204 protein-coding genes, 1 other RNA gene and 5 pseudogenes (2 of these 210 only partly in view) are annotated in these 230091 nt (G+C 71.1%); 128 read left to right on the forward strand and 82 right to left on the reverse strand.

From position 1 onward, the window contains the following. Both fdhD and H4W80_RS42045 read right to left on the reverse strand, forming a co-directional pair. Positions 1–319, reverse strand: the beginning of a protein-coding gene (fdhD, locus tag H4W80_RS42040) for a formate dehydrogenase accessory sulfurtransferase FdhD (protein WP_192790150.1). Its footprint begins 524 nt before the window's first position; 319 of the gene's 843 nt are visible here — the first part of the coding sequence; it begins with the start codon at positions 317–319; the stop codon falls past the left edge of the window. After that, the gene (locus tag H4W80_RS42045) at positions 316–2520 is read right to left on the reverse strand and encodes an FdhF/YdeP family oxidoreductase (RefSeq protein WP_192790151.1); all 2205 of its coding nucleotides are present in this window, start codon (positions 2518–2520) and stop codon (positions 316–318) included. The genes fdhD and H4W80_RS42045 overlap by 4 nt, the downstream gene beginning before the upstream one ends. Before the next feature lie 35 nt (positions 2521–2555). On the opposite strand from H4W80_RS42045, the gene H4W80_RS42050 reads away from it, so the two are divergent. From H4W80_RS42050 to bfr, 7 genes are all read left to right on the forward strand, one after another. Then, positions 2556–3377, forward strand: a complete 822-nt coding sequence (locus tag H4W80_RS42050) for a biotin--[acetyl-CoA-carboxylase] ligase (protein WP_192790152.1) — start codon at positions 2556–2558, stop codon at positions 3375–3377. Positions 3378–3430: 53 nt separating this feature from the next. Beyond that, on the forward strand, positions 3431–3943 hold the full coding sequence (locus tag H4W80_RS42055; RefSeq protein WP_192790153.1) for a PH domain-containing protein: 513 nt from the start codon (positions 3431–3433) through the stop codon (positions 3941–3943). Positions 3944–3946: 3 nt separating this feature from the next. Beyond that, on the forward strand, positions 3947–4912 hold the full coding sequence (locus tag H4W80_RS42060) for an adenylate/guanylate cyclase domain-containing protein (protein WP_192790154.1): 966 nt from the start codon (positions 3947–3949) through the stop codon (positions 4910–4912). A gap of 15 nt (positions 4913–4927) precedes the next feature. Further along, positions 4928–6013, forward strand: a complete 1086-nt coding sequence (locus tag H4W80_RS42065; RefSeq protein ID WP_192790155.1) for an S-(hydroxymethyl)mycothiol dehydrogenase — start codon at positions 4928–4930, stop codon at positions 6011–6013. Beyond that, entirely contained in the window at positions 6014–6634 is a 621-nt protein-coding gene (locus tag H4W80_RS42070; protein WP_192790156.1) for an MBL fold metallo-hydrolase, read from the forward strand. A gap of 106 nt (positions 6635–6740) precedes the next feature. Next, positions 6741–6917 (forward strand): (2Fe-2S)-binding protein, encoded by a 177-nt coding sequence (locus H4W80_RS42075; RefSeq protein ID WP_138669932.1) that lies wholly within the window; start codon positions 6741–6743, stop codon positions 6915–6917. Positions 6918–6932: 15 nt separating this feature from the next. Beyond that, positions 6933–7418, forward strand: a complete 486-nt coding sequence (gene bfr / locus H4W80_RS42080) for a bacterioferritin (protein WP_192790157.1) — start codon at positions 6933–6935, stop codon at positions 7416–7418. A 51-nt stretch (positions 7419–7469) separates the two neighbouring features. On the opposite strand, the gene H4W80_RS42085 is transcribed toward bfr, so the two are convergent. From H4W80_RS42085 to H4W80_RS64765, 5 genes and pseudogenes are all read right to left on the reverse strand, one after another. Continuing rightward, on the reverse strand, positions 7470–7946 hold the full coding sequence (locus H4W80_RS42085; RefSeq protein WP_192790158.1) for an RICIN domain-containing protein: 477 nt from the start codon (positions 7944–7946) through the stop codon (positions 7470–7472). Positions 7947–8014: 68 nt separating this feature from the next. Then, the gene (locus H4W80_RS42090) at positions 8015–8416 is read right to left on the reverse strand and encodes a MerR family transcriptional regulator (RefSeq protein WP_225963947.1); all 402 of its coding nucleotides are present in this window, start codon (positions 8414–8416) and stop codon (positions 8015–8017) included. Between the two features lie 24 nt (positions 8417–8440). Next, on the reverse strand, positions 8441–8782 hold the full coding sequence (locus H4W80_RS42095; protein ID WP_192790159.1) for a glycoside hydrolase family 95-like protein: 342 nt from the start codon (positions 8780–8782) through the stop codon (positions 8441–8443). After that, positions 8769–8945: pseudogene (locus tag H4W80_RS64760) on the reverse strand (glycosyl hydrolase family 95 catalytic domain-containing protein); the annotation flags it as partial. The gene H4W80_RS42095 and the pseudogene H4W80_RS64760, both read right to left, overlap by 14 nt. Before the next feature lie 38 nt (positions 8946–8983). Further along, positions 8984–9268, reverse strand: a pseudogene (locus H4W80_RS64765) (glycoside hydrolase N-terminal domain-containing protein); the annotation flags it as partial. Between the two features lie 184 nt (positions 9269–9452). Between H4W80_RS64765 and H4W80_RS42105 the strand changes: the two are divergent. Next, entirely contained in the window at positions 9453–10121 is a 669-nt protein-coding gene (locus H4W80_RS42105) for a response regulator transcription factor (RefSeq protein ID WP_043620820.1), read from the forward strand. A gap of 3 nt (positions 10122–10124) precedes the next feature. Further along, positions 10125–11405, forward strand: a complete 1281-nt coding sequence (locus tag H4W80_RS42110) for an ATP-binding protein (RefSeq protein WP_192790161.1) — start codon at positions 10125–10127, stop codon at positions 11403–11405. Here the strand turns inward: H4W80_RS42110 and H4W80_RS42115 are convergent. After that, positions 11389–11871: a GtrA family protein gene (locus tag H4W80_RS42115; RefSeq protein WP_192790162.1), complete on the reverse strand. Its 483-nt coding sequence runs from the start codon at positions 11869–11871 to the stop codon at positions 11389–11391. The genes H4W80_RS42110 and H4W80_RS42115 overlap by 17 nt on opposite strands. Positions 11872–12185: 314 nt before the next feature. Between H4W80_RS42115 and H4W80_RS42120 the strand changes: the two genes are divergently transcribed. Together H4W80_RS42120 and purE are read left to right on the forward strand one after the other, a co-directional pair. After that, complete coding sequence (locus tag H4W80_RS42120) at positions 12186–13334, forward strand: 5-(carboxyamino)imidazole ribonucleotide synthase (protein ID WP_192790163.1); 1149 nt, start codon at positions 12186–12188, stop codon at positions 13332–13334. Positions 13335–13422: 88 nt separating this feature from the next. Further along, positions 13423–13905, forward strand: coding sequence for a 5-(carboxyamino)imidazole ribonucleotide mutase (gene purE, locus H4W80_RS42125; protein WP_192794048.1), 483 nt, complete (start codon positions 13423–13425; stop codon positions 13903–13905). A gap of 115 nt (positions 13906–14020) precedes the next feature. Here the strand turns inward: purE and H4W80_RS42130 are convergent, their stop codons facing one another. From H4W80_RS42130 to H4W80_RS42140, 3 genes are all read right to left on the reverse strand, one after another. Then, positions 14021–15334, reverse strand: coding sequence for a UDP-glucose dehydrogenase family protein (locus tag H4W80_RS42130; protein ID WP_192790164.1), 1314 nt, complete (start codon positions 15332–15334; stop codon positions 14021–14023). A gap of 395 nt (positions 15335–15729) precedes the next feature. Then, entirely contained in the window at positions 15730–16284 is a 555-nt protein-coding gene (locus tag H4W80_RS42135; RefSeq protein WP_192790165.1) for a YceI family protein, read from the reverse strand. Between the two features lie 69 nt (positions 16285–16353). Then, a complete protein-coding gene (locus H4W80_RS42140; RefSeq protein WP_318787301.1) occupies positions 16354–16803 on the reverse strand; it encodes a lamin tail domain-containing protein in 450 nt (149 codons plus the stop codon). Positions 16804–17009: 206 nt separating this feature from the next. Between H4W80_RS42140 and H4W80_RS42145 the strand changes: the two genes are divergently transcribed. The 4 genes from H4W80_RS42145 (at position 17010) to H4W80_RS42160 (ending at position 20330) form a co-directional block, all read left to right on the forward strand. Continuing rightward, positions 17010–17702 (forward strand): C39 family peptidase, encoded by a 693-nt coding sequence (locus tag H4W80_RS42145; protein ID WP_192790167.1) that lies wholly within the window; start codon positions 17010–17012, stop codon positions 17700–17702. A gap of 55 nt (positions 17703–17757) precedes the next feature. Further along, positions 17758–18177, forward strand: coding sequence for a VOC family protein (locus H4W80_RS42150; protein ID WP_225963949.1), 420 nt, complete (start codon positions 17758–17760; stop codon positions 18175–18177). 114 nt (positions 18178–18291) lie between these two features. Then, positions 18292–19425 carry a hypothetical protein gene (locus H4W80_RS42155; protein ID WP_192790168.1) on the forward strand — a complete coding sequence of 378 codons (1134 nt, stop codon included), beginning with the start codon at positions 18292–18294 and terminating at the stop codon, positions 19423–19425. A gap of 89 nt (positions 19426–19514) precedes the next feature. Continuing rightward, positions 19515–20330, forward strand: a complete 816-nt coding sequence (locus H4W80_RS42160; RefSeq protein WP_192790169.1) for a hypothetical protein — start codon at positions 19515–19517, stop codon at positions 20328–20330. A gap of 7 nt (positions 20331–20337) precedes the next feature. On the opposite strand, the gene H4W80_RS42165 is transcribed toward H4W80_RS42160, so the two are convergent. The 4 genes from H4W80_RS42165 to H4W80_RS42180 form a co-directional block, all read right to left on the reverse strand. Continuing rightward, the gene (locus tag H4W80_RS42165) at positions 20338–21081 is read right to left on the reverse strand and encodes a DUF4097 family beta strand repeat-containing protein (RefSeq protein WP_192790170.1); all 744 of its coding nucleotides are present in this window, start codon (positions 21079–21081) and stop codon (positions 20338–20340) included. A gap of 144 nt (positions 21082–21225) precedes the next feature. Continuing rightward, positions 21226–22065: an LLM class flavin-dependent oxidoreductase gene (locus tag H4W80_RS42170; protein WP_318787302.1), complete on the reverse strand. Its 840-nt coding sequence runs from the start codon at positions 22063–22065 to the stop codon at positions 21226–21228. Positions 22066–22189: 124 nt separating this feature from the next. Further along, positions 22190–22537 (reverse strand): STAS domain-containing protein, encoded by a 348-nt coding sequence (locus H4W80_RS42175; protein ID WP_192790171.1) that lies wholly within the window; start codon positions 22535–22537, stop codon positions 22190–22192. A 32-nt stretch (positions 22538–22569) separates the two neighbouring features. Continuing rightward, a complete protein-coding gene (locus tag H4W80_RS42180; protein WP_192790172.1) occupies positions 22570–24012 on the reverse strand; it encodes an LCP family protein in 1443 nt (480 codons plus the stop codon). Between the two features lie 80 nt (positions 24013–24092). On the opposite strand from H4W80_RS42180, the gene H4W80_RS42185 reads away from it, so the two are divergent. Then, positions 24093–25112 carry a glycosyltransferase family 2 protein gene (locus H4W80_RS42185; protein WP_192790173.1) on the forward strand — a complete coding sequence of 340 codons (1020 nt, stop codon included), beginning with the start codon at positions 24093–24095 and terminating at the stop codon, positions 25110–25112. On the opposite strand, the gene H4W80_RS42190 is transcribed toward H4W80_RS42185, so the two are convergent. Beyond that, the gene (locus tag H4W80_RS42190) at positions 25107–26843 is read right to left on the reverse strand and encodes a CDP-glycerol glycerophosphotransferase family protein (protein WP_225963950.1); all 1737 of its coding nucleotides are present in this window, start codon (positions 26841–26843) and stop codon (positions 25107–25109) included. The genes H4W80_RS42185 and H4W80_RS42190 overlap by 6 nt on opposite strands. 41 nt (positions 26844–26884) lie before the next feature. Beyond that, entirely contained in the window at positions 26885–27637 is a 753-nt protein-coding gene (locus tag H4W80_RS42195; RefSeq protein WP_225963951.1) for an IspD/TarI family cytidylyltransferase, read from the reverse strand. Between the two features lie 111 nt (positions 27638–27748). Here H4W80_RS42195 and H4W80_RS63035 point away from each other — a divergent pair, with 111 nt between their 5' ends. From H4W80_RS63035 to H4W80_RS42225, 6 genes are all read left to right on the forward strand, one after another. Continuing rightward, positions 27749–29164, forward strand: a complete 1416-nt coding sequence (locus tag H4W80_RS63035; RefSeq protein WP_192790174.1) for a CDP-alcohol phosphatidyltransferase family protein — start codon at positions 27749–27751, stop codon at positions 29162–29164. Positions 29165–29175: 11 nt separating this feature from the next. Further along, the gene (locus tag H4W80_RS63040) at positions 29176–29784 is read left to right on the forward strand and encodes a DUF5941 domain-containing protein (protein WP_264086025.1); all 609 of its coding nucleotides are present in this window, start codon (positions 29176–29178) and stop codon (positions 29782–29784) included. 77 nt (positions 29785–29861) lie between these two features. Continuing rightward, the gene (locus tag H4W80_RS42210) at positions 29862–30596 is read left to right on the forward strand and encodes a phosphocholine cytidylyltransferase family protein (RefSeq protein ID WP_192790176.1); all 735 of its coding nucleotides are present in this window, start codon (positions 29862–29864) and stop codon (positions 30594–30596) included. Between the two features lie 28 nt (positions 30597–30624). Next, positions 30625–31665 (forward strand): iron-containing alcohol dehydrogenase family protein, encoded by a 1041-nt coding sequence (locus tag H4W80_RS42215; protein WP_192794053.1) that lies wholly within the window; start codon positions 30625–30627, stop codon positions 31663–31665. After that, positions 31643–32410 carry a CDP-alcohol phosphatidyltransferase family protein gene (locus tag H4W80_RS42220; protein WP_192790177.1) on the forward strand — a complete coding sequence of 256 codons (768 nt, stop codon included), beginning with the start codon at positions 31643–31645 and terminating at the stop codon, positions 32408–32410. The genes H4W80_RS42215 and H4W80_RS42220 overlap by 23 nt, the downstream gene beginning before the upstream one ends. A gap of 185 nt (positions 32411–32595) precedes the next feature. Next, positions 32596–33480, forward strand: a complete 885-nt coding sequence (locus tag H4W80_RS42225; protein ID WP_192790178.1) for a glycosyltransferase family 2 protein — start codon at positions 32596–32598, stop codon at positions 33478–33480. A gap of 21 nt (positions 33481–33501) precedes the next feature. Here the strand turns inward: H4W80_RS42225 and H4W80_RS42230 are convergent, their stop codons facing one another. The 5 genes from H4W80_RS42230 to H4W80_RS42250 form a co-directional block, all read right to left on the reverse strand. Then, positions 33502–34215, reverse strand: coding sequence for an acetoacetate decarboxylase family protein (locus H4W80_RS42230; RefSeq protein WP_192790179.1), 714 nt, complete (start codon positions 34213–34215; stop codon positions 33502–33504). A gap of 121 nt (positions 34216–34336) precedes the next feature. After that, positions 34337–35299 carry a glycosyltransferase gene (locus H4W80_RS42235; RefSeq protein WP_192790180.1) on the reverse strand — a complete coding sequence of 321 codons (963 nt, stop codon included), beginning with the start codon at positions 35297–35299 and terminating at the stop codon, positions 34337–34339. Between the two features lie 56 nt (positions 35300–35355). Further along, positions 35356–36741 carry an acyltransferase family protein gene (locus H4W80_RS42240; RefSeq protein ID WP_192790181.1) on the reverse strand — a complete coding sequence of 462 codons (1386 nt, stop codon included), beginning with the start codon at positions 36739–36741 and terminating at the stop codon, positions 35356–35358. 179 nt (positions 36742–36920) lie between these two features. Then, a complete protein-coding gene (locus H4W80_RS42245; RefSeq protein ID WP_192790182.1) occupies positions 36921–38579 on the reverse strand; it encodes an LCP family protein in 1659 nt (552 codons plus the stop codon). 144 nt (positions 38580–38723) lie between these two features. After that, the gene (locus tag H4W80_RS42250; protein ID WP_225963952.1) at positions 38724–40223 is read right to left on the reverse strand and encodes an ArnT family glycosyltransferase; all 1500 of its coding nucleotides are present in this window, start codon (positions 40221–40223) and stop codon (positions 38724–38726) included. A gap of 158 nt (positions 40224–40381) precedes the next feature. On the opposite strand from H4W80_RS42250, the gene H4W80_RS42255 reads away from it, so the two are divergent. The 3 genes from H4W80_RS42255 to H4W80_RS42265 all read left to right on the forward strand — a co-directional run bounded on the left by H4W80_RS42255 (position 40382) and on the right by H4W80_RS42265 (position 44479). Further along, positions 40382–42412: a glycosyltransferase family protein gene (locus H4W80_RS42255; RefSeq protein WP_225963953.1), complete on the forward strand. Its 2031-nt coding sequence runs from the start codon at positions 40382–40384 to the stop codon at positions 42410–42412. A 72-nt stretch (positions 42413–42484) separates the two neighbouring features. Next, positions 42485–43414: a glycosyltransferase family 2 protein gene (locus H4W80_RS42260; RefSeq protein ID WP_192790183.1), complete on the forward strand. Its 930-nt coding sequence runs from the start codon at positions 42485–42487 to the stop codon at positions 43412–43414. Positions 43415–43417: 3 nt separating this feature from the next. Beyond that, the gene (locus H4W80_RS42265) at positions 43418–44479 is read left to right on the forward strand and encodes a glycosyltransferase family 4 protein (RefSeq protein ID WP_192790184.1); all 1062 of its coding nucleotides are present in this window, start codon (positions 43418–43420) and stop codon (positions 44477–44479) included. On the opposite strand, the gene H4W80_RS42270 is transcribed toward H4W80_RS42265, so the two are convergent. Further along, positions 44380–45339, reverse strand: a complete 960-nt coding sequence (locus tag H4W80_RS42270; RefSeq protein WP_192790185.1) for a lysylphosphatidylglycerol synthase transmembrane domain-containing protein — start codon at positions 45337–45339, stop codon at positions 44380–44382. The genes H4W80_RS42265 and H4W80_RS42270 overlap by 100 nt on opposite strands. Positions 45340–45440: 101 nt before the next feature. Here H4W80_RS42270 and H4W80_RS42275 point away from each other — a divergent pair, with 101 nt between their 5' ends. The 7 genes from H4W80_RS42275 to H4W80_RS42305 all read left to right on the forward strand — a co-directional run bounded on the left by H4W80_RS42275 (position 45441) and on the right by H4W80_RS42305 (position 55014). Beyond that, positions 45441–46268, forward strand: a complete 828-nt coding sequence (locus tag H4W80_RS42275; protein ID WP_192790186.1) for a class I SAM-dependent methyltransferase — start codon at positions 45441–45443, stop codon at positions 46266–46268. Continuing rightward, positions 46265–47185 (forward strand): lysylphosphatidylglycerol synthase transmembrane domain-containing protein, encoded by a 921-nt coding sequence (locus tag H4W80_RS42280; RefSeq protein ID WP_318787303.1) that lies wholly within the window; start codon positions 46265–46267, stop codon positions 47183–47185. Before H4W80_RS42275 ends, H4W80_RS42280 begins: the two co-directional genes overlap by 4 nt. Positions 47186–47278: 93 nt before the next feature. Then, entirely contained in the window at positions 47279–48394 is a 1116-nt protein-coding gene (locus H4W80_RS42285; RefSeq protein ID WP_192790187.1) for a glycosyltransferase family 4 protein, read from the forward strand. A gap of 32 nt (positions 48395–48426) precedes the next feature. Next, positions 48427–49506 (forward strand): mannose-1-phosphate guanylyltransferase, encoded by a 1080-nt coding sequence (gene manB / locus H4W80_RS42290; RefSeq protein ID WP_225963955.1) that lies wholly within the window; start codon positions 48427–48429, stop codon positions 49504–49506. A gap of 63 nt (positions 49507–49569) precedes the next feature. Continuing rightward, entirely contained in the window at positions 49570–50466 is an 897-nt protein-coding gene (locus H4W80_RS42295; protein ID WP_192790189.1) for a DNA-3-methyladenine glycosylase family protein, read from the forward strand. A 54-nt stretch (positions 50467–50520) separates the two neighbouring features. After that, positions 50521–53184, forward strand: a complete 2664-nt coding sequence (locus H4W80_RS42300; RefSeq protein WP_192790190.1) for a bifunctional FO biosynthesis protein CofGH — start codon at positions 50521–50523, stop codon at positions 53182–53184. Positions 53185–53322: 138 nt separating this feature from the next. Further along, positions 53323–55014 (forward strand): substrate-binding and VWA domain-containing protein, encoded by a 1692-nt coding sequence (locus tag H4W80_RS42305; protein ID WP_225963956.1) that lies wholly within the window; start codon positions 53323–53325, stop codon positions 55012–55014. Between the two features lie 40 nt (positions 55015–55054). Here H4W80_RS42305 and H4W80_RS42310 read toward each other — a convergent pair whose 3' ends face one another. The 3 genes from H4W80_RS42310 to cofD form a co-directional block, all read right to left on the reverse strand. Further along, a complete protein-coding gene (locus H4W80_RS42310) occupies positions 55055–55789 on the reverse strand; it encodes a lytic polysaccharide monooxygenase (RefSeq protein ID WP_192790192.1) in 735 nt (244 codons plus the stop codon). A 91-nt stretch (positions 55790–55880) separates the two neighbouring features. Then, entirely contained in the window at positions 55881–57158 is a 1278-nt protein-coding gene (locus H4W80_RS42315) for a coenzyme F420-0:L-glutamate ligase (protein ID WP_192790193.1), read from the reverse strand. Continuing rightward, positions 57155–58093, reverse strand: coding sequence for a 2-phospho-L-lactate transferase (cofD, locus tag H4W80_RS42320; protein ID WP_192790194.1), 939 nt, complete (start codon positions 58091–58093; stop codon positions 57155–57157). The genes H4W80_RS42315 and cofD overlap by 4 nt, the downstream gene beginning before the upstream one ends. 180 nt (positions 58094–58273) lie before the next feature. Here cofD and H4W80_RS42325 point away from each other — a divergent pair, with 180 nt between their 5' ends. The 3 genes from H4W80_RS42325 (at position 58274) to H4W80_RS42335 (ending at position 62246) form a co-directional block, all read left to right on the forward strand. Next, a complete protein-coding gene (locus tag H4W80_RS42325) occupies positions 58274–60514 on the forward strand; it encodes a hypothetical protein (protein WP_192790195.1) in 2241 nt (746 codons plus the stop codon). Between the two features lie 317 nt (positions 60515–60831). After that, the gene (locus H4W80_RS42330) at positions 60832–61092 is read left to right on the forward strand and encodes a WhiB family transcriptional regulator (protein WP_020546325.1); all 261 of its coding nucleotides are present in this window, start codon (positions 60832–60834) and stop codon (positions 61090–61092) included. A 506-nt stretch (positions 61093–61598) separates the two neighbouring features. Then, positions 61599–62246 carry an MOSC domain-containing protein gene (locus H4W80_RS42335; RefSeq protein WP_192790196.1) on the forward strand — a complete coding sequence of 216 codons (648 nt, stop codon included), beginning with the start codon at positions 61599–61601 and terminating at the stop codon, positions 62244–62246. 161 nt (positions 62247–62407) lie between these two features. Here the strand turns inward: H4W80_RS42335 and H4W80_RS42340 are convergent, their stop codons facing one another. The 3 genes from H4W80_RS42340 to H4W80_RS42350 all read right to left on the reverse strand — a co-directional run bounded on the left by H4W80_RS42340 (position 62408) and on the right by H4W80_RS42350 (position 63782). Continuing rightward, a complete protein-coding gene (locus H4W80_RS42340) occupies positions 62408–62713 on the reverse strand; it encodes a DUF1905 domain-containing protein (RefSeq protein ID WP_192790197.1) in 306 nt (101 codons plus the stop codon). A gap of 18 nt (positions 62714–62731) precedes the next feature. Next, positions 62732–63115: a VOC family protein gene (locus tag H4W80_RS42345; RefSeq protein WP_192790198.1), complete on the reverse strand. Its 384-nt coding sequence runs from the start codon at positions 63113–63115 to the stop codon at positions 62732–62734. A 226-nt stretch (positions 63116–63341) separates the two neighbouring features. Next, positions 63342–63782, reverse strand: a complete 441-nt coding sequence (locus H4W80_RS42350; RefSeq protein WP_185070974.1) for a metallopeptidase family protein — start codon at positions 63780–63782, stop codon at positions 63342–63344. A 368-nt stretch (positions 63783–64150) separates the two neighbouring features. Here H4W80_RS42350 and H4W80_RS42355 point away from each other — a divergent pair, with 368 nt between their 5' ends. From H4W80_RS42355 to H4W80_RS42375, 5 genes are read left to right on the forward strand one after another with little or no spacing between them, the layout of a single operon-like run. Next, entirely contained in the window at positions 64151–64519 is a 369-nt protein-coding gene (locus H4W80_RS42355; protein ID WP_185070975.1) for a DUF3499 domain-containing protein, read from the forward strand. A gap of 43 nt (positions 64520–64562) precedes the next feature. Continuing rightward, positions 64563–65912 (forward strand): phosphomannomutase/phosphoglucomutase, encoded by a 1350-nt coding sequence (locus H4W80_RS42360; protein ID WP_192790199.1) that lies wholly within the window; start codon positions 64563–64565, stop codon positions 65910–65912. After that, positions 65909–66076: a Trm112 family protein gene (locus H4W80_RS42365; RefSeq protein ID WP_192790200.1), complete on the forward strand. Its 168-nt coding sequence runs from the start codon at positions 65909–65911 to the stop codon at positions 66074–66076. The genes H4W80_RS42360 and H4W80_RS42365 overlap by 4 nt, the downstream gene beginning before the upstream one ends. Further along, positions 66073–67179, forward strand: coding sequence for an SIS domain-containing protein (locus H4W80_RS42370; RefSeq protein WP_192790201.1), 1107 nt, complete (start codon positions 66073–66075; stop codon positions 67177–67179). The genes H4W80_RS42365 and H4W80_RS42370 overlap by 4 nt, the downstream gene beginning before the upstream one ends. A gap of 49 nt (positions 67180–67228) precedes the next feature. Then, a complete protein-coding gene (locus H4W80_RS42375) occupies positions 67229–68158 on the forward strand; it encodes a cation diffusion facilitator family transporter (RefSeq protein WP_192790202.1) in 930 nt (309 codons plus the stop codon). Positions 68159–68218: 60 nt separating this feature from the next. Here H4W80_RS42375 and H4W80_RS42380 read toward each other — a convergent pair whose 3' ends face one another. Next, positions 68219–69925, reverse strand: a complete 1707-nt coding sequence (locus tag H4W80_RS42380; protein WP_318787304.1) for a phosphatidylglycerol lysyltransferase domain-containing protein — start codon at positions 69923–69925, stop codon at positions 68219–68221. Between the two features lie 77 nt (positions 69926–70002). Here H4W80_RS42380 and H4W80_RS42385 point away from each other — a divergent pair, with 77 nt between their 5' ends. Next, the gene (locus H4W80_RS42385) at positions 70003–71076 is read left to right on the forward strand and encodes an alpha/beta hydrolase (RefSeq protein WP_192790204.1); all 1074 of its coding nucleotides are present in this window, start codon (positions 70003–70005) and stop codon (positions 71074–71076) included. A gap of 6 nt (positions 71077–71082) precedes the next feature. On the opposite strand, the gene H4W80_RS42390 is transcribed toward H4W80_RS42385, so the two are convergent. Further along, positions 71083–71421 carry a MerR family transcriptional regulator gene (locus H4W80_RS42390; RefSeq protein WP_192790205.1) on the reverse strand — a complete coding sequence of 113 codons (339 nt, stop codon included), beginning with the start codon at positions 71419–71421 and terminating at the stop codon, positions 71083–71085. Between the two features lie 102 nt (positions 71422–71523). Between H4W80_RS42390 and ahcY the strand changes: the two genes are divergently transcribed. The 3 genes from ahcY to H4W80_RS42405 all read left to right on the forward strand — a co-directional run bounded on the left by ahcY (position 71524) and on the right by H4W80_RS42405 (position 75399). Then, positions 71524–72951 carry an adenosylhomocysteinase gene (ahcY, locus tag H4W80_RS42395; protein ID WP_192790206.1) on the forward strand — a complete coding sequence of 476 codons (1428 nt, stop codon included), beginning with the start codon at positions 71524–71526 and terminating at the stop codon, positions 72949–72951. A 196-nt stretch (positions 72952–73147) separates the two neighbouring features. Continuing rightward, positions 73148–74383 carry an adenosylhomocysteinase gene (locus H4W80_RS42400; protein ID WP_192790207.1) on the forward strand — a complete coding sequence of 412 codons (1236 nt, stop codon included), beginning with the start codon at positions 73148–73150 and terminating at the stop codon, positions 74381–74383. A 107-nt stretch (positions 74384–74490) separates the two neighbouring features. After that, positions 74491–75399 carry a WXG100 family type VII secretion target gene (locus H4W80_RS42405; protein WP_192790208.1) on the forward strand — a complete coding sequence of 303 codons (909 nt, stop codon included), beginning with the start codon at positions 74491–74493 and terminating at the stop codon, positions 75397–75399. 59 nt (positions 75400–75458) lie between these two features. Here the strand turns inward: H4W80_RS42405 and H4W80_RS42410 are convergent, their stop codons facing one another. The 3 genes from H4W80_RS42410 to H4W80_RS42420 form a co-directional block, all read right to left on the reverse strand. After that, entirely contained in the window at positions 75459–75812 is a 354-nt protein-coding gene (locus H4W80_RS42410) for a YbaB/EbfC family nucleoid-associated protein (protein WP_192790209.1), read from the reverse strand. A gap of 17 nt (positions 75813–75829) precedes the next feature. Beyond that, positions 75830–76183, reverse strand: a complete 354-nt coding sequence (locus H4W80_RS42415) for a hypothetical protein (protein ID WP_192790210.1) — start codon at positions 76181–76183, stop codon at positions 75830–75832. A 331-nt stretch (positions 76184–76514) separates the two neighbouring features. Then, positions 76515–77150 (reverse strand): DUF305 domain-containing protein, encoded by a 636-nt coding sequence (locus tag H4W80_RS42420; RefSeq protein WP_192790211.1) that lies wholly within the window; start codon positions 77148–77150, stop codon positions 76515–76517. A 169-nt stretch (positions 77151–77319) separates the two neighbouring features. Here H4W80_RS42420 and H4W80_RS42425 point away from each other — a divergent pair, with 169 nt between their 5' ends. Both H4W80_RS42425 and H4W80_RS42430 read left to right on the forward strand, forming a co-directional pair. After that, positions 77320–78708, forward strand: coding sequence for an LVIVD repeat-containing protein (locus H4W80_RS42425; protein WP_318787305.1), 1389 nt, complete (start codon positions 77320–77322; stop codon positions 78706–78708). A 76-nt stretch (positions 78709–78784) separates the two neighbouring features. Beyond that, the gene (locus H4W80_RS42430; protein WP_318787306.1) at positions 78785–80158 is read left to right on the forward strand and encodes an LVIVD repeat-containing protein; all 1374 of its coding nucleotides are present in this window, start codon (positions 78785–78787) and stop codon (positions 80156–80158) included. A 16-nt stretch (positions 80159–80174) separates the two neighbouring features. On the opposite strand, the gene H4W80_RS42435 is transcribed toward H4W80_RS42430, so the two are convergent. Beyond that, entirely contained in the window at positions 80175–81119 is a 945-nt protein-coding gene (locus H4W80_RS42435; RefSeq protein WP_192790213.1) for an RDD family protein, read from the reverse strand. Between the two features lie 51 nt (positions 81120–81170). On the opposite strand from H4W80_RS42435, the gene H4W80_RS42440 reads away from it, so the two are divergent. Beyond that, entirely contained in the window at positions 81171–82163 is a 993-nt protein-coding gene (locus tag H4W80_RS42440) for a stage II sporulation protein M (RefSeq protein ID WP_192790214.1), read from the forward strand. Positions 82164–82213: 50 nt separating this feature from the next. On the opposite strand, the gene H4W80_RS42445 is transcribed toward H4W80_RS42440, so the two are convergent. From H4W80_RS42445 to H4W80_RS42465, 5 genes are read right to left on the reverse strand one after another with little or no spacing between them, the layout of a single operon-like run. Beyond that, positions 82214–83587, reverse strand: a complete 1374-nt coding sequence (locus tag H4W80_RS42445) for a DUF58 domain-containing protein (protein WP_192790215.1) — start codon at positions 83585–83587, stop codon at positions 82214–82216. After that, positions 83587–84567: an AAA family ATPase gene (locus tag H4W80_RS42450; protein ID WP_192790216.1), complete on the reverse strand. Its 981-nt coding sequence runs from the start codon at positions 84565–84567 to the stop codon at positions 83587–83589. The genes H4W80_RS42445 and H4W80_RS42450 overlap by 1 nt, the downstream gene beginning before the upstream one ends. Next, complete coding sequence (locus H4W80_RS42455) at positions 84557–85735, reverse strand: DUF4350 domain-containing protein (RefSeq protein ID WP_192790217.1); 1179 nt, start codon at positions 85733–85735, stop codon at positions 84557–84559. Before H4W80_RS42455 ends, H4W80_RS42450 begins: the two co-directional genes overlap by 11 nt. Then, positions 85732–86448, reverse strand: a complete 717-nt coding sequence (locus H4W80_RS42460; protein ID WP_192790218.1) for a DUF4129 domain-containing protein — start codon at positions 86446–86448, stop codon at positions 85732–85734. The genes H4W80_RS42455 and H4W80_RS42460 overlap by 4 nt, the downstream gene beginning before the upstream one ends. Beyond that, the gene (locus H4W80_RS42465) at positions 86445–87707 is read right to left on the reverse strand and encodes a DUF7847 domain-containing protein (RefSeq protein ID WP_192790219.1); all 1263 of its coding nucleotides are present in this window, start codon (positions 87705–87707) and stop codon (positions 86445–86447) included. The genes H4W80_RS42460 and H4W80_RS42465 overlap by 4 nt, the downstream gene beginning before the upstream one ends. A gap of 272 nt (positions 87708–87979) precedes the next feature. On the opposite strand from H4W80_RS42465, the gene mtrA reads away from it, so the two are divergent. From mtrA to H4W80_RS42495, 6 genes are all read left to right on the forward strand, one after another. Then, positions 87980–88657, forward strand: coding sequence for an MtrAB system response regulator MtrA (gene mtrA, locus H4W80_RS42470; protein ID WP_043620615.1), 678 nt, complete (start codon positions 87980–87982; stop codon positions 88655–88657). 18 nt (positions 88658–88675) lie between these two features. Beyond that, positions 88676–90394 carry an MtrAB system histidine kinase MtrB gene (gene mtrB, locus H4W80_RS42475; RefSeq protein WP_192790220.1) on the forward strand — a complete coding sequence of 573 codons (1719 nt, stop codon included), beginning with the start codon at positions 88676–88678 and terminating at the stop codon, positions 90392–90394. Further along, on the forward strand, positions 90381–92126 hold the full coding sequence (locus H4W80_RS42480; RefSeq protein ID WP_192790221.1) for an LpqB family beta-propeller domain-containing protein: 1746 nt from the start codon (positions 90381–90383) through the stop codon (positions 92124–92126). Before mtrB ends, H4W80_RS42480 begins: the two co-directional genes overlap by 14 nt. 61 nt (positions 92127–92187) lie before the next feature. Beyond that, a complete protein-coding gene (locus tag H4W80_RS42485) occupies positions 92188–92871 on the forward strand; it encodes a ComF family protein (RefSeq protein ID WP_192790222.1) in 684 nt (227 codons plus the stop codon). 628 nt (positions 92872–93499) lie between these two features. After that, positions 93500–94156: a ribosome hibernation-promoting factor, HPF/YfiA family gene (hpf, locus tag H4W80_RS42490; protein WP_192790223.1), complete on the forward strand. Its 657-nt coding sequence runs from the start codon at positions 93500–93502 to the stop codon at positions 94154–94156. Between the two features lie 172 nt (positions 94157–94328). Next, the gene (locus tag H4W80_RS42495; protein ID WP_192790224.1) at positions 94329–95027 is read left to right on the forward strand and encodes a response regulator; all 699 of its coding nucleotides are present in this window, start codon (positions 94329–94331) and stop codon (positions 95025–95027) included. Positions 95028–95768: 741 nt separating this feature from the next. Here the strand turns inward: H4W80_RS42495 and H4W80_RS42500 are convergent. Both H4W80_RS42500 and H4W80_RS42505 read right to left on the reverse strand, forming a co-directional pair. Continuing rightward, a complete protein-coding gene (locus tag H4W80_RS42500) occupies positions 95769–96974 on the reverse strand; it encodes a winged helix-turn-helix domain-containing protein (RefSeq protein ID WP_192790225.1) in 1206 nt (401 codons plus the stop codon). A 920-nt stretch (positions 96975–97894) separates the two neighbouring features. Further along, positions 97895–98155, reverse strand: a complete 261-nt coding sequence (locus tag H4W80_RS42505; protein WP_192790226.1) for an HGxxPAAW family protein — start codon at positions 98153–98155, stop codon at positions 97895–97897. Positions 98156–98378: 223 nt separating this feature from the next. On the opposite strand from H4W80_RS42505, the gene secA reads away from it, so the two are divergent. Then, complete coding sequence (gene secA / locus H4W80_RS42510; protein WP_192790227.1) at positions 98379–101168, forward strand: preprotein translocase subunit SecA; 2790 nt, start codon at positions 98379–98381, stop codon at positions 101166–101168. Between the two features lie 82 nt (positions 101169–101250). Here the strand turns inward: secA and H4W80_RS42515 are convergent, their stop codons facing one another. From H4W80_RS42515 to H4W80_RS42525, 3 genes are all read right to left on the reverse strand, one after another. Next, positions 101251–101703 (reverse strand): Rv3235 family protein, encoded by a 453-nt coding sequence (locus tag H4W80_RS42515; RefSeq protein WP_192790228.1) that lies wholly within the window; start codon positions 101701–101703, stop codon positions 101251–101253. A gap of 377 nt (positions 101704–102080) precedes the next feature. After that, positions 102081–103394: a PTS transporter subunit EIIC gene (locus tag H4W80_RS42520; protein ID WP_192790229.1), complete on the reverse strand. Its 1314-nt coding sequence runs from the start codon at positions 103392–103394 to the stop codon at positions 102081–102083. 28 nt (positions 103395–103422) lie between these two features. Then, the gene (locus tag H4W80_RS42525) at positions 103423–104163 is read right to left on the reverse strand and encodes a GntR family transcriptional regulator (RefSeq protein ID WP_192790230.1); all 741 of its coding nucleotides are present in this window, start codon (positions 104161–104163) and stop codon (positions 103423–103425) included. A gap of 125 nt (positions 104164–104288) precedes the next feature. Between H4W80_RS42525 and H4W80_RS42530 the strand changes: the two genes are divergently transcribed. The 6 genes and pseudogenes from H4W80_RS42530 (at position 104289) to nagZ (ending at position 109458) form a co-directional block, all read left to right on the forward strand. Then, entirely contained in the window at positions 104289–105323 is a 1035-nt protein-coding gene (locus H4W80_RS42530; protein WP_192790231.1) for an SIS domain-containing protein, read from the forward strand. Between the two features lie 32 nt (positions 105324–105355). Further along, positions 105356–105595 (forward strand): annotated as a pseudogene (locus H4W80_RS42535) (PTS sugar transporter subunit IIB); the annotation flags it as partial. 10 nt (positions 105596–105605) lie between these two features. Next, positions 105606–106052 carry a PTS sugar transporter subunit IIA gene (locus tag H4W80_RS42540; RefSeq protein ID WP_192790233.1) on the forward strand — a complete coding sequence of 149 codons (447 nt, stop codon included), beginning with the start codon at positions 105606–105608 and terminating at the stop codon, positions 106050–106052. 92 nt (positions 106053–106144) lie between these two features. Further along, positions 106145–106405, forward strand: coding sequence for an HPr family phosphocarrier protein (locus H4W80_RS42545; protein WP_192790234.1), 261 nt, complete (start codon positions 106145–106147; stop codon positions 106403–106405). After that, positions 106402–108069 carry a phosphoenolpyruvate--protein phosphotransferase gene (gene ptsP, locus H4W80_RS42550; RefSeq protein ID WP_192790235.1) on the forward strand — a complete coding sequence of 556 codons (1668 nt, stop codon included), beginning with the start codon at positions 106402–106404 and terminating at the stop codon, positions 108067–108069. The genes H4W80_RS42545 and ptsP overlap by 4 nt, the downstream gene beginning before the upstream one ends. A 72-nt stretch (positions 108070–108141) precedes the next feature. Then, positions 108142–109458, forward strand: coding sequence for a beta-N-acetylhexosaminidase (nagZ, locus tag H4W80_RS42555; RefSeq protein ID WP_192790236.1), 1317 nt, complete (start codon positions 108142–108144; stop codon positions 109456–109458). A gap of 4 nt (positions 109459–109462) precedes the next feature. Here the strand turns inward: nagZ and H4W80_RS42560 are convergent, their stop codons facing one another. Beyond that, positions 109463–110257, reverse strand: coding sequence for a F0F1 ATP synthase subunit A (locus H4W80_RS42560; protein WP_192790237.1), 795 nt, complete (start codon positions 110255–110257; stop codon positions 109463–109465). 115 nt (positions 110258–110372) lie between these two features. Here H4W80_RS42560 and H4W80_RS42565 point away from each other — a divergent pair, with 115 nt between their 5' ends. The 5 genes from H4W80_RS42565 (at position 110373) to H4W80_RS42585 (ending at position 113696) form a co-directional block, all read left to right on the forward strand. After that, entirely contained in the window at positions 110373–111023 is a 651-nt protein-coding gene (locus H4W80_RS42565) for an HAD family hydrolase (RefSeq protein ID WP_192790238.1), read from the forward strand. A gap of 99 nt (positions 111024–111122) precedes the next feature. After that, positions 111123–111632 carry a DUF6912 family protein gene (locus tag H4W80_RS42570; protein ID WP_192790239.1) on the forward strand — a complete coding sequence of 170 codons (510 nt, stop codon included), beginning with the start codon at positions 111123–111125 and terminating at the stop codon, positions 111630–111632. A gap of 99 nt (positions 111633–111731) precedes the next feature. Continuing rightward, on the forward strand, positions 111732–112178 hold the full coding sequence (locus H4W80_RS42575; protein ID WP_192790240.1) for a DUF2690 domain-containing protein: 447 nt from the start codon (positions 111732–111734) through the stop codon (positions 112176–112178). Between the two features lie 89 nt (positions 112179–112267). Beyond that, entirely contained in the window at positions 112268–112894 is a 627-nt protein-coding gene (locus H4W80_RS42580; RefSeq protein WP_192790241.1) for an HAD family hydrolase, read from the forward strand. A 97-nt stretch (positions 112895–112991) separates the two neighbouring features. Further along, complete coding sequence (locus H4W80_RS42585) at positions 112992–113696, forward strand: HAD family hydrolase (RefSeq protein ID WP_192790242.1); 705 nt, start codon at positions 112992–112994, stop codon at positions 113694–113696. Positions 113697–113714: 18 nt separating this feature from the next. On the opposite strand, the gene H4W80_RS42590 is transcribed toward H4W80_RS42585, so the two are convergent. Further along, positions 113715–115223: a penicillin-binding transpeptidase domain-containing protein gene (locus H4W80_RS42590; protein WP_318787308.1), complete on the reverse strand. Its 1509-nt coding sequence runs from the start codon at positions 115221–115223 to the stop codon at positions 113715–113717. A gap of 165 nt (positions 115224–115388) precedes the next feature. On the opposite strand from H4W80_RS42590, the gene H4W80_RS42595 reads away from it, so the two are divergent. The 3 genes from H4W80_RS42595 to H4W80_RS42605 are packed head-to-tail and all read left to right on the forward strand — an operon-like array spanning position 115389 to position 119201. Next, a complete protein-coding gene (locus H4W80_RS42595) occupies positions 115389–116321 on the forward strand; it encodes a LysR family transcriptional regulator (protein WP_192790244.1) in 933 nt (310 codons plus the stop codon). Beyond that, positions 116318–117175, forward strand: a complete 858-nt coding sequence (locus H4W80_RS42600; protein WP_192790245.1) for a serine hydrolase — start codon at positions 116318–116320, stop codon at positions 117173–117175. The genes H4W80_RS42595 and H4W80_RS42600 overlap by 4 nt, the downstream gene beginning before the upstream one ends. 58 nt (positions 117176–117233) lie before the next feature. Next, complete coding sequence (locus H4W80_RS42605; protein WP_192790246.1) at positions 117234–119201, forward strand: acetoacetate--CoA ligase; 1968 nt, start codon at positions 117234–117236, stop codon at positions 119199–119201. On the opposite strand, the gene H4W80_RS61660 is transcribed toward H4W80_RS42605, so the two are convergent. Beyond that, positions 119182–120846 (reverse strand): zinc-binding dehydrogenase, encoded by a 1665-nt coding sequence (locus tag H4W80_RS61660; RefSeq protein ID WP_225963962.1) that lies wholly within the window; start codon positions 120844–120846, stop codon positions 119182–119184. The genes H4W80_RS42605 and H4W80_RS61660 overlap by 20 nt on opposite strands. An 88-nt stretch (positions 120847–120934) precedes the next feature. On the opposite strand from H4W80_RS61660, the gene H4W80_RS42615 reads away from it, so the two are divergent. From H4W80_RS42615 to rhaS, 5 genes are all read left to right on the forward strand, one after another. Beyond that, entirely contained in the window at positions 120935–121864 is a 930-nt protein-coding gene (locus tag H4W80_RS42615) for an AraC family transcriptional regulator (RefSeq protein ID WP_192790247.1), read from the forward strand. Between the two features lie 152 nt (positions 121865–122016). Further along, entirely contained in the window at positions 122017–123513 is a 1497-nt protein-coding gene (locus H4W80_RS42620; RefSeq protein WP_192790248.1) for a sugar ABC transporter ATP-binding protein, read from the forward strand. Positions 123514–123561: 48 nt separating this feature from the next. Next, positions 123562–124698, forward strand: a complete 1137-nt coding sequence (locus H4W80_RS42625; RefSeq protein ID WP_192790249.1) for an ABC transporter permease — start codon at positions 123562–123564, stop codon at positions 124696–124698. After that, a complete protein-coding gene (locus H4W80_RS42630; protein ID WP_192790250.1) occupies positions 124688–125671 on the forward strand; it encodes an ABC transporter permease in 984 nt (327 codons plus the stop codon). Before H4W80_RS42625 ends, H4W80_RS42630 begins: the two co-directional genes overlap by 11 nt. After that, positions 125668–126753, forward strand: coding sequence for a rhamnose ABC transporter substrate-binding protein (gene rhaS, locus H4W80_RS42635; RefSeq protein ID WP_192790251.1), 1086 nt, complete (start codon positions 125668–125670; stop codon positions 126751–126753). The genes H4W80_RS42630 and rhaS overlap by 4 nt, the downstream gene beginning before the upstream one ends. A 20-nt stretch (positions 126754–126773) precedes the next feature. Here the strand turns inward: rhaS and H4W80_RS42640 are convergent, their stop codons facing one another. Further along, a complete protein-coding gene (locus H4W80_RS42640) occupies positions 126774–127439 on the reverse strand; it encodes a response regulator (protein WP_192790252.1) in 666 nt (221 codons plus the stop codon). After that, positions 127436–128776: a sensor histidine kinase gene (locus tag H4W80_RS63965; protein WP_318787309.1), complete on the reverse strand. Its 1341-nt coding sequence runs from the start codon at positions 128774–128776 to the stop codon at positions 127436–127438. The genes H4W80_RS42640 and H4W80_RS63965 overlap by 4 nt, the downstream gene beginning before the upstream one ends. A 134-nt stretch (positions 128777–128910) precedes the next feature. On the opposite strand from H4W80_RS63965, the gene H4W80_RS42650 reads away from it, so the two are divergent. The 4 genes from H4W80_RS42650 to H4W80_RS42665 all read left to right on the forward strand — a co-directional run bounded on the left by H4W80_RS42650 (position 128911) and on the right by H4W80_RS42665 (position 133130). Beyond that, the gene (locus tag H4W80_RS42650; protein ID WP_318787310.1) at positions 128911–129828 is read left to right on the forward strand and encodes an ATP-binding cassette domain-containing protein; all 918 of its coding nucleotides are present in this window, start codon (positions 128911–128913) and stop codon (positions 129826–129828) included. Beyond that, a complete protein-coding gene (locus tag H4W80_RS42655) occupies positions 129825–131378 on the forward strand; it encodes an ABC transporter permease subunit (protein WP_192790253.1) in 1554 nt (517 codons plus the stop codon). The genes H4W80_RS42650 and H4W80_RS42655 overlap by 4 nt, the downstream gene beginning before the upstream one ends. Next, positions 131375–132151: an ABC transporter permease gene (locus H4W80_RS42660; RefSeq protein ID WP_192790254.1), complete on the forward strand. Its 777-nt coding sequence runs from the start codon at positions 131375–131377 to the stop codon at positions 132149–132151. Before H4W80_RS42655 ends, H4W80_RS42660 begins: the two co-directional genes overlap by 4 nt. Positions 132152–132269: 118 nt before the next feature. Next, entirely contained in the window at positions 132270–133130 is an 861-nt protein-coding gene (locus H4W80_RS42665; protein WP_192790255.1) for a L,D-transpeptidase family protein, read from the forward strand. Here H4W80_RS42665 and H4W80_RS42670 read toward each other — a convergent pair. The 5 genes from H4W80_RS42670 to H4W80_RS42690 form a co-directional block, all read right to left on the reverse strand. Further along, positions 133127–134602: an FAD-binding oxidoreductase gene (locus H4W80_RS42670; RefSeq protein WP_192790256.1), complete on the reverse strand. Its 1476-nt coding sequence runs from the start codon at positions 134600–134602 to the stop codon at positions 133127–133129. The two genes, H4W80_RS42665 and H4W80_RS42670, sit on opposite strands and share 4 nt — an antisense overlap. 89 nt (positions 134603–134691) lie before the next feature. Beyond that, positions 134692–136335: an NADH-ubiquinone oxidoreductase-F iron-sulfur binding region domain-containing protein gene (locus H4W80_RS42675; protein WP_318787311.1), complete on the reverse strand. Its 1644-nt coding sequence runs from the start codon at positions 136333–136335 to the stop codon at positions 134692–134694. 49 nt (positions 136336–136384) lie between these two features. Beyond that, positions 136385–137170 carry a hypothetical protein gene (locus H4W80_RS42680; RefSeq protein ID WP_192790257.1) on the reverse strand — a complete coding sequence of 262 codons (786 nt, stop codon included), beginning with the start codon at positions 137168–137170 and terminating at the stop codon, positions 136385–136387. Between the two features lie 144 nt (positions 137171–137314). After that, a complete protein-coding gene (locus H4W80_RS42685; RefSeq protein ID WP_192790258.1) occupies positions 137315–138823 on the reverse strand; it encodes a DUF1996 domain-containing protein in 1509 nt (502 codons plus the stop codon). 14 nt (positions 138824–138837) lie between these two features. After that, positions 138838–139485, reverse strand: coding sequence for a DUF4142 domain-containing protein (locus tag H4W80_RS42690; RefSeq protein WP_192790259.1), 648 nt, complete (start codon positions 139483–139485; stop codon positions 138838–138840). 109 nt (positions 139486–139594) lie between these two features. Here H4W80_RS42690 and H4W80_RS42695 point away from each other — a divergent pair, with 109 nt between their 5' ends. From H4W80_RS42695 to H4W80_RS42710, 4 genes are all read left to right on the forward strand, one after another. Continuing rightward, on the forward strand, positions 139595–140149 hold the full coding sequence (locus H4W80_RS42695; protein WP_225963963.1) for a sigma-70 family RNA polymerase sigma factor: 555 nt from the start codon (positions 139595–139597) through the stop codon (positions 140147–140149). Continuing rightward, on the forward strand, positions 140149–140346 hold the full coding sequence (locus tag H4W80_RS42700; protein ID WP_192790261.1) for a zf-HC2 domain-containing protein: 198 nt from the start codon (positions 140149–140151) through the stop codon (positions 140344–140346). Before H4W80_RS42695 ends, H4W80_RS42700 begins: the two co-directional genes overlap by 1 nt. A gap of 99 nt (positions 140347–140445) precedes the next feature. Next, positions 140446–141249, forward strand: coding sequence for a tryptophan 2,3-dioxygenase (locus H4W80_RS42705; RefSeq protein WP_318787312.1), 804 nt, complete (start codon positions 140446–140448; stop codon positions 141247–141249). Positions 141250–141287: 38 nt separating this feature from the next. Continuing rightward, complete coding sequence (locus tag H4W80_RS42710; RefSeq protein ID WP_192790262.1) at positions 141288–146162, forward strand: NAD-glutamate dehydrogenase; 4875 nt, start codon at positions 141288–141290, stop codon at positions 146160–146162. A 117-nt stretch (positions 146163–146279) separates the two neighbouring features. Here H4W80_RS42710 and H4W80_RS42715 read toward each other — a convergent pair whose 3' ends face one another. From H4W80_RS42715 to H4W80_RS42725, 3 genes are read right to left on the reverse strand one after another with little or no spacing between them, the layout of a single operon-like run. Next, the gene (locus tag H4W80_RS42715; RefSeq protein ID WP_192790263.1) at positions 146280–146762 is read right to left on the reverse strand and encodes a Clp protease N-terminal domain-containing protein; all 483 of its coding nucleotides are present in this window, start codon (positions 146760–146762) and stop codon (positions 146280–146282) included. Then, a complete protein-coding gene (locus H4W80_RS42720; RefSeq protein ID WP_192790264.1) occupies positions 146759–146989 on the reverse strand; it encodes a hypothetical protein in 231 nt (76 codons plus the stop codon). The genes H4W80_RS42715 and H4W80_RS42720 overlap by 4 nt, the downstream gene beginning before the upstream one ends. 46 nt (positions 146990–147035) lie before the next feature. After that, positions 147036–148082 (reverse strand): DUF8094 domain-containing protein, encoded by a 1047-nt coding sequence (locus tag H4W80_RS42725; RefSeq protein WP_192790265.1) that lies wholly within the window; start codon positions 148080–148082, stop codon positions 147036–147038. A 121-nt stretch (positions 148083–148203) separates the two neighbouring features. Between H4W80_RS42725 and prfB the strand changes: the two genes are divergently transcribed. The 10 genes and pseudogenes from prfB to H4W80_RS42775 all read left to right on the forward strand — a co-directional run. Then, complete coding sequence (prfB, locus tag H4W80_RS42730; protein ID WP_192790266.1) at positions 148204–149322, forward strand: peptide chain release factor 2; 1119 nt, start codon at positions 148204–148206, stop codon at positions 149320–149322. 391 nt (positions 149323–149713) lie between these two features. Beyond that, entirely contained in the window at positions 149714–150403 is a 690-nt protein-coding gene (gene ftsE / locus H4W80_RS42740; RefSeq protein WP_020541427.1) for a cell division ATP-binding protein FtsE, read from the forward strand. Positions 150404–150423: 20 nt separating this feature from the next. Next, positions 150424–151335: a permease-like cell division protein FtsX gene (gene ftsX, locus H4W80_RS42745; protein ID WP_192790267.1), complete on the forward strand. Its 912-nt coding sequence runs from the start codon at positions 150424–150426 to the stop codon at positions 151333–151335. Positions 151336–151357: 22 nt separating this feature from the next. Next, the gene (smpB, locus tag H4W80_RS42750; RefSeq protein ID WP_192790268.1) at positions 151358–151825 is read left to right on the forward strand and encodes an SsrA-binding protein SmpB; all 468 of its coding nucleotides are present in this window, start codon (positions 151358–151360) and stop codon (positions 151823–151825) included. A gap of 19 nt (positions 151826–151844) precedes the next feature. After that, on the forward strand, positions 151845–153722 hold the full coding sequence (locus H4W80_RS42755) for a penicillin-binding transpeptidase domain-containing protein (protein WP_192790269.1): 1878 nt from the start codon (positions 151845–151847) through the stop codon (positions 153720–153722). 288 nt (positions 153723–154010) lie between these two features. After that, positions 154011–154394, forward strand: a transfer-messenger RNA (tmRNA) gene (gene ssrA / locus H4W80_RS42760). Between the two features lie 228 nt (positions 154395–154622). After that, complete coding sequence (locus H4W80_RS42765; protein WP_192790270.1) at positions 154623–155459, forward strand: hypothetical protein; 837 nt, start codon at positions 154623–154625, stop codon at positions 155457–155459. Further along, positions 155456–156061, forward strand: a complete 606-nt coding sequence (locus H4W80_RS42770) for a hypothetical protein (RefSeq protein ID WP_192790271.1) — start codon at positions 155456–155458, stop codon at positions 156059–156061. Before H4W80_RS42765 ends, H4W80_RS42770 begins: the two co-directional genes overlap by 4 nt. 526 nt (positions 156062–156587) lie before the next feature. Next, a pseudogene (locus tag H4W80_RS64770) lies at positions 156588–156758 on the forward strand (ARPP-2 domain-containing protein); the annotation flags it as partial. A 58-nt stretch (positions 156759–156816) separates the two neighbouring features. After that, positions 156817–157884: pseudogene (locus H4W80_RS42775) on the forward strand (RNA-guided endonuclease InsQ/TnpB family protein); the annotation flags it as partial. Positions 157885–158057: 173 nt separating this feature from the next. On the opposite strand, the gene H4W80_RS42780 reads toward H4W80_RS42775, so the two are convergent. Beyond that, entirely contained in the window at positions 158058–158465 is a 408-nt protein-coding gene (locus H4W80_RS42780; protein ID WP_192790272.1) for a hypothetical protein, read from the reverse strand. 100 nt (positions 158466–158565) lie between these two features. On the opposite strand from H4W80_RS42780, the gene H4W80_RS42785 reads away from it, so the two are divergent. The 5 genes from H4W80_RS42785 to H4W80_RS42805 all read left to right on the forward strand — a co-directional run bounded on the left by H4W80_RS42785 (position 158566) and on the right by H4W80_RS42805 (position 165144). After that, positions 158566–159528 (forward strand): GlxA family transcriptional regulator, encoded by a 963-nt coding sequence (locus tag H4W80_RS42785; RefSeq protein ID WP_192790273.1) that lies wholly within the window; start codon positions 158566–158568, stop codon positions 159526–159528. A gap of 42 nt (positions 159529–159570) precedes the next feature. Beyond that, positions 159571–161100, forward strand: coding sequence for a serine/threonine-protein kinase (locus H4W80_RS42790; protein WP_192790274.1), 1530 nt, complete (start codon positions 159571–159573; stop codon positions 161098–161100). Positions 161101–161113: 13 nt separating this feature from the next. Further along, on the forward strand, positions 161114–163960 hold the full coding sequence (locus H4W80_RS42795) for an AfsR/SARP family transcriptional regulator (protein WP_192790275.1): 2847 nt from the start codon (positions 161114–161116) through the stop codon (positions 163958–163960). 73 nt (positions 163961–164033) lie between these two features. After that, the gene (locus tag H4W80_RS42800; protein WP_192790276.1) at positions 164034–164618 is read left to right on the forward strand and encodes a hypothetical protein; all 585 of its coding nucleotides are present in this window, start codon (positions 164034–164036) and stop codon (positions 164616–164618) included. After that, positions 164602–165144 carry an OmpA family protein gene (locus H4W80_RS42805; RefSeq protein ID WP_192790277.1) on the forward strand — a complete coding sequence of 181 codons (543 nt, stop codon included), beginning with the start codon at positions 164602–164604 and terminating at the stop codon, positions 165142–165144. Before H4W80_RS42800 ends, H4W80_RS42805 begins: the two co-directional genes overlap by 17 nt. Before the next feature lie 65 nt (positions 165145–165209). On the opposite strand, the gene H4W80_RS42810 is transcribed toward H4W80_RS42805, so the two are convergent. Both H4W80_RS42810 and H4W80_RS42815 read right to left on the reverse strand, forming a co-directional pair. Then, a complete protein-coding gene (locus H4W80_RS42810; protein WP_192790278.1) occupies positions 165210–166286 on the reverse strand; it encodes a S1C family serine protease in 1077 nt (358 codons plus the stop codon). Positions 166287–166304: 18 nt separating this feature from the next. Next, positions 166305–167735 (reverse strand): AMP-binding protein, encoded by a 1431-nt coding sequence (locus H4W80_RS42815; protein WP_192790279.1) that lies wholly within the window; start codon positions 167733–167735, stop codon positions 166305–166307. A gap of 317 nt (positions 167736–168052) precedes the next feature. On the opposite strand from H4W80_RS42815, the gene H4W80_RS42820 reads away from it, so the two are divergent. Together H4W80_RS42820 and H4W80_RS42825 are read left to right on the forward strand one after the other, a co-directional pair. Next, positions 168053–168868 carry a hypothetical protein gene (locus H4W80_RS42820; protein WP_192790280.1) on the forward strand — a complete coding sequence of 272 codons (816 nt, stop codon included), beginning with the start codon at positions 168053–168055 and terminating at the stop codon, positions 168866–168868. Positions 168869–168930: 62 nt separating this feature from the next. After that, positions 168931–171108 (forward strand): acyl-CoA dehydrogenase family protein, encoded by a 2178-nt coding sequence (locus H4W80_RS42825; protein ID WP_192790281.1) that lies wholly within the window; start codon positions 168931–168933, stop codon positions 171106–171108. A gap of 6 nt (positions 171109–171114) precedes the next feature. Here the strand turns inward: H4W80_RS42825 and H4W80_RS42830 are convergent, their stop codons facing one another. After that, positions 171115–172977, reverse strand: coding sequence for a hypothetical protein (locus H4W80_RS42830; protein ID WP_192790282.1), 1863 nt, complete (start codon positions 172975–172977; stop codon positions 171115–171117). A gap of 154 nt (positions 172978–173131) precedes the next feature. Here H4W80_RS42830 and H4W80_RS42835 point away from each other — a divergent pair, with 154 nt between their 5' ends. From H4W80_RS42835 to H4W80_RS42850, 5 genes are all read left to right on the forward strand, one after another. Continuing rightward, a complete protein-coding gene (locus tag H4W80_RS42835; protein ID WP_192790283.1) occupies positions 173132–174688 on the forward strand; it encodes an MmpA family trehalose lipid delivery protein in 1557 nt (518 codons plus the stop codon). A 103-nt stretch (positions 174689–174791) separates the two neighbouring features. Further along, positions 174792–174926, forward strand: coding sequence for a hypothetical protein (locus H4W80_RS63045; RefSeq protein WP_318787313.1), 135 nt, complete (start codon positions 174792–174794; stop codon positions 174924–174926). A gap of 8 nt (positions 174927–174934) precedes the next feature. Further along, entirely contained in the window at positions 174935–175732 is a 798-nt protein-coding gene (locus H4W80_RS42840; RefSeq protein ID WP_192790284.1) for a glycosyltransferase, read from the forward strand. Then, complete coding sequence (locus H4W80_RS42845) at positions 175729–176850, forward strand: glycosyltransferase family 4 protein (RefSeq protein ID WP_192790285.1); 1122 nt, start codon at positions 175729–175731, stop codon at positions 176848–176850. Before H4W80_RS42840 ends, H4W80_RS42845 begins: the two co-directional genes overlap by 4 nt. Beyond that, positions 176847–180902, forward strand: coding sequence for an alpha-(1->3)-arabinofuranosyltransferase domain-containing protein (locus H4W80_RS42850; RefSeq protein ID WP_192790286.1), 4056 nt, complete (start codon positions 176847–176849; stop codon positions 180900–180902). The genes H4W80_RS42845 and H4W80_RS42850 overlap by 4 nt, the downstream gene beginning before the upstream one ends. Here H4W80_RS42850 and H4W80_RS42855 read toward each other — a convergent pair. After that, complete coding sequence (locus H4W80_RS42855; protein WP_192790287.1) at positions 180829–181998, reverse strand: acyltransferase family protein; 1170 nt, start codon at positions 181996–181998, stop codon at positions 180829–180831. The genes H4W80_RS42850 and H4W80_RS42855 overlap by 74 nt on opposite strands. Next, positions 181995–182714 carry a class I SAM-dependent methyltransferase gene (locus tag H4W80_RS42860; RefSeq protein WP_192790288.1) on the reverse strand — a complete coding sequence of 240 codons (720 nt, stop codon included), beginning with the start codon at positions 182712–182714 and terminating at the stop codon, positions 181995–181997. The genes H4W80_RS42855 and H4W80_RS42860 overlap by 4 nt, the downstream gene beginning before the upstream one ends. Before the next feature lie 292 nt (positions 182715–183006). Here H4W80_RS42860 and pgfA point away from each other — a divergent pair, with 292 nt between their 5' ends. Beyond that, positions 183007–183948: a cell envelope lipid trafficking protein PgfA gene (gene pgfA, locus H4W80_RS42865; RefSeq protein WP_192790289.1), complete on the forward strand. Its 942-nt coding sequence runs from the start codon at positions 183007–183009 to the stop codon at positions 183946–183948. Between the two features lie 125 nt (positions 183949–184073). After that, the gene (locus H4W80_RS42870; protein ID WP_192790290.1) at positions 184074–185180 is read left to right on the forward strand and encodes an NAD(P)H-dependent flavin oxidoreductase; all 1107 of its coding nucleotides are present in this window, start codon (positions 184074–184076) and stop codon (positions 185178–185180) included. On the opposite strand, the gene H4W80_RS42875 is transcribed toward H4W80_RS42870, so the two are convergent. Then, positions 185177–185986 (reverse strand): crotonase/enoyl-CoA hydratase family protein, encoded by an 810-nt coding sequence (locus H4W80_RS42875; protein ID WP_192790291.1) that lies wholly within the window; start codon positions 185984–185986, stop codon positions 185177–185179. The two genes, H4W80_RS42870 and H4W80_RS42875, sit on opposite strands and share 4 nt — an antisense overlap. A gap of 220 nt (positions 185987–186206) precedes the next feature. Between H4W80_RS42875 and H4W80_RS42880 the strand changes: the two genes are divergently transcribed. Genes H4W80_RS42880 through H4W80_RS42900 form a run of 5 tightly spaced genes read left to right on the forward strand, consistent with a single transcriptional unit; the run spans position 186207 to position 192398 of the window. Then, positions 186207–187757 (forward strand): acyl-CoA synthetase, encoded by a 1551-nt coding sequence (locus tag H4W80_RS42880; RefSeq protein ID WP_192790292.1) that lies wholly within the window; start codon positions 186207–186209, stop codon positions 187755–187757. Continuing rightward, the gene (locus H4W80_RS42885; protein ID WP_318787314.1) at positions 187747–188646 is read left to right on the forward strand and encodes a Zn-ribbon domain-containing OB-fold protein; all 900 of its coding nucleotides are present in this window, start codon (positions 187747–187749) and stop codon (positions 188644–188646) included. The genes H4W80_RS42880 and H4W80_RS42885 overlap by 11 nt, the downstream gene beginning before the upstream one ends. After that, on the forward strand, positions 188643–189662 hold the full coding sequence (locus H4W80_RS42890) for a thiolase domain-containing protein (protein WP_192790293.1): 1020 nt from the start codon (positions 188643–188645) through the stop codon (positions 189660–189662). Before H4W80_RS42885 ends, H4W80_RS42890 begins: the two co-directional genes overlap by 4 nt. Position 189663: 1 nt before the next feature. Beyond that, the gene (locus H4W80_RS42895; protein ID WP_192790294.1) at positions 189664–190812 is read left to right on the forward strand and encodes a thiolase domain-containing protein; all 1149 of its coding nucleotides are present in this window, start codon (positions 189664–189666) and stop codon (positions 190810–190812) included. Beyond that, entirely contained in the window at positions 190812–192398 is a 1587-nt protein-coding gene (locus H4W80_RS42900; protein ID WP_192790295.1) for an acyl-CoA synthetase, read from the forward strand. The genes H4W80_RS42895 and H4W80_RS42900 overlap by 1 nt, the downstream gene beginning before the upstream one ends. Here the strand turns inward: H4W80_RS42900 and H4W80_RS42905 are convergent. From H4W80_RS42905 to H4W80_RS42915, 3 genes are all read right to left on the reverse strand, one after another. Beyond that, positions 192395–199021: a tetratricopeptide repeat protein gene (locus H4W80_RS42905; RefSeq protein ID WP_192790296.1), complete on the reverse strand. Its 6627-nt coding sequence runs from the start codon at positions 199019–199021 to the stop codon at positions 192395–192397. The two genes, H4W80_RS42900 and H4W80_RS42905, sit on opposite strands and share 4 nt — an antisense overlap. A gap of 87 nt (positions 199022–199108) precedes the next feature. Beyond that, positions 199109–199735, reverse strand: coding sequence for a LysE family translocator (locus H4W80_RS42910; protein ID WP_192790297.1), 627 nt, complete (start codon positions 199733–199735; stop codon positions 199109–199111). A gap of 4 nt (positions 199736–199739) precedes the next feature. Further along, positions 199740–200618 (reverse strand): LysR family transcriptional regulator, encoded by an 879-nt coding sequence (locus tag H4W80_RS42915; protein ID WP_192790298.1) that lies wholly within the window; start codon positions 200616–200618, stop codon positions 199740–199742. Between the two features lie 110 nt (positions 200619–200728). Here H4W80_RS42915 and H4W80_RS42920 point away from each other — a divergent pair, with 110 nt between their 5' ends. Then, complete coding sequence (locus tag H4W80_RS42920; protein WP_192790299.1) at positions 200729–201253, forward strand: cysteine dioxygenase family protein; 525 nt, start codon at positions 200729–200731, stop codon at positions 201251–201253. A gap of 86 nt (positions 201254–201339) precedes the next feature. Here the strand turns inward: H4W80_RS42920 and H4W80_RS42925 are convergent, their stop codons facing one another. Continuing rightward, positions 201340–201990, reverse strand: a complete 651-nt coding sequence (locus H4W80_RS42925) for an alpha/beta fold hydrolase (RefSeq protein ID WP_192790300.1) — start codon at positions 201988–201990, stop codon at positions 201340–201342. Between the two features lie 69 nt (positions 201991–202059). Between H4W80_RS42925 and H4W80_RS42930 the strand changes: the two genes are divergently transcribed. Further along, positions 202060–202644, forward strand: a complete 585-nt coding sequence (locus tag H4W80_RS42930; RefSeq protein WP_192790301.1) for an ArsR/SmtB family transcription factor — start codon at positions 202060–202062, stop codon at positions 202642–202644. A gap of 14 nt (positions 202645–202658) precedes the next feature. Next, entirely contained in the window at positions 202659–202862 is a 204-nt protein-coding gene (locus tag H4W80_RS42935; RefSeq protein WP_192790302.1) for a hypothetical protein, read from the forward strand. On the opposite strand, the gene H4W80_RS42940 is transcribed toward H4W80_RS42935, so the two are convergent. Then, the gene (locus H4W80_RS42940) at positions 202856–203254 is read right to left on the reverse strand and encodes an ester cyclase (RefSeq protein WP_192790303.1); all 399 of its coding nucleotides are present in this window, start codon (positions 203252–203254) and stop codon (positions 202856–202858) included. The two genes, H4W80_RS42935 and H4W80_RS42940, sit on opposite strands and share 7 nt — an antisense overlap. A gap of 86 nt (positions 203255–203340) precedes the next feature. Here H4W80_RS42940 and H4W80_RS42945 point away from each other — a divergent pair, with 86 nt between their 5' ends. Further along, complete coding sequence (locus H4W80_RS42945; protein WP_192790304.1) at positions 203341–203874, forward strand: TetR/AcrR family transcriptional regulator; 534 nt, start codon at positions 203341–203343, stop codon at positions 203872–203874. 33 nt (positions 203875–203907) lie between these two features. On the opposite strand, the gene H4W80_RS42950 is transcribed toward H4W80_RS42945, so the two are convergent. Further along, positions 203908–204564 (reverse strand): hypothetical protein, encoded by a 657-nt coding sequence (locus H4W80_RS42950; RefSeq protein ID WP_192790305.1) that lies wholly within the window; start codon positions 204562–204564, stop codon positions 203908–203910. Positions 204565–204638: 74 nt separating this feature from the next. Next, complete coding sequence (locus H4W80_RS42955) at positions 204639–205994, reverse strand: dipeptidase (protein ID WP_192790306.1); 1356 nt, start codon at positions 205992–205994, stop codon at positions 204639–204641. A 263-nt stretch (positions 205995–206257) separates the two neighbouring features. Between H4W80_RS42955 and H4W80_RS42960 the strand changes: the two genes are divergently transcribed. Both H4W80_RS42960 and ald read left to right on the forward strand, forming a co-directional pair. Further along, positions 206258–207640 (forward strand): aspartate aminotransferase family protein, encoded by a 1383-nt coding sequence (locus H4W80_RS42960; RefSeq protein ID WP_192790307.1) that lies wholly within the window; start codon positions 206258–206260, stop codon positions 207638–207640. 49 nt (positions 207641–207689) lie between these two features. Then, positions 207690–208799 carry an alanine dehydrogenase gene (gene ald, locus H4W80_RS42965; RefSeq protein WP_192790308.1) on the forward strand — a complete coding sequence of 370 codons (1110 nt, stop codon included), beginning with the start codon at positions 207690–207692 and terminating at the stop codon, positions 208797–208799. Between the two features lie 25 nt (positions 208800–208824). Here the strand turns inward: ald and H4W80_RS42970 are convergent, their stop codons facing one another. The 4 genes from H4W80_RS42970 to H4W80_RS42985 form a co-directional block, all read right to left on the reverse strand. Then, positions 208825–210210 carry a tetratricopeptide repeat protein gene (locus tag H4W80_RS42970; protein WP_192790309.1) on the reverse strand — a complete coding sequence of 462 codons (1386 nt, stop codon included), beginning with the start codon at positions 210208–210210 and terminating at the stop codon, positions 208825–208827. 56 nt (positions 210211–210266) lie between these two features. Next, positions 210267–211226: an urease accessory protein UreH domain-containing protein gene (locus tag H4W80_RS42975; protein ID WP_192790310.1), complete on the reverse strand. Its 960-nt coding sequence runs from the start codon at positions 211224–211226 to the stop codon at positions 210267–210269. Between the two features lie 73 nt (positions 211227–211299). Next, positions 211300–211539, reverse strand: a complete 240-nt coding sequence (locus tag H4W80_RS42980; protein WP_192790311.1) for an SHOCT domain-containing protein — start codon at positions 211537–211539, stop codon at positions 211300–211302. 95 nt (positions 211540–211634) lie between these two features. Next, complete coding sequence (locus tag H4W80_RS42985) at positions 211635–212603, reverse strand: Lrp/AsnC family transcriptional regulator (protein ID WP_192790312.1); 969 nt, start codon at positions 212601–212603, stop codon at positions 211635–211637. 86 nt (positions 212604–212689) lie between these two features. Between H4W80_RS42985 and H4W80_RS42990 the strand changes: the two genes are divergently transcribed. Further along, entirely contained in the window at positions 212690–213520 is an 831-nt protein-coding gene (locus H4W80_RS42990; protein WP_192790313.1) for an SDR family oxidoreductase, read from the forward strand. Here the strand turns inward: H4W80_RS42990 and ggt are convergent. Further along, positions 213517–215238: a gamma-glutamyltransferase gene (gene ggt, locus H4W80_RS42995; protein ID WP_192790314.1), complete on the reverse strand. Its 1722-nt coding sequence runs from the start codon at positions 215236–215238 to the stop codon at positions 213517–213519. The two genes, H4W80_RS42990 and ggt, sit on opposite strands and share 4 nt — an antisense overlap. 95 nt (positions 215239–215333) lie before the next feature. On the opposite strand from ggt, the gene H4W80_RS63970 reads away from it, so the two are divergent. The 6 genes from H4W80_RS63970 (at position 215334) to H4W80_RS43025 (ending at position 219197) form a co-directional block, all read left to right on the forward strand. Then, complete coding sequence (locus tag H4W80_RS63970) at positions 215334–216440, forward strand: sensor histidine kinase (RefSeq protein ID WP_192790315.1); 1107 nt, start codon at positions 215334–215336, stop codon at positions 216438–216440. Then, entirely contained in the window at positions 216437–217084 is a 648-nt protein-coding gene (locus H4W80_RS43005) for a response regulator transcription factor (RefSeq protein ID WP_192790316.1), read from the forward strand. The genes H4W80_RS63970 and H4W80_RS43005 overlap by 4 nt, the downstream gene beginning before the upstream one ends. Positions 217085–217348: 264 nt before the next feature. Beyond that, entirely contained in the window at positions 217349–217552 is a 204-nt protein-coding gene (locus H4W80_RS43010) for a helix-turn-helix domain-containing protein (protein WP_185071099.1), read from the forward strand. 10 nt (positions 217553–217562) lie between these two features. Continuing rightward, positions 217563–218018, forward strand: coding sequence for a Clp protease N-terminal domain-containing protein (locus tag H4W80_RS43015; protein WP_192790317.1), 456 nt, complete (start codon positions 217563–217565; stop codon positions 218016–218018). 53 nt (positions 218019–218071) lie between these two features. Beyond that, positions 218072–218836 carry a class I SAM-dependent methyltransferase gene (locus H4W80_RS43020; RefSeq protein ID WP_192790318.1) on the forward strand — a complete coding sequence of 255 codons (765 nt, stop codon included), beginning with the start codon at positions 218072–218074 and terminating at the stop codon, positions 218834–218836. Then, on the forward strand, positions 218820–219197 hold the full coding sequence (locus tag H4W80_RS43025) for a VOC family protein (RefSeq protein WP_192790319.1): 378 nt from the start codon (positions 218820–218822) through the stop codon (positions 219195–219197). The genes H4W80_RS43020 and H4W80_RS43025 overlap by 17 nt, the downstream gene beginning before the upstream one ends. Here the strand turns inward: H4W80_RS43025 and H4W80_RS43030 are convergent. Both H4W80_RS43030 and H4W80_RS43035 read right to left on the reverse strand, forming a co-directional pair. Next, positions 219191–220639 (reverse strand): flavin-containing monooxygenase, encoded by a 1449-nt coding sequence (locus tag H4W80_RS43030; protein WP_192790320.1) that lies wholly within the window; start codon positions 220637–220639, stop codon positions 219191–219193. The genes H4W80_RS43025 and H4W80_RS43030 overlap by 7 nt on opposite strands. 775 nt (positions 220640–221414) lie before the next feature. After that, positions 221415–221588 carry a hypothetical protein gene (locus H4W80_RS43035; RefSeq protein WP_192790321.1) on the reverse strand — a complete coding sequence of 58 codons (174 nt, stop codon included), beginning with the start codon at positions 221586–221588 and terminating at the stop codon, positions 221415–221417. A 105-nt stretch (positions 221589–221693) separates the two neighbouring features. Between H4W80_RS43035 and H4W80_RS43040 the strand changes: the two genes are divergently transcribed. Next, positions 221694–222476: an SURF1 family protein gene (locus tag H4W80_RS43040; RefSeq protein WP_192790322.1), complete on the forward strand. Its 783-nt coding sequence runs from the start codon at positions 221694–221696 to the stop codon at positions 222474–222476. Between the two features lie 2 nt (positions 222477–222478). Further along, positions 222479–222796, forward strand: a complete 318-nt coding sequence (locus H4W80_RS43045; protein ID WP_192790323.1) for a DUF3817 domain-containing protein — start codon at positions 222479–222481, stop codon at positions 222794–222796. Positions 222797–222864: 68 nt separating this feature from the next. Here the strand turns inward: H4W80_RS43045 and H4W80_RS43050 are convergent, their stop codons facing one another. From H4W80_RS43050 to H4W80_RS43060, 3 genes are all read right to left on the reverse strand, one after another. After that, a complete protein-coding gene (locus tag H4W80_RS43050; RefSeq protein ID WP_192790324.1) occupies positions 222865–223059 on the reverse strand; it encodes a hypothetical protein in 195 nt (64 codons plus the stop codon). Positions 223060–223168: 109 nt separating this feature from the next. After that, on the reverse strand, positions 223169–224233 hold the full coding sequence (locus tag H4W80_RS63975) for a protein kinase domain-containing protein (RefSeq protein ID WP_192790325.1): 1065 nt from the start codon (positions 224231–224233) through the stop codon (positions 223169–223171). A gap of 27 nt (positions 224234–224260) precedes the next feature. Next, positions 224261–225115, reverse strand: coding sequence for an arylamine N-acetyltransferase family protein (locus H4W80_RS43060; protein WP_192790326.1), 855 nt, complete (start codon positions 225113–225115; stop codon positions 224261–224263). 72 nt (positions 225116–225187) lie between these two features. On the opposite strand from H4W80_RS43060, the gene H4W80_RS43065 reads away from it, so the two are divergent. The 3 genes in view from H4W80_RS43065 to H4W80_RS43075 are tightly spaced (at most 8 nt apart) and all read left to right on the forward strand, a layout consistent with a single transcriptional unit that may run on beyond the window. Beyond that, the gene (locus H4W80_RS43065) at positions 225188–225871 is read left to right on the forward strand and encodes a response regulator transcription factor (protein WP_318787315.1); all 684 of its coding nucleotides are present in this window, start codon (positions 225188–225190) and stop codon (positions 225869–225871) included. Then, a complete protein-coding gene (locus tag H4W80_RS63050; RefSeq protein ID WP_192790328.1) occupies positions 225868–229401 on the forward strand; it encodes a DUF4153 domain-containing protein in 3534 nt (1177 codons plus the stop codon). The genes H4W80_RS43065 and H4W80_RS63050 overlap by 4 nt, the downstream gene beginning before the upstream one ends. 8 nt (positions 229402–229409) lie before the next feature. After that, positions 229410–230091, forward strand: partial view of an N-acyl-D-amino-acid deacylase family protein gene (locus tag H4W80_RS43075; protein ID WP_192790329.1) — the 5' end (the start) only. The gene runs 884 nt beyond the window's last position; 682 of the gene's 1566 nt are visible here — the first part of the coding sequence; it begins with the start codon at positions 229410–229412; its stop codon lies off the right edge, out of view.

A 230091-nucleotide genomic window follows, 5' to 3' on the forward strand; every position in this document is an offset into this window, starting at 1 on the left:
CGGGGATGGGGCCGCGCAGGCGCACGGTCACCGTGTTGTAGCGGGCCTCGGGCGGGAGGTCCTCGTCGGTGCAGTACGCGATGGCGGAGATGTCGCCGGGACCGGCCAGCCCCTCGCCGTGCAGGAACCCGGCGGCCAGCTCGAAGTCGTGCCCCGGGGTGCGCATGGTGATGGCCACGGTCTTGCGCGTGCCGTCGGGCGCGGTGAGCCGGATCTCCAGCGGCTCCTCGGTGGCCAGGTAGTCGCGCCGCTCCCTGGTCGCCGAGCCGGACAGCTCGACGATCCTGAGGCGCGTGGTGGGCCCGGGACGCGTGCTCACAGCGGCCGCACGGTGACGAGGGCGTTGTAGTCGGGGATCCGCGCGTCGGGGGAGCGGCGGGACTCGTCCAGCAGGACGTTGCCCTCGGGCCAGTGGATCTGCAGGTTGCCCGGCATGAGCGGGGCCCGCAGGATCTTGCCGCGGTAGGTGCGCTCGCCGGAGCGCAGCTCGACGGGGGCGCCGTCGGGCAGGCCCAGGCGGTCGGCGTCGTACTCGCTCATCAGGACGGCCTCGCGCATCGCACCGTTGAAGCCGTCGCGGCGCTCGTGGACCATGCTGTTGAACTGCTTGCCGCGCCTGGTGGCCACCATGAACGAGCCGTCGGGGCGCTTCAGCGCCGGGGGCCGGACGACGCTGAAGCGGCCCAGCCCGTCGGGGGTCTGGAAGCGGCCGTCGGCGAACAGGTGGCGGCCGCCGTACTGGACGTTGTCGCCGAACTTCCGCAGGTCCGCGATGCCGCGGTAGAAGGGGACGGCGCGCTCGATCTCGGCCCGGATCTGCGGCGTGCCAGTGAAGGCGATTTTCGATGAAATTTCGGGGTTGGTGCGGGCGGCCAGCTCCGTGAAGATCTTCCACTCCGGCCACGCCTCGCCGATGCGCGGCCCCTCGACCTCGGGGGAGAAGATGATCCGGCGCTCGGTGGAGGTCTCGGTCACGCCGCCGACCATCTCGTAGCGGGTCTGCGCGGGCAGCAGCAGCACGTCGCCCTCTCCCGGCACCAGCATCTGCGACGACAGCACGATGTCGATGTGCACCCGCAGCCGCAGCCGCGACAGGGCCTCGCGGCAGTAGGCCGGGTCGGGCAGGACCTCCAGGAAGTTGCCCCCGCTCGACACCAGCGCGTCGAGGTCGCCGCGGTGGGCCGCGTCGATCATGTCGGTCGCGGTCAGACCGGGCGTGGCCGGGACCTCGAACCCCCACATCTCCGTGAATTTCGCGGCGTTCTCCGGCGTGATCGGCAGGCCGCCGGGCAGGCCGGTCGCGTACGCGCCCATCTCGGCCCCGCCCTGCACGCCGCTGTGCCCCCGGATCGGCATCAGCCCGCAGTTGTCGCGCCCGACAAAGCCCCTGGCCAGCGCCAGGTTCACGATCGAGCGGACGTTGTCCTCGCCGTAGGCGTGCTGCGTGATGCCCATCGACCACACGAGCACCGCCGATCTGGCCTCGCCCAGCAGTTTGGCCAGGCGGAGCATGTCGTCGCGGGAGGCCCCGGACAGCGCCTCCAGCTCCTCCCACGACTGCCCCGCGAGCTCCCGGCGCAGCTCCTCGAAGCCCGTGGTCCGCCGGTCGACGAACTCCTTGTCCACCCAGTCGTTCTCGATCAGGTGCTTGAGCACGCCGTTGAGGAAGCCGATGTCGCCGCCCACGTTCACGCCGAAGAACTCGTCGGTGATCTTCGTGCCGAACACGGCGGACTCGGCGTTGGACGGCACCCAGTACTTGTCCATGCCGGGCTCGCGATAGGCGTTGACCATCGCGATCCGGGTGCCGGCCTTCTTGGCGTGGTAGAGGTACTTCATCGCGACCGGCTGGTTGTTCGACGGGTTGGAGCCGATGAAGACGATCAGGTCGGAGCCGATCCAGTCGGTGTAGGAGCAGGTCGTGGCCGCCGCGCCGATGGTCTGCTTGAGCGCGACCGTGGAGGGCGAGTGGCAGATCCTGGCGGCGTTGTCGACGCTGTTGGTGCCGAGCGCGCGCACGGCCTTCTGGGCCGCGTAGTAGTTCTCGTTCGGCACGCCGCGGCTGGTCAGGTAGGCGCCGAAGCGCGCGTCCCGCAGGCCCTCCGCGGCCACGCGCAGCGCCTCGTCCCAGGAGATCCGGGTGAAGCCCGGCTCGCCCGCGCGGCGCAGCATGGGGTACGGCAGCCGCCCCAGCTCGCGGAGCTCGGCGCTCTTCTTGCCGACGAGTCCAGAAATATCCCGCAAAAGTGTGGTGTCCAGGGCGGGCATGGTGTTCAGCGGCAGCAGCCGCAGCCTGATGTTGCACAGATGGATCTCGTCCATCGTCCAGTCACGCATGCCATGGGTGCCCAGCGCGCACCCGTCGCAGGTGCCCTGGTTGAGTATCCGCCACGCGTAGCCCCGGTTGCCCTTGACCGACCTGAACGCCTTCCACAGCTCCAGGTAGTTGTTCGGCTTGCGCAGCCCGATGCCGAACGGTCGCCAAGAGGCCCAGTTACGCGGATCCAGGAGCTTGCTCATCTCTCCATCTTCCTCCTGGCTGCAAAGATAGAGGGGTGCCCGACTCGCGTTACTCCGACCTCGACCGGCCGCCGCTCTCCGAGGCGGCGCTCAACCGCGCGCTGGTCCGCCCCGGCTCCCTGTGGACCGGCATCACCGTCGTGGAGAGCACCGGCTCCACCAACGCCGACCTGGCCGAGGCCGCCCACGCCGGAGCCCCGGAGGGGACGGTGCTGGTGGCGGAGGCGCAGCTGGCCGGCCGCGGCCGGCTGGGCCGCACCTGGACGGCGCCGCCGCGCTCGGGCCTGACGTTCTCGATCCTCCTCAAACCGGATGTGCCGGCCACCGCGCAGGGCTGGCTGACGCTCCTGTACGGCGTCGCCGCCGCCTCCGCCCTGCGCCGCCTGGCCGAGGCGGACGTACACGTCAAATGGCCCAACGACCTGCTGATCGGCGAGCGCAAGCTGGCCGGGATCCTGGCCGAGCGGGTGGAGAGCGGCGTCGTCATCGGCATGGGCCTGAACGTGTCGCTCAGGCAGGAGGAGCTGCCCGTCGAGACGGCCACGTCGCTGGCCATCGAGGAGGCGGCCTGCCTCGACCGCGACCCGCTGCTCAGGGCGGTGCTCAGGGAGGTCGAGAGCCACTACAGGGAGTGGACCGACGCGAAGGGCGACGCGGAGGCGTGCGGGCTGCGGGCGGCGTACCTGGCGGCCAGCGCCACGGTCGGGCGGCGGGTCAGGGTGGAGCTGCCGGGGCAGCAGGCGGTCACCGGGACGGCCACGGGCGTCGATCAGTTCGGACACCTGCAGGTGGAGTCGGCGGGGGAGCGCTACACGCTGAGCGCGGGCGACGTGGTGCACGTCCGCCCGGCGGACTGACCTGATCCGCCGGGAGCGTAGCCGCCACGCGGCGATGGTGGGACGATTTTGCCATGACCCTTCCCGACCATCATCTGACGCAGGGTGAGCGGCGCATCCGGTCCTTCCATCCCCATTGGAAGCGGCTCGTGCTCCCCTTCCTCGCGCTGGTTCTCGTCGTCGTGGCCGCGGGCGCGGCGATGTTCTTCATCCCCGGCGGCTGGGAATACGCGTTCTACGCCAGGATCGCCGTCGTCGTCATCGGCCTCATCCTGCTGACGATCTGGTCGCTCGTCCCCTACCTGCGGTGGGTCAACACCGGCTACGTGCTCACCACCCACCGCTTCACGATCAGCACCGGCGTGCTCAACAAGTCGACCGACGAGATCCCGATCACCAAGGTCAACACGGTCAGCTCCGACCAGACGTTCGCCGAGCGCCTGCTCGGCTGCGGCACGCTGACCGTCGAGTCCGCGGGCGACCGGGGCGAGATCGTGCTGCGTGACATCCCCAAGATCCAGGACGTCCGCACCGACCTGTTCAGGCTCGTCGAGGACGCCTCCGACGGCGAGCTCGACGGCCGCTGACGCGTGAGCCGCCCGCCCGCCCGGCCGAGCGCCGAAGAGATCGAACGCCTGCTCGTCGGCTCGCCGGCCCGATTCACGAAAGAGCAGGTCACGGCCAAGGCCGGGGTGTCGCAGGAGCTGGCCGAGCGCATCTGGCGGGCGCTCGGGTTCGCGCAGCGGGCCGACGGCGCCGTGGCGTTCACCGACGCCGACGTGGCGGCGCTGCGCCGGGTGCGCCGGATGCTCGACGGCGGCCTGCTCGACGAGCAGACCGTCATCCGCATGGCCCGCGCGCTCGGCCAGACCACGGCCCGGCTGGCGCAGTGGCAGGCCGAGATCATGATCGGCGCGATGCTGCCGACGGAGCCCTCCCAGGACGACCTGGCCAAGGTGCTCGGGGCGGCGCAGGAGCTGATGCCCGACTTCGAGCAGGTGCTGGTGCACGTCTGGCGGGCCCAGCTCGCCGCCGCCGGCACCCGGCTGCTGGCCATCGCCGACGGCAACGACGAGCTGGTGCCGACCCGGGTGACGATGGCGGTGGGGTTCGCGGACCTGGTCTCGTTCACCAGGCGCAGCCGCGAGCTCGACGAGAGGGAGCTGGCCGAGCTGGTCGAGGGGTTCGAGGCGCGGGCCTCCGACGTGGTGGCCTCCCACGGCGCTCGGCTGGTCAAGACGCTGGGCGACGAGGTGCTGTTCACCGCCCCGAGCCCGGCCCAGGCCGCGGGGATCGCGCTCGACCTGGTCGAGTCGGGCGTCGAGCTGCGCGTCGGCCTGGCGTACGGGCCGGTCCTGCCCACCATGGGCGACGTCTTCGGCACCACCGTCAACCTGGCCGCCCGGCTCACCGCCATCGCCCGGCCGGGCACGATCCTGGTCGATTCCGCGCTGGCCGAAGGGCTGGAAGGGTTCGATCTGCACAAGATCAGGCGCCGGCCCGCGAGAGGGCTCGGCGTGGTCCAGCCCTATCTCTTGCGGAGATCATCCTCCTGACACAAGATGGCTGGCATGCCGTACGAAGTGCAGGGCGTCGTCGCCCGGGCCAAGGGCCAGGAAGTTTCGCTCGAGACGGTCGTGGTGCCGGACCCAGGTCCCGGCGAGGCGGTCGTCAACGTCCAGGCCTGCGGGGTCTGCCACACCGACCTGCACTATCGCGAGGGCGGGATCAACGACGACTTCCCGTTCCTGCTCGGCCACGAGGCCGCGGGCGTCGTCGAGGCGGTGGGTCCGGGCGTCACCGAGGTCCAGCCCGGCGACTTCGTGATCCTCAACTGGCGCGCGGTGTGCGGCCAGTGCCGCGCGTGCCTGCGCGGCCGCCCGTGGTACTGCTTCGCCACCCACAACGCCACGCAGAAGATGACGCTCAAGGACGGCACGGTGCTCTCGCCCGCGCTGGGCATCGGCGCGTTCCTGGAGAAGACGCTGGTCGCCGCGGGCCAGTGCACCAAGGTCTCCGCCGAGGCGCCCGCGCAGGTCGCGGGCCTGCTGGGCTGCGGCGTCATGGCGGGCATCGGCGCCGCGATCAACACGGGCGGCGTGACGCGCGGCGACTCGGTCGCCGTCATCGGCTGCGGCGGCGTCGGCGACGCCGCGATCCTGGGCGCCTCGCTGGCCGGGGCCTCGAAGATCATCGCCGTCGACGTGGACGACCGCAAGCTGGGCTGGGCGCGCGACTTCGGCGCCACCCACACCGTCAACTCCCGCGAGAGCGACCCGGTCGAGGCGATCCGCGACCTGACCGGCGGCTTCGGCGCCGACGTGGTCATCGAGGCGGTGGGCCGCCCCGAGACGTACAAGCAGGCCTTCTTCGCCCGCGACCTGGCCGGCACGGTCGTGCTGGTCGGCGTGCCCACGCCTGACATGACGCTGGAGCTGCCGTTCATCGAGGTCTTCGGGCGCGGTGGCGCGCTGAAGTCCTCCTGGTACGGCGACTGCCTGCCCTCGCGCGACTTCCCGATGCTCATCGACCTGTTCCTGCAGAACCGGCTGCCGCTCGACAAGTTCGTCTCGGAGACGATCGGGATCGGGCAGGTCGAGGAGGCGTTCGCGAAGATGCACCGCGGCGAGGTGCTGCGTTCGGTGGTGACGTTCTAGATGATCGACAGGGTCATCACCTCGGGCACGTTCTCGCTGGACGGCGGCACCTGGGACGTCGACAACAACGTCTGGCTGGTCGGCGACGCCCGCGAGGTCGTCGTCATCGACGCCGCCCACGACGCCGCGCCGATCGCCGAGCGGATCGGCGGGCGCACGGTCAAGGCCATCGTCTGCACGCACGCGCACAACGACCACATCAACGCCGCCAAGCCCCTCGCCGACCGCACCGGGGCGCCCATCCGGCTGCACCCCGCCGACCAGGTGCTGTGGGAGCAGCAGTACGGGGCCGCGGTGCCGTACGAGCCGCTGGCCGACGGCGAGAAGATCGAGGTCGGCGGCATCGCGCTGGAGGTCGTCCACACCCCCGGCCACGCGCCCGGCGCGGTCTGCCTGTACGCCCCCGACCTGGGCGCCCTGTTCAGCGGCGACACGCTCTTCAAGGGCGGCCCCGGGGCGACCGGCCGGTCCTACAGCTCGTTCGACACGATCATCGACTCGATCAGGGGGCGGCTGCTGACCCTGCCGCCGGAGACCGTCGTGCACACGGGGCACGGCGACTCGACCACGATCGGCGCCGAGGCGCCGCACCTGGAGGAGTGGATCACCCGAGGTGGATAGCCTGATGTGGCCGACCTAACATAGGCAAGCCTTACCGAAGTGGGGTAGCTTAGGTGTGCCTAACCTAAAGGCGCCCCCACTTCGCTTGCGAGAGGCCTGTCCTGGAATGTACGTGTGCATTTGTCGTGCTGTGACCGAGAACGAGGTGCACGACTGCATCGCCTCCGGGGCCAAGAGCGCCAAGCAGATCCGCGACACCACTGGTGCCGGTGGTGACTGTGCCCGATGTGTACGGAAGATCTGTGCAATCCTGAAACGGTCTGAAGAACTGACGACCGCATAGCGAGGGTCCCGTTTCATGCAGGGCGACAAGCAGATCATCGAGTTGCTCAACGAGCAGCTGACCGCCGAGCTCACCGCCATCAACCAGTACTTCCTGCACGCCAAGATGCAGGAGAACTGGGGCTACACGAAACTCGCCGAGCACACCCGCGCGGAGTCGATCGACGAGATGCGCCACGCGGAGCGTCTGACCGATCGCATCCTCTTCCTGGAGGGCCTGCCCAACTACCAGCGCCTGGGCACTCTGCACATCGGCCAGACCGTGGAGGAGCAGCTCAGGGCGGACCTCGAGGTCGAGCTCTCAGTCGTGCAGCGCCTGCGCCCGGCCATCGCGCTCATGCGCGAGAAGGGCGACATCACCTCGGCCCGGATCTTCGAGGAGATCCTGGAGGACGAGGAGGAGCACATCGACTATCTGGAGACGGAGCTCAGCCTCATCCGCAGCCTGGGCGAGCAGCTCTACCTGGCCCGCTACGCCGAGCCGCCCTCGTCCGACGACTGAGCGGCCCTGTGGCAGCGCGGGCGCCCCGTCCCCGGACGGGGCGCCTGCCTTTCACCGCCAGAGCCACGCCTGCTCTCCCGTGTCCCTGCACGTCCACTGGATGATCCACTTACCCTTCTTGCGCTCGCCCTTGCCGACCGCCAGGCACAGGCCGGTGGCCCGGTTGCGCAGGCGCTGCAGGTCGTCGTAGATCCACTCCTGCTCGATCCCGCCGTCGGTGCACGGCCACTGGATCGCGTACTTGCCCTTGACCATGGAGCCGCGCGCGATCGCCAGGCACATGCCGGTCTTGGCGTTGACGAGCTTGCGCCCCTTGTAGATCCACTGCTGGTCCTTGTTGTCGGAGCAGGTCCACTGGATGACCTTCTTGCCGGCCTTGACCTCGCTCTTGCCCACGGCCAGGCAGAGGTCGGTGGCGCCGTTCATCAGCCGTCCGCTGGCGCCCGCCGAGGCGGGGACGGCGGTCAGGGACAGCGCGAGGGCGGCGGTGGCGGCGACGGCGAACATTCTGGTGGGGGTGGCGACCACGTCAGTGACCCTTTCCGTTGAGGTATTGATCACTGAGACGCGTGCGATTCCCGTTTTGTTGTGAACTTTCAGCTTTGGGGCGAGCAGTCGGCGACGGTGCTGTCGGAGATGATGTCCTCGTACACGCCGACCTTGTAGGTGATGAGGTCCAGGCAGCGGTTGAGATCGCTCATCTGGCGCAGCACGCGCTCCCGGTGCTCCAGCATGATGGTGAGGCGCTCGGCCTCGTTCCCGGTCCCGCTCCTGACGAGGTCGGTGTACTCCCGGATCGCGGGCAGCGGCATCCCCGAGGCGCGCAGGATGATGCAGGTGGTCAGCCAGTGCGCGTCCGCCTCGCTGTAGATCCGGCGGCCGCCCGGCCCGCGGCGCACGGGATTGAGCAGGAGGCCCTCCCGCTCGTAGAAGCGCAGCGTGTGCACGCTCAGCCCGGTGAGTTCGGCGAGCCGGCCGATGCTGATCTCCGATGGCATGCCGCCCAGGATACGATTCGGGCCTTATCCGCCGAGAATGGTGTACGTCGTCCCGGCCTCGGCGTCCCAGCTCAGCGTGTCCCCGGAGCGCCGCGGGCGCGCGTCGCCGGACACCCGGCAGCGTCCGGCGAGGTCCGTCCGCACCGTGATCGGCCCTGAGCGCCCCGCGTGCAGCGTGATCCGCTCGGCGGCGCCGTCCCGCCAGGAGACGTCCACCGTCACGTCGCCCCGGGCGCGCAGCCCGCGCACGGACCCCGTGGGCCAGGCGGAGGGCAGGGCGGGCAGGACGTGGATCGGCGACCTGCCGCCCGGGATGCAGGCCGAACAGGTGGGACACGTGCCGATGCGTGTTCTCCGGGTCGTCACGGTCGGCCTTCCACTCCTGGAGCTGCCCCCAGGACCCGATCCGCAGCCCCGGGTTCAGCTCGGCCAGCGCGTCGCGTACCCGCCCGCCGAACTCGGCGTCCCCCAGGACGTCCGCGGCCTCCGCCACGTTCGTGAACAGGTCCCGGACGATCTGCTGGGACATCGACGCCCCGGCCGAGGCTGCCCCAGCGCGGCCGCCACCTCCTCCGGCGTCATCCGCCCGTCGCGATCCAGCCTCTCCTGGACCCCGGCCAGCGCGTCCGGCCGGGGAGCGGTCCAGTCGCCGAAGTCGTAGCCCTCCCGCGATCCCGGGCCGCCCGTCCACAGGCTCTTCTCGTTGAACTGGAGCCGCTCGGTGCCCGTCCCGCCGAACACCATCGCCCCGAGCGCGCCGTTCCCGAGGGGTAACGCCTGCGTCTCCCAGTCGGTGGCCGGCCGGTCGTACCAGAGGGTCAGATCAGTCACGGGGGACAACGTTAACAACATTATTTTTCGCGTCTGGCGGGGGGCCGGGGGGGCGCCATTGCTTTTGTTTCCCGGTAATCGCGGTAATTTAATCCCGACTAACCGATATTTAGCTGCGTTTGCCCAGGTCAATGGATAGGTCAACTGCGAGTCAAACCGCGCGCTGTGCCCGGGAAACGATCGCTTAAGGTCCTACGATCGCTTCATGACCTGCGTACTTCTCGCCGAGGATGACACCTCGATCTCAGAGCCGCTCGCGCGTGCATTGCGCCGTGAGGGCTATCAGGTCGAGGTGAGCCCCGACGGCCCGCAAGCCCTGGAAAGGGCGCTGTCGGGCGGCATCGATCTCATCGTTCTTGACCTTGGACTGCCCGAAATGGACGGTTTGGAGGTGGCTCGTCGCATCCGGGCCGAGGGCCACGGCACTCCGGTCCTGATTCTCACCGCTCGCGTCGACGAGGTGGACACCGTCGTCGGCCTCGACGCCGGGGCGGACGACTACGTGACGAAGCCGTTCAGGCTGGCCGAGCTGCTCGCCCGGGTACGGGCGCTGCTGCGGCGCGGCACCTCCGAGACTCCGGTCGTCCAGGGCGTGCGTATAGACGCCGACTCCCGCCGCGCGTGGATGGGGGAAAAGGAGCTGCATCTGACGACGAAGGAATTCGACCTGCTGCGTGTGCTCGTGCGCGACGCCGGAAAGGTGGTCACGAGGGAGCAGATCATGCGTGAGGTCTGGGACACGAACTGGTGGGGTTCGACCAAGACCCTCGACATGCACATCTCCTGGCTACGCCGCAAACTCGGCGACGACGCCGCGAAGCCGCGTTACATCACCACCGTCCGGGGAGTCGGCTTCCGGTTCGAACGCGAGTAGGAGATGCGCCGCCGACTGCTCTCCTCAACCCTGGTCGTCGCGGTCATCGCGGTCCTGCTGCTGGGGGTCCCCCTGGGTGTCGTCGTCAGCCGGCTGATCGTCGACGAGGCGGCTCAGGAGCTCGGGGCGGAGGCCAAGCGCCTCGTGGGAGAGGTCGAGTACGCCCGCGTTCAGGAGACGCCGCTCGACCCCCAGCAACTGGAGCAGAAGTATCCCGGCAGGTACATCCAGATCTGGGAACGCGGAACCCCCCTGCGGGTGACCGTGGTCGGCACCGCTCCGCCGTCCGGTCACCTGATGACCGAGGACGCCCAGACCAACACTGGCGTCTATGTCCGCATAAGTCGTGATCGCGACCAGGTCGAACAGGACGTACGGGCCCGGCTTCTGCTCATCGTGGCCCTGGCCGTCGCCGCCCTGGCGGTGGCCGTGAGCCTGGCCGTCGTACAGTCCCGGCGGCTGACGCTGCCGCTGCAGGACCTGGCGAAGATCGCCGAGCGGCTGGGCTCCGGAGACGCCCGGCCGAGCAAACACCGCTACGGCATCCCCGAGCTCGACCGGGTGGCCCAAGTGCTCGACCGCAGCGCGACCCGCATCTCCGACCTGCTCACCCGCGAGCGCGAGTTCGCCACCGACGCCTCCCACCAGCTCCGCACCCCCTTGACCGGTCTCACCATGCGCCTGGAGGAGATCGTGTCCGCGGCGGACGAGCCGGAGGTCGTACGGGAGGAGGGCGAGGCGGCGATCGTGCAGGCGGAGCGGCTCACCGCCGTGATCGACGAGCTGCTGGCGGCGGCCCGGCGCCAGCGCCACGCCCAGGCCGAGCCGGTCGCCATCGACGACGTGATCATCCAGCAGATCAGGGAGTGGGAGCCGGTCTTCCGGGAGGCGGGGCGTACCCTGCGGCTCGAAGGCGCCCGCGGCCTGAAGGCGATGGCCACCACCGGCGGCTTCGGCCAGGTGATCGCGTCGCTGCTGGAGAACTCCCTGCGACACGGCGGCGGCGACGTCACCGTCACCTCGACCAGCGGCGACAACTACGTGGTGATCGAGGTCGCGGACGAGGGGCCGGGCATCGCCGACGAGATCGCCCCGAAGATCTTCGAGCGGAACGTGAGCGGCGGCGGAGGCACCGGCCTCGGGCTGACGCTCGCCCGCGCGCTGGCCGCGGCCGACGGCGGCAGGCTGGAGCTGGTACGGCGCCGCCCGGCGACGTTCGCCATCTTCCTGCGCCCGGCCGAGGACGACGGGGCCAGGACGCGGGTGGTCAGCGGTCCTGCTTGATCCCGGCCTCGGGCAGCTCCATCGGGATGGGCTCGGTGGCCTCCAGGAACACCCACTTCTTGTAAGACCAGTAGCGGAACAGCGTGCCGAGCCCGACACCCACGATGTTGGCGATGTTGATGCTGAGCGCGTCGTGCCGGTCGAGCGTGTACGTGGTGAAGCCGATCGTCAGCATGCCGAACAGCAGCGCGATGCCGTTGAGCAGGAAGAACAGGAAGTATTCGCGTCCCAGGCCGCTCTGATCGCGGTGCCGGAACGTCCAGAAGCGGTTGCCGATGTAGGCGAAGGTCGTGGAGATCGTCGTCGCCACGACCTTGGATGTCAGCGGCCCCAGCCCCAGCACCACATTGCAGAGGTTGAGGAGGCCGAAGTCGATCAGGAAGGCGACGGCCCCGATGCTGCCGAACTTGGCCAGTTCGTGTGCAAGGGAGGAGAACCGCTCGTAGAGGCGTCTGGCGAAGTCCACGTCTCTGCTCGGTCCCTTCCTTCGACGAGCCTGACTCAACTCAGCGTACCGGCCGCCCTGTAGGGGCGAGGTCAGGCTGGTGAACTTACCACTTAGAAATATCGCCCTATGACCGGCATTTGCGACAGTTGGGCATTACGCTGCGTTGCACCTCGCCCGTAACTGGGCCCGTAACTGGGCCCGCAAGTGGGCCCGTAACCGGCAAAGCGGGCGGAGCGGAGCGCTGGGCGGTCGTGCCTGCGAAGGCAACCCGGAACGGCCGCCCAGCCCGGGGCGTCCGGGAAAGTCGTTCCGTCCCGGTAAGCTCACCTGGCGTGAGTTCCTACAGCCCCATCGGGCCGGTCGTCGGCATCGTCGGCGCAGGCCAGCTGGCCAGGATGTCGCAGCCGCCGGCCATCGCGCTCGGCGTCGAGCTGCGGGTGCTGGCCAACACGCCGGAGGAGAGCGCCGCCCGCGTGATCGTCGACACGCGCGTCGGAGACTACCGTGATCTGGACGATCTGCGCGAGTTCGCCAAGGGCTGCGACGCGATCACGTTCGACCACGAACACGTGCCCACCGAGCACATCCGGGCCCTGACCGAGGCCGGGCACTCCGTGCACCCCGGGGCCGATGCCCTCGTGCACGCCCAGGACAAGGCCGTCATGCGCGAGCGGCTGACCGCGATCGGCGTGCCGTGCCCGGCGTGGGCGCGCGTGTCGTCGCCCGAGGAGGCCACGCGCTTCGCCGAGCGGCACGGCTGGCCGATGGTGCTGAAGTCGGTGCGCGGCGGCTACGACGGCCGCGGCGTGTGGGTGTGCCGGTCGGCCGAGGAGGTCGCGGAGGCGTTCGCGACCGGGGTCGAGCTGCTCGCCGAGGCGTTCGTGCCGTTCGAGCGGGAGCTGGCGGTGCTGGTCGCCCGCTCGCCGCACGGGCAGGGCGTCAGCTACCCGGTCGTGGAGACCGTCCAGCAGGACGGCATCTGCGTGGAGGTCATCGCGCCCGCTCCCGGGCTGGACCCCGAATACTCCGCGCAGGCGCAGCGCATCGGCCTGAAGATCGCCCACGAGCTCGGCGTGACCGGGCTGCTCGCGGTCGAGCTCTTCGACACGCCGAACGGGCTCGTGGTCAACGAGCTGGCCATGCGCCCGCACAACAGCGGCCACTGGACCATCGAGGGCTCGACGACGTCGCAGTTCGAGCAGCATCTGAGGGCGGTGCTGGACCTGCCGCTCGGCTCGCCCAAGATGACCGCCCAGGTCGTCGTCATGGCCAACCTGCTCGGTGGCGAAGAGCCCGACCTGTTCAAGCGCTACGAGCACGTGCTGGCCCACGATCCGGGCATCAAGCTGCACTTCTACGGCAAAGAGGTGCGCCCCGGCCGCAAGATCGGCCACGTGACGGCCCTCGGCTCCAACCTCGACGAGGTGCGCGCCCGCGCCCGCCACGCCGCCGTCTACCTCACCACCGGGGAGTACACGTGAGAGAGCGAAGCGAACGAACAATGAGACACAGCAGCATCCCGATGCTCACGATGCCGACGAAGGCGGCGTCGTGAGCATCGGGATCGTGATGGGGAGCGACTCCGACTGGCCGGTCATGAAGGCCGCCGCGGAGGCGGTCGCCGAATTCGGCGTGCCCTTCGAGGCGGACGTGGTCTCGGCGCACCGCATGCCGACCGAGATGATCGACTACGGCCGCCAGGCCGCCTCCCGGGGCCTGCAGGTGATCATCGCCGGGGCCGGGGGAGCCGCGCACCTGCCCGGCATGCTGGCCTCCGTCACGCCGCTGCCGGTGATCGGGGTGCCGGTGCCGCTGAAGTACCTCGACGGGATGGACTCGCTGCTGTCGATCGTCCAGATGCCCGCCGGAGTGCCGGTGGCGACGGTGGCGGTCGGCGGGGCCCGCAACGCGGGGCTGCTGGCCGTACGCATCCTCGCCGCGTCCGACCCCGGGTTGCGGGAGCGGATGGAGGAGTTCCAGGCGCGGCTGAAGGAGCAGGCGTACGCCAAGGGCGAGAAGCTGCGCGCGGAGGCCGCGAACCTGGGGTCGTGATGGGGGTGCGCCTACGGCGGCCGGCGGCTGTCGTAGGCGGGGGATCGATCCGTCAGGGGCGGGCATCAGGGCCAGTGCCAGAAGCCGCGTCAGGGGGCATGTGCCAGGGGTGGCGTCAGGGGCGGCCGAGGGCGCGGTAGTGCCATCCGGCGGACCGCCACGTCTCGGCATTGAGGGCGTTTCGCCCGTCCACGATGCGCCGGGTCGCCACCACGGCCCCCAGCTCCTCGGGATCGAGCTCCACGAACTCCTGCCACTCGGTGAGCAGCAGCACCACGTGCGCTCCGCGTACCGCGTCCAGGGCTGATTCGCCGTAGTTCAGCTCGGGGTGAGCCTCACGGGCGTTGCCGAGCGCGATCGGGTCGTACACCGTGACCTGTCCGCCCTGGTGGCCGATGGTCACGGCGACGTCCAGCGCGGGGGAGTCGCGGATGTCGTCCGAGTTCGGCTTGAACGCGGCGCCCAGCACGCCCACGGTGCACCCGTGGAACGAGCCCCCGGCCAGCTCCCTGGCCAGATCGACCATGCGGGCGCGCCGCCGCAGGTTGATGGCGTCGACCTCGCGCAGGAACGTCAGGGCCTGGTCCGCTCCCAGCTCCCCGGCCCTGGCCATGAAGGCCCTGATGTCCTTGGGCAGGCAGCCGCCGCCGAACCCGAGTCCCGCGTTCAGGTAACGTCCGCCGATCCGGTTGTCGTACGACAGCGCCTCGGACAACTGCTTGACGTCGGCGTGCGCGGCCTCGCAGACCTCGGCCATCGCGTTGATGAACGAGATCTTGGTGGCCAGGAACGCGTTCGCGGCCGTCTTGACCAGCTCGGACGTGGCGAAATCGGTCACCACGAACGGAACCTCGCCCAGCGGCTCGTACACCTCGCGCAGCACCTTCTCCGCCCGCTCGGTGCGAACGCCGACCACGATGCGGTCGGGGTGCAGGGTGTCCTGAACCGCGAACCCCTCCCGCAGGAACTCGGGGTTCCAGGCCAGCTCGGCCTGCCCACCGGCGGGCGCGAGGCGGGTGAGCTTGTCCGCGAGCCGCTCGGCGGTGCCGACGGGCACGGTGGACTTGCCCACGACCAGGCACTGGCGGTCGAGGAAGGGGGCGAGGGACTCGATCGCGTTGTCGATGTACGTGACGTCCGCGGCATATTCGCCGCGTTTCTGGGGAGTGCCCACGCAGACGAAGTGCACGTCTCCGAAGGCGGCGGCCTCCTCGTAGGAGGTGGTGAAGCGAAGGCGGCCGGATTCGAGCCCACGGCGGAGCACGGGCTCGAGCCCGGGCTCGTGGATCGGGAGCTCCCCTTGGTTGAGGCTGCGGATCTTGTCGGCGTCGATATCAAGGCCCAGGACGTCGAATCCGAGGTCAGCCATGCACGCCGCATGGGTGATGCCCAGGTATCCGGTCCCGATCACCGTGAGGCGATATGGCACGAGTGAGCTCCTTTCGATCGCGCAGGCATGCTACCGGCCCTAGCTACCACGTACGTGCCACCTGCATCTCTCCGCAAACCGTACCGAGTAGTAACAAGAAGGTCGGACCTCCCCCCACTCCAAACGGCACGGTCCTCACCGCGGGGGCGCTTCGCACCGGGGGCTCGGGCTGTGGCATTGGATGGCGCGGCCCCCCAAACCCCCAGCTAAACCCGCTTCGCCGATTACCCGAGGGACTTCGGCAAGGCCGGACATGCGGACGAATTTCTGCCCCGTATCCAGCCAGGGTCTGCCGGGGCGGAAACGACAGCCGTCGGCGGAGGTGGGCGGCATGGGGCCTGCGGGCCGTAGGTGGCCACGGAGTGTGAGCTCGGGAAGACGGGACCGGTCCGAGCTCAGTCCTTCGCCACGAGGGCGACGTCGAACCGCACCTCGACCTCATCGCTCAGCTTGAGCGCGCCGAGCAACGCCGAATACGGTCGAATCCCCCACCGGGACTGCACGATGGCCGCCGAGCCCTGTACGCGCTCATCGGCGAACAGGCCCTGGACCGTCACCAGCCGGGGCTCCCCGACGATGGTGAGGTCGCCCTCGATGTGGAACGACTCGGCGGTCCCGTCGACCCGTGTCGACCGGAAGGTGATCGCCGGATGTCGGTCGGTCTGAAGGATCTTCTCCCGGATGATTCGCTCGATGTCCGCGCGGTCGGAGTCCGTGAGCGGCTTGACGCCGCCTGTCCCCGTCCGGACCGCGAGCGAACCCGCGTCGACCTCGACGGTCAGCGAGGAGTTGGCCGGGGCGGCGGTGTCGATGGTGGCCTCGCCGCTCCAGCGGGTGACCTCGATGGTGAGGTCGTGGCCGGCTTTGGCGCCCAGCCCGGTGCGGGTCGTCTGGATGAGGAGCCGGCCGGAATCGGGTCCGAACGTGTAGCTACCAGCGGTAATGCTCACCTTGTCAGGCTAACTCGCACCACGCGCCTGCCTTGTGGCCGAGGGGTGTGTCCGCCGCCGTGGTGAAAGCTACTGGCAGGTGGTGGAGATGCCGCCGCGTCCCCAGGTGCAGCCGTCGATCTTCTTGAGGTCGCTGCCCCGGTAGAGGCCGGCCGTGTCGCCGTCGTTGTTCCAGACGTACCACTTGCGACCCCAGTACAGGGTGGTCGAGGTGTTGCTCCCCTGGCCCGAGCGTACGGTCACTGATTTGCCGGGCTTGAGGGTGAAGCTGGGGAATCGGTATTTGTAGCCGGTCTCGTCCCGCAGGATCCAGTTCTGGAGCTGGATGCTCTGCCTGCTCATGTTGCGCAGCACCGCGTATTCGCCGTTGAGCGAGACGTTGCCGCCCCGGTCGGACCCGGGCGAGTCGTAATAGACCTTGACGATCTGAACGACCGGCGTAGCGGCCTGGGCGGGGGTGCCGGCCGACGGCAGGACCACGGCCGCGAAGCCGATCGCCGCGAGGAGACGCTTGAGCACTGAGGGCTCCATATGACTAGGGATGGAACGTGACATCAGTGGGACGGCTGCCGCGACCGCGAAGTTGGCGATCATAGGCGTCCGCATCCGGCCATCTCGCGGAGGCCCATCTGTCCCTATGTCACCATGAGCCACTATTTGCACACTCTTGGCAGATCAACTACGGTCCCTGACTACTGTCAACCGTGCCTGTGTGGAGTGATCAAGTGAAGAACCGTAGAACGGGGACCGGCGTCGCCCTCACCGCAGCCGTGACCGTGGGCGTCCTGAGCTTCACCGCCGCGTCGCCGGCCTACGCGTCTCCCGGCACCCCGACTCCCACTCCTTCCCCTTCGCCCTCGTCCTCCGTCACCGCAACGCCCAAGGGGCTCTTCACGCCCTTGAAGTACCAGCTCAACCTCAAGGGCCAGCGCCAGGAGACCAACTACTTCTGCGTCCCCGCCTCGTCGTCGATGAGCCTGTCGACCTTCGGCGTCAACGTCAGCCAGTCGACCCTCGCCAAGCAGATGAAGACCACGGCCTCCGCCGGCACGAAGGGCAGGGACGCGATTCCGGTGGTCAACGCCTACCTCAAGTCGCGCGGCTACAAGGTCACGAGCCCCACCGACGCGGACGGCAACGCGGTCGTGCTCATGAACCGGGTCTCGGGCAACATCGGTGACCTGCGCCGGGCGCCGGTGCTCGCGGTGTGGATGGAGCAGCTGCCCTGGAACAAGGGCAAGATCAAGGGCACCAGGGTGGGCCACGCCATCATCGCCTACGGTTACGACAAGACGGCGGGCACCGTCACCGTGTACGACCCGTGGAAGCCGACCGGCGGCACCCACACCATCAAGGCCGCCGTCCTGGCCGGCATCCTCCAGCCGGGCGGCAACATGTACTACATCTCCAAGCTCTGAGGCGACGCGGGCGGGCCGCGCGCCCAGGGCCGGGAGCGGAAGAGGTGCGTACGGAATGAGAGGGAAACCCGCGACCGGGATGCTGCATCACGTCGAGATCTGGGTGCCCGACCTGCCGCGAGCTGTCGCGAGCTGGCAGTGGCTGCTGGAGGCGCTCGGCTACACGCTCTACCAGGACTGGGAGCACGGCCGTAGCTGGCGGTTGGGAGCCACGTACCTGGTGCTGGAGCAGTCGCCCGCCCTCAGCGGCGACCGGCACGACCGTTGCCGCCCCGGGCTGAACCATCTGGCCTTCCATGTGGCCAGCCGCGCCGAGATGGAGGCGCTGGCCGAGCGGGCGTCCGCGAACGGCTGGACGTTGATGTTCCCCGATCGCCACCCGTACGCGGGCGGGGAGCATCACTACGCCGCATACCTGGAGGACGGGGACGGCTTCGAGATCGAGCTGGTCGCGCAGGAGCCCGTAGAGCCGTAATAGGGCAGTTTGGGGTGACTTCACCGCCAGTTCATGCATATGTCAGACAACGACATTCGGTCGGTATACCGTCAGGTTTCGGTCTGATCCCTAACCGAAGACGGGTACGCAAACATGCGCAAAGTCCTGACGCTCGCCGTGGCCGCCACCGCATCGCTCGGCCTGCTCGCCGCCCCCGCCACCGCCGACGACCGCCCCCGGGAGTTGCCGGCCGAGATCTACGGCGGCGCCTGGACCGAGGGGCACGTCCAGGGGATCGCCATAGACGAGCGCAAGGGGTACATGTACTTCTCCTTCACCAATGTCCTCGTCAAGACCGACCTCAAGGGCAACCCCGTGGGCTCGGTGAAGGGCTTCACCGGGCACCTCGGCGATCTGGACTTCAACGCCAAGGACGGCCGGGTGTACGGCTCCCTCGAGTACAAGGAGCAGGAGTCGTTCTACATCGCGATCTTCGATGTCGACCGCATCACCAGCATGGGCATGGACGCCCAGACCAGTGACGTCGTCAAGACCGTCTACCTCAAGGAGGTCGTCGCCGACTACGCCGCCGACATGAACGGCGACGGCAAGTTCGACGGCAACGTGGGCAACACCCCGGACCACCGGTACGGGTGCAGCGGCATCGACGGCGTGTCCTTCGGCCCCGAGTTCGGGAAGAAGCACGGCAAGCAGCTGCTGACCGTGGCGTACGGGATCTACTCCAACACCACCCGGGCCGACAACGACTACCAGGTCCTCCTCCAGTACGACATCGAGCGGTGGAAGAAGTACGAGAAGCCGCTCACCGAGAGCGACCCGCACAAGAGCGGCCCCGAGCAGGTCGCCGGCAAGTACTTCGCCTACACCGGCAACACCACCTACGGCGTGCAGAACCTCGAGTACGACGACTACACGGGCAACTGGATGATGGCCGTCTACAAGGGCAAGAAGCCGCAGTTCCCCAACTACTCCTTCTTCATGGTGGACGGCCGCGAGCGGCCCAAGGAGGGCGACATCGTCGGGCAGCCGCAGCCCGAGCGGGGCCGGCTGCTCACGCTGGCGCCGGGCGGGCTCCAGCACGAGGCCACCGGGGTCAGGGGCTGGGAGTTCGGCGGCGAGTACGGCCTGATCTCGCTCGGCGGGGGGCGCTACTACGTGTCCAAGTCCGGGACCATCACGGACGGCGGAGTCAGCAAGTACACCGGCCACGCCCAGCTCTTCCGCTGGACAGGCCAGACGCCGACCCCGTTCGAGAAGGTCGGCTGACCGCAAAGCTGCCAGCGGGTGGTCAGTAAAGGCTGTTATGGTCGGTCCGCATCTCCACGAACTCGCAAAGAATCCTGCATGGGAGGGTCATGCGGACCACAAGCAAGATCGCGGCCTTGCTGATCGGAATGACGGTCCCGGTGGCCGTGGTGGCGCCCGCGGCCGGCGCGCAGGCGCGTCCGGCCTGGGTGGCCTACCACGGCCTCACCGCCGAGCAGAGCGTGGCGCGGGTCAAGCAGCTCAGGGACCAGGGCTTCCGGCCGATCACGGTGAACGTCTCCGACGGGGAGCGGTACGCGGCCCTGTGGGTCAAGGGCGGCTCCCCGGCCAACTGGGGCATCTGGCAGGGCATGTCGGCCGAGGAGTACCAGCAGCGGTTCGACCAGGGGCTGAAGGAGGGGGCGCAGCCGGTCTCCGTCTCCGCCACCGGGCCGAGGGACGCGCCGGTGTTCACGGCCGTCTTCGAGAAGCGGCGCGGGAAGTTCTTCGCCCGGTCGAACCTCACCCCCGCCCAGTTCGCCGCCGCCAACAAGCGGGCCACCGCCCAGGGGCTCGCGCTGACCTCGGTCGACGTGTACGGCACCCCGGACGACCCGCGGTACGTGGGCGTGTGGACGGTCAACCCGGGCGGGGCCTGGTACTACACGTACGGGAAGTCCAGGCAGCAGCACGAGGCCGCGTTCTACGCCAAGAAGAAGCAGGGGTTCCGGCCGGTCAGGGTGGCCGTGGGGCCCGACGGGACGTACACGGCGGTGTGGCGCAAGGACGGCGTCAAGTCCTGGGCCCACTACGTCGACATGACCTCCTCCGGCTACCAGAAGCGGTTCGACGACCTCAGGGCCAAGGGGCTGTCCCCGGTCCAGGTGAACGCCGAGAACGGGCTGTACGCCGCCATCTGGCAGTGAACGGACGTCACGGGGCCTGGAGGATGCGGACGTCGCCGGAGCCGCTCACGGCCCTGATGGTGTTGGGGCTCTTGGCGTCGTTCCTGAGCTCCGAGTGCTCCGTGCCGTCCGCGCTGCGGGCCGTGATCGCGTAGGCCGCCCTGGGCACGGTCGCGGTCACCCGGCCGTCGCCGGAGCGCAGGTCGAGGGCGGTGGGCGGGCTGGCGAACGCCACGTCGATCGCCCCGTCCGACGTCCGGCACCGGACGCTCGGCGACTTCAGCCCCTCGCCCGTGATCGGTCCCTCGCTGCGCAGCCGCAGTCTTCCCGCGGTGCCCGACACCTGGATGCGGTCCCGGCTGACCGCGTCGACGTCCTGGGCGAGGCCGTTCAGGATGACGCCGTCGTCGGCCTCGACCGACAGCGGCACGCCGGGCGGGACCTTGACGTGGTAGCGGGCGCCGCAGTCGCCGAAGACCATGTTGCAGCTCGCGCTCAGGCGAAGGGTGCCGTCTCGCAGGGACCAGGTGGCGTTGCCGTCGTCGGCGGCCTTGCCGCGTACCCACCGCTCCACCTCGACGCGGCCCCCGGTGCCCTGCAGGACGCGCACGCCGCCCAGGGAGGAGCTGATCTTCAGCGCGGTGCCCGTGAACGGGAACGACTGCGCGGTGTGGACCTCCTCGGCGTCCAGGTCCACCTTGCACCCGGTCAACGCCAGCGCCGCCGCCAACGTCACCCCTGTCGCCACGACTCGCCTCATGGAGATGCTCATGACGACGATCGTGGCCGAGCGCCGCCCGCCCGCCATCGACCGTCCGGCCGAACACGGGCGGGCCGCCATCGGCCTTTCGGCCAGAGAACGCGCGCTCAGGCCAGAGAAGAACGACAATCAGCGCGTCAGGCCGGAGAGCGGGCGTCAGAGGGCCGACAGCAGGGCCGTGACGTGCCGCAGCGGGTCCGGGCCCAGCGGCCGCACCGCCACCGTGGCGGCCCCGGCCGCCCACAGCTCCTTGACGTGCTCGGCCGCGGCCTCAGGGGACCCCGACGCCATCGCCACCTCCCCGGGCGCGACCCCGAGGAACCCGGCCTGCCCCGCCACCAGGTCACGGGCGCTCTCCGGGACCTCGGCCCCGGTGTTGAGGAAGGAGAAGACCACGAGCTCGTGATCCGCGGAGCCCCCGATCCGCTCCAGGATCCCGGGCAGCTGCTCGGGTCCGACGCCCTCGGGGATGATCGTCCCCTGGGCGACCCGGCCCGACAGCGCGAGCGAGCGCGGCCCCTTCACCCCGGCCAGCACGGGCGGGGGCGCGGCGGGCGGGTGCACCAGGGAGACCCCGTCCAGGTGGACGGACCTGCCGTGCAGGGTCACCGTCTCACCGCGCAGCAGCGCGCGTACGGACGTGATGGTCTCCTCCAGGAGCGCCAGCGGCGACGCCGGGGCGGCGCCCACCTGGCGCATCCAGTCGCCCACGCCGTGCCCGATCCCGGCGGCCAGCCGCCCGGGATGCACCCTGGCCAGGTTGGCCAGCTCCATCGCCAGGAGCATCGGGTTGCGCAGGGGAGCGGGGGTGATGCCGATGCCGACCCGCAGCCGGGACGTGACGGCGAGCGCGGTGGCGGCCGACGAGACGCCCCCGGTCCAGCCCAGGTCCTCCACCACCCAGAGGTCGTCCACGGCCGTCGCGTCGAGCGCCTTGGCGAACGGGATCAACTGCTCGGGAGGAAGCTCCCGGTCGAACATGACTCCGAGTCTCACGATGTCCTCCAGTAATAGCGGAACAACCGGCCGACCTCCGAGTATTCAGCACGCGGGAAGGCGTCGGCAGCCGGGACGTTCGCCACGTCCGTGACGGCGACGATGCGGCGCGCGGGGCGGTACGTCAGGCGGCGCTGCCGAAGGCCGAGCGCGCCTCGCCGAGGGACTCGCGCGTCTCGAAGTGCCGGTCGAGGTTGGTGATCGCCAGCAGGTGGCGGATCATGCCGGGGGCGAGCACCAGGATCAGGCGGCCCTTCACGCGCCGGACGTGGTTGAGCGTGGCCACCAGCACCCCGAGGCCCACCGAGTCGCAGAACGGCACCTCGGTCAGGTCGACGACGAGGTTGAGCGGGTCGGCGGCGGCGATGGCCTGTTCGAGCTCGTCCCGCAGCCGGGGAGCGCCCGCCACGTCGAGGTCGCCCACGACGTGCAGCACCGTACAGGGGTCCTCGCGCCACGACCTGACCACCATGAGGCCTTCACCTGCCGAACCGCCGACTGTTATTACTGTTTCTTACATATGTTCTGCATTGCCGTTTTGGTGGTCGGAGTAACACCCGGTTTCGCGGACGGCATGGAAGTCGACTTGGATTTCGCGATCTTCGGCTGGTCGCTGCCGACGATCACCTCGATGCCCTTGACGTCGGCCTTGTCGAGCTCGGCGCCCGGGATGGCGGCGGCCACGACCTTCGCCTCGTCCTCCTGCCCCGCGCCGTAATGGATGACCGTCTTCTTGTAGTCCTTCTTGGTCGTGTTGCCGGGCTCGCCGGGGACCTTGAAGCCGTAGGCGACCAGCCCGTCCTTGGTGCGGGCGCCGAGACCCGTGATGAGCGTGCCGTTCTTGACCTTGACCGTGATGCTGCCGGGCGGGATGGCCGACGGCTTGACCGAAGGAGTGGGCGAGGGGGAGACGGCGGGCTTGCTCAGGTCCTGGTCCGCGTTGATCCTCGCGAACATGTCGCGGGCGGCCGGCTTGTCCCACAGGACCGCGGACTCGCCCGTGGGCGCCTTGAAGTCGACGTTGGACAGCGGCACCTCGGCGAAGCGCACGTCGTCGAGCGAGACGTCGCGCATCTGGGTGGCCAGGCCGAGCAGCCCGTCGTCGGGGTCGACCTTGACCGTGCTCAGCGTGGAGTTGACGAACGAGGCCAGCTTGGCCGGGTTGGCCAGGGTGTCGGCGCTGAGCGCCCGGTTGAGCAGGGCCGAGATGACCTGCTGCTGCCGGTCGATGCGGTCGAGGTCGGAGCGCGCGGTGGCGCGGGTGCGGGCGTAGCCGAGCGCCTGCACGCCCTGGAGCTGGTGGGTGCCGGCGGGCAGGTTGAGCCCGGTCTTGGGGTCGTTGATCGGCGCGGGCGTGCAGACGGTGACGCCGCCGAGGGAGTCGACGACGTCGATGAAGCCGAGGATGTTGACCTCGATGTAGCGGTTGATCTGCAGCCCGGTGGTGGCCTCGACGGCCTCCTTGGTGAGCTTGGGCCCGCCGAACTGGTACGCCGAATTGATCTTGTGTTCGCCCTTGCCCGGGATCGTCGTCCAGGTATCGCGCGGCAGGCTCACCACGGTGACCCGCTTGTGGTCCTCCGACAGGTGGATGACCATCATGGTGTCGGTGCGCTGGCCGGCCTCGCGGCCCAGCTTGAGCCGGTTCTGCTGCTGGCGGGTGAGGTCGTCGCGCTTGTCGACGCCGACCAGCAGGATGTTCTCGGCGCCGCGGGCCGCGGGCACGGTCACCCCGGCGTCGACGGTGCCGATCTGGCGCGGGGTCGCCCACACCACGCCGGTGGCGACCAGGACCCCGGTGGACAGGAACCCGGCGACGAGCACGTTGCGACGGCGCGCCTTGGCGCTCCTGACCGGCCTGCGGGGACGCGTGGGCGCGAGCTTGACGCCGCCGTAGGCGTCGCCGCCCACGAGCACACCGCCGTCCTCCTCGCCCGGGTCGCGCATCCCGTCCCCCTCTTGTCACCCGGAGGATCGGGCTTTCGATTGCCCGACTCCCCTGGTCGTACAGTAGCGTGAGCCCCGCCATGAAGCAGTTCCCCGACTCGCCGCAGGCCCCCGCGGAGACGCGTGCCTGGCCCCCTATCTCCGTCGTCATGCCGGTCCTCAACGAGGAGCGGCACCTTCGCGAGGCCGTCGACCAGGTCCTCGCCCAGAGCTACCCAGGTGAGATCGAAGTCGTGCTCGCCGTGGGTCCGTCCCAGGACCGCACCCAGGAGGTCGCCGACGCCATAGCGGCGGCCGACCCGCGGGTGACGGTCGTGCCCAATCCGACGGGCCGCACCCCCAACGCGCTCAACGCCGCCATCGCCGCCTCGCGCAACGGCATCATCGCCCGGGTCGACGGGCACGCCATGCTGCCCCCCGACTACCTGCGCGTCGCCGTCGAGACGCTGGCCGAGACCGGCGCCGACAACGTGGGCGGCGTCATGGCGGCCGAGGGCATCACGCCGTTCGAGCAGGCCGTCGCCTGCGCCATGACGTCCAAGATCGGCGTGGGCGCCGCCGCCTTCCACGTGGGTGGCACCGCGGGCCCCGCCGACACCGTCTACCTGGGCGTCTTCCGCCGCTCGGCGCTCGACCGGGTGGGCGGCTACGACGAGCACTTCCAGCGGGCGCAGGACTGGGAGATGAACCACCGCATCCGCCAGAGCGGCGGGCTGGTCTGGTTCCAGCCGCGCATGCGGGTCTCCTACCGCCCCCGCCCCAACGTCAAGGCCCTGGCCAAGCAGTACTTCCACTACGGCAGGTGGCGGCGCGTGGTCGCGCGCACCCACGAGGGCACGATCAACCTGCGCTATCTGGCGCCGCCCGCCGCGGTGCTGGCCATGCTGCTCGGGCTGGTCGTCTCGCCGTTCTTCCCCTGGGCGCTCATCGTCCCCGGCGGCTACGCCGTCGCCATCGTGGCGGGCTCGGCGGTGACGGGCAGCGGGCTGCCCCCTGGGGCGCGGCTGCGGCTGCCGATCGTGTACGCCGCCATGCACTGCTCCTGGGGCTGGGGCTTCCTCACCAGCCCGAAGAAGCTGGCCAGGCCGCCCGGGTCATGACCCGGCGAAGACCCGCTCGACGGCGGCGTCGAAGCGGGTCAGCGCGTCCGGATATTCCGCCCCGAACAGGTGGCTCCTGAGCTTGATCCTGGCCCGGGCCAGCGTGTCCTCCCCGTCGAGGAACTCCGCGAGCCCGGCCAGGTCCTCCCCGATCAGCACGCCCGCCTCGGTGCTGGGGTAGCGCTCGTGGAAGGCGCGCTCGTCCAGGCCGGCGACGTTCGTCACCGCGTACGGCTTCTCGCTGGCCAGGAAGTCGGCCACGACGCTGGAGATGTCGCTGATCAGCAGGTCGCACTGGTTGAAGCAGTCGTACAGGTGCGGCTCGGGGCCGGTGACGATCAGGTGCTCGATCCGCGGCGTCTCCCCGGTCGCCCGCGACGGGTGCCTGGCCTTCGACTTGGCCAGCTCGGCCGCCTCGATCATGGTCACGATCTTCCGGTGCGCGCGGGTGGCGCTGCGGTCGCGGTGACCGGTCAGCGGGTGCGGCTTGTAGATCACGCGTACCCGCGGCCGGTGGTCCAGCAGCGCCCGCACGATGCGCGGGCCCATGGTGATCAGCGAGGTGTGGAACAGGTCGTCGTTCCAGCCCTCCCAGGTGGGGGCGTACAGGACGGTGCGGTACGGCAGCCGCGGCCCCTCCGTCGAGATGCCTTCGAGCTGCGGCCGGCCGACCTCGTGGATGCTCTCGTCCCTGACGCCCACCCTGGCCCGGCGGTAGCGGTCGCGGCCCGCGGGACCGGCCACCCACACCTCGTCGTAGACCCGGGAGAACGGGTTGAACGACGCCTCCTTGTCGCTGTCGCCGTGGTTGAGGAACGCGCTGCGCAGGGTCGGGATGCGCAGCATGTGGACGTTGCGGCCGACGTTGGAGACGTACAGGCAGAGCTTGGCGCTGGACAGGGCGCGGAAGCTCATCAGGTCGGCCGCGGACGGGATGCACAGCATCGGCAGCGTGGTCGCGTCGAGGTGGTTGGCCATGCCGCGCTCGCGCAGCACGACGATGGCGCGCCGGCCGATGCGCTCCAGCGTGGGCAGCCACATCCTGGCCTGGTAGGCGGCCGCGGTGGCGCCGGAGAAGTAGAGGATGACCTCGGGCCGGTACTTCTCGACCTGCTCGCCCACGACCGCCAGCACCCTGGCCTTGTCGGTGAGCGGCGTGGCGCGGCGCACGTACGGGATGAGCGCGAGAGCCCCCGCGGTGCCCAGCAGGACCGCCAGACCGGCGCCGATCGCGGCGGGCACGGCGCCGACGGCCGCGCCGAGCACCGGCAGCGCGTCAAGGTAGAGGAAGCGCACGCTGCGGCTGTCGCGCAGGAACGGCGGCGGCATCTTCGGGATGCGCAGCGCCGAGACGTCGAGGTTGCGGGTGGTCACCGGCATCCGGCTGAGCGTCCCCTTGAGCCGCAGCGCCAGCGCCGTGTGCCCGGCCCGCACCACGTGGATCGCGAAGATGCCCGACGCCAGCGCCACGAACCACGGCGAGTCGACCCCCGCCATCCGCGCCACCAGCAGCAGCGCCATGGTCTCCCTGGCGGCGAAGCGCAGCGTGACCCCGAGGTGCACCCTGCCGAGCAGCTCGGGCAGCGGTCTGGCGGCGCGCGAGGCCGCGTACTCCACCGCGTAGGAGAGCGCGGCGACCGCCCCGAACACCACCGGAGCGGGCCAGAGGGCCGACCACAACAGCGTGGGGTAGCAGCCGAGCAGGGCCGCGATCACGATGAGTCTCCTCATGTGATCGCACAGTAACAACTCTCAGGTCAAACGTCTGTGACCTATCTGGGCAAGTCGGAGATCGGCGGGGTTGCGGCGAGCTGGAGGAGCAGCTCGGCGATCCTCAGGTCGAGGGGGTGGGTGACCTTGATGTTGTGCTCGCTGCCCGGCACGAGGTGGATCGGCACGTCGGGCAGGTAGCGCAGCACCACGCCGCAGTCGTCGGTGGCCGGGCGGCCGGCGAACCCGGGGTCGGCCAGCGCCCGCTCGTACGCCTCGCGGATCACCGAGAGCCGGAAGCACTGCGGCGTCTGGCTGCGCCGCAGCACCGACCTGTCCAGCACGTCGCCGATCACCTCGCCGCCGGGGCCCGGCGCGGCCACGAGGACCGTGTCGGAGCTCGGGATCGCCACGTTGACGGCCGAACGGGTCTCCAGCGCCTTGACGCACTCGGTGATGATCCGGGGCTCCAGGAGCGGGCGTACGGCGTCGTGCAGCAGCACGTTGCACTCCTCGGCGCCCAGCGCCCCCAGGGCCAGCCACGTGCTCTCGGTGCGGCTCGCGCCCCCCTCCACGACCTTGCTCACCTTGTCGTAGCCGCCCTTGTCCACGATCTCGCGGACCCGGTCGGTGTAGCCGGGCGTCATCAGCACCACGATCTCGTCGATCTCCGGCGCGTTCTGGAACACCGCCAGCGAGTGCTCGATGATCGGCTTTCCGGCGACCTCGATGAGCTGTTTGGGGGTGTCCATCCCGATCCGTTGCCCCACGCCGCCCGCGAGAAGCACCCCGACCGACCGCAACCGTGAATCCATATCGGCAGCGTAACGGTCCTGTTCCGTGATTCCGCCTTGACCTGTCGCTACGCTGTGCCTACGCACCCCCAAGCCACGCGGCTCCCGCGCGACCGGGAGGAGACCTGCGCTTTGCCCGACTCATTGACCCGCGAGACCACGGCCACCTCGGTCGTCGTGCTCGCCACGACCCCGGCATGCAAGCTCTCCAGCTCCGACGGCACCTTGCTCGACCGCGTCACCGACCAGCTCGCCACGCTGCCCGTGCGCGAGATCCAGGTGGTGACGCCGGGTGGCGGCCTCGGAGCCGACCTCAGAGGCGTCGCCCGGATCGCCAGGATCTCCACGGGCGCGGTGGCCGTGCTCCCCGCGGACCTGGTGGCCCACACCGAGGCGCTGGCGCTGCTGCTCGACCATCCCGCGCGCGGCAGCGGGGCCCTGGTCTCCTACGAGGCCGCCGCGACGCCCATGCGACCGCCCGTCCGCGTCGAAGGCGGCAAGATCGTCGCCGCGGGCAGCTCGTTCCACGTGGTCCCCGAGGCCAACGCCACGTTCAGGGGCGTGCTGAAGGCGGGCGAGGCCGACCTGGGCGCGCTGGCGGACATCGCCGAAGAGCTGGCCGAGCTGGCCGACACCGGCAAGCTGGGCCCGGTCACCCCCGTGGAGGCCGTCGACCTGCTGCTGGTCGGGCTGGTCAGATCGGGCGTGCCGGTGCGGGCGGCCGGGATCGGGCCGCTGCACGCCGACCGGGTGACCGGCCAGATCGCCGCCGACACCGCCGTCGCCCGGCTGGCCGAGGTCGACGAGGCCAAGGTCAGGCTCGACCTGTCCATCAAGGCGGACGACGGCTTCTTCGCCACCTTCTTCGTCTCCACCTGGACGCGCCACCTGCTCAAGCCGGCGGTCCGGCTCAAGCTGGCCCCCAACACCGTCACCGGCGCCTCGATCGGGCTGGCCGCGCTGGCGGCCCTCTGGTTCTCGGAGGGCAGCCAGGGCGGGCGGCTGGCGGGGGCGCTGCTGTTCTACCTGTCGTTCGTGCTCGACTGCCTCGACGGGCAGCTGGCCCGCTACACGCGCACGTTCTCGCCGCTGGGGGCGTGGGCCGACGGCATGGCCGACCGGCTGAAGGAGTACGCCGTCTACGTCGGCCTGGCCCTGGGCTTCGCCGGCGCAGGCATCTGGCAGCTCGCCGTGGCCGCCATGATCCTCCAGGTCGTACGGCACGCCATCGACCAGAGCTACGCCGGGGCCCGCACCGACGCCGCCCGCGTCGGCGCGCAGTGGGGGCGTCCCGCGCGCTCCCTCCTGGAGTCGGCCGACGGCAGCCGGACCCGTGGCGTGCTCGGGCTCGCCCAGCGCCTGGAGGGCGACGCGATCGCCCGCTGGATCAAGAAGAGCGTCGTGCTGCCCATCGGCGAGCGCACCGCGCTGATCGCCGTCACCGCCGCGGTCTGGAACGCCAGGGTGACGTTCCTGTCCCTGCTCTGCTGGGGCGGCGTGGCGGCCCTCTATCAGCTCGCCGGACGGATCGCGAGGTCGGCACGGTGATTTCGGTCCACATGACTCCCGTCCCCAGCAGCACGGTCGTGGCCTACCGCGACGACGGCCCGCTCTCGCGCGCCATGGGCATGCTCGTGGCCGGGCAGCTCCCGCCCCTGCCGCCGGTGATCGCGGGCACGTTCGTCACGGGCGTGCTGCTGCTGCTCGGCGTGGCGGGCACGGACGGGCTCGCGATCTTCGCGCCCGCCGTGACGCTGCTGCTGGCCGGGCCGGGCAGCACGCACGCGCACGACGGCAGGTTCGACTGGCTCGTCCCGCCGATCCTGCGGCTCATCGAGTACACCTTCGTCGCGGCGTGCGGGTTCGCCCACGAGGTCCACCCCGTGGTGATCTTCCTGCTGCTCGGCGCGCTGGCGTTCCACCACTATGATCTTGTTTACCGGCTGCGGCAGCGCGTGTACGCGCCGGCGTGGCTGTCCACGGCCGGCCTCGGCTGGGACGGCCGGATGATGGTGGTCTCCCTGGTCGCCCTCACGGGCTGGCTGACCGGCGGTTATCTGCTGCTCGCGCTCTACCTGTGGGCGTTCTTCGGCTGGGAGAGCCTCACGTGCTGGCTCGCCGCGCCCCGCTCCGGGGTGGAAGCACCCGATATGGGAACGCAAGACTAACGCCGGATTACCCGCTCAGGGCCCAAAGACGAATACTCTTTGGGCTCACGAAGACATGCTCGACTGAGGAGTGCACGTTGCTGGGAATGGTTCTGGCCGCTGGAGCCGGACGACGTCTGCGGCCGTACACCGACACGTTGCCGAAGGCGCTCGTGCCGGTCGACGGCGAAACCACGATCATGGACATCTCCCTGCGCAACCTCGCCGAGGTGGACCTGCGGGAGGTCGTGGTCGTCGTCGGTTACGCGGCGCAGGCCGTCCACGACCGCAAGGAGGCCCTGGAGCAGCGGCACGGCGTCAAGCTGACCCTGGTCCACAACGACAAGGCCGAGGAGTGGAACAACGCCTACTCCCTGTGGTGCGCCCGCGACTACTTCTCCCAGGGCGTGCTGCTGGTCAACGGCGACACCGTGCACCCGGTATCGGTCGAGAAGACGCTGCTGTCCGCTCCCGAGACGAGCGACATCCTGCTGGCCGTCGACGACGTCAAGAAGCTCGCCGACGAGGAGATGAAGGTCACGCTCTCGCCGGAGGGCTCGCTGCGGCGCATCACCAAGCTGATGGACCCGGCCGAGGCGTACGGCGAGTACATCGGCGCCACCCTCATCCGGCCCGGCGCGGCCGACCGGCTGGCCGACGCGCTCAAGACGACCTTCGAGCGTGACCCCCAGCTCTACTACGAGGACGGTTACCAGGAGATGGTCGAGCGCGGCGAGGCCATCCACGCCGCGCCCATCGGCGAGGTCGACTGGGTCGAGGTGGACAACCACGACGACCTGGCGAAGGCTCGCACCATAGCCGTCCGCTACTGAGGGGGCGCGCATGCCGCTTCTAGCGAGGATGCTCCCGGCGCCGCTGACCATGCAGGTGAGGCGGGGCGCGGTGGCCGAGCTCGGCGCCCTGCTGGCCGACAGCCGGGTGGCCACCTCCGGCAGGGTCGCGGTGGCCGTCGGCCGCGGGCAGGGTGACCACATCGAGAGCTTGATCACACCTCAGCTCGACGAGGCCGAGGTGTTCAGGGTGGCCGACGGCTCGGTCGACGCGGCCGTCTCGCTCGGCGCCGACCTGCGCAAAGGCGCGTACGAGGTGGTGGTGGGCGTCGGCGGCGGCAAGACCATCGACGCCACCAAGTACGCCGCCTCGCTCGCCGGCATCCCGATGGTGGCGGTGGCCACCAACCTGTCCCACGACGGCATCTGCTCGCCCACGGCCTCCCTGGTCTACGAGGGCGGCAAGGGCACGTTCGGGGTGCCGATGCCGCTGGCCATCCTGGTCGACCTCGACTTCGTGCACAACGCGCCCGAGTCGCTGGTCAGGGCGGGCGTGGGCGACGTGGTGAGCAACCTGTCGGCCATCGAGGACTGGCAGCTCGGCAACGTCGAGCGCGGCGAGCCCATCGACGGGCTGGCCTGCTCGATGGCCCGCACGGCCGCCGAGGCGCTCATCGGCCGCGGCGACTCCGTCGAGTCCGACGCGTTCCTGACCGTGCTGGCCGAGTCCCTCATCCTGTCCGGCATGTCCATGGTGATCGCGGGGTCGTCCCGGCCCGCGAGCGGTGGAGATCATGAGATCCTTCATGCCGTGGATCAGCTCTTCCCCGGCACCTCCAACCACGGCGAGCTCGCCGGGATCGGTGCCGCCTTCTGCTTCTTCCTGAGGGAGGACGAGGCCCGGGTCACGCAGGTGGTCGACTGCCTGCGCCGGCACAAGCTGCCCGTCGTGCCCGCCGACATCGGGCTGACCGGCCAGCAGTTCGCCGAGGCCGTCGCGCTGGCGCCGGCCACCCGCCCCGGCCGCTACACGATCCTGGAGCACCTGCGCATGCAGGACTCCGAGATCCACGATCGGGTGGGGGACTATGTCCGGGCCTTCGGTAGCTGAGATCCGGCGGGTCGCCCAGCCCGCCGGCCACCTCGAGCGCAGAAACGGCGAGCACTGGGCCGGCGTGCTCTACATGCGCCGGCTGTCCATCTACGTCACCTGGATGTTCACCAAGACGTCCGTCACGCCCAACCAGCTCACCTGGGTGATGACGGTGGCCGGGGTGCTGGCCGGGGTCGTGCTCGCCCTGCCGGGCCTGCTGGCCGCCGTGGCCGCGGCCCTGCTGGTGCAGGTCTACCTGCTGCTCGACTGCTCCGACGGCGAGCTGGCCCGCTGGACGGGGAAGACCTCGCCGGTCGGGGTCTACCTCGACCGGGTCGGGGCCTACTTCTGCGAGGCCGCGGTGCTGGCCGGGCTGGGCTGGCGCGCGTCGGCCGTCCTGCCCGACTGGTACACCGTGCTGGGCTTCGCCGCCGCGCTCGGCGCGATCCTCATCAAGGCCGAGACGGACCTCGTGGAGGTGGCGCGGGCCAAGGGCGGCCTGGCGGCCGCCACGGAGGCGGCCGCCGTGCAGTTCCGCTCCGGGCTCCTGGGCCTGGGCCGTCGGGTGCTGTCGGCGACGAAGTTCCACCGGATCGTCCAGCCGATCGAGCTGTCGTTGCTGGCGCTTGCGGCCGCCGTCGTCGACGTGATCCTCGGTGACCTCACGGCCTCGCGGGTCCTGATCGTGGCCTGCTTCGTAGCGGCATGCCTACAGGTTGTCCTGCATTTGGTAAGCATCATCGCCTCGAAGCGACTGGCGTGATCTGATGTCGGAACCGGAGGAGCTCCCCGTCCGTCGTATAGATCGGACGTCCGCCGTTCGGTGGGGGTTCATCCTCGGTTCCGATACGCTTAGCCCCAGCCTTTCCAAAACATGCAGACCAGCAGACTCGGTGATCATGAAAGAATGCTCCGCCCGTGTTCTCAACGCGTCAGGACAGTGATTCGTTGAAGATCTCGTGCGTCATCCTCACCATGGGTAACCGGGTCGCGGAGCTGAATCGGGCGGTCGAGTCCGCGCTCAACCAGGTCGACGGCGACGTCGAGGTGGTGATCGTCGGCAACGGCGCAGATGTGCCCGAATTGTCGGCGACGCCACCCGAAGGGTCGTCCGCGGTCGTGAAAGCGATCCGGCTCGACCAGAACACGGGCATCCCCGCAGGCCGTAACCGCGGCGTGGAGGAGTGCTCGGGAGACGTCGTGCTGTTCCTCGACGACGACGGCTGGTATGCCAACCAGAAGGTCGTCGCGCACGTACGCGACCGCTTCGCCACCGAGCCGGACCTCGCGGTGATCTCCTTCCGCGTGATGGACCCCGACGGCGGCATCGGCCAGCGGCGCCACGTGCCCCGGCTGCGCGCCGGCGACCCGCAGCGCTCCTCGCCCGTCACGACGTTCCTCGGCGGCGCCTCGGCCATCAGGCGCTCGGCCTTCCTCCAGGTGGGCGGGCTGCCCGAGCGGTTCTTCTACGCCCACGAGGAGACCGACCTGGCCTGGCGGCTCCTGGGCGAGGGCTACCGGATCGAGTACGACGCCGAGACGGTGATGTACCACCCGCAGGTCCCGCCGACCCGGCACGTCGAGTTCTACCGGCTCAACGCGCGCAACCGGGTCTGGCTGGCGCGGCGCAACCTGCCGTGGCCGCTGGCGTTCCTCTACCTCACCAACTGGGTCGTGCTCACCCTCGTGCGCGAGCGCGGGGCCGGGCCGGCGCTCAAGGCGTGGTTCCGCGGGTTCTTCGAGGGCCTGCGCACCCCGGCGGGCGAGCGGCGGCCCATGGCGTGGCGTACGGCGTGGCGCATGGTCAAGCTGGGCCGGCCGCCGATCGTCTGAGCGCGGTGGGCCGCCGGGGCGTCAGACCTCGACGGCCTCGCCGAAGGACATCGCGGCCCGCGAGATCGTGCTGGTGAACATCGCCCGCCTGGGCAGCCCCAGCTCGCTCAGCTCCTTGGCGATGGGATGGTTGCCCAGGCGGATCAGCGCCCCGCCGGCGCGGATCCGCGCGCCGCGGGCACGGACGGACCAGGGCACGCGCCGCGTGATCCCGTCCCGGTGCGTGTACGCGTCGAGCGGCGCCATCACCGTCGCGCCCGGCGCGGGCACGCCCGGCTTGATCAGGAGGTCCAGCACGAGCCGGCCGTCCCTGCGCAGGACACACCGTTTGTACGGCGTGCCGAGCCGCAGCTCGATGTCCGCCAGCTCCTTCGGGAACCCCCACAGCGTGCGCCCGGCCTCCAGCGTGAACGGCTGGTCCACGGGCAGCCAGTGGACGAACACCCCGGCCCGGCGCAGGTCCCACAGCCCGCCGGCCCCGGACACGCCCGGGGGACGCACCAGGAACGCCATGCCGAACTCGTGGTACGGGTCCAGATCGCCGTCGCGGTAGTCCACGAACAGCAGCACGCAGACGGCCTTGCCGGGCAGGATCTCGGCCACGTCGAGTCCGGAGTACGCGATCACCGCCCTGGCGGCGTCGGCGCGCACCGCGTAGAAGGCGCTGCACACCTCCGCGTCCCGCACCCGCACCGGCATGGCCACCGTCCGGCCCTGGATCAGATGCGTTGCCATGCTCCCAGTACATCAACCCCTTGGCCGCCTCGCCATTCCCACCCCGGATGTCCTTCCGCGGTGGCCCCACCCGCCGCCTCCCCCCGGCGTGTCGCCGCCCGAGCTCCCGGAGGGGCGGGGGTCAGACGGCCAGGGCGTGGGCGGGCAGGCCGGCCCAGGACTCGGCGCGGTTGACGAAGGCCGCCGCGTGGTCCGGCCAGTGGTGCTGCAGCCGCGCCTCCGCGTGCCCCAGGGCGCCCAGCCGGGCCCGCCGTACCGGGTCCTCCTTCAGGTCCAGTACGGCGTTCAGCACGGCGTCCACGTCCAGCGGCACCACGAGCCCGCACCCGGTCCGCTCGACCAGCGCCGAGCCCTGGGGGGTCGTGATGACGGGCAGCCCGCGCCCCATGTAGTCCATGATCTTCGTCGGGGCCGTCCGCACCGTGTCGTCCGCCAGCGAAAGACCGGCCAGCGCGCCCTCGGCCATGCGCAGCGCGTGCCGGTTGGGCACGTACCCGAACCAGTCGAGCAGCCCGACCCGCTGCGCGTCGCGCAGCAGCGGGCGGACGTCCCGGGCCGCCGCGCCGATGAGGTCGAGCCTGACGCCGTACGGGACCAGCCGTTCGGCCAGCCCGATCAGCTCCGACACGCCGCGCTCGGCCGACAGGCGGCCGATGTGCACGACCCTGGTGTCGCCGGGAGGAGGCGGGCTGGGCGACACCAGGGTCGCCTCGGGGACCACCGCGGGCGTGATCAGGCGGTGGCGCCTCTCCGCGCGGGCCAGCCGCCTGGGGGAGACTTCTTCGCGTATGTCCCAGACGACCGGAGGACGCCTGTAGGGCAGCGCGTTCAGCAGCCGGTGCTCGTGCACGATCAACAGGTCCGCGCCCTTCACGCCCCGTCTCAGCGCCGCGCGCGCCCTGCCGTACGAGGCGTGCCGCGCCACGTCGATCGCGGTGAGCCCCATGGCGGGGGTCACGTTGAAGTACGTGAACGGTGCGACGTAGGTGACCTCGTGGCCCGCGTCGAGCAGCGCCCTGATCTGCCGGTGCATGATCCGGGCGTCCTCGGGATGATGGACGGTCGTGGCGACACATGCGCGCATGTGTCGATGCTCCGCGCTTACCAGGTCAAAGGCGTAAATGTGGGTAGAACTGTCGCTTAACTTCGTGCGGGGCGGCGATAGAGCCAGGTCAGGCGGGGTTCGAGCACCCACTTGAAGACCGTGCGGGTCTCCGGCAGGCACAGGACGATCGCCAGCGCGAAGGCGCTGGAGGCGATCGCGAGCACGCCGAGCGGCCCGAACAGCCACGGGAACTCCAGCCAGCCCATCTCCTTGGCGACCAGCACGGGGATGCCGTGCAGCAGGTAGCAGTAGAGCGTGCGGGTGCCGAGGTCGGAGTACCACGTCTCACCCCGGGGCACCAGCGCCAGGACGGCGAAGCACATGGCCAGCGCGCACACCAGCAGCCCGGCCCGCAGGCCGAGGCCCATGTACCACGACAGGTGGAGGTCCTGGAAGCTGGCCTTGAAGTAGAACGGGGAGAGCTTCGCCCGCGGCGCGAGGAGGATCGCCACCCCCGCCGCACCGAGGATCGTGAGGACCCCCAGGATCTTGATCCACCGCCGGTTGAGCATCTCGAAGTGCTCCGGCTGCATCACGAGGCCGATCACGAAGAACGGCATGAGACCGAAGAAGCGGTCCATGCTGAAGTCGCCCTCGATCTGCGAGAACCCGGAGAGCAGGTAGACGACGATCGCCACCGGCACCGGATATTTCATCCGCTTCCACACCGGCGTGGACAGCCGCCAGAACAGCAGCGCCAGCAGGTACCAGTTGAGCCACGCCGGGTCGATGATCGTCAGGCTCCACTTCTGGCCCACCGAGACGCGGAGCAGGGCGTAGCCGACCTCGACGATCACGTACGGGACCAGGAACGTGTCGACCAGTTTGTTGGTCTTGGCGTTCGAGTTCCAGAAATTTCTGGACAAATAGCCACTGATCAGCACGAACAGCGGCATGTGGAACGTGTAGATGAAGATGTACAGGGCCCTGGAGGAGTCGGCCGACAGCGTCGGCACCAGCGAGTGGCCTACGACCACGAGCGCGATCAGCACGAACTTGACGTTGTCGAGGTACGGGTCGCGCTTGCGCCTGGCCGGCTGGGCCTCCTGCTTCGGCTCCGGCTGCGGCTGGGCCGTGTCGTCCGCCACGGCTTTCGGCCGCTGCCGGGGACGCCGCTCCTGCGCCGCCTGCGAAGGCTCCTTCGCCGCGGCCTGCCCCTTCGCCGGCTTCTTGGCCGGAGCCTTCGCCGGTTCGCCCTTGGCCGGGGCCTTCGCGGGCGTCTTCGCCGGGGGCTCGTCGTCCTTGATGGCGGGCTGCGGCTCGGTCAGCTCTCCCGGCGCCATCCAGTGCGGATCGGCCTCCTCGCTCCAGAACGCCTCCTCCGGCAGCGGCCAGCGGGCTCCCGTCTGGGCGGGGCCGCCGGTCTCCTCCTCGGGGCTCCGCGGAGTCGTGACCGGTAGGGAGAATCTGGTGTCAGACACAGGGGAGTCGCTCAGCTTCGCTCGGGGCCGGGGAACACGACGGCAGCACGACCAACGGATGGCCTCTCGGCCCCGGGTCGCGCTGCGTCGCCGACCCGCAACAGACTATCCCGCCCACGCGCCTCCTGTCCCTCGCGCGAGGCGAGAACGCCCGATTCCACAGGGAACTTGGAGGCTCGTCAGGTGCAGACGCTCTTCTGCTCGGAGGCGGTGATCGTGCTGTTGTTGACGCTGTCGGGCAGCTTGGTCACCTTCACCGAGTCGAAGTCCTCGCCCACCACCAGCTGGATCACCGGAGTGCCCTTCGGCGGGGTGCTCGCCGGGGGCGTCGCCGGCGTGTACGGCTGCGGGTTGGTGGCCGCGACCTTGCCCGACACCGGGGCGGGCTTGGGCACGACGGCCCCGGCCAGCGTGCCGGCGTGGTCGGGTGCCGACTCGATGGCCTTGGCGTAGTGGACCTCGGTCTTCGGCAGGCTCTTGCCGTCGGCGGCCTCGAAGTTGCCGACGCCGACGACGTTGAAGCCCTCCTTGGCGAGCTGGTCGGCGACCTCGCGGGCCTTGCCGAAGGTCTTGGTGCCGTTGAGCACCTGGACCTTCACCTGCTCGGGCTTGAGCGTGACCTTGGGCTTGGCGCCGGTGGCGGTGCCGGTGCCGGCGCTCGCGGACGGGGCCGGCGTGGCGGGCTCGGTGTCGGTCTTGATCGAGGTGAACAGCTCGTTGGCGTCGGGCTGCTTCCAGACCACGCGGTTCTTGTCCTCGGGGTCGGGGAGCCACGGGATCGTCGTCAGCTTGACGCCGCCGGCCGTCAGCTGTTTGGCGCTCATCGCGATGTCGATGAGCTGCTCGGTGTCGTTGGCCAGTTCAGGGTCCATGGTGACCGACCCGGCCGCGGCCGCGATGAAGTCCCTGAGCTTGCCGACGTCGGTGAGCAGCTCGCTGCTGGTGGCCTTGGCGATGACCTTGCTCAGGAAGATCTGCTGCCGCTTGATGCGCCCGATGTCGCTGCCGTCGCCGTAGTGGCGCAGGCGTACGTAGCCCAGGGCCTTCTCGCCGTTGAGCAGGCTCTTACCCGGTGGCAGGACCAGTTTGGAGCTCTTGTCGTTGACGCCGGACTTCAGGCAGATCTCGATGCCGCCGAGCGCGTCCACGATGTTCTTGAAGCCGCTGAAGTCGACCTCGGCGAAGTGGTTGACGCGGATGCCGGTGAGGGTCTCGATCGTGGAGATCGTGCAGGCGATGCCGCCGGAGCTGTACGCCGAGTTGATCATGCCTCGGTACGAGGGCATCTCCTGCTTGGTGGTCTCGTTCTTGCACTTGGGGATCTGGACCATCGAGTCACGCGGGAAACTGATCAGCCGCGCTTTGTCCCGGTTGGGCGAGATGTGCATGAGGATGATCGTGTCGGTGCGCTTGCCGCCCGCGTCGGCCGTCCTGGCGAGCTTCTGGCCGTACTGCGCGTTGCCCTTGCCCGCGCGGGTGTCGGAGCCGACGAGCAGGACGTTGAGGGCGCCGGTGTCCACGGGGCGGGGGTTGATGATGTCGCCGTTGACGCTCTTCTTCTTGATGTTGCTGAAGGCGTCGCGGTAGACCGTGTAGCCCGTCAGCGCGCCGGCCACCATGAGCGAGGTGACACCGATGCTGACCCAGGCCAGGATGCGCATCTTGTTCTGGCCGCCGCCGCTGCCGCCGCGGTGGCCGCGCGGCGGCCGGTCGTCGGGCGGGGGCGGCGGGGGAGCCGCGGCCGCCGCTCTGCGCGCCATCCTGCTGCCCGGCTGCGTGGGGGCAGCCCGGTAGTCCTGCCCGGAGGTGACTACGGGCACGCTCCTGTAGTCAGTCATACGTCCCCTAGCCTCACTTCTCGCGCCTGACGCGCTGGCTTCGTCGCCTCGCGCCACGAGACGAGGTCACGTACGGCGTGCCAGGTGCCATGACCGCGGGGAACGACCGTGACCCGGGCGTGATGTTTCCGCGGCAAAGCATACTCAGAGCTGGACATTACGTGGAATATCATCGCCAAACTCTTTCTTGCTTTCGCACTGTCTTCGCACGTCAGGCCTGATGCTCAGGGCCGCCGCCAAACAGGCCAGGGGCACGGCCGGCAACACGTATCGGTAGTCGAACTCCGCCGCCGCGGCCGGCGTGACCAGCAGCACCACGGCCGCCGACCAGGGCACCAGCCAGGGCGCGGGGCGCCCGCGCCCGCTCCGGCGGATGACGGCCGCCACCGGGGGCACCAGCAGCACCCCCAGGAGCACCGGGCCGGGCAGTCGCACCAGGCTCTGGTAGGTCCTCAGCCAGCCGGCGTAGGGCTCGACGATCTCCGTGCCGATCGCGCCCCGCTCGTAGAGCTTGGCATAGTCGGCGCCGACCTGCGCGGGATAGCGGCCAGGTGGCCCCGGCTCCGTCACCGGGAACTGGTAGTAGCCGTAGATCTCCGGATCGGGGTAGACCGGGCGGCCCCACGTGAACGTGCGGCCCAGCTCGGTCAGCACCGAGGCGGCGTAGTCGAGCGGCTGACTGGTGATCGCCAGCCTCGCGAACCGGCCCGCCAGGTCGTCGGTCTCCTTCGTGAACGTGATCCCGGGCAGCAGCACGAGCGGGGAGTCCTTCGCCCAGATGTACTCCTGCGACGGCGGCCGCCGCTCCGGGGGGCGCGGGTCGCACAGGACCCGCAGGTCCGGTGGCGGGTCCATCCTGGCGCAGTCGGCGAACGACATCGTGCGGGCGTACAGGAAGACGCCGTTCGCGCCCACGAGCCCGACCCGCTGGTAGGTGGCGTAGAACCAGGCGCCGTACGCGAGGACCGGCACGAGGGCGGTGGCCAGCAGCAGCCCGGCCGGGCGCAGGCGCCCGCGCAGCACGTACCAGGCGGCCAGCAGCACGATGAGGGGCTGGCCGACGGTCCTGGTGAGGGTGGCGGCGGCCAGCAGCAGGCCGATGGCGACGACCCTGCCCGCCGCCGGGCCCCGCCGCTCCGACGCGCACAGCGCCACCGCCGCCACGACCAGGAACATGAAGAGCGTGTCCGAGACGAGCAGGTGCTCCAGCTCGATCTGGTACGCGTCGAGCAGCACCGGCACCGTGGCCAGCGTCGCCACCCACCTCGGCGCCCTCCGCGCGACCCGGTAGATCAGCACGCCGGTGGCCAGGCCGAGCAGGTGCTGCGCGGCCGTGACCATCCCGAAGGCGTGGAACGGCTCCAGCAGCTTCAGGAACATCGAGTAGCCCGCCGGGCGGACCAGGTCGGGGCGGGGCCTGAAGACGGTGACGACGTAGGTGTAGGAGTCGGGGAACCACAGGGCCGGCCGGTAGCCCAGCATCGCCAGGGCGCGCAGGGCCGTACCGAGGGCGAGGACCGCCAGGAACCACCCGTGCCGCCTCCACCGAGACGGATCCCCGACCCGCGCCAGGCTGCGGCGAGCGGGCCGGTCGGCGCGAGTCTCCGCCATCACCCGCACGCCCTCCCGCTGTCTTTCCGGCATGTCCCGTAGTGCCCACGTACGCTACCCGCCATTCAGCGAACCCCGTGCCAACCGGCCGATAAGGGGTACGCACGCCGGGTCTCCCCGGTTGAGATGAAGATCGCCCGCCGTGTGGCGGAACCCACCGGGACCTCCAGGTTGGATACGCTCGCTCACCGATGGGACTCGACCGATCCGGGCGGATGCTCGCCGTGCTCTCGGTGGCGCCCGCGCTCGCCGTGGCGGGCTGGCTGGTGGCGGGGCTGCCGCTGCTGCTGCTCGGCCACTACGCGCCGCTGCCGGCGGCGCTGGCAGGGCTGCCCGCCGCCGCCCTCTTCTGCTGGGCCGGCACCCGCCGGCTGGGCAAGGTGGTCGAGGCCACGTCCCGGCAGGTCATCGGCGTCGTGGCGGTGGCCGTGGCGTCCGGCGTGTTCAACACGCTCATGCACACCGAGCAGATCGTCGTCAGGCGCGACCCGGCCACGTACGCGCAGTACGCGGCCTGGATCGCGGGCCACGGCTCGCTGCCCGTCCCCACGCAGGCCTGGGCGTTCGGCGGCCCGGACGCGTCGCTGATCTTCAAGAGCGTCGGGTTCTACGCGTTCGACGGGGCGGTGGTGCCGCAGTTCATGCCGGGGCCGCCGATCCTGTTCGCGGTCGGTGACTGGCTGGGGATCCCCTTCGCGATCCCGGCGGTGCTGGGCGGGCTGGCCGTGCTCACGGTGGCCGGGGTGGTGGCGCGGCTGGCGGGGGCGCGGTGGGCGGTGCTGGGCGCGGCGGTGTTCGCGGTGAGCCTGCCGATCCTCTACACCTCGCGCAGCACGTTCAGCGAGATCCCGTCGCTGATCCTGCTGTTCGGCGGGTTGGCGCTGGCGCACGACGCGCTCGCCCGGCCGGGCCGGGCCCGCGGGCTGCTGGCCGGGCTGGCGTTCGGGCTGGCCGTGCTGGTCCGGGTCGACGGGCTGCGCGACGTGCTGCCGGTGCTGGCGTTCGCGGGGCTGCTGATCGCGATGCGCCGCTTCACCAGGCCGCAGGGGGCGCTGGGCGTGCCGCTGCTGGCCGGGCTGGTGGCGGGCGCCGGGGCCGGGATGCTCGCGGCGTACCTGCTCTCCCGGCCCTACCTGGATTATCTGTCGGGTTCGGTCAAGCCGCTGCTGGCCATCTGCGCCGGCGTCCTCGTGCTCACCGCGGTGGGCACGGCCGCCGCCCCGCTGCTGGCCAGGATCCGGCCGCCGGCGTGGGTCCCCGCGGCCGGGGCCGGGCTGGTCGTGCTGGTCATGGCCGGCCTGTACGCGCGCCCGTGGTTCCAGACCGTGACCCGCGAGCCCGTGACGGAGGAGGACCGGCGCACGGCCCTGATGATCGCCCAGACCCAGCAGGCCAACGGCCTGCCCGTGGACGGCACCCGCCTCTACTTCGAGAACTCCCTGCACTGGGTGACCTGGTACGTCGGCATCCCCGTGGTGGTGCTGGCCACGGTCGCGGCGGCGGTGCTGGTGCGCCGGCTGCTGCGGGACGGCGGGCCGTTCGAGTGGCTGCTGCCGCTGGCGGTGATCGGCTGGACCACCGTCACCACGCTCCTGCGCCCTGAGATCACCCCCGACCACCCTTGGGCCGCCCGCCGCCTGGTCCCCATCGTGATCCCGGGCCTGATCCTGCTCGCCACGTACGGCCTGGCATGGCTGCGCGACCTGCTGCGGGCGCACCCGCCGTCCTGGCCGCGCGGGCCCCGGGCGGGGCGCTGGGGGATGGCGCTCGCCGTCCTGCTTGTCCTCGCGCCGCCGGCCGTCACCTCCATCGGGACGGCGTTCACGCCGGTCGAGCGGGGCGAGGCGGCGGCGGTGGCGGCGATGTGCGCGAAGTTCCCGCCCAACTCGTCGGTGCTGATCGTGGAGCGGGTGACCGGCGATCGGTTCACCCAGCTCGTACGCGGCATGTGCGACCGCCCGGCGGCGATCGTGGCCCGCGTGGGCACGTCGGACACCGCTCCCGAGGCGCAGGTGCGCCGGCTGATCGAGCGGGTGCGCGCCGCGGGCCGCGTCCCCGTCGTGCTGGCCGCCGACAGCGTCCAGGTGGCACCGTACGGACTTCCGGTTCAGGTCATGGCGCTGGTCTCCCGCCAGGACGAACGCTCTCTCGTCGACGCCCCGAACGGCACTTGGGGCCTGCAGATTCCCGCCTGGATGGCCCTTCCAGAAGCGAACGGGTGATCTTGGAAGTGGGAGCTCCCGGTGGGCGCGCGTGGACTCGGCTTTGAGTTGGGCAGAGTACCCTCAAGGCCCGTGAGCACGCTAGAGACCCCGAAGAGTGGACCTGCCGTGGAAGAAGCGCCGTACGTCACCATCGTTCTTCCCTGCTACAACGAGCAGGATCACGTCATCGATGAAGTCGAGCGCATCACGAGGGCCATGGACTCGAGCGGCTACACCTACGAGCTCGTGGCCGTGGACGACTGCTCGACCGACGAGACGCTGGCCAGGCTGAAGCAGGCCGCCCCCGACTACCCCCACCTGCGCATCCGCGCCTTCCACCGCAACGGCGGCGCGGGCACGGTGCGGCGCATCGGCACGCAGGAGGCCAGGGGCGAGATCGTCGTCTGGACCGACGCCGACATGACCTACCCCAACGAGCGCATCCCCGAGCTGGTGCAGGTCCTGGAGAAGGATCCGATGATCGACCAGGTGGTCGGCGCGCGCACCAGCGAGGAGGGCTCCCACAAGCTGCTGCGGGTCCCCGCCAAGTGGGTGATCCGCAAGGTGGCGGAGAAGCTGGCCGGGCAGAAGATCCCCGACCTCAACTCGGGCCTGCGGGCCTTCCGCAGGACGGTGGCAAAGCCCTACCTGCGGCTGCTCCCGCCCGGGTTCTCGTGTGTGACGACGATCACGCTGTCGTTCCTGTCCAACCAGCACGACATCTACTACCTGCCGATCGACTACGCCAAGCGGGCCGGGAAGTCGAAGTTCAGCTTCGTGTCCGACGCCTACCGCTACATCCTGCAGGTGCTGCGGATGATCATGTACTTCAACCCCCTCAAGGTGCTCATGCCGCCCGCGTTGTGGCTGGTGGGCATCGGGTTCGTGAAGGGCGTGTGGGACATGATCCTGCACCCGTTCTACTTCCCGGCCAACACCGTGATGATCTTCCTGTCCGGGCTGCTGATCGGGTCCGTGGCGCTGCTCGCCGACCTGATCGTGCGCTCGCGGGGGGAGTAGCGCGTGCGGATCGCGATCGTCGGCCCCACCTATCCGTACAAGGGGGGCGGGGCCCAGCACACCACCGAGCTGGCGCACCGCCTCGCGGCCCAGGGTCACGACGTGGTGATCGAGTCGTGGCGGGCGCAGTATCCGTCGTTCCTCTACCCGGGGCAGCAGACGATCTCCGCGCCGGAGGGCACGCCTTTCCCGAAGACCCTGCGCGAGCTCGACTGGCGGCGTCCCGACGGGTGGGTGGCCGCCGGGAGGCGGCTGAGGTCGGCGGACCTGGTGGTGCTGGCCGTGCTGAGTCCGGTGCAGGTCCCCGCCTATTTGGGGATTTTGTACGGGATAAGGCGAAAAGTCAGGACTATTGCCCTCTGCCACAACGTGCTGCCCCACGAGCGCAAGCCGTACGACGAGCCGCTCATGAAGGCGCTGCTCAAGCGGGTCGACGGGGTGCTGACTCACTCCGAGCAGCAGGCCGGGCTGGCCAGGGGCCTGACGGGCAGTCCGGTCAGCGTGGCGGCGCTGCCGCCGCACCTGCCCTCCACCAACGCCGAGAAATCCACCCAGGTCCATCGCCGGCTGCTGTTCTTCGGCATCGTGCGGCCGTACAAGGGGCTGGATCTGCTGCTCAGGGCGCTGCCCGACGGGATCTCGCTGACGGTCGCGGGGGAGTTCTGGGGCGGGCTGGAGGAGACGCGGGCGCTGGTCGCCGAGCTGGGCCTCGGTGACCGGGTCGAGCTGCGGCCCGGCTACGTGGCCGCCGAGGACGTGCCGGGGCTGTTCGCCCGGGCGGACGCGCTCGTGCTCCCCTACCGGAACGCGACCGCCAGCCAGAACGTCTGGCTCGGCCACGAGCACGGCGTGCCGGTGATCGCCACCCGCGTCGGCGCGCTCGCCGACCACGTCACCGACGGCGTGGACGGGCTGCTGGTCGAGCCGGGCGACGCCGGGGCGCTGCGCGCGGCGATCGAGCGCTTCTACGCCTCGGGCGAGCCCGAGAGGTTGCGGTCGGGCGTCAAGGCCGTCGACCCCGAGCCGTTCTGGTCGGCGTACGCGGGGGCGCTGCTGGCCGCCTGACGGCCGAGCACGAACGAGATGCCCGCGGCCGCCGCGTCCGCCAGCGTGAACGCCACCCGCGACACGATCGCCACCGCGAGCGCCGCCGGGGTGCCGATGAGCGGCGCGAGCACCAGCACCAGCGCGCCCTCCCTGACCCCGACCCCCGCGGGCACGACGATGGTGAGGATCCCGGTGGCCCACGCGAACGCGTATGCCCCGGTCGCGACGAGGTAGAGGTCGGAGCGGCCGGAGAGCAGCCAGATGTGCAGGCCGTACACGAACCAGCCGAGCGCGGTCCACGCCACCGCGACGACCACGGTACGGCCGGGCAGCACGCTCTCCAGCGGCTCCTTGCGCGCGACCCGCAGCGCCAGGTTGAGACCCCAGGTGAGCACCTTGGGATGCAGGCACACGATGATCACCGGCACGAGCAGCACGAGGTACCAGGCCTTGCGCACCGCCTCCAGCGAGCCCAGCGTCGCGGCGGCGATCGAGACGGCGACGCCGAGGTTGATCACCAGGCTCAGCGAGATCGTCGCGAACGTGCGCCGCGGCGGGCTGCCGTGGTCGCGCCCGAGGTCCATCATCGCCGCGTACGCCCACACGGCGCCCGGGATGTACTTGCCCAGCTGGCCCACGAACATGATCCGCCCCGCGATCCGCAGCGGCACCCGCGTGCCGAGCCCCGCCAGGATCTCCCGCCAGGCCACCAGGACGCAGAACTGGCCGAGCAGCACCGCCGCGAACGCCCCGAGCACCGCCCACGGCGACATCGCGGCCACGGCCCCGGTGGTCTCGTCCCAGTTCGTGGCCAGTCCGTAGCCCAGGAAGGCGAGGGCGATCAGAGCGAGTACGACGCGCAGCAGGCGACGGAGCATTCGCTCAGGCTACGCGTGCTCCGCCGGGCAGGCCAGACGGCGGCGCGAGCGCGAGCCGCACCGGCTTCGTACCCATGCCCATTTGGGTACTGTGGGTCCTCGTGGGTAAGCAACGGGTCGCGCAGCTCGAATACTCGGAGTTCCAGTCCGCCATGCTCGACGAGGGCAAACGGCGGCGGAAGGCTGCGAAGATCATCGCGGTGCTCGAGCACTTCCGCGGGCCGCTGGGCGGGCTGACGGTGGGCGACGTGGGCTGCTCCGCGGGGTTCATCGCCGACGAGCTCGCGCTGGCCGGGGCGAAGCACACGCTGGGCATCGACATCGACGTGCCGGGGCTGCGCAAGGCGGCCGACCGGTTCGGCGAGCGGGTGGCGTTCGTGTGCGGTGACGGCACCGCGCTGCCGTTCCCCGACGGGTCGATCGACGTGCTGGTCTTCAACCACATCTACGAGCACGTGGTCGACCCCGACGCCGTGGTGGCCGAGATGCACCGGGTGCTGTCCGACGACGGCGTCCTCTACCTGGGGCTGGGCAACCGGCTCGGCGTCATGGAGCCCCACTACAAGCTGCCGTTCCTGTCCTACCTGCCGCCGGCGCTGGCCGATCGCTACGTGCGGGCGTTCGGGCGGGCCGACCACTACTACGAGCGGTTCAGGACGCGGCGCGGGCTGCGCAGGATGCTGCGGGCCTTCCACGTGTGGGACTACACCTTCCCCGTGCTGGCCACGCCGGGCCGGTTCGCGGGGGGCGAGCTGTTCCCGGGCGCGCTGGGGCGGATCGCGCAGACCGTGCTGGCCCGCATGCCCCGTGAGCTGCTCAGGCTGCTGCTGCCCCTGGTCCCCACCTACCTGTGGGTGGCCACCAAGACGCCGCGGCGGCCCGCGGGCGCGGCGCTGCCGCAGCCGCCCGAGCGGGTCCGCCCGCTGTGAGCCGGGGCACCGCCGTGGAGCAGCCTGAGAGCGCGGAGGCCGCCCCGCGGCGCTCGCCGGTCCGCAGGCTCGTCCGGTACGGCTTCCTGGCCGTCGCGCTCGGCTTCGGCGCCTACGCCGTGGCCAAGCAGTGGGACGCCGTGGTGGCCGGGTTCGCCCGGCTGTCGTGGGCGGCGCTGGCCGGGTCGCTGGTCGCCGTGGTCGCCGCGCTGCTCGGCGCCATGCTCACCTGGCGCACCCTCCTGGCCGACCTCGGCTCCCCGCTGCCGCTGAGGCCCGCCGCCAGGGTCTTCTTCGTGGGCCAGCTCGGCAAATACATCCCCGGCGCCGTCTGGCCGGTGATCGCCCAGATGGAGATGGGCCGCGACCTCGGCGTGCCGCGCTCGCGCAGCGCGGCGGCGTTCTTTCTGATGATGCCCATCCAGCTGGCCACGGGCCTGCTCGTCACGCTGGTCACGCTCGGCTGGGACCGCTACGGCTGGCTGCTGCTGTTCATCCCGCTGCTGCTGGTCCTGCTGGAGCCCAAGGTCATCAACGCCGTGATCGGCTACGCCCTGCGCAAGATGAAGCGGGAGCCGCTCGAACGCCCGCTCACCCGGCGCGGCATGCTCACCGCCCTCGGCTGGGCGCTGGCCGGCTGGCTCTGCTACGGCGCGCACCTCTACTTCATCGCCCCCCAGGGCGGCGTGCTCTTCGCCGTCGGGGCCTTCGCGGTGTCGTGGTGCCTGGGCATCCTGACCTTCGTGGTCCCGGCGGGCGCGGGCGTGCGGGAGGTCGCGATGGTCGCGGTGCTGGCGCCTCACGTGGACGGCGGCGCGGCGATCGCGGTGGCGCTTTCGTCCCGCATTGTCATCATTCTTGGGGACCTGATCTGCGCCGGTATGGCCGGAATCGCAGCGCGTCGCAACTCCGTGTGATTTGACCGGCGATTTAGGGGAGGCTGGTCATAAGCTGAACTTCAGAGGGGGACGTCCGTCCCACGTTGGTCTTGAGGGGAGAAGATCTACGTAATGCCTCGAGTGCTCGTCGACGCGGCGGCGGTCCCCGCGGACCGTGGCGCGTTGATCAGATATGTGGACGGGCTCGTGGCCGCGCTCGACCGGGCCGGCGCGGACCTCGCCGTGGTCTGCCAGCGATCGGAGGCCGAGCGCTACCGGAGCCTCGCGCCCTCGGCCCTGGTCCTGCCGGGGCCCGTGGCGATCTCCAACCGGGCCGCCCGGCTCGCCTGGGAACAGTCCGGCCTGCCGCTGCTCGCCCGCCAGGCGGGGGCGGACGTGATCCACGCCCCCTACTACTCCATCCCGCTCGGCTCGGGCCTGCCGACCGTGGTGACGATCCACGACGCCACCTGGTTCACCGAGCCCGACCAGCACGGTCCGCGGGCGTCGTTCTTCCGCTCCGCCACCCGCACGGCCGTGCGCCACGCCCGGCGGGTGATCGTGCCCTCCAAGGCGACCAGGGACGAGCTCGTCCGCGTGCTCGCCGCCGACCCCACCCGCATCGACGTCGCCTACCACGGGGTGGACCTGGGGCAGTTCCACCCGCCGAGCGAGGACGAGATCCGCCGGGTCGCGCTGCGGTGCGGGCTGCACGGCCAGCCCTACGTGGCGTTCCTGGGCGCGCTCGACCCCCGTAAGAACGTTCCCAACCTCATCCGCGGCTTCGCCGCCGCCGCGAAGCGCCTGGACACGCCGCCCGCGCTGGTGATCGGCGGAGGGGTCCACGAGGACGACGTCGACGCCGCCTGCCGGGAGGTGGAGGCCACGGTCAGGGTGATCCGGCCCGGCTACCTGCGCGCGCCCGACCTGCCCGGGTTCCTGGGCGGGGCGCTCGTGGTGGCCTTCCCCTCGCGCGGCGAGGGGTTCGGGCTGCCGGTGCTGGAGGCCATGGCCTGCGGGGCGCCGGTCCTGACGACGGATCGCACGTCGCTGCCGGAGGTCGGCGGCGACGCCGTGGCCTACACCGAGCCGGACGCCGACAGCATCGCCGCGGCGCTCGGACACCTGCTGGGCTCCTCCGCCCGCAGGGAGCAACTGCGGGAGGCGGGGCTGGCGAGAGCACGCGAGTTCACCTGGGACGCCTCGGCCGAGGCGCATCTCAGCTCTTATCAACGCGCGATCGAATAGTTCGGTAACCTCACGGAGTGATGGAGAGCTCTTTGCCAGACCTCGAGGCGATCCTCCTGGTCGGGGGGCAGGGCACGCGCCTGCGTCCGCTGACACTGGGCACGCCGAAACCGCTGCTGCCGACCGCCGGAGTGCCGTTCCTGGCTCACCAACTCGCCCGGGCGCGATCTTTCGGCGTCCGCCGGATCGTGTTCGCGACCTCCTACAAGGCCTCGATGTTCGAGCCCGCCTTCGGCGACGGGTCGGCGTTCGGGCTCTCCCTCGAATACATCACCGAGGAGACGCCGCTGGGCACCGGCGGCGCGATCCGCAACGCCGCCGAAGCCCTCACGGCGGGGCCGTCCGACCCGGTGCTCATCCTCAACGGGGACATCCTCTCCGGCCACGACATCGGCGATCAGGTGCGCACCCACCTCGCACGACATGCCGCTGTAACGCTCCATTTGACAGAAGTCGACGATCCCTCCCGGTTCGGATGCGTCCCGACCGATGAGACCGGGCGGGTGACGGCCTTCCTGGAGAAGACCCCCAACCCGGTCACCAACCGGATCAACGCCGGCTGCTACGTCTTCACCCGGTCGGTGATCGACTCGATCCCCCGCGACGAGATCGTGTCCGTGGAGCGGGAGACGTTCCCCGGGCTGATCGAGGCGGGCGAGCTGGTGCTGGGCTACGCCGACCGCACCTACTGGCTCGACGTCGGCACGCCGGCGGCCTTCGTGCGGGGCTCGCGCGACCTGGTGCTGGGCCGGGTCGCCTCGCCCGCGCTGCCCGGGCCGACCGGGGAGTTCCTCGCGCTGGAAGGGGCTCAGGTCTCGCCGGAGGCCAAGGTGCAGGGCGGCACGGCGGTCGGCGCGCGGGTCGTGGTCGAGGCCGGGGCGACCGTGGTGGGCTCGGTGCTGAGCGACGACTGCGTCATCGAGGCGGGCGCCTCCGTGACGGACTCCGTGGTGGGCCGGGGCGCGCGGGTCTGCGCGGGCACGGTGGTGTGCGACGCGGTGATCGGCGACGGCGCCATCGTGGGGCCGGGCAACGAGCTGCAGAACGGCGTGCGCATCTGGCCGGGTGTGGAGCTGCCCGAGCGCGCGCTGCGCTATTCGAGCGACGTCTGAGCCCCCCTCCTCGCTCCCGCGGCCCGGTCACGGGCAGCGGGGAGGTGGGGGCAGACTGGACGGGTGAGGGAGCGCAGGTGGGTGCCCGACGGGCCGCTGGACGTGGGGCTGGCGTTGCAGCCGCACAAGCGCGGCGGCGGGGATCCCACCTGGCGGCAGGGCGCTGACGGGTCCGTGTGGCGCACGTCCAGGACGCCCGCCGGGCCGTGCACGCTGCGGGTGAGCGTCACGGCCGGGTGCGTGCACGGGCAGGCGTGGGGGCCGGGGGCGGACTGGGCGCTGGAGACGCTGCCCGCGCTGTTGGGGGCATTTGATGATGCTTCCGGTTTTGTCGCCAAACATGAGGTTTTGGCAGAGGTTGTCAGGAAAAATCCGGGTTTGCGGATCGGGCGGACCGGGCGGGTCATGGAGGCCCTCGTACCGGCCGTGCTCGAACAGAAGGTGGTCGGGCAGGAGGCGTGGCGGGCCTGGCGGTGGCTGCTCGGCCGCTACGGCGAGCCCGCGCCCGGACCCGCGCCCGAGGGGATGCGGGTCGTGCCCGAGCCCGTGGTGTGGCGGCAGATCCCCAGCTGGCACTGGCACCGCGCGGGAGCGGAGGCCGTGCGTGCCAGGACGATCGCGAACGCCGCCTGGCACGCCGACAAGCTGGAGGCCGCCGCGAGCACCGAGGAACTCGACCGGCTGCTGCGGGCGCTGCCCGGGATCGGGGTGTGGACCTCGGCCGAGGTGCGCCAGCGGGCGATGGGCGACCCGGACGCGGTGAGCGTCGGCGACTTCCATCTGGCCAAGCTCGTCGGTTACGCGCTGGCCGGGGAGAAGACCGACGACCCCGGGATGTTGCGGCTGCTGGAGCCGTACGAGGGGCATCGGCACCGCGCCGCGCTGCTGGTCTGGCTCACCGGTCTGCGCCCGCCCGCGCGCGGGCCCCGGATGGCCGCGCGCGACTACCGGTCCTTCTGACCCGCCGGGCCCCTGGGTGCGGGCGGCGAACTCAGCCGTCGGTACTGTGCCCGTATGAGTCTCGTCAGTGATTCCGCGCTCCGCCGGGCCCTCGCGCGTGCCCGCGACGGCAAGGCCCTCGACGTCACGGAGGTGACCGTCCTCCTGCACGCCCGGGGCGAACACCTCGACGCCCTGCTCGAACATGCCTCCCGCGTACGTGACGCCGGGCTGCGGGCGGTCGGCCGCGAAGGGATCATCACGTATAGCAGGAAAGTGTTCATCCCGTTGACCCGGCTCTGCCGGGACCGTTGTGGCTACTGCACCTTCGCGACCGCGCCGCACAAGCTGCCCGCCCCGTTCCTGAGCCCTGACGAGGTGCTGGAGATCGCCCGGCAGGGGGCGGCCATGGGGTGCAAGGAGGCGCTGTTCACGCTGGGGGACCGGCCTGAGGACCGCTGGCACCAGGCGCGCTCGTGGCTCGACGCGCACGGCTATGACGACACCCTTTCCTACGTGCGGGCCATGGCGATCAGGGTGCTGGAGGAGACCGGGCTGCTGCCGCACCTCAACCCGGGGGTGCTGACCTGGCGTGACCTGCAGCGGCTCAAGCCCGTCGCGCCGTCCATGGGGATGATGCTGGAGACGACGTCGCGGCGGCTGTTCGAGGAGAAGGGGGAGGCCCACTACGGGTCGCCGGACAAGGACCCGGCCGTCCGCCTGCGCGTCCTGGAGGACGCCGGACGGACGAACGTGCCCTTCACCACCGGGATCCTGATCGGCATCGGCGAGACCGTCGAGGACCGGGCCGAGTCGATCTTCGCGATCCGGCGGGTGGCGCGCGAGTACGGCGGGATCCAGGAGGTCATCGTCCAGAACTTCCGCGCCAAGCCCGACACGGCGATGCGGGGGCTGCCGGACGCGTCCCTGGAGGAGCTGGCGGCCACGATCGCGGTCGCGCGGCTCGTGCTCGGGCCCCGGGTCCGCATCCAGGCCCCGCCCAACCTGGTGGACTCCGAGTACGCGCTGATGATCCGGGCGGGGATCGACGACTGGGGCGGGGTGTCGCCGCTCACGCCCGACCACGTGAACCCCGAACGGCCCTGGCCGCAGATCTCCCTCCTGGAGGACCGGACCGCCGAGTCCGGGTTCCAGCTCCGGGAGCGGCTGACGATCTATCCCGAGTACGTGCTGGCCGGGGAGCCGTGGCTCGACCCCCGGCTCTTCGCCCACGTGGCCGCCCTGGCGGATCCCGTCACGGGGCTCGCCCGGCCTGACGCCGAGCTGCGGGGGTTGCCGTGGCAGGAGCCGGACGGCGGGTTCGCGTCGGCGGGGCGGGTCGATCTGCACGTGGAGGTTGACACGTCGGGGCGCACGCACGATCGGCGGGACGACTTCGACCACGTCTACGGCGACTGGACCGCCCTCCGCGACCGCCTCACCCCACCCTCCTCCACCCCCGCGCCGTCGCCCACCGCGTCGTCGGAGGGCGAGGCGGCGGGCGGCGTGGCGGCGGGCGGCGCTTCGGACGGCGCCTCGCTCACCGGCGCCGGTGCGGTGGGTGGTGGGACGCCCGGGGAGGTACGGCGGGCGTTGCGGAGGGCGGCGGCCGATCCGGGTGGGTTGAGTGACGCCGAGGCCGTCGCGTTGCTGGCCGCCGAAGGCGAGGCGCTGGACGAGCTGGCCGCCATCGCCGACGACCTCCGCCGGCAGGCCGTGGGCGACGAGGTCACCTACGTCGTCAACAGGAACATCAACTTCACCAACGTGTGCTACACCGGCTGCCGCTTCTGCGCCTTCGCCCAGCGCAGGACGGACGCCGACGCGTACACCCTGAGCCTGGACCAGGTGGCGGACCGGGCGCAGGAGGGGTGGGACGCGGGCGCGACCGAGGTGTGCATGCAGGGCGGCATCCACCCCGACCTCCCCGGCACCGCGTACTTCGACCTGGCCAAGGCGGTCAAGGAGCGGACGCCCGGGATGCACGTGCACGCGTTCTCCCCGATGGAGGTCATCAACGGGGCCAGCCGCACCGACATGTCCATCCAGGCGTGGCTGGAGGCGGCCAAGGAGGCCGGGGTCGACTCGCTGCCCGGGACGGCGGCCGAGATCCTGGACGACGACGTCAGATGGGTGCTGACCAAGGGGAAGCTGCCCGCGAAGGAGTGGGTGGAGGTCATCACGACGGCCCACAAGGTGGGCATCCCGACCACGTCCACCATGATGTACGGGCACGTCGACAACCACTTGCACTGGGTCAGGCACATCAAGCTGATCCGCAGCCTCCAGGAGCGGACCGGCGGGTTCTCCGAGTTCGTGCTGCTGCCGTTCGTGCACACCAGCGCCCCCATCTACCTGGCCGGCGTCGCCCGCCCGGGCCCCACGGCGCAGGAGAACCGGGCCGTGCACGCGCTCGCCAGGATCCTCCTGCACGGCGCGATCAAGAACATCCAGTGCTCCTGGGTGAAGCTCCGTGACGACCTGTGCCGCCAGGTGCTCCAGGGCGGCGTGAACGACCTCGGCGGCACCCTCATGGAGGAGACCATCAGCCGCATGGCCGGCTCGGAGAACGGCTCGTACAAGACGATCAGCGAGCTGCGCGAGATGGTCGAGGTCACCGGCAGGCCGGTCAGGCAGCGCACCACCGAGTACGGCGTCCCTACGGACGAACGGCTCGCGGCGTCCGAGGCCAGCGACGGCGTGTGCAAGAGCGTCAGGAGGGTCCTGCCGATGGCGTAGTTGTAACATGTTCTAACAAGGCTTGCGCGCGCCATGGGAGGCGCTGGAAGAATCATCACTCCCCTGGGAGAGAGGTTCACCGTGCGGTTAGGTCGGCACCGCGCTCCGCTGCCCGCTGAGCAGCGCCGTAGGAAGGCTTTGCGGCGCGGCACGCTGGCGGGCCTGACCGCCGTGGCCATCGTGGCCGCCGGCCTCGTCGTGGTGTTCGGCGGGGGCGGGCTGCTGTGCAGCACACGAGAGCCTGTTCTGGTCAGCGTCGCGGCGGCCGTCGATGTGGCCCCGGCGGCCATGGAGGCCGCCGAGCGGTTCAACGAGACGAAGACGTCCGTGGGCGGCCGGTGCGTGCTGGTCCAGGTGACCGAGCAGTCGCCGGCCACCGTCCTGCGCACGCTGATCGGCGACCGCGCGGGCGTCCTGCGCGAGCGGCCCGACGGCTGGATCGCGGACTCGTCGGCCTGGATCAGGCTGGCCCGCCAGCAGGGCGCGAGCGCGCTGCCGGCCGGTGAGAGCGTGGTGGCGACCTCGCCGCTGGTGTTCGCCACCCGCTCGTCGCTGGCCCAGCGCTTCTCCGTGGGCAGGACCGAGATGAACTGGCGGATGGTCTTCCCCGCGACCGTGCGCGGGCGGCTGACGCCGAACTCGGACGAGCCGGACATCGTACGCGTGCCAGACCCGTCGCTGGCCGGGGCGGGCATCGCGACCGTGGCCGCCGCCAGGGACGTCGTCGGCACGGGGCCGGAGGCGGACAAGGCGCTGACCGCGTTCGTACGGTGGGCGCAGGCCGGCTCCGCCCCCGACTACCGCAGCATGCTGGCGGCGGTCGACGACCACACGTTCTGGCAGCGTCCGGTCGTCATCGTCCCCGAGCAGTCGGTCTGGAACCACAACCTGCGACCCTCCGCCGACCCGGTCGTGGCGCTGCACCCGCGCGAGGGCACGATCAACCTCGACTACCCGTACGTCGTCACCGCGACCGACCCCACGGTGGCCGAGGCGTCCACGGTCTTCGCCGACTGGCTGAAGGGCCCGCAGGCGCAGGAGATCGTCCGGCGGGCCGGGTTCAGGTCGGGCGACGGCATCCTGGGCCCGATCTCGCCGGGGCCGCAGATCCCCTCGGAGACCCCGAAGACCAGGTCGTCGGTGTCGTCGCAGGACATCGACGAGGCGCTGCGGGCCTGGAGCCGGCTGGCCCCGCCGACGAACATCCTCGTCCTGGCCGACACCTCCAAGCACATGGCCGAGTCGCTGAACGGCACCACCAGGATCAGCATCGCGCTGGACGCGGCCAAGATCGGGCTGCAGCTCTTCCCGGACTCGACGCACATGGGCCTGTGGGAGTTCGCCGAGGGGCTGGGCGGCCTCAAGCCCTACCGGGAGCGGGTCGGGCTCGGCCCCATCAACGAGCCCCAGTCCGGCCAGGTGGTACGCAAGAGCCGCCTCGCCGAGCTGACCGGCACGATCGCCGCCCATCCCACCCTGGACAGCTCGCTCTACGACGCGATACTCGGCGGCTTCCGCAAGATGACCAGCGAGTACCGCGAGGAGATGAACAACGCGCTCCTGGTGATCACGGCCGGCCAGGACGACGGCAAGGGCACGAAGCTGCCGGAGCTCCTCGACAAGCTGCGGCACGAGTGGAACCCCGACAAGCCCATACAGATCATCATCATCGCCTTCGGCAAGGGCGTCGATCACGACAGCCTGTCGCGGATCACGGCCGCCACGAACGGCTCGCTGCACGAGGCGCAGGAGCCGGGGGAGATCATCGACGTCTTCCTCGCCGCCCTGGCCCGCCGGCTCTGCCACCCCACCTGCAAGCCGGCCCCATGAGAAAGGGGGCGCTCCTGGCGGAACGCCCCCTCCTGACGGGTCAGACGCGCTGCCAGAGCGCCGGTACGTTGGGCGGCTCCCAGCCGGCCAGCGCGGTGTGGGCCTGGATGCAGCGGTACGTGACGCCGTTGTAGGTGACGGTGTTGCCGACCGCGTACGCGGTGCCGGCCTTCCACGTGCCCGACGGCGTCGTGGGAGTGGGCGTGGGCGTCGGGTTGGGGGTCGGCGTGACGGTCGGGGTGGGCGTGGGGTTCGGGTTGCCACCGCCGCCGATCTGCAGGTCGATGCACGAATAGAAGGCGTTGGCGGTGTCGGAGATGTTCCAGATCGCCAGGACCTTCTGCCGGCCCGAGTAGCCGGACAGGTTGACCGTGTGCGCGACCGTCGCGGGAGGCTGCTGACCGTTGCCGTTGAAGACGGCGACCCGCGTGTTGCCGATGTAGTACTCGTAGTTGAGCGTGGCGTGCCTGGCGGTGAACGTCCAGTTGAAGGTCACCGTGGTGCCCACCTGGGCGGCCGGCCACGGCTTGCTCTCGTCGCTGAGCTGCGCGAACTGCGACAGGTTGGCGTGGCAGTTGCGCAGCCCCTTCGGGCCCTCCACGCTCTGCGGCTCGTAGATGATGTTGCCGCAGTTGGGGACCTTGCCCTGGGCGCAGTTGGCCTGCCGGCTGGGCGGGGAGTTGACGTAGCCGTGCGCGAACGCCGGCGTCGTGTTGAACAGCGTGGTGGCGACGGCGATCACCACCACGGCGACCAACGTGAGCGTCCTTCTCATGAAGTTGCTCCTTCACATGGGGGGATGCCCCAAATGTAAAGGAAACTTTCCTAACGGTAAATGCCCGCCTGACCGGCCTTTTCGGGCTGCGTCAGCGCGTGAGGATGAAGTCGTCCGGGTCGCGGGGCGCGCGGTCGCGCGGCGGGGCGGCAGCGTGGCCGACGGCCACGCAGCCCATCGGGTCCCAGGAGCCGGGCAGGTCGAGCACCTCGCGGACGACCGGGCGGCAGAACATCGTGGACGACACCCACGCCGAGCCCAGCCCCTCGACGGCGAGCTGGATGAGGAGGTTCTCCACCCCGGCGCCGGCTGCCGCGACGAACATCTCCCGCTCCGCCGCGTTGCGCCGATCGTCGCGGTAGGTGTGGGAGCCCTCCGTCACCAAGCACGGCACGATCAGGCAGGGCGCCTCGCGCAGCACGTCGCCCCGCCTGATCCGCTCGGCGATCGACTGCTCGGTGAACCCGTCGCCGCGCAGGTCCTCGATCCACGCCTCGCGCATGGCGTCGAGCAGCTTGGCGCGCGTCTCCGGCGACTCGACCAGCACGAACCGCCAGGGGGTCGTGTGGTGCGGCGCGGGCGCGGCGATGCCCGCCGCGACCGCCCTGCGGACCTTCTCCGGATCGACCGGCCGGTCCGAGAACTCCCTGACGGTACGGCGCGCGAACACGACATCCCGCGACCCGTAGCGGAACAGGTCGTCGTCGGCCCGCCGCACCAGCGGCCTGACCCCGGGCCCGTCGTCGTCGATGACCAGGTGGGACAGCCCGCGCACGATCGCCACCGGGACGCCGCCGAGCTTGCCCTTGACCAGCTCGGCCGCGCCCGCGATCTCGTCGGCCAGCGCGGTGACGGTGGCGCTGAGCGCGTTGCCGTAGCCGTCGGAGGTGCCACGGAAGTCGTCGAGCGGGCTCATGCCCGCCACTCCGATGGCCACGTCGGTGAGCCCCTCGCGCCACGGGCGGCCGAACGTGTCGGAGACGATCACGCCCGCCCGCACGGCCAGGCCCTTCCTGATGCGCCTGGCCGAGGCGTCGGGGTCTTCGGGCAGCAGGAGCACGGTGCCCGGCTCGGTGTTGGAGGCGTCGACCCCGGCGGCGGCCATGACGAAGCCGTGGCGGGTCTGGGAGATCACGGTCTCGCCCCGCCTGGCGACCACGCGCTCGGTCTCGTCCTCGATGGCCTTGGTGCGGTCGGGGGCCCGGCGGACGCGGCCCTCGGCCTTGCTGACGATCTTGGACGTGACCACCACGATGTCGCCGTCCCGCAGGCCGGCGTCCTTGAGCAGCGCCGCGACGTCGTCGCCGGGGCGCACCTCGCCGATGCCCTCGACGGCGATCACCTCGAAGCGCCGGGGGGCTGCGGTCATCGGGCGAGCTCCTGGGCCAGGTCGAGCGCGGTGCGGGCGATGTCGGCGGCGGCGTCGGCGTCGTGCATGAGGATCGGCCGGGCGATCACCCGTACGCCGTCGAGCGCGACCCCTTCGTCCTCCTCCGCCACCAGCCACCCGTCGATCAGCTCCGAGCCGTAGAGGTCGAGCACGGCCTGCGCGGTCGTCTCCACCCCGATGGCGGTCAGGCACGCGTCGGCCATGCCCCTGACCGGAGCGCCGCCGATGATGGGCGAGACCCCGACCACGGTCTTGGGCAGCAGGGCGTCGCGGATGCCCGGGACCTGGAGGATCGTGCCGATGCTCACGACCGGGTTGGACGGCGGCAGGATCACCACGTCGGCCTGCTCGATCGCGTCGAGCACGCCCGGCGCGGGCCTGGCCGTGTCGGCCCCCACCAGCGCGAACGACTGCGCCGGGACCGAGGCGCGCAGGCGCACCCACCACTCCTGGAAGTGGATGGCGCGCTTGCCGTTCTCGTCCTCGATCACCACGTGGGTCTCGCAGCGGTCGTCGGACATCGGCAGCAGCCGCACGCCGGGCTGCCAGCGCGCACACAACGCCTGCGTGATCTGGGACAGCGGGTAGCCGGCCTCCAGCATCTGCGAGCGCACGATGTGGGTGGCGAAGTCGCGGTCGCCGAGCCCGAACCACTGCGGCTCCACGCCGTACGCGGCCAGCTCCTCCTTGACGACGTGGGACTCCTTGGCACGCCCCCAGCCCTGCTCCTCGTCGATGCCGCCGCCCAGGGTGTACATCACGGTGTCGAGGTCGGGGCAGACCCGCAGGCCGAACAGGGTGATGTCGTCACCCGTGTTGCCGATGACGGTGATGGTGGCATCCGGCGCGGTCGCGCGCAGTCCGCGCAGGAAACGGGCGCCGCCGATGCCGCCCGCGAGTGACACGATGTGCATGCCGCCAGTCTTCCATCGGCCCCTGACAACCCCGCCTCGGGTGTGGTTTTACCCCACTTGTTATGAGAGAAGTGCCAGGTGTAGGCCGAATTGGGATGCAGGAGGTTCCTGGGACTCCCGCCGCCCAAGTCAGTCATGTGGCAAACTCCCTTCGGGCTAAAGGGTCCAATGGGGGTACATGTGAGCAAATTTGACGTCGCCCGGCTGAAGGAGCCGGGCGCATGGATCATGCTCGTCCTCGGCTTGCTGACCGTGCTGCTGACGGTCGGCGACGTCCTGGTCGGCTCGTCGTTGTCCCTGACCAGGCGGGCGGCGGCGAACGTCCTGGACCTCACGAACCCCGTCGTGCCCGCGCTGCTGCTCGGAGCCGTCCTGCTGGTCACCAGGGTCGGCGAACCGTCGCCCAAGGCCAAGCCGATCATGTACGGGTCGGCGGTCGGGCTGGTGCTTGCGACGGTGTTCGGCATGCTGTCGCTGATCCTCGGCCTGTTCTCCGGGATCGGGGCCTGGCCGACGATGCAGCTGGTGCTCCTCGGCGTGCCGTCCCTCGCGCTGACCGCCGTCGCGCTGGTGTACCTGCTGCCGCAGATCCTGCCGGAGCGGCCCGTCGCGCAGGTCTACCACCACCCGAACCTCGGCCAGCAGGCGCCCTGGCAGCAGCCCCAGCAGTTCGGCCAGCCCGACCAGGCCCCCGGCTTCGGGCAGCCCGAGCAGCCGCACCAAGGCCCCGGTTTCGGGCAGCCCGAGCAGCCGCACCAAGGCCCCGGCTTCGGGCAGCCCGAGCAGGCTCCCGGCTTCGGCCAGGCCCCTTACGGCCAGCAGCCGCCCTCGGGCGCGTACGGCCCGCAGCCCGGCACGCAGCCGGGCTTCGCCCAGCAGCCGCCGTCCGGCCAGCAGCCCGGCTACGGGCAGCAGCCCCCTTCCGGCCAGTACGGCCAGCAACCTCCGTCGGGCCAGTACGGCCAGCAGCCGCCGAGCTTCGGCGGCCAGCCCGAGCCCCAGGCCGCACAGCCGGAGCCCCAGGCCGCCGCCATGCAGCAGCCCCAGCCGCACGTGATCAGAGGCGCCCTGCCCGCCGCCCCCTCGGACCAGAGCCAGCCCGAGCAGCCCTACTCCGCGCCCGGCTTCGGCCCCTCGGAGCAGAGCCAGCCCGACCAGTCCTTCACCCCGCAGGGCTTCGGTCAGCCGGAGCAGGGCCAGCCCGAGCAGCCCTTCGCTGCCCAGGGCTTCGGACCGGGCCAGCCTGACCAGCCCTACTCCTCGCCGAGCTTCGGCCAGCCAGACCAGGGCCAGCCCGAGCAGCCCTTCGCCCCGCAGAGCTTCGGGTCAGGCCAGCCTGATCAGTCCTTCGCCCCGCAGGGTTTCGGTTCGTCGGAGCAGAGTCAGCCCGAGCAGCCCTTCGCCCCGCAGAGCTTCAGGTCAGGCGAGCCCTATTCCCCGCCGAGCTTCGGCCAGCCGGAGCAGGGCCAGCCGGACCAGCCCTACGCCCCGCAGAGCTTCGCCCCGTCGGCCTACGCCCCCGCCGACACGGCCCCCTCAGGCCAGGAGTACTCCACCCCGCCGGCCGTCGAGTACCAGCCCGCCCCGTACGTCCCGGCCGACAGCCAGCCGAGCGCCTACGGCCAGCCCAGCCCCAACCCGTACGCGCCCCCCGGGACCGACCAGCCCAACCAGTACGCCCCGCCTGGGACCGACCAACCCAACCCGTACGCCCCGCCCGCGGACCAGCAGCCCAATCCCTACGCTCCGCCCGCGGACCGCCCGAACCCGTACGCGCCCCCGGAGGCCGCGCCCAACGCGTTCGCCGACCAGGCCTTCCCGACACCGGCCGGCGACACCGCGCCGAGCGTCCCCTATCCGCCGGCCGCCGAACAGCAGCAGCAGCCGTACTTCGGCCAGAGCGCCTTCGACCAGCAGGGCGGCCAGCCGTTCACCGGCTACTCGGGCCGCGAGTACGCCACCCCGCCCGCGTACCAGGAGCCCGACCCGCCCGTGGACCCGCGGTCCCAGCAGCTCATGGACGCCTACCAGCAGGCGGAGACGTACCAGCACTCCACCGGCCAGCACTCCACGGCCCAGCACGCCCCAGGCCAGCACTCGACGGGCCAGCACTCCACCGCGGGCACCCAGCCGGAGCTGCGCGTGCCCGACTACTCCAGCCAGGCGCCCAGGCCGTACGACGACCCGTTCGGCCACCCCCAGCACCTCCAGCAGGGTGGCTACGAGCCCCAGCAGGGCCAGTACCAGCCCACCCACCAGGCGCCCCAGCAGCAGCAGCCCTGGCCCCACCAGGCGGAGCCCGTCGGCGACGCGACCATGCGGCTCGACTCCACCCCCTTCGGCGGCGGCTACGGCGCCCGCCCGGGAGACGACCCCATCGACCCGACGGCCATATACACCCCGAACGAGCCCCGCAGGTAACGGACCGGTAATGAACGACTAGAGAGAAGGTGGGCCCTGGGCGGGTGTCTATCCCGCCCTGGTACGGTTCGGACCGCTGACAGGTTGAACGAGCCTTACGACGCCGCGCGCAAAAGGGTGTCGGCCGGGCGTGAACATCACATGCCAAGCACACCGGGGCGAGCTCTGGTCTTTCCCCGGATAGCTGCATGCCGCTTGACGTCAGCTACAGCACACGCGTGTAATTACAACCATGTTGTTACGCCTTCCGATGGGTGGGTAATAAGGAAGGCGTCCATGGGGGGCTCCATTGCGGGCGGGCGGCAGGGAGGTGTGCAGTGACCGATCCGGTCATCGCACAGGATCAGCTTGACGCTGAAGAACTCGGCTGGCAGGAGCGCGCGTTGTGCGCGCAGACGGATCCGGAGGCGTTCTTCCCGGAGAAGGGCGGCTCCACCAGAGAGGCCAAGAAGGTCTGCCGATCGTGCGAGGTCCGTGCAGAGTGTCTTGAATACGCACTCGAGCACGATGAGCGGTTCGGCATCTGGGGTGGGCTGTCGGAGCGGGAGCGCAGACGGATCAAGCGCCAGGCCGTTTAGGTATATGGGCGGAAGGGTCACGCGGTCGAACGCGTGACCCTTTTCGCATCCGCTGTCCCGGCTGTCACAGGTATGTGGTGGGCGCGCCTGCTCTACCCCCTCAGGAGCATCTGCCCATGTCACGTCCCTATGTGACCGCGATCGTCGTCGTTCACGACGGCGCGCGCCGGCCGGGGGAGACGAGCGCAGGGACCTCCGCAGTGCGAGGCGCTTCGCGCGGATCGGCTCCGGGCAGCGCCTCCCAAGGGGGCCCGCCCCTTTTCGATCCCGCAACGGCGAGGTCCTCGCACGTGGGGCGTGCTTCGCGCGATGGAGCGCTCGGGCAGCGCCCTGCGGGGGCAAGCCCTCACACCCCCGGTGAGGAGGACTCCCGGCCCCGTTCCACCGTGGAAGGTCTTTGGCACTTCGGCCGGCGCGGAGCAGGACACGGACTACTGGATGATCGGGCCCAAGGCCAGGAGAAATGAGTCGCCAGAGCGTGGACGAGGACCGTACCGTCATGCTCTATGAGGCTCCTCTCCGTCAATGTCGGCAGGCCCCGCCCCAACCCGTGGAAGGGCCTGAGCGCGACGGGCATCGACAAGCGGCCCGTTCCCGGCCCGGTCGCCGTGAGCGCCCCCGGCCCGAAGGGCACCGGTGAGGTCGGTCTCGCCGGCGACCGGGTGTACGACGTGCAGCACCATGGCGGGGTCCACCAGGCTGTCTACGCCTACGCCCGCGAGGACCTCGACACCTGGCAGGCTGAGCTGGACAGGCCGCTCTCCAACGGTGTCTTCGGGGAGAACCTCACGACCCTCGGTCTGGACGTCAACGGTGCCCTGATAGGGGAGCGTTGGCGGATCGGGCCGGAGGTTGTGCTGGAGGTGGCGTGCGCGCGGATCCCATGCGGGACCTTCCAGGGCTGGCTGGAGCGTGACGGCTGGATCAAGCGTTTCACCCAGGCCGCACGGCCCGGCGCATATCTGCGCGTGATCGAGCCCGGCGACATCAGCGCCGGCGACCCGGTCGAGATCGTGCACCGGCCCGATCATGATGTGACCGTCGCGCTCGTCTTCCGTGCGATGACCCTGGAGCCGGAGCTACTGCCACGGCTGCTGGTCGCCGAGGCACTGCCTCCGGAGGAGAAGGAAGCGGCCCGCAGGCGCTCCGCGTAGACACCGCCCGTCCGCGTTCCGACGTGATCGCTCCCCAGCGCCACGAGCGCGGCCAGTCGCCGCCCTGCGGACCGCGCGGACTCCGGCAGCGGCGGTTGGAAGCGGGCATCAGGCAAACCGGTACAGCGGAACCGAAGGAGGTGACAGACACTCACACCCCCTTACCTGATCCGTTCGAGCAGGTGAATGGTCACGCTGTCCCCAGGCCCCTTCCCGATCAGCTCCCGGACGTCGTTCTTCACCGGCAGCTTGTGCGTGCCGTCCCCCAGAGCCATGAACGAGCTCCGGAACGGGTGACCGTCGATGGTCCCCCGGATCTTCACCAGTCCGCGAGTGCCGAAGAACTCGGCGGACCCGGGCATCACGACGTACGTCCACCCACCCTTGTTCGGGCTCTTCACCAGGGTCGCGGTGAACTCCTTGTCGAGCTCCTGGACCACGTCATCCGCTCGCGTGACACCACTCATCTCCGGTTCCCCTCTCCGCTATTGGACGATCTCGAGGCCGTTGCCGTCCGGGTCCCGAAGGGCGAACATCGGCGGGACGCCCTCCCATTGCAGCAGTTCGTCCACGTCGGCCCCGCGAGCCACCAGCTCCTTGTGCAGGGACACCGCGTCCGCCGTGCTGAGCCGGATGCCCGTCTCGACTCCGGCCGCCGTCCCAGGAGCCGCCAGGATCAGCGCGATCGTGGTGGTCGCTCCCGGCGGCGCCACCTCGATCCATCGCCCGCCGAGCTGTTCGACGGGCGCGTCCAGCCGCTTGTCCAGTCCCAGTGTGCCCACGTAGAACTCGACGGCCCGGTCCTGGTCGGTGACGGGGACTCCTACGGTCCTGACGCCGGTGACCCCGTTACTCACTTGCTCGCCCACTTCGGGCCTCCTGTCGTTCGGTTCACTTGGTTGGACTCGTGAACCGCACAAGACTCATCGCCCGGCCGAGATGCCGTCTCTTCAGCTGTGGTGACCTGTAGCGTGCGAGCGGCCTGACAGCCGACCCCGCCTGGGGGTGTGGCACTTGCCCCCTTGGGAGGCGATCCGCGCGAAGCGCCCCGCTTGGCGGAGGCCCGTGCTCTTCCCCAGGAGGTCCGTACGGGGGTCAGCGGCGGTCGTCGTAGCCGGGGTCGACGGTTTCGGGGGAGAGGCCCAGGAGGGTGGCCACCTGTTCCACGACCGTGTCGTGGACCATGGCGCCCAGGGTGTCCCGGTCTCTGGCGCGGGCTTCGAGCGGGCGGCGGTAGACCACGATCGACGCCGGGTTCTGGCCGGTCGCGGCGTCGGCGCGGCCGAAGGGGATCGGGTCGGTGCCCAGGCTGGGGCCGTCGCCGAGCTCGCTCAGCGGAGGGACCTCCTCCACCGCGAACTCCACCGCCGACAGCTGGCGCTCCCAGCGGGGGCGGAGGCGGTCGACCGCGTCCAGCACGAGGTCGTCGAAGCGCTCGCTCCGGGACTTGGCCATGGGCACGTGGGAGGGGGCGAGCGGGCCGCGGAGGCCACGACCGTGGCGATCGCGCCGTCTGGGACCGCGCTTCTGTGTCACGCAAGCAAGTGTACGGGGATGGCCTGTCGATTCTGGGGAACGGTGTCACCTCTTCGCGCCTCTGGGTGATGTTCCGAGGTTCTGGGTGGTTGCCGGCACCGTGAGCGGTCCGGCGTTCGGGTGGGGTGGCGGGGGATCTCCCCCGGGTCTGGTGCGGCGTTGCCACTCCCCACCGCGCGTCGATCCCCTTAGGCTCTGATCAAGCGTCACCGCTCACCACCTCTGCGTGATCCCCCAAGGTCCGGAGGGCCGGTGTCTTCGGGGCATGTGGGTGGAAAGGCTGCGACAGGTGTCCGAATTGTGGCGACACGCTCGTTAAGAGCGCTCAGATAGTGGCGCCTCGCACACTTACCAGATACGGTCCCTCCGTGAGCCCCGTCCGCCGCTGTTCCCGCACCGCCTGCAGTCAGCCTGCCGTCTTCACGCTCACGTACGTATACGCCGACTCGACCGCTGTTCTCGGCCCCCTGGCGACGTACGCGGAGCCACACTGTTACGACCTGTGCGCCGAACATGCCGAGCGGCTGACCGCTCCCCGAGGCTGGGAGGTGGTACGGCTGCCGACGGACGGCGCCTCCCCGAGCTCCGACGACCTCGAGGCGCTGGCCAACGCGGTCAGGGAGGCCGCGCGGCCCACTCCGCCCGGCGGCGGTGAGCCGGTCGGTCAGGGCGTGGAGGTCGGTCGCAGGGGGCACCTGCGCGTTCTGAGGTCGGCTCAGCAGCACCGCGACCGGTAGGCTCGATTACGCCGGAGAATCGACCCAAGGGCGGAGCTGGAGAGTGGGCGACCTCGCCAAGATCTTCAAAGCGTACGACGTTCGTGGAGTGGTGCCCGACGAGCTCGACGAGCCGACCGCCGAGGCCGTGGGGGCCGCCTTCGTCGAAGTGACCGGGGCCGAGTCGATCGTCGTCGCGCACGACATGCGCGAGTCCTCGGTTCCGCTGGCAGACGCGTTCGTCAGGGGCGCCCGTTCGCGTGGCGCCGACGTGGTGCACGCCGGGCTGGGCTCCACCGACCTGCTCTACTACGCGAGCGGCAGCCTGGGGCTGCCCGGGGTGATGTTCACCGCCAGCCACAACCCCGCCCGCTACAACGGCATGAAGATGTGCCGGGCCGGCGCGGTGCCGATCGGCGTCGACACGGGGCTCGTCGACATCCGTGACCGGGCCGCCGAGCTGGTGGGCGCCACGGCCCCGGCCGGCGGGTCGGTGATCGAGAAGGACCTGCTGCAGGGCTACGCCGACCACCTGCGCACGCTCGTCGACCTGTCGCGCATCAGGCCGCTCAACGTGGTCGTCGACGCGGGCAACGGCATGGGCGGGCACACCGTCCCGGCCGTGTTCGAGGGGCTGCCGATCGAGCTGACGCCGCTCTACTTCGAGCTGGACGGCAACTTCCCCAACCACGAGGCCAACCCGATCGAGCCGCAGAACCTCGTCGACCTCCAGCGGGCCGTGGTCGAGGGCGGGGCGGATCTCGGGCTGGCGTTCGACGGTGACGCCGACCGGTGCTGGGTGATCGACGAGCAGGGGCGGTCGGTCTCGCCGTCGGCCGTCACGGCGCTGGTCGCGACGCGGGAGCTGGCCAAGCATCCCGGCTCGACGATCATCCACAACCTGATCACGTCCCTGGCCGTCCCCGAGATCGTGCGCGAGCAGGGCGGGGTGCCCGTGCGCACGCGCGTCGGGCACTCGTTCATCAAGGCCGAGATGGCCCGCACGGGAGCCGTCTTCGGCGGCGAGCACTCGGCCCACTACTACTTCCGCGACTTCTGGTTCGCCGACTCCGGGATGCTGGCGGCGCTGCACGTGCTGGCCGCGCTGGGCGAGCAGGAGCGGCCGCTGTCGGAGGTGGTGGAGGTCTACTCGCGCTACCACGCCTCCGGCGAGGTCAACAGCGCCGTGGCGGACCAGGGCGACGCGTTGCGGCGGGTGCGGGAGGCGTTCGCGGCACGGGGGGAGTTCGACGAGCTCGACGGGCTGACCGTGACCGGGCCGGACTGGTGGTTCAATCTGCGGGCGTCCAACACCGAGCCGCTGCTCAGGCTGAACGCCGAGGCGGCCGACGAGAGCACAATGAGGGCGATCAGGGACGAGGTCCTCGCCATCGTGGGAAGGGTGTCAGAGTGAAGATCGACGACTGGCTGCTGGAGATCCTGGCCTGTCCGGCCTGCAAGGCCGCCTTGCGCGCCGAGAACGAGACCGAGGAGCTGGTCTGCACGGGCTGCGGCCTGATCTATCCGGTACGGGATGACATCCCCGTCCTGCTCGTCGACGAGGCCAGGAAGCCGTGACCTGGGAGCCGGAGCGGCTCGACGACCAGCGTCACCTCAGCGAGGCGGATCCCGGCGGGATGCTGCCGGCGGTCGCCTCCTCGGCGGCGCACGTACGCACCGGCTACCGCACCGCGGTCGAGACCCGCGTCGACCGCCTGGCCGACCACGGACGGCCGCGCGCCATCGTGGTCGCGGGCATGGGCGGCTCGGGCATCGTCGGCGACATCCTGGCGGCGATCGCCGGCAACGGCGTGCCGCTGCCGATCGTGCCGCTGCGCTCCTACCAGCTCCCCGGCTGGGTGGGCGCCGCTGACCTGGTCGCGGCCGTGTCCGGCTCCGGCGACGCCGAGGAGACGGTGTCCGTCGCCACCCAGGCGGTGCGGCGCGGATGCACGCTGCTCGGCGTGGGCGCCCCCGGCTCCCCGCTGGAGGCCGTCGCCACCCAGGCCTCGGCGATCTACGTGCCGGTGCCGGTCACCGGCCCGTCCAGGGCGAGCCTCTGGCTGCTGGCCGCCCCGGTCATCGTGGCCGCCGCCGCGCTGCGGCTCGTCCAGGCCGACGCCGACCTGTTCGAGCGGGTGGCCAAGACGCTGGAGGACATGGCGCACCGGTGCCGGCCGTCCAGCGAGTCGTTCATCAACCCCGGCAAGTCGCTGGCCATGGATCTGGCCGAGAGCGTGCCGATGATCTGGGGGTCGTCGCCCGTGGCGTCGGTGGCGGCGTACCGGATGGCCTGCCAGCTCAACGCCAACGCGAAATACCCCGCCGTCCACGGCGAGCTGCCCGAGGCCGGCCACAACCAGGTCGAGGTCTTCGACGGGCCGCTGGCCGAGCGCGACATCTTCGCCGACACCGCCGGGCGCACGCTCCGGCTCGTCGTGCTGCGCGACGTCGAGGAGCATCCGCAGGTGACGCGGCGGCGCGAGACGTCGGTACGGCTGGCGCGGGAGCGCGACGTCCCGGTGACGGAGCTGTCCGCGGAGGGCGAGCATCCGCTGGAACGGATGGCCACGCTGATCGCGCTCGGCGACTACGCGAGCACGTATCTGGCGCTGGGATATGCCATTGATCCGACCCCTGTGTCAGCGATCACTGAGCTGAAGGCCAGGATTTCGCAATAGGATCCCCTTTCAGGCCTTAGTACGTGATCTTTATGAGTGGAGAAGACCGGTGAGCGCGAGCGGCGGTACAAAAGCGATCATTGCGGCCTTGACCGCGAACCTGGCAATCGCCGTGTCCAAATTCGTGGCCGCGTTCTTCACCGGATCGTCCTCGATGCTGGCGGAGGGCATCCACTCGGTCGCCGACTCGGGCAACCAGGTGCTGCTGCTGATCGGCGGCAAGCGGGCGGCCAGGGCCAGCACGAAGGAACATCCGTTCGGCTACGGCCGCGAACGTTACTTCTACGCCTTCGTGGTGGCCGTCGTGCTGTTCACGATCGGCGCGGCGTTCTCGATTTACGAGGGCATCCACAAGCTCTCCGCTCCGGAGCCGGTGGAGGCGCCGATCTGGGCGTTCGCCGTGCTGATCTTCGCGATCATCGCCGAGGGCTTCTCGTTCCGCACGGCCATCAAGGAGTCGAACCAGGTACGCGGCAAGCAGTCGTGGGTCTCGTTCGTCCGCCGCTCCAAGTCGCCCGAGCTGCCGGTCATCCTCCTGGAGGACCTGGGCGCGCTGCTCGGTCTGATCTTCGCGCTGTTCGGCGTGACGATGGCGGTCGTCACCGGCAAGGGCGAATGGGACGGCGTCGGCACCCTGATGATCGGCGTGCTGCTGGCCGTGATCGCGGTGGTGCTGGCCATGGAGACCAAGTCGCTGCTGGTCGGCGAGGGCGCCACCCCCGAGATGGAGGCCCAGATCCGCTCCGCGCTGGAGGGCTCGCCCGAGGTGGCCAGGGTCATCCACATGCGCACGCTGCACCTGGGCCCCGAGGAGCTGCTGGTGGCGGCCAAGATCGCGGTCGAGTACAACGACACGGCGGCCGAGGTCGCCAAGGGCATCGACGAGGCCGAGCGCCGCATCCGCGAGGCCGTGCCGATCGCCCGCGTGATCTACCTGGAGCCCGACCTGGACCGCCTCCGCAGCACCTCCGCCTCCTAGAGCACTCCTAGAGCACTCCTGGAGCACTCCTGGAGCACTCCTGGAGCCGTCCGGGCCCGCTCACGACGTGAGCTGGGCCGGACGCAGGCGCGGGAGTCGGAGCCGGGGCCAGCGAGGACGGCCAAGGGTGATGAACGCCTCGGCCTGCAACGCCGAGACCCCGATGCGGGGCAGGTCGCGGGCGTTCGGATAGACGACGAAGCGAGGCTCCCAGATCGGCCGGAACTTGGCGTTGAACCGGTAGAGCGACTCGATCTGGAACCAGTGCGACAAAAAGATCAGCAACGCCCGCCACGCCCGCAGCACCGGCCCGGCCCCGAGGCGCTCCCCGCGGGCCAGGACCGCGCGGAACATGGCGAAGTTCAGTGAGACCTGCGTGATGTCCAGGGCCGGCGCGGCCTGGAGCGTCTTGACGATCAGGAACTCGTTGAGCCCCGGATCGGCGCCGCGGTCGCGCCGCATCAGGTCGAGCGAGATGCCGCGCGGTCCCCACGGCACGAAGTGCAGCACGGCCTTGAGCTCGCCGTCCTTGTGGGCGGTGGACACCAGGCACTGGGAGTCGGCCGGGTCGCCGAAGCGGCCCAGCGCCATGGAGTAGCCGCGCTCGGTCTCGGTGCCGCGCCAGGATTCGGCCGCGTGCTGGATGTCTTCGCGCTCCTGGCCGGTCAGGTCGGCGATGCGGCGCACCTGGCACTTGTAGCCGTTCCGCTCGGTCCTGTTGACCATCTGGCGGACGTTGCGCATGGCGCGGCCCTCCAGCGTGAAGTCGGCGACCTCGACGATGGCCTCGTCGCCGATCTCCAGCGCGGACAGCTTGGCCTCGCGCGTCCACACCTCGCCGCCGGTCTCGCCGCAGCCGATGACGGCGGGCACCCAGGCGTGCAGCCTGGCCTCGTTCATGAACACCTTGATCGCGGCCGGCCAGGCCTCGCGGTCGCCGATGGGGTCGCCGCTGGCCAGCATGACCCCGGACACGACGCGATAGGCGATGGCCGCCTTCCCCGACGGGGAGAACAGCACGCTCTTGTCCCGCCGCAGCGCGAAGTAGCCGAGCGAGTCGCGTTCGCCGTGCTGGGCGAGCAGGGCGCGCAGGCGCCGCTCGTCGTCCTCGGTGAGCTCCGCGGCCGGGCGTTCGGGGCGCAGCGCCAGGTAGAGCGTGGAGACCGCGGTGAGCGTGCCGAGCGCGACCAGGGAGAAGTAGACCAGGTCGGAGACCCGCTCGACGGCGAACGTGACCGGGCCCTCGATCCCGATCAGGCCGAGCAGGACGTGTTCGAGGCGGTCGAGCACGCCAGGATGACCCACGATCATGCGGGGGCGGGCGCTGATGATCAGGTAGCCGAGGCCCACGTCGAGGACGCCGAGGACGAGCAGGTTGCCCAGGGCGCGCCAGCGCGAGCGCGGATCGGGCAGCGCGGAGAACTCGCCCCTTCCCCACACGAGCAGGCCCAGCAGGGCCAGGCTGATCACGGCCGTGGCCGGACGCAGGTGGACGAAGCTCACGGCGGCGCTCACCGGGAGCACCACCACGACCGCGCGCCAGGCCCGCACCTTCCCGCGGCGCAGCGCGTGCGCGAGCATGATCAGCACGATGCCGACGACCAGGGAGGTGGCTCTGGCGACGGTCGTGACGATGCCGGGCAGGAAGTCGGTCCACAGGCCCATGCGGCTGTGCTCGAAACGGGGGAACACCGCCTTGCTGAGGTCGAGCAGGCCGATCACCAGCGACGCGTAGGCGGCGACGGCGGGAATCCAGGAACGCTTCACAATGCGAAATTGAAGACCCCGCCGGGTAATCTCCATGTTAACTCCCTGCTTACGGCCGTCCATGTATTCCATCCCTCATGGGACTGAACTCAATCGGGCTGCTGGTCACCTTCTCGGTGCTGGCGGTGGCGGCGATGGCGACGACGGTGTGGCTGTGGCCGCGGCTGAGCGCGGCGCGCTGGCAGGCCGTGCTGGGCCGGGTGGGCGCGCTGGTCGTCTGCCAGGCGTTCACGCTGGCCGCCCTGGGCCTGGCGGTGAACCAGTACTTCGCCTTCTACAGCTCCTGGAGCGATCTCCTGGGCACCGACACGGCGACGGCGCCGATCACGGTCTCCAGCTCGGGGCTGCAGGTGCTGAGCACCCGCCCGGTGCCGGGCGGGCGGATCGAGCAGGTGATCCTGCCGGGGCCGTCCACGCACCTGAGCGAGGAGGCGTACGTGTTCCTGCCCACGGCGTACCTGAAGCACACCACGGAGCGCTTCCCCGCGATCCTCGCGCTCACCGGCTATCCGGGTGACCCGCGCAACCTCATGACCCGGCTCGACCTGCCGGGCCGGATGGCCAAGGCGATCGCCCAGCACCAGGTCAATCCCACGGTCCTGGTCATGATGCGGCCCAGCGTGGTGCTGCCGCGCGACACCGAGTGCGTGGACGTGCCGAACGGGCCGCAGGTCCAGTCGTACTTCGCGAACGACGTCAAACATGACATGTCCACTCACTACCGGGTGGCGGAGAGCCGGGACTCGTGGGGCATCCTGGGCGGCTCGACCGGCGGCTACTGCGCACTCAAGATCGTCATGAGCCATCCCGACCAGTTCGCGGCGGCGGTCTCGCAGTCGGGCTACTTCAAGACGATCGTCGACGGCACCACCGGCGACCTGTTCCAGGGGGACAAGTCGGTCGAACAGCGCAACGATCTGATGTGGCGGCTGGCCAACCTGCCCGCGCCCCCCGTGAACGTGCTCGTCACCAGCAGCAGGAAGGGGGAGAGCGACTATCAGGCGACCATGAGGTTCCTGAGCGCGGTGAAGCCGCCGATGCGGGCGTCCTCGCTGATCCTGCCCACCGGCGGGCACAACTTCAACACCTGGAACCGCGAACTCCCGCAGGCCCTCCCGTGGCTGGCCCAGCAACTCGTCAAGCCCACCTGAACGGGGTCAGCGTCCGGAGGGCCGCAGGAGACGCAGCGCCTTCTCCTTCTCGAAGTCGAGGGCCCGGCGCGGCACCTGGATGCGCCCGATCCGGATCCCGAGGTCGCGGACGGCCGCCGCCACCGTGGGCTCGCTGAGCACCCGCAGCGCGAAGGCCAGCTCCGCGGGTGAGACGTCGAACTGCTTCTCCAGCTCCACCCCCTGCGCCACCGCCGCCAGCTCGTCGGGGCCGAACCGCCGGTGCGCCCCCTGCTCTCGCACGGGTGGCAGCAGCCCGAGTGCCTCCCGATATCGGAGCATTCGAGGGGACATGCCGAGCCGCTTCGCGGCCTCCGTGATACGCATTCTTACATTCTTACGTCAGTTTCGACCGCCCCGAGATGCGCACCCCTCGAAGGGCCGCCTAAACTCGTCGGGACAACCATCAGTGACGCGAGGGGAAACCCGATGGACTTCAAGGTCGCAGACCTTTCACTTGCCGACTTCGGCCGCAAGGAGATCCGGCTCGCCGAGCACGAGATGCCCGGCCTCATGGCGATTCGCAAGGAGTACGCGGCCTCCCAGCCCCTTCGCGGCGCGAAGATCATGGGCTCCCTGCACATGACGATCCAGACGGCCGTCCTCATCGAGACGCTCGTCGCGCTCGGCGCCGAAGTCCGCTGGGTCAGCTGCAACATCTTCTCCACGCAGGACCACGCCGCCGCCGCGGTGGTCGTCGGCCCCGACGGCACCGTGGACGACCCGCGGGGCGTGCCGGTGTTCGCCTGGAAGGGCGAGACGCTGGAGGAATACTGGTGGTGCACCGAGCAGGCCCTCACCTGGCCCGACGGTGACGCGCCCAACATGATCCTCGACGACGGCGGCGACGCCACGCTGCTGGTGCACAAGGGCGCCGAGTACGAGAAGGCGGGCGCCGTGCCGGCCGCCACCGCCGAGGACCCGGAGGAGTGGCACGTCATCATCGACCTGCTCACCCGCACGGTCGGCGACGACAAGCGGTGGACCAGGATCGCCGAGAGCATCAAGGGCGTCACCGAGGAGACCACGACCGGCGTGCACCGTCTCTACGAGATGCATAAGAACGGCCAGCTCCTCTTCCCGGCCATCAACGTCAACGACTCGGTCACCAAGTCCAAGTTCGACAACAAGTACGGCTGCCGCCACTCCGTCATCGACGGCCTCAACCGCGCCACCGACGTGCTCATCGGCGGCAAGGTGGCCGTGGTGTGCGGCTACGGCGACGTCGGCAAGGGCTGCGCCGACGCGCTGCGCGGCCAGGGCGCCCGCGTCATCGTCACCGAGATCGACCCGATCTGCGCGCTCCAGGCGGCCATGGACGGCTTCCAGGTGACCACGCTGGACGAGGTCGTCGGCATCGCCGACATCTTCGTGACCGCCACCGGCAACTTCAACATCATCACCGCCGACCACATGGCGCGGATGAAGCACCAGGCGATCGTCTCCAACATCGGCCACTTCGACAACGAGATCGACATGGCCGGCCTCGCCAAGCTGCCCGGCATCACGAAGAACAACATCAAGCCGCAGGTCGACGAGTGGGTCTTCGCCGACGGCCACTCGATCATCGTCCTGGCCGAGGGCCGCCTGATGAACCTCGGCTGCGCCACCGGCCACCCGAGCTTCGTCATGTCCAACTCGTTCACCAACCAGGTGATCGCGCAGATCGAGCTGTTCGCGAAGACGGCCGAATACCCGATCGGCGTCTACACGCTGCCCAAGCACCTGGACGAGAAGGTCGCCCGCCTGCACCTCGACGCCCTGGGCGTCAAGCTCACCGAGCTCACCAAGGAGCAGGCCTCCTACATCGGCGTCCACGTCGAGGGCCCCTACAAGTCCGACCACTACCGGTACTGATTTTCTGCTTTCAGCAAGCTCCGGGAGGGGTTTCTCGCCTCCCGGAGCTTTCCGCCCATGGTTCTTTACGGCCGAGCACGGTGGGCCGCACGCGCCGACGTCAGTGGCCGTCCGTCATGGCCGGTCGTGAAGGCCCACGGGTCGCTCGCCGTGACGACGCGTGTTCTTGGCCGTCTTCTTCGCTCAAAGGGCTGGCATGGATCTCTGGGAAAGTGGCGAGCGGCAGATCTCCTGGGCCGCTCGTTCGATGCCGGTGTTGACCGCGATCGGAGAGCGGTTCGGCATCGAACGGCCGCTGGACGGGCTGAAGATCGCGGCCTGCCTGCACGTCACCGCCGAGACGGCCGTGCTGATGGGGGCCTTGAAGGCGGGCGGGGCCGAGATCGCGCTCGCCGCGTCCAACCCCCTGTCCACGCAGAACGACGTGGCCGAGGCGCTGCGGGTTTACGGGATCTCCGTGCACGCGCGGGCCGGCGTCGATCGGGCCACCTACTACCGGCACATCCACCAGGCGCTCGACCTCGAGCCCGACCTCGTGCTCGACGACGGGTGCGACCTGGTGAACATTCTCCACACCGAACGTACCGACCTGCTCGAACACGTCACGGGCGGGTGCGAGGAGACCACCACCGGGATCATCCGGCTGCGGCAGATGGCCGCCGAGGGTGCGCTGAGGTTCCCGGTCGTGGCGGTGAACGACACCCGGACCAAGCGCATGTTCGACAACCGCTACGGCACCGGCCAGTCCACGCTGGACGGCATCATGCGCGCCACCAACACCATGCTGGCCGGGCGCACGGTGGTCGTGGCCGGGTTCGGGTTCTGCGGGCGGGGCGTGGCCGAGCGGGCCAAGGGGTTCGGCGCGCGGGTGATCGTGACCGAGATCGACGCCGTGAAGGCGCTCGACGCGACCCTCCAGGGCTACGAGGTCCGGCCCATGGCGCAGGCGGCGATGCTCGGCGACCTCTTCGTCACCGTGACCGGCAACCGCGACGTGATCAGGGCCGAGCACCTGTCGGTCATGAAGGACGGCGCGATCCTGGCCAACGCCGGGCACTTCGACGTGGAGATCGACGTCCGGGCGCTGGACGAGCTGGCCACCGAGGTGCACCGGGGGGTCCGGCCCAACACCGACGAGTACGTGCTGCCCGACGGCCGGCGGCTGCTGCTGCTCGCCGAGGGGCGGCTGGTCAACCTCACCGCCGCCGAAGGCCATCCCGCGGCCGTCATGGACATGTCGTTCTCCGCGCAGGCCCTGGCCGTGGCCTGGCTGGTCGGCGAGCGCTCCCGCCTCGATCCCGGCGTCTACGACGTCCCGGAGGAGATCGACCACGAGGTCGCCAAGCTGAAGCTAGCCGCGGCCGGGATCGGCATCGACGAGCTCACGCCCGAGCAGGAGGACTATCTCCACTCCTGGCGAGTCGGCTCCTAGAGGCTCCTGGAGGGGTTGCAGCGGGCTTTGGGGTTGGCGTGGCCGATGATATTGCAGGATGATCGGATGATCCCGATATATCCGGCGGTGGAGAAAGGGTCTGCCACGTGAGTCCGTCCCCCAAGTCCCTTCCGATGGGAGGGTTCGCGTTCTCCGCCCTCGGCGTCGGCGCCGTGGTCCTGCAGATGCTGTCCGTCGTCTACCCCGACGGCGACCCGGCCAAGGCCCGCGAGGCCGCGCGCCTGTTGCGGCAGCTGGCCACGCGGGTGGACACCAGCCTGGACGACGTGGAGGACGTCGCGCGCACGGTCTGGCGGCCGCCCAGCTCCGGCGCGGGGGTCGACGCCTTCAGGAAATACTTCAACGAGGACCTCACGCCCTATCCGCCGCACGTGTCCGCGTACCTCCGCGGGCTGGCCGACGCGGTCGACGACTACGCGGACCTGCTGGAGCAGACGCAGCACGCGCTCCGCACGATGGCCATGATCCAGTGGCTCGAGCTGCTGATGTTCTTCTGCTGGCCGGCCATCGACAAGAAGGTCCAAGTGCTGATCAACTGGGCGATGCGCAGGAAGCAGGCGGGGCTGCTGCTCAAGCTGTTCAACCACGCGGTGGGCAAGCGCTTCATCTACGCCGTGGGCGGCAGCCTCGCCTACACGGCCCTCGACCAGCTGCTCGTCGACGGGGTCAAGCTGGGGCGGGGCGAGGACATGGGGTCGTGGGGCGACCGCGGCGAGTACATGGTGAAGAACTTCGCCGCGGCGATGGTCTTCTACCATGTGGATCCCGCCAATTTCGGAAAGGCCGCCAACCTGCTGCCGAAGAACAAGGCGGCGCAGAACGCCATCGTGTTCCTGACCGGGTCGTCCATCTTCACCACCACGGCGAACGCGCTCAACCGGCCCGGCGACGTCATCGACGATCCGGCCAGCCTGCTGCCCACCTGGGAGCAGATGCTCGCCAAGCTGGGGGTCGCCGCGGGCCAGGACCAGTTCAGGCGCTGGCGCGGATACTGACCGCCGGGTGACCGGGCCAGGTCCTCGGGCCGCGGCCGGCGCGATCTCGGGGACCATGGCTAGTCCTGGCCGAAACGTCTGACCTCGTCGGCGAACGGGGTCAGGCCGTCCGTCATCATCCCGGCCATCCGCTTGGTCAGGTCCGCGGCGGCGTCGTTCGCGGCGGCGAGCACCGCCTCCGCCAGCGCGTCCGCGCCGAGCCGCATGGCCCGCGGGTCGATGCGCAGGCCGCCGAGCGCGCCGCTCGGCAGCACCTCGGCCTTCACCTGGCCGTTGGCGGCCTCGCCGCGGCCACGGAGGCCGTCGAGGCTTTCGCGCAGCTCCTGCAGCGGCCGCAGGTCGGCCTGGAACTGGGCGAGAAGGCGCTGCATCTCCTCGTCGAGGAGGGGGGCGCCGTCGTCTGGTGTGGGCATCGGGTCTCCGAACAACGTCAGGGGTTGAGCTTTTTGTCCGACTTCGAGTAGTTGGGCGGGTCGGACACTTTCGGCAGGGACTGGATGCTGGCCCAGTGCGCGACGTCGAAGCCGGTCTTCATGCCGGCCAGCCGTTCGGCGATCCCGGGGTAGACGTCGCGTAACGCGTTGACGTACGTCTCGGCCTTCTTCAGCGCGGTGGAATAGCCCTGCTTGAAGGTGTTCGCCGTCTCATCCGTGCCGGCGAAGTCGCCCAGGGCGGCGATGGCGTCGAGAATCCGGCGGGCGTCCCGCGCCAGCTCGTCATGCTCGGTGATGAAGCCGCCGGCCGCCCCGGTGAAGGTGCTCCCGTGGACGTCGATGTTCGGCATGCCCGGGCGTTGCAAGCCCGGCGAGCTCGGCGAAGGGGTGGGGACGGGGTACGTGGGAGCGGTCGAGGGAGCCGGCGACGCCACAGGCGTTTTGCTGGGCGTCGGTGTCGGTGTCGGTGTCGGTGTCGGTGTTGGTGTCGGGGTGGGCGTCGGCGTGGGGGAAGGGCTTGGCCACGTCGGACTCTGGCTGGGTTCCGGCGGCGTGGGCGATGCGGATGGAGCGTTCGGATCTGCCATGGCGTGACGTCCTCCACACATTGCCTGTACTACCCACAGGAATAGTGTAGTTTAGCGCCGGGACGAGCCCTTCGTCCTCACCGTTGTGGCCTTCCTAGAGGGCGGACTGCATCTGCTGCATGCGGCGGATCTCGGCGGCCTGCGTCACGCTGACGTCGCTGGCCAGCTCCTCGATCCGGATGTGCGAGCCGCTCGTCAGCACCTGCTCCGACATCTTGATCGCCCCCAGATGGTGGTTGATCATGAGCTCAAGGAACATCCGGTCGAAGTCCTTGCCCTTGGCCGCCTTCAGGGCCTCCATCTGGGCGGGCGTGGCCATCCCCGGCATGCCCTCGTGCGCGGCGTGGTGGTCGGGCACCGTCTGCTGCTGCTCCCGCAGCCACGTCGTCATGTACTGGATCTCCGGCCCCTGGGCGTCCTTGATCCGGCTCGCCAGGCTCTTCAGCTGGGCCGACTCGGCCCGGGTGGGCGCGAGGAGCGACATGTCCAGGGCCTGGCGGTGGTGGACGACCATGTCCTGGACGTACTTGATGTCGGCCGCGTTGGCCGTGGCCGAGGGGACGGCGGTGGCGGCCTCGCTCGGCGCCAGCGTCCTGGCCTGCTCCCCGGGGCGGCCGGGAGCGAGGACGGGCGCGGTCGAGTCGGCTCGTGGAGCCGGCGGCGGCGTGGAGGAGGTGCAGCCGGAGAGGGCAACGACCGTGCCCATGACGACAACGAGCGCGGCGCGCACCCACAACCTCCCTGACTGACTCGGTCGAGAATGCGCACTCTAGGCCATCAGTGGACAACTTAAAAGGGGGTGAACAGGAACAAAATTTGACAAGTTGTCTGCTTGGCCCGTCCAGGGCGGAAACGGGAGGATGACGTATATTTATGCCCCCTTTATAGGAGGATTGCGAGTGTTCTCCCTCCGCAGGGCCCTCACCCTGGTCACGGCGGTCGTGGCGATGGCCGGCACCGTCTTACCGGCTCAGGCCGCGGACGTTCCGGCTCCTGGCGAGATCGTCATGAGTCCCAACATCCAGCACGTCACCAACGTGCCCAAGCCCGAGGCCCTGGCCGACATCCACACGGACATGGCCTTCCAGGGCGACTACGCCTACGTCGGCAACTACTACGGCTTCTCGATCTACGACATCAAGCGCCCGAAGCGGACCTCACTGGTGAGCTCGGTCGTCTGCCCAGGTGGCCAGATGGACATGTCCGTCTACGGCAACCTGCTCTTCGGCTCCGTGGACTCCTCGCGCAACGACGACTCGTGCAACAGCACCTCGCAGCCCGCGTCGGTCAAGGAGTCGTGGGAGGGCGTCCGGATCTTCGACGTCTCCGACAAGGCCAACCCCAAGTACATCAAGTCGGTCGAGACCAACTGCGGCTCCCACACCAACACGCTGGTGCCCGACCGCAAGGGCGAGAACGTCTACATCTACGTCTCCTCCTACAGTCCGAACGCCTCGTTCCCCGACTGCCAGCCGCCCCATGACCTGATCTCGATCATCAAGGTGCCGCTGCGCGACCCGACGGCGGCCGCCGTGATCGCGACGCCGAACCTCTTCCCCGACGGCGGCTTCGGCGGCGTCCCGGGGACCTACCCGAACGGGAAGTCCGCCACCACCGGCTGCCACGACATCACGGCCTACCCGGAGAAGGGCATCGCCGCGGGCGCCTGCATGGGTGACGGCATCCTGCTCGACATCCGCAACCCCGAGCAGCCCAAGGCCACCGCGACCGTGCGCGACGAGACGAACTTCGCGTTCTGGCACTCGGCCACGTTCAACAACGACGGTACGAAGGTCATCTTCACCGACGAGCTCGGCGGCGGGACCAGGGCGACCTGCAACGAGGCCATCGGCCCGAACCGGGGCGCCAACGCGTACTACGACATCGTGAACGGGCAGCTCCAGTTCAGGAGCTACTTCAAGATCGCGCGCCACCAGGCCGACACCGAGAACTGCGTGGCCCACAACGGCTCGCTGATCCCGGTCAAGGGCCGCGACATCATGGTGCAGGCGTGGTACCAGGGCGGGATCTCGGTGGTGGACTTCACCGACTCGGCCCACCCGCAGGAGATCGCGTTCTTCGAGCGCGGCCCGGACAACACCGCGCCGGCGCTCAGCGGCGGCTTCTGGTCCGCGTACTACTACAACGGCTACATCTACGGGTCCGACTTCAACCTGGGCCTGGACGTACTGAAGATCAACGACTGGCGTACGAACCGGGCGAACGGCGTCAAGATGCGCTCACTCAACGCGCAGACCCAGACGTCGTATCCCGAACACGGCCACTGATCCCCCGGCGGCGAGGGCCCCGACCGGGCCCTCGCCGTTGCCGCTTATCCAGACATTTGCGATAAGGAGTCTCGGAGTGTCCAATCCGCGCCGTGCCCTCGTCATGGCCGCGGCCGCCGTCGCGTTGGCGTTGACGAGCGTTCCCGCCCTGGCCACCGACATCCCACCGGCCGACACCGTGGTCACCAGCCCCAACGTGACCCACGTACTGAACATCCCCAAGCCCGCCCCGATCGCCGGCACCATCAACACCGACATCGCCTTCCAGGGCGACTACGCCTACGTCGGCAACTACGGCGGCTTCTCGATCTACGACATCAGCAACCCCAAGAAGGCCAAGCCCGTCAGCTCGGTCGTCTGCCCCGGCTCCCAGATGGACGTCAGCGTCTACGGCAACCTGCTGTTCACCGCCGTGGACTCCTCGCGCAGCGACGACTCGTGCAACAGCACCTCGCAGCCCGCGTCGGTCAAGGAGTCGTGGGAGGGCGTCCGGATCTTCGACGTCTCCGACAAGGCCAACCCGAAGTACATCAAGTCGGTCGAGACCAACTGCGGCTCCCACACCCTGACCCTGGTGCCGGGCAAGGGCCGCGACCGGGACAAGAACGTCTACGTCTACGTCTCGTCCTACAACCCGAACGCCACGTTCCCCGACTGCCAGCCGCCGCACGACAAGCTGTCGATCATCAAGGTGCCGCTCAGGAACCCGACGGCGGCCGCGGTCGCGGCCACGCCGGTGGTCTTCCCCGACGGCGGCAACGAGACCCAGCCCGGCCTGCTCCTGCCGACCAGCGGCTGCCACGACATCACCGCCTACGCCGAGAAGGACATCGCGGCCGGCGCGTGCATGGGTGACGGTGTGCTGTTCGACATCTCGGACCGGCTGAACCCGAAGGTCACGGCCAGGACCACGGACCCGAACTTCGCGTTCTGGCACTCGGCCACCTTCAGCAACGACGCCAAGAAGGTCGTCTTCACCGACGAGCTCGGCGGCGGCGGCGGTGCCACCTGCAACGAGGCCACCGGGCCGAACCGCGGCGCGGACGCGATCTACGACATCTCGAACGGGCAGTTCACGTTCAAGAGCTACTTCAAGATCCCGCGCTACCAGGACGACAGCGAGAACTGCGTCGCCCACAACGGCTCGCTGATCCCCGTCAAGGGCCGGGACATCATGGTCCAGGCCTGGTACATGGGCGGCCTGTCGGTGTGGGACTTCACCGACGCGGCCAACCCGAAGGAGATCGGCTACTTCGAGCGCGGCCCGCGCTCGGCCGGCGGTGGCGGCGGCATCTGGTCCGCTTACTACTACAACGGCTACATCTACGCGGCCGACTTCCACGAGGGCTTCGACGTCGTCAAGATCACCGATCCGCTGACGAACAACGCCAGGCGCGTCCACACCGACCGGTTGAACGTGCAGACGCAGGAGTCGTACCGCAACTGGTAACCCCCAAGCGCCGTTCTCACTGAGGCGGAGCGAACCCGCCCGGAGTCGCCCTTGGCGGCTCCGGTGCGGGGGGCCGGGGCTGCGGCTGCGGCTGGTACGGACCCGGCTGCTGGTAGGGCGCCGGGGGCTGGGGCTGGTACGGGCCTGGTTGCGCGTAAGGGGCCTGGTACGGCGCCGGCTGTGTGTAGGGGGACTGGGGCGGGCGGCCGTTGGCGGCGCGTTGCGCGAAACGTACCTGCTCCCTCCGGCGGCGCTCAGCCAGGACGGCGCTCAGGTACGCGTGCGGCGGCACCCCGGCGGGCGCCGCGGGCGAGACGAAGGACGCCGTCTGGGTCGCGATCCGCACCCCCATCTCATGCTGGATCTGCGGCGACAGGTCGTGCCAGCGCGACAGGTACTGACGGGCCGCCTGCGCCACCTCGTCGGGGAGCTGGGAGAGCTCCAGCGTCGCCGCCCAGGCCGCCAGCGGCGGCGGCATCACGATGAGCTGGCCGGAGTCGCGCGGCGCCCGGTCGGAGATCACGATGGTGCCGGCGAAGACGTCGCCGAGCCGCTTGCCCCGCTGCGAGACCAGCGACGCGATCAGCGCGGGCGCCCCGGAGAGTATCCAGAACTCCACGACCCCGGCCAGGCCGCGGAACAACGCCTGCCTGAAGCGCTCGGGGCTGCCGTCGTCGCTGACCACCCGGAGCCCGAGCGCGAGCTTGCCGAGGCTGCGTCCCCTGGTCAGCGTCTCGAAGATCACGGGGTAGCCGACCAGCACCAGCACCACGAACACGATCATCGCGGCGCCGAACATGGCCGCGTCCGAGATGACCGAGAACGCGCCTAAGATCGCGTAGGCGGCGATCAGCACCGTGAACTGCACGGCCATGTCGATGACGATCGCCAGCGCCCGCGAGGGCATCTGGGCGATCCGCACTTCGACGACGACCGCGTCGCCGGTCACAACCTCAGACATATGTGGAGCCTAACGGCTATGTACCGGTGTTTGAGCGGCCAGAATGTTCGGGTGGACATCGATGCGTTCGTCACAGCTCACCGCCCCGTGTGGGACCGGCTCGACCACCTGGTCAAGCGCCGCTCGTCGCTGACGGGCGCCGAGGTGGACGAGCTGGTTGACCTCTACCAACGCGTGTCCACCCATCTGTCCATCGTGCGCTCCTCGTCCGGGGACGCGATGCTGACCGGACGGCTGTCGGCGCTGGTGGCGCGGGCCAGGTCGGCGGTGACCGGGGCGCACACGCCCGCCTGGCGGGAGCTGGTGAGGTTCTTCACGGTGTCGTTCCCCGTGGTGGCCTACCGGGCGCGGTGGTGGTGGCTGGGGAGCACGGTGGCGTTCGTGGCGGTCGCGTGGGTGATGGGCGCGTGGGTGGCGGCCAACCCCGACGTCCAGGCGACGATCGGCTCGCCGGACGAGATCGCCCAGCTCGTCGACCACGACTTCGCCGACTACTACTCCGAGCACCCGGCCGCCTCCTTCGCCAGCCAGGTGTGGGTGAACAACGCGTGGGTGGCGGCGCAGACGATCATCTACTCGGTGCTGCTCGGCCTGCCGATCCCGTACGTGCTCTACACGAACGCCGCGAACGTCGGCGTCTCCGGCGGTCTGATGGCCTCCCGCGACAAGCTGGACATCTTCTTCGGCCTGATCACGCCGCACGGCCTGCTGGAGCTGACCGCCGTGTTCCTGGCGGCGGCGGTCGGGATGCGCCTGGGCTGGACGGTCATCGACCCGGGGCCGCGTCGGCGGACAGAGGCGCTGGCCGAGCAGGGCCGGGCGGTGATGAGCGTGGCGCTGGGGCTGATCGTGGTGCTGTTCCTTTCGGGCCTGATCGAGGCGTTCGTCACGCCCTCCGGGCTGCCGACGTGGGCGCGCGTGAGCATCGGCGCGCTCGCGGAGGTGGCCTTCCTGCTGTACGTGATCGCCTTCGGCCGCCGTGCTCTGCGCCAGAACGAGACGGGCGACCTCGAACGCGCCCCGGACGTCGCCCCGACGGCCTGACACCCCCCGAACCCAGGCCCTCGACTCAGGCCAGGCCCCCGACTCAGGCCCTACAGCCGTCCGGCCGCCTTCAGGGCCAGGTACGCGTCCGCGAGCGCGGGGGCGATGTCCTCCGGAGGCGCGTCCACGACCTCCACCCCGTGCCGCCGCAGCCGGGCGGTGATGCGCCGGCGTTCGAGCTGGGCGTGCTCGGCCGCCGCCGCGTCGTACACCTCCTCGGCCGACCCCCGGCGCCCCGCCATGGCCGCCACCCGGGGGTCCGACACCCCGGCCACCAGCACCAGGTGGCGCGAGGAGAGCTGGGGGAGCACCGGCATGAGCCCCTCGTCCAGGGCCGCCCCGTTGAGGTCGGTGAGGAGCACGACGAGGCAGCGCCGCTTGGCCCGCGACAGGACGGCCGCCACCATGCCCTGCGAGTCGGCCTCGATCAGCTCCGCCTCGATCGGCGCCATCACGTTGACCAGCGACGACAGCAGCTCCGTGCGCGACGCCCCGCTCACCCAGGCGCGCACCGCCCGGTCGTAGGCGAGGAAGTCGACCTGGTCACCGGCCCTGGCGGCCAGCGCGGCCAGCAGCAGCGCGGCGTCCATCGACCAGTCGAGGCGCGGCCAGCCGGGCGCCGGGCGCGGATCCGGCCGTACGAGCAGCCCGGCACCGCCCGCGACGGCCCCGGCCAGGGGGATGGGCGCGTCGCCCACCCGGCCGGCGGAGGTGCGGCCGGTGTCGAGCACGATCAGCACGCGGCGGTCGCGCTCCGGGCGCCAGGTGCGCACGACCACGTCGTGGCGGCGGGCCGTGGCCCGCCAGTCGATGGAGCGCACGTCGTCGCCCACCACGTACTCCCGCAGCGAGTCGAACTCCGTCCCCTGCCCGCGCACCAGCGCCGGGTGCTGGCCGTCCAGTTCGCGGAGCCTGGCCAGCCTGGACGGCAGGTGCTTGCGCGACAGGAACGGCGGCAGCACGCGCACCGACCACGGCGCCTGGTGGCTGCCCTGGCGGGCGGCCAGGCCCAGCGGCCCGACCGAGCGCACCGTGACCGCCACGGACGAGCGGTCGCCGCGCCTGGTCGGGGCGAGCGTCACGGTGATCTTGCGGCGCTCGCCCTTGGGCACGTCCAGGTCGGCGACGCGCGGCGTGGCGCCCGCCGACGGCGGCCAGGCGTCCCTGAGCGCGCCGCGCACCCGCCTGGAGCCGGGGTTCTCGACGATCAGCTCGACCGTGGCCCGCTGGCCGAGCCGTATGAGAGTGTCGCCGGAACGGTGGAACCTCAGCGGGCGCACGGCTCCGGCGAACACCAGGTCCACCAGGATCGCGGCGGCCAGCAGCAGGCAGACCCCGGCCAGCGCGGCCCCGGGCTGCGGCGCCAGCAGCACCACGACGATCCCGATCGCCGCGACCAGCCCGGCACGTCCCGTGAGAGCCATCAGCGCGGGACCGGGACGGAGGCCAGGATGCCGTCGAGCAGGCCGTCGGCGGTCGCGCCCTCCAGTTCGGCCTCCGGGCGGAGCTGGATCCGGTGCCGCAGCGCGGGCCTGGCCAGCGCCTTGACGTCGTCAGGAGTCACGTACGGGCGCCCGGACAGCCACGCCCACGCCCGCGAGGCCGCCAGCAGCGCCGTGGCGCCTCGCGGCGAGACGCCGAGCTGCAGCGACGGCGAGTTTCTGGTGGCGCGGGCCACGTCCACGATGTAGCCGAGCACCTCGGGCGCCACGTGCACCTTCGAGACCGCCTCCCGCCCGGCCGCCAGGTCGTCGGCCGACGCGACGGGCTTGACCTCGCTCAGGTCGCGCGGGTCGAAGCCGCGGGCGTGCCGTTCGAGCACGGAGATCTCCTGCTCGCGCGGCGGCAGCGGCACGGTCAGCTTGAGCAGGAACCGGTCGAGCTGGGCCTCGGGGAGCTGGTAGGTGCCCTCGTACTCGACGGGGTTCTGCGTCGCGCACACCACGAACGGGTCGGGCAGCCGCCGCGCCGCGCCCTCGACGCTGACCTGCCGCTCCTCCATCGCCTCCAGCAGCGCCGCCTGGGTCTTCGGCGGGGTGCGGTTGATCTCGTCGGCGAGCAGCAGGTTCGTGAACACCGGCCCCTCGCGGAACTCGAACTCCGCGGTCTTCGTGTCGTAGATCAGCGAGCCGGTCACGTCGCCCGGCATCAGGTCAGGCGTGAACTGCACCCGCTTGAAGTCAAGGGACAGGGCGGCCGACAGCGTGCGCACCATCAACGTCTTGGCCACGCCCGGCACGCCTTCGAGCAGCACGTGCCCCTTGCACAGCAGCGCGATGACCAGCCCCGTCACCACCGCGTCCTGACCGACCACGGCCTTGGACACCTCGGCGCGCAGCGCGCCCAGCGCCTCCCTGGCCGAGTCGCCCGAGCTCGTGACGCGGAACGTCTCCTCAGAGTTCACTGACCTGCCTTTCGATGAAGTCCAGATATCCGGCCAACCCGACGAGCCCGGCGTCGTCCGCCGGCGGCGGCCCGTAGAGCGCCGCGCCGACCTGGTGGGCGTCCTGGCCGGTGCGGGCGGCGAGCGCCGCGACGACCTCGTTCGGCCCGGCCCCCGATCCGAGCCCCAGCCTGGGTGTGAGCCGGTCGATCGTGCCCTCGCGCAGCGACTCCGCCGCCCGCTGCCGCGCGCGCCTGGCCCGGTAGAGCCTGCCGCGGCCCTCGACGGTCTCGGCCGCGCGCACGACGACGGGCAGCTTCTCCGTCACCACCGGGCCCAGCCGCCTGCCCCGCCAGAACGCCGTGACGATCAGGGCGATGAGGGACATGTAGACGGTCCAGCGGATGCTCTCCGGCATGAGGTCCTCCATCGACTTGCCGCGCTCGCCCGGCAGCTCGGCGATGGGCGGCGGGGTCGCGGGGCGGACCAGCCAGGTCACGGGCCTGCCAGTGCCGATCAGGTTGAGCGCGAGCGCGGCGTTGCCGTCCTCGGCCAGGCGCTGGTTGGTCATGAAGCCGCCGTCGCCGACGACCGTGGTCACGCCGCCCGCCTGCGGGAAGCTGACCAGCGCGTATCCGTCGCCGGCCGGGTAGCAGCCGGTGGCCCCGGAGGGGCCGCTGAAGGTGGCGCCGCCCAGGTAGGCGCTGCCCGCGGCCCGGGCGGCGGGCAGCGCGCACTCGGGCTCGCGCGAGCGCGTGCGTACCGAGCCCGGCTCGCTGTGCACGCCGGGGGCGAGGACGTCGAGACCGGGGACCTCGCCGACGATCAGCCGGTCGCTCTGGATCCGGGTCAGGTCGTATTCGTCGAAGTACAACGTGTCGGTGATCAGCAGCAGCCGGTTGCCGGTGGTGGCCTTGGCGGCGGCGGCTTCCACGGAGTCGACCCGGTCCACCGTGACACCCCGGGACCTGAGCACCTCGGCCAGCGCCTTGGAGCCCGCCAGAGTGGTGTCGTCGGGGTCCAGGGGCCGCGACGGGCCCGGCTCCGGGCCGAACAGGACGCCCGCGACCGCGACGAGCACGATGACGAGGCCGAGCAGGACGATGATCCGGCTGCCGCGCCAGGTGGAGCGCGCGGTGGGGGAGGTCGGGTAGGACGCGCCGCCGGGGGGCCGCGTGAGGACGCTCATGCCGTCCCACCTGCCCCGGGCCGCTCGCCCGGGGCCGCGCCGACCGGGGCCGCGCCGACCGGGGCCGCGCCGACCGGGGTCCAGGCCGTGGCCGCCGCCGCGCCGGCCCCGACCGGGACCGGGCGGGCCTGGCGGAGCTGCTCGTCCAGGTCGGCCATCTCCTCGTACGCCTCCTGCGTGCCCGCCACCCCGCCGTAGGTCACGTCGTCGAACGACCGGGCGGCCGCCGCCAGCCTCGTGGCGAAGCCGGGCAGCGAGAGGGCCGCCTCACGGGTCAGCTCGTCGGCCGTGCGCCCCGGCATGCCGTCGACGAGCGCGCGTTCCTCCAGGTCACGGGCGATGGCGCGGAGCCGTTCACGGATGGCCTCGCTCCAGCGCCGCTCGGCGGCCAGCGCGGCGGCCGCCGCCCGGTGCTCGGCCGCCGTCATCACCCGCTCCCCGAACAGCCCGCCCACGGCGGGCGCGTTCTTGCGGCTGGCCCTGCGGAGCTGCCACGAGATCAGCATGATCAGCGTGAGGATGACCAGCACGATGATCACGGAGGCGATGACCCCTCCGGCGGGGCCCCCGCCCGCGGCCGTGTCCACCAGGTCGCCGAGGAACTGCATGACCCGCCGGTAGATCAGGTCGAGCAGGGACTCCTTGTCGTATGCAGGCTTGAGGAGCTCCTCCGCGGCCCGGCGCGCGGCCTCCTCCCTGTCGATCGGGCTCACGGCCTGGCGGAGTTGGAGGGGTGCCAGAGCTCGTCCGCGGAGGCGTGCACCCATCCCTGGCGCTGCTGCTCGATGGCCGCCGTCTGCAGCACGAGGTCGAACGCCTCGCTGCGCATGCGCCGGTCGGCGTAGAGCAGGCCGGCGACCCCGGCCTGGAACGGATAGGTGAGCATCGATGCGAGCGTGCCGCCGAGGGCGATGAGCACGGTGGACACGACGGTGGAGGCCACCGAGCCCGCGCCGAACATGCCGAACAGCGTGCCCGCCAGCGTGAAGGGCACAGACAGGACGCCCGCCACGAGCCCGACCAGCAGGGACGTGAGCAGCAGGATGCCGAAGACGCGCCAGAAGTCGCCGCTCACCAGGTGCCACGAGCGCCGCATGGACTCGATCGCCCCCCTGCCCTCCAGCACCACGATGGGCGAGGCGAAGGCGAAGCGGGTCGTGAAGAACAGGTAGTAGCCGACGTAGACGATCATGAACAGGAAGGTCAACCCGAGGATCACGCCCGCTCCGCCGGAGGAGACGTTCATCGCGACCACCACGATGAGCAGCACCATCACGACCAGCGGCACCAGCATGATGACGGCCATCAGCGCCACGACGCCGAACAGCGCGGGCACCCTGCCCTTGACGAGCCGCCACGCCTCACCGGCGGTGATGCCGCCGCCGAAGACGGCCCGGCCGAGGATCCTGGTCAGCACGCCGGTCAGCAGCGTGACCACGACGAACTGGACCATGTACGAGACGAGCGTGCCGCCGTACTGGGCGGCGAGGCCGTACACGCTGGTGAGCTGGCCGGAGGAGGTGTACGCGCTCTCCGGGTCGGTGAGCGTGCCGCTCACGGTGTCGAGCACGAACGCCTGGCTGACGGCCACGGGCACGGCGGCGAGCAGAGCGGCGACGGCCGACAGGCCGAGCACGGCCTTCGGGTTGGACCGGATCAGCTTGATCGTGCCGTCGAGGATGTCGCCGAGGCCCAGCGGCCGCAGCGGGATGATGCCCGGTCTCAGCGCCTGCGGAGGCGGCGCGTATCCGTAACCGGGCTGAGGATGCGGATAGGGCGGATAAGGTGTTTGGGGCCCGGGTCCCAGTGGCTGTTGTTGCTGAAGGGGCTCCCCGTACGGCTGCCCATAGGGCGTCTGCTGCGGCGCACCTGGCGCGGTCCACGGGGAGGCCGGCGGGGCGCTGTAGGGCGGGGGCTGCTCGGCCGACCAGCCTGATGGCGTCTCGGGCGGGGGACCGTGACCGTCTGACATATCCCAATCCTGGCATGCTGAACGGGGCATTGGTGTCACTGAGCGCATTCGCCGTCGCATCCTTGCCGCATTCGACGGCGAATCCGGTCGAGGTTCATGGCCAGGGGATGGCAGAAAGTTGCTCTGTTACCGCAGACTTGAGATTGCGGTCGCGGGGGGCGGACCTAAAATTCGCCTTTTGCATGGCTCATGTCACACTCATGGGCCTACCAAGGGTAACCTTCAGCGGTCGTGCGGGTATGTCCCACAATGCGTAGAACGAATGAGGGGCCATGAAAGGTCGCGTGCTGGTCGTCGATGACGACGCCGCTCTCGCCGAGATGCTGGGGATCGTCCTGCGAGGGGAAGGCTTCGAGCCGTCTTTTGTCTCCGACGGCGACAAGGCCCTCGATGCGTTCCGGGATACACGCCCGGACCTGGTCCTGCTCGACCTGATGCTGCCGGGGGCGGACGGCATCGACGTCGCGCGCAGGATCAGGGCTGAGTCGGGGGTTCCGATCGTCATGCTCACGGCCAAGAGCGACACGATCGACGTCGTGCTCGGGCTGGAGTCGGGGGCCGACGACTACATCGTCAAGCCGTTCAAGCCGAAGGAGCTCGTGGCCCGGGTGCGGGCGCGGCTTCGCCGCACCGATGAGCCGACCCCCGAGATCCTCCAGATCGGCGACATCACCATCGACGTGGCCGGGCACTCGGTCAAGCGGGGCGAGGAGACGATCAACCTCACGCCGCTGGAGTTCGACCTGCTGGTCGCGCTGGCCCGCAAGCCGCGCCAGGTGTTCACCCGCGAGGTCCTGCTGGAGCAGGTCTGGGGCTACCGCCACGCGGCCGACACGCGGCTGGTCAACGTACACGTGCAGCGGCTCAGGGCCAAGATCGAGAAGGACCCCGAGCACCCCGAGATCGTGGTGACGGTCCGCGGCGTCGGCTACAAAGCCGGCCCCGCCTAGTCCACGTCCCGTTCTGCCATGCCCCCGGCGAAGAAGCGATCCCGCCGACGGACATTCCGCCAGATTCTCGGCGGGGTTCGCCGGCGGGTGCGCCGTGCGGCAGGCAGGACACGGAGCGTGTGGCGGCGCTCGCTCCAGCTCCAGGTGGTCACCAGCACGCTGGTGATCTCCGTGATCGTGGTGGTCGTGCTGGGCACGTTCCTGTCCGAGCAGATCAACCGGTCGGTCGTGCAGAGCAGCCAGCGCTCCTCCGCCAGCGAGGCGTTCGCCGACCGCCTCCAGATCGCCGACGCGCTGGCGCCCGAGACCGACGACCCGACCAAGCCCGCCGACAGCAAGAAGGGCTCGGCCAACCCGCTCGACGACGTCATGGACATCGTCACCGGATCGGGCGAGAACGGCTCCAAGAAGCGCTACGACGTGCTGATACTCAACCAGGCGATCCCGGGCCAGTCGCGGGCGTCCGGGGGCGTCGTGCCGTCCAACGTGCCGGAGAGCCTGCGGCACAACGTGCAGAAGAAGACCGTCGGGTCCATCGAGAAGATCAAGTTCGTCGGTGAGAGCCAGCCCAGGCTCACGTACGTGGTCGGCGGCACCGTGCACGTGCCGTCCACCGGCCAGAACTACGAGGTCTACCACTTCTTCCCGTTCACGGACGAAGAGGAGCTGCTGTCCAACGTCCGGCTGGCCATCGTCGTGGTCGGCCTCGGGCTCGTGCTGCTGCTCGCCGCCATCGCGTACCTGGTCGCCCGCCAGGTCGTCACCCCCGTACGGCTGGCGCGCCAGGCCGCCGAGCGCCTGGCCTCCGGCAAGCTGGACGAACGCCTCAAGGTGCGCGGCGAGGACGACCTGGCCCGCCTGGCGAACTCGTTCAACGAGATGGCCGCCAACCTGGCGCTGAAGATCCACCAGCTGGAGGAGCTCTCGCAGGTCCAGCGGCAGTTCGTCTCCGACGTCTCCCACGAGCTGCGCACGCCGCTGACGACCGTGCGCATGGCCGCCGACCTGCTCTACGACGCCCGCGAGGACTTCGACCCGATGGCCGCCCGCTCGGCGGAGCTCATGCAGGCCCAGCTCGAACGGTTCGAGTCGATGCTGGCCGACCTCCTGGAGATCAGCCGCTACGACGCCGGCGCCGCCACGCTCGACCTCGACTCCGTGGACGTGCGCGACGTGGTGCTGCGGGCCATCGCCGACTCCGAGGCGCTGGCCGAGCGGCACGCGACCCGCTTCGAGCTCCGGCTGCCGAACGAGCCGTGCATGGCCGAGATCGACAACCGCAGGGTCGAGCGGATCCTGCGCAACCTGCTGTTCAACGCCATCGAGCACGGCGAGGGCAGGGACATCGTGGTCACCGTCGGCGCCGACCGGGACGCGGTCGCGGTCGCCGTGCGCGACCACGGGATCGGGCTGAAGGGCGGCGAGGACACGATGGTGTTCGACCGGTTCTGGCGGGCCGACCCGTCGCGGGCGCGGACGATCGGCGGCACCGGGCTCGGGCTGGCGATCTCGCGCGAGGACGCCACGCTGCACGGCGGCTGGCTGCAGGCGTGGGGGCAGCCGGGGGAGGGCTCGCAGTTCAGGCTGACGCTGCCGAGGACGGCCGGGGCCGATCTGAAGGGCTCGCCGCTGTCGCTGGTGCCGCCGGAGATCGAGATGCGGCGTACGTGGCGCACGGCCATGACGCCGGTGCTGCTGCCGGCCTCGGGGGACGGGGCCGACCATGACGACGACTAGGCGGCGTGAGCGGGCCTGGCGGCTCGGCGCGGTGTTCGTGATCGCGGTCGCCGTGGTCTGCGCGGGCTCCGGCTGCACCGTGATCCCCGTGACCGGCCCCATCACCCTCAACGAGGCAGGCAGCGGCGACCCGCTGAGCAAGCCGTTCCACCGAATGATCGCCTTCCCGCCGGACAAGACCTGGAACGAGGAGCAGACGATCAGGGGCCTGCAGGCGGCCATGGCCGCCTACGCCGACGACCCGACCATCCTGCCCCAGTACCTCACCCCGGAGGCGCGGGCGAAATGGAGCGCCTCGGGGCCGGTGACGGTGGTCGACGACGCGTTCGAGGTCGTGCCGCCCTCTCAGCGTGAGGATCTGGGGCCGGTGGAGAAGGTCATGCTCAAGGGCCAGTGGGTGGCGCGCATCAACGAGGACGACTCGTACGCCCCCACCACGGGCAAGTGGGAGGACTACTCCGTCGAGCTCGTCAAGGCCCAGGACGGCGGTTACCTGGTCAAGAGCCTGCCCAACGGGCTGCTGCTCACCAACTCCGACGTGAGCCGCGCGTACCGGGCCACGAACCTCTACTACCTCAACGGCAACAGCCCGAACACGCTGGTCGTGGACCGCGTGCGCCTGCGGCTGAAGCCGACGGAGACATACGCGCAGACCATCCTGCAGCGCCTGCTCAAGAGCCCCACCTCGGCCCTGCAAGGGGCGGTGACGACGAGCTTCCCGTCCGACACCAAGGTCGAGTCGATCAGGTCCGGCGAGGACCGCGTGGTGATCAACCTGTCCGGCCCCCTCGACACCCTCGACCTGAGCGCCGAGGACTCCCTGCGGGCCCAGATCAGGTACAGCCTGAACAAGAACGAGATCGCCAAGGGCCGCGTCATCGAGATCCAGGTGAACGGGGAGTCCTACTCCATCGACCGGCCCGACTCCGACGACGACTGGCTGGACGCCACCAGCGACGCCGCGTACTACATCAGCAAGGGCGCCGTCCACTACATGAGCAAGGACGGGCCCGCGGGCAGCGTGCCGGGTCCGGCGGGGCAGGAGCGCGAGGGCTTCCACGGCTTCGCCCTGTCCAAGGACGGCGGGTACGTCGCCGCCCAGACCTCGACCGGCATCTCGGTGGCGGCGCTGACGCCGTCGGGGCGCTGGCAGGAGGTCATCCAGGGCAAGCTGACCCCGCCCACGTGGCACCGGGACGGCTCCCTGTGGACCTACGACCAGACGAACGGCGCCCTGCTCCGGTACGACCCGCTCAGCGGGAAGGGACCCCAGCGGATCTCCGCGCCCAAGCTGACCGGGCTGGACGTCACCCGGCTCAGGATCGCCAGGGACGGCGTCCGGGTGGCGGTCACCACCGGGCAGAACACCGTCCAGATCGGCGCGCTCACGGGTGGGGCGGCGGGGATGATGCTGGGCAACTTCCAGGCCCTGACCACCACCGAGGGGGGAAACAAGATCCTCGACGTGGCCTGGGAGGATGACGAGCACCTGCTGGTGCTGGTCGAGGGCCAGGCCGGGCAGGTGCTCAACGAGATCAACGTGGGGGACGGGGAGATCGAGGGAGTGCCGCTGAAGGAGCCGCTCGCGTCGGTGGCCGCGGTCAAGGACCGCGTGCTGGCGGAGGCGAAGATGGCCAAGGGCAACCAGATCATGGAGCTCAGCCAGGACCGGCAGTCCTGGACCACCAAGATCGAATCCGGCGGCAGCACCCCGCTCTTCCCCCTGGGATAGCGCTCGTCCGGGTCGGTCCTCCGGGCGGAAATTGTCGGTGGCGGGCGGCATCCTGGCACGCGTGCTGACCTCCGTGCTCGACCTCGTCCTCCCGCAGTCCTGCGCCGGGTGCGGCGCCGGAGGGGCGCGGTGGTGCCCGGGCTGTCATGCCGGGCTCGTCGGCGCGCCCGCCAGGCGGTTGCCCGACCCGGTGCCGGACGGCCTGCCCGACTGCTGGTCGGCGGCACCGTACGAGGGCGCGGTGCGCAGGGCGGTCGTGGCGTACAAGGAGCGGGGCGCGGTGGCGTTGGCGGAGGTGCTGGCGGAGGCCGTGGCGTTCACCGTCGTGACGGCGGTCAACGGCGCGAAGGCACCCTGGGCCGGCGGGCGGTTCGCGGTGGTGCCGGTGCCGAGCGCGCGGCGGACGCGCCGGCACCGGGGCCACGACCCGGTCGGGCGGCTGGCGGTGCTGGCCGCGGGCCGGCTGCGGGCATGGGGCCTGCGGGCCGAGGCCTGGCCGGCGCTGGGTCAGGCGCGGCGGGTGGCCGACCAGGCGGGGCTGAGTTCCGCCGAGAGGAGCTCCAACCTCGCGGGGTCACTCCAGGTGCGGCGGGCCGCGAAAGGCCCTCCAGCGGCCTGTGCGGTGCTCCTGGACGACATTGTCACGACCGGCGCCACCCTCGTGGAGGCGGCCAGGGCGCTGACCTCGGCGGGGGTGCGAGTGCCGCTGGCCGCGACCGTGGCCGCGACACGCCGAAGATCTTGAAAAGGATTACGGTTACGGTGCGTAAAGAAAGATCCAAATCGCTATCCTCACCAGGAGGCCACATGTCACTTCCCCCAAGGTGGCGGCGGGGCTGCTCAGTGGGCGGGAGCTCCATCCTCATAAGGGTTGCCGATCGGTTGAATAGGGCATTTGGGAGAGCATGAAGACCCCGGGAAAATCACCGTACGTGATCCTTTGGTCGACCCTCCGGCTGACATTCGCGCAGGATGCGGATAGCGTTCTGACATGGCACCCGTTCGGGTCCGTGGTTGCGCAGGGTCGGGGTCCCCGGCTCTGCTAGCCGATGCCAGCCGCAGGCAAAACGGTCCACGTAAGGCGACTCTTTGTCGACCGATCACGGTGCGGCTTAGGGGTAAGTCCTGCCTTCCCGAGGGTCCAGATGTCCCTCGTCAGAAGAGAAGGGCAGTAGTGGCAACAGAGCTGCGAAACCCTCAGCAGGCGGATGTGGGGTCGAAGACCAGGTCGGCCGGGCGGGTGCCAACCGAGTTCCCGGTGACGCAGAGTCGGAAGAGGGTAACGGTGACAGAAAGGCAGACAGCAGACCCCGTCCGACAGGCACGTCGTCGGGCGCTCTTGCTCAGTCGCTAGACCGAAGGGGGGCTGTTGCATGGACATCATCGTCAAGGGCCGGCACACAGGCGTGAGTGATCGGTTCCGTGACCAAGCGATGACCAAGCTGGCCAGGATCGAACGTCTGGACAACAAACTCATCCGAGTCGATGTGGAGGTGTCGAAAGAGCGCAATCCCCGCCTCGCCGACCAGCGCGAGCGCGTCGAGCTCACCATTCACTCTCGAGGACCGGCCATCCGCGCCGAAGCCTCTGCCGACGACCGATTCGCAGCCCTCGACATGGCCCTCGACAAGCTGGAAGGTCGCCTCAGGCGGCTGGCCGACCGGCGCAAGGTCCACCACGGCAACCACTGCCCGCCCTCTGTGGCGGAGATCACCGCGACCCTCCCCGACGTCGCGGACCTGGCCCCGCGGGCGGCCACCGTCCCCGCCGAGGCCGAAGAGGACGAGCAGGTTCAGCGCGACCAGCGCTACGACGACATCGTCCCGATCGAGATGGACGGCGAAGGGCCGCTCATCGTCCGAGAGAAGTTCCACAAGGCGGAACCCATGACCATCGACCAGGCCCTCCTCGAGATGGAGCTGGTCGGGCACGACTTCTATCTGTTCCGTGACAAGGAGAGCGGCCAGCCGTGCGTCGTCTACAACAGACGCGGCTACAACTACGGCGTGTTGCGGCTCGTAGAGCCATGATCGCGCGCTAAAAGATCTTCTCGACCACCCGAGAACCGCGGCTCCCGTGCCATCATGGCGGTTCAACGGCTCTGGCCCCCCGACGAGGAGGAGACGTGAGCGAGCTCAGTCAGGTTCAGATGGGCGAGCGAAGCGAGGCAAAGGCTGTCGCGAGGCGGATCAAGGAGGCCTCGTGACCGAGTCTGGCGAGGTCCGTACGTCAGCGAGCGAGCCGATCCGCGTGCTGATCGTTGACGATCACGAGCTGATCCGGCGGAGCCTGGCTCTCGCGCTGGCCGCTGAGCCCGACATCGAGGTGGTCGGCGAAGCGAGTGACGGGCAGGAGGCGGTCGAGTTGGCCAACCGCCTCATGCCCGACATCGCGCTCATGGACGTACGCATGCCGCGGCAGGACGGGATCGAGGCCACGAAGGGCATCAAGGCCTCGGTCCCGAGCACGCGCATCATCATGCTGACGGTGAGCGACGAGGAAGAAGACCTGTTCGAGGCCATCAAGGCGGGCGCCACCGGCTACCTGCTCAAGGACGTCCAGATCAACGACGTGCCGGCCGCGGTGCGCGGCGTGCACGAGGGCCAGTCCTTAATCAACCCGGCGATGGCCGCCAAGCTCATCACCGAGTTCCAGAGCATGAGCCGCAAGGAGTCCGAGCGCCCTCCCCAGCTCCCCGTCCCCCGCCTGACCGATCGCGAGATGGAGGTCCTGCGGCTGGTGGCCAAGGGGATGAACAACCGCGAGATCGCCAAGCAGCTGTTCATCTCCGAGAACACCGTGAAGAACCACGTCCGCAACATCCTCGACAAGCTGCAGCTGCACTCGAGGATGGAGGCCGTGGTGTACGCGGTGCGAGAACGCATGCTGGAGATCACCTAGCCGTCCGCGCAGGTCCCCTCACCCCGCGCCCCATCCGGACGGCCAGGGGTGAGCAGCCACCTACGCCCACGAGGCCGTATCGCCCGGCCCTCACCCACCTGGACGGCCGGGGGTGAGCAGCCACCCACGCCCACGAGGCCGTATCGCCCGGCCCTCACCCACCTGGACGGCCGGGGGTGAGCAGCCACCCACGCCCACGAGGCCCTGTCGCCCCGGCCCCGCCGACCTGGACGGCCCGGGAGCAGGCAGCCCCCAACGCCCACGAGGCCGCGCCGCCCCAGCTCAGCCTGAGCCCGCGGGCCAAGGCCGTGGCGTGCCTTTTGGGGCGGCCAGGGGACAGAACAGCCACTGCCGCCCGCCAGGCCGGATCCCTTCAGCGCCCACCTGAGCGGCCGCGAGGCAGGCAGCCGCCACCGCCCGCGAGGCAGGTCCCCTCAGCGCCCGCTTGGGCGGCCGCGAGGCAGGCAGTCACCACCGCTCTGAGGCCGCGTTGCCTCGGCTCTCAACGGGGCGGCCAGGGGGGAGGGGCAGCCACCACCGCCAGCCGCGAGGCCGGGTCCCCTTGGCGCCCACCTGGGCGGCCACAAGGCAGGCAGCCACCACCCCGCAGCGCCCATCTGGGCGCCCACGAGGCAGGCAGGCAACTACCGCCGCCCGCGAGGCCACGTCGCCCGGGCTACGTCTGGGCAGCCAGGGGGACAGGGCCGCCACCGCTGCCCTGGCGCCGCCCTGCTGGAACTGCTATCTGGCGGTGGCGTTGATGGCGGTGTTCAGGATGGGGACGAGTTCGGGCGGATCGGCGCGCTCGACCCGTACGGTGTCGCAGCCCACCCACTCCGCCGCCGACCACAGAGCGTCGCCCAGGGCGTCGGCCCACTTGGCGGCCGACAGGCCCGGCTCCAGGTGGAGCTGCCGGATCACCAGCGTGCTGCCCTCGCGGGCCGGGTCGACGCGGCCGATCAACCGGCCGCCCGCCAGCACGGGCATCGTGAAGTAGCCGTGGACCCGCTTGTGCTTGGGGACGTACAGCTCAAGCGTGTACTGGAAGCCGAAGACGCGCTCGGTGCGGCCGCGGTGCCAGATGAGGGAGTCGAACGGCGACAGCAGCGTCGTGCGGTGGCGCCCGCGCGGCTCGGACTCCAGCGCCACCGGGTCCGCCCAGGCGTTGGGGGTGCCCTTCTTGCCCGGCCAGCCCGCGACCGTCACGGGCACCAGCCCCGCCGCGCCGCTGCGCAGGGCCGCGTCGAGCATGGCGGCGTACTCGCCCTTCAGGCGCAGGAAGTCGATCAGGTCGGTCCTGTTGGCCACGCCCAGGGAACGGCCCGCCACGGCGGCCAGGCGTACGACGCACTCCTCGTCGGAGAGGTCATCGGCCAGGAGCTCCGCGGGGATCACGCGCTCGGCCAGGTCGTAGACGCGCCGCCAGCCGACACGGCGGCTGCAGACCAGCTCGCCGATGTCGAGCAGCCACTCCAGGCCGATCTTGGACTCGGACCAGTCCCACCACGGGCCGCCGTTCTTGGCCCCGCCGACGTCCGAGGTCGTCAGCGGGCCCTGCTCGCGTACCTGATCGAGCAGCTTGTCCACCCCGTCGGGGACCTCGTGCCAGCGGTAGCGCCGCTTGCGGTAGGCCCGGCGCCGGAACGAGTAGAGCGGCCAGTGCTCGACGGGCAGGATGCAGGCGGCGTGGCACCAGTATTCGAAGCTCTGGGCGGGGTTGTGCCAGTAGGCCCGCTCGATGCTGGCCCGTCCCACCGCACCCAGGCGGGCATACGCGACCAGCTCGTGGGAGCGCGCGAGCACCGAGATCGTGTCGAGCTGCACGGCGCCCAGCCTGCGCAGCATCGCGTGCGCCCCGCCCTTGCGCGCGTCGGCGCCGATCATGCCCTGGGAGCGGAGGATGATCCGGCGGGCCTCGTCGAGGGTCAGGTCGGTGGTGCCGGTCATGTCTGCGACTGCCTATGGCGATGCATGCGAGCAATCTAGCGACGCCCACTGACAAAACGCCCCCGCACGTCCCACCCCCTGGACGCACCACCCGCTATCCCCGCCCGCCCGCTAGCGCTGGCACCGCTCACGCTTGGCCGGGCGCGTCTGCTGGCTGGCACCGCTCACGCTTGGCCGGGCGCGTCTGCTGGCTGGCACCGCTCACGCTTGGCCGGGCGCGTCTGCTGGCTGGCACCGCTCACGCTTGGCCCGGCCTCAGGCCAACGTCCGAATTGCCGCCAGCCGCCCCCCCCGCCAGCCGTCCCGGCTCGCCGTCGCTGATGTCTTCCTGGCCGCCGTTTGCCAACGCCGATCGCGCCCGCCTTGTCGCCGCCGACACCGCCAGACGCTGCCGCGCCCGGTCACCCCGCCGTCAACGTCAGCCGTCTCGTCACGCCGACACCCGACACCCGCACCGACGATGCCACCGAGGCCACTCGCGCCTGCTGATGCGACTCTCGCTTGGCGAGGCCGCCCGCCCGCCGAGGCCACGGGCGCCGGCTGAGGCCAGGCGCGCCTGCTGAGGGCACCTCGCCTGCCGAGGGCATTGGCGCCGGTTGGGGCCACCCGCGTCCCGCCCGGGCAGCAGGTAATGGCGCCCGTGACAGCCCGGCGTGCCCCTCAGCGCCGCCTGTCCGGTCTGTCTGTGGCTCGTACGCCGCGTGCCCCGCCCGCCTACGCAGCCGCTCATCCTTGCCCGACACGCGCGGCGGGCTCGTCGTTACGGGGATTGTGCTTGCCTATTACGAAAAGCCGCTGCCGGTGCCCTTAAGGGTGCTCATGGGCGGTGTGGGAGACCAACCCCGGGCGGCGTGCGGAGCTTGGGGGATGGGAGCTGGCGGGGCACCCTTGGGGTGGGTGCCCGCCCGGTGAAGCCTGCGTCAGCGGTGATCTTCAGCGCGCATGCCCACGCGGGGCGCGTCGATCACGACGTCGGTGAAGATATCGAAGACAAGGGCCAGGACGCCGCCCACGACGAACGCTCCGGCGCCCACCCAGACGAGCGTCCAGTTGGCGACCGTGAGGCCGAAGCCGGCCACCACCGTGCCCACCAGCATCACCGTCACCGCGAGCCACGATGACGCGCGCCCGGCGTGGCTCCCGAGATTCTCCGTATGCTCCGACTTCTTCCCCTCAACCATGACTAATCCTTCCTTTGCCGGTTATCGCGCTTAATGGTGCGAGCCGGCTCTCAACCGGCATACCCTCTGCCTTGACCCATTCTCCCAGATGGGTGTGGCGCCCTCGTCGTCACGGTGGCTGTGTCTGGTTGCGGAACCGCCTACGATGGCAACGGGGAAGTTTGTCTCGGCCTCTCCTCCTGGCGGCGCCGCCGGGGTAGACCTGCGAGGAGCTTTACATAAAGTGGCAGCCATTCTCGACAAGATCCTACGTGCCGGCGAAGGCAAGATCCTGCGCAAGCTCAAGCGGATCGCAGACCAGGTCAACTCCATCGAGGACGACTTCACGAGCCTGTCCGACGCGGAGTTGCGTGCGCTGACGGATGAGTTCAAGCAGCGCCATGCAGACGGTGAATCGCTCGACGATCTGCTTCCCGAGGCGTTCGCGACCGTGCGCGAGGCGGCCCGCCGCGTGCTCGGCCAGCGGCCCTACGACGTGCAGATCATGGGCGGCGCCAACCTCCATATGGGCAACATCTCGGAGATGAAGACCGGTGAGGGCAAGACCCTCACCTGTACGCTTCCGGCGTACCTCAACGCCATCTCCGGCAAGGGCGTCCACGTCGTCACGGTCAACGACTACCTGGCCAAGCGTGACGCCGAGACCATGGGGCGCGTCCATCGGTTCCTCGGCCTCGAGGTCGGCTGCATCGTCGCCGGCCAGCAGCCGGACGAGCGGCGCAAGCAGTACGAGGCCGACATCACGTACGGCACCAACAACGAGTTCGGCTTCGACTACCTGCGCGACAACATGGCGTGGTCGCTCGAGGAGTGCGCGCAGCGCGGCCACAACTTCGCGATCGTCGACGAGGTCGACTCCATCCTGATCGACGAGGCCCGTACGCCACTGATCATCTCCGGCCCCGGCGAGCAGTCGGGCAAGTGGTACCAGGAGTTCGCCAAGATCGTGCCCCGCCTGCGCAGGGGCGTCGAGGCGAAGAACCCGGGCGAGGAGAGCACCGGCGACTACATCGTCGACGAGAAGAAGCGCACGGTCGGCATCCTGGAGGCCGGTGTCGAGAAGGTCGAGGACTGGCTCGGCATCGACAACCTCTACAAGCCCGAGCACACCCACCTCGTCGGCTTCCTGAACAACGCGCTCAAGGCCAAGGAGCTGTTCAAGAAGGACAAGGACTACATCGTCGCCGACGGCGAGGTCCTGATCGTCGACGAGTTCACCGGCCGCATCCTGCACGGGCGCCGCTACAACGAGGGCATGCACCAGGCCATCGAGGCCAAAGAGGGTGTGAAGATCAAGGACGAGAACCAGACTCTCGCCACGGTCACCCTGCAGAACTACTTCCGCCTCTACTCCAAGCTGAGCGGAATGACCGGTACGGCCGCCACCGAGGCCAACGAGTTCCACCAGACGTACAAGCTGGGTGTCGTCCCGATCCCGACCAACCGGCCGATGGTCCGCAAGGACCAGGCGGACGTGGTCTACAAGACCGAGGACGCCAAGTTCGACGCGGTGGTCCAGGACATCAAGGAGCGCTACGAGGCCGGCCAGCCGGTGCTCGTCGGCACGACCTCGGTGGCGAAGTCCGAGCGGCTGTCCAAGGCGCTCAAGCGCCAAGGGGTGCAGCACGAGGTGCTCAACGCGAAGAACCACGCGCGTGAGGCGTCCATCATCGCCGAGGCCGGGCGCAAGGGCGCGGTCACCGTCGCCACCAACATGGCCGGTCGAGGCACCGACATCATGCTCGGCGGCAACTCCGAGTTCCGCGCCGATCTCGAGCTGCGCCAGCGCGGCCTCGACCCGGTCGAGACGCCGGAGGAGTACGAGAAGGCCTACCCCGAGGCGCTGGAGAAGGCCAGGGCGGCGGTCAAGGCCGAGCACGACGAGGTCACCGCGCTCGGCGGCCTCTACGTTCTCGGCACCGAGCGCCACGAGTCGCGCCGCATCGACAACCAGCTCCGCGGCCGCTCCGGCCGTCAGGGCGACCCCGGTGAGTCGCGGTTCTACCTGTCGCTCGGCGACGACCTCATGCGCCTGTTCAACTCGGCCAGGGTCGAGATGATCATGACCAGGCTGCAGATCCCCGACGACCAGCCCATCGAGTCGGGCATCGTCTCCAAGGCCATCGCCTCCGCCCAGCACCAGGTCGAGCAGCAGAACTTCGAGATCCGCAAGGAAGTTCTGAAGTACGACGAGGTCATGGACCGCCAGCGCAAGGTCATCTACGCCGAGCGCCACCGCGTGCTGGAGGGCGCCGACCTGCACGAGCAGGTGCGCGGCTTCGTCGGCGAGGTGATCGACGGCTACGTGCAGGGCGCCACGTCCGAGGGCTTCGCCGAGGAGTGGGACCTCGACAAGCTGTGGAAGGCGTTCGGGGAGCTCTACCCGATCTCGATCAGGATCGAGGACCTCGTCGAGGAGGCCGGCAGCCGCGAGGAGTTGTCCGCCGAGCTCATCTCCGAGAAGGTCAAGGCCGACGCGCTCGAGGCGTACGCCAGGCGCGAGGAGGAGTTCGGCCCCGAGACCATGCGCGACCTGGAGCGCCGTGTGATCCTCTCGGTCCTCGACCGGAAGTGGCGCGAGCACCTGTACGAGATGGACTACCTGCGCGAGGGCATCGGCATGCGGGCCTACGCGCAGAAGGACCCCAAGATCGAGTACGCCCGCGAGGGCTTCGAGATGTTCGCCGCGATGCTCGAGGGCATCAAGGAGGACTCGGTCGGGTTCCTGTTCAACCTCGAGGTGGAGGTGCAGGAAAACCCCATCGTCGAGGAGGAGGACGCGGTCCTCGCGGAGACCCGCTCGATCATCGCGCGCGGGCTGCGCGGGCCTGAGCGCCCGGCCGAGCTCGAATACACGGCGCCCGGCGAGCAGGGCGAGGTCGAGCACACCCGCGTCCGCACCACTTCGGCGGAGCGGGCCGCGTACGGCAACGTGGAGCGCAACGCGCCCTGCCCGTGCGGGTCGGGCAAGAAGTACAAGCGCTGCCACGGCGATCCCAAGAACGCGGCCTGACGCTCTTTTTCGAGACCCCCACCTCCGGGTGGGGGTCTCTCCTTTTTCTGTCGTCTTTTCTGGGCCTTTTAAGTGCCCTTTTCTACGCCGTTTCAAAGTCGGTGCAGAGCCATTGGGCGCCTCTCCGCTCGAGGCGTATCGCCAGGACGCGGTTGCGGTCGCCGCAGTGCACCAGCATGCACATCTCCACGGCGCCGTCCCTGGGCTCCTTGACGTGCACGCTGCCGGCGAACGGGGGGCGGCTGGTCCGGATCATCTGGCCTGCCTGGACCAGCTCGCGGTAGGCGCGAGCTGTGAGCTTGTCGGCCACGGTCTCCGGCGGGCGGCGGCCCGCGAGCACCTCGGCCAGCGCCTGGCCGAGGTGGCGCAGCTTGCGCTCATCGGGGATGGATCCCGGCGGGCCCCATACGAGGGGGTGGGGGTCCAGGGCCAGGGCGCCGTGGATTTCCGGGGGTGCGATTTCCGAGGTCGGCTGCTCTTCGTCGTAGGGGGGTTCGGGGGTGGGGGTGACGCCGATGCGGGGGGTTGTTGACACGCATCCTCCAAATTCTTGGACGAAGAAAGAATCGTTATAAGGAGTTTTCGGTCCGGCTCAGGAATACAAATGCCGCCAACTTCTCCTGGGGGTGGTTGGGTTTGTCCGTCTTTGATGGTGAAGATTTTTGGAAGTTGGATCCCCTGGGGGTGGGGGTGGGGCGTTTTCTGGGCGTGATTGTTTGGGCTTCGGGTCACCCCAAACGGTTTTGGACATGCGTTTGACGGGGTGCTGGTCGTCCCTTTTGCTGGGGGTGCTGGTGGGCTCACGCCGTTGGTTGGCGCCGGGTGCGGCCGTGGGGAGTCTCGGCGATGCGGCGCTTAGGGGCGGGCGGGGCGCGTTTGTCCTCTGGGCGGGCGCCCTGGAAGGCATAAGGACTAGGTTTCGCCTGAGTCGACGTCCGGTTCGGGTTCGCGGCCCGGGGTGAGGATGTTGAGTTTGCGGATGAGGAAGGTGAAGACGGCGTAGTAGACGACGCCGTAGATCACCCCCAGTATCAGGATCCCGGGCAGATTCTGGGTGTTGGACTTGCTGGCGTTCAGGAGCATGTCGAGCAGGCCGGCGGAGAAGCCGAATCCGAGTTGTCCGCCGATCAAGGTGGTCAGGGCCATGGCCAGGCCGGTCAGGATGGCGTGCACCACCAGGAGCAGGGGGGCCACGAAGATGAAGGCGAACTCGATCGGCTCCGTGATCCCCGTGACGAACGACGCCAGGGCGGCCGAGAGCATGATGCCGCCCACCGTGGCGCGGCGGTGGGGTGGGGCGGCGCGCCACATGGCCAGGGCGGCGGCGGGCAGGGCGAACATCATGACGGGGAAGAAGCCGGCCATGAACTGGCCGGCGTGCGGGGCGCCGCCGAAGTAGCAGTTCCAGTCCCCGCCCAGCACCCGGCCGCCCACCTCGCACTGCGGCACCACGTACCAGACGACGGAGTTGACGAAGTGGTGCAGGCCGAGGGGGATGAGGAGGCGGTTGACGAGGCCGTAGATGCCGGTGCCGATCGGGCCGATGGCGGCCAGGGCCTCGCCGGCGTGGCGGATCCACTCGCCGATCACCGGCCACAGCCAGCCGAAGACCACGCCGATGAGCAGGGCGACGATGGAGGTGATGATGGGGACGAATCGGCGACCGCCGAAGAAGGCCAGCCAGGACGGCAGCTTGATGCGGTGGAAGCGCTGCCAGAGGACGGCGGCGACCAGGCCCATGACGATGCCGCCGAGGACCTTGGTCGGGTTCTGCATGCCGTAGTTGATGATCTCCTTGATGCCCTGGGCCTGGGCCTCCTTGATGAGGACGGTGTCGCGGATGTCGGAGCCGAAGAACATCACCTTGGTCACCCGGTCGAAGACCAGGTAGCCGACCACGGCGGCCAGGGCGGTGGAGCCGTCGGCCTTGCGGGCGAAGCCGATCGCCACCCCGACGGCGAACAGCATCGGCAGGTTCTCGAACAGCGCCGCGCCGGCCGCGGCCAGCACCTCGGCGACCTGGTTCATCCAGGCGAACCCGGCCACGTCCGCCAGGCCGCCAGGCTCGGCGCCGTTGGAGCCGAGCATGTCGGGCTGGCCGAAGCGCAGCAGCAGGGCGGCGGCGGGCAGGGCGGCGATGGGCAGCATGAGGGAGCGGCCCAGCCGCTGGAGCACGGTCATCACGCGAGCGAACGGCGAAGGCCGGGCGGCGGTGGTCTCGTTCACCGGGCGTTCCTCCGAGCCGGGTGAGGCCTCAGCCCCGTCTTACGGGCATTTCCAGAATGGTGCGCAATTGGTAACGGTCCGCACGATACGTGGACACGCCCAGCTCCGCACAGACGCCGCCGGCGAACGACCTGCGCTGCAGCAGCAGTACGGCGCCGCCGCGCGGGAGCTTCAGCAGGTCGGCGTCGCTCGGGTCGGCGATGCCGCCGTCGATGGTGAGCTCGCCGGCGTCCATGACCAGGCCGTAGCGGCTCTCCAGCAGCTCATAAAGTGATTTTTCCGACAAGTCGTGGGAACCCAGGTCGGGGGCGAGCTTGACCGGGATGTGCGCCCGTTCGATGGACAGCGGCTCCCCGTCGGCCGTCCGCAGCCGCTCGATGAAGTGCACCTCCTCGCCCGGCTGGATCCCCAGCTCCTTGGCGAGGTGCGCGCTGGCCCGCACGATCCGGCGATCGAGGTCGCGCGAGCCCGGGATCATGCCCCGAGCCCTCATGTCGTCGGTGAACGACGTCAGCTGCAGCGCCAGCTCGATCTTGGGCCGGGCGACGAACGTCCCCTTGCCGGGCACCCGGTGCAGGCGCCCCTCGGACACGAGGTGGTCGACGGCCTGCCGTACGGTCATCCTGGACAGGCCGAAGCGCTGGCAGAGCTCCCGCTCGGACGGGATGGCCGCCCCGATGCTGAGCTCGTCGCTGTCGATGAGGTCCAGCAGGATCTCGCGGAGCTGGAAATACTTGGGCACCGGGCTGTCCGGATCGATGTGCGCCACGGATCCTCCCCTCGATCGCGACCTTGGCAATGGGTTATGGTTCGTACTGGTCTAGTCCGGACTAGACCACATGTCGCGAAAGACGGTCAAGTCCGCGTCGCAGTCGATCAAGGAAAGAGCCCGAGATGACCACGAAGATGCGCAGCGAGATTGCCGAGCAGCCGGCCGCGCTGCGGGCCACCCTGGACTCCCTGCTGCCGAGGGTCGGCGAGGTGAGAGCGGTGGGCGAGCAGACCCGCCAGCTGCTGTTCATCGCGCGCGGCACCTCTGACAATGCTGCAGTTTATGGGCGATACCTGGTCGAATCACACGCGGGCCGCCTGGCCGCGCTGGCCGCGCCCTCGATCGCCACGACGTACAAGCGCAAGCTGGACCTGGACGGGGTGCTGGCGGTCGCGATCTCGCAGTCGGGGCGCACCGAGGAGATCGTCGAGACGCTGGCCTGGGCCAAGGACTGCGGGGCCAGGACCGTCGGCATCACGAACGGGGGCGAGCAGAGCCCCCTCGCGCAGGCCGCCGACGTGGCCCTGTGCACGGTCGCCGGCGAGGAGAAGGCCGTTCCCGCGACCAAGACGTACACGACGCAGCTCGCGGCGCTGGCCGTGCTCGCGCTGGGGCTGGGCGCCGACGTGGACGCGGAGGACCTGCGGCGGGTGCCCGAGGCGGTGGAGAAGCTGATCACCGAGCCGGGCGACCTGGAGGCCGTGGTCGAGGGCCTGCAGGACAAGCCGGGCGTGGTCGTGTCCGGGCGCGGGCTGGCGTTCTCGACGGCCCTGGAGACGGCGCTGAAGCTCAAGGAGGCCTGCTACCTGCACGCCATGGGCCTGTCCTACGCCGACCTGCTGCACGGCCCCATCGCCGTGGTCGACGCCGACACGCCCGCGCTGCTGGTCGCCGCCGAGAACAGCCCGACCCTGTCCGGTACGGTCGCGCTGGCCGAGCGGGTGGTGGCCGCGGGCGCGGCGGCGTACACGATCGGTGGCGGCGACGCGCTCGCGCGGGCGGGCACCGCCGCGCTGAACGGCCCCGACCTGCCCGAATGGGTGGCTCCGATGGGGTTGATCGTGCCCGGTCAGCTGCTCACCGAGGCGCTGGCCCGCAGGCTCGGCATCGACCCCGACGCGCCGCGCGGGCTGAACAAGGTCACCCAGACCGACTGAAATAGCCTGGTCACAAGAGCTCTAGGGAGGGCCGGATGGCGGCTGACGCGAACGCGATCATCGCCGGCTTGGGCGGGGCCGACAACATCATCGAGATCGAGCCCTGCATCACCAGGTTGCGCACGGAGGTGCACGACGCGTCCAAGGTCGATCAGGCCGCCCTCAAGGCGGCGGGCGCGCATGGCGTGATGGCCGCGGGGAACGTGGTCCAGGTCGTCGTCGGGCCGGAGGCGGACACCATCGCCAGCGACATCGAGGACATCATCGGCTAAGGGCGAGACCATGACGACTGTTCTCGCCCCGGTTGAGGGGGCAGCTGTGGGGTTGGCCGCCGTGCCCGATCCGGTGTTCTCCGCCGGGTTGGTCGGGCCGGGGGCCGCGATCGACCCGCTGCGCGGGCCGGGAAAGGCCGTAGCCCCCATAGCTGGAAAAATCATGAAACTGCATCCGCATGCGTACGTCATCGTCGGAGACGACGGCAGAGGTGTCCTGGTCCACCTGGGCATCGACACGGTCCAGCTCAAAGGCCAGGGGTTCGAGCTCCTGGCCGCCGAGGGCGACCGCGTGAGCGCCGGGCAGCCCGTCGTGGCCTGGGACCCGGCGGTCGTCGAGGCGGGCGGCCGCTCGCCGGTCTGCCCGGTCGTCGCGCTCGACGCCCTGTCCGGGGCCGTGACGGAGGTCGCGGAGGGGGCGGTCCACGCGGGGGACGAGCTCTTCCGATGGGAATAGCTCCGGAACGAGCGTGTTCGCCGAGACGGCAGAATGTAAACGCGCTATCGCAAGGGGTTCAGCTGGTCTGGACCGGCATCAAAGGAGGAGTAATGGGTGAGCGCAAGGTCACCGTGGCGGCGGAAGTGGGGCTGCACGCCCGGCCCGCCGCGACGTTCGTCCAGCGGGCGAAGAAGGCCCCCATGGACATCACGGTGACGAAGTCCCACGGCAGCCAGCAGGTCAACGGCAAGAGCATCCTCGCGATCATGGCCCTGGACGTCAGGCAGGGCGAGACCGTCGTGATCAGCGCGGAGGGCGAGGGGTCGGAAGAGGTCCTCGACGAGCTGGCCGCGATCGCCGCGGCGCCATGAACCTGCGGGGGGTAGGGGTCAGCCCGGGCATCGGGCACGGCCCCGCGTACGTCCTGACCGTTTCCGTGCCCGAACCCCCCGAGGGCGCCACCTACACCGGTGAGGCGGATCAGGAGAAGGAGCGCGCGATGGCCGCGCTCACGCAGGTCGCGGGCGAGTTGGAGGCCCGGGGGAACCAGGCTGGCGGCGAGGCCGAGGAGATACTCAAGGCCCAGGCGCTGATGGCCGAGGATCCCGGGCTGGTCGTCAAGGTGCGAACGTTGATCGACCGCGGCCTGGCCGCCCCGAGGGCGGTTTTTGAAGCTTTCACGAAATATCGGGACGTGCTGGCCGGGTCCGGAGGCTACCTGGGCGAGCGGGCCGCCGACCTCGACGACATCAGGGACCGCGTGATCGCGCTGCTCTACGGGCACGCCATGCAGGGGCTCCCGGTCGCGCCCGAGGAGCCGTACGTGCTGGTCGCCAGGGACCTCGCGCCCGCCGACACGGCGGTGCTGCGCAAGGAGGACGTCGCCGCGTTCGTCACCCAGGAGGGCGGCCCCACCAGCCACACCGCGATCATGGCCAGGGCGATGGGCGTGCCCGCCGTCGTGGCCTGCCCAGGCGCGCTGCAGATCCCGCCGGGCGTCCCGGTGATGGCCGACGGCACGTCGGGAGACGTACGCGTCGAGCCGGCCGAGTCCGACGTTGCCGAGGCGGTCGGCGCGGACGCCGCGCGGCAGGCGGCGATCGCCGCCGCGAAGGGACCCGGCAGGACCGCCGACGGGCACCCGGTCCCGCTGCTCGCCAACATCGGCGGCCCCGCGGACCTCGACGACGCCGTCAACGCCGGGGCCGAGGGGGTCGGGCTCTACCGGACCGAGTTCCTCTTCCTCGACAGGACCGAGCCGCCCTCCACGGAGGAGCAGCGGCGGGCCTACCGCGCGGCGCTGGAGGCGTTCCCCGGCGGCAAGGTGGTCGTGCGGACGCTGGACGGGGGCGCGGACAAGCCGCTGGCGTTCCTGCCGGCGCCCGCCGAGCCGAACCCGGCGCTCGGCGAGCGCGGGCTGCGCAGGTTCAGGAGATTCCCCGACGTGATGGCGGCGCAGCTCGGCGCGCTCGCGGCCGTCGCCTCCGAGCGGCTCCAGGTGATGGCGCCGATGGTGGCCACGGCCGAGGAGGCCGCCTGGTTCGCGCAGGAGTGCCGGGCCAGGGGGCTGACGAACGTGGGCGTGATGGTCGAGATCCCCTCGGCCGCGCTGCGCGCCCGCGAGCTGCTCACCCGGGTGGACTTCGTCTCGATCGGCACCAACGACCTCGCCCAGTACGCCTACGCCGCGGACCGCCAGGTCGGCGCCGTGAGCGCGCTGCACGACCCGTGGCTGCCCGCGCTGCTGGACCTGGTCGCCATGACCGCGGCCGCCGCCACGAGAGCGGGCAAGCCGTGCGGCCTCTGCGGCGAGTCGGCGGCCGACCCCGTGCTGGCCTGCGTGCTCGTCGGGCTCGGGGTCTCCTCGCTGTCGATGGGGGCCGCGGCGCTGCCCGCCGTACGCGCCGTGCTGGCCGCGCACACCCTCGAGCAGTGTCAGCGGGCCGCAGAGGCCGCGCGGGCGCAGACGACGGCGGCTCAGGCGCGTGCGGCGGCCCGCGTGCACCTGTCCGGGCTCGCCCGGCTGGGGCTGTAACCGGGTCCACATCCGGCCGTCTTGGTAAAGGGACGGTCTGGTGTGGGTTGTCGGATCGATACCTTTGGAGGCATGCTTCGACGGATCGGTACGGCAGGCCTCCTCGCGATCGCTCTGACAGCCTGCGGCTCAGGCGGCAGCCCGGCGGGTGCGACCCCGACCGGAGGAGGCAAGGCCGCACCGCCCGCGCAGGCCACACCCCCGCAGACGTCACCGCAGACCGCGCCGCCCCAGAGCCCGCCGCAGGCGCGGCAGGGCGCCGTCGAGCGGGCACTGGCGAAGATGAGCGTCGAGGAGAAGGTCGGCCAGCTCTTCATGCCCGTCCTGTACGGCACCGCGGCCGACACGGTGTCGGGCGAGAACCAGGCCAGGTACGGCGCCCAGACCCCGGCCAAGGTGATCGCGAAGTACCACCTCGGCGGCGTGATCCTCTTCCCGCACAACATCAAGGGCGTCGGCCAGGTCGTCGGCCTCACCAACGGCCTGCAGCGGGCGTCCCGGGACGTGCCGCTCCTGATCGGCACCGACCAGGAGAACGGCCTGGTGGCCAGGATGTCCGCGCTCATGACCGACTTCCCCGGAGCCGCCGAGATCGGCGCCACCAAGAACCCCGACCGGGCGCGGGCCGTGGCCAGGGCCACCGGCGAGGAGTTGCGCGCGCTCGGCGTCAACCTCGACTTCGCCCCGGTCGCCGACGTGAACGTGAACCCCAAGAACCCGGTCATCGGCCGCCGCGCCTACGGCGACGACCCGGCGCGGGTGTCGAAGATGGTCGCGGCGGCGGTCAAGGGGTTCGCCCAGGCGAAGGTGGCCGCCACCGCCAAGCACTTCCCGGGCCACGGCGACACCGACGTCGACAGCCACACCGGGCTGCCGGTGATCAAGCACACGAAGGCGCAGTGGGAGAAGATCGACGCTCCGCCGTTCAGGGCGGCGATCGACGCGGGCGTGGACGCCGTGATGAGCGCCCACCTCGTCTTCCCCAAGCTCGACCCGTCGGGCGACCCGGCCACGCTGTCCAAGCCCATCCTGACCGGCCTGCTGCGGCAGAAGCTCGGCTTCAAGGGCGTGATCTCCACCGACGCGCTCAACATGGAGGGCGTGCGCAAGAAGTACAACGACGGGGAGATCGCGGTGCGGGCCGTGCTGGCCGGGGCCGACCTGCTGCTGATGCCGAACGACCTGCCGAAGGGGTACCAGGCGGTGGTGGCGGCGGTGAGGTCGGGCCGGATCTCGAAGGAGCGGCTCGACCAGTCCGTCACCAGGCTGCTCACGCTCAAGCAGGCCAAGGGCTACCTGCCCGAGGCGCCCGCCGCCGACGCGGAGAGGGCGGCCGGCGTGCTGCGCTCCACGGCGCACCGCAAGCTGGCCGCCCAGGTCACGCGCTAGCTAGCTAGTGCGCGCCGCGCAGGCCGCTGGCGATGAACATCCCGGCCAGCATGGCGAACAGGAACGCCTGCAGGAACTGGATGAACATCTCGAACGCGGTCATCACGATCGTCATCAGCACGCCGAGGACGCCGATCCCCGCGCCCAGCGGGGTGAGCCGCTCGAACAGGAACCAGAAGCCCACCGAGCTGAAGAAGGCCAGGAGGACGTGGCCGGCGAACATGTTCGCGAACAACCGTATGAAGTGGGTGAACAGCGACGTGATGAACACCTCGGCCAGGATCATCGGGGCATAGAGCCCGTACGCCCAGCCGGGCAGGCCCGGAAGGTGCACGATGCCCCTCAGGTAGCCGCGCACGCCGTGGTGGCGGACGCCGAGGTAGACCTTGATGCCGTACACGATGAGCGCCAGCCCCAAGGGGAAGAAGAGGTGCGCGGCGACGGGGAACTGGATGAGCGGGATGACGCCCATCAGGTTCCAGATGAGCACGGTCAGGAAGAGCGTGAGGAGGAAGCCCATCCATCGGTCGGAGTCGGCGCCGAGGTTGGGGCGGGCGATGTGGTCGCGTACGAACATGTACGCGTACTCGCCGATGCTCTGCCAGCCACGTGGGATGATCTTCGGCTTGGCGAACGCGGCCCAGCACAGGGCGATGGCGATGACCGAGCTGAGCAGGGCGATGAGGACCGGTTTGGTGAGCCATTCCGGGCCGCCGGGGAAGATCGGCGCGAACTCGAAGAGTTCCAGTCCCGGGGCGGTCCATCGGTCCGGGGAGATGATCAGGATCGTCGTGGACACGGCGGTCCTTTCTGGGTAGCGACTATCGCTGGAAGCACACCTTAACTGGATATATCGGGCGACCTTTTTATGGGGTTTTATCGGCTTATAAGTGTCGGTGACGTTCTATTCTGGAATGGTGCTTACCGGTGTGCTCATCGACTGGGGCGGCGTCCTGACGACCAGCCTTTCCGACTCCATCGCGCGCTGGATCGCGGCGGACAGGATCGACGGCGACCACTACCGCCAGGTGATGCGGAGGATGGTCGACCACGCTTACGGCGACGGTGTCGGCGAGAGCGTCGTCCACGCGCTGGAAAGGGGCGAGATCGACGGCCCCTCCTTCGAGCGCGACCTCGCCGCCCGGCTGCTGACCGTCGACGGGGTGCCGCCCGTGGCCGAGGGGCTGCTGGAGCGGATGTTCGCGGGATTCGAACGCGTTGACGCAATGTACGACATGCTCCGCGACGTACGGAAAAATGGTGTCAAAACGTGTTTGCTATCTAACTCCTGGTCGAACGAGTATCCCCGTACCCACTGGGACGAGCTCTTCGACGCGGTCGTGATCTCCGGCGAGGTCGGCATGCGCAAGCCCGAGCCGCGCATCTTCCACCACGCGGTCGAGCTGATCGGCCTGGCCTGCGAGGAGTGCGTGTTCATCGACGACATCGAGGCGAACATCCTGGCCGCCCGCGCGCTCGGCATCGCCGGCATCCATCACAAAGATGCCGACTCGACCATCGAGGAACTCGAGTCTCTCCTCAGTCTCACGCTGCGACGGGCATGATAGAGCCCTTGCACGCTGAGACGGGTCCGCCGCCGAGCGCGGACCCGTCTCGGCACGCCGAGCTGAGCTCGGCTGGAAAGAAAGCACGAAAGGTTCGTCATGCGCGTCTATCTGCCGTGCACTCTCCCTGCACTGGCCCAGGCGGTCGAGGCGGGAGAGCTGGGCCCGGCCCCGCTGACCGGCTACGCGGTGACCCCCGCGCTGACCGAGTGGTATGCCTCGGGTGACACCGAGGAGCTCGAATACGTGGCGCTCACCGAGGCGGCCCGCGCCTCGCTGCGGAGGCTGGCCGCCGACCGCGCCGACGGCGCCGAGACCGCGTTCCGGCGCGTGGTGGTCGCCGCCGAAGTGCCGGAGCGCTCGGTCTCGGCCGGGGCCGATCTGGAGGAACGGGCGAGAGTGCGCCTCTCCGACCCGATCCCGCTGGCCAAGGTGGCCGCGGTGCACGTCGACGACCACGAGGCGATCCCCGACATCGAGGCCGCCGTCGCCGCGCTGCCGGCCGCGGACGGGGGCGACGACGACGCGAGATTCGCCGTGGACGGGGCCGAGGCGCACGAGCTCATGTGGTACGCCACCCAGGAGATTCCCGACCTCCTGGGCTCATAACGGAGGCGTTACATCGATCTCACTCCCTGACCGTTCGGAGCCGGGCCTCGCTAGGGTCCCGATCTAGCAAGTGTTGTTTACGCAAGGAGTCGGTCCAAAGTGAAGCTTCGAGTTGCCGCTACCGTCCTGGGCGCCGTCGCGGCGGTCCTCCTGGCGGGTGCGCCCGCGCACGCCCAGGCCAAGCCGGGCGACCACAAGGATCCGGCCAAGTCGGGCTGCTGGAACTCGGCCAAGGTGGTCAAGACCGCCCCCATCAAGAGCCGCGTCAACGGCGAGGTCGGAACGATCAAGCTCTGGTGGTCCGGCAAGTGCAAGACCAACTGGGTCGAGATCCGCACGGCCTCCTCGGCGACCGGCACCATCAGCGTGTACGCGGCGGACGGCCGCTACGACCAGTTCCGCTTCAAGGCGGGCAACAAGGGCCGGCACTGGGGCAACATGGTCTGGGCCAACAACATGTGCGCCTGGGGCAGCGCCTCGATCCAGTGGAACGGCGGCCGCGGCGGCCAGAACGGCGCCGGCACCACCGCTAAGGCCTGCGGCTAGCTCTCCCCGGGGGCCGTGGCCGGATGGTCGCGGCCCCTGTGCTGGGCGTTCATCGAAACGTCACACGTGCCGTCTAAGCTTGTCGCAACATGACAAAGCACATCATCTGGGATTGGAACGGCACGCTCTTCCACGACATCGACGCCGTGGTGGGGGCCACCAACGAGGTCTTCAAGCCGTACGAGCTTCCTGAGATGACCGTCGACGGCTTCCGCGCGGTCTACACCCGGCCCATCTGGGTCGCCTACGAGCGCATGCTCGGCCGCCCCCTGACCGAGGGGGAGTGGGAGCTGCTCGACGACGGGTTCCACGAGCACTACTTCCGGCTGAGCGACGCCTGCGCGCTGGCCGCCGACGCGGAGCTGGCCCTCGCGGGCTGGACGGGCACCCAGTCGCTCTGCTCGATGGCGCCGCACGCGCACCTCGTGCCCAAGGTCGACTCCTTCGGCATCACCCGGCACTTCACCCGGATCGACGGGCTGCTGGGCACCACCGGCGGTGAGAAGGCCGCGCACATGGAGGCGCACATCACGGCCCTCGGGGTGGATCCCGCCACGGTCCTGGTGATCGGCGACAGCGTGGACGACGGGCTCGCCGCGCGGCACGTGGGAGCCAAGGCGGTGCTGTACACGGGCGGGATGACGACCCGCGCCGAGCTGGCGGGCGTCGGCTTCCCCGTGGTCGACACGCTGGCGGACGCGCTGAATTTCGCGTAAACCTTCATGCTCAAATCGCGAAGGCGCCGGCTCCGCGCATAGCGCCGGCCGTACCCTATGCAGGGTCACCCCCCAGGAGGCTGCCATCAACCGCCTTGTGCTGTGGAACATCGACCTGACGCTGGTCGACGTCGCCATCGTGACCAGGGACGCCTACGCGGAGGCGTTCCGCTTCGTCACCGGGCGACCGCTGGTCAAACTCGTGCCCCCGCTGGGGCGTCCCGACTCCGAGATCGTCTTCGAGACGCTCGCCGTCAACGGCATCCAGGCCGAGGACGACCATCTGCCCAGGTTCCTGTCGGCGCTGGCGGTGGCCTTCGCCGACCGGCGCGGGCGGCTGGCCAAGGAGGGGCGGGCGCTGCCGGGGGCCAAGGAGGCGCTGAAGTCGGTGTCCAGGCTCGACGGGGTGATCCAGACGGTGCTGACCGGGACCATCAAGAGCAACGCCGTCCACAAGCTCAAGGCGTTCGGGCTGGACAAGCACATCGACTTCACGCTGGGCGGGTACGGCGAGGAGGTCTACCCCAAGGCGACGCTGCTGCAGGTGGCGCAGTCCCGGGCCAAGGAACGCCTGGGCACGCCGTTCACGGCGGCGAACACCGTGGTGATCGGGGACTCCACGCGGGACGTCCAGGCCGCCAAGATCGGCGGTGCGGCGATGATCGGGGTGGCCTCGGGGCGGTCCATGGCGGCCGAGCTGCGCGAGGCGGGGGCCGACGTGGTGCTGCCCGACCTCTCCAACGCCTCCGAAGTCGTCGCCGCCGTGGCGGGCCTCACCTCCCCGGTCGGCCGCACCGCCTAGCCTTCCCGTCGCGCGGCGTCAGGCGCCGTCGGTGAGGGCGTCGAGGAAGCGGGCGGCGGCCGGGGCGGCCACGCCGGCGCCGGTGCCCGCGCCCTCGGCGATGACCGCGAAGGCCAGGTCGCCCCGGTAGCCGATGAACCACGAGTGGGTCGGCGGCTCCTTGCCGGACCCGAACTCCGCCGTGCCCGTCTTGCCCGCCGTGCCCTTGGGGAACCGGACGGCGTGGGCGGTGCCGTCCGTCACCACGGCCGGCATCAGCTTGCGCAGGGCCGCCACCACCCCGTCCTCCAGCGGCCGGGGGTTGGTGGGCTGGGCGTCCGGGATCAGCTCCTCCTTGACGAGGGTCGGGGAGATCCAGGCGCCGGAGGCGATGGCGGCCGCGACCGAGGCCATGTTGAGCGGGCTGGCCAGGACGCGGCCCTGGCCGATGGCGGCGGAGGCGAGGTCCGTGTCGTCCTTCGGGTCCGGGAACTCGGCGCGGACCGCGGGCACGCCGGGGGTGATCGGGGCGCCGAAGCCGAAGCTGCGGGCGACCTGCGCCAGCCGGCCGCCGTTCAACTGGTTCACGCTCATCTCCCCGAACGTCGTGTTGCACGAATGCGCGAACGCGTCCTGGAACGACAGCGTGCCGAAGTCCTCGAAGTCGGCGTTGTGGAACGGGAAGCCGCCGATGTTCTTCTCGGCGGGGCAGGTGACCTGGCGGGACGGCTCGACCCCGTCCGCGACCAGCGCGGAGGCCGTCACGACCTTGAACGTCGAGCCGGGCGGGTACTTGCCGAGCAGGGCCCGGTTGAAGCCTCCCGGCTTGTTCACCACCGCCAGGATCTCGCCGGTCGAGGCGCGCAGCGCCACCAGGGACGCCGGTTTCGACACGTCGTCCAGGGCCTTGGCCCCGGCGCGGTGGACCTTCAGGTCGATGGTGGTCTGGAGCGGCCGGTATCCATCGGCGCGGACGACCGTCTGGATGGGTTTGTCCCCCTCGTACAGGTCGATCCGGGAGCGGGCCGGCTTCTTGAAGCGGTCGGGGAACGTCTGCTTGATGCCCTCCACGAGCTGCTGCACCGAGCCGGGCGCGGACGGCGTGTTGATCGCGGTGCCGTCGGCGGCCAGGACCCGCAGCGGGTCGCCCTCCTGGGAGACGACCCGAAGCGAGCGCCCCTTCTTGAGCAGCGGGTGGATGGCGGCCGGCGTCCAGGCGACCTTCCACCCGCGGTCGCGCTCCACGAGCTTGAGCCGGCCGCTGTAGGTCCAGTCCTGCTGTCCGAGCAGCCTGGCCTGGAAGCCGACCTCGTCCCCCGGGGAGGAGGCGAAGACGCCCGTCGGCCTGGGGCGGTGGAAGCTCGCCTCGGTGAGCTTGAGGTCGGTGCGGAAGCGGCGGTGCCAGGTCTCGAAGTCGGCGGGCGGGTCGGCCACCAGGGCGCGCATCCCCGCGTAGTCCTGGGCGGACCAGGCCGAAAGGTACCTGTCGGCCGTCTCCTCCGGCGAGCCCTCCGTGCGCAGCGCCCAGATGACGCCTGCCGCCGCCACGACCGGGATCAGGAGCCCCGGAACGATCCACGGCCAGCGACGGCGCCGCGCGTATATTGTCCCCGTTTGTGGTGCCATGGAGCAGAGAACACCAGAGGGACGGCAAGGGTGTCCAATACTGATATGAGCGCCTTACAGATATAAATCTGGATATAGTGGCTGGTCGTGGACCTTGTCCGGCACCTTCGCTACTTCACCGTCGTCGCGGAGGAACTCCACTTCGGCAACGCCGCCATCCGGCTCGGCATGGCCCAGCCGCCGCTCAGCCAGCGCATCAAGCGCCTGGAGGAGGAGCTCGGCGTGCGGCTGTTCGACCGCTCGGCCCGCCAGGTGCGGCTCACCGAGGCCGGCCGGCTGCTCCTGGGCGAGGCCCGCGAGATCGTGGCCCGGGTGGACCGGCTGCACGAGCTGGCCAGACAGGGCGAGGGCACGGTGCTCAAGGTCGGCCTCCCGCCCGACCTGGCCGCCGCCGCCATCGCCGCCCTGGTCGCGGGCTTCCGCGAGACCAATCCTGCGGTACGCCTCGCGCCCGCCGAGATCTGGACCGCCGACCAGGTGACGGCGCTGGCCGAGGGGACGATCGACGTCGGCCTCGTCCGCCATCCGGTCGCCGCGCCCGGCCTGCGGTTCGGCCAGGTGCTCGCGCAGCCGCAGGGCGTGCTGCTGGCCGAGGGCGACCCGCTCACCGGCGTCGGCGAGGTGCACCTGGCCGACCTGGCGGGGCGGGAGCTGCTGGTGCCGCCGCAGGAGGGCGAGCCGGGGCTGTACGCGGAGCTGCTCTCGGAGTGCCGCCGGCACGGCTACGTCCCCGTGCAGGTGCACGAGGGCGCCGGGCTCGGGCTGGTGCTGGCGGGCGCGGCGGTGGCGTTCGGGCCGAAGGTGGAGCTCCCGGGGCTGGCCTGGCGGCCGCTGCTAGGCTCGCCGATCACGTGCCGGGTCTCCACCGCCTGGCGCCAGGCGGTGGCCGCCCCGATCGACGAACTGGTCGACGACTTCTCGGCCGTCGCCGTACGCACGCTGAAGGAGAGCGCCGGGATGACGGACGAGGGCGCGGTGTCGGTGCGGCGGATCAGCCGCAGGCCGGGGATGCTGGCATGAGCGAGCCCGACTTCGAGGCGTTGTTCCGAACGGCGGGGGTGCGCGGCCGGCTGTACGCGGCCGACATCGACTCGGGGCGCGAGGTGGGGCACGGGCCGGACGAGCCGGTGCCGACGGCGTCGATGTTCAAGGTGCCGCTGCTGGTGGCGCTCTGCAGGCAGGCCGACGCCGGGCTCCTGGACCTGTCCGAACGCGTGACCGTCACGGCCGGGGACAGGGTCTCGGGGCCGACGGGGCTCTCGGCGATGCTCGACGACGTGACGATCTCGCTGCGCGACCTGGCGTACCTGATGATCGCGGTGAGCGACAACACCGCTGCCGACGTGCTGCTGGGCCGGGTCGGGTGCGAGGCGATCAACACCATGCTGGCCGGGTTCGGGCTGGACGGGACGCGCGTGACGCAGAGCGCCCGGGAGCTTCTCGGCAGCATGGCGATCGACGCCGGGCACCCGTGGCCGTTCGTGGATCCGGAGGACATCGCGCGGCTGAGCGCGCTCGACCCCGCGCGGGCGAACCGGTCCACCCCGCGCGAGCTGGCCGCGCTGTTCGGGATGATCTGGCGGGACGAGGCGGCCTCGGAGGAGTCGTGCGCCTGGATGCGCGGCGTGCTCAACATGCAGGTGTGGCCGCACCGGCTGGCCTCCGGCTTCCCGTACGACGACGTCGCGGTCAGCGGCAAGACCGGCACGCTGCCCACATTGCGCAGCGAGTCGGGGGTCGTCGAGTACCCCGACGGCCGGCGCTACGCCGTGGCCGTGTGCACCCGTTCGTTCAGCACGGCGCTCAACCAGCCGCGCGCCGACGCGGTGATCGGCACGGCGGCGCGTATGGCGGTGGACCACCTACGGAGATAGCAAGTTATGTGGGAGTCCGGGTATGACTTTCCCCTCGACGGGCGACAGGATGGGGCACATGGTTGCTGAGGGCGCGCTTCTCTGGGAGCCGAGCGAAGAGGTCGTCGCGAAGGCCGGGCTGACCCGCTACCTGGAGTGGCTGGGACGGCCGGGCCCCTACGAGGACGTGTGGCGGTGGTCCGTCGAGCACCCGGGCGAGTTCTGGACGTCGATCTGGGACTACTTCGACGTGGTCGGCGACCGGGGCGACGGGCCGGTGCTCTCCGGGACGATGCCGGACGTCACCTGGTTCGAGGGGAGCACGCTCAACTACGCCGAGAACGCGCTGCGCCGCACCGAGGGCACCGCCGTGGTGTTCGTGTCCGAGGACGGCGCCCGCCAGGAGCTGACCCGGGACGAGCTGCGCGAGGAGGTCGCCCGCGTCCGGGCGGGGCTGGTCCGCCTCGGCGTGCGGCGCGGCGACCGGGTGGCCGCCTACCTGCCGAGCATCCCGCAGGCCCTGATCGCCTTCCTGGCGACCGCCTCTCTCGGCGCCATCTGGTCGGCCGGCTCGCCCGACTTCGGGGTGCCCAGCATCGTCGACAGGTTCAAGCAGATCGAGCCCAAGGTGCTCATCGCGGTCGACGGCTACCACTACAACGGCAAGACCTACGACCGCTCCGACGCCGTCAACGAGATCGCCGCCCAGCTGCCCACGCTGCGCGCGACCGTGTGGATCCCCTACCTGGCGGCGCTCGACGAGGGCCGCGCGCCCCAGCAGGCCGAGCCCGCCGAGGCGCACACCCGGCAGGTGCCGCACGGCGAGGTGATCGGCTGGGAGGGGCTGCGGGCCGAGGAGGGGCCGCTGGAGTTCGAGCGGGTGCCGTTCGGCCACCCGCTGTGGATCCTCTACTCCAGCGGCACGACCGGGCTGCCCAAGCCGATCGTGCACGGCCACGGCGGCGTGGTGCTGGAGCATCTCAAGTCCCTCACCTTCCAGCAGGACATCGGCGAGGGCGATGTGTTCTTCTGGTACACCACCACGGGCTGGATGATGTGGAACTACCTCATCGGCGCCCTGCTGGTGGGGGCCACCCCGGTGCTGTACGACGGCGCGGCCACCTATCCGTCGCCGGCCGCGCTGTGGCGGATCGCCGACTCCGAGAAGGTGACCTACTTCGGGGTCGGGGCGCCGTACATCATGGCCTCGCTGAAGGCCGGGATCCACCCCGAGGGGCTGGAGCGGCTGCGCGGCATCGGCTCGACCGGCTCGCCGCTGCCTCCGGAGGGGTTCGCGTGGGTGGCCTCAGAGCTGCCCGGGGTGCCGCTGGGGTCGTTCTCCGGGGGCACGGACGTGTGCACGGGGTTCGTCGGGGCGACCATGCTCCACCCGATCAGGGCGGGCGTCATCCCGTGCCGGGCGCTGGGGGCGAAGGTCGAGTCGTACGACTCCACGGGCAAGCCGGTCGTCGGCGAGGTGGGGGAGCTGGTGCTGACCGCGCCGATGCCGTCGATGCCGGTGATGTTCTGGAACGACCCCGACGGCCGGCGCTACTTCGAGAGCTACTTCGACGTCTACCCCGGGGTGTGGCGGCACGGCGACTGGATCAAGATCGACGAGGACGGGAGCTGCGTGATCTACGGCCGCTCCGACTCGACCCTCAACCGGGGCGGCGTCCGGATGGGCACCAGCGAGTTCTACCGGGTCGTCGAGCGGTTCGACGAGATCGCCGACAGCCTCGTGATCGACACCGGGCAGCTCGGCCAGGAGGGGCGGCTGCTGCTGTACGTGACGCTCGCCGAGGGCGCGACGCTGACCGACTCGCTCCAGCGGACCCTCTGCGACGCCCTGCGCAAGGAGCTGTCGCCCCGTCACGTGCCCAACGAGATCCACGCCGTCCCCGGCATCCCGCGCACGCTGTCCGGCAAGAAGCTGGAGGTGCCCGTACGCAAGATCCTGCTGGGCACGCCCGTCGAGCAGGCGGCCAATCCCGACGCCATGGCCAACCCCGAGGTGCTGCGCCACTTCAGTCCGGCAGCAGAATGATCTTGCCGCGCGTCCGGCCCTGCTCAGCCGCGCGGTGGACCTCCGCCAGCTCGGTCAGGGGGCGATACTCGGCCGCCTCGACCAGGAGCTCGCCCCGGTCGACGAGCGCGGCCAGCTCGGCCAGCTGGGCCGGGTCGTTGCGGGCCACGAAGTGGGTGCCGCCCTCGATCGGGGCGGCGACGGTGACCACCGTGCGCCCGAGCCCGGCCAGGGCGGCGGCGTCCTTCTCGGAGACGCCGGCCAGGTTCAGCACCACGTCCATGCCGCCGGGGAGCGGCGTGGTCGTGTAGTCGATCACCTCGTCCGCGCCGTACCGCTCGACCGCCGCCGCGCTGCGCGGGCTCGCCGTGGCGAACACGGTCGCCCCCGCCAGCTTGGCGAGCTGGACGGCGAACATGCCGATCCCGCCACCCGCGCCGTTGATCAGCACGCGCTGCCCGCGAGTGATGCGGGCGTGCTCGCGCACCGCCTGCCAGGCGGTGAGCCCGGCCACCGGGACGGCGGCCGCGTGGGCGAGCGGGATGCTCTCTGGCGCCCTGGCCAGGACGCTCGCGGGCACGGCCGCGTATCCGGCGGCGGCGCCGTCCGCCAGGCCGAACACGCGCTCGCCCGGGGCCAGGCCCGTCACGCCCGCGCCGAGCTCGACGACCGTGCCCGCGATGTCCCAGCCCAACGTGTACGGCAGGCTCACCGGGAGCACCTCGCGCAGCAGGCCCATACGCAGGCCGACCTCCGACGGGTTGAAGGAGGTGGCGGCCACTTCCAGGAGGACCTGTCCCGGGCCCGGGCGCGGCGTGGGGATCCGATCGAGGCGGATCTCGCCCCCGTATGCGTGGACGCGGGCGGCACGCATGGTCTCGGGCGGTTCGCCGGGAACGCGGAACTCCTCGGCGTGGTCGGCCACCCAGGCGCCGAACGTGCGGGGCGCGGTCTTCGTGACCTCCTCGACCGCCGGCGTGACGGGGGCCGGGTGGCGGACGAGGTCCGCCTGGGCCTGGAGCACGCCGTCCACCGCCTGCGGGGGCCAGCCCATGGCCAGGAGCTCCGTACGGGTCCGGCCGGGCGGGACCTCCTCCCAGCTCGCCGGATATTTCGTGATCTGGGAGATGGTGCGGACCTGTTCGGCCTGGGTGATCGACTCCGGGCCGGTCAGGTCGTAGACGGCGCCGTGGTGCCCCTCCTCCAGCAGCGCCCGGGCCGCCACCGCCGCGAGGTCCCGCTCGTCCAGCACGGGCATCGCGGCTTCGCCGTACGAGCCGCGCACCACCCCCGCCCGCACCCGCGCCGCCCACCGCAGCGCGTTGGCCGCGAAGGCGTGCGGGCGCAGGATGGTCCACTCCGGCACCGACCTCTCGATCAGCCGCTCGACCTCGCGTTCGTGGTCGCGTACGGCGGCGGAGGAGAGGTAGACCACCCGCCGCGCCCGGCGCGCGATCGCGTCGATCACCCCCGCCGCCCCTTCCGCCGTGGCGAACGGCCACACCAGGAACACCGACTCCACCCCGTCGAGCGGCAGCGACCCGGGGTCCGCCAGGTCGCCCTGGGCCCGGCCGAAGGGCCTGACCTCGGCCCCCGCCTCCGCCAGCCTCTCCGCCACCAGCCTGCCGACCGTACCGGTCGCGCCCGTCACCAGCACCGTTCTCATGCAGGAAACCGTAGGGGGCAGCAGCGAGACAACCAATGCGTCATCGAACCGGATTTCATACGCGATCGTCCTGCCGTAGGCTTCCGCCGTGGACGTGCTCAGCGACGTGATCGCCCTCATGCGCACCGGCAGCCCTCGATCGGCCCGCGTCGAATGGCGCGCGCCCTGGGGCCAGCGGTTCCCGTCGGTTCCCGGCTCCGCCGGGTTCCAGGTCGTCCTGCGGGGGTCGAGCTGGCTGATCCGGCCCGACGGCGACCCGATCGCGCTGTCGGTGGGTGACGTGGTCTTCTTCCCCCACGGCCACGGCTACGCCATGGCCGACTCGCCGTCCACCCCGCTCGCCGAGCCCGACTGCGACCCGCTGGACGACGGCCCCGGCCTGTTCGCCTCCGCTTCCGTCGACGGGCCCGCGGCGACGGTGCTGCTGTGCGGCGGCTACCGGCTCGATCCGGGCCAGGCCCATCCGATCCTGCGCGACCTGCCCGACCTGATCCACCTCCCGGCCGGCGTCGGCCTCCACACCGAGCTGCGCGCCGCCGTCGAAGCCCTGGGCGCCGAGATCCAGCGCCCGCGGCTGGGCGCCGACACGGTGGTGTCGTCCCTCCTGGACCTGCTGCTGCTCTACATCCTGCGGGCCTGGTTCGAGGGGGAGCACGGCCAGTGCTCGGTCGGCGGGTGGGCGCAGGCGCTCGCCGATCCCGGCATCAGCGCCGCGCTGGACGCCGTCCACCGCGATCCCGCCCACCCGTGGACGGTCCAGGAGCTGGGCGCGCGGGCGGGGCTGTCGAGGTCGGCCTTCTCGCGCCGCTTCGGCGAGCTGATCGGCCGGCCGCCGCTTTCGTACCTCACCTGGTGGCGCCTGGCCACGGCGGCCCACCTCATGCGCGCGTCGGACGCCCCGCTGAGCCGGATCGCCGCCGAGGTGGGCTACACCTCGGAGTTCGCCTTCGCCAACGCCTTCAAACGGGAGTACGGCGTGGCGCCGGGCCGATATCGCCGCGAGATCTGCCCGGCCTGACTCCTTGCCCCTGCGCAAATAGCTTAAAACGTAACAATTTCCGAACGACTTCGGGTGCTTGGGAATCTTGTAATAGCCAGGCATTGACGCTTCGCCACTCGCTGATTTACCGTCCTCCCACCGCTTAAAACGATTTTGCCGGGAGTGCGGCAATGAATGAAACTCCCGTTCTATCCCTTTCGCAGGTCAGCAAGGCGTTCGGTGCGGTGCGCGCCGTACGCGAGGTCTCTCTTGAGCTCTTCCCCGGCGAGGTTCACGCGCTCGCGGGGGAGAACGGCGCGGGCAAGTCGACGATCGTGAAGATCCTGTCCGGCGTGCACCGGCCGGACTCGGGCCGGATCCTGCTGGACGGCGAGCCGGTGGAGTTCGGCGGGCCCGCGGACGCGCAGCGGGCCGGGGTCGCGGTCATCTACCAGGAGCCGACCCTCTTTCCCGACCTGTCGGTCATGGAGAACATCTTCATGGGCCGCCAGCCCCGCGGCCGCCTCGGCATCGACCGGCGGGCCATGCGCGCGGGCGCCGCCGAGCTGTTCGGGCGGCTCGGCGTGCACCTCGACCCCGACCAGCCGGCCCGTGGCCTGTCGATCGCCGACCAGCAGCTCGTGGAGATCGCCAAGGCGCTGTCGCGGCAGGCGCGGGTGCTCGTCATGGACGAGCCCACCGCCGCCCTGTCGGGCACGGAGGTGGCCCGGCTGTTCGGCGTGGCCCGGACGCTGCGCTCGCAGGGCTGCGCGCTGCTGTTCATCTCGCACCGGCTGGAGGAGATCTTCGAGCTGTGCCAGAGGGTCACCACCCTGCGTGACGGCGCGTACGTGGCCGAGGACCTGATCGCCGGCATCACCCCCGACGACCTGGTACGCCGCATGGTCGGCAGGGAGCTGGAGGCGCTGTTCCCCAAGCAGGAGACGGAGGCCGGCGAGGTCGCGCTCAAGGTGCGCCGGCTCACCCGCGAGGGCGTCTTCACCGACGTCTCCTTCGAAGTGCGGCGGGGCGAGATCGTCGCGCTGGCCGGGCTCGTCGGGGCCGGGCGCAGCGAGGTGGCCAGGGCCGTGTTCGGCATCGACCGGTGGGACGCGGGGAGCGTCGAGGTGGCCGGCCGGCGGCTGCGGCCCGCCAGCCCGACGGCGGCCATGGCGGCGGGGCTGGCGCTCGTGCCCGAGGACCGGCGGCAGCAGGGGCTCGTCATGGACCTGTCCATCGAGCGCAACATCGGGCTCGCCGGCCTGGCCGACGTGCGCCGGGGGCCGCTGGTCTCCCGCGCGGCCGAGCGGGAGCGGGCCCGGGACTGGGCGGTGCGGCTGCGGCTGAAGTTCGCGCGGCTGACGGACGCCGTGGACGTGCTGTCCGGCGGCAACCAGCAGAAGGTCGTGCTGGCCAAGTGGCTGGCGCGCCGGCCGTCGGTGCTCATCGTGGACGAGCCGACCCGCGGGATCGACGTGGCCACCAAGGCCGAGGTGCACCGGCTGCTGTCGGAGCTGGCCGGGAGCGGGGTGGCGGTGCTGATGATCTCGTCCGAGCTGCCCGAGGTGCTGGGAATGGCCGACCGGGTGCTGGTCATGCACGAGGGGCGGCTGGCGGCGGAGATCCCGCGCGCGGACGCCACCGAGGAGAGCGTGATGGCCGCCGCCACCGGAAGGAGCCGCGGGTGACCGCCACCGTAGGGAGCCGCGCGTGACAGCCACCGGAAGGAGCCGCGCGTGACCGCCACCGTCACCAGGACCGAGGCCGGGCGCCGCGACGGCGGGCGGCGGCTCGTGGACCGGGTCGCGCGGGTGCGCGAGCTCGGCATCGTGGTCGCGCTCGGCCTGCTCTTCGGCGTCACCGGCGCCGTCAACCCGTCCTTCCTCACCTACGCCAGCCTGCGCGACATCCTGCTGAACTCCGCCATCGTCGCCATGCTCGCCGTCGGCCAGACGCTCGTGGTCATCACCAGGAACGTGGACCTGTCCGTCAGCTCCGTGGTGGGGCTGTCGGCGTTCGGGGGCGCGCTGGTCCTGGCCGACCACCCGGGCGTGCCGATACCGGTCGTCATCGCGGGCTGCGTGGTGCTCGGCGCCCTGTGCGGGGCGGTCAACGGGCTGCTCGTCGGGGCGGCCAAGGTGCCCGCGCTGGTGGCCACCCTCGGCACCCTGTACGCCTTCCGCGGCATCGACTTCGCCTGGGCCGGCGGACGCCAGGTGAACGCGGCCGACATGCCCGAAGGCTTCCTGTCCCTGGGCGCGCGCTCGGTGCTCGGCGTGCCGCTGCTCGCGCTGGTCGCCCTGGTCGTGCTGCTGGTGGTCGGGTGGATGCTGGGCAACCTGCGCGCCGGCCGCGAGCTGTACGCCATCGGCTCCAACCCCGAGGCGGCGGTGCTGGCCGGGATCCGGGTGCGGCGCAGGATCGTCGCGGCGTTCGTGGCCAACGGGGCGCTGGCGGGGCTGGCCGGGGTCATGTGGGCGGCCCGCTTCGGCACCGTGGACGCCACCGTGGCGACCGGCAAGGAGCTCGACGTGGTCGCCGCCGTCGTGGTGGGCGGGGTGGCCATCTTCGGCGGCAGCGGCACGGTGTACGGGGCGGCGCTCGGGGCACTGCTGCTGACCGGCATCACCAGCGCGCTGGCCGTGCTCCGGGTGGACGCGCTCGCCCAGACCGCCATCAACGGCGCGCTGCTGCTGGCCGCCATCGTCCTCGACCGCGTGCTCGCGCTCCGCGTCGCCGCGGCCCTGCGCCGCCGCAGATTCCACGACCCCGCCGAACCGGACGACCGCGCTGAACCGGACGACCGCGCGAACCCCGCAGACCCCGCTTACCGTGCAGACCCCGCCTCAGGGAGGACCGCCGATGGCAGCTGATCTCGCTCGGACGGCGCGCCGGTGGGAGGGGCTCATCCTCGTGCTGCTCGTCGGCGTGAGCGTCTGGGCCTCGCTCGGCGTGGACGGGTTCGCGAACGGGTCCAACGTCTCCTTCCTGCTCCTCGACACCACCGAGATCGCCCTCATGGCCCTGACCATGACGCTGGTCATCGTGGCGGCCGAGATCGACCTGTCGGTGGCCTCCACGCTGGGCCTGTCGTGCGCGGTGCTCGGCGGGCTGTGGAACGCGGGGCTGCCGATCGAGGCGATCATGCCCATCTGCCTGCTGGTGGGCGCCCTGTGCGGCGCGTTCAACGGGCTGCTCGTCACCCGCCTCGGCCTGCCCTCGCTGGCGGTCACCATCGGGACGTTCGCGCTGTTCCGCGGCCTGGCGTACGTCATGCTGGGCGACCAGGCGGTGGCCGACCTGCCGCCCGCGTACACGAGCCTGGCCACCGCGTCCATCGGCCCGATCCCGCTGGCGTCCGTGCTGGTCGCGGTGCTGGCGGTGGTGGCGGCCACGCTGCTGCACGCGACCGGGCTGGGCCGCTCGATCGTCGCGCTCGGCTCGAACGAGGAGGCCGCCTACTTCGCCGGCGTCCGGGTGAAGCGGATCAAGTTCTGGCTGTTCGTGGCCTCCGGGGTGATGGCGTCGCTGGCCTCCCTCGTCTACACGTTCCGCTACGCCAGCGCCAGGGCGGACAACGGCGTCGGGCTCGAACTGGCCGTGGTGGCCGCCGTGCTGCTCGGCGGCGTGTCGATCTTCGGCGGGCGCGGCACGCTGCCCGGCGTCCTCATGGCGGTGCTGCTGCTCGGCGTCGTGCGCAACGCGCTCATCCTCGCCGACGTGGCCAACGAGGTCCTGAACTTCGTGACGGGCCTGCTGCTCGTCGCATCCGTGCTGGCGCCGAACCTGGGGGCGGTATGGCGGCGGCGCACCTCACCACAAGTGGAAGGGAAGTCCGTTTCATGACAACGCGCACCCCCTGGCGGCCTACGGCGCTCCTTGCCGGACTCGTCCTGCTGACGGCCGCCTGCGGCGGCACCACCAAGAGCGACGTGGCACAGCAGTCCTCCGCCTCCGCCACGGCCGCCGCGTCCTCGGCCCCGGCCGCGGATCCGAACGCCCCGCTCAAGCAGGGACTGAAGATCGCGTTCCTGCCCAAGCAGGTCAACAACCCGTACTTCACGATCGCCGACAACGGCGGGATCGAGGCCGCCAAGGAGTTCGGCGGCGAGGGCAAGGAGGTCGGGCCGTCCGACGCCAGCGCGTCCTCGCAGGTCTCCTACATCAACACGCTGATGCAGCAGAAGCAGGACGCCATCGTCATCTCCGCGAACGACCCGAACGCCGTCGTGCCCGCGCTCAAGCAGGCCATGGCCGCCGGGGTCAAGGTCGTCAGCTACGACTCCGACACCGCCCCCGAGGGCCGCGACGTGTTCGTCAACCAGGCCAGCCCCGAGGACCTGGGCCGGACCGAGGTGCAGCTGCTGGCCGAGCAGATCGGGCACAAGGGCAAGATCGCCGTGCTCTCCGCCACCCCCAACGCGACGAACCAGAACACCTGGATCGACTTCATGAAGGACGAGCTCAAGAAGCCCGAGTACAAGGACATGGAGCTGGTCAAGGTCGCCTACGGCAACGACGACGACCAGAAGTCGTTCACCGAGACGCAGGGGCTGCTGCGCTCGTACCCGGACCTGGCGGGCATCATCTCGCCCACGACCGTGGGGATCGCCGCGGCGGCCCGCTACCTGTCGGACTCGCCGTCCAAGGGCAAGGTCAAGCTGACCGGGCTCGGCACCCCCAACCAGCTCAGGAAGTTCGTCAAGGACGGCACCATCGAGGCGTTCGAGCTGTGGAACCCGGCCGACCTGGGCTACCTGGCCTCCTACGCGGCGGCGGCGCTGGCGTCCGGGCAGATCACCGGGGCCGAAGGGGAGAAGTTCAAGGCGGGCAAGCTCGGCGAGTACACGATCGGGGCCAAGGGCGAGGTGCTGCTGGGCAAGCCGACCGTGTTCAACAAGGACAACATCGACAAGTTCGACTTCTGAGGCTCTGAGGCTTCTGACGCTCACGCCCGGCCGCGCGGCACGACCAGGCCCGACTCGTACGCCATGACGACGGCCTGGGTCCTGTCGCGCAGGCCGAGCTTGTTCAGCACCCGGCTCACGTGGGTCTTGACCGTCTCCTCTGTGACCACCAGCCTGGCCGCGATCTCGGGGTTGGACAGGCCCTCGGCGACCAGCCGCAGGACCTGCGTCTCGCGCGGGGTCAGCGCGGACAGCCCCCCGGCCTCCGGCCTCGGGCCGCCCATGCGGGCGAACTCGCTGATGAGGCGGCGGGTGACGGCCGGGGCCAGCAGCGCCTCGCCGGCGGCGATCACGCGTACGGCGTCGAAGAGGCGCTCGGCGGTGACGTCCTTGAGCAGGAAGCCGCTGGCTCCGGCGCGCAGGGCGTCGTAGACGTACTCGTCCAGGTCGAACGTGGTCAGGATGAGCACCCTCGGCCCGCCGTTGAGGCGCCTGGTGGCCTCGATGCCGTCCATGACCGGCATGCGCACGTCCATGAGCACCACGTCGGGGGACAGCTCGCGGCAGACCCGCACCGCCTCGGCCCCGTCGGCGGCGGTGCCCGCGACCTCGAAGTCCGGCTGGGTGTCGAGCAGCTCGGCGAACCCCGTCCGCACCACCAGATGGTCGTCGGCGATCACGATCCTGAGCCTGCCGGGCCCGCTCATGCGCCCTCCTCGTCCCGTCCGGGCAGGCGGGCCTCCACCAGGAACCCGCCGCCCTGGGCGGGGCCCGTGCGCAGCTCGCCGCCGACGGCCGCGGCCCGCTCGCGCATGCCGGACAGGCCGTGTCCACCACTGTGCCCACCACTGTGCCCACCACTGGGCCCACCTTCGGTGTTCGACGGTCCCGGGCCGTTGTCGCGGACGACCAGCCGCAGGCCGGGGCCGGTGTAGTCGAGCTCCACGTCCACGGCGGCACCGGGCGCGTGGCGGCGCGCGTTGGTGAGCGCCTCCTGGATGATCCGGTACGCGGCCAGCTCCACGCCGGGATCGAGCTCCACCGGCGAGCCCCGCAGGACGAGCCGGGTGCTCGTGCCCGACGCCTCGCGCGACTCGTCGAGCAGCTCGTTGAGCTCGTGCAGGCGCAGGCCGGGCTGGGGACGCCAGGCCGACTCGGCCTCGGCGTCCTCGCGCAGCACGCCGAGCAGCCGCCGCATCTCGGTCAGCGCCGCCCGCGCGGTGTCGCCGATGGCCAGCAGCCGCTCCGCACCCGCCTCCGGCATGCCCGGGACGGCCAGCCGGGCGGTCTCCGCCTGGACGGCGACCATGGAGATGTGGTGGGCGACCACGTCGTGCAGCTCACGGGCGATGCGGGCGCGCTCGCCGCGCGCGGTGTGCTCGACCAGGCTGTCGGCCATGACCTGCCGGGCGGCGGTGTCGGCGCGGGCCCTGCGGCGGGCCCGTACGGCGATCCCGGCCAGCGCCAGCGCCGGGGCCAGGCAGGCGAGCAGCAGCGTGAGCGCCCGCACCCGCTCGCCCGGCCCGATCACCACCGCCAGCACCGGGTACGGCACCGCGACGAGCAGGGCCGCGGCCGGCGCACCGCGGCGGCCCGCCCGGTAGCCGGCGATCAGCTGCGCCGCCGCGCCCGGCACGGTCAGCGTGTGGAAGGCCAGGACCGACAGCGCGCCCGCCCCGGTGGCCAGGAGCGCTGCCACGGACGGCTGGGCCCACAGGAGGGGGAGCGGCAGCGTGGTGGCCAGCGCGAGCAGGGGGAACACCACGAGGAGCAGCGGGGCCACGCCGTCATCGGCCGGCCGCAGCGCGTCGGGGCTCACGGGGTGACTGCCCACCGGGGCGCTCACGGTATCCGAGAGCGCGGGCGCGCTCCCGGACTGCACGACCGACTCGATCACCGCGAGCACCGCCAGGGCCACCCCGAGCACGACCGGCAGGTGCCGGGCCGCGGCGGGGCCGTACGGCACGGCCGCCCCGATCCGGCGCGCCCACGCGAGGGGCACCGCGACGACGCGGCTCCACCTCCGGTCCTGCACTCGTTCCACCAGGTCATTGTCCCGGGCGCGGGCAAATGTGGCATCCCTCGTAAGAGGGACGAGACGTAGCTGGCGCCAGTGACGCCGCAGATCGCTCCGCCGCGTGACGACCCGGGCCGGTGCCGCTGCCTAGTCTGCCTGCCGTGGAAGCAACCATCGAAGTCAGCGGCCTGCGCAAGCGGTTCGGCTCGACCCGGGCGCTGGACGGGATGACGTTCACCGTGCTGCCCGGCCAGGTCACCGGGTTCGTCGGGCCGAACGGCGCGGGCAAGTCCACCACCATGCGGGTGGTGCTCGGCCTGGACACGGCCGACGAGGGCCACGCCCTGGTCGGCGGGCGCCCGTACGCGAGCCTGCGCAGCCCGCTGAGCCACGCCGGCGCGTTGCTGGACGCGGCCGCGCTGCAGCCGGGCCGCACCGCGCGCAACCACCTCCTGTGGCTGGCCCACTCCCAGGGCCTCGGCGCCCGGCGGGTGGACGAGGTGATCGAGCAGGTCGGGCTGACGCCGGCGGCCCGGCGCCGGGCGGGCGGCTACTCGCTGGGCATGCGCCAGCGCCTCGGCATCGCGGCGGCGCTGCTCGGCGACCCGCCGGTGCTCATGCTGGACGAGCCGTTCAACGGCCTCGACCCCGAGGGCATCGTGTGGATCCGGGGCTTCCTGCGGTCGCTGGCCGCGGAGGGGCGTGCCGTGCTGGTGTCCAGTCACTTGATGAGCGAGCTCCAGGACACCGCCGGCCATCTCGTGGTGGTGGGCAGGGGCCGGGTCGTCGCGGACACCAGCGTGGCCGACCTGATCGCGACCGCCTCGCAGGACCGGGTGACCCTGCGGACGCAGGCGCGCCCGGAGGCGATGTCGGTATTGGCTGAGGCCGGGGGCACCGTGACCGTCACCGATCGGGACACGCTGGTCGTCTCCGGGCTGGCGGCCGAGCACATCGTGCGGCTGCTCGCCTCGCGGGCGGTGCCGTTCTCCGAGGTGGCGGCCCACCGGGCGTCGCTGGAAGAGGCGTACCTGGACCTCACCAGGGACGCGGTCGAGTTCAAGGGGGCGGCGCGATGACCACCGTGACCCCCTACCGCCCGGGCCCGCGGGCCGGGCGCGACGGCTTCGCGCAGCTGCTGCGGGCCGAGTGGACCAAGCTCCGCACGGTGCGCGGCTGGATGGCGGGCCTGACGCTGGCGACGTTGCTCGTCGTCCTGCTCGGGGTGCTCTTCGGGACCGGCAGCCGCTCCTCCTGCATGAACGGGCCGATCGAGGTGCCCTGCCCGCCACCGCCGACCGGGCCCGGCGGCGAGGCCGTGGAGGACCGGTTCTACTTCGTGCACCAGCAGCTCGACGGCGACGGCAGCATCACCGTACGCGTGAACTCCATGACCGGGCAGCTCCGCAAGCCCGACGTGACCCCCGGCGTCCGGAACGTCGTCCCCGGCGTCACGCCGTGGGCCAAGGCGGGGGTCATGATCAAGCAGAGCGTCCGCCAGGGGGCCGCGTACGCGGCGGTGATGGTCACCGGGAGCCACGGGGTGCGGATGCAGCACGACTTCACCGAGGACGTGGCGGGCCTGCCCGGCGGGGCTCCCCGGTGGCTGCGGCTGACGCGTACCGGCGAGACGATCGTCGGCGAGGAGTCGGCCGACGGCTCGCGGTGGACCAGGGTGGGCACCGCCCGGATGGCGGCCGGGAAGGTCCGCGTCGGGCTGTTCGCGGCCTCTCCCGGCGACCTGACCGTGACCTCCAACGCGATCGGCGGGGCCGCGACGGCCTCCCGCTTCGCCGAGGTCACCGCCGACATGGACCAGGTCAGCCTGCGGGGCGTGGCCTCCGGGGGCACGTGGGCGCGTGACGACATCGGCGTCTCGCTCGAGGCCGACGGCACCCCGCACCACCCGGGCGGGCTCGCGCGCTCCGGCGACACGTACAGGATCACGGGGGTCGGCGACATCGCGCCGGCCCAGGAGGGCATGCCCGCCGAGCGCGTCCTGACCGGGGTGCTGGCGGCACTGGTCGCCGTCATGGTGGTCGCGGTGTCGTTCGTCACCGCGGAGTACCGGCGCGGGCTCATCCGCACCACCCTGCTGGCCAGCCCGCGGCGCGGCCGGACGCTGGCGGCCAAGGCGGTCGTGGTGTTCGCGGCCGTGTTCGGCTTCGGGCTGGTCGCCACCGCCGTCACGGTGCCGGTCGGCCGGGCCCTCCTGGCGGGCAACGGCAACGTGCTCGCCCCCTTGCCGCCGCTCACCGCGCTGCGGCTGATCGCCGGGACCGCCGCGCTGCTCGGCGTGGCGGCGGTCTTCGCGCTCGCCCTCGGGTCGCTGTTCCGGCGCAGCGCCGTGGCCGTCATCGCGGCCATCGTGGCGATCGTCGTCCCCTACCTGCTGGCGACCGCGTCCCTGCTGCCCGACGAGGTGGCGCGGTGGCTGCTGCGGCTCACGCCGGCGGCGGGCTTCGCGATCCAGCAGAGCATGGTCACGTACGAGCAGGTGACCGCCCGGTACGCCCCGGCGGAGGGCTACTTCCCGCTGCCGCCCTGGGCGGGGTTCGCGGTGCTGTGCGCGTACGCCGCCCTCGCCCTGGCCCTGGCCGCCCATCGGCTGCGCCGGAGGGACGTATGAGACGCGAGGTGCACGCCGAGTGGACCAAGCTGCGGACCGTGGCCGGGCCCGGGTGGCTGCTGGCCGGGGCCGTCGTGCTGACCGTGGCCCTGAGCGCCCTCGCGGCGGCCGTCGTGTCCTGCGCGACGGCGGGCTGCGGGCAGGACGCGGCCAGGATCAGCCTCGTCGGGGTCCAGCTGGGCCAGGCGATGGTGGCGCTGCTGGCCGTGGTGGCCGTCTGCGGCGAGTACAGCACCGGCATGATCCGCACCAGCCTCGCCGCGATGCCGCGCCGGACCACCACCTTGGCCGCCAAAGCGGTGGTGGTCGGCGGGCTCACGCTGGGCGCGGCGATCCTCGCCGTGCTCGGGTCCGTGCTGGCGGGGCGGCTGCTGCTGCCGGGCAGCGGCTTCACGGCCGCGCACGGCTACCCGCCGCTGTCCCTGGCCGACGGGCCGACCCTGCGCGCCGCCGCGGGCTCGGTCCTCTACCTGGTGCTGATCGCGCTGCTCAGCCTCGGCCTGGCCACCGCCGTGCGCGACTCGGCCGCGGCTGCCGGGGTCGTGATCGGGCTCCTGTACGTGTTCCCGGTCGCGATCCTCATGGTCCCGGACCCCGAGGCGCAGCGGTTCCTGTGGTCGTTGTCCCCGACGAACGCCGGGCTGGCGGTCCAGACGACCGTGGATCTCGCGTCCCTGCCCATCGGGCCGTGGGAGGGCCTCGGCGTCCTCGCCGCGTGGTCCGCCGCCTCGCTCCTGGGCGGCGGCCTGCTCCTCCGGTACCGCGACGCGTGACCGAATACGAATAGAGGGGAAATGCCGGTATTTACCGGGATTGATATTCTCGCGGACTTTGCTTGACAAAACCTCCCGTTGGATGTGAATTATCGGCGATCTGGGTACGCGTCGATTTATGAGCATAAGGGGAATGGCGGCGCTGGCCGCGGGATGTTTTCTGCCGCTGCTGGCCGCGGCGCCCGCTCTGGCGGACGAGCCCTCGCAGGGGGACACGGGCGTCCAGACCGACACGGGCGTCCCGGCGGTGCAGGCGGTGCCGGACGTGCTGAGGATGCCGGAGGTGAAGACGGACCCGGAGGTGAAGGCGGAACCCGAGGAGGTGAAGCGGGTCCCGGCGGTCAAGGGCGTCAAGGGTTCCCGCGCCGGGAAGATCGGCGTGCTGCGGCCGGGCGACCGGGGCGAGGAGGTCAGACAGCTCCAGCGGCGCCTGCGCGAGGGCGGCTTCTACTTCGGCCAGGCACACGGGGTCTACGACGAACAGACGAGGTACGCGGTCTGGGGGCTCCAGAAGAGCAGGGGGATGGTGCCCAGGGGCGAGGTGGGGCCGAAGACGTGGGCGGCGCTCAGGCGGACCAAGGGCCTGCGCCCGCTGGTGCCGCAGGGCGGCGCGGACCGGGTCGAGATCAGCCTGACCCACCAGTTGCTCACCGTCTATCGCGACAACCGCCCGGTGCTGGTCACCCACGTCTCCACCGGCGCCGAGGTGCAGTACTGCGAGAAGGGCCACTGCGGCAACGCGGTCACGCCGGTGGGCGACTTCCGGGTGACCAGGAAGGCGCCCGGCTGGACGACGAGCCGCCTGGGCTCGATGTTCAACTCTCTCTACTTCCTCGGTGGCATCGCCATGCACGGCTCGACGGAGGTGCCGCTCAGGCCCGCCTCGCACGGCTGCGTACGCATGCCGCTGTCGACGTCCGTGCGCGTGTACAACATGGTGAAGGAGGGGGAGCCGGTGTACGTGCGCGGAGAGATCTAGACGCCCTGGGGCAGCCGGAACAGCCGGCCGGGGTCGTACGTGGATTTCACCTCGGCCAGCCGGGCCGCATTGGGCCCGTAGTACGCATTCCGCCAATTACTCAAATCGGGGTCGATGTAATTAACGTAAGCATGATCCCCGAAAAATGGGGACATGTCGGAATGTAGCCCGCGCAGCCACCGCCGATCCGTCCCCTCCGCGTAATACTGCACGCTGTAAAGCGCCGCCCGATGCGGGAACGCCGTGTCCGCGGGACCGACCCGGCCGATGGCCCCGCCCATGGCGTCCAGCAGCACCGAGTGCCGCCCGCCGCGCGACACCCCGTCCACCAGCGCCTTCACGCCGTTTGCGGGCAGCTTCCGGTAGGCCATGTGCGACTTGGCCGCGAACGCCTCCCGCGGCATCCGCCGGCACTGGTCGATCGACATGGCCGCGCAGCCGCCCATGATCTTCATGCCGTCCAGGTAGGGGACCGTCCGGGCCGAGCGGGAGGAGGGCTGCCCGATCTTCGCGACGAGCGGGGCCAGCAGCCGGTCGAGCGCGGGCTTGCCGCCCACGTACGTGCCGACGATCGCGACGTCCAGGCCGCCGCCCGAGCGCCCCAGGTGCAGCGAGGACCACAGCTCGTCCGGCGCCGAAGGCCCCCACGACTGCCACGCCTTGACCGCGGCCCCCGCCTTGGCCCAGGGCCAGTGCAGGAAGAACACGGTGACGTCGCGGGCCGCGAACGTCCTGAACGTGAAGGACACCGCCACGCCGAAGTTCCCGCCGCCACCGCCCCTGCAGGCCCAGTAGAGGCCGGCGTTGCGCGCCGCGTCGCAGTCCAGCGTCCGGCCGTCGGCCGTGACGACGCGTACGGACTGGAGGTTGTCGCAGGTGAGCCCGTATTTGCGCGACACCACGCCGATGCCGCCGCCCAGCGTGAGACCGCCGACCCCGACCGTGGGGCAGGAGCCCGCGGGGATGCTCACGCCGTGGCGGGCGAGCCGGTCGTAGACGTCGATCAGCTTGGCGCCCGCGCCGATCGTGGCCCGGCCGCCGGCATAGGGGTCGAGCTTCGCCGCCCCCTGCGATGGTCCGCTGGAACGCGGCCCATCGTAGGCGACCGAGCTCATCCTGGACACGTCGATCACCAGCCCGGGGCCCGTGGACCAGCCCGCGTAGGAGTGACCTCCCGAACGGGTGGTGACCGGCACGCCGCCGGTGCGCGCGAACGTCAGGCACGCCGACACGTCGGCCGCGTTCGCGCAGTAAGCGACCCCGCCCGGCCGGATCCGGTCGTAGGCGGGGTTGTACAGGCGGCGCGCGGTGTCATATCCGGCGTCGCCCGGCAGCACGAGCGTGCCCTTCAGCTGTCTCCGCAGCCGCGCCCAGTTCGGCGGCGGCGCGGAGAGCCCGGACACGCCGGTAGGCCGTATGGTGGCGGCCAGCGGCGCGAGCGCGGCGACATGCAGAAAGTCCCGGCGGTCCATGGACGCCTCCGTGGTGATCGGTGTTGAGCCGCTCGGTGAGACGCCCGGATGACCCGCCAGGTTTGGTCACATCTCCATCACTTCGGGGCTCAGCCGGCGCTCCCTCCGAACGCGCTCCTGGGGGTGGCGCCGCCCACCCGGGTGAGCCGTGGCGGGCCGCTCTTCTCGGCCTTCTTGAGTACTCCGTCCTTGACGAGGCGCAGCGGCGAGCCGGACGGCTTCGGAGCCGGGCCGCCGTGACCGTCTCCCGTGGTCTGGACCATCCGCAGGGCCAGCGCGGGGCACATCTCGACCGTGCGCCGTGCCTCCTTGGCCATCCAGCCAGGGACGGTCCTGAACGACGGGAACCCGTAGTCGTCCAGCTCCACGAACTCCGGCAGCAGGTGGGCGCAGAGGCCGTGCCCCGCGCAGCGGGACCAGTCGACCTCCAGCCGGTACTCCACGTAGTCCTTCTCGGGCTCGGGCATCGGCAGCGTGCCGCGGACCGGCCGGCCGCACGAACCGTGCTCCAGGTGGAGCGCGATCTCGCTCTCGAACGCGTCCAGCGCCGACAGCACGAACTTGGCGGTGCCGTCCGGGTGGAAGCACGCCCCCCGTCGCTCGACGCCGCGCACGCAGCGCCGTACGGCGTCCACGGAGCCGCTGCCCTCGACCAGCGCCATCATGGCCCAGGCCAGGTCCGGCAGTCCGAGCCGGCAGGGGCCGCACTGGCCGGCCGACTCGCCCGCCAGGTAGGAGGTGACCCGGGCGGCCTCGCCCAGCGAGCACGTCGACTCGCCGAGCGGGACGATGATCCCGGCCCCCAGGGTCGCGCCGGCGAGCTTCATGCCCTCGCGCGAGATCACGGCCGTCTGCGCCACCTCGGCCGACAGCCACGCGCCGTGGTAGCCCCCGATGAGCACCCCGTCGCCGATCTCGGCCTCGGTGAGCGCGAGCACGTCCGCCAGGTAGGTGCCGGTCGGCGCCTCGATGACCGCGCCGTTGGCCGCGCCGCCGCTGACGGTGAGCAGGATGGTGCCGGGCTCCTTGGGGGTGCCGACCTCGGCGTACCTCTCCGGGCCGAGCTCGGCCAGCAGCGCCAGCTGCGCGTACGTCTCCGTGTTGGACAGCAGGGTCGGCAGCCCGTCCACCCCGCTGATCGCGGCGCGCCTCTTGCGGCCGGGCGGGATGCCGAGCTCGCCGTTGACGGCGTTGACGAGCGCGCCGCCCTCTCCGGAGATGAACCGCTCCTTGATCCCGACCACCCGGATCGGGATGCGGCTCTCCGCGCCGCCGGCGACGTTCGCGGCCCGGCGCTCGTCCACGGCGGCGTTGACGGACGCCTCGGCGACCTCGCCGCCGGCCGTGGCGAGGACCACCTCGCGGGCGCCGAGCGCCTCGGCGGCCAGCACGGCGCCGTCGAGGACCAGATGGGGGTTGCGGGTGAGCAGCATGGCGTCCTTGGAGCTGGCGGGCTCGCCCTCGGCGCCGTTGATGAGGACGACGCACTCGCCGCTCGAGCCCACCGCGTCGGCGACGGCCCGCAGCTTGCGCGCGAACGGGAACGCCGCCCCGCCCCGGCCGCGCATGTCCACCTCGTTGGCCATCGAGATGAGCTGGTCCAGGTCGCGCGGCTTGGGGGAGCCGTGGAGGGTGCGGTGGGCGGGCAGGTCCAGTCGGCGGGTCTGGTCCAGCCCGGCGGTCAGCCGGGCCGGACCCATCCGTAAGACCCGCGGCACTCGGGCCGGAATCACGATCGCTCCTGTGGGGTTGCGGGGGTCAACCGGGTCTCCTGAGGCGGTCTCATCCGGCCTCCCGATACCTGCGCCGCTCGGCGAGGCTCACCGGTGCGTTCCTTCTCTGGGCCGGGCCCGGGCCCGCGGCCGCGGCCGCTGCTGCCGCGGCGGCGGCGTTGCCCGCGGCGACCTTCTGCGGCTGCTCGGCGGGTACGCCCATGGCGGCGGGGTTGGTGACCGCCGGCCCCTGGATCTTCTCGAGCGTGATCGGCGGACGGAAGGCCGCGGCCAGCACGCGGATGACCAGCGCTCCGCCGACCGCCGCGATGCTGGCCACGTAGGACCAGGCCACCCAGCCGGCCGGCGGACGGCCGGCCGTCAGGCCGTGCATGATGGCGACGGGCCAGCCCAGATACGCGACCGAGTGCATCACCCGCCACATCCACGGCCTGGCCTTCGCCGCCCAGCGCCTCCTGAGCAGCCCCGTGGCCACGGCCACGATCATCATGTCGAAGGCCAGGATGCCGAGGCCCTTGTTGACGCCCGCGATGGGTACGACCGCCGCGGCCGGTGGTACGTGTCCCAGACTGATCATGAGGGAGATGTGCGTGATCAGGAAGATCATCCCGAGAAGGCCGAAGGCCTTGTGGGCGAGCTGCGACCTGACCCGGTTGACCGGGGACAGGAAGACCCGCTCGGTGGTGACGATGCCGAGCGCGACGGTCGCGGTGAACGTCACCAGGGCCATCACGCCCACGTAGAACTCGAGGAAGCCGACCACCCGGCCGAGGATCGCTATGCCACGGTCAGTCCTGGTCAGCGCGAACGCCGACAGCACGACGGCCATGACCATGGCGCTGGCTCCCAGTCGGACACTGCGCGTGTCTAACTTGGTGGGAGTGTGCCGGGGGTGTCGTCTGTGGAGCATCTAAGGTTCCCTCCAAGGTCGGGTGAGGGTGCGACTCGGAAGGCTGGGTAGCCCGCGAGGGCCTTCAGATCAGCATCGGCGGCCCCGGTTGATGCAAGAGACGACGAACTGCATCAGCCGATCGGGCATCACGTTCGCGAAGTCAGCGTGGTCGGTGATCGGGTTGTGCTTCTGTTCAGGGAAGGCGTCCACGGCGAATGACGGGCCCTGCGGCACGGAGTACGTGAGGGTCATGCGCAGTGCCGGTACCGCCTTGGTCCCTTGCGGGCAGGCGCCACCCTGACCGGGGAAGACCACGTGCGTTCGGTGATTGGCGCTGTCAGTGTTCTGGCCGTCCCAGCAGCTAGGGAAGTCCAGAATACGAACGACTTGGCTGCCGCGCGGGCAAAGCGGATATTTGTCGGGACTTATGCGGTTTTGGAATCCCGTGCAGCTCCAGGCGGCCCTGGCGTTGCCGGCGCCGTTGGTGGCGGCCTTGGCGTCACCAGTGATCAGCCTGAGGAACCTCGGCATCGCGACGACCTGGGAGGTGGCGTTGCCGCGGAACTGGAGGGTCACGGAGCGCGCACGCAGCACCTGGCCGACGTTGCCGTCCGCGTCCTCGGTGTTCACGTCCACCTTGCGGTCTCGAAGGACCGGCCAGAAGTAGGTGGATTTGTCGCCCAGCCGGCACGTGGTGCCCGCGGCGGCCAGGCTCTCGTCCGTGGAGAAGCCGTCCGTCGACAGGTTGCCCACGTAGTCGTGGAGGTGGTGGGCTCCGTTGCTCACGCCGGGCGCGACGATGAAGTTGTCCGGGTTGTTGTGGCCGTTGCGGTTCGTCCCGCAGGCGGAGACGAAGGTGCCGCGCGAGCCGCCCCGGCCGATGCGGGCGTCAAGCTGACGCGGCGCTACCCGGCGGATGTCGACGAAGTCCTCGACGAACGGGCCCAGGTCGGCGCATTCGTTGTGGTCCTCGGACGCTGTGGGGGACGGGGTGGGGGAGGCGTTTCCGTTGCCGTTGTTCCCATTGTTCCCGTTGTTGCCGTTATTGCCGTTGTTGCCCTGGCCGGGGTTCCTGGTCGGCCGGTTGCGGCGGCCGAACGTCTCGGCGGTCTGCTCCGGGTCGGGGTTCTGGGCGTCGGGGTTCTGGGCGTCGGAGTTCTGGGCGTCGGGGTTCTGGGCCGGGTCGAGCACGGCGCGCCCGCCGCCCTGGCCCTGCTGGTCGGCGTTCTGCTGCTGGTCGCCGTTCTGCTGGTTGTTCTGTTGCTGACCGTTCTGCTGCTGGTTGTTGTTCTGCTGGTTGTTGTTCTGGTCCTGCTGGTTCTGGTCCTGGTTGTTGTTCTGGCCTTGGTTCTGCCCGTTCTGATCCTGGTTCTGGTTCTGATCCTGCTGGTTCTGATCCTGTCCCTGCTGATCTTGATCTTGTTGCTGGCCCTGGTCCTGGTTCCGGTTGTTGTTCCGGTTCCGCTGGCCCTGCTGCTGCTCCTGGGAGGCCTGGGCCGGGTCGCAGTGGTCGGCGAGCGCCGGGCCGACGCCGATGACGGCCGCGGACACCAATCCGCCAGCCACCACGGCCAATGCGGACACGGCCGCGGCCATGCGTCTTGATCTCGTCATGCGTCTCTCCTCATTTCGACCGCCATCGCGACGGGTGGAGCTGGTGAGGGCGTCGGAGGCTCGGGCAACTGGGTGTGATCGACCAGGCCGGTGGACTCCAGGAGCGTCATGTGGCGCATGACGAAGTTGATGCCTTCCTGGGCGAACTTCCTGATCTCCGCGTTGCGCGTACCGGCCCGTACGGCCGCCACGACGGTGAAGACCTTGCCGTGCGCGGCGCGCAGCAGGTTCGCGAAGTCCTGGTCGAAGGCGGGCCCCCGCTCCGAGGCCAGCTGGGCCATCCAGCTCTGCTGGTCGGCGTTGGGCTCGCTGGGCAGAGCCACCCCGAGCTTCTTGGCGGTCTGCCGGGTCAGCAGGTCCAGCTTCTGGTGGTCCTGCATGATCAGCCTGCCGACTTCCTTGACGCGCTGGGACTCCGCGCGGGTCTGGGCATAGTCGCCCACGGGCATCTCCCAGAGGCCGGCCTGCCGCACCTTGATGAGCAGGTCACGGTCTGCGGCCGTGACGGGCCCCGATGATGTCTGGGTCGCCGCGGTGGCGGCGGGATCGATCGAAGGTGGCATGACCAGCACGATCGTCACCGCGGCCGCCACGACGAAGCCACCGAGCATGAACAGCTCGCCACCGCGCAAAAGCCTGTGCATGGTCGGAGGTACGCGGGCCTCTCCGGCTTGGTTCAGCACATGGCCGGAGATAGTTAGAAATGACTGGAGTTATCGGAGTGGCTACCGCCGAGATAACGAAGGTGTAAAGATGTGCCCCGTGCTAGGTCACCTCGACGGCAGGTTCGAGAGTGCGGATGCCGAGGCGGAACATCGCATCGCGGTGCTCTACCAGGAGTTCGGCGGCCCTCTGCTGCGCCACGTACGCAAATCGACAGGTAACGACCTTCAATGGGCCGAAGACGTGGTGCAGGAGACGCTCGTCCGAGCCTGGAAAAACTCGGCAAGACTGCAGTGGGAACCAAGCCTTTTATGGGCGTGGCTACTGACGGTAGCCCGCCGCATCGTTATCGATGGACGTCGACGGAAGAGCGTCCGGCCTCAAGAGGTCGAGCCGCCCGAAGTCGACATGATGGCCGTATCCGACGGCTCGGAGCGAGCTCTGTCGCGGATGGTCGTCGCCGACGCCCTTCGCAGCCTCTCTGAAGAACACCGTGAAGTCATAGAGCAGACCTACCTCCGAGACCGTACGATTAATGAAGCGGCGGAGATACTGGGGATACCGCCGGGCACGGTGAAGTCCCGGCTCTACTACGGCATCCGGGCTCTTCGCGAACTGCTGCGGGACAAGGGGGTAGCCGGCTGATGCATGACGAGGTGGCTGCCTATGTCCTCGGAGTCCTCGATGAGGACGAGCACGAGGCCTTCGAGCGCCACCTCGATACGTGCGAGAGATGCCAGGCGGAGCTGATTGAGCTGGCCGAGTTCCCGGAAGAGCTCGACGAGCTCAAGAACGCTCCCGTAGCCTCCGACGACGACCCCCCGAGGTCGATGTCACGCTGACGTCTGTACGTTGACGTCTGTGCCCTTTTCGGGTGGTATCGGTACGGCGAGGCGTTGCGTCCGGGACAGCGTGACCGGACGGTCAGGGGGAGGTGTTCGGTGGGCATCGACGGCGATGCGCCCGTTCCCCCGCATCGGTGGTTCGGCGAGGAAGGCGGCCGGCTGTCGTACGGCGGCTACCTTCGCCTGCCCGAGCTGCTCGCACAGCAACGGCCGCAGTCGGAAGCACCCGACGAGCTGCTCTTCATCACCATCCACCAGGTCTACGAGCTGTGGTTCAAGCTGCTGCTCCACGAGCTGGAGAACGCCCGCCAGGCCATGTTCGCCGGCGAGCTCTGGCGGGCCAGGCACCTGTTCCGCCGGGTGCACGCGGTCGAGAAGGTGCTGATCGAGCAGGTGGACGTCCTGGAGACGATGACGCCCCAGGACTTCCTCATGTTCCGGGAGAAGCTGGCGCCCGCCAGCGGCTTCCAGTCGGTGCAGTTCCGGGAGCTGGAGTTCCTGTCCGGACTGAAGGACGAGCGCTATCTCGGCAGCTTCCGGCACGCCAGCGACACGGAGCTCGCACGGCTGCGCCGCAGGCTGGAGGAGCCCACGCTGTGGGATGCTTACCTCACCGCCCTCTCCCAGCGTGGCCTGCCGGTCTCCGACGACGAGATCATGGGCTCGCTGCTGGCCGTGGCGAGGGATCGCGGGTCGTACGACGACCTGTGGCAACTGGCCGAAGACCTGCTGACGCACGACGCGACCGCCGCGCAGTGGCGGACGCGTCATGTCCAGATGGTCGAACGCCAGATCGGCACCAAGTCGGGCACCGGCGGCTCGACAGGCGCCCCCTATCTGCGCGGCAGAACGCGTTTGCACTACTTCCCGCTGCTGTGGGAACTAAGGGCCTGGCTATGAACAGCTTTGGCAAACCCTCACAAAGGAGTGAGACCGAAATGCCCCTCGACGAGGCCAAGGACGAGCTGCTCCAGCGAGCCGCGGAGAGTTGCGCGGCGAGCAGCGGACATATGGGCCCCGAGGAGGCCCTGTCCTTCCTCCGGTTCTACTACCGGCACGTCGCGCCTGAGGACCTGCTCGACCGCAACCCCGTTGACGTGTACGGCCCCGCGATGTCGCAGCGGCAGCTGGCCGAGGTCCGCCCCCAGGGCCGGGCGGTCGTCCGCGCCTACACCCCCACGCTGGACGAGAACGGCTGGGACCCGGGCCACTCGGTCGTCGAGGTGGTCACGGACGACATGCCGTTCCTGGTCGACTCCGTGACGATGGAGCTCGACCGCCACGACCTGGGCATCCACCTGCTGGTCCACCCCCAGATGCGGGTGCGCCGCGACATGACGGGCCGGATGCTCGGCCGCGGCCAGGAGGACGTCACCGGCCAGATGCTGGTCGAGTCGTGGATGCACATCGAGGTCGACCGGCAGGCCGACCCTGAGGCGCTCAAGGCGCTGGAGGCCGACCTGCAGCGGGTGCTCACCGACGTGCGCCACGCGGTCGAGGACTTCAGGAAGATGCGGGCGCTGGCCGTACAGACCGCCGAGGACCTGAGCATGAGCCCGCCGCCGCTGGAGCCCGCGGAGGTCGAGGACAGCATCGACCTGCTGCGCTGGCTCGCCGACGGGCACTTCACCTTCCTGGGCTACCGCGAGTACCGGCTCGACCACACCGACGAGGGCGAGACGCTGCGGGCGCTGCCGGGCGCGGCGCTCGGCATCCTGCGCGACGACAAGGTCGGCTCGGAGAGCTTCTCGGCGCTGCCCGCCGAGGTGCGCGCCAAGGCGCGCGAGAAGCAGCTCATGATCACCACCAAGGCCAACTCCAGGGCCACCGTCCACCGGGCGACCTACCTCGACTACATCGGGGTCAAGATCTTCTCGCCCGAGGGCGAGGTGGTCGGCGAGCGGCGCTTCCTGGGCCTGCTCACGCACGTCGCCTACAACGAGTCGATCTCCAGGATCCCCGTGCTCCGCCGGAAGCTGGCGGCCGTGCTGGACAGGGCCGGGCTGGCCCCCGACAGCCACGACGGCAAGGACCTGATCGAGATCCTCGAGACGTTCCCCCGCGACGAGCTCTTCCAGACCTCGATCGACCAGCTCCTGCCGATCGCGATGGGCGTGCTGCGGCTGCGCGAGCGCAAGCAGGTCAAGCTCTTCCTGCGCCGCGACGACTACGGCCGCTACATCTCCTGCCTGATCTACCTGCCGCGCGACCGCTACACCACCAAGGTGCGGCTGAAGATGCAGGAGGTGCTGCTGAAGGCGCTGGGCGGCAAGTCGCTCGACTACAGCGCGATGATCGGCGAGTCGGTGCTGGCCCGGCTGCACGTGGTCGTGCGGGGCGAGCGGGGCAAGCAGCTCCCGCCGCCGAGCGTGGACGTGGAGGAGCTGGAGGCGCGGCTGGCCGCCCTGACCCGCTCCTGGGAGGACGACCTGGCCACCGAGCTGGGCCGGATGACCTCCGAGGACGAGGCGCCCGCGCTCATCAAGCGCTACGCCTCCGCGTTCCCCGAGGGCTACAAGGCGGACTTCCCGCCCAAGGTGGCCGTCGTGGACCTGCGCCGCCTGGAGGACCTCGTGGCCGTGGGCGACGGCGCGGAGGTGGACATCAACCTCTACGAGCCGTACGACGCGACCGAGGGGGAGCGGCGGCTCAAGATCTACAAGGTCGGCTCGCCCATCTCGCTCTCCGAGGCGCTGCCGCTGATCCAGCGGCTCGGCGTGGAGGTCGTGGACGAGCGGCCGTACGAGATCGACCGCGACAACGACCCCAACACCAAGAACGCCTGGATCTACGACTTCGGCCTGCGCTACACGCCGACGGAGGAGGTCGGCAGGGACGACTTCAAGCGGCTGTTCCAGGAAGGGCTCAGCGCCCTCTGGAAGGGGCAGGTCGAGGCCGACGACTTCAACTCGCTCATCCTGAGCGCCGGGCTGACCTGGGAGCAGGTCGAGATCCTCCGGGTGTACGCCAAATACCTGCGCCAGGCCGGGGGCACGTTCTCGCAGACCTACATGGAGCGGGTGCTGGCGGGGAACGTGCGGCTGGCGCGGCTGCTGGTGAGCCTCTTCGAGGCCAAGCTCGATCCGCGGCGCGGCGAGGACGTGCGGCTCGATCTCGCCGAGGCGCTCAACGAGGAGATCCTGGGCGCGCTCGACGAGGTGGCCTCGCTGGACGAGGACCGGATCCTGCGGGCGTACCTGGAGATGATTCAGGCGACATTGCGCACGAATTACTTCCAAACGGTCGATGGGCACCGCAAATCGTACATATCTCTCAAATTTGACCCGCAGGCGATCAGCGTTCTGCCGCTGCCGCGGCCGAAGTACGAGATATTCGTCTATTCGCCGCGGGTTGAGGGCGTGCATCTGCGCTTCGGGAAAGTGGCGCGGGGCGGGCTGCGGTGGTCGGACCGGATGGAGGACTTCCGTACGGAGATTCTCGGCCTGGTAAAGGCGCAGATGGTAAAAAACACCGTCATCGTCCCCACTGGGTCTAAAGGCGGATTTGTCGTGAAGCAGCCGCCTGTGTCCGGAACGCGGGAGGAGATGCTCGTCGAGGGCGTCGCCTGCTACCGGACGTTCATCTCCGGCCTGCTCGACGTGACCGACAACCTCGTGGACGGCAAGGTCGTGCCGCCGGCCGACGTGGTCAGGCACGACGGCGACGACACCTACCTCGTGGTCGCCGCCGACAAGGGCACCGCGACCTTCTCCGACATCGCCAACGGCGTGGCCAAGGAGTACGGCTTCTGGCTGGGCGACGCGTTCGCCTCCGGCGGGTCGATCGGCTACGACCACAAGGCCATGGGCATCACCGCCCGCGGCGCCTGGGAGTCGGTCAAGTACCACTTCCGGACCACGGGCCTGGACGTGCAGAGCACCGACTTCACGGTGGCCGGGATCGGCGACATGTCCGGCGACGTGTTCGGCAACGGCATGCTGCTGTCCCGCCACATCCGGCTGGTGGCCGCCTTCGACCACCGGCACATCTTCGTCGACCCCTCGCCCGACGCGACCTCCTCCTACGCGGAGCGGCAGCGCCTCTTCGAGCTGCCGCGCAGCTCCTGGGAGGACTACGACGCCAAGCTGATCTCGCCCGGCGGCGGCGTCTTCCCCCGTACGGCCAAGTCCATCCACATCACGCCGCAGATGCGCGAGGCGCTCGGCATCCCCGCCGGGGTCACCTCCCTGGCCCCCAACGACCTGATCAGCGCCATCCTGCGGGCCCCCGTCGACCTGCTCTGGAACGGCGGCATCGGCACCTACGTCAAGGCCGGCTCGGAGTCCAACGCGGACGTGGGCGACAAGGCCAACGACGGGCTGCGCGTCAACGCCGGGGAGCTGCGCTGCAAGGTCATCGGCGAGGGCGGCAACCTGGGGTTCACCCAGCTCGCCCGCATCGAGTTCGCGCTGAACGGCGGGCTGGTCAACACCGACTTCATCGACAACTCGGCCGGCGTCGACACCTCCGACCACGAGGTGAACATCAAGATCCTGCTCGACCAGGTCGTCCGCGACGGCGAGCTGACCGACAAGCAGCGCAACCAGGTCCTGGCCTCGATGACCGACGAGGTCGCCGATCTGGTGCTGCGTGACAACTACTCCCAGAACGTGGTCCTCGCCGCCTCCCGCACCCAGGCCGTCGAGATGCTCCACATCCACTCCCGCTACCTGCGCCGCCTCGAACGGGACGGCCTGGTCAACCGGGAGCTGGAGTTCCTGCCCTCGGACAAGACGCTGGCCGAGCGCCGCCAGGCCAGGCTCGGCCTGACCGCGCCCGAGTTCTCCGTCCTGCTGGCCTACACCAAGCTGGTCGCCGACGCCGAGCTGCTGGGCTCCGACCTGCCCGACGACCCCTACCTGGCCTCGTGGCTGGTGTCGTACTTCCCGTCCGCGCTGCGCGAGCGCTTCCGCCCCTACATGGACGCCCACCCGCTGCGGCGCGAGATCATCACCACCTGCGTGGTGAACGAGCTGGTCAACTCCATGGGCACCACGTTCATGTACCGCTTCGGGGAGGAGACCGGGGCCTCCACCCCTGACATCGTGCGGGCCTACCTCGTGGCGCGCGAGGTGTTCGACCTGCCCAGCTTCCACCGGGCCGTGGAGGAGCTGGACAACAAGGTCGACACGGCCACCCAGATCGCCATGCTGCTGGAGGCCCGCAAGCTGGCCGAGCGCGGCACCCGCTGGCTGCTGGTCAACCGCCGCCCGCCGCTGGACCTGGCCGGGTCCGTCGCCTTCTTCGTGAAGGGCGTCAACGGCCTGCTGTCCCACATCCCCAAGCTGCTGACCGGGCCCGACCTGGCCGCCTACGAGGAGCGCCGCGACTCGTTCGTGGCCAGGGGCGTGCCGCTGGAGCTGGCCGAGCGGGCGGCCGCCATGGTGCCCGCGTACTCCATGCTGGACCTGGTGGAGGTGGCGTCGCTGACGGGCCGCCCGGGCGCCGAGGTGGCGGAGGTCTACTTCGACCTGGCGGACCGGCTCCAGCTGGCCCGCCTCCGGGAGCGCATCATCGCGCTGCCCCGGGACAACCGCTGGAACTCGATGGCCCGCTCCGCCCTCCGCGACGACCTCTACGCCGCGCACGCCTCGCTGACCCGCGACGTGCTGGCCCACAGCACGCCGGGACTGCCGCCGGAGGAGCGGCTGGCCCGGTGGTCGGAGGCCAACTCTGCGGCGGTCTCCAGGGCGCGGCAGACGCTCTCGGAGATCTGGGAGAGCGACCACTTCGACCTGGCCACCCTGTCGGTCGCCCTGCGGGCGATCCGCACGCTGGTGGCGGCCAGCAACCTCCCGCACACGGAGGCGTAGCCAGGCCGCCCCGCCTGCAGAGGCCCGGCCGCCGTGCCTACGGCGGCCGGGCCCGGCCCGGTGGTGCCCCCGGAACGCCGCAGGGCGTGGGGGCGCTTTGCGGGGCGCTCTGGAGGGTCACCAGCTCCCGTCCGCCAGCACCTGGTGGAGCCGGGTCGTCAGCGCGGCCCGGTCCACCCCCGCCAGGTTGAGCGCGCGAGGCACGGTGCCGACCTCGGCCTCCAGGATCCCGAGCACCAGGTGGCCGGGTCTGAGGTCTTTCTTGCCCTTGGCGCGGGCGAAGCCGCGTTCGAGGCAGAGCCGCCCCGAGGCCCCCAGGCTCACGCGCCGGTCCGGGTCGGGGGTCGGCGCGGGGAGGCCGAACGAGGCGAGCGACACCCCGGCCGTGCCCAGGCTGTGCTCGAACTCCCGGTCCAGCGCGTCGCGGATCGCCTGGCGGTCCAGGCCCGCCGAGGTCAGGACCTCGTGGGCGGCGGTGCCCTCCTGGGCGGCGATGCCCAGGAGCAGGTGGTGCGCCTCTATCGCGGCGGACCCGTCCTGCCTGGCCTCGCTCTCGCCGTGCAGGATGACGGCCTGGATGTAGTGGTCGATCGCGCTCACTGTCGTCTCCTCAGCGTGACGCCGGCGGCGATGAGCCGCTTGACGTGCTTCTTGTGCACCGCCTGACGGGTGACTCCGAGCGCCTCGGCGACCTGCGGCCAGCTCCAGCCGGCCCGCATCGCCTGCTCGACGGCGGCGTCCTCCAGCTGATCGGCCAGGCGCCGCAGTGCGACCACGGCCGCCAGCGCGTCAGCGGGCTCCTGGGTTACGGGTATGTCGGCCGGCATGCAAGCAACCGTAGTTGCCTGCATGCAAATTAGTCAACCCGAGTTGCTACTGTCCCGAGGTGCGCGTCAGGGCGCCGTCGTGGGCGATGACGGTCGCGGCGGCCGGGGCCTTCAGCGGAGGCACCACGGTGGCGTACTGGTGCGTCTCGATCAGCCGCAGCGACTTCCGCACCCTCTGTTTGTCGAGCGCCCACCGGGCCGGCTCGGGCACCGGAATCCCCTCGTCCTCGGCCGCCTTCGTCACGGCGGTCGTGGTCGACGTCCTCGACAGCGAATACTGGATCAGCGCCCCGCCGTCCTTGGTCCGCAGCGAGTACACAGAGAAGTTGTCGGCGCTGAAGATCGAGTCGTAGCTGTAGCCGCCTTGCTCTTCGCTGTTCTTGAGAACATCCCGCAGATGGGCGATCTGCGCGGCCACCTCGGTCGTGTACGGCCCCGGCGCGAGCAACCCGGCCGTGGGCCCGGCCGTCCCCGTCTCGGCCACGCTGGCGTGCACCGGACCCATGAACTGCGGGCTGATCGTGACCGACTTGTCGTCGGGCGCCAGCGCGGTCGCGTAGCCGTCGGCGTCGAGCTGGATCTCCGGCACCTGCTGCCCGGACAGGAGCTCGGCCGCGGAGCTGAGCCGCCACCGGTCGGCGGACTTGGCGAACGTCAGCAGGGTCGGGCTGCCGTCGCGGGTCACCAGCGCGCTGAACCAGGGCGCCTGCTCCGTCGGCGCGAACCTCGGCACGAACAGCCTCGGCGTCCCCCACCTGTAGCGGGGCGGCGCGAAGTCGTGGGACAGGAACGCCGCCGCGGTCAGCGGCAGCTGCCCGCCCGTCACGACGTCCTTCAGCTCCAGGTCCAGGCGTCCCTGGAACTCGCTCGGAGCCCGCAGCGTGTCGTCGGTGGCCGTGAACTTGGAGAACTCCTCCGCGGCCTCGGCCTGAGTGACGGCCGTCGCGGGCGTGGAGGGCGAGGGAGACGCGGACGCGGACGAGGTCGCGGCCGCCTTGGACGGTTCGGCCGGGGCATTGCCGGTGCAGGCGGTCGCCGCGGCCAGTACGCCGGCGGCGAGCGCCAGCACTTTCCGCCGACCGTATGCACGCACCTCGCCATGTTATTCGCGCCCGCGGGGCGGCGGGCCCTCCGGCACCCGAACAGAAGCCGCCACTTGACGACGTGGGCGGGATGGGGGGCGCAGCCCTCCGGGGGAAGTAGGCTTGGGAGACGTGGCAGGCATCGATCCGGCAGAAGAGATCAACGAGCTCGCGGGCACGCTCCGCAGCATCCAGGACGTGCTCGACCTCGACGCGATGCGCAAGCAGATCGAGGAGCTGGAGCAGCAGGTTGCCGCACCGGACCTGTGGGACGACCCCGAGCAGGCGCAGAAGGTCACCAGCAAGCTCTCGCACCTCCAGGGTGAGCTCAACCGCGTCGAGGGCGTCGCGCGCCGCCTCGACGACCTCACCGTCCTCTACGAGCTGGCGGCCGAGGAGGGTGACGACGACACGCGCGCCGAGGCCGACAAGGAGCTTGAGACGCTCAAGTCCGACATCGGGGCCCTCGAGGTGCGCACGCTGCTCTCGGGCGAATACGACGCCCGTGAGGCGCTCGTCACGATCAACTCCCAGGCGGGCGGGGTCGACGCCGCCGACTGGGCCGAGATGCTGCTGCGCATGTATCTGCGCTGGGCCGAGCGCAAGGGCTACGCGACCGAGGTCTACGACACCTCCTACGCGGAGGAGGCCGGCATCAAGTCGGCCACGTTCACGATCAAGGCGCCCTACGCGTACGGCACGCTCCGCGGCGAGCACGGCACCCACCGGCTGGTCCGCATCAGCCCGTTCGACAACCAGGGCCGCAGGCAGACCTCGTTCGCCGGGGTCGACGTGGTGCCGGTCGTCGAGCAGACCGACCACATCGACATCAACGAGGACGAGCTCCGCGTCGACGTCTACCGGTCGAGCGGTCCGGGCGGTCAGGGCGTCAACACGACCGACTCGGCGGTGCGCATCACGCACATTCCGTCCGGCATCGTCGTCTCCTGCCAGAACGAGCGCTCCCAGCTGCAGAACCGCGCCAGCGCCATGAACGTCCTGCAGGCCAAGCTGCTGGAGCGCAAGCGGCAGGAGGAGGCGGAGAAGATGTCGGAGCTGCGCGGGGCCACCACGACGTCCTGGGGCACGCAGATCCGCAACTACGTGCTGCACCCGTACCAGATCGTGAAGGATCTACGCACGGCCACCGAGGCGGGCAACCCGTCGGCCGTGCTCGACGGCGACCTCGATGAGTTCATCGAGTCCGAGATCCGCTGGATGCGCCGCCAGGAGTCGGGGACCGCTGACTAGAGCCCGCTCAGGTGCTTGAGCACCAGGCTCACGAAGAGCAGGACGACCAGCAGCAGGGCGATCAGAGCGGGTGACAGCCCGGCGAAGCCGTGCTGGTGCATCCGCTCCCTGCTGGCTCGGCAGGTGGGGCAGCGTCCCTCGATCACAGGGTGGGCGCACTGCGCGCATACGAGGTGTTCACAACTCATGACAGCCCCAAGTCTAGCCGCACAATCGTTTTGTTTCCGTTATGGACTTTCCATGCCAGTCTTCCCCCTAGACTGTCGTCTGGCCAATCGGAACGTCGATCGTCAGTAAAGACCGCGTAACCCGATCGGCCGGTGGCGGGAAGTGGGCATGTGCCACCCTCGCTTCCGTCCTGACCCCTAGACTGGCATGCCGTGATGCTCTCGTGATCCATTTCGATAATGTCACCAAGGTCTACGCGAACCAGAACCGGCCCGCCCTCGACCACGTGTCCGTTGACGTGGACAAGGGCGAGTTCGTGTTCCTCGTCGGTCCCTCGGGATCAGGCAAGTCCACGTTCCTGCGTCTGGTCCTCAAGGAGGAGCGGCCCAACTCCGGTGCGATCCATGTCGCCGGCAAGGACCTGGCCCGCCTCTCCAACTTCAAGGTGCCGCACCTGCGCCGCCGCATCGGCTGCGTGTTCCAGGACTTCAGGCTGCTCCCGAACAAGAACGTCTACGAAAACGTGGCGTTCGCCCTCGAGGTCATCGGAAAGCCCCGGCGGTTCATCCGCAAGGTGGTTCCCGAGGTCATCGAGCTGGTCGGCCTGGAAGGCAAGGCCCACCGCATGCCCGACGAGCTGTCCGGCGGCGAGCAGCAGCGCGTCGCCATGGCCCGCGCGTTCGTCAACCGGCCGATGATCCTGCTGGCCGACGAGCCCACGGGCAACATCGACCCCGCGACGAGCATCGGCATCATGAAGGTGCTCGACCGCATCAACAGGACTGGCACCACGGTCGTCATGGCCACGCACGACGCGGCCATCGTCGACTCCATGCGCAAGCGCGTGGTGGAGCTGGAGGACGGCAAGATCGTCCGTGACCAGTCGCGTGGCGTCTACGGCCAGGCGTACTGACAGGGAGCTGCAGACAGAACATGCGGGCGAATTTCATCTTCTCCGAGGTCTGGATCGGCCTCCGTCGCAACCTGACCATGACGATCGCGGTGGTCATCACCGTTGCGGTCGGCATGGCGATGCTGGGCGTCGGCTTGATGATCAACGCCCAGGTCGGCATGATGAAGGGCTACTGGGACGACAAGGTCGAGGTCTCCGTCTACCTGTGCAGCAAGGGCACGGCCATGGAGACCTGCAAGGGCAAGGAGATCACCAAGGCCCAGACGCAGGCCCTCGACACCCTGATCAAGGGCACTCCCGGGGTCAAGGAGGTGTTCTTCGAGGACCAGTCGGCGGCGTACCAGAACTTCCAGAAGATGTACGCCAACACCAACAAGGCCCTCGCGACCGCCACCAAGGTCGAGGACATGCCGCAGTCGTTCCGGATCAAGGTGGCGGACCCGAACAACTACAAGTCCATCGTGCAGGCCATGCAGGGGCAGCCGGGCGTGTCGCAGGTCGTGGACCAGGCCCAGCTGGTCGGTCCCTTCTTCGAGATGCTCGACAAGCTCGCCTTCTACGCGCTCGCGGTGGCCATCATCCTGGTGCTGGCGGCGGCGCTCCTGATCGGCAACACGGTGCGGCTCTCGGCGTTCAACCGGCGTAGGGAGACGGGCATCATGCGCCTGGTCGGCGCGTCCAATCTCTACATCCAGCTCCCGTTCGTCATGGAAGGCGTCATCGCCGGCCTGATCGGCGGGGTGTTCGCGGCGGTCATCCTGATCGTCACGAAGGTCTTCCTCTTCGAGGAGCTCGGAAAGTACCTGGGCGACGCGACGGCGCAGCTGGGCTGGAACGATGTGGCCCAGACCATCACCATCACCATGGTCATCGGTGTGGTCATCTGTGTGCTGGCATCGTTCGTGACGCTCCGCCGCTACCTGAGGGTGTAGGGAACGCCGGTAAAGTCGAAGCATGCCACGTGAGACCGGGCGTAAGGTCATCGCCCAGAACAAGCGTGCCAGGCACGACTACCTCCTCGAGGACACGTTCGAGGCGGGTCTCGTGCTGCAGGGCACCGAGGTGAAGTCGCTGCGCGAGGGCCGCGCCTCGCTCGTCGACGGCTACGCCAGCATCGACGGCGGCGAAGCGTGGCTGCTCAACGTCCACATCCCCGAATACTCCCAGGGGACGTGGACCAACCACGCCGCCCGCCGCAAGCGCAAGCTGCTGCTGAACCGCAAGGAGATCGACAAGCTCGCCGCCAAGACGAAGGAGGGCGGGCTCACGATCGTGCCGCTGACGCTCTACTTCAAGGACGGCAGGGCCAAGGTCGAGATCGCGCTCGCCCGGGGCAAGAAGGACTGGGACAAGCGGCAGTCGCTGGCCGAGCAGCAGGCGAAGCGGGAGATGGCCCGGGCCCTGCGGCACCGCAACCGATGAGACGGCGGCACCGCACCCCATGACACGCGCTCGCCGCATCCTCTCCGCGGCCGCCACCCTGGCGGTCGCGAGCACGACCCTGACCGGCTGCTTCGAGGAGCCCTCACCGCACGACGCGGTGCGGGACTTCCTCGTGGGCTGGCAGTCGGGCGACTACGAGCTCGCCGCCGGCCGCACCGACGGCGACCAGGCCACCGTGCGCAAGACGCTGTCCGACGCCAAGCTGGAGCTCGACGCGGCCTCCTTCCGCTTCAAGATCAAGAGCCTCAGCATGACGGGCGAGGAGGCCAAGGCCGACTTCCGTGCCGAGGTCGACCTGGGGGAGAACAACCCCCTCTGGGAGTACGACGGGCTGCTCCCGCTCCACCTCGTGGACGGCACGTGGAAGGTGCGCTGGTCGCCTTCGGTGCTGCATCCACAGCTCAAGGAGGGGCAGCGGTTCGCCGTCGACACCGACCCGAGGCCGCGCAAGCCGATCGTCGACCGCACGAGCGAGCCGCTGCAGAGCAACACCACGTTCTACAGCGCGGGCGTCTACCCGGCCAAGCTCGGCGGCAGGGCGGAAGAGGTCGCCGCCAAGCTGTCCAAGATCACCGACTACGCGCAGGACCGCCTGCTGAGCCGCATCAGGTCGTCGCCGCCCGACAAGTTCGTGCCGCTGGTCACGTTCGGCCGCTCGCGCTACCAGACGATGCGGTCGAAGCTCGACGCCATCGACGGCATCGAGACCGTGCCGCAGGACCAGCCGGTCAACCCCGAGCCGCCCCAGCAGATCGTCGGCAGCGTCAGCGCGCTCACCCCCGAGACCGAACAGAAGCTCGGCGGGCCCGAGCGGGCCGGTGACTCGGTCGGCAGGAGCGGCCTCCAGCAGGCCTACCAGGATTATCTGACCGGTTCGACGCAGACCAAGGTGATCACGCTCGACCTCAAGACCGGCAAGCAGGTCGCCCTGCTGAAGGAGTGGCGGGGCCGGGAGAACGTCTCGGTGAAGACCACCATCGACCGGTCCGTCCAGGCGGCGGCCGAGCAGGCGCTGGGCGAGACGGAGGCGAGCCTGCTGGTGGCGGTGCAGCGCGACACCGGTCAGATCCTCGCGGTCGGGTCCCAGGGCGAGCTGACCCGGCAGAAGGACCTGAACCAGGAGATGGGCGCGCTGGCCGGCCGGTTCCCCGCCGGCACGGCGTTCTCGATCGTGGCCGCCGACGCGCTGCTCAAGAAGGGCGTCAGCCCGAAGCTGCGGCTGGCCTGCCCGGACGAGCGCACGGTCGGCGGCGCCAGGTTCGTGCAGGCCGCGGAGTCCACCGGGGTCGCGCCCTCGGCCACCTTCCAGGAAAACTTCGCCAAGGGCTGCGTCACCGCGCTGGCCTCGCTGGCCCGCCGCGTCACGGCCGGCGACCTGGCCGCGAGCGCCAAGGCGTTCGGCGTGGGCCAGCCGTGGCGGCTGCCGCTCAAGTCGTTCAGCGGCGCGCTGCCCCAGCTGGCCGGCGACGCCGACAAGGCCAAGGCCATCGCGGGCCAGAACGTCGAGGTCAGCCCGCTCAGCATGGCGTTGGTGGCCGCCGCGGTCGCCTCGGGCACCTGGCGCCCGCCGGTGCTGGTCACCGACCCCAAGTCGGCCGACCCGACGGCGGAGGCGGCGCAGGTCCCGCAGCCCGCCCCCGTACCCGTCGACCCCAGCGTCCTGCCGACGCTGAAGCGGATGATGGGGGCCGGCGCGACCGGCACGCCCGCCCAGGCGGGCAAGGGCAGGGTCTACGGCGTGACGGCCACGGCAGGCAACCAGCTGAAGTGGTTCGTGGGCTGGCAGGGGGACGTGGCGGTCGCCGTGCTGGCGCGAAACCACGACGCCGGAGCGGTCGCGGGCAGCTTTTTCTCGGCCCTTCGAGACTCTCCGTGAAATTGTCGTCACACTGAGCAACCATCCGAGGGTCCGGCTGCGTCTTACTGAGTGACTGGACCCGCTCGGGGGGTTGCGGATCCAGTCGCCGTGATGAGACAGGACTTCATCTCGGGGGAAGTCCTGCCGTCCGGACCGGCTCGACCCTGCCGGTCGGCCCCCGGGAGCGTGCGCCGCTGAGCCGCGCTCCCGGGGGTTTCGTCATGGGGAATCAAGTTGGCGTTGGGGGCGTTGTTCCCTGTAGATTCTTGTTGCTCACCTCCTCGGAGGTGTGTTGACAACTGCACAGGGGGTGACTGGCTTCGACTTCGACTTTGCAAGCCAGGTGAAGCGGGCCGAGGACTGCGGACATAACCTCGTTAATCCTGTGACCGCAAACAACAAGTGCCAATTCCAAGCGCACTGTGGCTGCCCAGGATTCCCTGGGCCTCGCTGCCTAAGTAGCGAAACCACTGTCAGCCCGGGAGTGCCTTCGGCCCGGTGTCTGGCATCGTTAGAAGGCTCAACCGCTCGACCCGGCCACGGGGGAGAGCGGGAAATCAAACAGTGGCTGGGCCCGTCGGCGACTCGCCTGCGTGATCGCCGGGGCCGAGAAAAGCACAGCAGGCTGCGCCCGGAGAAGCCCTGACTTGGGGTTGAAGGACGCGGGTTCGATTCCCGCCACCTCCACATCACCAGACCGCCTCTGCACTGCCGGATCTCGGCAGGCAGGGGCGGTTTTCGTGTTCATGGAGCCGGAGCCCGGTGGTTCCGGTGACAAGTAGGTGCTCCAGCACAATTGGTACCGCTGACACCGCAGACCGTAACCAACGCGTGTTTTAGATGTGCTTAGGTGGGTCTCTGACATTTTGCGTGCCGGAGTGAGGGTAAAGGGTGTCAAGGTACGGCTGGCGTCACTCGGTGTTCGCGCCTGTGGTGGGCCTGGTGTTCTCCGCGCTGCTGATGGCGGCCGGAATGGTGGAGGCGTTGCTGGTGTCCGTGGGCGCGACCACGGCCCCTGTGGCAGCGGAGCTGGTGGTCACGCTGATCATCGCGGTGTTCCTGACCGCGGTGCTCAGGATCGTCAGGGCCGTGCCGGACATCCGGCGGGAGAACGCCGCGACGGCCCAGGCCGTGGCGAACGTCCAGGCGGTGAAGCCGACCGACGACACACTGGTGGCGCGGCGGCTCAAGCTGTTCAAGGAGGCGGCCGAGGCGGGGAACGACTGCGAGGCGGTGCTCAGCGCCCGGTCCGCGCTGGACGAGAGCGAGATGGCCAACAAGCACCACATCGACCACGCGCTCATCTGGGCGCTGCCGGTCTTCGGGTTCATCGGCACCGCGCTGACGATGGGCGCGATGGTCAACTCGTTCTCGAACGCCCTGGACCGCGAGGGCGACCCCGGGGCGCTGATCGCCGCGCTCAAGCAGCACGTGCTGCCCGAGCTGGCCTCCGCGTTCGGCGTGACGCTGGTCGCGCTGTTCCTGAGCGTGCTGGCGTTCGGCGCGATGGCCCTGGTCGAGCGGTCCGAGCGGGCCGGCGTGGTGGCCGCCGACGAGGTGTTCCTGATCTACATCGCGCGGCTGCCCGCCAAGCAGGCGGCCCCCGCCATGCACGGGCTCACCCAGGAGCTGGCCCAGTCCAGGGGCCGGACCGAGGAGCTCGTCAAGGGCCTGGACGCGCTGCGTACGGCGGTGGAGCGGCTGAGCGCGGCCGAGAGCCGCCCGCAGAAGTACACGCTGGTGAGGGAGCCGTGAGAAGGCGGCCGACCCGATCGTTCGCCCCGCCGCTCGATCTGCGCTTCATCGACCTGTTCATGGCCATCGTCCTGGCGCTGTCGTTCGTCGCGATCATGCTGACCGTCGTGGCGCGGATGCTCCCGACGGACACCCCCTCGACCCCTCCGCGCCAGGAGAGGAGTGTCGCCCAGCTGAAGAAGCAGCTCGACGCGGCCGTGGAGGCCAAGCGCAAGGCCGAGACGGAGCTGCGTACCACGCAGCGGCAGATCGCCGACCAGACCGCCTTCGCGCTGCCCTGGTGGCTGATCGGGTTCTGCGCCCTGCTCGGCGTGCTGGCCGTGTTCATGGGCTGGCGGATCCGGCTGTGGAACAACGGGAACCTGCCGCGCCTGCGAAGCTGGCTGCTGGTCACCCTGGTGGTGGCCGTGGTCACGGCGGTGATCAGGTCGATGGGCGACGGTGACGGCTATCTGCTGCTCGCCGAGATCCCCTGGTGGGCCGCCGACGCGCTCTGTCTCGGGCTGCTGCTGGTCTCGTACGTGCTGATCTCCGTCATCCGGGAGAGCCACGCCACGCTCGGCCAGATCAAGGCCCGCTCGGCGCGCACCGAAGCCCGGTAAATACCGTCGCATCGGTGCGAAAGGCCCGGTAAGGTCCGGACCAGACTGGCCGCGGGACTCAGGTACGACTTCCGGAACCCGCCTTTACCGCGATGCTTCGCAGCTCGTGCCCCCATTCCCCGGCCAGTCCGCCGATCCCCGGGGGAGCCCATGGAGACCTACGCCGACCTCATCGAGTGCGATGACGTCCTGATCTTCGCGAACGCGGCCATGACCTCCACCGGCCAGCGCGAGTTCCACGGCACGGCCGGCGAGCAGCGGCTCTCCCTCGACTTCCTGCACCGCTACGTCCAGGGCAACTATCCCGACCTGTACGCCGCCTCGCTGGCGCTCGACCTCAACGACCACAACGCCGCCCTGATCATCGCCAACCTGCTGAGCGGGCACGCGGGCGACGGCCGGCTGATCGCGCCGTCGGACTGGCGGGCGAGGTGCTGCGCGTCTGGCGGCGAAAGCTCGATCCTGGAGGCCAGGCGGGCATCGTGTACGTCAACTCGGTCTACGACGCCGACCGGCTCGCCGCAGGATGGCCCGGCGGGTGGCCAAGAACCGGCTCGTGTTCCTGCCGCTGCACCTGGCCGTGGAGGGCTACCTCGCGATGCACTTCGGCGCCCCCGTGATCGCGTGGGAGGAGTGGTCGCGGCAGGCCCTCGCCCACGGGTTGTCCCCCTGTTCCGAGGAGGCCTACGCCAGGGCGGAGGTGCGCGGGCTGGACGACGCGCTCAAGATCTTCGAGATCCACCCGAGCCGCGCAGGCCGTCCTCAGGACGTACTTCCAGGGGTGGAAGAACTGCTGGCAGGGCCGGGCCGAGGCGCCGGCGTTCAAGGGCCGCTTGCGATCGGTGATGGCAGTGGACATTCCGCAGGGCCGGGACCTGTGTGTCACGCGGGCGCACCGCCGCTGGGGCATGGTCACTGTTCCCAAGGTCGGCCGGGTCCGGTTCCGCTGGACCAAGGACGTGCCCGTCGGCAAACAGGCCGATGCCGGCAACCGGATCACCGGTGCCCGGCTGGTCAAGGACGCGCTCGGCTGGCACATCGCCTTCCGCATCCAGACCATCGTCACCAAGCCCGAGCCCCACCAGGGGCCGGACGTCGGCATCGATGCCGGAGTGGCCGTGCCGCTGGCCCTGTCGGATGGCAACCATCACACCCACGAGAAATGGAAGGTCACCAAGGACAAGCCGAACGCCTGGCTGACCGGCAAGGAACAGGCCACGCTGCTGGCTCTGGAGCGGCGGGCGGCCCACCGCAAGAGCTTGCGCAAGCCTGGCGAGCGCACCTCGCGCCGGCTACGGGCCACCTATGACCAGATCGCGCGCCTGCGTGCAAGAGCCAAGCGCCGGGCGATCGACTGGCAGCACCAGACCACCACCGAGATCGCCCGCACCTATGGCGTCATCGTGGTGGAGGATCTGCTCATCACGAACATGACCAAGAGCGCCAGGGGCACCGTGGAGAACCCGGGGACGAACGTCGCGCAAAAGGCCGGCCTGAACCGCTCCATCAGTCAGGAGGCATGGGGCCGCACTGTGACGATGCTGACGTACAAGGCCGAACGCTATGGCGGCGCGCTGCACAAGGTTGCCGCTGCGGGCACTTCCCTGCGCTGCTCGGCCTGCGGGTTCACCATCCCGGGCAGCCGGGAGAGCCAGGCCGTGTTCGTGTGCAAGAACCCGGGCTGCGGCTGGTCCGGCAATGCCGACCACAACGCCGCCCGCAACACCTTGCATCGGTATCGGATGGGCCTTGCGCTCGTCCCGGCTGCCGGGAGGGCAGTCGTCAGGCGCGCCGGCCGCGTCAAGCCCGCCACCGTAAGGTAGGAGGGAATCTCCTCCGTTCACGGAGGAGAGCACTTCAACTGAAGACGTTCAGGCTGTCGGAGGCGCAGGTCAGGCGCGGTCACCTGCTGAGCAAGCTGGCCGAGTACGGCTGGAGCGGGCCGGGTTCGGGCACCTGCTGCGGCAGGACGTCCTGGACGGCTACCGCAAGGCGCTCAGTGAGCGCAGCCGGCGTACTCGTCGAGGCGGCGCAGCATCGCCGCCAGCATGAGCGGGAACATCGCCACGTGCGCCACCGTCATCATGGTCCCGGCGTCGATGGCGCCCAGCCAGAGCAAGGGGAACAGCGGCACCACCGGGACGAACATCGCGGCGCACATCTCCAGCGTCGGGGCCCAGCGGTGCCCGCGGATCCGCATCCACGCGGCCATGCCGATCGACATGTCGACCGCCATGAGCAGGTACGCGAGCTCCGGCTGCCGCTCGTGGGACAGGTCGAGCCCGAGGGCGGAGCGCAGCATGCCGAGCGCCAGCATCCCGACGAACATGGCCACGATCATCTCGACATAGTGGAGGGCGAATTTGCCCCAGCGCCGGCCGGTGCCGGTGTCTGTCGTTGTCATGCCCACGACTGTCCCCGGCGGGCCGCCGCGCGCCAAGGGAGGTGGGCCGAGGAGGTCCGGAAACTTGGGCTCTCTGTCCATCCGCCCTACAGTCGTGGCCATGGAGGTTCGACGGGTCGTCGTCGTGGCGTACGAGGCGGTGGGGTTACTCGACGTCGCCTGCGTCACCTCGACGCTGGAGGAGGCCAACTGGCACGGCGCGGCGCCCTGCTACGAGGTGCGCGTGGCCACGCCGGGCGGGCACCCGGTCACCTGCGGCACCGGGCTGACCGTCCAGGCCCAGCTGGCGCTGGAGCGGATCAACGGGCCGCTCGACACGCTGGTGGTCTCCGGCGGGGTCGGCCATGACGACGCCGCGGCCAACCCGCTGATCGTCGGCCACGTCCGCAGGCTGGCCCGCGAGAGCCGCCGCGTCGCCTCCGTCTGCACCGGCGCGTACGTGCTCGCCGCCGCGGGGCTGCTCGACGGCCGGCGCGCCACCACGCACTGGCAACTGGCGCACGAGCTCGCGGCCCGGCATCCCGCGGTGGCCGTGGACGCCGATCCGATCTTCATCCGCGACGGCAACGTCGCCACGTCCGCCGGCGTCACCGCGGCCCTCGACCTCACGCTCGCCTTCGTGGCGGAGGACAACGGCCCCGAGCTGGCTCGCACGGTGGCCCGCAACCTGGTCACCTACCTGCAGCGGCCCGGCGACCAGGCGCAGATGAGCATGTTCGTCAGCGCTCCCGTCCCCGCGAACAACCTCGTCAGGCGGACCATCGAGTACATCGCCGCGCACCTGCGCGACGACCTCACCACGCCCGCGCTGGCCAGCGAGGCGGGGGTGAGCGAGCGGCACCTCACCCGGCTCTTCCTCCAGCACCTGCAGTTGACGCCCGGGCGCTATGTCCGGCAGGCCCGCACCGAGGCCGCCGCGCACCTGCTGGCGTCCACGTCGCTGCCGATGGCGTCCGTGGCCGTGCGGTGCGGGTTCGGGACGGCGGAGACGCTGCGGCAGGCGTTCGTCGACCGGTATGGGATCCCGCCGTCGCGCTACCGGCTGACCCGGGCGGCCGGGTGACCCGATCCAGGGGAATGCCGGGATCTGGCTAGTCTGTCTGCGATGAACGAGGTCATTGGCGGGTACACGCTGCGGCGCCTGCTCGGGCGCGGCGGCATGGGCGAGGTGCATCTCGCCTCGACCCCCACCGGCGGCCTGGCGGCGCTCAAGGTCATCCATCCGGCGCTGGCCCGCGATCCGGCGTTCAGGCGGCGCTTCGAGCGGGAGGTCGCGGCGGCCCGCCGGGTGGCCAGGTTCTGCACCGCGCCCGTGCTGGACGCGGGGATCGACGGCGACGTCGCCTACCTCGTCACCGAATACGTCAAAGGTTCCGACCTGGCGCGGGCCGTGAACGAGCAGGGGCCGCTCTCCGGCGGGAACCTGGAGGCGCTCGCGGTGGGCATCGCCACCGCGCTGAGCGCCATCCACGGGGCCGGGGTGATCCACCGCGACCTCAAGCCGTCGAACGTGCTGCTCTCGCCGCTCGGCCCCCGGGTGATCGACTTCGGCATCGCCCAGCTCGTGGAGCACGACAGCCTGGCCAGCCAGGCGATTCTCGGGACGCCCGCGTTCATGGCGCCCGAGCAGGTGCGCGGGGAGCCGCTGACGCCCGCGGCCGACGTGTTCGCGTGGGGCGGGGTGATCGCGTTCGCGGGGACGGGGCGGCTGCCGTTCGGGGGCGGGGCGCCCGCGGAGGTGCTGTACCGGATCACGCGGGAAGAGCCCGGGCTGGACGGGCTCGACGAGGGGATCAGGCAGGTCGTGGAGCGGGCGCTGGCCAAGGATCCCCGCCTGCGGCCGACGGCCCAGCGGCTGCTGGCGGACCTGGTCGGCGGCACCCGCCTGGCCGCGGCCACCGAAGTGGTGGAGCGCACCTGGACGGGCGGCACGCCGGCCGACCCGCGGCCCGCGCCCGCTCCCCCTGTGTTCACGGCGAAGCCGAAGCCGAAGCCGAAGCGGAGGCGGTGGCCGTGGGTCGCGGGGGCCGTCGGGCTCGCCGTCGTCGTCACCGCCGCCGTGACCGTGCCCGCGCTGTCGCGCGAGAGCTGGCCGTACGAGGCCGGCTTCGACGACTCCTGGGCGATCGGCGCGTCGGAGGGCGGGAGCGCGCGGCAGGCGGGCTCCCGCTACGAGCTGACCGTCAAGCCGGGCTGGCGGCTGTGGAAGTCGGCCCCCAGGCAGGAGCCGGAGGGCGGCGTGGTCGTCAGCGCGAAGGCCGCCCTGGAGGAGGGGAGCGGGGAGTACGGTGTGTGGTGCCACGGCTCGGCGCGCTCCGGAGAGCGTTACGAGTTCGGGGTGAGCGGCTCGGGCAAGGTCACGATCGTCAAGCGCCGCACGGGCACCCCGGGCACGACCCTGTACGGCCCGGCGGACGCGCGGGGCGCGGCCGTCAACCGCGTCGTCGCGGAGTGCGGCGAGAGCGGGGGCAAGGTGACGCTGCGCATGTGGCTGAACGAACGCCTGGTCGCGCAGGCGACCGACTCCGACGCGCCCTACGGCCCGGGAGAGGCCGGCGTCCACGCCGCCTCCGGCGCCACCGGGCCCGCACGCGTCCGCTTCGACTCCTTCGCGCTCAGGCCGGCGGGCACGTGATGCCGAGAGGTGCGTGAACGTGCGCTTCGGCGTGCTCGGGCCGCTGCGGATCGAGGCCGGTCAGGTGCCGGGACCGGCCAAGCACCGCACGTTGCTGGCCGCGCTGCTGCTGTCGGCCCGCGAGACGGTGCCGGTCGAGCGGCTGATGTCCGTGGTGTGGGACGACCGGCCGCCGGCCTCGGCGGGGTCGGTGCTCCGGGTGTACGTCAGCGCGCTGCGCAAGCTCGTGGACGGCATCCGTACGGTGCCGGGCGGTTACCTCATCGACGTCGAACGGGACGACGTCGACTGCCACCGGTTCGAGCGGCTGGTCGGCGGGGCGCGGCAGGCTCGGGCGGCGGGCCGGGTGGCGGAGGCAGCCGACGGCTTCAGGGCGGCCCTGGCGCTGTGGCGGGGGCAGGCGCTGGCCGACGTCGAGTCGTCCGTGCTGCGCCGGACGCACGCCGTGCCGCTGGAGGAGCTGCGCCTGACCGCGCTGGAGGAGCGGGTGGAGCTGGACCTGCGGCTGGGCCGGGGCGCGGAGGTGGTCGGGGAGCTGCGGGCGCTGGCCGGGGCGCATCCGCTGCGCGAACGGGCCTGGGTGCGGCTCATCGAGGCCCTCCACCAGGCGGGACGCCGGTCGGAGGCGCTCGCGGCCTACCAGGACGCGCGCCGGACGCTGGTGGACGAGCTGGGGCTGGAGCCGGGCGCCGAGCTGGCCGACGCCCACCGGCGGGTCCTGGCCGGCGAGGGCCACCCCTCGGCTCTGGCCGGCGAGGGCCGCCTCTCGGCTCTGGCCGGCCAGGGCCGCGCCTCGGCGCCCGCCGGCGGCGGCCGGGGCCCGGTCGACGAGCTGCCACCCGACATTTCGGATTTTGTCGGCCGATCGCCCGTGCTCGACTGGATCGTCCGGACGGCCCGCGAGCACGCGTCGGCCCCCGTACACGTCGTCCTGCACGGCCCGCCCGGCTGCGGGAAGTCGGCCGTCGCGGTACACGCCGCCACCGGGCTCGAACGCCCGGACGGCCGGCTCTACGCCTCGCTGGGCGCCCGGCCGCCCGGTGCCGTGCTGGAGGACCTGCTGCGTTCGCTGGGCTGCCCGGACGGCGCGGTCCCGCCGGGGCTGGACGAGCGGGTGCGGCTCTACCGGAGCATGACGGCCCGCAAGCGGCTGCTCGTCGTGCTGGACGACGCCGCCGACGAGGCCCAGGTGCGTCCATTGCTGCCGACCGGTCCCGGCAGCCTCACGCTCGTGACCAGCCGGTCGCCGCTGGCCGGGCTGGAGGCGGCACGGGCGTACGAGATGGGGGTGCTCGACGGGGACGAGGCGGTGGCGATGCTCGGCGAGGTGGCCGGGCACGAGCGGGTGCGGGCCGAGCCCGAGGCCGCCCTGCGCATCGTACGGCTCTGCGGCCACCTGCCCCTGGCCCTGCGCATCGCCGGCTCCCGGCTGGCCAGGAAGCCGGGCTGGACGCTCGACCACCTGGCGGGCCGCCTGGGGGACGAGCGGCGCAGGCTCGACGAGCTCAGCGCGGGCGACCTCGCCGTGCGGGGCAGCCTCGCGCTCGGCTACCGGGGCCTGGCGGACCCGGAACGGCGGCTGCTGCGCGGGCTCGGCGCGCTGTCGGCGCCCGACTTCGCGTCGTGGGTGTTCGGCACGGACTTGGAGCCGCTGGCGGAGGCCGGGCTGCTGCAGTCGCGCGGCCTGGACGAGGCCGGTCAGGAGCGGTACGGCTGGCACGACCTGACCAGGCTCTACGCCGCCGAACGCCTCGCGGAGGAGGAGGGCGGCCCGGGACGCGTGCTGGCGGTCATCGCGGGCGCGATCCTCGAACGTACCCGGCAGGCCAGGGCCTCCCTCCTGCCCGCCGAGCCCGGCACCGGCCGCACCGAGGTCCACCTGCCCGGCACCGGGCCGCTGGAGACCGGGTGGCTGCGGCACGAGGCGCGCTGGCTGAGCGCCGAGCGCCGCTTCCTGGTGGCGACCGTCGGCGACTTCTCCCGGGCGGGCCTGTACGAGGCCGCCTGGCGGCTGGCCTTCTACCTCACCCCGCTGTTCGAGCTGGGCGCGCACCACGACGACTGGCACGCCACCACGGCGACCGGGCTGGACGCGGCCAGAGCGGCGGGCCACCGGCACGGCGAGGCGCTCCTGCTGCGCGGCCTGGCCGACCTGCACCGGGCCGAAGGGCGCACGGAGTCGGCGGCCGCGGCGCTGCGGGCGGCCCAGCCGCTGGTGGAAGGGCTGGAGCTGGCCAGGATCACGCTCCGGCTGGGCCTGGTGCAGGCTCGCCCGGCGCAGGCCGAGCAGGCGTTCCTACGGGCTCTGCGGGTCTTCGAGGAGGCGGGCGACCGGCGCGGGAGGGCCGATGCCTTACGGGCGCTGGGCGCGTTGCGCAGGGACGAGGGGCGGCTCGGCGAGAGCCTGAGCGCGTACCAGGACCTCGGCGACCCGCGTGGCGAGGCGGAGGCGCTGCTCGACCTGGGCAGGCTGCACCTGGGCGGGGGCCGGCTCGCCGAGGCCCGCGGGTGCGTGGAGCGGCGGCTGGGGATCAACCGCCGCCTGGGCGACCGGCTGCCCGAGGCGGGGGCGCTGCTCGTACTGGCCGAGATCGCCAGGGCGGAGGGCGCGCCGGGGGCCGCGGCCGGCTCCGCGAGGCAAGCACTGGAGACGTTCGTCGCGTACGGGGACCGGCGGGGCACCGCGCAGGCCCTGATGGCGCTCGCCCGGGCCGCGCTGGACCTCGACGACATCGACGGCGCGGTTGAGGCGCTTACGCGTGCTATGGGAGAGTTTGACCGCCTCAGTGACGAGCAGGGCCGAGCCGAGGCCGACCGGCTCGCGCAGGAGGCCCGTAGACGGCGTGGCCGCCCGATATAGCGGACTATGCGGATCCTGAACGCCGCCTCCCTACGGTGAGGGCCACATCCCCGACGACGAAGGTGATCACAGAATGCGAAAGACGATCGCGCTGGCTGTCGCGGCCGTCGCGCTGGCCGGTTGCGGCGCGCTCCCGGGGCAGCAGGCCGGCGGTGGCGGCGAGGAGAAGCAGCCCCAGACCGTGGCGGAGACCACCGCCACTACCGAACCCCCGGCTCCGGCGGAACAGCCGCCTTCGCAGGAGACCAGGGCGATCGCCAGCCGCCAGGCCGACGTGTCCGGGGGCGGGCAGCACGGCAAGGCCCGCGTCGACATCCTCGGGCTCAAGCGCCAGGGCAGGACGCTCAGCCTCAACTGGGCGATCACCGCGCTCGACGGCAAGGTCAACGTCCACAACGGCCTGGGCACGGCCCCGCTCGACTTCACGGTCTCCGCCGTCTCCCTGATCGACCCGGTGAACGCCAAGCGCTACCGCGTGGCCCGCAACGGCACCGGCCAGGACGCGAAGTGCGTCTGCTCCGGCACCCAGGGCCAGTTCCTGGAGAAGGGGCAGACGTCCACGCTGTACGCGGTCTTCGCGGCGCCTCCGGCGGACGTCACGAAGATCAACATTGAGATGTCCATGATCGGCGTGCTCACCGATGTTCCGATCTCTTAGCGTCGCCCTGGCCCTCGTCCTGTCGCCCACCCCCGCGCCCGGCGCGCCGTCCGACGCCGTGGGGGTGGTGGAGGACCTGGTGCTGCCCGTCGAGGACATCATCGGCGAGGTCGAGTCGCTGGACGGCACCGAGAGCGAGACCAGGCAGGGGCGCCAGGTGACGGTCTCGCTCACCAGTGACGTGCTGTTCGCGCTGGACAAGTGGCAGCTGACCGCGAAGGCGAGGCAGCGGCTGCAGGAGGTCGCCGCGAAAGTGAACGCCGACGGGGCGGGCGGGGTGGTCAGGATCGAGGGGCACACGGACGATCAGGGGAGCGACTCGTACAACCTGGCGCTGTCGCGGCGGCGGGCGCAGGCCGTGGAGACGGGCATGCGCGGGCTGCTCACGGGGGCGGGGGTGCGCCTGGAGGCTCGGGGGTACGGCGAGAGCCGGCCGCGGCGGCCCAACGTGGTGGGCGGGAAGCCGGTCGAGAAGAACCGGGCGCAGAACCGGCGGGTCGAGATCGTCTTCACCGCCAAGCAGTGACCCCGGAGGTCCCCCGGACGGACTGACGGCGCACTTCGGGCCGGCCCTCCTTACTTCGGCTGGGGTCAGTCGGTGCGGAGTTGGCTCAGGGTGACGGTGACCGTGGCCGTGGTGCCGTCGGAGTGTTGCACGCCGACCTTGGCCTGGTCGCCGGGCCTGAGGGTGGCGAGGGCCTCCGCGAGGGACGCCATCGTCGGCGTGTTCCTGCCGTTGATCGAGACGATCACGTCACCGGCCTCGATCCCCGCTTTGTCCGCCCCGCTGCCCGGCTCGACCCGGATCACGCCGACCCCGATCGACTGCCCGTCCACGCTGATCACCGTGCTGCCCTGGATGCCGAGCGCGGCCCGGTGGCTGTTGGTGACCTTGCCGTACTTGACGATCTGGGTGGCGATGTCCCTGGCGGTGTTGCTCGGGATCGCGAACCCGATGCCCGGCGCCGCGCCCCCGCCCAGTTCGGGGTCGGTGGCCGCGAGCGTGGGGATGCCGATCACGCTGCCCGACAGGTCCACGAGCGCTCCGCCGCTGTTGCCCGGGTTGATGGCGGCCGAGGTCTGGATGGCGCCGGCGATCGTGGCCCCGGGGGAGCCCGCCTCCTGGGGCTCGGAGACGGTACGGCCGAGGGCCGAGACGATGCCGTTCGTCACGCTGCCCGACAGGCCCAGCGGGTTGCCCATGGCGAGCACGATCTGCCCGACCCGCAGCTTGGACGAGTCCCCGAACCGCGCGGGCCGCAGCCCGTTCGGGTGGTCCACCTTGATCACCGCCAGGTCCCCGGCGTTGAAGGACTTGACGAGCCTGGCCGGGCGCGGCGGGCCGCCGGTGGCCAGCGTGACCTCCATCTTGCTGGCCTGGCCGACGACGTGGGCGTTGGTGATGATGTGTCCCGCCGTGTCGAGCACGATGCCGGAACCGAGCCCGACCTTGGTGGTGATCTGGACGATGGACGGCAGGACGTTGGCGATGACGTCCTCGTACGCCGACTCCAGCGAGTGCAGCGACAGCGGCGACGGTGAGGCCGTCGGCGACGGCGAGCCGTGCGGGGTCGCGGTCGACGGCGTGGCGCTGGAGGTGGGAGGGGGAGCGCAGCCCGCGAGCAGCAGCACGAAAGCGGTGGCGAGTCCCGCGGCGATCCTCCTCATAGGGGGACTGTTCCCAGCTCAGCCGGAAAGATACGCTTCCCGCACGTTGTGCCTGCTCAGCTTGCCGGTCGGCGTGCGCGGCAGCGACTCCCGGTACTCGATCACCCGGGGGTGCTTGAGCCTGGCCAGCCGGGGCGCGCAGTGCCGCAGCAGCTCCGCCGTGAGCTCGTCCCCGGCCGTCGCGCCGGCCGCCGGTTGCACGAGCGCCACGACCTTGTGCCCCCACTCCGGGTCCGGTACGCCGATCACGGCCACGTCCGCCACGGCGGGGTGTTCGAGCAGCGCCGCCTCGATCTCGGCCGGGTAGATGTTGACCCCGCCGGAGATGATCAGGTCCGTCCGCCGGTCCAGCAGGAACAGGTAACCGTCGTCGTCGAGGTAGCCGATGTCCCCGGGCGTGTACGCCTGGCCGCGCATCGCCGCCGCCGTCTTGTCCGGGTCGCGGTGGTACTCGAACCGGTTGATCCCGCCGATGTAGACCAGCCCCGGCGAGCCCGGCCCCACCTCCTGGCCGTCCTCCCCGACGATCGTGAACGACATCCCCTCCAGCGCCCTGCCGACCGTGCCCGGCCTGGCCAGCCACTCCTGCGCGGACACCATGGTCGCCACGGCCGCCTCGGTGGACCCGTAGTACTCCCACAGCACGGGCCCGAGCCAGTCGATCATCGCCTGCTTGGTGGCCGGCGGGCACGGGGCCGCCCCGTGGTACAGGTGGGTGAGGGACGACAGGTCGTACGTCTCCCGATCCGGCACCGCCAGCAGCCGGTGGAACATCGTGGGCACCATGAACGCGTTCGTCACCCGGTGCCGCTCGATCAGCCGCAGCGCCTCGACGGCCTCGAACCGCTCCGGCGCCACGATCGCGTGACCGAACTGCAGCGCCATCATGGCCTGCCCGTACGGGGCCGAGTGGTAGAGCTGCGAGCACACCAGGTGCACCCCGCCGAAGGGCAGCCCGAAGTGGCGCCAGCTCTTGCGCATGAGGATCGGGTACAGCTCCTCCGGCGTCAGGTCCAGCAGCCTCCGACGTACCCCTTTCGGCCGTCCCGTCGTCCCGGAGGTGTAGAGCATCATGGACCCGGCCCGCCGGTGCGGCGGCGCGGTGGCGGGCTGGCCGTCGGCGAGCTCGGCGACCGTGCGGGCGTCCGGCGAGACCACCAGCCCGGCCCCGCAGTCGGCCACGATGTAGTCGATCTCCTCGGCGGTGAAATGCCAGTTGACGGGCACGAGATAGGCGCCGGTCTGGTACGTCGCGAGCATCATGGTGAGGGCGTCGAGCCCGTTCTTCAGCACGGTGACGACGCGGTCGCCGGGGGCGACCCCGTGTGCCGTCAGCCCGTTGGAGACCTGGTTCACGCGGTCGAGAAGTTCACCGTAGGTGGCGCCGGTGTCACCGAGGAGCGCGGGACGTTCAGGCTCGTGGGCTGCGATCTCGTAAAAACCCCTCATGTTCGCAGACCTTACAGAATTAGATTCTGCAGGGGTATTGGAGGAATTATCCAGCTCTCTTGTGACGTAACCTCATGGCCATGGCGGACGTCGGCGACAAGAGACCTTCATACGATTCACCCACCACTCCGTTCCGCAAGGTCGTCCTCCCTGCCGAGGAGACGGTCAAGATCCCCCGCCCGCCGGCGGCGGGTCCGTCCGTCCCTCTCGCGCCCCCGGCGGGTGGCCCGCCGGCGCAGCAGACCCCTCCCCAGCAGGCGCCTCCCCCGCAGCCCCCTGTCCACCGAGGCGGTCCGGGCCCGCTCCAGCAGCCCCCGATGCAGCAGCAGCCGCTGTATCCGCCGCCGTCGCCGCCCCTGCCCATCCCCAAGCCGCCGAGGCGCGGCATCGGCGACATTCCGATCAAGGTCGTCTATCTCCTCGGTGCCATCCTTGTCACCGTCCTGGCCGTCTTCCTGATCTTCGTGGTCTTCTCCGGCGACGTGCCCGCCAACAAGGAGCCGGGCGAGCAGGTGGCCCCGGTCGTCCCCGTGCCGAGCTCCGCCGCCGCCTCGGGGTCGGCCGCCCCGACCGCCACCGAGAGCCCGATCGTGCTGCCGCCGGTGCCGAAGAGCAAGGCGTACCCGACCCTGGCGGGCACCGCGTCCGTGGTCACCAGCCTCATCAGCGACAAGAACACCGGGATCACCTATCCCAGGCTGGCGGCGCCGTGGAAGGCCAAGTCGTTCCCGCCGTTCTCCATCGCGCAGCGCATCGGCAAAGTGGCCGTCCCGCACACGGTGATCGCCTCGGCCATGTTCCCGGGTGACTCGCCGGCGACGAAGCCCTCGAAGGACGCCGACTACCGCGAGCTGGCCACCCAGGCCGCCCGCTGGTCGCTGCGCACGCAGTATCCCGCGGGCGCCACGCTCGCCTGGACCGCCTCGCAGAAGCTCCCGGTCGGCAAGGGCTGGACGCTCGGCTACCAGGTCACCTACACCTTCGACGGCAAGCAGCAGGTCGCCCAGGCCATGGTGACGATCGTCGAGGTGGGCAAGACCAAGCCCGCGATGCTCCTGGCCTCCATCCCCGAGACGAACAAGAAGCGCTGGGCGGACATCAACACCCTCGTCCAACGGGTTCGACCGCTCTAGGCCAGAAGCATCCTCTAGAATATGGTTCTAGGTATGGGCCGGACCTGGCATGGAGGATGAGCATGGCGATCGGGTTGAGCGAGGAGCACGAGGCGCTCCGTGAGTCGGTGAGCGGCTGGGCCGAGCGGAACATCCCGTCCGAGCTGCTGCGCGCCGGTACGGACGGGCGTCCGCCGTTCTGGGCGGGCCTGGCCGAGCAGGGGTTGCTGGGCCTGCACGTGCCCGAGGAGTACGGCGGCTCCGGCTACGGGCTGCTGGAGACGGCCGTGGCCGTCGAGGCGCTGGCCGAGCGCATGGCTCCGGGGCCCTACCTGCCGACCGTGCTGGCCAGTGCCGTGATCAACGCCTCCAAGCGCCCCGAGCACCTGGAGTCGTTCGCCGACGGCACCCTCACCGGCGCCGTCGCCCTGACCGGCTCGCTGAGCGGCACCCGCGCCGAGGACGGCTCCCTGGTCGTCTCCGGCACGGCCGACCCCGTGCTCGGCGGCTCGCTGGCCGACGCGCTCGTGCTGCCGGTCGCCACGGACGACGGGGAGGAATGGATCCTCGTCGACGCCTCCGCCGTCACCGTCACCGAGGTCAAGTCGCTGGACCTGACCAGGCCGGTGGCCAGGGTGGAGGTGTCGGAGCTGGTGGTGCCCGCCGAGGGCATCCTGGGCGGCGTCCAGCGCCCCGACGTGCTCAACCTCGCCGCGATCCTGCTCGGCGCCGAGGCCGCGGGCCTGGCCTCGTGGTGCGTCACCGCCGCCGCCGAGTACGCCAAGGTACGCGTGCAGTTCGGTCGCCCGATCGGCCAGTTCCAGGGCATCAAGCACAAGCTCTCCCGCATGCTGGTCGCGCTGGAGCAGGCGCGCGCGACCGTTTGGGACGCCACCAGGGCCGACGGGACAGAGTTGGAGTACGCCGCCGCCGTCGCGGGCGTGATGGCCCCCGACGCCGCCGTCCAGTGCGCCAAGGACGCCATCCAGACCTTCGGCGGCATCGGCTACACCTTCGAGCACGACGTCCACCTCTACTACCGCCGCGCGCTCACCCTGCGCGCCCTGCTCGGCTCCTCGTCGGAGTGGGCGGCCAAGGTGACCGGGCTGGCGCTGCGGGGCGTCGCTCGCGAGATGCAGATCGACCTGCCCGAGGACGCCGAGGAGCTGCGCGAGTCGATCCGGGCCGAGATCGCGGAGATCGCCCGGCTGGAGGGCAAGGAGCAGAAGCGGGCCCTGGCCGACCGCGGCTTCGTCATGCCGCACCTGGCCAGGCCGTGGGGCCGCGACGCCAAGCCGCTGGAGCAGGTGCTGATCGCCCAGGAGCTCAAGGCCGCCAAGGTCAAGCTGCCCGCGATGATCATCGGCGCGTGGGTGGTGCCGTCCGTCGCCGCGTACGGCACCCGGGAGCAGCAGGAGCGCTTCCTGCCCAAGACGCTCAGCGGCGAGCTGATCTGGTGCCAGCTGTTCTCCGAGCCCGGCGCCGGGTCCGACCTGGCCTCGCTGCAGATGAAGGCGGAGCAGGTCGAGGGCGGCTGGAAGCTGAGCGGGCAGAAGATCTGGACCTCCGTCGCCCACGTCGCCGAGTGGGGCATCTGCATCGCCCGCAACTCCAGCGAGGGTTCCAAGCACCAGGGCATCACGTACTTCCTGGTGGACATGAAGGCCCCGGGCGTCACGGTCCGGCCGCTGACCGAGATGACCGGCGAGAACCTGTTCAACGAGGTCTTCCTCGACGACGTCTTCGTCCCCGACGACCTGGTCGTGGGCGAGGTCGGCGACGGCTGGAAGGTCGCCCGCAACACGCTCTCGAACGAGCGCGTCTCGCTGTCGTCCGGCTCGGGCGGCACCGGCGCGTCCGTACCCGACCTGCTGGGGCTGATCGGCCGCCTCGGCCGCGAGCTGACGCCGGCCGAGGCGCAGCAGGTGGCCGCGGTGGTCTGCGAGGGCCACTCGATCAACGCGCTGTCGCTGCGGGTCACGCTCAAGCAGCTCGCCGGGGCCGAGCCGGGCGCGGACGCGTCCGTGCGCAAGCTGCTGTCCACCTCCCACGCCCAGCACGTCTCCGAGACGGCGGTGGACCTGCTGGGCCCGGCGGCGGTCGTGGGGGCCGACATGACGCTCGGCGACGCGGGCTACTGGAACCGCGCGGTGCTCGCCACCAGGGCGATGACCATCTACGGCGGCACCACGGAGGTGCAGCTCAACATCATCGGCGAGCGCATGCTGGGCCTGCCCAGGGACCCCGAGCCCGGCAAGTGAGCCTCGTCACCCCACGGGCTGCGGGGGGACGGCGGTGGTGTTCAGGGCCGGCCTGGGGATACCGGCCCTGATCTCGCCGACGCAGGCGGAGCGGCCGTCCAGGGTGCGCAGGACCAGGTCGGTCCCGCCGCCCTCGACGGCCGCGTACGTCGAGCCCAGGTCCTTGCCCGCGGCCACCCGCGTCTCGGGCCCGCCGCCGAACCGCACGGACAGCGTGGTCTCCACCGGGTTCAGGTAGCCGACCTGGGCCGTCCACTTGCCCCAGGGCAGGGGCAGGGGCAGGCGGAAACGAACCCTGGCGGGACCCACCCGCGTGCAGGGGGACCGCCCGGGGATGACGACGCCCTCGATGGACACCGGGCGCAGGCGGCCCTGCTCGTCGAACATGAGCGGGCCGCTGACCGGCCCGTTCAGCCGGCCGGTCCAGGTGACCGGGTGCGCGGCGATGGGGCCGAGCACCTTGGACGTCAGCGCGTACCGGTAGAAGAACGTGGCCACGACCACCTTCGGCGGCACGTACGTGTCCACGATGACGGCGCCGGGCGGCGTGCGCTTGAGCGCCACCCGTGCCGTCTCCACGTAGCTCCTGACGTGCTGCCCGAGGGGCAGGCGGCCGTAGGCCGTCACCGACCAGACCGAGCCCGCCGCGACGACGGCGGCCAGCGGCACCCACACCAGCCTCAGCCGGGGCGCGGGGCGCAGCCAGGGCCGCTCCTCCTCGCGCAGCGGGATGAACGCCAGGCCGATCACCAGGGCCAGCACCATGGACGTGGAGGAGACGTAGCGCAGCTCGTAGCCACCCAGTTCGGGGCCGAGCTGCTCCACGCGCCCGATCAGCACGGGCACCACGTCGGCGAGCAGCACGTAGGCGAGCAGGACCAGCCAGGCCAGCCAGGCCCGCCTGCGGTAGCGGATCGACACCGCCACGGCCACGGCCGCCAGCCCGAGCGCGGCCCAGGCCGGCCCCGGTGGCGTGGCGGCGATGGCGTAGTCGTCCCCGATGGGCAGCCACTTCCACGGCCCGCCGAACGCGCCGGGCACCAGCGAGCCCCACAGCAACGTCCAGGCGAACCTGGCCGCGACCGGCAGGCTCGGCAGGCTCGGCTGCACGGTGTCGGCCGTGAGCTGCACGGAGGTGAAGAGCTGCCGGAAGAAGACCACCGCGTAGACCGCGACCACCCCGGCGTAGAGCACCCAGGCCGGCCACTGCCGGGGGCGGCGCAGCCACCCCACGCTCAGCGCGAGCGCGAGCACCAGGATGAACGGCGCCTTCACGAAGAAGGCCATGCCGGCCGCCGTCCACGCCGCCGCGGCCAGCGCGTGGCCGAAGCGGCCGGTCCTCGCGTAGTGCACGTGCGAGCTCAGCGCCATCGGCAGCGCGATCTGGAACGGCAGCGTCTCGATCAGCACCGCCCACCACGATAGCGACGAGATCGTCATCGGGGTCAGCAGGTAGAACGCGAGCGGCACCAGGATGGCCGGGCGCGGCCCGAACAGCAGCCGCAGCAGCCGCAGCAGCGCCAGCCCCGCGGCGCCGAGCAGCGTCATCGCCACGGCGTGGGCCAGCACGTCGTTGTAGACCCCCAGGCGGCCCAGCGCCCACTGGATCGCGAACGGCCCGGGCACGAGGTGGCCGTAGTCCACCCGCATGAGGTAGTCCCAGGTCAGGCCGTGCTCCAGGCCGCGGGCGATGAAGGTGAAGTCGTCCTGCCTGAAGTAGGAGCGCCGTACCAGGTCGAACTTCCAGACCAGCTGGACGGCCACCATGACCAGCCCGGCGGCCAGCACGGCGTCGCCCCGTGTCCACGGGCGACCCTCGGCGCCGCGCGTCCGCGGGCGGCTCTCGGCCGTCGTCTCGCTCGTCGTCACCGGTCCCTCTGGCCCCGTCGCTCGCGTGGATCGGTCCCGCGCCGCTCCCTTGCGCGGCGTCGTGTCACCGAGAGAGCACCTGGATCTGCGGAAAGACTAACAATCGGGGGACATGCCGGGAATGTCTGTGGCTGGGTTGTGATGTCATAGCGGGATGCCGCAGACCAGGAGGGCCGGAGCAGCCTGCGCGCTGCTCGGTCTCGTCCTTGGCGCTCTCGCTCTGGGACCCGGGCTGCGGTGGGGGTTCGTCCTCGTCCAGGACATGGTGTTCGTGCCGGAGCCGCGTTTCTCGCGCTTCACCTTCGGGCTGGCCGGCGGGGCGCCGCGGGTCGTGCCGAGCGACGCCGTCGTGACCGCGCTGGCCTCGGTGGTCCCCGCGGAGCTGGTGCAGAAGGCGGTCCTGCTGGGGGTGTTCGCGCTGGGCTGCGCCGGGGCGGGGCTGCTGGTCCCGTCGGCCGCGCTGGGGCCCCGGCTGGTCGCGGGGGCGTTCTACGTGTGGAACCCGTACGTCGCCGAGCGGCTGCTGATGGGGCAGTGGGCGCTGCTGCTGGGGTACGCCGGACTGCCGTGGGTGGTACGGGCGGCGTGCGCGCCTCGCCGCGTGGCCGTGGCGATGGTGCCGGCCGCGGTGGGCGGGTTCGCCGCGATGGCCGTCACCGCGATCACCGTCCTCCCCTCCGCCTGGTACGCGCGGGGCAGGAGCCTCTTGCCGGCCGCGGGCGTCGTCCTGGCGTTCAGCCTGCCCTGGCTGGTGCCCGCGCTGGCCCGGCCCGAGGCGCTGAACGGGGACGGCGTGGGCGTGGACGCGTTCGCCGCCCGGGCCGACGGCCCCTTCGGCGCGGTGGTGAGCCTGCTGTCGCTCGGCGGGATCTGGAACGCCGGCGCGGTGCCCGCCGGGTACGACGCGCCGATCGCCGCCCTGGCCAGGCTCGTGCTGGTGCTGGCCGGGATCGCGGCGGTGGCGCGCGCCCGGGACTTGCCCGGCCGGGCGGGGCTCGCCGTGGCGGCGGCCGCCGGGTTCGCGATCGCCTGTATCGGCGTCACCGCCGCCGGCCGGGCGGCGCTCAGGTGGCTGGTGGAGCTGTGGGGCGGGTTCGGGGTGCTGCGTGACGCGCAGCAGTTCGTGGCGCCGCTGGCCCTGCTGGCCGCCGTGGGGCTCGGCCTGCTCGCCGCGCGGGCCGCCGCCGAGGGCGGGCGCCTGGTGCCGTACGGGGTGTCGCTCCTGGTGCTGGCGCCGATCGCGGTGCTGCCGACGCTGGCCTGGGGGGCGTTCGGCCGGCTGGAGGCGGTGGAATATCCGCGGAGCTGGTACGAGGCCAGGGCGGCGATCCTGGCGGACGGGGCGCCAGGGGACGTCCTGGTGCTGCCGTTCGAGTCTTATCGCAGGTTCGCGTGGAACGGCGGGCGGGCGGTGCTCGACCCGGCCCAGCGCTTCTTCGCCGCGCCGGGGCGCGACGTGGTGGCCAACGACTCGGTGCGGGTCGGCAGCATGGTCGTCGCGGCCGAGGACCGCCGGGTGCGCGAGGTGGAACGCGTACTAGATGGATCTTCACCGGACCTGGCCGCAGCGGGCTTCCGGTACGTGGTGGTGGACGCGGGGACGGTCGAGGAGCGGGCCCGGTTCGACCGGTGGACCCGGGGGGCCGCCCTGGTGGTCGATCGGCCTGAGCTGCGGTTGTACAGATTTCAAGCGCTTACCGACCCCCTTTGATCGGCGACTTTGTGAAAATTCAGTCTGGCTACTAGCGAGTAAGGAGAATTGGTTCTAAGTTGGGTGCGCCCGGGTCATTGCCGCCTCAAAGGAGGAATTCCCGGTGATAAAGATCCTCTTAGCAGCGATCATTGGCGTCGCCCTGGCCGCACTGGTGGCGACCGTCACGACCGTGTCACTCACCGGTGCCACGGCGACACCGGTCAACAGGCCGCTCTACAACTACGGCGACCGGTAACACGTGCCATGCCGCCCTCCCGTCGAGGGAACGAGAGGACGAGCCGACCGACACTGCTTGAGATCATCGTTCCCGCGTACAACGAGGAACGGCGACTTCCCGGGGGGCTCCTGCAGCTGTGCGCGAAGCTTGCCCGCCTTCCGTTCCCGACAGCCGTCATCGTCGTGGACAACGCCAGCACCGACCGCACCGCGGAGATCGTCAGCACCTGGCCGCAGGAGCCGGTCCCGGTACGCCTCGCGCAGTGCCCCACGCCCGGCAAGGGCGCGGCGGTGCGCGCCGGGCTGCTGGAGACCACCGCGCCCTTCGTCGGCTTCTGTGACGCCGACATGGCCACCGACCTGCGGGCCGTCGAGCGCGCCTTCGGGCTGCTGCTCTCCGGCGAGCGCATCGTCATCGGCTCGCGCGCGCATCCCCTGGCCGAGGTGGAGCACCGGCACAGCCCGATCCGCGAGCTGGGCGCGTTCGGATTCCGCGCGCTGGCCAGAGTGCTCGTGCCCGGGGTGAGTGACACCCAGTGCGGGTTCAAGTTCTTCGACGGGCTGCTCGCCCGCGAGATGGCGGCCCGGCTGAGGACCGACGGCTTCGCCTTCGACGTCGAGCTGCTCGCGCGCTGCGTCGCGGACGGCGCCACGGTGCTGGAGATCCCGGTGACGTGGCATGACATGCCCGGATCGCGGTTCTCCCCGGCCCGGCACAGCCTGGGCATAGTGCTGGAGCTCTGCCGGATCTGGGCGCGGCTGCGCGCGGAGTCGCGCGGCTCCCTCAGGGTGAAGCAACCGCTGGACTCCCTCGGATATCCGTGAACATCGCCATCGTCAACTGGCGTGACCCGTGGCATCCCGCCGCGGGGGGCGCCGAGGTCTACGCCTGGGAGCTGGCCCGGCGCTTCGCGGCCGGCGGGGACCGGGTGTGGTTCGTCACGGCCCGCGCCCCCGGGCAGGCCCGTGAGGAGAGCGTCGAAGGGGTGCGGCTGGTCCGCATGGGCGGGTCGTTCACCGTCTACCCGCTGGTGCTGCTCTGGATGCTGGTCCGGCGCGACCGCTTCGACGTGGTCCTCGACTGCCAGAACGGCATCCCGTTCTTCACGCCGCTGGTCGTGGGGCGGCGCACCCGGGTGTTGTGCGTGGTGCACCACGTGCACGACCGGCAGTTCGACGTGCACCTGGCGTGGTGGCTGGCCGCGCTCGGCCGGTTCCTGGAGGGGCCGGTGTCGCGGTGGGCGTACCGAGGGCGCGAGTGCGTGGCCGTCTCGCCGTCCACCGTGCGCGCCATGCGGGAGCGGCTCGGCTGGCGCGGGCCCATCCACCTCGTCCCGAACGGGGTGCCCGACCGGCCGCGCGCGGGCGCCGCGCGGAGCCGGCGGCCGCGGCTCGTGTGCGTCGGCAGGCTCGTCGCGCACAAGCGGGTGGAGCTGCTGCTGGAGGCCGTGCCCGAGCTCAGGGAGCGCTGGCCGGACCTGGTCGTGGACGTCGTCGGCAGGGGGCCCGAGGAGGCGCGGCTGCGTGCCGCGGCACCCGAGGGCGTGGTCCTGCACGGCTACCTGAGCGAGGAGGACAAGGAGCGGCTGGTCTCCGCCGCCTGGCTGCAGGTCAACACCTCTCAGGGCGAGGGATGGGGGCTGTGCGTGCTGGAGGCGGCCGCGCTGGGGGTGCCGACGGTGGCGTACGACGTGGACGGGCTGCGGGACGCGGTGCGGCCCGGCGAGACCGGCTGGCTGCTGCCCGAGGGCGCGGACCTGGCCAAGGGCATCACCGCGGCCATCGACGAGCTCCAGGTGGCCCCCGACACCTATAGCGTGAAATGTCGGGAATGGGCGGACCGGTTCTCCTGGGACGGCAGCGCCGCGCGGCTCGCCGCCCTCATCCGCCGTCCCCCCGACGCCCCCGCCGCACCAGTTGTCCTTGAATGGGAGGAACGGTGAGCGAGCGGGCCAGGCATCGGCTCTGGCTGGCGATCTGCTGCCTCGGCTTCGCCGTGCTGGCGTTCACCACCAAGCCCGGCAGCATCATCTCCGACACCAAGCTCGACCTCGCGCTCAACCCGATCGGCTGGCTGGAGCGCGTCGCCCACCTGTGGGACCTGCAGCATTTCGGGCAGCTCCAGAACCAGGCCGCCGGCTACGTGTTCCCGATGGGGCCGTTCTTCGCGCTCGGCGAGCTGGCCGGGCTGGACGCCTGGGTGATCCAGCGGCTCTGGCTGACGGCGCTGCTCTGCCTGGCCTTCCTGGGCGTGGAGCGGCTGGCCAGGCAGTTGCGCATCGGCGGGCCCGGCACCGCGATCGCCGCCGCGCTGGCGTACGCGCTGGCGCCGCGCACGCTGTCGATCCTCGGCGAGATCTCGATCGAGTGGCTGCCCGCGGCGATGCTGCCGTGGATCCTGATCCCGCTGCTCACCGCCGCGGAGACGGGCCAGCGCGCCCGCGGCGCGATCAGGTCCGGGCTGGCCGTGGCGCTGTGCGGCGGCGTGAACGCGGTGGCGGTGCTGGCCGTGCTGGTCGCCCCCGTCGTCTACATCCTCACCCGGCCGCGCCCGGTGCCCCGCTGGCGGCTGCTCGCCTGGTGGACCGGCACCGTGTCGGTGGCCACGCTGTTCTGGTGGCTGCCGCTGCTCCTGGTGGGCCGTTACGCGTTCTCCTTCCTGCCGTACACCGAGACGGCCTCCACCACCACGCAGGTCACCTCGCTGACGAACGTGCTGCGCGGCGCCTCCGACTGGGTGCGCTACCTGACCGTCAACGGCGTCGCCACGCAGCCGCCCGGGTACGAGATCGCCACCGCGGCCGCCATGGTCGTGGTCACCGGCCTGCTCGCCGCGCTCGGCCTGGCCGGGCTGGCCCGGCGCGACCTGCCGGCCAAGGGGTTCGTCGTCACCCTGTTCCTGATCGGCACGGCGGCGCTGGTCGCCGGGCACATGAGCGCGCTGGAGCCGGTCGTCGCCGAGCCCGTGCGCTGGCTGCTCGACGGGCCGCTCGCGCCGCTGCGCAACCTGCGCAAGTTCGACCCCCTCGTCCGGCTGCCGCTGGCGCTCGGCCTGGCCCACCTGCTGGCCCACGTGACGGCCAGGGCGCGGCTGCCGATCCGGTCGGTGGCCGTGGCGACGCTCGCCGCGCTGGTCCTGCCGGTCTTCAACCAGGGCCTGGCCCCGCCCGGCGAGTTCAAGGAGGTGCCGCTCTACTGGCGGCAGGCCGCGACGTGGCTCAACCAGAACGCCGGCGACGACGGGGTGCTCGTCGTGCCCGGCGCCAAGTTCGGCGAGTACCTGTGGGGCCGGCCCATGGACGACCCGCTGCAGCCGCTGTCCGCCGTCCGCTGGACCGCCCGGCAGGTCACGGCGGCCGGCTCCGTGGGCATGACCAGGCTGCTCGACGTCATCGACCAGCGGCTCACCGCCGGCCACGGCTCGGTGGGGCTGACCGAGGTGCTGCGCAGGATGGGCGTGCACTACCTGCTCGTCAGGAACGACCTGATGCGGGCCAACCTGCAGGGAGCCTGGCCGTCACGCGTCTACGAGGCGCTGCGCGAGTCGCCCGGCATCACCAAGGTCACCTCGTTCGGCGGCGAGGTGGGCGACACCGCCACCGACGACGCCGTCGAATCGGTGGACTGGCCCTTCCCGGCGCTGGAGCTGTACGAGGTGTCGCAGAGCAGCGACCTGGTCAGCGTGGAGCCCGCCGGGGACGCGCTGGAGGTGCGCGGCGGCCCGGACTCGCTGCTGACGATGGGCGACCTCGGCCTGCTCGGCGAGGGTCCGGCGCTGGTGAACGGCGACGGGGCCGACTCCGGCCTGCCCACCGTGGTCAGCGACGGCCTGCGGCTGCGCGAGCGGCAGTTCGGCGAGATCAGGTCCAACTGGTCACCCACCCTGACCGCGGACCGGCGCGACGACTTCACCGGCGTCAAGGAGCTCGACCTGCTGGAGGACGGCTGGCTGGAGGAGACGGCCACCGCCGAGTACGACGGCATCGCCGACGTCACGGCCTCCTCCTCGGTCGCCGACGCGGACGCCGTGCCCGGCCTCAGCACCCCCGGCCGGGGCCCCTGGGCCGCGCTGGACGGCGACCTGGACACCGGCTGGGAGAGCGGCGGCTGGAAGCGGCCGGAGAACGAATGGCTGCGGATCGACCTCCGCCAGCCCCGGGAGATCCCCCGGCTGCGGGTGACCTTCACCAACAACCTGCTGATCAGCCAGTCGGTCCGCAAGGTGGCCGTGGAGACCGAGAACGGCCGGCTGGTCCAGGACGTCGCCAGGACCAACGACGCCCAGACGCTCGGCGTCCCCGCCGGGCCGACGAGCTGGGTGCGGATCAGGGTGCTGGGCACGTACAACGCGGAGTGGAGCTTCGTGCAGCGGGTCGGCATCACCGAGATCGCGATCCCCGGGATCCTGCCCGGCCGCACCATCAGGATGCCGGGCCGGGACGGGGACGTCTTCGTCATGGACCGCGGGCTGGACGAGCGGCCGCGCTGCATGCGCAACTGGGCTCGCTGGGTGTGCAACCCGCTGCTGGTCAGGTCGGGTGAGGAGGGCGCCGGGTTCGACCGGACGTTCACTTCGGAGTCCGGCAAGAAGACCGCCCTGCGGGGCTCGGCGGTGCTGCGGGACGTCGCGCTCGTCGACCGGTTCACCCGGCTGAGCGGCGACCTGACCACGGTGACCGGGTCGTCGGCGATGAGCAAGGACGCGGTGCTCGCGCCGAGGTCGGCGTTCGACGCCGACTCCGCCACCACGTGGGTGCCCTCGCCGGAGGACGCCGAGCCGACGCTCACGCTGGGCTGGAAGGGCAAGCGGACCGTCTCGCAGATCCAGGTCGCCCGCCCCGGCGGCGACCGGCAGGCGCTCGACGTGGTCGTGACCGGCGCCAAGGGCGAGGTCCGCGGCGGCCGGGTGGACGCCGGTGGGACGCTGCGGTTCAAGCCGCTCACCACGACGCGGCTGAAGCTGCGCTTCTACCCGGCCTCGCGCCGGCTCCAGGTCACCGAGCTGGTGATCCCCGGCCTCAGCCCGGCGAGCCGGCCGGCCGGGCCGGAGTTCCGGCTGGGCTGCGGGCTGGGCCCGACCCTCCAGGTGAACGGCGCGGCCGTGAAGACCAAGGTCACCGGCGTCTATGCCGACCTGCTGGAGGGGCGGCCCGTGCGGATCACCGCGTGCGGCCGGGTCACGCTGCGGGCGGGGGACAACCGGGTGCGGGCGGCCGGCTGGGAGCCGTTCGCCGTGGAGAACCTCGCGATCGGCGCGTTCCCGCCACGGCGCAAGGCCGTGGAGAGCTCCGCCGCCCGCGGCGCCTGGTCCTCCGTCGAGCGCGAGGTACGGGTGAGCGCGCCCGAGGACTCCTTCCTCGTGGTCAACGAGAACTTCAACACCGGCTGGCGGGCCGAGCTGGACGGCCGGCAGCTGCGCCCGATCCGGATCGACGGGTGGAAGCAGGGCTGGCAGCTGCCCGCGGGCACGGCGGGGACGGTGCGGCTGACGTACGGGCCCGACCAGCCCTACCGGCTCGCGCTCGGGCTGGGCCTGGCCGGGATCGCGCTGCTCGCGCTCCTGTCCCTGGTGATGCACGGCCCCCGCCCCGAGCACGTCAAGGAGACCGCCGCCGCGGCGCAGTCGCGGCTGGCGCGCTGGCGCGTGCCCTACGTCGTGGTGCTGGGCCTGGCGTTCGGCGGCTGGGTGGCGGACTGGCCCGGCATGCTCGTGGCGCTCGCCGCCGTCGTGGCCACCCTCTGGCTGCGGGTACGCCTCCCGTACACGCACTGGGCCTCCGCCGGCCTGCTCGGCGCGGCCACGCTGGCGCTGGCCGCCGGGGTGTTCCTGCGCAACCGGGGCGTCGACGTCGATCCGCTGCTCGACCAGGTGCCGCAGCTCCTGTCGTGCGCGGCGATGGGGTCGCTGTTCGGTCAGCTCGTCACGGCGCCGGAGCCGACACCGGAGCCTGAGGTTCCGGCCGAGCGGGAGGTGCTGACCGCCACCGGCGGCTGAGCCGCAGCGCGTTCTCCTCGACGAGGTGGTAGCTCACGGCGCTCACCAGCAGCGCGGCGACGAGCGTGGGCACCGCCACGCCCACGAAGTCGCCGCTGAACACCGGGCGGCCGGTGAGCTTGTAGTAGAGCGTGATCACCGGCGCGTGCCACAGGAAGAAGCTGTACGAGATGCGCCCCAGATAGGCGGCCACGGGGTTGCCCAGCACCCGGTGCGGCAGCGTGTCGCGCCGGGAGGCCAGCGCGAACGGGGCCACCAGCAGCACCGCCACCGCCGTCTCCAGGACCATCCGCCACAGCGACTGCGACAGGCTGGGCAGCGTGAGGGTGCGCGGCCCGGCCAGCTCCGTGCTCAGCACCGCGAACGCCAGCAGCGCCAGCACCAGGAGTTGCGGCGCCAGCGCGTCCACCACCTCGCGCCGCCTGATCCACACCGACAGCACGGCCATCGCCATGCCGGCGGCGAAGAAGATCAGGTGGTTCGGCAGCCACAGTGCCAGCTCCGGCTGGTCGAGCACGTGCGAGACGACCACGCCGGCCAGCGAGATCACCGGGAGCACCGCGATGCCGCCGAGCAGCCGCAGCGGCCGGTTGCCGCCGCGCGCCCACCGGTGCAGGAGCCAGGCGAGCCCCGGCAGGACCAGGTAGAAGGCCATCTCGATGGGCATCGTCCACATCTGGTAGAGCCCGTCGGGCGCCCGCCCCTGCTCGAAGTAGTTCTGCAGCAGCAACAGCCACTTGAGCCGGCCCGTCCAGTCGAGCTGCCCCCACGCCCAGAGCGCCACCGCCGTGACCAGCCAGTAGGCGGGCAGCACGCGCATCGCCCGCCGCCACAGGTAGCGGCCCACCCGCGGCGACGGCGCGTCCTCCAGCACGGCGCGGGCCCACGGCCGGTAGAGCAGCAGCCCGGACAGCAGGAAGAAGATCGGCACGGCGATGCCGAGCCGGGACGTCATCCAGGCGAACATGCCCTCCTGGTAGATCATCCCGGTGTTGCCGCCCACGTGCAGGACCCAGACGCCGAGCGCGGCCAGGGCGCGGATGCCGTCGAGCGCGGCGTCCCGCCCGGGGGCGGGGCCTTCCGGGGCGGCCGTCATCCGAGTTTCCTGAGCACCAGGACGAGGTTCCACGTGACGAACTCCCGGACGACGGGGACCTTGACCAGCGGACGGCACCACCACGGCAGGTAGCGCGGGAAGGCGTCGACCAGCTCGACGTCCGGTGCGGACCTCGCCCAGCGCAGGCCGTGCGCGACGGAGACGGGGAAGAGCGAGCGCCCGTAGCGGTTCTTGGGCTGCCTGCCGTGCACCCGCGCGTACCGGCGGGCGGCGTGCTCGCCCCCCAGATAGTGCCAGGGCGAGGTCTCGTGCCCGCCCCACGGGGAGAGCCAGTTCGTGTACGCGAGGAAGATCAGCCCGCCCTCGCGGGTGACCCGGGCCATCTCGGCCGCCATCCGCCACGGGTCCGGAACGTGCTCCAGCACGTTGGAGGAGAAGCACACGTCGACCGACCCGTCGGCGAGCGGCAGCTCCAGGGCGCTGCCCAGTACGCCGGAGCCGGGCACGCCCTGGCCGGTCAGCTCGCCCGCGTCGACGTCCACGCACACGCACCGGGCGCCGGCCCGCCTGAAGGCGTCGGCGAAGTATCCAGGGCCGCCGCCCACGTCGAGCACGGTGGCGCCGACCAGGGACACGCGGTCCACGAGCTGGGCGGCGGTGTCGGCGGCGAGGGTGGTGTAGTACGCGTCCGGCTTGGCCTGCTCTGTCCTGAACGCGCGGAACAGCCGGATGGACCTGGCCAGATCGGCACGCATGCCCGCGACTCCGTCCCGTCGAGAAGACACCCAGAATAGAACGCGTTCCGATGCCTGGGTACAGGCAATCGGCGGATGACGTCAAGAGAGGGGGCGGGCAACCGGCGGAACGTTGCCGTCCGTAGAACATGTTCCGATTTGTTACCCCGATGTGGCTGTCAAGACGTCTCGGCGGATGCTACTTTCCAGTAACGATCATGTTACGTACATCACACGCGCGACTTGATGTCCGGGGGGCGGGGCGCTGAGTATGTAACCGGTTCTCGCACCTTCGACGCCAGGAGGATCTTGAATGCAGCGCACACCTGTACTCGTTCTCGTCGCCGTTGGTGCGTTTCTGGTCGTTCTCGCGGGGATGGTCAGATTCTGGGCGGCGGACCGGATCATCTCCGCGCCGGCGGACCAGTACAACACCGTCGAGCTCGAGGCCCCGTCGTCCCAGTACTTCTCCGTCGCCGACGGCAAGGTGCTGACCGCCAACCTCAAGATGCTGGTCACCACCCGCGGCGACGTCTCGCAGGCCACCGACTCGCGCGTCGTGTGGGACGAGTTCACCGTGGTGGACGACGTCACCAACAACAAGCCGCAGATCAACATCTCCGAGCGGCGCAGCGCCTTCGACCGGCACACCGGCGTGGGCATCAACTGCTGCGGGGTGAGCGTCAACAAGGAGCCCGTGACCCTTCAGGGGCAGATCTACCTGTTCCCCTTCGGCACGGAGAAGAAGACCTACAAGTACTTCAACCAGACGGCCAAGCGCGCCTTCGACGCGACGTTCGTCGGCGAGGACACCGTGGACGGGCTGCCCGTCTACAAGTTCCAGCTCAAGGTGCCCCCGACCAAGATCGCGACGCTGAGCGCCCCCGCCTCGATGATGGGGATGACCGGGACCGGTGACGTCCAGGTCGACCGCTGGTACGAGGGCGTGGACACGTACTGGGTCGAGCCCACCAGCGGCGCGCCGGTCAAGCAGGAAGTGAGCAGGAACGAGACGCTCAAGAGCCAGGATGGGGTCGAGCGGGCCAAGGCCCTGGTCGCCACCGCCTCCTTCACCCCGAAGACCGTCTCCGACCTGGTGGCCACGGCCAGGGACGCCAAGAACCAGATCACCCTGGTGAAGACCACGATCCCCATCACGCTGCTGGCGGCGGGGCTGCTCGCGTTCGCGGTCGCGCTGGCGTTCGCCCGCCGCCGTGAGCCGCGCCCCGTGGTCAAGGAGCCGGTCGGCGCGTAAGCCCTGGAACAGGTTGCAGTTCGGCCCGGCTGGCCGTGAAGGGCCGGGCCGAGCTCATTACTAGAGCAAAGGTTCTAGGGTAGAACGCGTTGCAGTTCGCTGGTTTCGCGGCTTATCGTCGGCTCATGCGGACACGTGTCACGGACATGTTCGGAATCGAGCTCCCGATCTTCGCCTTCAGCCACTGCAGGGACGTGGTCGCGGCCGTGAGCCGCGCCGGCGGCATGGGTGTGCTCGGCGCGCTCTACTTCACCCCCGAGGAGCTCGAGACCGAGCTCAAGTGGATCGACGACCACGTGGACGGCAAGCCGTACGGCGTGGACGTCGTCATGCCCGCCTCCTACGAGGGCGCCGACTTCGCGCCCGAGGAGCTGGTGGGCCGCCTGCAGTCGATGATCCCCGACGGCCACCGGGGGTTCGTCGAGAACCTCCTGGCCAAGCACGGGGTGCCGCCGCTGTCGTCGGACGCCGACCCCGGCAAGGTGCTGCTCGGCTGGACGGACGCCACCGCGCGCCCGCAGGTCGAGGTCGCCCTGCGGCACCCCATCGCGCTGCTGGCCAACGCGCTCGGCCCGCCCCCCGCCGACGTGGTGGACCTCGCCCACGCGCACGGGGTCAAGGTCGCCGCCCTGGCCTCCACGCCCCGGCACGCGCTCAAGCAGGTGGAGGTCGGCGTGGACGTCGTGGTCGCCCAGGGCACCGAGGCCGGCGGCCACACGGGCGAGATCTCCACCATGGTGCTGATCCCGCAGGTGGTGGACGCGGTGGACGTGCCCGTCCTGGCCGCCGGCGGCATCGGCAACGGCCGCCAGATGGCGGCGGGGATGGCGCTGGGCGCCGAGGGCGTCTGGACCGGCTCGCTCTGGCTCACGGTCGAGGAGGCCGACACCCCGGAGATGGCCAAGCGCCGCATCCTGGAGGCCACCTCCCGCGACACGGTCCGCTCGCGCAGCTGGACCGGCAAGCCCGCGCGGCTGCTCAAGAACGCCTGGACGGAGGCGTGGGAGTCGGAGGAGTCGCCCGGCACGCTGCCGATGCCCCTGCAGTTCATGCTGGTGTCGGACGCCCTGCGGCGCATCGGCCGCTCCGACGTGTCGGACCTGGCCACCTTCCCGGCCGGCCAGGTCATCGGCCTCACCAACCAGGTCCGCTCGACCAAGGACGTCATGTTCGGCCTGGTGGAGGAGTACGGTGAGGCGCTCGAACGGCTGGAGCGCCTCACCGGCGACTAGCGCGCGTGGTAGGTCGGGGGGCGCTTCTCGCGGAAGGCCCGGGTGCCCTCCTTGGCGTCCTCCGACCCGATCACCGGCCAGCCGATCTCGTCCGACACCTTCAGCGCCTCCGGCTCCGGCATGCCCAGCGTGTCCCGGTACGTGCGCAGGATCGCCTGCACGGAGAGCGGCCCCGAGGCGGCGACGTCCTCGGCCAGCTCCCGGGCCGAGGCCAGCGCCTGGCCGTCGGGGACCACGCGGTTGACCAGCCCCATGGACAGCGCCTCCGCCGCCATGATCGGGCGGCCGGTCAGGAGGAGGTCCATGGCGTGGCAGTACGGGATCTGCCGGGGCAGGCGTACGGCGCTGCCGCCCATGGGGAAGAGCGCGCGCTTGGCCTCGAACAGCCCCAGCGTGGCCGACTCCGCCACCACCCGCAGGTCCGTCCCCACCAGCAGCTCGGTGCCGCCGGCCACCGCGTAGCCCTCGACCGCGCTGATGATCGGCTTGGTGGGCGGCTCCTCCCTGAGCAGGCCCTTCCAGTGGAAGTTGGGGATCTGCGCGGCCCTGGCCTGGACCTCCGGGTCCGTGGAGGGCTGCCCCATGGCCTTGAGGTCGGCCCCCGCGCAGAACGTGCCCTCCGCGCCCGTCAGGATCGCCACCCGGATCCCGGCCTCGGCCGACGCGTACGCCCATGCCGAGGCCAGGCCGATCAGCATGTCCGAGGAGAGCGCGTTGCGCGCCTCCGGCCGGTTCATGGTGACGATCAGGACATGGCCGTCTCGTTCGATCCGGCAGTGGGGAGTGCTGATCGGCAGGAGCTCCACGTACGCCTCCGGAGTGTCTAATCAAGCGCTTGCTACGAACTTCGGCCCCAGGATACGCTCCCAGCAGCAAACGAGAACAGGTTCCTGTTTTGCGCGCGCCGCGAGGGAGCGCCGTCGTCTGGAGGAGCGGCGGGAGCGGAGCGACCAGAGCGGGGGAAGGCGACGGCATCAAGGGCGACCGAGCCCGCTTCACGGAGTGAAGCCATGAGAAGGAGTGCGGATGGGCACGCTCGGTTTCTGGAGGCTCGCGCAGGCGGATCCCGAGTGGATCGCGGCGGTGGACCCCGACGGCACGGAGCATCGGGCGGGTGATCTGCTCGCCCGCGCCAACCGCCTCGTCCACGGCTTACGCGAGCTCGGGCTCCAGCCCGGCGACGGCATCTGCGGCCTGGTGCCGAACGGCGCGGACGGGCTCGTGCTGTATCTCGCCGCCATGCAGGCCGGCTGGTACTACACCCCGGTCAACTGGCATCTGACCGGCCCCGAGATCGCGTACATCGTCTCCGACAGCGAGGCCAAGGCGTTCTTCGTGCACCCCCGCTACCTGGGGGAGGGCGCCAGGGCGGCCGAGGCCATCGAGCCGCACCGCCGCTTCCTCCTCGGGGAGGACAAGGCGGACGGCTTCCGCCAGGTGAGCGAGCTGACCGAGGGCCGGCCGGACACCGCCCCCGCGGACCGCACCGCGGGCGCCACCATGCACTACACCTCGGGCACGACCGGCAAGCCCAAAGGCGTCAAGCGCCGCCTGAACGGCCTCGATCCGGACGACTCCGCGGAGCTCATGACGTTCCTGCTCGGGCTGTTCGGCATCACCCCGGGCCGCCCCAACGCCCACCTGATCACCTCCCCGAACTACCACACCGCGGTGACCCAGTTCGGCGGCACCGCGCTGCACATGGGACACACGCTCGTCTACATGGACAAGTGGGACGCCGAAGAGCTGCTCCGGCTCTGCGAGCGCCACGGCGTCACGAACTCCCACCTCGTCCCGACCCACTTCAAGCGGCTGCTCGCGCTGCCGGAGGAGACCCGGGCCAGGTACGACCTGTCCTCGCTCAAGTGGATGATCCACGCCGCCGCCCCCTGTCCGGTCCCGGTCAAGTGGGCGATGCTCGAGTGGTGGGGCGACTGCGTGTACGAGTACTACGCGGCCACCGAGGGCGGCGGCACCCTGGCCACGCCCGAGGACTGGAAGGCGCATCCGGGCACGGTCGGCAAGGCCTGGCCCATCAGCGAGCTGCTGATCGCCGACGATCAGGGCGAGCCCGTGCCGACCGGCACCGCCGGGACGATCTACATGAAGATGATGGGCGTCCCGTTCGAGTACAAGGGCGACCCCGCCAAGACCGCCGCGAACCGGCTCAAGGAGTACTTCACCGTCGGGGACATCGGATACCTGGACGAGGACGGCTTCCTCTACCTCTGCGACCGCAAGGCCGACATGATCATCTCCGGCGGGGCGAACATCTACCCGGCCGAGATCGAGAACGAGCTCATGATCCACCCGAAGGTGGCGGACGTGGCCGTGTTTGGCATCCCGGACGAGGAGTGGGGCGAGCAGATCAAGGCCGTGGTCGAGCCCGCGCCGGGCGTCGAACCCGGCCCCGAGCTGGCCCGCGAGCTGCTGGCCTCGCTGGAGGGCCGCCTGTCCAGGATGAAGTGGCCCAAGAGCGTCGACTTCATCGCCGAGATGCCCCGAGAGCCCAACGGCAAGCTGCTCAAACGCAAGCTCCGCGCCCCGTACTGGGAGGGACGAGACCGTGCCATCTGATCCGCTGGTCGCCCAGCACGTCCTGGAGTTCCCGGGCGGCTACACGAGAACCACAGGCCCCGTGATCGGCCGGTTCCTGAGCGAGTTGCGCGGCCGGCGCATCGTCGGGGTGCGGACGAACGAGGGCAAGGTGCTCGTGCCGCCCCTGGAGTACGACCCCGCGACCGGCGAGCCGGTGACCGCCGAGTACGTCGAGGTCGGCCCGGCAGGCACGGTCACCACCTGGGCGTGGGTGGACGAGCCGCTCGAAGGCCACCCGCTCGACCGCCCCTTCGCCTGGGCGCTGATCAAGCTGGACGGCGCCGACACCGCGCTGCTGCACGCCGTGGACGCGGGCAACGCCAAGGCGCTGGCCGTGGGCGCGCGCGTCTGGCCGGTCTGGAGCGACCGGCCCACCGGCCACATCCGCGACATCTCCCATTTCGCCCCCGAGGTCACGAAGATCGTCTCCAGCGTGCGCGCCGAATACCGCCTCCAGGCGGGCGGCGCGCTGCGCGTCTTCCTGGAGGGCGTCCGGCGCGGCGTCTTCCTCGGCGGGCGGTGCGAGAGCTGCGACAAGGTGTACGTGCCCTACCGCGCGTCCTGCCCCGAATGCGGAAGCGGCATCGCGGACACGCTCGAACTGCCCGACACCGGCACGATCACGACGTTCGCCATCAACAACCTGCCCGATCCCCGGGCGCCGCAGGTGCCGTTCGTGTCGGCGTACATCCTGCTCGACAACGCCGACATCCCCATGATCGCGCTCATCGGGGACGTACCCGCTCACGAGGTGCGCCAGGGCATGCGGGTCAGGGCGGTCTGGGTGCCGGAAAGCGAGCGTACGGCCTCAATGTCGAACATCCGCTGGTTCGCCCCCACCGGCGAGCCCGACGTGGAGCTGTCATGAGAGATGTCGCGATCGTCGCGTTCGCCCAGACCAGGCACACCGACCACGACGCCGGGCAGACCGAGCCCGAGCTGATCCTGCCCGTGATCGACGAGGTCAAGGAGCGCACCGGGCTCAAAAGGTTCGGCTTCACCTGCTCCGGCAGCTGCGACTACCTCGCGGGCGCCCCGTTCTCGTTCGTCTCGGCCCTCGACGCGCTGGGCGCCTGGCCGCCCATCTCGGAGAGCCACGTGGAGATGGACGGCGCGTGGGCCCTGTACGAGGCGTGGGTCCGGCTCCAGCACGGTGACATCGACTCGGCCCTGGTCTACGGGTTCGGCAAGTCGTCGCTCGGCGACCTGAACACGATCATGACGATCCAGCTCGACCCGTACTACCTGGCGCCCCTCGGCCTCGACCTGCTCTCCTACGCCGCGCTCCAGGCCGGCGCGGTCGGCGCGGACCGCAAGGAGCTCGACGAGATCGTCCGCAGGAGCCGGGCGGACGGGCGGGCCAACCCGTACGCGCTCGACCTGCCCGATCCGGACGGCGAGGACTTCGCGGTGCAACCGCTCAAGAAGACGGACGTGCCGCCCATCACGGACGGCGCGGCGGCGATCGTGCTCGCGGCCGGCGACCTGGCCCGGGAGCTGTGCCCGAACCCCGCCTACATCAGGGGCATCGCCCACCGCATCGAGCCCCACTACCTGGGCATGCGCGATCTGTCCACGTCGGCCTCCGCGGCCGACGCGGCGCGGGCGGCGGGGGTCGGCAAGGGGCCCGTCGAGGTGGCCGAGCTGCACGCCCAGTTCCCGCACGAGGAGATCATCCTGCGCCGCGCGCTGGAGCTGCCCGGCGAAACGGTGATCAACCCGTCCGGCGGGCCGCTGGCCGCCAACCCCGTCATGGCCACGGGCCTCATCCGCATCGGCGAGGCCGCGCGGCGCATCCTCGACGGCGACGCGAGCCGCACCGTCGGGCACGCCGCGGGCGGCCCCTGCCTGCAGCACAACCTCGTCACCGTATTGGAGGCCTGACATGGGCAACCGCTGTGCGGTCATCGGCGTCGGGCAGACGCACTACACGACCAAGCGCAGGGACGTGTCGATCGCCGGGCTGGTGCGCGAGGCGGCGCTGCGGGCGCTGGAGGACGCCGGGCTGTCGTTCAAGGACATCGACGCCGTGGTCATCGGCAAGGCGCCGGACCTGTTCGAGGGCGTGATGATGCCGGAGTCGTACCTGGCGGACGCCCTCGGCGCGGCGGGCAAGCCGATGATGCGGGTGCACACGGCGGGCAGCGTGGGCGGCTCCACGGCGCTGGTCGGCGCCAGCCTCATCCAGGGCGGCGTGCACGACCGGGTGCTCGTGGTGGCGTTCGAGAAGCAGTCGGAGTCCAACGCCACCTGGGCGCTGTCCACGCACCTGCCGTTCAGCGCGTCGCTGGTCGTGGGCGCGGGCGGCTACTTCGCGCCGCACATCCGCGAGTACATGCGCAGATCGGGCGCGCCCGATCACATCGGGACGCTGGTGGCGGTCAAGGACAGGCTCAACGCGCTCAAGAACCCGTACGCGCACCTCAAGATCCCCGGCATCGACCAGAAGATGGTCGAGTCCACGCCGATGTTGTGGGAGCCGATCCGCTACCTGGAGACCTGCCCGTCCAGCGACGGCGCCTGCGCGATGGTGCTGTCGTCCGAGTCGAAGGTCACCGGCACCCCGGCCTGGGTACACGGCACCGCCATGCGCTCCGAGCCGATCTTCCGCGCCGGGCGCGACACGGTCAGCCCGCAGGCGGGCAAGGACTGCGCGGCCGACGTCTACAGCCAGGCCGGCATCACCGACCCCCGGCGGCAGATCGACGTGGCCGAGACGTACGTGCCGTTCTCCTGGTACGAGCCGATGTGGCTGGAGAACCTGGGGTTCGCGGCGGACGGGGAGGGATGGAAGCTCACCGAGTCGGGCGCGACGGCGCTCGACGGCGACACCCCGTGGAACGCCTCGGGCGGGGTGCTGTCGAGCAACCCGATCGGGGCGTCGGGACTGATCAGGTTCGCCGAGGCCGCGCTGCAGGTGCGCGGGATGGCGGGCGAGCACCAAGTGGACGGCGCCCGCACGGCGCTCGGCCACGCCTACGGCGGGGGAGCCCAGTTCTTCGCGATGTGGATCGTCGGACGGGAGAGACCCTGATGGAGTTCAACCACGCTGACCTGTTCGAAGGGCTCGCCGACGCGATCGGGGACAGGACCGCCGTCGTCTGCGGCTCGGACCGGCGCACCTACGCCGAGCTGGAGGCCGAGTCGAACCGGCTCGCCCACTACCTCATGGACCTGGGCGTCCAGCCCGGCCAGCACGTCGGCCTCCACCTCTACAACGGCATCGAGTACGTGGCGGGCCTGCTGGCCGCGCTGAAGATCCGGGCCGTGCCGATCAACGTCAACTACCGTTACGTCGAGTCCGAGCTGCTCTACCTCTACCGCGACGCCGACCTCCGGGCGCTGGTCTACGACGTGGAGTTCGACGCGCGGGTGGCCGCCGTGGCGGACCGGGCGCCGCTGCTGGAGCACCTGATCTCGGTGGGCGGGCCGTCGGCGATCGGCGCGGCGGTGCCGTACGAGACCGCCCTGGAGCGCGGCCGGCCGGAACGCGGCTTCCCGGCGCGCTCGGGCAACGACGTCTACATCATCTACACCGGCGGCACCACGGGCATGCCCAAGGGGGCGATGTGGCGCGTCGAGGACCTGTTCATGGCCTTCGGCGGCGGCAACCCGTACGGCGAGCCGCGCGCCACCCCGCACGAGGTGATCGACGAGGCCGTCAAGGCCGGCCCCCTGGTCATGATGGCCGCGGCGCCCCTGATGCACGGGGCCGCGCAGATGGCCACGTTCATCGCCTGGTGGATGGGCGCGACCATGGTGTACGTGCGCAAGTTCGACGCCGAGGACGTGTGGCGGGCGGTCGAGCGCGAGCGCGTGGTCACCATGAACATCACCGGCGACGCCATGGCCAGGCCCCTGGCCGAGGCGCTGGAGAAGGGCCGTTACGACGTCTCGTCGCTGTTCGTGATCAGCTCGACCGGGGCGATCCTGTCAGGCGCGGTACGCGACCGGCTCCAGAAGGCGCTCCCGAACATCGGGATCCTGGACAACTTCGGCTCCACCGAGTCCGGCTTCACCGCCTCCGGCGTGTCCGGCTCCTCGCCGGAGAAGGGCCTGCGCTACCAGCCGAACTCCGTGCTCAAGCTGGCCGTCCTCGACGAGCGGCACCGTCCCGTCGAGCCCGGCTCCGGGCAGCTCGGGACCGTGGCCAGGGCCGGGCGGGTGGCGTTCGGCTACTACAACGACCCCGACAAGACGGCCCGTACGTTCGTCACCGACGCGGACGGCACCCGCTGGCTGCTGACCGGCGACCTGGCGACCGTGGACACCGACGGGACCGTGAACGTGTTCGGCCGCGGCTCGCAGTGCATCAACACCGGCGGGGAGAAGGTGTTCCCCGAGGAGGTCGAGGCGGTGCTCAAGGGGCATCCGTCGGTGTTCGACGCGGTGGTGACCGGGGTGCCGGACGAGCGGTGGGGCAACCGGGTGGCGGCCGTGGTGGAGCCGCGGCCGGGCGTCGAGGTTACGGCCGAGGAGCTGGACGGGCACTGCAGGACGCTGCTGTCGGGGTACAAGGTGCCTCGTACGTACGCGTTCGTGGAGCAGATGGTGCGCTCGCCGGCGGGCAAGGCCGACTACCGGTGGGCCCGCGAGACGGTCCAGGCGAGCGGCGCTTAGAGCCGCTGCAGTTCCTCCTCGATCGCCGCCGTCTCGTCGCGCCTGCCGGCCTTCTCCAGCAGCTTCAACCTGCCCCGCAGCACGTCACGGAGCAGGTCGGCGACGCCGTCGTGGGCCGTCAGGTCCCGCAGCAGCCCCGCGGAGACCCGCAGCGCCGCGTCGGCGGCGTCGTCCCTGCCCAGCTCCTGCTGGCACAGGCCGAGCCGGGCGTGCGCCACGGCCCTGGACAGCTCGTCCCTGGTCACCTGCGTGGCGCGGTGGAAGACGAGCCCCGCCTCCAGCGCCCGGCCCGCCTCCATGAGCGCGTCGCCCAGCATGAGCATCGCCCTGGACAGCAGCTCGCGCTGCGTCGGGTTCCCCTGGCCGGAGCGCCGCTCCACGGCGCTCCCCGGGCCGAACCGCTCCAGCGCCGCCACCGCCTCCCGCAGCGGCTGGATCGCCTCGGCGGCCAGGTTCCGCATCCTGAGCGCGGAGGCCAGCGTGAGGCAGGCGCCCGCCCGGCTGGTGTGCAGGGCCTGCGCGTTCATGCCGGTGGTCAGCAGCTCGTCGTAGATGCCGATGGCCTCCCTGGCCCTGGCCTCGGCCTCGGTCCCCTCGTCCAGCCCGAGCAGGGGCAGCAGCTCCGAGCTCTGCGCCAGGGAGTCGGCGAGTACGGCCCGGTACGTGAGATCGTCCGGCGACCGCCTGGCCCACGGGATCAGCTCCTCGACGAGCGCGTCGGCCTCGGCGAGCTCGCCGCGCATCATGTGGCAGCGGACGAGCCGCTGGGTGGCCAGGGCGTGCTTGAGCGTGCCCGGCGGCTGTCCGGCGGCGGCGATCCCGGCGTACTCGGCGGCCTCCTCCGGCCGCCCGGCGGCCAGCAGGTCGTCGGCGATCAGCGCGGCGGTCTCGGCGGCCTCCCCCTGCTCCGACAGCTCCGTGTAGAGCCGCAACGCCTCCATGAGGTGCGCCGACGCCTCCTGCTCCCTGCCACAGGCCCGCAGCGCCTGCCCGCGCACCTGGACCGCCTGAGCCCGCACGCGGCGCAGCTCCGGCCCGGCTCCCGGGGCCCGGTCCAGTTCGGCTTCCGGGGCCCGGTCCAGCTCGGCCAGGGACCAGGTGATCGCCTCCAGGGCGGCTTGGGGGCGATCGAGCATGGCCAGGGCGGTGCCGAGCCGGGCGTACGTGACGGCGGCCACGGCCGGGTCGTCCAGCTCGTCACAGAGGTCGGCGGCCCGCTCGCAGTGCGCCAGCGCCTCGACGGGGCGGCCCTGTTCGAGCAGCAGGACGGCGTAGCGGTTGAGGACGTCCGCCAGCGCGCCGCCCGGCTGCCCGGCGAGGAGATGGACGGCCTGCTCCAGGACGGCGGGCTCGGCCTGGCCGGGCAGCCGGGCGAGCGCGGCCAGCGCCAGGCCGAGCCGCCCGCGGTGCTCACCGGAGAAGGCGGCCGGCCCACGCTGGATCCGCACGGCCAACTCCGCACACACCACCGCCACGCCTTCCCGCGCCCTGCCTTCCGGGGCCGCGCCCTCCCTCGCCACGCCTTCCTTCGCCGCGCCTTCCTTCGCCACGCCTTCCTTCGCGGTCGCCCCCAGCCGCGTCAGGCAACGCCCGTACCGGTCGTGCATCTCGACGCCGCCACCGCTGCTCAGCGGCACCTCCCGCTCCAGCGCGTCCGTGAACGACGCGAGCGACGCAAGCAGCTCGGCCGGGTCGCCCGGGAAGCCGGAGACCTCCTCGATGACCGTTCCGAGCACGTCCGTCCCGGGAAGTGGCCGGGTGTCGAGCATCCGGCGGTAGAGGGCGACGCCCGCGGCCGGTCCTTCCTCCTCGACCCGCATCCTGGCCAGCCGCGCGAGGGCCCGCAGGTGCACGCCGGCGAGCTCCGGCGGCGGCGGGTCGGTCATCAGCTCGACGCCCTCGGACAGCTTCGGCCGGGCCGCGCCGGGTTCGTCCAGCTCGGCCAGGCACAGGCCGGCGAGCTCCAGGCAGGCGGCGGTGAGCACCCGGTCGTCCGCCGGCGTCACGACATCGAGGGCCCGGGTAGCCGACTGGAGTGCGCCTTCGACGTCCTGCCCGGCGAAGCGGGCGCCACCCTGCAGGCACAGCGCCCCGGCGAGGGCGGACGTGGCCGCGAGCCCTTCCGACACGAGCCCGTCGTACAGCTCGACCAGCCGGTCGGCGGCCGCCTGCGCCCCGGCCCGGGGCAGCGCGGTGGTCTCCAGGATCAGCAGTTCGGCCAGCTCCGTACGGAACACGACGCTCGTCTCGGCCATCGGCTCGTAGGACTCGATGGCGGTGCGCAGGTGCGGCCTGGCCTCCTCGGCCCGCCCCAGCCCCACGAGCGCCCTGCCGAGCGCCGCCGCCACCATCCCCACGGCGATCGCGTGCGGCCGCTCCGGCCCGGGCTCGCGCTGCGGCGCGTCCGGTACGGGGTGGCGGCGCAGCAGCTCGGCGGCCTGCGTCGCGAGCACGAGCCCGTCCCCGGCCCGGCCCGCGTCCGTCCAGGCCCGGGCGAGCACGGCCTGCGCGGAGATGTAGGCATGGATCTCCGGCGTGCCACCCGCCTCGGCGGCCCGCCGGCACTCCACCAGTCGCCGCTCCGCACTGACCACGGCCTCCTCCGACCGCGAGGTCACCAGCTCCAACAGCCACGGCCGCCCACCCACGCGACCGGCCGCGGGCTCCGGTTGCCACGGTCGGTCACCCGTCCGGCCGGTCTCCGGCTCCGGCCGCCACGGCTGGCCATCCGCGCGGCCGGCTGCCGGATCTGGGCGGCCCGCCCGTGCCCGCGCCTCGGAGGCGTGCAGGACGGGGGAGCCGTCCTCGGCCGTCAGGTCCTCGGGGCTCAGCCCGTCATACAGCTCGGCGGCGAGCTCCAGCTGCGCCCGGCCGTCGGCGGACCGTCCGAGCTCGTCCAGGCAGAGGCCGAGCAGCCGCCTGGCCCGCGCCTGCGTGGCCGGGCGCCGGTCGGCCGCCACGCTCATGGCCTCCTGCAACGGTGCCAGCGCCGCCTCCGGCCGGTCGTCTACCAGCAGCAGCTCGCCCAGCTCCAGCAGCTGCCGGGTAAGGGCGTGACCGTGCTCGTCGGGCTCCAGGGCGACCAGGGCACGCAGGTTGCGTACAGCTTCGGCGGCGGACCGCGCGGCGGCGTCCAGGTCGTCCAGCCGCGCATGGAGCCCGGCCAGCAGCCCGGCGGCGTCGGCGAGCATGGATCGCAGGCCGGGTTCCTGGGCGGCGAGGCCGCGCAGCCGTACGACGGCCTCCGAGGCGGGGACGACCGCGTCGGCCGGCCTGCCCTGCCCTTCGAGCCAGGCGGCCAGGAGGTGCAGGTGGTGGGCCAGGTCCGCGTTCGTGGGGGCCACGCTCTTGACGGCCGTGGTGGCGGCGACGGCGAGGCAGGCGGCCAGCTCGGGCAGCGCACCGCCCTGCTCCTCCTCGAACGGCACCAGCGGCCCGGGCACCGGCACCGCCGTCCCCGCAGGCGGCGCCACAGCCGGGACGGCGAGCGCGCCGTGTGGTGGTGCGACGGTCGGGATGGGGAGCGTGCCGTGTGGTGGTGCGACGGGCGGGATGGGGAGCGTGCCGTGTGGTGGCGTGACGGGCGGGATGGGGAGCGCGCCGTGAGGTGGCGTGACGGGCGGGACGGGGAGCGCGCCGGAGGGTGGAGTCACGGTCGGGACGCCGCGCGTGCCTGGGGGTGGCGCCACGGTCGGTGCGGCGAGCAACCGCATCGGCGGCGTGTCGCCCGGCTGGAACCCGGCTCCCGGTGGCGGCGGGAAGGCCGGCCCAGGGCGCGCACCCGGTTGGGTCGGCTCGGGGCGCACGGCCCGTTGGGACGGCTCGGGGCGCACACCCGGATGGGACGGCTCGGGGCCCAGGCCCCGTTGGGACGGCTCGGGACGCAGGCCCGGTTGCGTGGTCGGCTCGGGTCCTGGCCACGTGGTGAAGGACGACGGTCCCGGTCGCGGGGTGACGGACGGTCGAGGGGATGCGGAGGCGAGTGCCGCCAGGTGCGCCGCGGCGACCGGGTCACCGCCCGCCGCCTCGAACGCCGCCACGGCCTCCTCCAGCCGCCCCAGCTCCAGCAGCGCGCACGCGACATTGTGGTGCGCCCGCGCCGCCTCCGCCGCGTACCCCGGGTCCTCCTCGGCCAGGATGCGGAACCTGGTCGCCGCCTCCTGCGCGGGCTTGAGCGCCGAACCGGCCTCGCCCGCCAGCAGCAGGCACGACCCCAGGCTGAACAGCGCCTCCGCCCGCCCGGCCGCCGCCTCGTACGGGGGAGCGGCCGCGTAGATCTCGACGGCCTCCGCCGCCGCCACGACCGCCTCGCCGGCCCGCCCGACGGCCACCAGCCGCCCGGACAGCCAGGTCAACCCGGCGGCGAGCGCGATCCGGTCGCCGCCCGCCCGGCGGTGCCGTACGGCCAGCTCGCCGAGGGTGACGTGCAACGCCCGCAGCCCCAGCGCCGCGCCCCGCTCGCTCTCCAGCAGGCCGGACGCGGCCTCGGCGAGGTCGCGGTCGGCGGGGAACAGCGTGAGCGCGGCGTTGAGCAGGTCCCCGAGCCGGGTGGCGGGGTTCGCGGCGGCCTCGGTGACCATCGCGCCGATCCTGGCCCCGACCAGGGAGCGCAGCGCCGACCCGACCCGCGCCCGGTCGGCGGACAGGCGCAGGACGTGCAGCAGGTGGACGAGGTGGTGGACCGTGCGGCCCTCGTGGTCGTGGAGGGCGAGCACGAGCTCGTCCAGGCCCTCCGTCTCGGCCAGGAGCTCCTCGGCCACCAGGTCGGGGCCCAGCTCGCCGCTCGGGAAGACGGTGGCCAGCCAGCGGGCCGCGTTCGCGGTGTGGCCGTGGAGGCCGGTCCCGCCACGCAGCCCGGGTACGGCCGTCAGCAGCCCCGGCAGCTCGGCGGGCGTCGGCGCGGTGAGCGTGAGCACCGCCACGGCCTGGCGTGCCGTCACGTCGTCCACGCGTTCGTGCTCGGCGGGCCAGACCCGCGCCCACTGGTCGCTCTCCCGCGCCAGGAACCGGTGGAGCAGCCCGCCGCCGTGCGGCCGCATCGGCTGCGTGCGCAGGTCGGCGTCGCGTGCGTGCGCGGGCGGTTCGCCGTCGCGGGCGGGCGTGGGGCGCTCGTCGTCGCACAGCCGGAGCAGGGCGGCCAGGTGGACGTGGAGCGGGAGGCCGTACTCGGGGTCGTCGAGGCGCGGCGGGGCGGGCAGCGCGGCCCGGCTGGGGGCGAAGGCCGTCATGGCGGCGAGGGCGTGGTCCGTGCGCTCCGCCAGGGTGAGCGGGTGGGCGTTGAGCTGGACCGTCGTGGAGGTGAGCCGTCTCAGCCAGCCGCCGGCCGCCGTGTCGAGCCGCCGCCACCAGTCCGCCTCGCCGAGCTCCCTGGCCAGCAGCAGGAGCCGTACGCGAGGGTTGCGCCCGTGCTTGGCCAGGCGCCGTACCAGCTCGCCCACCAGGGGCGGGGACGGGTCAGGATGGTCGACCACGAGCAGGGTCGGGCGTAACGCCTCCAGCGCCCGGCTGGTCAGCGGGCCGCCGGCGGAGTCCAGCGGCAGGAACCCGGTGTCCCACCCGGCCTCGGCCAGCTCCACGCAGAGCTCGCCCGCCAGCCTCGTCTTGCCCGTGCCGCTCCGGCCGGTCAGCACCGCGATCGACAGGGCGGCCGGTTCGGCGGCCCACGCGCGCAGGTCCGCCAGCTGCTCGTCCCTCCCCAGGAACGGCACCACCGCGTGCCGCGCCATCAGCAGCGTCCAGTCCGAGCAGTCCTGGGGGAGCCGCTCGCGGGCGGGGGTCAGGAGGCCGGCGAGGATCACCGAGGGGTCGTCCTCCGCCACGGTCTCCAGCCGGCCGGGCGCCACCCCCGCCAGCTCGCAGAACCGTTCGTCGCCCAGCAGCGCGGTCGCGGGCACCGCGTCCAGGTGGTGCGGCGCGGTCCCGGGCACCGCGTCCGGGCGGTGCGGCGCGGCCCCGGGCGGGCCGGCGGCGACCACGCCGATGATCTGCCCGGCCGGCTCGGCGAGCAGAACGGCGCCCGCCAGACCCCGCGTGAGCGCCCCGGCCGGCTCAGCGACCAGCGCGCCGGGCGGCGACCCAGGCAGCGCGACGGGGGGCGACTCGCGCGGCGACTCGCGCGGCGACCCGGGCGGCGACCCGGGCGGCGATTCGGGTGCCGGGCTCAGCACGCTGACCGTCAGGACCTTCGACACCGCGCCGGTGGGGGCGTCGACCAGGCCCGTCACGGTCTCCGCGTCCCGGAACCCGGCCCGTCGCCCCAGCCACGGGAATCCTCTGGCCACGCAGCGCACCCTGAAGCCCGCCGACGCGCCGGAGGAGGCGGCCACCCTGGCCCAGCGGACGTGTTCGATGCCGGGGAGGCCGGCCCAGGGTGCTCCGGCGACCCGCAGGAGCACCGCGCCCGCCCCGCCGCGCCCGCGCCACACCTGCTCGGCCTCGGCCCAGTGGCCCGAATCGGCCGCGCGTACCCGGCACGGCAGGCCGGGGGCCACGACCAGGCCAGAGGTCAGCACCAGATCGGCGCCGATCGCATAGCCGGAGCCGGTCACGCCGACGAGGTCGTCGTGACCCGAGTAGACCTCGACGACCCGTTCGAGCCCGAGGCGGTGCGGTGGCGTGTCCATGAGGTCCGCCTCTTAGCTACGTCCCGACGTGCCGTCTCCCTGATCTGATCTCACTATCGCACTATGAGCCAGAAATTTCCTGGCTTGTCAGGCCTTCTCGGTTGTGAGCCAGGCGGCCAGCCCGAGGTAGACCAGCCCGCTGCCCACGTTCAGGCGGCGGCGCGCACGGGCGGACCCGCGCAGCCGGCCCGCCAGCATCGAGGAGAGCATCGCGTACGCGCCGTCGGACACCATCCCCAGCACCAGCCACAGCATCCCGAACAGCAGGATCTGCGGGCCGACGGGCCCCACGCCCGGGTCGGTGAACAGCGGCAGGAAGGTCAGGAAGAAGAGGGCCGTCTTGGGGTTGAGGACGTTCACCACGAAGCCCTCCCAGAACAGCCGCCGCTTCGACTGCACCCGCAGCTCCAGGACCTGCTCGCCCTTTTCGCGCTGCATCAGCTTGCGTACGCCGAGCCAGAGCAGGTACGCCACGCCCACGTACTTCACGATGGTGAACGCCGTGGCGGAGGCCGCCAGCAGCGCGCTGAGGCCCAGCGCCGCCGCCGCGATGTGGACGAGCGAGCCCGTGTGCACGCCGAGCACCGAGACCACGCCCGCGGCACGGCCCTGGGAGACGCTCCGGGTGACGATGTAGAGGACCGCCGGTCCGGGGATCACGAGCAGGGCGAGAGTGGCCGCGCAGAAGGCCGCGAGAGTCGAAATTTCCGGCATGAGGTCATCGTAGGGGCGGCGTCAAAAGACTTTCCCGCAGCGCCGCCAGCAGCGCCTCCGTGGCCGGTGGGTGGGGCGGCTCGCCGTAGACGGCGGCGTACACGTGCCGGGTCGAGCCGGGCACCTCGGCCACCTGCACGTCCGGGTTGCGGTGGGCCCGCAGCGCCAGCCCGGGCAGCATGGTCAGGCCCAGCCCGGCCGCCACCAGGGCCTGCACGGCCACGATGTCGTCGCTGGTGAACGAGATCTGCGGGGTGAATCCCGCCTTCTCGCAGATGTCCAGGAGATGGCTCCTGCACCGGTCGCACCCCGCGATCCAGGCCGAGCCCGCGTGGTCGGCCAGCTCGCCCGCCGGACCCCTGGCCACCAGGTAGCTGGGGTCGTCGAGGAGGTGGACCGTGCGGATGTCGCCGTCCTCGGGTGCGGTGTCGTCGTACCGGAAGATCACGGCCACGTCCACCCGCCCGGACCGCAGCAGCCTGAGCGCCTCCGGCGGCTCGATCTCGGTGAGCTGCAGGCGCAGCCCGGGGTGGGCGGCCGACAGCAGCCCCGCCGCCTTCGGGATGAACGTGCCCAGCGCCGAGGGGAACGCGGCCAGCCGTACGCGCCCGGAACGCAGGCCCACGTGCGCGGCGAGCTCCTCGGCGGTGGCGTCGAGGCGGCCGATGATCTCCGCGGCCCGCTCGGCGAGCAGCCGGCCGGCCTCCGTGAGCCTGACGCCGCGCCCGACGCGCTGGACGAGCCGGGCCCCGGTCTCGGCCTCCAGCCGGGCCAGGTGGTGGCTGACCGAGGGCTGCGAGTAGTGGAGCTCTTTGGCGGCCGCGGTCAGCGAGCCCTTGCGGGCGACCGCGACGAGAACGCGAAGGCGCACGACATCCAGCATTCATCGATCGTATCTATGAATAGGCCAAAGAACTTCTGTTGGACCTATCGGTTGAGGTGTAGCACCGTAGAGAGGGAAGGATGATTGCCCGCTTTCCCTAGGGGGACACCATGAATATGGCCACCGCCGCGAGACCCGGGCTGGACGCCCTCGTGACCGGCATCTCCGCGATCGTGGCGCAGCGGCTCGATCGCGCCCGGACCGCGTTCGCCGTCGCGGACCTGCTGCGCGGCCGGCTTCCCGGGCTCGACATCCTCACGCCAGGCGAGCGCGAGGGCTCGCCCGACGGTTACGTGTCCCAAGTGCTCCACGGCGAGGAGGACTTCTCCATCGTGAGCGTCGTGTGGCGGCCCGGCCAGGAGACGCAGATCCACGACCACGTGTCGTGGTGCGCGTTCGGCATCATCAGCGGGATCGAGCACGAGACGCTCTACCGCGACATGGGCGACCATCTGGTCGAGATCGGGCGGACCGACAACCGGCCCGGCGAGGTGAGCGGGTTCGCGCCGCCCGGTGACATCCACAAGGTCCGCAACACCAGCGGCGAGGTGGGGCTGTCGATCCACGTCTACGGGGCGAACGTGGCCCGGCTCGGCAGCAGCGTGCGCCGCTCCTACGACCTCCCGGTGAGGTAGCCCTCCAGACGCGTCTACGACCTCCCGGTGGGGTAGCCCTCCAGACGCGTCTACGACCTCCCGGTGGGGTAGCCCGGCAGGCGCGGCTACGGCCTGCCGGTGAGGTAGCCCTCCAGGCGGTCGGCCAGCTCCTTCGGCCGGGCCAGCATGGGGGCGTGGCCGCCGTCGATCTCGTCGGGCGTGATGCCCAGCCGGTCGCGTACGACCCCGCGCATGAAATCGGGCGTGAAGAACCGGTCGTCGCGGCACAGCAGGAACCTCGTCGGCACGTCGGGCCACGCCTCCAGCGGCCACGGCTCTCCCATGGCCTTGTCCGCGTGGTCCCGTGACCTGGTCAGCAGTTCCTCGGCCACGTCCTTGGGAACGTCGTGCAGGAACATGCCGATCGGGTCGGACATGTCCTTCGAGCCGAACCCCGTGTTGCCCCACCAGTCGGACGGCGGCTCGCCGGGGGCCGGGATCATGGCCGTGACCAGCACCAGGAGGTCGGCCGGCGTGCGGGCGCAGACGAGCGGTCCGACGAAGCCGCCCCACGAGTGCGCCACGACGACCAGGTCACGCCGGCCCCCGACCGCCTCCACCACCGCGTCGGCGTAGTCGAGCAGGCCGGCGGACTCGTCCTCGACCGGAAGGCTCACCGCCACGGCGTCGTGCCCGCGCTCGCGCAGCTCGGGCTCCAGCAGATGCCAGTCCCACGCGGACCCGCCGCCGCCGTGGATCAGTGCGAACGTCGCCATGCCCCACACCCTACTCCTCGGTGCGCAAATTTATTTGCGCAAATTTTCTTTCGCATCTACGGTGGTTCCATGGCCACCGAAGAGAGTCGTCGCATCAAGGACCTCGACACGCTCAAGGCGTTGGGGCATCCGCTGCGCATGAAGCTCTACCGCGCGCTCAAGGTGACGGGCGCCGCCACCGCCTCCCAGCTCGCCGACCAGGTCGACGAGGCCGTCTCGCTGGTCAGCTACCACCTGCGCAAGCTGGCCGCGCACGGCCTCATCGAGGAGGCGCAGGCGCGCGGCGACGCGCGGGAGCGCTGGTGGCGGCCGGCGGACGACGGCATCAGCACCAGGGAGGAGGACTTTCGCGACTCCCCCGAGAGCGCGGCCGTCCACTCCGCGGTGACACGCATCTATGCCCGCCAGCGTAACGAGATGTACGAGAGCTACCTCGACACCCAGCATGCCTGGCCCGGCGACTGGCGTAACGCGGCCTTCAGCTCTGAGCAGGTCCTCTCGCTGACGGCAGAGGAGCTTCAGCAGTTGGACGGCGAGATCAACGAGGTCGTCGGGAAGTGGCGGGCGCGCGGGAAGGCCGCTCGCGAGGCGGGCGACGTCGAGGGCCGCGAGAACGTGGCGGTGCACACGTACGGCTTCCCGTTCCGGACCTGACCGAGGAGAGTGCGATGTATCCGGAGTTGTACCTGTACGTGGAGCGGGCACGAGCCCGCGAGCTGCGGGCTTATGCGCGGCGGCACGCCCGGACGGGCGAGCCGCGGGCCGGTGCGGAGCGCCGCCGCCCGGGCGGTTCGGCGGTCCGCGCCCTGGAGGTGCGCCTGGGCTGGGTGCTGGTGGAGGCGGGCCTGCGGCTGGTGCACCGGTATCACTGATCCAGGCCGAGCTGGTGGCGCATCGCCACGGAGTCCCTGATCGCCCAGTGCTCGACGATCCGGCCGTCCCTGACGCGGATCATGTCCATTCCCCGCACCTCGTAGCGGCGCCCCGACGCGGTGTGCGTGCCGCGGCTGAGGTAGACGTTGGTCGACAGGTCATCGGTGCAGATGTTCTGCTCCACCGTGACGGACATGTCATGAAAGCCCGTGCCGCCGGACAGGGCCCGTTCCCACTTCTCCCTCCACGCCGCCAGGCCGTGGTGGTCGCCGTCCGAGCCGCCCCGGTGGTCGATCACGCCGGGGTCGACGAGCGCCAGTCCCTCGTCGATCCGCCCGGCCCCGTAGAGCTCGACGATACGCCGATGTACGTCGCCTGCCGTCGCTGCCATCCTGCCTCCCGCGTTAAGTGGGGAACTCCCCGTTTAGTTGGCATGGCTAGGCTAGACGGGGAGTTCCCCATTTAGCAAGGAGACGGATGGGATCGCGTCCTCGCCGGGCGGATGCGCAGCGCAACTACGACCGGCTGCTGGCCGCGGCCGCGCAGGTCTTCGCCGAACGCGGCACCGACGCGCCGCTCGACGACGTGGCCCGCCGGGCCGGAGTCGGCAACGCCACCATGTACCGACATTTCCCCACCCGTACGGATCTGCTGGTCGCCGTCTACGCGGACGAGGTCGCCCAGCTGTGCGCGCGCGGCCAGAGCCTGTCGGCCGCCGGGCCGCCGGCGCAGGCGCTGCACGAATGGCTGCGGCTCTTCATGGACCACATCGCCTCCAAGCGCGACCTGGCCCTCGCGGTCACCGGCGACAGCGGCGCCACCGCACTGGTGGCGCAGTGGCACGCGTCCATGCTCGCCACGGCCTCGGGCCTGCTGGACGCGGCCAGACAGGCGGGAGCCGTACGGGCGGATCTCGACGTACGCGACCTGCTGACGCTGGTCAGAGGCATCGCGCTGGCCGCCGCGGACCGTACCCAGGCCGACCGCCTCCTGAAGCTGATCGACCGCTGAACCCGGCGCCCCCGACACGCCGGAACGATCCCTTTACTCGGTGGCGGTCGCCTGGGCGTCCTTCAGCTTCTGCATGGCCACCTTCGCCGCGCGCTTGCTCAGACCCGGGTCGAACGTCCCGAAGAAGCCGTCGCTCACCAGCAGCATGACGCTGTTCCCGGTCCCGATGAGCACGACGTCCGCCGCGAAACTCGGCTTGGAGTTCAGGGCGGGGATCGTCTTGCGGTGCCTGATGCCGTAGGTCCAGGAGCCGAACTTGCCGATGGAGAGCTTGGTGGTGCCGGCCTTGGAGGAGCCGGAGTTCGCCTTGACCCCGGCGCAGTCGCGGACCATGACCTTGCCCACGGCCTCCCAGCGGGCCAGCCGCGCCGGAGTCCCGCTGATCAGGAACTGCTTGACGCCGGACGGCTTGCCCTCCTCGTCGATGAAGGCCGCCGCCTTGCTCGCGAGGATGGGCTTCAGCGCCTTGATGGCGCCGCGGCACTTCTTCGTGTGCGCCGCCTCGGAGTCCAGCGCCTCACGGATGTGCTTCGGGTTCTCCGTGTACGCCTCGCCCAGGTCGCCGGGCGTGATCAGGGCCTCGCTCAGCTGGGCGGAGGTCAGCGGCTTGGCGGGGGCGGCGGCCACGGCGGGAGCCGTGGCGGCCAGCAGGAAGGAGGCGGCGAGGCCGCCTAAGATCGCGGAACGCATGGAACGGATCTTAGGGGTCGCAGGGCGCGAGCCCGCGCGGTCGCACGGGGCGAGCCCGCGCGACCTGTCTGTCCTCACACCCCGAGCGCGGAGGGCAGGCTGAGCTCGTGGAGGAACAGGGCCTCCGTCGTCGCCACCCGCCGCAGCTCCTCCAGGTCCACTCGCTCGTTGGGCGCGTGGATGGCCGCGTCCTCGTCCTCCGCCCCGAACAGCAGGATCTCCGCCGCCGGGAACTGCTTCAGGAGCGTGTTGACCAGGGGGATCGAGCCTCCGGCGCCGACGTCCCTGGGCGGGCGGCCGAAGGCGCGCTCCATGGCCCGGTTGAGGGCGGCGCGGGCCTTGCCGCCCGAGTCCGCCTGGAAGCCCGAGCCCACCGTCAGGTCCGCGAACGACACCTGGACGCCCCACGGCGCCACCTTGCGCAGGAACTCGACCACGGCGTTCACCGTCACCTTCGGGTCGCCCGCCGGGGGGACGCGGACGGTCACGCGGGCCCGCGCGACGGGCTGGACCGCGTTGACCGCGCCCGAGACCGTCGGCACGTCCAGGCCCGTCACCGTGATCGCGTACGACGCCCAGAGCCGGTCGGCCAGCGAGCCCGAGCCCACCAGCGAGACGCCGTCGAGGACGCCGGCGGTCTTCCTGAACTCCTCCTCCGACGGCCCCTGCCCGAGGAAGGTGCCGCGCGGCAGGCCGGGCACGCGGATGTCGCCGTTGTCGTCGTGCAGCGAGGTCAGCATGCGCATGAGCGCGGCCAGCGCGTCGGGGGCCGCGCCGCCGAACGAGCCGCTGTGCACCGGCTCGCGCAGCGTGCGCACCTCGATGGTGAACGCCGCCATGCCGCGCAGCGAGGTCGTGACCGCCGGGTCGCCGACCCGCGGGTTGCCTGTGTCGGCCACCACGATGGCGTCGGCCCGCAGCAGCTCGGGGTTGCGCTCGACGAACGCCTCCAGACGCTCGCCCGCGTATTCCTCCTGGCCCTCGATGATGACCTTGATACCCACGGGGAAGCGGCCCTGGAAGGCGCGCAGGGCGGTGATGTGGGAGAGGATGCCGGACTTGTCGTCCGCGCAGCCCCGCCCGTACAGCTTGCCGTCGATCAAGGTCGGCTCGAACGGCGGGGTGCGCCACGCGGCCGGGTCGCCGGCGGGCTGCACGTCGTAGTGCGCGTACAGCAGGACCGTGGGCATGCCGGGCGGTGCGGGGGCCTCGGCGAAGACCGCCGGGAAGCTGCCCTCGACCTGCACCTGCTGGACGCGCGGCAGGCCCACGGAGCGCAGCAGCTCTTCCGTCATCGCGGCGGCGGCGAAGACCGGCTCCTCCGGGTGCCCGGGGAAGGCCACGGAGGGTATGGCGGCCAGCCGCCGCAGCTCCTCGACGGCCTGGGGCATCGCGGCGGCGACGGCGCTCTCAATCTGTTCAGGAGTCACGGAAGGGTCCCCCGGGGGTCGTTATCAGAAGGTTCGGGCTGGTCTCAGCATGTTGCTCTCATTGGATCACACAACGTTCCACGTGCGAGAACGCCGCGGCGGCGCAGGTGACCCGCGCGCCAATCTACATGCGGATTTCGTTGCTGTTACATAGGCGTTCTGCGGATACCGATTTTCTTGCATATTGCTACGACCGATTCGCTTGGCAAATCCGCAGGTGAGCATGCAGACTGTGGGGAGTTGAGACACGAGGGAAGATAACCATGACGCAGCCGGAAAACGACGTCCTGAAGGCCGCGCAGGACAACCTGTGGTTGCACTTCACCAGGCACAGCGCCTATCAGCAGTCCGAGATCCCGACCATCGTGCGCGGTGAGGGGTCCTACGTCTACGACATCCACGGCAAGCGCTACCTCGACGGTCTGGCCGGGCTCTTCGTGGTCCAGGTCGGCCACGGACGCCAGGAGCTGGCCGAGGCCGCCGCCAAGCAGGCTCAGGAGCTGGCGTTCTTCCCGCTGTGGTCATACGCCCACCCGAAGGCCGCCGAGCTGGCCCAGCGGCTGGCCGCGTACACGCCCGGCGAGCTCAACCGCGTCTTCTTCACCACCGGCGGCGGCGAGGCGGTCGAGACCGCCTGGAAGCTGGCCAAGCAGTATTACAAGCTCATCGGCAAGCCGCTCAAGCACAAGGTCATCAGCCGCCAGATCGCCTACCACGGCACCCCGCAGGGCGCGCTGTCGATCACCGGCATCCCGGCGTTCAAGCAGATGTTCGAGCCGCTGGTGCCCGGCTCGGTCCGGGTCCCCAACACCAACCACTACCGCGCCGACGAGATCACCGGCGTCAAGGGCATGTCGCCCGAGGAGTACGGCTTCTGGGCGGCCGAGCGCGTGGCCCGCGCCATCGAGATGGAGGGCCCCGACACCGTCGCCGCCGTCTTCGCCGAGCCCGTGCAGAACGCCGGCGGCTGCTTCCCGCCCCCTCCCGGCTACTTCCAGCGGCTGCGCGAGATCTGCGACGAGTACGACGTGCTGCTCGTCTCCGACGAGGTCATCTGCGCCTTCGGCCGGCTCGGCACGATGTTCGGCGGCCAGAAGTTCGACTACGTGCCCGACATCATCACCTGTGCCAAGGGCATGACCAGCGGCTACTCGCCCATCGGCGCCATGATCGCGCACGAGCGGCTGTTCGAGCCGTTCAAGGGCGGCGACGCCATGTTCGCCCACGGCTACACCTTCGGCGGCCACCCGGTCTCGTCGGCCGTCGCGCTGGCCAACCTCGACATCTTCGAGCGCGAGGACCTGCTCGGCCACGTCACCAGGAACGAGCCGCTGTTCAAGGAGACCCTCGACGGCCTGCGCGACCTGCCGATCGTCGGCGACGTGCGCGGCTCGGGCTACTTCTGGGGCATCGAGCTGGTCAAGGACAAGGTCACCAAGGAGACGTTCACCGCCGACGAGTCCGAGCGGCTGCTGCGCGGCTTCCTGTCCAAGGCGCTGTTCGACGCCGGCCTCTACTGCCGCGCCGACGACCGCGGCGATCCTGTCATCCAGCTGGCGCCCCCGCTGATCGCGGGGCCCGAGGAGTTCGCCGAGATCGGGTCGATACTCCGCGGCGTGCTCACCGAGGCGTGGTCGCGCCTGTAACACCCCTCAGTCCGGTACGACGGCGTGCCGGTTCGCGAAAGGATCAACCATGAAGATCGGCGTTCCTGCCGAGGTCAAGAACCACGAATATCGCGTTGCCGCCACGCCCGCCGGAGTCCACGAGCTGGTGCGCAACGGTCACGACGTCCTGGTCCAGCGGGGTGCGGGCCTGGGCTCGCACATCCCGGACGAGGAATACCTCTCGGCGGGGGCGAAGATCCTCGACAGCGCCGACGCCGTGTGGGGCGAGGCGGACATGGTGCTCAAGGTCAAGGAGCCCATCGCCGAGGAGTACCACCGGCTGCGTGAGGGGCTCGTGCTCTTCACGTACCTGCACCTGGCCGCCTCGCGCCCCTGCACGGACGCGCTGCTGAACGCCAGGACGACCGGCATCGCGTACGAGACCGTCCAGGTGGGCAACGCGCTGCCGCTGCTCGCCCCGATGTCCGAGGTCGCCGGCCGTCTCGCGCCGCAGGTGGGGGCCTACAACCTGATGCGCTTCAACGGCGGCCGCGGCATCCTGCCGGGCGGCGTGCCCGGCGTCGCCCCGGCCAAGGTGGTCGTGATCGGCGGCGGCGTGTCCGGCCTCAACGCCGCGCAGATCGCCGTCGGCATGGGCGCGGACGTCACCGTGCTCGACACGAACATCGACCGCCTGCGCTTCATCGACGCCATCTACCAGGGCCGGCTCAAGACGCTGGTCTCGACGTCGTACGCGATCGAGCAGGAGGTCCTGCAGGCCGACCTGGTCATCGGCGCGGTGCTGATCCCCGGGGCCAAGGCCCCGACGCTGGTCTCCAACGACCTGGTCTCGCGCATGAAGCCGGGCTCCGTGCTCGTCGACATCGCCATCGACCAGGGCGGCTGCTTCGAGGACTCGCGCCCGACCACGCACGCCGAGCCGACGTACAAGGTGCACGAGTCGGTCTTCTACTGCGTGGCCAACATGCCGGGCTCCGTGGCCAACACCTCCACCTACGCCCTGACGAACGCGACCCTCCCGTACGCGGTCAAGCTGGCCAACCTGGGCTGGCGCGAGGCGCTCAGCACCGACGCCGGCCTCGCGGGCGGGCTCAACACGCACGACGGCCTGCTCACCAACGGGCCGGTGGCCGAGGCGCTCGGCCTGCCGTTCACCCCGGTGACCGAACTGGTGTGACGAGGAGCGCCCGGGCGTGCGCCGGTCAGCGCACGCCCAGGCGTCTACGCAGGTCGCGGGCCGTGGCCAGCACGTGCTCGATCTCGCCGCAGCTCGGCCACGGAGCGGTGCCGGGGCGCAGCAGCGTGCCGCGCACCGACGCCAGGTGCTCGATCGCGCTCGGGTGCAGCCCGCTGCGGGCCACCAGCCACCCGATCACGTCGGAGTGATCGTGCAGCGGCCGGGTCACCAGGTCCCACGTGCCGAGCACCTCGGTCAGGTCGCCCACGTCCAGCGCGGCGCCGCCCCTGCGCCCGGTGGCCGCCGCGGCCAGCTCGGCCCTGGCGGCCAGCTCCGGCTCGGCGTGCCGCCCCCACGTGGGCGGCGGCGGATCGGACAGCCACTCCTGCGCCTCGCCCAGCTCACCGGCCACCGACAGCAGCCCGCCCAGCTCGACGGCGGCCCCGCGGTGCCCGGCCCGCGCCGCCTGCCTGAACCAGTGCTGCCCGCCCGCCAGGTCGCCGAACTCGGCGATCAGCAGCAGGCCGTAGTTGAAGGCCGCCTCGGCGTCCCCGCCGGCCGCCGCCCGGCCGAACCAGTGGCTGGCCGCCGCGCAGTCCCTCAGCTCGACGCAGACGAATCCAGCCATCCGCTGGTCGTAGCCGCGCCCGGCGCCGGCGGCCTGCTCGAACCAGGCGCGGGCGGTGCGCAGGTCGCCCATGGACAGCGCGATCTCGCCGAGCCGGGAGGCGGCGCCCGGGTGCTCGCTCTTGGCGGCCAGCCGGTAGTAGGCCTCCGCGCCCTCGGGGTCGCGGCTGGCGTGCAGGTAGAGGCCCATGCAGTACGCCGAGTCCGGGTGGCCGCCCCTGGCCGCGTACTCCCACCAGCGCACGGTCTCCTCGTCGTCGCCCGTCGCGTAGGCCAGGAAGCCCAGGTCGTGCGCCGAGGCCAGGTCGCCCTCCGCGGCCGCCGTGCGGTGCCACTCGCGGGCCGCCGCCAGCTCGCCCGCGTCCTCGCACATCAGCGCCAGCCTGCGGGCCGCGGTGCTGGAGCCGCCGTGGGCCGCGACCTCGTACCAGCGCCGCGCCCTGTCGGGGTCTCCGCGCTGCTCCAGCAGGAGCGTCGCCAGGTTGCTCGCCGCCTCGGCGTCGCCGGCGCCGGCCGCGAGCTCGTACCAGCTGACGGCATCGACCAGGCTGCCGTGCATCTCGTGCCAGACGCCCAGGTTGTACGCGCTGTCCAGGTTGCCGGCGTCGGCCGCCCGCTCCCACCAGTGCTTGGCGGCCGCGCGGTCGCCGTGCTGGGCATAGAGCTTGCCGAGCCGGTGCGCGGCCTGCGCGTCGCCGGCCCCCGCGGCGGCCAGCAGCTCGGGCTCGTCTCCCACGCGCGGCGCCGGTACGGACGGCGCCGCGACCTCTCCTTGCCAGGCCATGGCGACCAGCGTGGCACGTGATCGCGCGATCGCGAACGGTAATCGCCGACATGGCGTCAGGAGAAGTCGATGAAGCCCGCGTACATGCCCATCCCGCACACGTACCGCAGCGCGCCCTTCGGCTGCGGCGGCAGGCGTACGGTGGCCGGCAGCGCGACGTCGCGCCCGCCGATCGTGACCGTGCCGGTACACCCCCGGTCGACCAGCTTGAACACCACCTCGACCGGCGCGCCGGCGCGGGCCGTCACGACGGCCGGCCGGTAGCCCTCGCGGGTCGCCCAGACCGTCACGGTCTGCTCGCCGGAGCCCGGCGCGGCGGGCGAGGGCCTGGAGGCGGCCGGCGGGGTGCCGCCGATCCAGCCGCCCAGGCTGAGCCCGGCGCCGACGGTCCAGAGCCCGGCGGCGATGGCCACGACCCCGGCCAGCCGGGCCAGCCGGGTGCGGGAGACGCGCCGCAGCACGTACCCGAGCAGCGCGAACGCCGGAGCGGTGCCCAGCACGAACCCCGCCATGGCCGCCGCCCCCGCCACCGGCGAGCCGCTGGAGATCGCGATCATCTCCATGCCGAGGGTCACGCCGCAGGGCACCAGGATGGTGGCCGCGCCCAGCAGCGGCGCCTTGTAGCGCGAAGGGGCGCCGGCCTCGGGCTTCGCCGCGCAGTGACCGCGCCGGAGCAGCCGGACCGCGAAGACGATCACCGTGAGCCCGGCCGCGACGAGCAGCACCGCGCGGGCCGCGGGCGGGAGGCTGACGGCCGAGCCGAGCAGCCCGAGCAGCGCTCCGGCCGTGGTGTACGAGGCCAGCCGCCCCGCCAGGAACCAGCCGACCTGCGCGGGATCGCGCCCGTGGCAGTGATCGACCAGGCCCATGAGCAGGCTGCCCTGGGCCGCGGTGCACGAGGCCGTCCCCGCCACCAGCCCGGCGGCGACTCCGCCGGCCAGCAGGGTGAAGGCGCTCAGCGGACGAGCACCAGACTGAACGTGGTGACGGATCGCATACCTGTCCCCGCTCTCCATGTATCCGTTACCCGAACCGTAACGCCCGGTCCCTGAATGCGGCCAGTGACAGTAATTGCACTCTTAGCGATGTTTAGGATGTCCAGCCCTTGAGAACGGACACCTTCTCGAAGTACTCGTCCTCGCCCATCTCGCCGCGGGCGTACCGCTCGGCGAGGATTTGCTCCGCCGCCGCGGTGGGCGACGCGGGAGCCGCGGCGGGCGCGTGGCGCGGCCCCCACCAGCCCTTGCGCCGGGCCGTGATGGCCAGCGCGACGACGGCGACCCAGAACAGGCTCCAGAAGAACGGGATGATCGGCCAGAAGCTGTGCATGTCTCCTCCTTGACGTGGTGCCTTTCAGCGTGCCGGTCGGAGGGGCGGGCCGAATCGCACGCCAGGCCCTGTTCGCAGTCAGCCCGGGGGAGTGTTCACGCGGGCCGCCCGTACGCCTGCGGGGGTAGCGCGCCGGTGCGTTTGACCGTCCGGAGGACGGGGGCGGTCTCCAGCGTCTGGACGGCGTCCAGGGCGCTCACCCGTTCGGTGAGGTAGCGGTACAGGTCGGCGTTGTCGCGGCAGATGGCGGTGGCGAGGAGGTTGGTCGGGCCGGTGGTGACGCTGGCGAAGGAGATCTCGGGGTGGCCCGCGAGGGTCCTGGCCACGTGGAGCAGCTCGGAGGGGCGCACGGTCATCCACAGCCGGGCCTCGGCGCGGTAGCCGAGCAGCCTGGGGGAGTAGTCGAGCTGGATGATGAGCGCGCCGGACTCGCGCAGCAGGCGCAGCCGGCGCTTGGCCGTGGCCTCCGACCAGCCGGTGGCCCTGGCCAGCTCCGCGTATCCGGCCCGGCCGTCCCTGGCCAGCACGTCCAGGAGGCGGTGGTCCTCCTCCTGGAGGACGACGCCGTCCGATCCGGTACGCGCGCCGGGACGCAGCCGGCCGGCCTGCTCGGCGGTGAGCCAGGCCAGCCCCTGCCAGCCGTCGGGCAGGGCGAAGCCGTGCAGGAGCGAATGCGCGGTCATGGCCAGGACGCGGCCGGTCCTGGGCAGCTTCTCCAGCAGGACCGTGTCGGGCGACTGGGCGAAGCACGAGATCTCGGTGCCGCCGGACAGCAGGTGCACCCAGTACGTGTCGGGCCTCCTGGCCAGGGCCTCGGCGATGGCGGTGCCCGCGTCGGGCGTGCAGCGCACGCGGATGGTCCACGGCGTGTAGCCGAGGAGCGCGCCGTCGAGGCCGCCCACCACCCTGATCACGCCCGCCGCCGTGAGCCTGCGGTAGCGGCGGGCGACGGTCTGCTCGGAGACGCCGAGCACGTCGGCGATCCTGGCGAAGGGGGCGCGGCCGTCGAGCTGGAGCGCGTGTACCAGGCCGCGGTCCACGCCGTCGAGTTCGGCGGATTCCATCCGGTCAGGCTAGTGCCCTGGAGGAAAACCACTGAAATATCGCGAAAAATTGGGGCAGCTTCGGCCCGGGGGTCAGCCTTGGACCCATGATTCTCGTAACCGGAGCCACCGGAAACGTCGGCCGCCAGGTCGTCCACCAGCTCGTCGAGGCGGGCCACCCCGTACGCGCCATGACCCGTGACCCCTCCTGGGCGGCCCTGCCGGGGGCCGTCGAGGTGGTCAAGGGCGAGCACGAGACCATCGACCGGTGCCTCGACGGCGTCGAGTCGGTCTTCCTCATCTGGCCCTTCCACACCGCGGACCTCGCCCCCGCCGTGGTCGGCGCGATCAGGCGGCACGCCCGCCGCGTCGTCCTGCTCTCCTCGGGCGCGGTACGCGACCAGCCCGACTCGTCCGTCGGCCTTTCGCACGGCGAGCTCGAACAGCGCATCGAGCAGTCGGGCCTGGCCTGGACCATGCTCTGGCCCAGCACGTTCGCCGCGAACGCGTTCTGGTGGCGCGACCAGATCCGCTCGGGGGACGTGGTGCGCGGCGCGTTCGGCGCGGTGCCGATGGCGATGCTGCACGAGCGCGACATCGCCGCCGTGGCCGTACGGGCGCTGACCACGGACGGCCACGACGAGGCCCGTTACGCGCTGACGGGGCCGCAGGCGCTGACCCAGGTCGAGCAGGTGCGGATCCTCGGCGACGCGCTCGGACGCCCGCTGCGCTGGCAGGAGCTCAGCAGGGAGGAGGAGCGGCGGCGGCTGCTGGCCGACGACTCCTTCCCCGACGCGTTCGTGGACGCGCTGCTCGACGGCTACGCGCAGATGCTCGACGGCCCGCCGCCCGCCCTGACGAACACGGTCGAGCAGGTGACGGGCCGGCCCGCGCGGTCCTTCGCCGAATGGGCGAAGGACCGCGCGGGCGACTTCTAGGGCGCCACCACCAGCGCGCTGCCGCCGCCGCGGCGGACGGGCTCGGCGACGGCCTGGATCCGGCCCCGGCCGACGAACTCCAGCGCCGTCGCCGCCCCGATCTCCGGGTTGAGCGCGAAACTGTGCCCCTTGGCCTCCAGTTCGGCCCGGTACTTGTCCAGGAACGCCTGCTCCGCCTGGGTCTGCGCGGTGTTGCGCTGCGTGGCGCGCGGCGCGGCGAGCGCGTCCGGGAGGCTCATCCCGAAGTCGTACCGGTTGACCAGGATCTGCAGCACGGTCGTGATGATGGTGGAGCCGCCCGGCGAGCCGACCGCCAGCACCGGCCTGCCGTGCTCGAACACCAGCGTCGGCGACATCGACGAGCGGGGACGCTTGCCGGGGCCGGGCAGGTTGGGGTCGCCGGGCGCCGGGCCGAACGTGAAGTCGGTCAGCTCGTTGTTGAGCAGCACGCCGCGTCCGGGCACCACGATGCCGTTGCCGCCGGTGGACTCGATGGTCAGGTTGTAGGCGACCACGTTGCCCCAGCGGTCGGCGACGACGAGATGGGTGGTCTCGGGGCCTTCGTCCGCGACCGGGGTGGCGGTGCCGGTGGGCTGGGCGCAGGGCTCGTACGAACCGTCCGGGTTGCCGGGCGCCGCCGGGTGGGCCGTCGCCCGGTCGCCGATCAGGCAGGCCCGCTCCTTGGCGAAGCCGTCGGACAGCAGCTCCTTGAGCGGCACGCCGGGCAGGTCGCCGACGTACTTGCCGCGGTCGGCGAAGGCCAGCCGGGACGCCTCCAGGTATTCGTGCAGGCCGACCTGGGGGAGGGCTTCGAGGATGTTGAGGGCCTCGCCGACGGTCGAGCCGCCGGAGGACGGGGGCGCCATGCCGTACACGTCCTTGCCCTTGTAGGAGATCTTGGTGGGTTCGCGCAGGAGCGCGCGGTAGGCCCGCAGGTCGGACAGCTCCATCAGGCCCGGCCGGACGTTGCGGGTGCTGCCGGGGGTGACCGGCGGCTGCTTGACGGTGGCCACGATCTCCCGGCCGAGCCGGCCGCCGTACAGCCAGCCGGGGCCGCGCTTTCCGAGCTCCCGGTAGGTGGCCGCCAGCTCGGGGTTCCTGAACACCGAGCCGACGGGCGGCGGGGCGCCGTTGGGCAGGTAGAGCTTGGCCGTGGAGGTGAAGTCCTTGAACCGGGCCGCGTTGTCGGCGGTCTGCTGGTAGAAGGTCTGGTCGACGACGAAGCCCTTGGAAGCCACGTCGATGGCGGGCTGGAGGGCCTCTTTGAGGGAGAGCGTGCCGAATTTGCGCAGGGCCAGGTCCCAGTTCGCGACCGTGCCCGGAATGCCCGCCGACAGGCCGCTGGTGACGCCCTCGTCGAACGGGATGCCTTCCAACGTGGTCGGGGTCATGGCCTGCGGGGCGGTCTCACGGCCGTCGATCGTGAAGACCTTGCGCTGCCTGGCGTCGTAGTACACCATGAAGCCGCCGCCGGCCAGGCCCGCGGAGTACGGCTCCGTGACGCCCAGCACCGCGCCCGCGGCGACGGCGGCGTCGACGGCGTTGCCTCCCCTCCTGAGCACGGCGATGGCGGCTTTGCTCGCGTCGAGGTCGACGGTGGCGACGGCGCCCCCGTACCCCTCCGCGACCGGGACCTTCTGCTGGGGCCCGGCCAGCGCGGGTGGTGCTGACACGAGGGTGAGAAGGACTGCTGCTGCGGGAACGATCACTCGGCGCATGGTCCCTACGATGGCCCACGTACGCCCGTCGCGGTAGGGCCCCCTCACACGCTGGGATGATGCGCAGGTCAGAGCACTGACCTAGCGTAGGGGTCGTGCGAGGAAAGTTCGGATTCGATCCTTATCTCGCCCTCATCGTGGCGGCCGCCCAGTTCGTCGTCGCCAAGGGGGCGTCCTGGGGGCAGCGGTTCGACAGGGAGCCGCTCGACCCGTACGCGTACGGGCTGCTGCTGATCGGGCCGCTGGCGATCCTGCTGCACCGCCGTTTCCCGCTGCTCACGACCGCCGCCGCGCTCGGCGCCTGCGACCTCTACCTGGCCGGCGGGTACGCCTACGGCCCCAGCTTCATCAGCCCCGCGGTCCTGCTGTTCCTGCTGGTCACGCGGGGCAGGAGGGCGATGGCCTGGTTCATGGCGGGGATGACGGTGCTGTCGTTCCTCAGCTACGCCTGGCTGATCGGCAACCGCGACCTGTTCCACAGCGTGTGGATCCTCACGTTCATCATGCTGCTCATGGTCGTGGCCGAGCTGGTCAGGATCGTCAGGGAGCGCCGGGCCGAGCGTGAGCGCGTCGCCGAGGAGGAGGCCAGGCGGCAGGCCAGCGAGGAGCGGCTGACCATGGCGCAGGAGCTGCACGACGTGCTCGCGCACAACATCTCGCTCATCCACGTGCAGGCGTCCACCGCGCTGCACCTCATCGACGACAACCCCGACCACGCCAAGACCGCTCTGGCCACCATCAAGACGGCGTCCAAGGAGGTTCTGGGCGAGATGCGCTCGGTCCTGAACGTCCTGCGCGAAGGGGCGCCCCGTTCCCCCACGGCCGGGCTCGACCGCCTCGACGACCTGATCGAGCGTTCGGGCATGGACGTGAGGCTCAAACGCGTCGGCTCGCGGCCGTTGCCGCCGCAGGTGGAGCGGGCCGCGTACCGGATCGTGCAGGAGTCGCTGACCAACGCCGCCAGGTACGCGCCCGGCTCGTCGGTGAGCGTGCGCCTGGAGTACGGCGAGCAGGAGCTGGCCATCCACGTCTCGGACACCGGCGCGACGACCGCCCCCGTGCTGGCCGAGGCGGGCAGCGGCAACGGCATCCCCGGCATGCGCGAGCGGGCCTCCGCGCTGGGCGGCACACTGGTCGCCGGGCCGTCCGGCACGGGGTTCCAGGTCGAGGCCCGGCTGCCACTACCCGAGGAGACCTCATGATCAAGGTGCTGCTGGCCGACGACCAGGCGCTGGTCCGCGCCGGCTTCAAGGCGCTGCTCGACGCCCAGCCGGACATGACCGTGGTGGCGGAGGCGGCCGACGGCGCCGAGGCGATCCGGCTGGCCGGCGAGCACCGGCCCGACGTGGTGCTGATGGACATCCGCATGCCCGGCACCGACGGCCTGACCGCCACCCGGCAGATGCCGCCGGGGCCGCACATCATCATCCTGACGACGTTCGAGCTGGACGAGTACGTCTTCGAGGCGCTGCGCGGCGGGGCCAGCGGCTTCCTGGTCAAGGACACCGAGCCGGCCGAGCTGATCCAGGCCGTCCGGGTGGTGGCGGCGGGGGAGGCGCTGCTGTCGCCGAGCGTGACGCGCCGGCTGATCGCCGAGTACGCCTCCCGGGCCAAGGAGCCGGTCGCCGCCGACGGGCTCGACCAGCTCACCGAGCGCGAACGCGAGGTGCTCGCCCTGGTCGGGACCGGCATGACGAACGACGAGATCGCGGCCAAGCTGTTCATGTCACCGGCGACGGCCAAGACGCACGTGAGCCGGACCATGATGAAGCTGCACGCCCGCGACCGCGCCCAGCTCGTGGTGATCGCCTACGAATCGGGCCTGGTCAAGCCCGGCTGGCTGTAAGCCCGAACCACTGCTGAGCCGCGCGACCGCGCCGGACAGCCAGATCGGCTCACCCAAGGGCAGGTCCCGGCCCAGCGCGCGGCGCACGGCCGCCCGGAAGTCCTCCGCCGTCACGGGACCGTCGCCGGGAGCCCGGGCGGACCCCGCCAGGCCCAGCTCGCACGCGAGCATGAGCCCGACGGGTCCCGCTCCCGCGATCAACACGTCATCCAGGCATGTCAGGCTAGATTGACAAATCGGCGGCTGTCAATCTAGCCTGACAGGGTGGACGTAACAGAGCTCTCCGAACGGATCAGGTCGAACGACCCGGCCTTGGGCCTGCGGGCGGTGGGCGCGCTGCACCGGCTGGCCGAGCAGGTCGAGGCGGTGTCGGTGGCGCTGGCCCGGGAGCAGGGCTGGACCTGGGAGCAGATCGGCGACGCGCTCGGCATGTCACGGCAGTCGGTGCACGCCAAATACGGGAAGTGAGGGGTTCGCGATGTTCGGCTTTGAGAAGAGCCGGTTCGGCGTGATCGTCAAGACCGCGTTCGACGAGGCCAGGCAGCGGGGCGACCGGCGGCTGGGCACCGAGCACCTGCTGCTCGGCGTCCTGCACGACGCGGACCTGGCCCGCGCGCTCGGCGTGGACGTGGCGGGCGCGCGGGCCGCGCTCGACGAGCTCGACCGGGCGGCGCTGCGCATGCTCGGCCTGGAGGTGGGCGACCTGCCGCGGACGCCGCGCAAGCACCCGCCGGTGCCCGGCACCGCGCTCACGTCGAGTGCCCGCGCCACCATCAACCAGGCCATCAAGGCCACGACGATGAAGACCAGGTCTGTCGAGGCGCCCCGGCAACTGGTGCTCGCCCTGCTGGCGCAGGGGCGGCCCGACCCGGTCGCGGGGCTGATCGACCACCTCGGCATCGACCGCGCGGCGGTACGCGGCCGCTGCGCATGATGCGGAGCGAAATTTGGTTGAACGTCCGGCGGGGCCGCTGACAAGGTCGAAGAATGAGCCGCACGTACGACGACCTTGTCCAGGAGGCCGCCACGGTCTCCGTGGACGGCTGGGACTTCTCCTGGCTCGACGGCCGGGCCAGCGAGGAGCGGCCCTCCTGGGGGTACGCCAGGCTGCTCGGCGAGCGCATGGCCGGAGCCGAGGCCGCGCTCGACCTCCAGACCGGCGGGGGCGAGATCCTGGCCGGCGTGCCCGAGCTGCCGGCGGTGACCGTGGCCACCGAGTCGTGGCCGCCCAACCTCAAGCTGGCCGCCTCGCGGCTGCGCCCGCGCGGGGCGTGGGTGGTGGCCGACGACGACGATCCGCGCCTGCCGTTCCGGGACGGCGTCTTCGACCTGGTCAGCAGCCGCCATCCGGTGGAGACCTGGTGGGAGGAGATCGCCCGCGTGCTGCGCCCCGGCGGCGCCTACTTCTCGCAGCAGGTCGGGCCGTGGAGCGTCGCGGAGCTGACGCACTACTTCCTGGGCCCCCACGACGGCTCGTCCCGCGACCCGGACCACGCCAGGGCGGCGGCCGAGTCGGCCGGGCTCGAGGTCGTGGATCTGCGGTTCGAGCGGCTGCGGATGGAGTTCGGCGACGTGGGGGCGGTGATCTACTTCCTGCGGAAGGTGATCTGGATCGTGCCGGGCTTCTCGGTCGAGCGGTACGCGGACCGGCTGCGCGAGCTGCACGACCGGATCGAGGCGGAAGGGCCGTTCGTGGCGCATTCCTCCAGGTTCCTCATCGAAGCGAGGAAACCCGGTGGCCCGGCTGCGTGACGTGGTGGTGGACTGCCGCCATCCGGCGTCGCTGGCCAGGTTCTGGGCGGCGGCGCTCGACGGCTACGCCGTGGCGCCGTACGACGAGGCCGAGCTGGCGCGGCTGCGCGGCGAGGGCGTCGAGGACCCCGAGGACGACCCGACGGTGCTGGTCGAGGGCGGGCCGCCGCGGCTGTGGTTCCAGCACGTGCCCGAGCGCAAGGTCGTCAAGAACCGGCTCCACCTCGACCTGTGCGCCGACGACCTCGACGCCGAGATCGACCGGCTGCGCGCGCTGGGCGCCACGCTGCTGGCCACGTACGACGACTGGGTGACTCTGGCCGACCCCGAGGGCAACGAGTTCTGCCTTTTCCCTCAGTAAATGAGCTCGTACGCGCTGGGTTTGACCCTTCTGGTGCGCGCCCAGTACTCGAAGGTGAAGCCCGGCCAGATCGTCCGGTTCACTCCGTGCTCGTCCAGATACCAGGAGTCGCAGCCGCCCGCGTTCCAGACGAGGGGGTCGAGCCGTTCGCGCAGGCGGCGGGCGAATGCCCGCTGCGCGCCCGGCTTGACGTCCACGGCCCTGGCCTGCGTCCTCGACAGCAGGCGCAGGCAGTCGATGACGTAGCGGACCTGCGACTCGATCATGAACACGACCGAGTTGTGCGCGAGGCCCGTGTTGGGGCCGAGCAGGAAGAACAGGTTCGGGAAGCCGGAGGTGGAGATGCCGTAGTAGGTCTCGATGCCGTCCTGCCAGGCGTCCTGGAGCTTGCGGCCGCCCCTGCCGACGATGTGCTGCTCCTGCAGCGCGTCCACGACCTTGAAGCCGGTGCCGTAGACGATCGCGTCGGCCTCGTGCTCGGCGCCGGAGGAGTCCACGATCGAGCGCGGCCTGATCTCGGTGATGCCGTCGGTCACCAGCTCGACGTTGTCCCTGGTGAGAGCGGGATAGTAGTCGCTGGAGATGAGGATGCGCTTGCAGCCGATCAGGTAGCCGGGGGTGAGCCTGCGGCGCAGGTCCGGGTCGGGGACCTGGGCCTCGAGATGCCTGAGGGCCAGCTTCTCGTGGGCCTTCATCAGGCGCGGGTCGACGGTGAAGCCGAGCGCGCGCGTCTCCAGGGCCCAGTAGATGGCGTTGCGCATGGTCCTGGCCAGGCCGGGGAGGGCGAGGAGCCGGCGGGCGGCGGGGGTGATGGCGAAGTCCGGCTTGGGGTGGATCCAGGGGGGAGTGCGCTGGAAGATCGTCAGGTGGCTCGCGGCGGGCGCGATCCGGGGGACGAACTGGATGGCGGAGGCGCCGGTGCCGATGACGGCGACGCGCTTGCCGGTCAGGTCGATCGAGTGGTCCCATTCGGCGGAGTGGAAGGCGGGGCCGGCGAAGGACTCGCGCCCCGAAATTTCGGGAAATTTCGGTATATGTAGGGCGCCGATGGCCGACACGACGGCGTTCACCCGCAGCGCGGTCCCGTCGTCCGTGGTGACCGACCAGCCGCGCCTCTCGTCGTCATATTCGAGCGCGACGACGCGCTTGCCGTACCGGATGTGCGGGGTCACGCCGTACTTGTCGGCGCACGCGCGCAGGTAGTCCCGGATCTCCTCCTGTGGGGAGAACATGCGGGACCAGCCCGGGTTCAGCTCGTACGAGTAGGAGTACATGTGCGAGGGGACGTCGCACGCGCAGCCGGGGTAGGTGTTGTCCCGCCAGGTGCCGCCCAGGTCGGCGGCCTTCTCCAGGATGACGAAGTCGTGGTACCCCGCCTCTTTGAGCTTGATGGCCATGCCGATCCCGGCGAACCCGGACCCGATGATCGCTAACCCTGGCATGTGACCTCCCGGGGCGGCGCTTATTGGACGCCGCATCCAATGTAATAACCGCTCCGCCCTGAGGTCCAGAGTGCCCCCACTCCCGCCCTGGTCACGACGCCGCCCGCCGAAGCCCCCGGGAGGCCGCTACCCGCGCCCTCTCCCGCCTCCCGGCTCGCTGCCCCGCGCGGCAACTCCGGTTTTCGCGTCTCCGTCGCGCGCTGGTCTGCGCCGTGCGCTGGTCTGCGCCGCGCGGTGGTCCGCCGTGCGCCGGTCCGCCGTCCGCTGGTCTGCGCCGTGCGCCGGTCCGCCGTCCGCTGGTCTGCGCCGTGCGCCTGTCCCGGCGTGCGCCCGCTCCGGCTCCCGTGGCCGGCGCGCTCGCTCGGGCGCTGTCCGCTGTGCCGCCGCAGGTGCGCCTGCCCGCTGCCAGATGAGCCCGCGCCGCCGCTTGGGCGCCTGCTCCGGCTTCGTGTGCCCGTCTGGCCCTTGCCGCTGTCCCGCTCCCCTGGGCGGCCCTAAACTTCCCGCCAGCCAGCCGTGCGCTTGCTTGGTGGCCGTGGTGCGTCCGCTGCGGGCATGCCCGTGGTGTGGTGGTGGCTTTTGCGCGTGGGGCGCGCGGCGTTGCGCGTCGGCTGAGGTCGTCGGAGGAGGGCGTCCGCCTCGCGGGCCGGAGTGGCGTCAGCGGGGGAGGCGGGGTGGCCGAGGGGCCCGCGCGTCGTTGGGCGGGCCGGGGGGATGATTGCGTGAACGGCGAGAACCCGCCACGGCCCCCGCAGCGGGTCGATCAGATCTGGGGCTACTTCAGCAGGAGGAAGGCGGCGACGCCGACGATCACGATCGCGACGACGACCGCGATGATCGGCACGACGGGGGACTTCTTGGGGGTGGCGGCAGCTTCCTGCTCGCGGCGCTGCGCGAAAGCCTTGAACTGCTGGGTGCTGCCCGAAGGGTCGATATGCTGGTCAGACATGGCCAGCAGCCTAGCGTGAGCGCCTGTGTCGTTTGCACTGTTTGCTGGTATCGGTAGGCATGGGCTGATTAGGGGACCACCCCACCCGGCGGATAGCTTTGAAGCATGCTGAGGACCCTGCTCTCCCCCCGTCTCATGGGGCTGCACCTGCTCACGATCGGGGTCCTCGTCGCGTTCATCCTGCTCGGGCGCTGGCAGCTCGGCGTTTTCCAGGATTCGGGAAAGCCGCACGCCGCCACCGATCCCGGGCCCGTCGCGGTCGGCACGCTCGCCCCGGTGGGCCCGCAATTGAGCGGTGAGGCCGTGGGCCGCCAGGTCACGGCGGCGGGAGTCTACGAGGCCGGCCGCCAGCTCCTGGTCGCCGACCGGCAGGCGGACGTCGACGCGCCCGGCGGCAACGTCTCGCGCGACCGCGGCTACTGGGTGCTCACGCCGCTCCGGCTCGACGACGGCACGCTGATGCCGGTGGTGCGGGGCTGGACGGCCAAGGCGGACGACCCGGCGGTCTCCACGGTGCCGCAGGGCAAGGTCACGGTGGCCGGGCGGCTGCGGCCGCAGCAGGGCACCGACAGCGTGCAGCGGCGCGCGGAGGGTCTGCCCGCCGGTCAGGTGCAGACGGTGTCCACGGGTGAGCTGGTCAACCTGTGGAGCGGCCAGCAGGTACGCACCGGCTTCGTCGTGGCGCAGCCGCCCTCCGGCTCGCTGGCGCAGGTCAAGGTCGAGCCGCCGGTGGTCGGTGGCACGCTGACCTGGCGTAACCTGGCATATGCCGCCAACTGGTGGATCTTCGCAGGATTCGCCGTATTCATGTGGTTCCACTTCGTACGTGACGCCGTACGAACCGATCGGGACCGTGCCAAGTCCCCTGAAATGGCTCTGGAAGGTTAATCGTGGAATCGGCTCTGAAGCCCTTCCGGGCGCTCGCCTACGTGGTCGGCTGCATGCTGCTCGTGCTCTGCGTGGCCATGGTGGTGCGTTACGGCTTCGGCGACCCGACGCTGTCGAAGGTCATCGCGCCCATCCACGGCGGACTCTACATGCTCTACCTGGTCGCGGTCATGAACCTGGGCATGAAGGCGCGCTGGACGTGGCAGTACATGCTCGGCGTCATGGTCGGGGGCACGGTGCCGTTCCTGTCGTTCTACATCGAGCGCCGGGTGACCCAGCGCGTGCACACGGAGCAGGCGGCGGCGACGGCGGAGGCCTGAGGCCGCGGGGCCGACTGGGTCCCCGAGTCCGCGGCGGAGGCCGCCTCCCGGCCCCCGCCGCGCGGAGTTCAGCGGCCGATGCCGCGCCTGCGGGCCCTCTTGAGCCGCTCGCGCTGCGACGGGTCGAGCATCAGGTAGCCGACCACAGGGGCGGCGACCACGCCGAGTATGACCAGCAGGGTGACCCATCCGGTCCCGAAAATGATCAGCGAGAGCAGAACCGCGGCGCCGGCGCCAATGGCGTACTTCTGGATTGGCGACATACTCAACTTCCTCCGCTTCCGAACACGGAGCGCGTGCCCCGCCTCTCCTACATTCTGCGTCGCCCGTCCAACGAGTGAGTCATCGCTTTGGTTCCAATCGCGATGTATCTCAATGGGTGCTCCGTACCGACTCGAGGTCGCGGCGGAGCTCGTCCGGAGTGGGACGTTCCAATGGATTACCTGACAAAAGCCGAAAAAGTACGTGGGCCAGCGCCCCCGCTCTGGTCAGCGGCGCGCCGGGCGAGGGCGGCACGCCCTCGACGGCGGTGAAGAGCGTGGCGCCCAGGGACCACAGGTCGGCGGCCAGGGTGGGGGAGGCCTCCGGGGCCGTGTAGGCCGGGAGCGTTCCCGACCTCAGCAGCGGGGTCAGGTGGGCCCGGCCCCGGTCGTCGACGAGGACGTTGCCGGGCTGGATCCCGCCGTGGAACGCCTCCCCGGCCTGGAGCTGCTCGACCAGGGCGAGCCCCATCGCGGCCACCACGGGGATCGGCAGCGGCCCGAACAGCCCGATGATCACGTCCAGCGGGCGGCTCACGGCCAGGAGGTCCAAAGTCTGGCGGATCACGTCCGTCGGCGGGGGCCCCGCCGGGTGGAGCATGGCTCTGATCAGCGTCCTGAGCGGGTCCGCGCCCTCCGCGGGAACCTGTCCGGGCGGGCGGCCCTCCACCGCGAAGTGCAGCGTGGCGGCCAGCGCCCACAGGTCCGCGGAGGGCAGCATGCTGAGGCTGGGGAAGCCGAAGCCGGTGAGCACCGCCCGGCCCGTCGGGGTGAGCAGGACGTTGCCGGGCTCCACGCGCCCGTGCACGATCCCGGCCTCGTGCGCCGTCGTCAGGGCGGACAGGACGCAGACGCCGACCCTGGCCGCCTGCGTGACCGGCAGCGGGCGGCGGGCGCGTACGGTCTGCTCCAGCGACGCCCCCGACACGAACTCCATGACCAGCCACGGCGTCTGGTCCTCGACCACCACGTCGAGCACCCGCACGATCGAGGCGTGCCGGAGCGCGGAGGCCCGGCGGGCCTCCAGTAGGGCGGCGTCGCGCAGCTCGGCCGGGACCCGCAGCTCCCTGACCGTGACATCGCGGTGCTCCGACTCGTCGAAGGCCAGCCGGACGGAGCCCGCGGCCAGGGGATTCAGCAGCCGGTAGCGACCGGCCAGCTTCCGGGTCTCACCCATGTCGAGGTGCACGATAGCGCAAGGCTGTCACGTCGCGTCACTGGCCAGCCAGGCCTCATGCGCCTCGTACAGTCTGCGCCAGAGCTTCTCCTTCTCCGGCCCGCTCACGTCGGTGAGCGGGAGCAGGAAGATGTCCGCCAGCGCCGCGTAGTAGTCGCGATCGTTGTCCAAGGTCACCGAGAGCGTCCGGCCGCCGATGCGCTTCAGCAGGAGCCCGCGCAGGCTGTCCACGCCGTACGCGTCCCTCCGCTGGACGGTGGCGATGCGCACGAACCCGGACGTCGGCGACGTCGTCAAATGCCGGTGCATATCGACGAACGCCGACATGTCCGTCGGGGCCGGGCCGAAGTCCATGCCCTCGAACGAGCCGCTCGGATCGTGCTCGAACCGCCAGCCGCCCGGCGCGACCTCCGACGGGCGCAGGACGTACGTGAACGGCCCTTGCTCGTACGTGCCCTCGACCAGCGGCAGCGGCTCGTGGAAGCCGTCCCCGAGCCCGAGGTCGACCAGCCACTCACCGCCCGGATTGTCCGGCGACGGCAGGCCGCGCACGGTGAGCACCAGGTGGTTGGCGGTGATGCCGGGCTCCTCGCCGCGGTTCTGGACCCCGCCGACGTGCCTGGTCACGTCGTACCCCAGCGCCCTGATCAGCTCGGAGAACGCGCCGTTGAGGTGGTAGCAGTAGCCGCCGCGCCCTCCGATGACGCGCTCGGCGGACTCGACGGGATCGACGGTGGTAGGGCGATCGAGCCAGATCTCCAGCGCCTCGTACGCGACCTTCTCGAGGTGCGCGGCGTGGAGCGCCCGCAGGTTCTCCGCGCTGGTGGGGGCGTTGAGCAGGCTGGGCAGGCCGATGCGGCGGAGGTATCCGGCTGTGTTCACCAGCCAAGTCTGCACTGTATGTGCACAAATTTAGGAGTGTCCTCTGCACAGGGCGCTTCTAGGCTTTCGTACGTGGCAGAGCAGCGACGCATCCTCGTGGTCGAGGACGATCAGACGATCGCGCTGGCCGTACGGAACCGGCTGGCCGCCGAGGGCTTCGACGTCAGGGTGGCCGGCGACGGGCAGGAGGCCCTGATCCAGTACGGCAAGGCGGAACCGGACCTGGTGATCCTCGACCGGCTGCTGCCGGGGCTCGACGGGTTGGAGGTGTGCCGCCGGATGCAGGCGGCCAGGCCGGTGCCCGTGCTCATGCTGACCGCGCTCGGCGAGGAGACCGACGTGCTGGTCGGGCTCGGCGTGGGGGCGGACGACTACCTGGCCAAGCCGTTCAGCATGCGCGAGCTCGTGGCCAGGATCCACGCGCTGCTGCGCAGGGTCGAGCGGGCGGCCCAGCTCGCGGCCGAGGACACGGTGATCAGGGTCGGCGAGGTGGAGATCGACACCGCGGCCCGCCGGGTGTTCGTCGGGGGCGCGGAGGCGCAGCTCACCAGGACGGAGTTCGATCTGCTGCGCAGGCTGGCGGAGCGCCCCGGGCAGGTGTTCGAGCGGGACCGGCTGCTGTCGGACGTGTGGGGCTTCTCGGAGGCGGCGGCGACCAGGACCGTCGACAGCCACGTCCGGGCGCTGCGCCGCAAACTGGGCTCCGACGTGGTGCGCACGGTGCACGGCGTCGGCTACGCCCTGGTGCGACGATGAGGCCGCTCGACTTCCTCGGCCGCATCAAGGTCAAGCTCGGCATCGTGATCGTGCTGGCCGTGGGGACCGCGTTCGTGGTGAACGAGGTCGGGCTCAACTCCGGCCTGTCCCGCGAGTTACGCATCGCGGTCGCCGTGGTCCTGGCGTTGATCATGGTGCAGCTGCTGGCGACGGGGATGACCAAGCCGCTGCGCCAGATGGCCAGCGCCGCCCAGACGATCGCCAAGGGACTGTACGGGCTGCGCGTGACCGCCACGTCGCGCGACGAGGTCGGCGAGCTGGCCAGGGCGTTCAACGCGATGGCCGCCGACCTCGGCGAGGTGGACCGGCAGCGGCGCGAGCTCATCGCGAACGTCAGCCACGAGCTCCGCACCCCCATCACCGGCCTGCGCGCGGTCCTGGAGAACGTCGTGGACGGCGTCTCCGCCCCCGACCCCGTCACCATGCGGACCGCGCTCGCCCAGACCGAGCGCCTGGGCCGCCTCGTGGCCCAGCTCCTGGACCTGTCGCGGCTGGACTCGGGCGTTCGCCTGATCGAGCCCGAGGCCATCGAACTGGCGCCGCTGGTCGAGCAGGCGGTGCGCGAGGGCGCGATGGCCCGCGAGGACGTCGCGATCCGGGCGTCGGTCGCCGCCGAGCTGGTGGTGCGCGCCGACCCCGACCTGCTCGCGCAGGTCCTGGCGAACCTCTTGGACAACGCGGTACGGCACAGCCCCTCGAACGGGGTGGTGACCGTGACCGTCGCGGCGGAGGGGGCCGGGGTGCGGCTGGCCGTCGCCGACCAGGGGCCGGGGATCCCGGTCGCGGCCAGGGGGCGCGTGTTCGAGCGCTTCTCCCGGCTCGACGCCGGGCGGGCGGCCGACTCCGGGGGCGCCGGGCTGGGGCTGGCCATCGTGAAGGAGATCGTCGAGCTGCACGGGGGTTCCATTCGCATCGACGACTGTGCGGGATGTCGCATGGTGGTCGACTTACCAGGGAGGACGACGATGGCGGAGGTGCCGTTGGAGGGCGGGGGCACGGGGGCCGAGCACCAGCCGGAGGTCGCGGCCTCGACGACGGCCGGTTCCGAGAGCCGCGATCGCGCCGTGGAGGGGGAGCTGGTGGTCGCCGCCTCGGCTGTGGACAGTGACACGGTGGGCGGCGGTGATGTCGCTGCCGGGCTTGCGGTCGCGGCGGCCGACGTGGCGGAGGGTGGTGCGGCTTCGGCTTCGGCTTCGGGCTCGGGCTCGGACGATGGGGCGCGTGACGCCGCCGGACTGGCGGCACTCGCGGCCATGGCCACGGTCGGCGCGCCCGGTCGGGAGGCCGTCGAGAGTGAGGAGGCGGTGGGTGCGGGGGCCCTCGTCGCACCTGGGCCGGCGGCCGGCGTGGGAGGGTCCCCGGGGCTCGCGGCCGGAATGGCGGCAGGCGTGGGAGGGTCCCCAGGGCTCGCGGCCGGAATGGGCGCGTCCGCCGATGGCGGGGGCGCTGGGCTCGGGGTGGGCGTGGGTGCCTCCGGTGGTGGCGTCGTCACGGGGGGTTCCGGGGTTCCGGTGGCGCCGTCGCCGGGCAGCGCGCTCGCCAGGATGGTCGGGGGCGCGGTCGTCGGTGCGCTGGTCGGGTTCCTGGTCGGCCTCTTCGCCGCCGTGCTCGTCAGCGTGACCGTCAGCGACGGGATGGCTCTCGTCACGCTCGTCATGTGCACCGCGCTCATGGGCGCGGTCGGCGCCGGGATGGGGGCCGGGTCCGGGCGCCGGGCGGCCGTGGCGGCCTACCAGTCGGCGCAGGTCGCGGCGTACCAGTCGGCGGCCCGGGCGGCGGTGGCCCACCCACCGGCGGCTCAGAGCTGGGGCGCACCGTACCCGGCCCAGGCGACGGCCAGCGGGCCCATGTCCCCGGCGATGGGCGGCCCGTCCGCGGGCCAGGCGTCGGGGAGCCCGGCCACGGGCCAAGCATCGGTATATCCGGCTGCGGGCCAGGCGTCGGGGAACCTGGCTACGGGCCAGGCGGTGGGGCAGGCGTCGGGGAGCCCGCAGGGGCCGGCGCCGTACCGGAATCAGGGCGGGCCGCCGCCGCCCTACGTGCCGCCGCCCCTCTTCCCCAGGCCCGAGCTGCCCGACTCGCCCCGCTGGCTGCTGCCCGCGGCGGCCGGGGCCGGGGTGTTCGCGGCCGTGGCGTTGCCCGAGGCGCAGGTCGGGCTGGGGATCGTGCTGGTCGCCATGGTTCTGGGCGCGGCGGCGCTGCCCGCCCTGGTGCGCCGGATGACGCCGTGGACGGTGGCGTTCGGGCTGACGGCGTACTTCCTGATCTCGATGGCGGCGGTGCGCGACGCCGACTGGCTGGTCGCGATCCTGCTCGTGGCAGGGACCGGTCTGGGCGCGCTGGCCGTGTCGGGGGCCGGGGCCGGGTGGCTCGGCGTGATCAGGGGCGGCGCGTCCGTGCTGCTGGCGCTCGGCCCGGTGCCGTGGTTCCTGGCCCAGCCGCTGAAGAAGCTGTCCGCCCGGCGGCGCGTCATGCCGATGCTGGCCGCGCTGGGCATCACGGCGGTGCTGCTGCTGGTGTTCGGGCTGCTGTTCGCCTCGGCGGACGCGGTGTTCGCCTCTTTCCTGGAACGGCTGACGACCGCGCCGGACTGGGCGGAGTCGGCGCCGGTGCGGATCTTCCTGTTCGCGCTGTTCGCCGTGGTGCTGGCCGCCGTGGTGCTGGTCGCGCTCAGGCCGGTGGTCGACCCCGTGGGGCCGGAGCCGAAGTTCAGTGTGAGCAGGAGTGTCTGGATCGTGCCTCTCACGGCGGTGAACCTGCTGTTCGCCTCGTTCGTGGCGGTGCAGATCACGGCGCTGTTCGGCGGCAACACCTGGGTGCTGAGGACGGCCGGGCTCACCTATGCCGAGTACGCCAGGCAGGGGTTCTTCCAGCTCGTGGTGGTCAGCGTGTTCGTGCTGGGCATCGTGGCGGTCGCCGGCGGGATGCTCAAGGTCGAGCGGCGCGAACGCTGGCTGCTGGCCGTGCTGCTCGGCGTGCTGTGCGGGCTGACCATGGTGGTGCTGGCCTCCGCCCTGCACCGCATGAACCTCTACACCGAGGCGTACGGCCTGTCCAGGCTGCGCCTGTCCGTGCAGGCCACGGTGTGGTGGCTGGGCACGCTGTTCGCGCTGGTGCTGCTGGCGGGGGCGGCCCGGCTCCTGGGCCGCGGCTCCGGCTGGCTGCCGCGTACGGTCGTGCTGGTCACCGGGCTGGGCCTGGGCGCGTTCGCCATCGTGAACCCCGACCTCCAGGTCGCCCACACGCAGGTCGAGGTGCGCGGCGTGACCAAGCTGGACTCCGACTACCTGGGCGACCTCGGCGCGGAAGCCGTACCCGCGCTGGACAAGCTGCCGGAGCCGCAGCGCAGCTGCGTGCTGGCCGACGTGGTCGCGGCCAACGGCCTGTCCCGCCCCGACCCCTGGAACGGCTGGAACCTCGACCGGGCCCGGGCCCGCGCCGTGCTGGCCGCCCGGCCGATCGACAAGTCCGTGCAATGCCCTCCGGCGTATTCGCGCGGCTCTGATTGAATCTTGGGGTGAGGTTCGACGTAGTCATCAACGGCGGCCGGGTGCTCGACGGGACGGGCGCCCCGCCGTACCGGGCGGACGTCGCGGTCGCGGGCGGCAGGATCGCGGCGATCGGGAGGCTGGGCGGCGCCGAGGCGGAGACCGTGATCGACGCGACGGGGCGGTTCGTCGCGCCCGGCTTCGTCGACTGTCACGCGCACGGCGACGCGGCCGTGTTCGACCCGGCGGTCCAGCGGGCGGCGCTCCGGCAGGGGGTGACCACGTTCGTGCTGGGGCAGGACGGCCTGTCCTTCGCCCCCGGCTCGGCCGCCACCGTCGCCTACGCCTCCCGCTACTTCGCCGCCGTCAACGGCCCGCTCGCCGCCAACGGCCGGGCCGACGGCACCGGCCCGCTCGCCGCGGACGGGCCGCTGACCGTCGGCGAGCTGCTCGGCGGCTACGACCGCGCCGTGGCGCTGAACACCGCGTACCTCCTCCCGCACGGCACCATCCGCTACGACGTCATGGGGCCCGCGCCCGAGCCGCCTTCACGCGACCACCTGGCGGCCATGCTGCGGCACGTCGAGCGGGGCCTGTCGGAGGGGGCGGTGGGCCTGTCGACCGGCCTCGAATACCTCCCAGGCCGCTACGCCACCGCCGAGGAGCTGGCCGCGCTGTGCGCCCCGCTCGGCGGCCTCCCGTACGTCACCC

This window comes from Nonomuraea angiospora, from assembly GCF_014873145.1.
Lineage (GTDB): Bacteria > Actinomycetota > Actinomycetes > Streptosporangiales > Streptosporangiaceae > Nonomuraea > Nonomuraea angiospora.

Bases quoted from the DNA above. Each gene is read 5' to 3' on its own strand.
- H4W80_RS42045 (WP_192790151.1), bottom strand. From the start codon at position 2,520: ATGAGCAAGCTCCTGGATCCGCGTAACTGGGCCTCTTGGCGACCGTTC.
- H4W80_RS42055 (WP_192790153.1), top strand. From the start codon at position 3,431: ATGACCCTTCCCGACCATCATCTGACGCAGGGTGAGCGGCGCATCCGG.
- H4W80_RS42065 (WP_192790155.1), top strand. From the start codon at position 4,928: ATGCCGTACGAAGTGCAGGGCGTCGTCGCCCGGGCCAAGGGCCAGGAA.
- H4W80_RS42070 (WP_192790156.1), top strand. From the start codon at position 6,014: ATGATCGACAGGGTCATCACCTCGGGCACGTTCTCGCTGGACGGCGGC.
- H4W80_RS42075 (WP_138669932.1), top strand. From the start codon at position 6,741: ATGTACGTGTGCATTTGTCGTGCTGTGACCGAGAACGAGGTGCACGAC.
- bfr (WP_192790157.1), top strand. From the start codon at position 6,933: ATGCAGGGCGACAAGCAGATCATCGAGTTGCTCAACGAGCAGCTGACC.
- H4W80_RS42090 (WP_225963947.1), bottom strand. From the start codon at position 8,416: ATGCCATCGGAGATCAGCATCGGCCGGCTCGCCGAACTCACCGGGCTG.
- H4W80_RS42105 (WP_043620820.1), top strand. From the start codon at position 9,453: ATGACCTGCGTACTTCTCGCCGAGGATGACACCTCGATCTCAGAGCCG.
- H4W80_RS42110 (WP_192790161.1), top strand. From the start codon at position 10,125: ATGCGCCGCCGACTGCTCTCCTCAACCCTGGTCGTCGCGGTCATCGCG.
- purE (WP_192794048.1), top strand. From the start codon at position 13,423: ATGGGGAGCGACTCCGACTGGCCGGTCATGAAGGCCGCCGCGGAGGCG.
- H4W80_RS42150 (WP_225963949.1), top strand. From the start codon at position 17,758: ATGAGAGGGAAACCCGCGACCGGGATGCTGCATCACGTCGAGATCTGG.
- H4W80_RS42155 (WP_192790168.1), top strand. From the start codon at position 18,292: ATGCGCAAAGTCCTGACGCTCGCCGTGGCCGCCACCGCATCGCTCGGC.
- H4W80_RS42160 (WP_192790169.1), top strand. From the start codon at position 19,515: ATGCGGACCACAAGCAAGATCGCGGCCTTGCTGATCGGAATGACGGTC.
- H4W80_RS42165 (WP_192790170.1), bottom strand. From the start codon at position 21,081: ATGAGCATCTCCATGAGGCGAGTCGTGGCGACAGGGGTGACGTTGGCG.
- H4W80_RS42175 (WP_192790171.1), bottom strand. From the start codon at position 22,537: ATGGTGGTCAGGTCGTGGCGCGAGGACCCCTGTACGGTGCTGCACGTC.
- H4W80_RS42180 (WP_192790172.1), bottom strand. From the start codon at position 24,012: ATGCGCGACCCGGGCGAGGAGGACGGCGGTGTGCTCGTGGGCGGCGAC.
- H4W80_RS42185 (WP_192790173.1), top strand. From the start codon at position 24,093: ATGAAGCAGTTCCCCGACTCGCCGCAGGCCCCCGCGGAGACGCGTGCC.
- H4W80_RS42190 (WP_225963950.1), bottom strand. From the start codon at position 26,843: ATGAGGAGACTCATCGTGATCGCGGCCCTGCTCGGCTGCTACCCCACG.
- H4W80_RS42195 (WP_225963951.1), bottom strand. From the start codon at position 27,637: ATGGATTCACGGTTGCGGTCGGTCGGGGTGCTTCTCGCGGGCGGCGTG.
- H4W80_RS63040 (WP_264086025.1), top strand. From the start codon at position 29,176: ATGACTCCCGTCCCCAGCAGCACGGTCGTGGCCTACCGCGACGACGGC.
- H4W80_RS42215 (WP_192794053.1), top strand. From the start codon at position 30,625: ATGCTCCCGGCGCCGCTGACCATGCAGGTGAGGCGGGGCGCGGTGGCC.
- H4W80_RS42220 (WP_192790177.1), top strand. From the start codon at position 31,643: ATGTCCGGGCCTTCGGTAGCTGAGATCCGGCGGGTCGCCCAGCCCGCC.
- H4W80_RS42230 (WP_192790179.1), bottom strand. From the start codon at position 34,215: ATGGCAACGCATCTGATCCAGGGCCGGACGGTGGCCATGCCGGTGCGG.
- H4W80_RS42235 (WP_192790180.1), bottom strand. From the start codon at position 35,299: ATGCGCGCATGTGTCGCCACGACCGTCCATCATCCCGAGGACGCCCGG.
- H4W80_RS42245 (WP_192790182.1), bottom strand. From the start codon at position 38,579: ATGACTGACTACAGGAGCGTGCCCGTAGTCACCTCCGGGCAGGACTAC.
- H4W80_RS42250 (WP_225963952.1), bottom strand. From the start codon at position 40,223: ATGCCGGAAAGACAGCGGGAGGGCGTGCGGGTGATGGCGGAGACTCGC.
- H4W80_RS42255 (WP_225963953.1), top strand. From the start codon at position 40,382: ATGGGACTCGACCGATCCGGGCGGATGCTCGCCGTGCTCTCGGTGGCG.
- H4W80_RS42270 (WP_192790185.1), bottom strand. From the start codon at position 45,339: ATGCTCCGTCGCCTGCTGCGCGTCGTACTCGCTCTGATCGCCCTCGCC.
- H4W80_RS42285 (WP_192790187.1), top strand. From the start codon at position 47,279: ATGCCTCGAGTGCTCGTCGACGCGGCGGCGGTCCCCGCGGACCGTGGC.
- H4W80_RS42300 (WP_192790190.1), top strand. From the start codon at position 50,521: ATGAGTCTCGTCAGTGATTCCGCGCTCCGCCGGGCCCTCGCGCGTGCC.
- H4W80_RS42310 (WP_192790192.1), bottom strand. From the start codon at position 55,789: ATGAGAAGGACGCTCACGTTGGTCGCCGTGGTGGTGATCGCCGTCGCC.
- H4W80_RS42315 (WP_192790193.1), bottom strand. From the start codon at position 57,158: ATGACCGCAGCCCCCCGGCGCTTCGAGGTGATCGCCGTCGAGGGCATC.
- cofD (WP_192790194.1), bottom strand. From the start codon at position 58,093: ATGCACATCGTGTCACTCGCGGGCGGCATCGGCGGCGCCCGTTTCCTG.
- H4W80_RS42335 (WP_192790196.1), top strand. From the start codon at position 61,599: ATGAGGCTCCTCTCCGTCAATGTCGGCAGGCCCCGCCCCAACCCGTGG.
- H4W80_RS42340 (WP_192790197.1), bottom strand. From the start codon at position 62,713: ATGAGTGGTGTCACGCGAGCGGATGACGTGGTCCAGGAGCTCGACAAG.
- H4W80_RS42385 (WP_192790204.1), top strand. From the start codon at position 70,003: ATGGGACTGAACTCAATCGGGCTGCTGGTCACCTTCTCGGTGCTGGCG.
- H4W80_RS42390 (WP_192790205.1), bottom strand. From the start codon at position 71,421: ATGCGTATCACGGAGGCCGCGAAGCGGCTCGGCATGTCCCCTCGAATG.
- ahcY (WP_192790206.1), top strand. From the start codon at position 71,524: ATGGACTTCAAGGTCGCAGACCTTTCACTTGCCGACTTCGGCCGCAAG.
- H4W80_RS42400 (WP_192790207.1), top strand. From the start codon at position 73,148: ATGGATCTCTGGGAAAGTGGCGAGCGGCAGATCTCCTGGGCCGCTCGT.
- H4W80_RS42410 (WP_192790209.1), bottom strand. From the start codon at position 75,812: ATGCCCACACCAGACGACGGCGCCCCCCTCCTCGACGAGGAGATGCAG.
- H4W80_RS42415 (WP_192790210.1), bottom strand. From the start codon at position 76,183: ATGCCGAACATCGACGTCCACGGGAGCACCTTCACCGGGGCGGCCGGC.
- H4W80_RS42435 (WP_192790213.1), bottom strand. From the start codon at position 81,119: ATGTCTGAGGTTGTGACCGGCGACGCGGTCGTCGTCGAAGTGCGGATC.
- H4W80_RS42445 (WP_192790215.1), bottom strand. From the start codon at position 83,587: ATGGCTCTCACGGGACGTGCCGGGCTGGTCGCGGCGATCGGGATCGTC.
- H4W80_RS42455 (WP_192790217.1), bottom strand. From the start codon at position 85,735: ATGAGCGTCCTCACGCGGCCCCCCGGCGGCGCGTCCTACCCGACCTCC.
- H4W80_RS42465 (WP_192790219.1), bottom strand. From the start codon at position 87,707: ATGTCAGACGGTCACGGTCCCCCGCCCGAGACGCCATCAGGCTGGTCG.
- mtrA (WP_043620615.1), top strand. From the start codon at position 87,980: ATGAAAGGTCGCGTGCTGGTCGTCGATGACGACGCCGCTCTCGCCGAG.
- mtrB (WP_192790220.1), top strand. From the start codon at position 88,676: ATGCCCCCGGCGAAGAAGCGATCCCGCCGACGGACATTCCGCCAGATT.
- H4W80_RS42480 (WP_192790221.1), top strand. From the start codon at position 90,381: ATGACGACGACTAGGCGGCGTGAGCGGGCCTGGCGGCTCGGCGCGGTG.
- hpf (WP_192790223.1), top strand. From the start codon at position 93,500: ATGGACATCATCGTCAAGGGCCGGCACACAGGCGTGAGTGATCGGTTC.
- H4W80_RS42500 (WP_192790225.1), bottom strand. From the start codon at position 96,974: ATGACCGGCACCACCGACCTGACCCTCGACGAGGCCCGCCGGATCATC.
- H4W80_RS42505 (WP_192790226.1), bottom strand. From the start codon at position 98,155: ATGGTTGAGGGGAAGAAGTCGGAGCATACGGAGAATCTCGGGAGCCAC.
- H4W80_RS42530 (WP_192790231.1), top strand. From the start codon at position 104,289: ATGACCACGAAGATGCGCAGCGAGATTGCCGAGCAGCCGGCCGCGCTG.
- H4W80_RS42540 (WP_192790233.1), top strand. From the start codon at position 105,606: ATGACGACTGTTCTCGCCCCGGTTGAGGGGGCAGCTGTGGGGTTGGCC.
- H4W80_RS42545 (WP_192790234.1), top strand. From the start codon at position 106,145: ATGGGTGAGCGCAAGGTCACCGTGGCGGCGGAAGTGGGGCTGCACGCC.
- ptsP (WP_192790235.1), top strand. From the start codon at position 106,402: ATGAACCTGCGGGGGGTAGGGGTCAGCCCGGGCATCGGGCACGGCCCC.
- nagZ (WP_192790236.1), top strand. From the start codon at position 108,142: ATGCTTCGACGGATCGGTACGGCAGGCCTCCTCGCGATCGCTCTGACA.
- H4W80_RS42565 (WP_192790238.1), top strand. From the start codon at position 110,373: ATGGTGCTTACCGGTGTGCTCATCGACTGGGGCGGCGTCCTGACGACC.
- H4W80_RS42570 (WP_192790239.1), top strand. From the start codon at position 111,123: ATGCGCGTCTATCTGCCGTGCACTCTCCCTGCACTGGCCCAGGCGGTC.
- H4W80_RS42580 (WP_192790241.1), top strand. From the start codon at position 112,268: ATGACAAAGCACATCATCTGGGATTGGAACGGCACGCTCTTCCACGAC.
- H4W80_RS42600 (WP_192790245.1), top strand. From the start codon at position 116,318: ATGAGCGAGCCCGACTTCGAGGCGTTGTTCCGAACGGCGGGGGTGCGC.
- H4W80_RS42605 (WP_192790246.1), top strand. From the start codon at position 117,234: ATGGTTGCTGAGGGCGCGCTTCTCTGGGAGCCGAGCGAAGAGGTCGTC.
- H4W80_RS61660 (WP_225963962.1), bottom strand. From the start codon at position 120,846: ATGAGAACGGTGCTGGTGACGGGCGCGACCGGTACGGTCGGCAGGCTG.
- H4W80_RS42620 (WP_192790248.1), top strand. From the start codon at position 122,017: ATGAATGAAACTCCCGTTCTATCCCTTTCGCAGGTCAGCAAGGCGTTC.
- H4W80_RS42630 (WP_192790250.1), top strand. From the start codon at position 124,688: ATGGCAGCTGATCTCGCTCGGACGGCGCGCCGGTGGGAGGGGCTCATC.
- rhaS (WP_192790251.1), top strand. From the start codon at position 125,668: ATGACAACGCGCACCCCCTGGCGGCCTACGGCGCTCCTTGCCGGACTC.
- H4W80_RS42640 (WP_192790252.1), bottom strand. From the start codon at position 127,439: ATGAGCGGGCCCGGCAGGCTCAGGATCGTGATCGCCGACGACCATCTG.
- H4W80_RS42655 (WP_192790253.1), top strand. From the start codon at position 129,825: ATGACCACCGTGACCCCCTACCGCCCGGGCCCGCGGGCCGGGCGCGAC.
- H4W80_RS42660 (WP_192790254.1), top strand. From the start codon at position 131,375: ATGAGACGCGAGGTGCACGCCGAGTGGACCAAGCTGCGGACCGTGGCC.
- H4W80_RS42665 (WP_192790255.1), top strand. From the start codon at position 132,270: ATGAGCATAAGGGGAATGGCGGCGCTGGCCGCGGGATGTTTTCTGCCG.
- H4W80_RS42670 (WP_192790256.1), bottom strand. From the start codon at position 134,602: ATGGACCGCCGGGACTTTCTGCATGTCGCCGCGCTCGCGCCGCTGGCC.
- H4W80_RS42680 (WP_192790257.1), bottom strand. From the start codon at position 137,170: ATGGTCATGGCCGTCGTGCTGTCGGCGTTCGCGCTGACCAGGACTGAC.
- H4W80_RS42685 (WP_192790258.1), bottom strand. From the start codon at position 138,823: ATGGCCGCGGCCGTGTCCGCATTGGCCGTGGTGGCTGGCGGATTGGTG.
- H4W80_RS42690 (WP_192790259.1), bottom strand. From the start codon at position 139,485: ATGCACAGGCTTTTGCGCGGTGGCGAGCTGTTCATGCTCGGTGGCTTC.
- H4W80_RS42695 (WP_225963963.1), top strand. From the start codon at position 139,595: ATGTGCCCCGTGCTAGGTCACCTCGACGGCAGGTTCGAGAGTGCGGAT.
- H4W80_RS42700 (WP_192790261.1), top strand. From the start codon at position 140,149: ATGCATGACGAGGTGGCTGCCTATGTCCTCGGAGTCCTCGATGAGGAC.
- H4W80_RS42710 (WP_192790262.1), top strand. From the start codon at position 141,288: ATGCCCCTCGACGAGGCCAAGGACGAGCTGCTCCAGCGAGCCGCGGAG.
- H4W80_RS42720 (WP_192790264.1), bottom strand. From the start codon at position 146,989: ATGCCGGCCGACATACCCGTAACCCAGGAGCCCGCTGACGCGCTGGCG.
- ftsX (WP_192790267.1), top strand. From the start codon at position 150,424: ATGCGGGCGAATTTCATCTTCTCCGAGGTCTGGATCGGCCTCCGTCGC.
- smpB (WP_192790268.1), top strand. From the start codon at position 151,358: ATGCCACGTGAGACCGGGCGTAAGGTCATCGCCCAGAACAAGCGTGCC.
- H4W80_RS42755 (WP_192790269.1), top strand. From the start codon at position 151,845: ATGACACGCGCTCGCCGCATCCTCTCCGCGGCCGCCACCCTGGCGGTC.
- H4W80_RS42780 (WP_192790272.1), bottom strand. From the start codon at position 158,465: ATGACAACGACAGACACCGGCACCGGCCGGCGCTGGGGCAAATTCGCC.
- H4W80_RS42785 (WP_192790273.1), top strand. From the start codon at position 158,566: ATGGAGGTTCGACGGGTCGTCGTCGTGGCGTACGAGGCGGTGGGGTTA.
- H4W80_RS42790 (WP_192790274.1), top strand. From the start codon at position 159,571: ATGAACGAGGTCATTGGCGGGTACACGCTGCGGCGCCTGCTCGGGCGC.
- H4W80_RS42800 (WP_192790276.1), top strand. From the start codon at position 164,034: ATGCGAAAGACGATCGCGCTGGCTGTCGCGGCCGTCGCGCTGGCCGGT.
- H4W80_RS42805 (WP_192790277.1), top strand. From the start codon at position 164,602: ATGTTCCGATCTCTTAGCGTCGCCCTGGCCCTCGTCCTGTCGCCCACC.
- H4W80_RS42810 (WP_192790278.1), bottom strand. From the start codon at position 166,286: ATGAGGAGGATCGCCGCGGGACTCGCCACCGCTTTCGTGCTGCTGCTC.
- H4W80_RS42815 (WP_192790279.1), bottom strand. From the start codon at position 167,735: ATGAGGGGTTTTTACGAGATCGCAGCCCACGAGCCTGAACGTCCCGCG.
- H4W80_RS42820 (WP_192790280.1), top strand. From the start codon at position 168,053: ATGCAGCAGCAGCCGCTGTATCCGCCGCCGTCGCCGCCCCTGCCCATC.
- H4W80_RS42825 (WP_192790281.1), top strand. From the start codon at position 168,931: ATGGCGATCGGGTTGAGCGAGGAGCACGAGGCGCTCCGTGAGTCGGTG.
- H4W80_RS42835 (WP_192790283.1), top strand. From the start codon at position 173,132: ATGCCGCAGACCAGGAGGGCCGGAGCAGCCTGCGCGCTGCTCGGTCTC.
- H4W80_RS42840 (WP_192790284.1), top strand. From the start codon at position 174,935: ATGCCGCCCTCCCGTCGAGGGAACGAGAGGACGAGCCGACCGACACTG.
- H4W80_RS42855 (WP_192790287.1), bottom strand. From the start codon at position 181,998: ATGACGGCCGCCCCGGAAGGCCCCGCCCCCGGGCGGGACGCCGCGCTC.
- H4W80_RS42860 (WP_192790288.1), bottom strand. From the start codon at position 182,714: ATGCGTGCCGATCTGGCCAGGTCCATCCGGCTGTTCCGCGCGTTCAGG.
- pgfA (WP_192790289.1), top strand. From the start codon at position 183,007: ATGCAGCGCACACCTGTACTCGTTCTCGTCGCCGTTGGTGCGTTTCTG.
- H4W80_RS42870 (WP_192790290.1), top strand. From the start codon at position 184,074: ATGCGGACACGTGTCACGGACATGTTCGGAATCGAGCTCCCGATCTTC.
- H4W80_RS42880 (WP_192790292.1), top strand. From the start codon at position 186,207: ATGGGCACGCTCGGTTTCTGGAGGCTCGCGCAGGCGGATCCCGAGTGG.
- H4W80_RS42890 (WP_192790293.1), top strand. From the start codon at position 188,643: ATGAGAGATGTCGCGATCGTCGCGTTCGCCCAGACCAGGCACACCGAC.
- H4W80_RS42895 (WP_192790294.1), top strand. From the start codon at position 189,664: ATGGGCAACCGCTGTGCGGTCATCGGCGTCGGGCAGACGCACTACACG.
- H4W80_RS42900 (WP_192790295.1), top strand. From the start codon at position 190,812: ATGGAGTTCAACCACGCTGACCTGTTCGAAGGGCTCGCCGACGCGATC.
- H4W80_RS42905 (WP_192790296.1), bottom strand. From the start codon at position 199,021: ATGGACACGCCACCGCACCGCCTCGGGCTCGAACGGGTCGTCGAGGTC.
- H4W80_RS42910 (WP_192790297.1), bottom strand. From the start codon at position 199,735: ATGCCGGAAATTTCGACTCTCGCGGCCTTCTGCGCGGCCACTCTCGCC.
- H4W80_RS42915 (WP_192790298.1), bottom strand. From the start codon at position 200,618: ATGCTGGATGTCGTGCGCCTTCGCGTTCTCGTCGCGGTCGCCCGCAAG.
- H4W80_RS42920 (WP_192790299.1), top strand. From the start codon at position 200,729: ATGAATATGGCCACCGCCGCGAGACCCGGGCTGGACGCCCTCGTGACC.
- H4W80_RS42925 (WP_192790300.1), bottom strand. From the start codon at position 201,990: ATGGCGACGTTCGCACTGATCCACGGCGGCGGCGGGTCCGCGTGGGAC.
- H4W80_RS42930 (WP_192790301.1), top strand. From the start codon at position 202,060: ATGGCCACCGAAGAGAGTCGTCGCATCAAGGACCTCGACACGCTCAAG.
- H4W80_RS42935 (WP_192790302.1), top strand. From the start codon at position 202,659: ATGTATCCGGAGTTGTACCTGTACGTGGAGCGGGCACGAGCCCGCGAG.
- H4W80_RS42940 (WP_192790303.1), bottom strand. From the start codon at position 203,254: ATGGCAGCGACGGCAGGCGACGTACATCGGCGTATCGTCGAGCTCTAC.
- H4W80_RS42945 (WP_192790304.1), top strand. From the start codon at position 203,341: ATGGGATCGCGTCCTCGCCGGGCGGATGCGCAGCGCAACTACGACCGG.
- H4W80_RS42950 (WP_192790305.1), bottom strand. From the start codon at position 204,564: ATGCGTTCCGCGATCTTAGGCGGCCTCGCCGCCTCCTTCCTGCTGGCC.
- H4W80_RS42960 (WP_192790307.1), top strand. From the start codon at position 206,258: ATGACGCAGCCGGAAAACGACGTCCTGAAGGCCGCGCAGGACAACCTG.
- ald (WP_192790308.1), top strand. From the start codon at position 207,690: ATGAAGATCGGCGTTCCTGCCGAGGTCAAGAACCACGAATATCGCGTT.
- H4W80_RS42970 (WP_192790309.1), bottom strand. From the start codon at position 210,210: ATGGCCTGGCAAGGAGAGGTCGCGGCGCCGTCCGTACCGGCGCCGCGC.
- H4W80_RS42975 (WP_192790310.1), bottom strand. From the start codon at position 211,226: ATGGAGAGCGGGGACAGGTATGCGATCCGTCACCACGTTCAGTCTGGT.
- H4W80_RS42980 (WP_192790311.1), bottom strand. From the start codon at position 211,539: ATGCACAGCTTCTGGCCGATCATCCCGTTCTTCTGGAGCCTGTTCTGG.
- H4W80_RS42985 (WP_192790312.1), bottom strand. From the start codon at position 212,603: ATGGAATCCGCCGAACTCGACGGCGTGGACCGCGGCCTGGTACACGCG.
- H4W80_RS42990 (WP_192790313.1), top strand. From the start codon at position 212,690: ATGATTCTCGTAACCGGAGCCACCGGAAACGTCGGCCGCCAGGTCGTC.
- ggt (WP_192790314.1), bottom strand. From the start codon at position 215,238: ATGCGCCGAGTGATCGTTCCCGCAGCAGCAGTCCTTCTCACCCTCGTG.
- H4W80_RS43005 (WP_192790316.1), top strand. From the start codon at position 216,437: ATGATCAAGGTGCTGCTGGCCGACGACCAGGCGCTGGTCCGCGCCGGC.
- H4W80_RS43015 (WP_192790317.1), top strand. From the start codon at position 217,563: ATGTTCGGCTTTGAGAAGAGCCGGTTCGGCGTGATCGTCAAGACCGCG.
- H4W80_RS43020 (WP_192790318.1), top strand. From the start codon at position 218,072: ATGAGCCGCACGTACGACGACCTTGTCCAGGAGGCCGCCACGGTCTCC.
- H4W80_RS43030 (WP_192790320.1), bottom strand. From the start codon at position 220,639: ATGCCAGGGTTAGCGATCATCGGGTCCGGGTTCGCCGGGATCGGCATG.
- H4W80_RS43035 (WP_192790321.1), bottom strand. From the start codon at position 221,588: ATGTCTGACCAGCATATCGACCCTTCGGGCAGCACCCAGCAGTTCAAG.
- H4W80_RS43040 (WP_192790322.1), top strand. From the start codon at position 221,694: ATGCTGAGGACCCTGCTCTCCCCCCGTCTCATGGGGCTGCACCTGCTC.
- H4W80_RS43050 (WP_192790324.1), bottom strand. From the start codon at position 223,059: ATGTCGCCAATCCAGAAGTACGCCATTGGCGCCGGCGCCGCGGTTCTG.
- H4W80_RS63975 (WP_192790325.1), bottom strand. From the start codon at position 224,233: ATGGGTGAGACCCGGAAGCTGGCCGGTCGCTACCGGCTGCTGAATCCC.
- H4W80_RS63050 (WP_192790328.1), top strand. From the start codon at position 225,868: ATGAGGCCGCTCGACTTCCTCGGCCGCATCAAGGTCAAGCTCGGCATC.